The following is a 230,686-nucleotide window of genomic DNA, read 5'->3' as shown; positions in this document are numbered from 1 at the left end:
AAAAACGAGCTGGAAGTGTGCTTGCAAGAACTCATCGCGCCTATGCGCGAGCGGCGTGCAACCTACATTCAGGATAAAGGCATGCTGATGGCGATGCTCAAAAAAGGAAGCGAGCAGGCGCACGAGATTACGCAGCAGACATTAAAAGAAGTGAAGCAAGGACTGGGTTTGCCGGTGTTTTAATCTGGATTGATGTCTCTCCCGGTGGGAAATAAGCATCGGGAGGGATGACTCTTTATGGCGCTAATTCAACTCATATCACGTGACACCCGAGGTTGTGATTCATTGATACCCTGCTGAATGTAACTACCCTTTCCAGCCATTTACATGATTTACACATATCACAAATACATAATCAAAATTAACCAGTAATCTCTATCCTTCCTCGCCTTTTCCCACCCTTATAAAATCGATTATATAACCTTAGCGAGTTTTAAAATGATTAACCGTAAAGCCACTGCATTATCTCTGACTGCGATTAGCATTTTATTTTCATCCGCTGTCTTTGCAGATGATTCAGGCAGCGTTAGCGACCAAATGACGGTAAAACTGACCGTCGAAAAATCATGCAAGGTCAGCGTTGATGATATGGATTTTGGTTCACACGGTAGTAATGATGGGGCTGTTACAGCCTCTGCCAAAGCTTATGTAACCTGTACAAACGGCACAGGGTATATGCTCGGAACGGATAAAACTCACGATTTCGAAATGAGTTCTAACGACACCGCCGATGCAAAAAAAGTAGCCTATACCCTTTCTACCGATCATCCTGGCGGCACTTCTCTGGCTGATAACGGTATTTCAGCTATCGGTACCGGTGAACAGCAAGCATTGCCCATCTTCGGGAAAGTAACGGCAAATGCCCTGAAACAGGCCTCTGCTGGGGACTATACCGATACCGTTACATTAACAGTTACATATTGATTTAATTTAAAGGTGCAGCATATGAAACGATTTATTTTATGGGTTGGTGTTAGCGTCTTGAGCCTGGCCTGCACAATAAATTCATACGCTGCCACCTTGCAGGTGTACCCGGTCACCCTGGGATTCTGTGGTAAAGAATCAGCCCAGGCTATCTATGTACGTAACACGGGTAGCGCCACTATCGGGGCACAGATCCGTGTCTATGCGTGGAAACAGCAAAATAATAAAGACAACTTGACCGAGACCCAGGATGTAATGGTTAGCCCTCCTATGACCACAATCCCGGTCTCCCGCCAGCAATTGATCCGGGTTATCTTAGCAACGCCAGGTAGTGGTGATACCGAGCAGGCCTACCGTATTATCGTTGATGAACTCCCTGGTGAAAATAATATGGCTGATAAAGATGGGGTTCGTTTCTTGCTGCGTTACTCCATCCCGGTATTTGTTAATTGTAAAGATACCCAACCCGTCAGTAGTCAACTAGATGTATCAATCGATCGTTCAGTTCATCCATTAATGTTAAAAATAAAAAACAATGGTACCCAGCATGTTAAATTAAGCGATGTTTTTATTTTCTCTGGCAAGAAAAGTGTTGCCATGAGCAATGGATTACTCGGGTATGTATTACCGCATAGTGAAAAGGAATGGCCGTTACCGAATGGAATAACTACTGCGTCATCTTTATCACTTAATTTGAATGACAATGCTAAAACGCAGATCATTAACATTACACCTTAAATCCATTGTTGTTTTTTTATTGGTATGTCCTTCTGTCCAGTCAGCAGAAAATGAGACACTGTATCTGACTGCAACGATAAATGATCAACCAGTTAAGGGGTTTATCAAAGCCAAAAATAGCAATAATAAGATTTATATTGCTGCTCAAGATATGGATAAGCTTAACCTGAAAGTGTCATCCCTGCCGGAACAAAAGGGGTATTTTGATATCAGTTCACAAGATGGCCTCAGTGTTACCTTCGACAACCTGAATCAAAGCCTGATTATTACTGCCAGTAAAAACTGGCTCGACAGAGAAAGCCATCTTTCCAATAGCAATAGCTCGCGCCTTATCCGTATGTCCGAGTTATCACCTGAAGTGCGGGGTTTGGCACTTAACTACGATTTATTTGCCAGCAATGAAGACGGCGTACAAGAGACTTCAGCCTATAGCGAGTTTCGCACCTTTGGCGTTGGCCCCGGCTTTTTCTCGACCTCTTTTAACACACAGGAGTCGAGCAGCAACGAGGCACAAACAGGTACTCATCGCCTGATGAGCAGTTGGAACTACGAAAACGTGGATAAACTGCTCACACTCAGGATCGGCGATGGTTTTACATCCTCGCAATCATGGACAAATAGCGTTCGTTTTGGCGGCGTTAGCCTTGCGCATAACTACAGTACCCAACCCACCTTCAATACGTCATCGCAGGATATCCTGACCGATAGTGTTACGCTCCCATCCACGGTTGATCTGTACGTCAGAGGAATCAGAACCTCCTCGCAGAAAGTTCAGCCCGGACAATTTACGCTTAACACAGCGCCGATTTTTACCGGCAGCGAAGGTGCGCAGGTGGTCATCACCGATGTGAATGGTAAACAACGCGTGGTGGATTTGAATCTGTACGGCACCAACCAACTCCTTTCTGATGGCCTTACAACCTGGGGTATGAGCCTGGGTTGGGTACGTGAAGATTATACCTATCGTTCTTTTGCCTATGATCCACAACTGGTAGGTGTGGGCGACTGGCGTCACGGGCTGAACGACAGTACCACCATCGGCATGCATACCGAACAGAGTGGCAGCCTGCATAATCAAGGGATCGGTTGGGACTATTTGCTCTCTCCGTCACTGGGGACGCTACATGCCAACGCAGCCACCAGCCGTTATCAGGCCAATAGTGGCAACCAATGGGGTTCCGGCTGGCAGTGGAACAATCAGATTTTTAATTTCTCGCTCTCACACTCACAGGCCACTCGGGGATTTCGCGATATTTCATCTATAGCAGATAATGATATTGCCACCCGTGAAGATTCTGCATTTGCCAGCGTGTCGTTTGATATGACGGGCACTTTCGGTGCGAGTTGGGTCAGCCAGACATTCCCTGAGTATGCGGAACGCTATCTGGGATTATCCTGGTCAAAAAGTTTTGATAACCAGATCAACATTTCATCCAGCATCACACAAGCACTTGGCGACGATCACAACACTACCGTGTACGTCACGTTCAGTATTCCACTGTTCCGTCATCAGGATTACCTCTCAATCCAGGATAACCATGATAAAGACGGAAATTCCGTGCAAGCTAACCTAACGCGCTCACTGGAATCTAATAAACCGGGCTGGGGTTGGAATCTCTCTGCACAACAAGGTAAGAATAGAAGCATCCATGCAAGCCTCCAGCGCCGCAACACCTGGAGCGATCTGGCGTTAGGCTATAATCGTGATGAACAACAAAATAACTACTACGGTTCAATGACCGGTGCCGTAGGTTTGTTTATGGGGCACTTTTACGCCACCCGCGAATTGGGTAGCGCTTTCGCCCTCGTAGATACGGCTAAGGTACCGAATGTGCCGGTTTATCTCGAACATCGCCCTGTTGGCCATACGGATAGTAATGGCATGCTGTTTCTGAACAACCTTAATCCGTACCAGGCAAACCATATCGACATCGATCCTCTTAGTCTCGATGAAGATTATCGCGCCCCCTACACTAATGAAATCCTGATCCCGCAAACCGGGCGCGGTGCCGTCGCCAATTTTAACATTTATCGCACACATGCCGTTCTGTTAACCGTCACTATGCGTGATGGTAAAAATGTGCCCTTCTCCGCAAAAGTTAGCGTGCAGGATACTCATGGACAGACGCCCAGTCAGGGCACCCCACAAACCATTGTTGGTTATGAAGGTAAAATTTATCTGGAAGATCCCCCGACAGGCGGAACGCTGAACGTTCAGTGGGCATCTAACTCTTGTTCGCTAAAACTGCCATCACAATTTAACTCTTCTCATTCGGTGGAGAAAATAAACGCACTATGTCAGTAACTCGTTCCCTTTGGTTTATCGCCCTTTTTGTGGTGATGATGTTTAAATTCAGCCCAGTAGCCGAGGCCGCTAACTGCTGGAATGGTAGCCCTGCTGGACTGGATTTTGGTACTGTCACCCCCGGACAAACTGAGACAACCGCAACCCGACTTTCGTTTACCTGTAATAATTACGACGGTCAGGCCGAGTATGTCCGCGCCTGTCTAAAGGTTATGGCGAACAATCCGCTGGCGATGAGCCAGAACGAACCTTCAAGTACCCCGCTCTATTTTTCGGTCTACTCGATTTACAATCAACATTCACCGCTGAGTCAAAACAACAACGTGTATGCTCAAATCGATTTTGCTTTATCTACAGGCGGAAGCGCTGAACATGACATACCGCTTATCGGCAAGATAAACCCCGGTCAGACTAATGTCAGCGCCGGGATATACTATGATTACGCCACAGCAATCCAAATTACATACACCTCAGCCAGTTCATTACAAGCGCTCCCGGCCTGTGGCACCCTGAATGGTACAACAATTACTGACCAGATTAGCGCCTCTGCCACGGTGAAAAACGGCTGTGAAGTTGTCAACGTGGATGATATGGCATTCGGCAGCAAGAGCCCCGCTCAGAGCGATTTGCTACAGGCGACATCCACGGCGAATATTACTGTCCAGTGCCCAACCGGGACGGATTATTCCGTCAGCATCGGTCATGGTCTGCACCCCAAGGGGAACCAGCGTTCAATGTGTCATAACGGTGAGTGCGTAAACTATGCGCTGTATCAGGATGCAGCACACTCCATGGAATGGACGCAGGGCAATCCGGAAAAACAGTATTCCGCTGATGGGCAAGCGCAGAGCCTGGTGGTTTACGGCTCCGTCCCAGCGCAGAAATGGCCATCACCAGGGGGTTATACTGACACTGTAGTGATTACGTTAACTTATTAACTCACAGATTTTTCGGTCAGTGAGCCAATGCGCAGGGTGTTTTTTTGCAATGACGCCCTGTCACGCTATGTGCACGAAAACACGCTGCAATTACACAGGGAAAAATCAATCAGCCAAAAAGTTAAACACATATAAATCAGTAAGATAATAAACTTAAGGATCAGGGTATGGCAGCTATTAATGTGTGCCTGTTTATGCCCCAATTTGCCTCCAAAATCACGCCCTCAAGTAGGGTAAAACCGCTCCATAACCACACAGATCATTCATTCCTCTCATTAACATATTTCCGTAGCTCATTTCGAGCCATCGCACATTGTTCAGTCTTTGAGTTGTTGTATGCCTGCCTTTTGCACATCATATTCTCATCACCGATTTGATCATTCGTACTTATAACCTTCAACTAATCAAATCTTACGTGATAAACAGTGCCCTCTCTTACGACTGCTTAGTGCCAGGAGCGGACATTCACTACTGAGTTTTCCTTGAAAAACAGGCCGGAAAACATCAAAGGTACAAAACGCTAATCTAAATGTATCATTTAGGTCTAGCCCGTTCACATTGAAAATTATCACCCCAATCACGCATTGCAAGTAAAACGGGTTTTAACGTGACTCCGAGCGGTGTGAGTTCATACTCCACTCTCGGTGGCACTTCTGCGTATACGGTACGGCTGATGATTCCATCGGCCTCCAGTTCGCGTAACTGTAGTGTAATCATACGACGAGTGGCGGTATCAATAAGCTTACACAGTTAGTTAAAGCGCTGTTTCCCATCCAGCAAATGAAAAAGGATTATCGGTTTCCATAACCCTCCAATAACACCAAGTGTGACCTCAACAGAACATCCGGTGCGCCGAGTGTTGTGCTGGCGGGGTATTTTTTTATCCGAAAGCTCATCAGTATCATTCATGTAACTTAGTCTCAAAATTGTGCGTACTTGATAGGTTAATACCTGGCAGTATAATAGATTTACTACGTTATGGAACGGGTATTCATAAGGTAGTCCTGACTATAATTGTCAAATTCCAAAGCCAATGTTCTTCGAATAATAATTTAATACCTTTGATGCTAATTATTGTCATCAATCAGGAGGTTTTATGAAAGCAATAGCTATTACACACTCAGGTGATCAAGGCTATAATCTTGATTACCTCCTTGATATTGATATATCCGTTCCGGTTGCTACTGGCCGCGATCTTCTAATTGAAGTGAAGGCTGTTGCCGTCAATCCCGCCGACGTAAAAATTCGCGCCTGGCATAATACCAATATGTCTCGCATATTAGGCTGGGATGCAGTCGGCATTGTTAAATCTGTTGGTGAAAACGTGATGCTTTTTAAACCAGGTGATGAGGTCTGGTATGCTGGAGCATTAACACGTCCGGGCTGCAACAGCGAATATCAACTGGTTGACGAGCGCATTGTAGCGCATAAGCCAACGTCAGTAAGTCGTGCTGCGGCCGCCGCCATGCCATTAACGAGCATTACCGCGTGGGAGCTACTGTTCGATCGTCTAGGCATTGTGGAAGGCGGCAACGCTGGCGATACACTATTGATTGTTGGCGCGGCTGGTGGCGTGGGTTCCATGCTCACGCAACTGGCCCGTCAATTAACAAAAATGACTGTTATCGGCACCGCCTCCAGACCTGAAAGTAAGGAATGGGTAAGAAAGATCGGTGCGCATGAAGTGATTGATCATAGTAAACCACTTGATGAAGAGTTGGCCCGTATCGGTATTAATGACGTCACCCATGTAGCAAGTTTGACGAATACAGACGAGCACTATCCAGAATATCTCAAGATTATCGCACCGCAAGGAAAATTAGGTATTGTAGATGATCCTGAATATATCGATGCGGTTCCATTGAAAGGGAAGTGTATATCGCTGCATTGGGAAGCGATGTTTGTACGTTCAATATTTGAAACAGAAGACATGATCTGTCAACATTTATTACTTAGCAGAGTCGCAGACTTAGTGGATAGCGGCGTAATTCAGACTACACAAAGCGAACATTTCGGTAAAATTAATGCAGAGAACCTGCGTAAAGCCCATAAAAAAATAGAAACTGGCAGGATGATCGGAAAAATTGTTCTTGAGAACTTTTAATACGCTCCCTCTTTTGTAAATATCAAACTCTTTAAGGTCAAGATATGAAATGCTATAAATTAACCGGTCATTCCAGCCCTGCATTGAAACTTGAAACTGTCGCAACCAGCGCGCCGGGTCCCGGACAAGTCGCTATTGCCATTAAGGCCGTATCCTTAAACTACCGTGACCTGATCGTCACCGAGCATGCCAAAGACAGTGTTCCCGTGTCTGACGGAGCCGGTGTGATTGTTGAAGTGGGCGAAGGAGTGACGGACTATCAGGTGGACGACCGCGTTGTCATTGGCTTTATGCCAGACTGGGTAGACGGTAGCTATTCTGAGGCGAAGAAAGCCTCATCACTGGGTGGCCCTGGCGTTGATGGTGTCTTAACTGAGCGCTTTATTGCCTCCACCACCGGTATCTGCCGCATTCCTGATAGCCTCTCTTTTGAAGAGGCTGCAACCCTACCTTGTGCCGCGGTTACCGCATGGTCCGCGCTGTTTGAGCATGGTACGCTAACGCCAGGAAGTACTATTCTGCTCCAGGGTACAGGTGGCGTATCGATTTTTGCCCTGCAAATGGCCAAGCTGGCGGGCTACCGGGTTATCATCACCTCCAGTTCTGATGAAAAGCTGTCCAGAGCCCGTGAGCTTGGCGCCGATGAGACCATCAACTATAAAAAGACGCCAGAATGGGCAAATGAAGTGCTGAAACTGACTAATGGTAAGGGGGTTGACCTTTCTGTTGACGTGACCGGACCCGCTACGCTTAATTTAACCACGAAGGCCACGCGGTTTGGTGGTCGAATTTCACTGATTGGCGTGCTTTCCGGGTTCAATGGTTCCATCGATATTGGCATCCTGGAAAAGCGCATTACGCTACAGGGCATCTATGTTGGACCGGTATCGACGCTAGAAAAAATCGCTTGTTCTGGTATCAAGCCCTATGTAGACCGGATATTTACCTTTGAAGAGGCCGAATTAGCTTATCAGACGCTAAAGAGAGGACAGCATTTCGGTAAGGTAGTCCTCCGATTCTGATGGGGCCAGGAACGGTATGTTTGTAGACAACTGGATAGTAGATAACGTGTTGGTGTGTACTATCCGCTATGCGCGAAAAATTGGTTATGTTTTTTCCTACTGCGGACACGCTTCCAATTCTAGCAATTTTGTTAGTCGTGTCCGCTTTTCGCTCACAGCGGACCTTGCGGCGCTTCACTAGATGCCATGAAACGGGCATTTCAGTAGTAGTTTGGGCTGTGTTCAAACTCACCCCCCCCTTTGTGATACGATATTTGCTTTAGATTGTCACATGGGATCAGATTTTGAATTCATACATTTTCCTTGCCGGGGCCATCTTAGCTGAAGTCATAGGTACAACCCTGATGAAGTTCTCTGACGGATTCACACGCCTATGGCCATCTGTAGCAACTATTGTGTGCTACTGCACAGCCTTTTATCTTCTCTCCCAAACTCTGTCGACCATTCCAACGGGTATTGCATACGCAATTTGGTCAGGTGCTGGAATCGTATTAATCAGTCTTTTGGGCTGGTTGGTAAGTGGGCAAAAGCTAGATTTTCCGGCGATCGCAGGTATGCTTCTTATTTGTGCTGGGGTTCTGGTTATTAATATTTTTTCAAAATCCTCCCCACATTGATCCTCTTATCTTGCTCGAGTAGGAAAGTGCATATGAAAATACCAATACTCCATACGGAACGCTTGCTGTTAAAACCATTACAAGCCGAAGATGTCTCGCAGATTCAGGTGCTTTATCCCCGCTGGGAGATAGTTCGCTATATGGTCTCCTCAGTACCCTGGCCCTATCCTGACAACGGTGCGGAGAATTACGTCAATAACGTTGCCCTGCCTGATGTGGATAAAGGGATTGCGTGGATCTGGACTATCAGATTCCGTGAGGCCCCTGACGATCTCATAGGTTTAATATGCCTTTATGACGTTGAGGATAATAACCGTGGATTTTGGTTAGCTCCGGAATATCAGGGGCAGGGTTTTATGCGTGAAGCCAGTAATGTCGCTACGGATTACTGGTTTAATACGTTAAATAAGACTGTATTGCGTGCGCCGAAAGCCTCTCTTAATGTCCGTTCCAAACGTATTTCAGACAGTAGCGGCATGCGGCTTATCAAAACGGAAAAGAAAGAGTATGTCAGCGGTTTGCTGGATTCTGAACTTTGGGAAATCACGCGCGACGAATGGAACGCTCGTCAGGTTGGTTAAAATAAATTATGGAATGTCCATAACCGAACCGCAGAGAATTTCTATTTTTGCCCTGCACCAATGGCAAGTTTATTAATCCTGCAGTTGCGATCATAATAAATAGATACGCAGCGAAGCCCGTCACTCGCGGGCAACATGAGTAATACTATCTTATTTGAGGATTCTGGCATGGCCCCCTTTCATCAACTGACTGCCACCAGTTTGCATGGCCAGCCCATCTGTATGGCCGACTACGCTGGCAAACTGGTTCTGGTGGTTAATACCGCCAGCCATTGTGGTTTCACTCCACAATATGCAGGCCTCGAAGCGCTCTACAAGAAGTACGCCGCGCAGGGTCTGGTGGTGCTTGGTTTTCCCTGCAACCAGTTCGGTAACCAGGAGCCCGGTGGAGCCGACGAAATCGCGCAAACCTGTCACATCAACTACGGTGTGAGCTTCCCGATGTTTGAGAAAGTGGAAGTCAACGGTGCCGCTACGCATCCGGTATTTCGTTACCTGAAAGACGAATTACCCGGCGTGCTGGGTGGGCGGATCAAGTGGAATTTTACTAAGTTCCTGATCGGGCGTGACGGCAAGCCGCTTAAGCGATTTGCCCCCTTCACTACCCCAGAGAAAATAGAAACCACCATCCTTACATTGCTTAAAGTCTGAGCGCCTCTGTAATTCAAACCGTCCCTGGTATGCCCCAGTTCGCTGTCTGAATAAAAAACACGCTGCAAAATCAACAAAATATAATCAACTTGCTTAATTACTCTGCAATCGCGTGAGATCAGGAAGAAAAATGCTATTTCCCTCTTGCCTCATTCGGTCTGTGCCGCTAATATTCGTCCCCGTTGTCACCTACAACGTTGCGTTCATAGCTCAGTTGGTTAGAGCACCACCTTGACATGGTGGGGGTCGTTGGTTCGAGTCCAATTGAACGCACCATTTTGCGTCCGTAGCTCAGTTGGTTAGAGCACCACCTTGACATGGTGGGGGTCGGTGGTTCGAGTCCACTCGGACGCACCAAATCATATCCCTTTGATTTGGTGCTATTTCACTTCAAAACTATCTTTTTATCTTCAGTTTGTATCCGTCAGTTTTATCATTTCCCATGATGATTCAATAGCACTGCGCTAAATCATTCTAAATTCCATGCTCAACGCGTATCATTCATCTTCTTCGCATAATGTCATTCGCCAGAGATCGGATACCATGCCCTCTTCCATCTTCCTGTTAGCCGCAGGCAGTTTGCGCCCTGCATTTACGCCACTGATAAGCCAGTTCACGCGCATGAGTGGAATAGACGTTAAGGTTGAATATGGTCCGGCCGGTTTATTGCGTGAACGTATTGAAGCGGGAGAACCGTGTGCGCTCTTTGCCTCGGCCAACAGGGAACATCCGCAAAACCTGTTAGCACGTAATATAGCCGTCTCTACGCACACTTTTTGCTGGAACAAACTGAGCCTGGTCAGCAACCGAACCGGTGTCTGGCTGGATTTACTCCGCGACCCAACGCTGCGACCAGGTACATCAACGCCCGGCTGTGACCCTTCCGGAGACTATACCTGGGCATTTTTCGACAATATGGATGTACTGGAGCCAGGACTCGGGCAACAGCTTCGGACGCGCGCAATCCCGCTGGTGGGTGGTCGTGATACGGTAAAAATCCCGCAAGGAGAACTGGCGAGCGCCTGGATCCTGCGCCAGGGACTGGCCGATCTGTTTATCGGTTACGCGCATTACGCACACGCGCTGCGCGCAATGCCCGACGTACATTACGTGGCTATTCCCGATGAGCACAATATTCGCTGCGAATACCAACTGGCGGTGCTTGATGCATCCAATGAAGTCATGGCGCTGGTTGATTTCATACTCTCCCGCGGCGGGCAGGAATTTCTTAGCGCCGCAGGATTCTTAACGCTTAACGACGAATAGAAAACAACGGTGCGATAAATGGCGTCTGGTAGTTCTCCACGCTGAGTTTTCTCAGCGTTAAGCCATAGGCCAGGAATAAATTCTCCTCCGTCACAATGCTGTTCGTGGGCCCTGCCCGCCATTTTCCTTCAGGGAGTAGCAGCAAAGTATGGGAAGCAACCTGTAACGCATGAAGCGGATCGTGAGTCGAAAAGAGAATACTGCATCCCTGTTGATGGGCCAGATCGCTGATGAGCTGCAGCACCACCTGCTGATTGGCGAGATCCAGCGCGGAACACGGTTCATCCAGTAACAGCGTTTGACACTCCGTCACCAAAGCCCGGGCAATCATCACCAACTGTTGCTGCCCGCCAGAAAGTGAGCCAAATGAGCTGGAGGCGAGATGCGCGATATTCAACTGCTCTAACGCCTGCATTGCTCTTTTTTGATCCTGCGGACTGGGTTGCGCAAACAGCTTCACGTGCTGTGCTCGCCCCATCAACACCACGTCGCTGACCGTGTACGGAAACGGCAGATGGCTATGCTGTGCCACAATCCCTATCCCACCGTTATTTTCAATATTCCCGCCTAAAGCAGGCAGCGTGCCGGTTAACGTATCGAGCAGTGTACTTTTACCCAGGCCGTTGCGTCCCAGCACGGCCCAGATCTCACCTTTCTGGCAACAGAACGTTAGCGGCTCAAATAGCGGCGTACGATACCCATAAGTAAGCTGATTTACACGCAGTGCGGCAGGTATCATGATTTCTCCCGACGGCTGGTACGAATGAGTAAGAAAGCAAACAACGGCGCGCCGAACAATGCAGTAATAATCCCCAACGGGATCTCCGCGTGCATCAGGGTGCGAGCAATATCGTCCACCACAATCATAAATCCGCCCCCCAACCAGAAGGCGCACGGTAGTAAACGACGATGATCAACCCCCACCAGCAAACGCGCCAGATGCGGAATCACTAATCCAACCCAGGCAATACTGCCGCTGACCGCCACCTGAGCAGCGACCAAAAATGCGCAGCACACCAAAACGCTGCGTCGCAGAGGAACCACCGCTACACCCAGTGCTCTGGCATCTTTGTCATTGAGCGACAACAGGTTTATCCGCCAGCGTAGCTGGTACAAAACCGTCGCGGCGATACCGACCGGAACCGCCAACAGCAGCACTTTATGCCAGTTGGCCGTCGCAAAGCTGCCAAGCAACCAGAACACAATATTAGGTAACGTCTCTTCGGTATCAGCCTGATACTGGATCAGGCTCACCAGCGCGGCAAAAAAACCGCTCAAAATGATACCCGACAGGATCAATACCAGCGTATTCTCCAGCCCCTGTAACGCAGCAATGGCATACACCAGGATCAACGCTGTCAGACCAAAGAAAAACGTTGATCCCATCATCAGCAAGGGCGAAAGACCGAGCAGGATGGCCAGTGTTCCACCAAAGGCCGCCCCCGACGTCACGCCGATAATATGCGGGTCGACCAGAGGGTTATGAAATACCCCTTGCAGCGTCGCACCGCATAATCCAAGCGCGCCCCCCGCCAGCAGTGCCATCAGAATACGCGGTAGCCTGACCGTCCAGATAACCTGGCTGCCTATTCCTTCAGCGTCGCTATAGTGCGTCAGGTGGTAAAACACTTCGCTTAACGACAGCGGATACTGTCCGAGGCATAGCGAACTGACGCCCAGCAACAGGACCACAACGATTAAGAGCGGTTGCTGGGGCAAAATACGGTTACTTAGCTGCATCAGGCTGCCAGTTCACACGATAAAAACGTTGATAGTAGTCCTTGGCCTGCGCATCAACGTCCACGTTTTTATAGGCATCCGGATACAGTTTTTTGGCCATCCAAAGTTCACCGATCGCCAACGCTTCCGGCATCGGATAGCCCCAGGCTTTGGCATATTCAGGCATCAACCAGACGCGATGATTTTTCACCGCATCAATCCCCTGCCAGTTCGGATCGTTTTGGATCTGAGTTACCACCTGCGGATAGCGATCCTGGACAAAAATCACCTGCGGGTTCCACGCTAATATCTGCTCCAGCGCAACCTGACGGGCACCTTTCACACTGGCAGCCGCCACATTTAATCCCCCCGCGTGCTGCATCATCAATCCCGTGTACTTCCCGGAGCCGTAAGTCATCAGATCGGGGTTAGCCATATAAATACGGACTTTTTGTGCATCCGGGATTGTCGCAACCGGCGCATTGAATTTTGCCCGCGCGGTAAAAACGTAGTCGATTAACGTTTCGGCCTGCGGTTTGCGCCCAACCACGTCCGCAATCAGGCGAATACCCTGCTTCAACCCTTCGTTGTAGACCTGCTCTTCATCGGCCATGGTCGGGTTCATTTTATTCTGTTGCCCGGTGGCATCCTTGCGTAATGAGATAGCCACGACCGGAATACCGGCGTTCTGAATCTGCTGGATCATTTCCGCGGGCGCATAGTTGGCGACAAACACCACCTGCGGATGAATCGCCAACAGGCTTTCGATGTTCACGCTGGTGAGATCGCCCGGCGTCGGCAATGTAGTAATCGTCGGCATAAAGCGCGCAAATTCAGGCCCGAGCTGCTTTTTCCAGCTCGACATCACACCAACAATGTCCTGCTGGGCATTGAGCTGGACCAGAATATTCAACGTCTGGTGTTGCAGCACGACCACTTTGTCCACGTGGTCAGGAATCGTGACCTGTCGACCAAGCTGATCGGTGATCGTTCGGTCGGCCTGAGCAGAAAACGCAAACAACATGCTGGCGCAAACCAGCACAAAAGAGCGGAAATTTAACATGGGATACCATCTGAATAGAGGAGTAAAAACGATATGTATTAAATTATATAACGAGAGACCTGGCAACCCATTCGCGATAAATACCGCGCTACACACGAGGAAGATCAATTTATGCAACAATAATAAAGCCGACGGTGATGACGACCGTCGGCTTTGGGTAAATGACAACTAACGAATTACTTGGTTGCTGCTTTGATAATATCGAGCGCTTTGGCGAACTGATCCTGCGGAATTGTCAGCGGGTAAAGGAAACGAATAACGTTGCCATACTGACCGCAGGTCAGCAGCAGTAATCCTTGCTCAAGGGCTTTCTTCTGCACGCGTTGTGCGGCGGCAGCGTTGGGTTCTCCTGTCGCTGCATCACAGAATTCAGCAGCAATCATAGAGCCTAAACCTCGCACTTCGGCCAGTTCAGGACACCCTGCTTGCGCGTCTGTCAGAGCGGCGCGCAGCTGTTCGCCGAGAGCCGCCGCACGCTGGCATAGCTGCTCATCACGAATGATATCCAGCACCGCATGGGCCGCTGCAATCGACAGCGGGTTTCCGGCGTAGGTTCCCCCCAGACCACCCGGCGCAGGCGCGTCCATAATTTCGGCTTTGCCCACGACTCCTGACAACGGCATGCCGCCCGCAAGGCTTTTCGCCATGGTCATCAGGTCCGCTTTATCGGCGTAATGATCCATCGCAAACAGCTGACCCGTACGGGCAAACCCGCTTTGTACTTCATCAGCGATCATCACGATGCCATGCTCGTCGCAAATACGGCGGATGGCAGCCACAAATTCTGGCGGTGCCACCACGAAGCCCCCTTCGCCCTGGACGGGTTCGAAAATAATCGCCGCAACCTGGGTTGGATCGATATCGGCTTTAAACAGACGCTCAATCGCTTTTAGGGAATCCGCCGTGGAAATGCCCTGCAATTCAGAAGGATATGGCGCATGGTAAACAGAGCCTGGGAACGGACCGAAACCTTTTTTATAGGGTGCCACCTTGCCGGTTAACGCCATCGTCATGTAAGTACGCCCATGAAAACCACCGCCAAATGCGATAACGCCAGGACGGCCGGTATGCGCGCGCGCAATTTTCACCGCGTTTTCTACCGCTTCAGCCCCGGTAGTGAAGAATGTGGTTTTACGCTTGCCGTCGATTGGCGCAACGGCGTTGATTTTCTCAGCTAAAGACACATAGCTTTCGTACGGGACAATCTGAAAAGCCGTATGGGTAAAAGCCTGAAGTTGCGCTTCGACTGCCTGCACCAGGCGAGGATGGCGGTGTCCGGTGTTCAGCACGGCAATCCCGGCGGCAAAATCGATGTACTGATTGCCTTCGATATCGGTAATTGTGCTGTTTTCTGCCGACTGGGCATAAAAATCACACATCACACCCACTCCACGCGGGGTGGCATCCAGACGACGTTGTTGCAGGTTTTTATTGTTCATTCTCTACACCTTGTCCATTAATACATTTCGGTTGAATTACCCTTTAAATTTAGACGCCGTCTGGTACTTTAATCGAGAGCCAAATCGTTTTATTTTAAGGATCCAAATGCGTTCACTTGCCGGAGATGTGATCAAGCATGCATTTAATCAGCAGACTGACGAAAAACTACATCGCCGTCTGTATGCCGCCATTTGTAGTTGCATCCTCGAAGGTAGCCTGAAACCGGCTACCCGAATGCCTCCGTCGCGTGACCTGGCAGGAGAGCTGACGCTATCGCGCAATACCGTCCTGCGGGTGTACGAACAGTTGCAAGCTGAAGGGTATATTTCCGCGCGCACCAGCAGCGGCACATTTGTGACCGACAGCGTGCTGGACAATCTCGACCTGCGTCCTGACAAAGAGCCTGTTGCTGCCGCTCTGGAAGATCACACCCGCTTATCCGCCCGCTGCCTTGAGCTGCTGGGTCATGCCAGCGCCAGTCCCCGTCAGTGGGGGGCATTTATTCCAGGCGTACCTGATGTAGAGCATTTCCCGCACCGGGTGCTCAAGAAAATTCAGGACAGGCTGGCAAGACGACTGCGCCCGGAGTATCTCACTTACGATGCCACAGGCGGCGTGAATGAGCTAAAAGAAGCACTGGCAGACTATCTGCGCACCGCTCGCGGCGTACGGTGCTCACCGGAGCAAATTCTGATTACTGAAGGTATTCACCAGGCCCTGGATCTGGTGACCCGGACTTTATGCAACCCCGGCGATCACGCCTGGATTGAGGAACCGGGCTACTGGGGAATCAAAAATATTCTGCGCATCAATGCCGTTAATTTTTCGGCTATCCCGGTTGATGAACAAGGCATGGTCCCGCCGGATGCAGGTGAAACACCGCCAAAACTTATTTTTGTGACACCGTCACATCAATACCCGCTCGGTTCGGTAATGAGTCTGAGCCGCCGCCGGCAACTTCTCTTTCGCGCACGTGAAACGCGAAGTTGGATAGTGGAAGATGATTACGACAGTGAGTTCCGCTTTTCCGGCCAGCCGATTCCCTCTTTGCAGGGGCTGGAAGAAGAGACACCGGTCATTTACATCGGGACATTCAGTAAGACACTCTATCCCGCACTGCGACTCGGGTATGTCGTGCTACCTAAATCGTTAGCCGCTCCGCTGAAAAAGGTTCATAACGACCTCTATCGTGGTGGGCATCTGTTGATTCAGGCCGCACTGGCGGAGTTTATTCGCGAGGGTTATTACGCGGCACACATTCGGAAAATGCGTCAGCTATACAGTCGTCGTCGCCAGATGCTGGTAGAGCTTATCAGCCGCCAACTTGGTGAACATTTTCTTGGTTCTTTCAGCAGCAACGCCGGGCTGCATATGATCTTACAGTTACCCGACGGGAGCGATGATACGGCCATTGCCCAACAGGCGAATGCGCAAGGGTTGTTGGTGCGCCCGCTGTCACGCTACTACGTGAATGAAGAGAAACGCAGCGGCCTGTTGCTGGGATTTGCCAGTATCGAAGAAAATGAAATGACGGCGGCGTTTACCCGACTCGCGGATATTATCAGGGTAAACACCGTGTAAGCACTGCCGGATGACGGTGCAAGCACCTTCTCCGGCAAACTGTTTAATGTGACGCTTTTTTAACGCCAGCCAGGTCTTCCTGGCTTACTTCGTCATTCCCTTCACCCCAGCTTTTACGCACGTAGTTGATCACGTCGCGCATTTCGTTGTCGCTTAACAAGCCACCGTAGGCAGGCATCTTAAAGGAGACGCTGCCACGCGTTGTCGGTGTTTCTGCGCCGTGGGCAATCACTCTGAACAGCGGTGTCGGGTCATCAACCATCACCAGTGGATTGTTAACTAAAGAAGGCGCGTTATCATCCGTACCTTTCCCTTCCAGACCGTGACAAGTTGAACAGTAGCGGTTATAGGTCACTTTGCCCGCCTCAGGTGAATTCGACCAGGATGCTGTAGTCGCCGCAGCACGTACCGTTTCAGGCTTCGCACTTTTCAGGCTCAACAGATATTGGGCGATCGCCGTGGCATCTTCGTCGGTCAGATACTGTGTACTCTGCGTGACGACTTCAGCCATCGAACCTGAAACCGCGGCATGCTTGCTTTTACCGGTCAGCAACAGCGATTTTAACTCCTGCTCAGACATACCGGTGCCGCGCAGCGACGGTGCATACCAGCCGTCAATCATCGCGCCGCTCAGGTATTCGGCATCAGCATTAGTATACGCTTTTTCGTTCATCGCCATGCCTCTCGGGGTATGGCATGAACCGCAGTGTCCGGGGCCTTCCACCAGATAAGCACCCCGTTTTACCAGGGCAGCATTATCATCCGTTTTCGCGCCCTCTACAGCCGTCACTGGCGCGTCGGTAAACAGCCAGTTCCAGATATGCAGCGGCCAGCGGGCGGAGAGTAGCCACGGAATAGCATTCTCTTTATTGGGCTGTGCTGACGGCGTGACGTCATGCATAAAATAGCTATACAGCGCCTTAACATCCTCGTCAGAAAGTTTTGCATACGAGGGATAAGACATAGCCGGATAGAGCGGATGACCATCTTTGGCAATCCCCTGCCGTACGGCTTTTTCAAAATCCTCGTAAGAATAATTTCCAATACCCTGCGTTTTGTCTGGGGTAATGTTGGTCGAATAAATATCCCCCACCGGAGTAGGAAACTTTTTGCCCCCCGCCATCGCCGCGCCACCTTCAGCGGTGTGACAGGCGACGCAGTCTGAAATTCGCGCGATGTATTCACCGTTAGATTCAGCAGCGGAAACCGAAGCAGTAAATAAACAGGCGGCGAGAATGGTTACATTACGCATAGATCACCCCATATCCTTGAGTTCATTAACCGCACGCCATGCCTGATCGATTGCCGTGTGGGCATAAGCACTCCAGTCAGAATCGGAGTTAGCGATGGCAATGCGACCGACTGGCTTACGCGCCCGTTCGATAATTTCTGGCATCTTATCCATATCATCGAACAGCGAGTTGGCGTAGTACGCATAGCCATGCGCCCAGCGGTTAACCGTAATGGCGGAAATATCGCGTTGATTATCAAATCCAGTTGAGCCAAACATCTCCTGCAACTGGGAGCGAATCATCTCCTCATGCGCGGCAAAAGTGGTCCCCAGCAAATAGGCTCGTCCCAGACGGAACTGTTCTCTGGCCGACAAGTTACTGCCCGGATAGGTCGGCACATAGACCATATGAATGACCATCGGATCGTCCGGGGAGGCCGGATGTTGATACCCACCAATACTGACCGGGTAGTCGAGCTTGACCCTGCTATAAGGTGCCGCCGGAGAATAAAACTCATGTACGCCAAGCTGTTTGAACGCCTGCCAGTTTTTGACCACCACGTTGGTGTACACCAGCGGTGCCTTCACGTTCAGTTTAAGATCCGCCTGCTGCTGTTCCGGCATCTCAGGCACCAGATACGGGATCATCATGTTATAGCCTGCCATGATGGTGTTCTTACCGCGCACACGGTGCATTTTACCGTCACGCAGATAGGTCACCGCCACGCCATCCTGCACGTTGGCCGCATTAATCACCGTGCTGTTCAGGCGAAGGCGCGTGGTGTTTTCCGGCAGATCCAGCTTTTCGTAATGTAGTCTGGCGAGGACAGAGTCTTCCATCGTGTTGCCCGGTAGCGCATCCGGCAGCATATATCTGACTAACAGGCGGGCTAACCCGGCGTTACCGTCCGGGAAGTGGTAAACATACGGCTCTTCGAGGTCGGCCAGCGACTCTCCGTCCAACGGCGGTAACCCCATCCCTTCCATGCCGGGTAAGGCGCACGCACGGGCATCGCTACAGGAAATACCTTCAATACCAATAGCAAAGAAGTCGTTGGAACGCTGCTGGAAATAGAGCAGCGCCATTTTGCTCAAACCAACTTTTGTTGCCAAAAATTCACTGTAGCTGTGGGTATCCAGCCATTCCATTTTCTCATCGACCGTCATCCCCGGCAGGTAATCACCGGGCCGGACGTGCAGGTCGATCAGCGCTTTTCTGTCGTTCTCACTTAGCGGAAAATCATTGATAAAGTCTTCAATTTTACGCCCATTGAGCCTGTCCGGCGGAATATCATCAGATACCGCGCGGCCCGGATCGCCGCTGACGATTTTTGTTTCGCCAAAATTCTTCTTGTCGAAGAAAACGCCGCGACTGAGCTGCCAGTCGGGGTAGAAGTTTACGTCAAAACTCTCTTTTAACCGCGTGACGCTGACGCCCACGGTTTCCATCAATTTTTGTACTTCAGGGCTGAAATTATGCGCAGGTGACTGGAATGCTTCGCTGCCACCATAACCGAGTAATTTCTTACCCGAGCTGGTAAATTCATTACGTTTGGCGTGTCCACCAAAGTCGTCATGGTTATCGAGGATCAGGATCCGGCTATTTTGCCCGGCAACTTGACGCCAAAAACAACCGGCAGCTAACCCGCTAATACCGCCACCCACAATCACCAGATCGTACTCTTCCTCAACGGGCAGAGCGTTTAAATCAAAATGTTTATGCTCGCGACCTAGCGCATGCGCCATTTCAAACGATCCAGGATGATTACCCCGCAGCCCCGTCAGCGCAGGAGGATAATAATTTCCATCTATAAATGCGTTTCCCTTTCCTGCCGCCCTGACCCACTCCAGCGGGGTAAGTCCCGCCGCAATAGTCACCGCGACGCCGTTGAGAAAATCACGTCTGGTAATTGCCATTAACTTTTTTCCTTATTGCTACACACTGCCTTTAATACGACACAAATAAGAGAGATACCCCTTCTTATTTATAAAGGGGTACAACCGACTACTTCACTGGCTTTAACTCTTCATCCAGTTTTTTAGAATCATAATAATCACCCTGCCAGGTGATTTTTCCTGCTTTAACATGAATATAGCTGACGCCTTCAAATTTGATCGGATTATTTGTCGGCGGACTCCCTGCCCATTCACCACTATTTTTGCCTGAAAATTCCCAACGAAAGGCCACGGTATCTTCGTCGTAGACGGGTTTTCCAACCATTTTCCAGCTAAGATCTGGAACCGCCTTAATAAAAGCGCCGATAACCTCTTTTTCTGCTTTTTCCCTGCCGTTTATCGGTTCTCCTGCGGCGGCATCATAATAGACCGCATCATCAGCAAGAAATTGAGCGGCTCGCGAAGCATCATGCGCATTCCACGCCGCCATATACTCTTTTACGGTATTCAGCGATGTACTTTCTGCCAGGCTATAGCCCGAGAACATCACTAATGAAAGCACCGCGATTTTTAATGTTTTCATCGTAATCCTCTCTATTCAGAAATGTCGCACATGATATGTTTCACCCGAGTGTATTCCTCGAGTGAATAAGATGAGAGATCTTTGCCGTACCCCGATTTTTTGAACCCGCCGTGCGGCATCTCGGCACACAGAGGAATGTGATTGTTAATCCACACCGTGCCAAAATCGAGGTCAATGCTGAAGCGTTGGGCGCGACCATGGTTACTGGTCCAGACGCTGGCGGCAAGACCATACTCCACATCATTCGCTTTGTGTAGTACCTCTTCGTCAGTAGAAAACGACTGAATAGTCATTACCGGGCCAAATACTTCATGCTGAATAGCTTCATCATTTTGATGCAAACCGGAGACGATCGTCGGCTCAAAATAGAAGCCTGGACCAGATCCTGCGCGCCCACCGGTTTCAATTTTTGCATGTGCCGGTAAACGCTCAATAAAGCCTTTCACCTGCTCCAGCTGATTCCGGCTATTCAATGCGCCGTACAGTGCATTTTGATCTTCTGGCGGCCCATATTTGATACTTTTTGTTTTCTGGATCAGTTTTTCCAGAAACTCAGCGTAGATAGATTGGTCTACCAGGATCCGCGTTGCCGCTGTGCAATCCTGCCCGGCATTGAAAAAGCCAGCTGTGGTAATCGTCGCAATCGCCTTGTCCATATCCGCATCGGCGAACACGATTGCGGGCGCTTTCCCGCCCAATTCCAGGTGTGCTCGGGTCAGATTTGCCGCCGCCGAAGCCGCAACCTGCAAACCCGCACGGACCGAACCGGTAATCGAGACCAGTGAGGCTTTCGGGTTTGAAACCACCAGCGAACCAGTGCTGGCTTTGCCCAACACAACGTTAAACGCCCCTCTCGGGAACAACGGTGCGGCCAGTTCAGCCAACAGCAACGTACTAACTGGCGTGGTGTCGCTTGGTTTTAGCACCACCGTGTTGCCTGCCGCCAGCGCTGGTGCAATCTTCCACACCGCCATCATGAACGGGTAGTTCCACGGCGTCACTTGCCCAACAATACCCAGCGGTTCACGACGAATGGTTGAAGTAAATCCTGCGGAATATTCTCCGGCCGCCTTTCCTTCAAGACAGCGCGCCGCACCGGCAAAAAAGCGGATGGCATCGCAAGATGCTGCGATCTCCTCTTTCTCAATAAAATGGCGAAGCTGACCGGTTTCCTGGCTCTGCGCGGTTACCAGTCGCTCAACGTTGCGTTCAATCTCATCGGCCAGCCGCAATAACGCCTTTTGCCGCTGTGCCGGCGTCGATTTTCTCCAGATGCTAAACGCCGCCTCCGCTGCTGAGTAAGCCTGCTCTACCTCCGCCTCGTTAGCGTTGGGAGATATTGCGTACGTTTCACCGTCAACCGGACTCACCAGTTCGAAGCTATCTTCGCTACTGCCTGCTACATAGTGCCCATTAATAAAATGCTTCAGGGTTTTCATGTTTGTCTCCTGCCAATTAATACATAAAGAATCTTATGTAATATATATATTGTAAATTTTTTTCAAATGCGCAACATTGACACTATGATAAGCCTCGCATTTTTAACTTAATTTTCACATTTGCAGGATGAGGCTTTTTATTGCCAGCTGACGCGTTACGCCCAGCTCATCATAAGGTTATCGGGACACACATCCGCTTGTGCAGTGACGTTGCGCCCAGGCATGTAAAATAACTCGGCCATTCTTACCTTCCTTGCCCGACGGGCATGTGTTAAAAATGGTCGTTGTTTCAGGGAATTGAGTACAGAAAAGATTATGATTACTCACGCGGTCATATTTGCGCCTATCGGGCAGGTCAGTCGTTCAGACCAGATAGTCCAACGCCTTTCAAATGCCATTATCACGGGGTTGCTGGAGCCAAAAGAACAGCTCCCCAACGAAACTGATTTGGCAAAGATGATGGGTGTCTCACATATCACTATCAGAGAAGCGCTAAACACGCTTCGGGCTAATAATCTTATCCATACGGTTCGTGGTCGTAATGGTGGGAGTTTCGTTTGCGAAAATATTGATGGCAAAAATAGCGCCCTGCATCCGTTCAAGGCGATCAGTACGGATTATCTGTCTGATCTGGGTGAAATGCATTGCGCCATTATTAGCCATAGCGCGCGGCTGGCTTCCCGACGGATGACCGGTGCGGATATCGCCAAATTTCGCGAGTTTGTCGAGGTGCTCAGAAAGGCAAACTCACCTGAGCTGATGACTCAGGCCGATATGCGTTGTCTGCTGGCGATTGCCGCCAGTTCGCATTCAGCGCGACTGGCCAATCAGGAGCTGCAGGTTCAGGCTGAATGGGCATCGCTGGTGGCGATACTTTATCGCACAGACAGTATTCATGCAGAAATTATCGCGCTTTATTCGGCGCTGGCCGATGCGCTGGCTGCTCACAACGAGGCAGAGTCAGTACAGTTTGCCACGCAGATCATCGACACGTTTACCTACTACCTTATTGAAAAAAAGCTGAAATATAACTCGAACTGACAATCAGTGAAGGCAGGACAGACAATGAGCTCTTCGACATCCCTAAGCGCATTAATTCGTAAAATTGATGATATTACTGTTTCTACCGTAGATTCTACCGTTGCGCTGGCGAGGAGCATCCATGAGGCGATTTCAGGGGTACAAAAGGCCTCAGCCGAGATCGTTCTCGACCCCTCAGTCAGATCCACCGTTCAACAGCACATCAAGCGCACGCTCAATAACAACCATTACTGCTCAGGGGCGGGATTCGCCAGCCATATTGAGAGCACCGCAACCACAAAAGAGTACTGGTTGCTGGAGTGGTGGTATAAGAAAGATAATGGTTTAAGCCAGGCGCATCTGGATTTGGATCAGGCCACTCAACAACGACTGGATTTCAGAACCTTTGAGTGGTTTAAGCATTCTCCTCCGGCAGGCAAAGCCTATATCCACGGTCCCTACGTCGACTATATTTGCAATATCTCCTATACCTTAACGTCAGCCGTCCCGGTCTACTACAACGATCAGTTTCTCGGTGTTGCCGCGGTCGATCTGCTGGTCAGTCAGATAGAAGCCGAACTGCTTTCCTGTGCCCATCCTGACTATGTGATTCTGACTAATCTGGAAAACAGGATCATTTTCTCCAGTTGGCCACGTTTTCGCGTGGGTGAATTGCTGTCACCTGCAAACAGTACCGTGGTGTATCAGAGCGACTACTTTATCCTTTATCACTATCAAAACTAAGGGCCCGAAGGCCCTTAGTTTTTAGTTATCCTGCCCCATATTGAGCTTATTGGCGTACGCAATGGCGTCGTTTTCCGGCGCCGCTGAACGACCAAACGGACGGGTCAGGAACATATAAATAAGCCCCGAGCCAACAACAATCGCCAGGCCGAACAGGACCGTCCAACGGTCGATGAAGTCGCTGCTGTCTGCCGGTTGCGCCAGTAACCAGATCCCGCACAATCCGTAAGCTAACGCCAACACATTCACGATTACGCCCCAACCGCCAATGGTCCACTCCCCCGCCGGTTTCCAGCCTTTCAGACGCTGACGCAGCGCGGCCAGCACAACCATCTGGAACGAGATATAAATCCCGATAACAGCAAACGCGGTGATACGCGACAGGTTATCTGGCTGGAAATAAACCCAAACGCAGATGATCACTGGCAGCAGGCAACTGACGACCATGGCATTATCCGGAACACCATTTTTAGAGATTTTGGCCATCCATTCACTTCCAGGCAGCATTCTGTCGCGGGAGAAAGAAAAGATAAGACGGCTTAACGCAGCCTGCAGAGACAAAATGCACGACAACATGGCGATAATTGCAACCACGATAAAGACAGTCGCGCCAGTTTCGCCCAGAGCTTCATTAAGGATTGCCGGGATCGGATCGGACGTTTTGCCATTCACGATACTGACCAGATTCGGTGAAGCCAGCAAATAACCCATAACAGAAATAATGGCGGAAATCGCGCCGAATACGATGCTTAAAATCATCGCCACCGGGATCTTTTTACTCGGATTCTGCACCTCTTCCGCAACGTTACCGCAGGCCTCAAAGCCAAAGAACATAAACAGCCCCATCAGTGCAGCAGACATAAATGCGGTGGAGTAGCTGCCGTCATGAGCCAGCACGCCCATCGAGTCAAAAATCACAGAGAACGGCTGTGAACGGTGGAAAATCAGCAGATAAATCCCCAGCGCGATCACGCTGACAATTTCACACCAGAAGCCAATTTTTGCCACCCGGGCCAGATTTTTAGTCCCGGACATATTAACGGCCATCATCAACAGCAACAGCAGAACAGAAGTCACCAACATCGTGGCCGGCGTCTGACCATAGTGGAAGAGTGATTCAACAAACGTTGATGTATATTCCGCGATCGACGTAATGGTGACCACCAGCGCCCACAGGTAGATCCAGGCGGCGATCCACGCATACTTCTTGCCCCACAACCTTCTGGCCCAGGGGTAAAGCCCGCCGGTTATCGGATACTGGGAAGCGACCTCACCAAACACCAATGCCACCAAAAGTTGCCCACATGCGACGATTAAAATCCACCATACTGCGGGCGGCCCCGCCAGCGTTACGGCCAGTGCAAACAGCGAATAGACGGCGGTAAGCGGCGACAGGTAGGTAAAACCCAACGCAAAGTTTGAAATAAGACCGATCGAGCGATTGAACTGTTCTTTGCCATCTTTTTGAAAATTATCATTTTTCTTATCAGGTGTCTGTTCCATATTGCTTTCTCTTTTGTGGAATAGTCGCAGGGTTGAACAATTAATGTATAAAAGATATTAAGTTATATGTATAGTGATTTTGTCGCAGATTTGTTAAAAATGATCGCGCATCACGTTAATGAAAAAGTGGAGATAAAACGGTAGAGAGAGCGAGGATTTTGCGGTATTTACAACCAACGATTCTTTAGCAATTGCGAACCATAGGCTATTTTGGCGGATAAATACGCACAGCGGATTGCGTTCGATGCTAAGTAGCAAGAATCGCTGCTGTTAAGCAACATTTTTGCAATATAATAACGTGATGTTAAACGCTGAACCTGAGCAGGTGAATGATGGAAATTGATCTCGATAATCTGGTCTTTGATGGACTGGAAGAAGCGCAAGAGCGTAACGCTGAACGTCTGGAAGATGCAGACAAGAAAGCGCAGGAAATTATTGCTGATAATGACTGCGGCGACGCCTGCAAAATCTGATTTCCAAACCGGCGCAATGCCGGTTTTTTGTTGCCTGTTAACCCCACCCACTTCAGCCCGTATACCGTAAGGCCTCAATCAGTTGGGCAAAGGCGGCGGTATGCTGTTTTCGGCTGGGATAGTACAAATAATAGCCAGGAAAAGGTTCGCACCAGTCCTCCAACACTTTTTCCAATGCCCCCTCTGCAACAGCCTGCTCGACGGTGTCTTCCGGCACAAAAGCCAGCCCCATTCCCGCCATCGCTGCGCTAATTCGCGGGGGTAGATTGTTAAAAATAAGCTGCCCTTCCACCCGTACGCGCAAATCTTGCCCGTCTTTAGCAAACTCCCAGGCGTATAATCCGCCCAACGTCGGCATGCGCATGTTAATACAGCTGTGATTTTGCAGGTCGTGAGGGGTTTGCGGTTTGCCATGACGAGCAAAATACGCCGGTGACCCCACCACTACCATGCGCCAGTCCGGGCCAATTCTGACGGCTACCATGTCTTTTGCCACCTGCTCACCGAGCCGAATACCCGCGTCATAACGGCCAGTCACAATATCCGTCAGACTATTGTCGATGGTCATTTCCACATTAACATCAGGGTAAGCCTGCAAAAACGGCTCCAGCGCGGGCCAGACGGTAGATTGCAATGCATGTTCGCCCAGCGTCAGGCGAATGTTACCGGCCACGCGCTGACGAACATCGGTTAATGCCAGCAGCTCTGTTTCAATGTCATCAAAACGCGGGCTGATACTGTTGATAAGCCGTTCTCCGGCTTCGGTCGGCGCAACGCTGCGCGTGGTGCGGGTCAGAAGCCGTACATCCAGCCGCTCTTCGAGTCCACGTATCGCATGGCTTAACGCTGACTGCGAGACCCCGAGCTTTGCCGCTGCTCGGGTAAAACTACGCTCGCGGGCAACGATAATGAGATAATAGAGATCGTTAAAATTATCACGCAGCATGCTTATCCCCACTCCAGACCTGTTGTGATATATGGTACAGGTCCGGAGGGTATTCCAGTAGCATTTCTGGACATTAGCACAGCTCAATCTTATTCAAGCGTGCTCTCACACAAAAACAAAATGCGAATTATTACCAGGCTTATGCACGATTTTACCTTTCACTCCTGCATTATTTTCACCCGCTATTAACACATCCTTCACTAATAACATTTTGTATATAGATAAGAATTTTTTCTTATTTTGTCCCAACCGTAAGTTATGGGAGCGTAAAAAGCACAAACCAAAAAACTACAGGGATTTCATACAATGATGGCAACGAAAACTTACCGCGCTAAAAAAACACTGCTGGCATTGGGCGTGCTGCTGGCCTCAGGACTTACCGTCTCGCAGGTTCAGGCTGACCAACTGGCCGATATCAAAGCCGCAGGCGTCGTAAAAGTCGCGACATTTGACGCGAATCCTCCGTTTGGCTCCGTCGATGCCAAAACCCATAAGATTGTCGGCTACGACGTTGATTTTGCCGAAGCGCTGGCCAAATCCCTGGGTGTAAAACTGGAACTTGTAGCGACCAATCCGGCAAACCGCATTCCGTTATTACAATCCGGTAAAGCTGATTTAATCGTCGCAGATATCACGATTACACCTGAACGGGCGCAGGTAATAGATTTCTCCGTTCCTTATTTTGTTACCGGCCAGCAGTTCCTTGTGCCAGCAAAATCTCCGGATAAGCTCGATGAATACAGCAAAGCACGCATCGGCGCGGTAAAAGGCACTACTGGTGAACAGGCACTGCATCAGCGCTTCCCGCAGTCGCGCGTGTTGGCCTACGACGATATCCCGCTGGCGTTAACCGCGCTACGCAACGGCAATGTTCAGGCCATTACCCAGGACAGTACGATTCTGGCCGGGTTATTAGGCGCTGCGCCGGATAAAGCTGATTTCAAAATTCTGCCGGACCTGCTGAGCAAAGAAGAGATCGGCGTGGGGGTGAAAAAAGGTGAGCCAGCGTTGTTGAAAGCCGTCAACGATGAACTTTTGAAGCTGGAATCTACCGGGCAGGCAGCCAAAATTTATGATGTCTGGTTTGGTCCTGAAACCAAAAATCCGCAAGCCCGCGCCTTTAAAATAGAAGCCAAGTAATATGCTCTCAACCCTTTTTCATCGATCCGCAGCTTCGGCTGCGGATTTTACCCATTTGCGCCAGGCGAGCGTCGAACTACGCAATGTGATTAAACAGTATGACGCTCACACCGTCCTTAACGGCGTTAGCCTGGCGGTTGAACCCGGTGAAGTGGTGACTATTCTGGGGCCTTCCGGCTCAGGAAAGTCCACTCTTATTCGTCTTATCAACCAGCTTGAGTCGCTCAGCGGTGGCGAAATCTTCATTGATGGTAAACCGATTGGCCAGTTGCGCGGGGCGGCGTTACGCCAGCTACGTAGCCGTATCGGTTTCGTATTTCAGCAATTCAATCTCTATTCGCACCTGACTGCGCTGCAGAACATCGCACTGGCGTTGGAATATGTTCACGGCTGGAACAAGACGGAAGCGGATCGTCGGGCACTTGAGTTGCTGGAAAAAGTGGGACTGGCGGAAAAAGCCAACGCCTATGCCGCGCAGTTGTCCGGTGGGCAGCAGCAGCGCGTGGCCATCGCCCGCGCACTGGCCTCGTCGCCACAAATTATTCTGTTTGATGAGCCCACTTCCGCGCTGGATCCGGAAATGATCGGCGAGGTATTACAGGTAATGAAAAATTTGGCCCACAGCGGTATCACCATGATCGTCGTGACCCACGAAATGCATTTTGCCCGCGAGATTGCCGATCGGGTGGTTTTCATCGATGGTGGCGATATTCTGGAAGTGGCCGCGCCGGAGGATTTTTTCGTCCGACCACAGCACCCGAGAACCCAGCGTTTCCTGAAAAAAGTGCTCGACCCGTTACACCAGGAGTCATCGTCATAATGCATGCAATGGACTGGCAGGGGGTGCTGAGCGGGCAACCCATGCAATGGATAATTTCCGGTTTTCTCACCACGCTCTGGGTGACGCTGGCAGGTATCGTGCTCGCCACGCTCATTGCCATCTCACTGCTCGGCCTGCGCCTGACGGGCAATCGTCTCGCTAAAGCGATGGTCGGGGTGTGGGTCTCGGTGTTTCGCAACACGCCTTTACTGGTGCAACTGATGTTCTGGTATTTTGCCGCCTGGAACTGGCTGCCCCGTAACGTCATTAGCTTTATCAATGCCGATCATCCATGGTCAATTTTGCCGGGTGATGTCTGGTGGTTAACACCGGAGTTTATCTGTTCAGCATGGGGGCTTGGGGTATTTACCTCGGCATTTTTGGTTGAAGAGATCGCTTCGGGTTTACAGGCTGTTTCTGCCGGACAACGCGAGGCTGCCGTGGCGCAGGGGTTTTCATCCTGGGCGATATTTCGTTACATTCTGCTGCCTCAGGGGCTGGCAAACGCCTGGCAACCGATTGTTGGGCAATATCTCAACCTGATGAAGCTTTCCTCGCTTGCCAGCGGTATTGGATTTGCTGAGCTCACCTACCAGGTACGGCAAATTGAGAGCTACAACGCGCACGCGCTGGAAGCCTTTGCCGTTGGCACCGCACTCTATCTGTTTACCGGCATCGTTCTGGGTATGCTGCTTACGCGTCTTGGCCCGCAGTCTGCGTCGGGTAAATCGTCAAAGATAAGAATGCGCATCTTCAGCGTCAGGAGCATACTGCATGATCGCTAATGTTTCGGTCGTTACCGACAATCTTGACTATCTCCTGTGGGGACGTGTAGCTGAGGGGCAACCCGGTGGCGTCCTGCTCACTTTGCTGATGGCTATCGGTGCGGCATTGCTGGCGCTGCCTGGCGGGATCGTTCTTGCCTGTTGCGCCTGGCGATTTCCGGGCGCGGTTCGCAACGGATTGTTTTTCTGGGCGGAATTTATTCGCGGCATTCCGCTCATCTTTGTGATTTTCTGGATGTGGTATTTGCTACCCATGCTGACCGGAAGCGATCTGCCCGGTGCCGTTACCGTGACGCTGGCGCTGGCATGGTTCACCGCCGCCTCGGTGATGCACTCGGTGTATGCTGGAATTAGCGCACTGCCTGGCGGGCAGTATGAAGCGGCAGTTGTTCAGGGTTTTCGCCCGGATCAGGCCCTGTGGCTTATCTTGCTGCCGCAGGTGCTGCGTAACGTACTGCCGTCGCTGACAGGGATTTTTATTGGGCTACTGAAGGACACGTCACTGGCGTTTATCGTTAACGTGCCGGAACTCACGACGGTTGCCGGTCAGGTTAACAGCCGGGTGCAAATTTACCCCGCAGCCATTTTTATCTTTACCGGGCTGGTTTATTACCTGCTGTGCTTTAGCCTTGAAAAAATCACCCAGCGCCGATTCGCACTAAAATGATCTCTCGGCTCAACATTCCACGAACTGATGGTCTTCGTTGAGCCGATATTTCACGCCCGCCCGAATGTTATTTTCCCCTTCAACGGCAAGCGCAAAACGCATTCTTTCGCCATCGTGATAAGCCAGCGCCGCACATCCGCCGGGACCAAGAATTATCGAGTCGACAGCACCGGTACTGGCAACAACGGCGTTCTCTCCGCTGGCAATAATGTGGATATTGTCCGCGCAGTTAGCGATTTTCGCCTCTGCGCCAAAACAGGCCAGTTGGGTTAAATCACCGCTACTGGCAATCCGATTTCGGTCGCCGAGCGAACTGATACGTACGCGCATGCCGGTACTGGCGATACGCGTTCCGTCGCCCACACTGCTGATACGCGCCGAGTTTCCCGCAATCGCTATTCGCCCGCGATCGCCTGAACTGCCGATATGCGTGTTATAGCCTACACTGCCAATCCGTGCGCTGTAACCGGCACAGGCGATCTGCGCAGCATACCCGGCGCTGGCAATTTTTACGTTATCACCCGCACTGCTAAATCGGGCATAATCTTCCGCACTCGCCAACGGACGACTGGTTTCCCCCGCAGCTTGCTCACGGGAAATATTCCCCATCGCGTCAATATCCTGCTGAGCAAAACTCGCCTCTTCCCGCCATTTTGACCAGCCGTATTCCACCAGGCTATTTGCCCAATCGGTATACCCTTCCCGCTGGAGCGCGCGATGAACATCGGCATAGCTTCCTCCTGCGGGAAACGCGCGTAGAAACCAGCGATACATGACGGGCCCAACACGCCAGACCCGTAAGTCACTTCGCGTAATCATCATCGCTTAATGCCGGTGGTAGCCATCCACCATACACTTAAAGGTTTCGCCCGGCGTGCGACCCGTAGTGCAGAGATAAAGATGCCCAAAAATGAAAAACAGACTGACTATTGCCAGCGCAAAGTGCGCCTGAAGCAGCCAGTAACGTACACCGGGGAACAGATCGCCGACAGCTACCGGGTAAAGCGATAACAATCCAGTGATCAGTAGCAGTGGCAACAAACCATACATCACGCCAACATAGGCCGCCTGCTGTAACGGATTAAATTTAGAGCGAGGTGAGGCCGGAAATGGGTGTGACTCGCCCTGCATAATGCCAAACAGGTAAAAACGAGTTTGTCTTTGCGCACGAGCGATCCAGCCCTGACGTTGAATAATATAGTGATGTCCGTTGCCGCCAATCAGGTTGATCAGCACAAAACCAATCCAGCAGGCAAGTAGCAAAAAGCCGCAGACCTCATGAACGGTAAGCAGGCTTTTCATTACCGGCGCGCTGACGGCAGAAAAGTGATTGACCAGGCCACTGACCAGAAGTAACAGAAACAGCAGCGCATTCGACCAGTGCCACAGGCGGACAGCCTTCGAATATAAATAGACCTTCTCACCGTGCCCTGCCGACGCTTTATGCGCAGCCCGAAAGCGCAGCATGGCGTGAAGCGCCAGCACCAGCCACATTCCCACCAGCATTAACCCGGCAACGACTAACCACACAGGCCAGTAGTCCGGTGAAAACAGGGGAACATACTGTGCAAGCTGGGCGTGAAACTGTTCGGCATTCTGCGACGCGTTCATACATTTTCCTTTTTAATCAAATGTTGACCGAACCGACGATACAGATGGGGTTTCCCGGCGCCTGCAAGTTGATATTCGTAATACTTGTTTTCTCGCAACCAGGTCTGAATTTCCGGGCTATCTTCACGACCGAAAATCAGCGCATGTTCCGGGCAAGCGTTAACACAGATCGGAGGGAAACCTTTCGCCAGCCGAGATTCAGCGCAGAAGTCGCATTTATCCGCCACTTTGGTTTGCGGGTTGAGATAGCGCACCTGATAAGGACACGCGCCAATACAGTAACTGCAACCAATACAGCAAGACGTATCTACTCGCACAATACCGTTCTCATCTCGCCAGGAGGCACCGGTCGGACACACCTCAATACAAGGTGCATCATCACAATGCTGGCAGGACTGACGGAAGTAGTGATACAGCGTTTCGTTGTCGTTATCGGTTACAGGAATATGCGCTATCGACAAACGGCTGCCCTGGTCAGGTACATGGTTGGTTTTCCGGCATGCACGAGCGCAAATATTGCATCCGTTACACAGTGATTCGTCGTGAATCATGACGTAACGAACGGCTTTAGGGCTCCTGGTACTCGCTAACAGATTTTGACCTGGGCCGGTAAAAAAAATCACCGTCCCCATGCCAATGACAAATTTTCGTCGGGTGAAGGACATCGGGTTATCCTCTAATGCTGTGACAGTGGTCGTCCACACATTCCATGACATCAACCTGAAGAATTCAGGGGTTCTGATACTGCTCAACCTCAAGCCATTCACACAGGCCGTACGCTTTGCCATAACTCATAAAACGTTCGCTGAACAAATAAGGCTCCGCATTTGACGATTCCACAGTACGTATATCTGCGTAATCAGGGTGCGTTTCCATGGCCGTTAGCGCCGCTGTAATTTGTTGGGACTCGAAGCTGTACGGCGGCTGCGTCAACATGGCGACCTTATAGGGGCGAGGATACGTTCGACCGTCGAAGCGTACCGCCTCGGCAATCGCACGGCAGATGTCGTTTTCAACCACCTGCACGCACATGTTGGCGTAGTTTGCCGTCATGGTTTGCGTTGAGTAGAAATAGGCATCTTCCGCACCCTGCACACGGGTGATATCCGCGTTAATTGCGTCCTGACATAGCGTATCCAGCAGCGCGGAGAGATCGGCTTCAGGGACCGAATACGGTGGCTGCAGAAATACGCTGCGCGCCACCAGGTGCCCCGATGCCGAATGCTGGCGGATAAAATCTGCCACAATCGACTCCGGGCTGGCGGCTTCCTGAACCTGCGACGCAGTCACCCGCTCGACCGGCGGGTGAAACGCCTGTAGCCAGTGTCTCTTTTGGCTATCAACCTCGTCAGGAAGCGCCTCAACGGGTGCCTGAACGTTGCTCACGTTAGTCATCTCGCGTTCCTTACGCTGGCAACAGATCCTGCGCAGCCAAATCGGCCGCCACGTCTTCAAGTCCGAGTCGGTTCAGGGTTTCACGCGTTGGGCAACCCAACTCGGGATCCCAGCCCATTTCCTGGTAGAACATCGTCAGTGACTGACGCATATCCTCCCTGTCCATCTTGTCGGTGCCTTCGGTGAAGACCGGAATTTTCGGGTCTTTATCAAACACCCAGGAGCAGATGAGATCGTGTTCATTACGCATATCTTTGGTTTGCATCAGTTTGACCGTATAGGCTCGATGCAGGGTAAAGATGCGTTCAGCGGCCAGGTCCAGACTCGCCTGCGTGGTTTCATCACCGGTGACTGCCTGGAAGAATTTCGCTTCCAGATCCAAATCTCCGCGATAGTTGCGGCTCTTAAGTGGTGATACCGTCATCGGCCAAACCCAGTTACACAGCGTAACCGCGTTATGCAGGCAGACTTTCAGCAGCGTCCACTTGGCATATTTGATCTTGGCGGCATTGATCGGGGTGTAATTCTTGGTCTCGTCGTAGGCGTCCTGCGACCCAAATAACTCTCCCGCCACTTCGCGCTGTAATTTCAGCGGCAAACCGGAACCGATGAAGTTGATATGGGTGTGCGCCATACAGTCACGGTTAAACATACAGTTGGTGATCGCCCCCACCTGCGCCGAGGCTTCGTTTGCATGATGGACCGGAAAACCAAACGGCGACCACAGTTTATTTTTGGCATAACCCCAGTACTCTTCGCCCAAATCCCAGCGTTCAGCAATGGCATACGAGCCGTCCGCAAGATGACTGAGTTCCCCCACGCGATGCGCCAGTCGATAGTAAAAATCTTTGATAAAGTTAGGATCGCCCGCCTCCAGTTGATCCCAACGGATCTCCGCGTACTCTTCGGCTGGCAGCACGCGTTTAAAGACGCCTTTCGAATAGCAGTAGGTAAAGTCACGGTGCAGCTGGCCGTAGTTACACCAGATACCGTAATCGTCAAACAGGTTCAGTCCGATCAGGTTCCCTACGACTCGCCCATCGTCTTTATCGTCAAAATCTTTCGGGCCATTGGGGAAAATGGTGGTGTGAACAAAGTTCGCCACGCAGGTGTTGCCGCCGGTACTCGGCACGCCAAAATCCTTCACCCGCGGGACATTGAGCTGCGACATACAACGAATAGGGCATGAATGGCAGCCGCTCATTTTGACCGTGTATTTTTCTGCGGCTGGACCCAGATCGAACACCGATTTATAGGTACGGAAACCCACTGTATTTTGGTTGCCCGGCGGGATTTCACCGGTTTCGATTGGCCCCCCTTCTGCCGCGCCCCAGAAAAGTCCCTTACGGGCTGTCCAGCGCGAGTTTGGCGAAGAGTATTCTGCCCATGCCTGCGGGGTGCTTGGCACAACGTGGTTGTTGTTGGCGCCGATAAGCTCGGTCATCATGTAGTCATTGAGCCGCTTCATCTCTTTACGATCGGCAATGTTGACGCCTTTAGTCCCTTCTACCGCAATGGCCTTCAGGTTTTTCGAACCCATCACCGCACCCGTACCGGCGCCGCCACTGTGGTTGCGGCTGTTGATCATGCAGGACAGTGGCACCAGATTCTCACCCGCCTGCCCAATAGCGGCAACGCAGGTTTCCGGGCTGGTAATCCGACAAATCTCTTCGGTTGTGGCGCGAGTCCCCTTGCCCCACAAGAAATCGGCTTTTTCGATGCTGACTTTATCGTCTTTGATGTTGATCCAGACCGGTGATGCAGACTTGCCTTCAATAATAATGGCGTCGTAACCGGCGAATTTCATTTGTGCAGCAAAGAAACCGCCCATATGGGCATCTACGACTAAGTTACCTTTGGTAAACGTCGATAAGGAGGTGATATTGACGCGGGAGCTACAGGGAGCGCCAGACCCCGTCAATGGTCCGGTGGCAAAAACCAGTTTATTCCCTTCATCAAAAGGCATGGTGCCTGGCGGGACTTCGTCGTACATAATTTTATAACCAAAGCCCATCCCACCGACAAATTTTTTAAATTTACTGGAATCTTCAAGGGTGATATTACCCGTGGTGAGATTGACCCGTAAAATATTACCTGTCCAACCATTAGCCATCATGTTTTCCTTTGCAAGAAGGTTTAATAGATATACCCGCCATTCTTCAGGCAGTTTTTTATCCAAAACTGCAGTATTTTTGGCAATTAATGGCGCGAATCAGGTATGCCTGTTATCTATCAAACAGTAATATCTTTCCACTCGATAATTTTTAATGCTCCAGTCGGACAAGCATTGGCGCATTCCCCGCATAACACACATTTTGAGGACTTTTTCGTTTCGGTATTTACGGTCGCCATCATCCACGGGCAGGCTGTGGTACACGCGCTACAGCCAATACAGCGTTTGTGGTCCACCGCAATACAACCGTCTTCCTGTTTCCAGGTAATTGCACCAATTGGGCAGACCTTCATGCACTGCGGATCTTTGCATTGACGGCAGGTATCAGCGGTATAGTTTAAATCACCGTACAGCCCGCCACCGGACCCGACGCCATCATCGCCAAAGAAGAAATTGCGATGGATTTTTATCCGGGAAAAGAAGGTCCCTACGGCACCATCGTTATAATTGGTACAGGAAATTTCACAGCGGTGACAGCCCGTACAGCGGGCTCGCTGGGTCACCAGAACCCCTTTCGGCGTATTGATAAGCCCCACGGTCCCACTATCGACATCTTCCTGCTTACAACCAAATAGGGATAACAGCGCGGGGGCAATCGTTAATCCCGCCAGTCCTTTCCCTGATATCCGCAGGAATTCTAGTCGCGTTAAACCACAATCTAAAAATGGACGATCAACCTGGTTCATTTATTTCGCATCCTCTTCGCAAATGCTGTGGTAGCAACACATCCAGGCTAATTTAAACCAGCGCAGCTCAAGCCATATCGGGCGGTTAATGTTGCCAACAACACGTAAATTTTTGCCCTAACCTGATCGCGTAAATGACGGTGGTTAAACTGAATGAATCTAATCCTTTAGGGTTAGGCGCAGAAATAATGTGATTATTCAGCATACATAGTCTTGATCGTCATCAATTAAAAAACGGAAGGGATATAATTAATGCGGAGTGAGATTTATTATCATTAAGAAATGGAGTGAAATAGCAGCCCATTTAAATTACAAATATTTGTGAACCCTCTCCCAAATATAATATTGCACGGCTACCGATATATAAATAAATACATATCGCTTTATAGTTCTCTACAACCAATTATTAACGGAGATAAATTATATAGATTGATAGATTAACGTATCGAGAATAAGAGGACGGCAAAAAATTTCTGCGGTCCTCTTTTTATGAATTAACCAGCCAATGCCTTAATTACGGTCTCAATAGCCTGTTTTTCTAACTCACTGCGCTTCACGCGCTGGTTAGCAAGGGTGGTTCTCAGTACTCCCGCAATGACGATATGCTTAGGTTCTTGTCCCAGATCGCGCATTTCCAGCACTACTTTACCGACTACTCTGCACATTTCACGGTACAACTCGTCGTCTTTCGTCTGATTTCCCATTTTTGCCCGCTCGTCATTAACTCAAACCAACAGCATATATCACTCTGAGGATTTAGACAAAATTCAATGAAAATCAAATAAATGTCATCATTCTACTGAACTCTCTGAAGTCGATTAACGAGCTCAGCAAGACTTCCTGCCTGCATTTTTTCCATCACCCGCGCCCGGTGCACTTCAACCGTACGCACGGCAATATTCATGGCATCAGCAATTTCCCGATTCATTAACCCTTTTGCTACCAGATGCGCCAGTTCCCGTTCTTTTGGCGTAAGTTGTTGGTAGCATGAGATGATCTCTTGTCGCGAGAACGCCGCTGCCGAGACCTGCAAGGCATGTTCTAATGCCGCCTGAAGCGGCACGGCTGACACGGGTTTTTGCAAAAAATCGACCGCGCCACGTTTCATTTGCTCAACCGCCATCGGCACGTCGCCGTGCCCGGTGAGAAAGACCACCGCCAGCGTACTTGCTTTCTGACGCATGATTTCATGCACAGCGTGCCCATCCAGTACCGGCATACGCATATCCAGCAGTAGTACGCCCACCTGGTGCAAATTTGCCTCGGCGAGGAATTTCTCGCCTTGCTCCCAGCAAGACACTTCATATCCCAGACTTTCCAATAAAAACGCACAGGCCTGGGTAACGGCAATGTCGTCATCCAGCAGATGAATTATCGCCACTACGGCCTCCTTCCTGATTTGGCTTAAAATACAATGTCACTCTCGCCCCCGCTTTACCGTCCGGGGCCTGCTGATTTTTGATCTCAATATCTCCGTTTGCGTAGCGCACCAGTCGCTGACAAATGGCCAGTCCTAGTCCCATACCTTCTTTGCGGGTGGTCATAAACGGCTGAAACGCCTGATACAACTGAGCCTCGTCAATACCTCCGGCATTATCCTGCACCTGAATACGCACGCCGCCATCCTTATGCAGGGCGCTAAACCATACCGTCGTAGCACCTGCCTGGGCGGCATTGAGTACCAGATTAGCCAGCACCTGCTCAAGAAGAACGCTTGGCAGCATCAACGTTAACGCCTTACTAACCTGCGTGTGCAGCGTTATCGCCGGGAATTGCTGGGGCATACGCAGTAATTGCCAGACGTGATGGATAGCATCGTGAACGTTGATGGCTTGCCAGTCATCGGTGAGTACCGGATTGCCCTGTGCCTGGCTGACCCACTGCCGGAGATTGCGCAGCGTATCGGCTCCTCGTTGTGCCTGGGCGTCTATGTGCTCAAGCGCGGGCAGCAACGGATGCTGCTCATCCTGACCACGCAGGCGAATTAGACAGCCTTGGGCATAATGACGGATAGCAGACAACGGCTGATTGAGTTCATGGGCAAAACCGGAGGTCATCTCCCCCAGCACGCTCATTTGGCGGGCAGTCTCCAGCGCCTGTTCCTGTTTGTGCAACAACACGTTGTTCCGCTCCAGCTGCCTGCCACGTCGGCGAACCAACAGCATCACCCAGATGTAATTGAGCGTAAGCAACAGCAATACGATGACCACGCCCCCCATCGCCAGTCGGTGTTGAATAAACCAGCTTTTGACATCCAGCCACAGCTGACGCTGCTGCGGATGCTGTCGGACGTCGCGCAGCAACGCTTCTACTTCACGGGTCGAGGCGGGCGCACCCCAGCGAAACGTCGCGTTTTGCGGTGCATTGAACAGTACCCGCGTGACGCGATCGGCCAGCTCGTCACTCACTGCAGGTAGTGCGGCAAATGACCAGTCCGGATAGAGCGGCGTACTGGTTAAACAGGGAATTGAAGTCGGATGATTCAACACGGTCATAAAATCGGTTTTACGGATGAGGCCTTCTTCATCCATTTTTTCCAGCAGGCACACCGGCACGATCACCGCCTGCACGGCTTTTTCACGTAATAAATAGAGTAAGGCATCGGCGGGAAATCCGGTGAACGTCAGACGCAAATCGCGCTCCGGGCGCAGACCGGCATCACTGAGCGCTTTATATCCCAGCAAATAGCCGCCAAACGCCTGAGCATCAATGGCGCCAACCGTTTTGCCGATCAGATCGTGTGCGGAGGTTAACCCACTGTCGCGCCTGACGAGAATGGCGCTGCCAATCACGTTACTGGTGGCTTTCCCACCACGGGTGGAGCGTAACGACGCCAGCCAGCGTAGCGCTGAGCGGCTGTTAAGCTGTACAAACTGCGCCGGATTGGTGACCACAAAGTGTACCGTTCCACGATTCACCGCCTCCTGCATCTGCCGCAGGTCCAGCGGTTGAATATGAAACTGCTCACCGGGGATTTGCTGATTCAACAAGGTTTCCAGCGGCTGCCAGTGATTACGTGTAGAAACCTCCCCGCGCATCGCCAAAACGCCAATGTTCCATGTCTGCGCCCTGACCGCGCCGCTTAGCATCCACAGCGACGCCAGCACCGTCAGACATCTTACTACGTTGCGTCCCACTCAATTATCCCTGTCAATTATGTTGTTTTAGATCAACAACAAGCCGGGTATGTGGTTAACCACAATAGAGTATACCCCGTCACGATTTTTACACTGTAAATCATTGAGATTCTTTATTCATCACACGCAAATCAACGGCGTGACCAATGTTTCGTTGTTGCATCGTGACGGGAGAAAATATGGACAGCAGTAAACGGCAGTTTCTCCAGCAACTGGGCGTCCTGACCGCTGGCGCATCACTGGTTCCGCTGGCTCAGGCGCAATTTCCCTTTTCGCCTGAACCCCACGAAGGCTCACAACAGCATCGCTACGCCATGCTGGTTGACCTGCGACGCTGTATCGGCTGCCAGGCCTGTACCGTCAGTTGCGCCATTGAAAACCAGACGCCACAGGGCGAATTTCGTACCCTCGTCAACCAGTATCAAGTACAGATTGAAGGCCAGCAAAGCGTTACCAACGTCCTGCTGCCGCGACTGTGCAACCATTGTGATAATCCCCCTTGCGTGCCCGTTTGCCCGGTACAAGCCACTTTCCAACGAGAAGACGGCATTGTGGTGGTCGACAACACACGCTGCGTGGGCTGCGCCTATTGCGTGCAGGCCTGCCCTTATGATGCACGATTCATCAACCATGAAACGCAAACCGCCGATAAATGTACCTTTTGCGTTCACCGCCTAGAAGCGGGGCTGCTCCCGGCCTGTGTGGAATCCTGCGTCGGCGGCGCGCGCATCATTGGCGATATTAAAGATCCGCACAGCCGCATTTCACAAATGCTGCATGAACACCATGACGCCATCAAAGTCCTGAAGCCGGAAAGCGGTACGTCTCCTCACGTGTTCTATCTGGGACTGGATGAGGCGTTTGTCACCCCATTGATGGGACGAGCTCAACCCGCTCTCTGGCAGGAGGTTTAAATGAACCATTCACTGATTATCGACGAGGTTCTGGCCCATCCTCAAGACGTAAGCTGGTTACCCTGGGCCGTACAATATTTCTTTTTCATCGGCATTGCCGCCTGCGCCGCGCTATTCGCCTGCGTTCTTCACTGGCGCAAAAAAGAAACGGCAGACCTGGAGAATCTGACGCTGTTAATCGCCCTGACCTGCGCGATTACCGCGCCACTGGCGCTGACCGCTGATCTACACCAAACCGCCCGCGTCTGGCATTTCTATGCGTATCCGACGCCATGGTCCTGGATGCCGTGGGGCGCGCTGTTTTTACCGCTGTTTACCGGTTTTTTAGGTCTGTGGTTTCTGGCGCAGCATGTGAAACGGCTAACGCTAAAAAGTTACAGCGTCACAAAATGGTTAGCACTTGGTAGCGCGCTGTCCGCCATCGGATTGCTGGTTTACACCGGCCGTGAAGTGTCGGTGGTACAAGCGCGTCCCATTTGGTTCAGCTACGCCTATCCGGTTGCGATGTTCCTCAGCGCGCTGCAAACATTTCTTGCCCTGCTTATTGCCACGACAAATAGCAAGGACGCACTACCGCGTAAGCTAGCGTGGGGGCAAATGGTCACGTTGATTGCGCTTGCTATCGTGGTGGCGATCTGGGCGAGTGGTAATACGCTTTCCGGTTCGGCTATCCGTCAGTGGCTGGATGTTGCTTCTTCAGCACAACACTACGCTATCGGTTGGGTTGCGCTATGGCTTGTTTCGCTTGCTCTTTGCGGGTTGGTTGTACGTTACCCCTTGTCGCTACCGCTGCGCATATTACTCGCTTTTAGCGCTATGGCGCTGTGCTGGCTAATGCGCTGGACGTTACTCATCCAGGTGCAGACCGTACCGAAATTTAACGCGCAGTTTAATCCCTATACCCTGCCCGGCGGCACCGATGGCTGGCTGGCTATTGTGGGTACCTTCGGCCTGTGGATAGCACTGATTATTATTTTTCGTGAAGCCCTGAACGCGATCGCAAGGAGAATGCAACATGGCTAATTTAACCCGTCGTCAGTGGCTTAAAGTGGGCCTTGCCATAGGTGGCATGGTGACTTTTGGCCTGAGTTATCGGGATGTGGCAAAGCGCGCGATAGACGGTATGTTGGACGGAACCTCGGGCAAAATTACCCGTGACCGCATTTTTGCCAACGCGCTCATCCCAGAAGCCAACGCCCGGCCTCACTGGCAGCAAAACCCGCAGCAGGTGATCTCGATGACGCAGTGCTTTGGTTGCTGGACGCAGTGTGGTGTACGGGTTCGCGTTGACACTGAGCAAGGCAAAGTGCTGCGCATTGCTGGCAACCCTTATCATCCGTTGTCGCACGAGCACCATATAGACGCCTCTGTCCCCTTTGCCACGGCAATGGAACAGTTGACCGGGGAGTCAGGTCTTGACGCACGTTCTACCGCCTGCGCCCGTGGTGCAACCTTACTCGAAGGTCTGTACAGCCCGCTACGTATTCTGGAGCCTATGAAGCGCGTCGGTAAACGCGGTGAAGGAAAATGGCAGCGCATCAGCTTCGAACAGCTGATCAAAGAGGTGGTGGAAGGTGGCGATTTGTTTGGTGAAGGCCACGTTGATGGTCTGAGAGCCATCCACGATCCCACTACACCGCTTGATGCGAAACATCCCGGCTTTGGCCCAAAATCCAATCAACTGCTGGTCACCAATACCAGCGATGAAGGACGTGATACCTTTTTACGTCGCTTCGCACTGAACAGTTTCGGCAGTAAAAACTTCGGCGCTCATGGCGCTTACTGTGGTCTGGCCTATCGGGCCGGTTCCGGCGCGTTAATGGGCGATCTGGATAAAAATACCCACGTGAAACCCGACTGGGATAACGTCGAATTCGCGCTGTTTATGGGCACCTCTCCGGCGCAATCCGGCAACCCGTTTAAGCGCCAGGCCCGCCAGCTGGCCAGCGCCCGTTTACGTGACGACTTCCGCTATGTTGTGGTGGCGCCAGCCCTGCCATTAACCACGGTGCTGGCTGACGATCGCGGCCACTGGCAACCCGTACGACCGGGAAGCGACTCCGCGCTGGCTATGGGAATGATAAGCTGGATTATCGATAAACAACGCTATAACGCTGATTATCTCGCCATTCCCGGTGTACAGGCCATGCAGCAGGCTGGAGAAAAAAGCTGGACTAACGCTACGCATCTGGTGATTACCGATGAAATTCCAACGCTTGCCGGACAGCACCTGACCCTCGCCCATCTGAGTGCAAACGCAGCCCAGGAGCCGGTGGTCGTCAACGAGGCCGGTGAGATTGTCGCCGCCAGCAGTTGCCCGCGCGCTCAGCTGTTTGTTACCCGTGAAGTGACGCTGGCCGACGGGCAGACAGTAACAGTAAAAAGCAGCTTCCAGTGTCTGCGTGAGTCCGCAGAAAAACTATCGCTAACGCAGTACAGCCAGCAGTGTGGGGTGTCAGAAGCAGACATTGCCGCTCTGGCCGACGCATTCACCCGCCACGGGCGTAAAGCGGCAGTGATCACACACGGCGGTATGATGGCAGGTAATGGATTTTATAACGCCTGGTCGGTGATGATGCTCAATGCGCTGATTGGCAACCTTAGTCTTGAAGGCGGCGTGTTCGTCGGCGGCGGCAAATTTAATGGCGCCACCGACGGTCCGCGCTACAACATGGACAGCTTCGCCGGGAAGGTAAAACCGAAAGGGTTAAGCATCGCGCGCAGTAAAACCGCTTATGAGTCTTCGGAAGAGTACCGCAATAAGGTGGCTGCCGGGCAATCGCCCTTCCCGGCTAAAGCGCCGTGGTATCCGTTTGTCGCCGGTCAGCTTACCGAACTCCTCGTCTCGGCGCTTGAAGGTTACCCTTATCCGCTGAAAGCCTGGATCTCCAACATGACCAACCCGTTTTACGGCATTGCGGGGTTACGCGGAGTGGCGGAAGAAAAGCTCAAGGATCCTGCTCGTCTGCCGCTGTTTATTGCCATTGACGCCTTTATGAACGAAACCACGGCGCTGGCAGATTACATCGTGCCGGATACCCACAACTTCGAAAGCTGGGGATTCAGCGCTCCGTGGGCGGGCGTGGCCAGCAAAGCCACCACCGCGCGTTGGCCAGTTGTCAGATCGGCGACCAGCCTCACGGCTGACGGCCAACCGGCCTCGATGGAGTCTTTCTGTATTGCAGTGGCAAAGCGCATCGGGCTACCTGGATTCGGCGACAATGCAATTACCGATCCGCAAGGTAATCACTATCCGTTAAACCGTGCGGAAGATTACTACCTGCGTCTCGCGGCCAATATTGCGTTTATGGGCAAAGCTCCGGTTGCTGAGGCACAGCCGGAAGACATAGCGCTGACCGGGGTCCAGCGGATCATGCCTGTGATGACCCAAACGTTGAAAACCGATGAAATCAGCCGAGTGGCGTTTATCTACTCCCGCGGCGGGCGCTTTGCGCCGGACAACAGCGGGCGAGTTGATAACCGCGTCGGCAATGCCTGGGAAAAACCGCTCCAAATCTGGAATGCGAACGTCGCCGCGCACCGCCATGCGATTACCGGCGAGCGCTACAGCGGCTGCCCGGCCTGGTATCCTTCACGTCTGTCAGATGGACGTGCGGTCGAGGAGTTGTTCCCGGAACAAGAGTGGCCGTTGAAACTGATTTCCTTTAAATCCAATACCATGTCCAGCGCCACGGCGGTTATCCCACGCCTTCATCATCTGAAGCCGGTTAATCTGGTGGCGCTCAATCCACAGGATGGTCAGCGGTATGGTTTAGCACACGGCGATATCGTGCGTATCACCACCCCCGGTGGTCAGGCGCAAGCGCAGATAAGCCTGCTGCATGGCGTCATGCCGGGTGTTATCGCCATCGAGCATGGTTACGGGCATAAAGAAATGGGCGCGGCACGGCATACCCTCGACGGTGAGCCGATGGCGTTTGATGAGCAGATTAAGTCGGGGATTAATCTCAACGAGTTGGGTTTTGCGGACCCAACCCGACAGGTAACCAATACCTGGCTTGACTGGGTGTCGGGTGCGTCGGTGCGTCAGGGGTTGCCAGCGAGAATTGAGCGAGTGTAGCTCTGGTGCCGTATGGCATAGCGAACGCGTTTTACCCGGCCTACAGGACGTCGTAGGCCGGATAAAGCACTGCCGCCACCCGGCAAAAAGCAGATTAGTTGTTTACCGGGATCACCGCACCTTTATATTTAGTACGGATCCAGTCCTGGATCTCTTTTGAATGCAGGACATCAACCAGCGCTACGATATCCTTTTTCTTCTCGTCGCCACGATGCACGGTAATGATGTTGGCATACGGGTTGTTTTCACCACTTTCAACAGCAATAGGATCTTTCACTGGATCCAGCCCGGCGTCGATGGCGTAGTTGGCGTTAATCACCACCGCATCGCCTTCGTCGTTGTTATACATCTGCGGTAACAGCGCGGCTTCCACGTTTGGCAGGAACTTCAGCTTTTTCGGGTTTTCGACGATATCGCTAATGCGCGCAGTTACTTTATCCACGCCCGGCTTCAGCTTGATCACCCCCTCTTTTTCGAAAATCGACAGAATACGGCCTTCCTCAGATACCGCGTCACGCATGATGACTTTGCCGCCTTCCGGCAGATCTTTAAGTGATTTCACTTTTTTCGAATAGATACCAATCGGCTCAATGTGAATCGCTCCGGCGCTGACGAAGTCATACGTTTTATCGCCTGCATGGTCTTTAATCACGCTGTTCAGGTACGGAATATGCTGGAAGTAGTTGGCGTCAATCTCACGGCCAGCCAGCGCAGTGTTCGGCAGAATGTAATCCTGGAACGGTTTAATCTCCAGATCGATCCCCTGCTTCGCCAGAATCGGTTTGGCCTGTTCAAGGATCTCCGCATGCGGCACGTTAGACGCGCCAACGGTCAGAGTATCAGCCCAGGAGGCAAAGCTCAGGGCGCTTAAGGTTGCTGCGGCGAGTAACGTCAGTGATTTTTTCATGATTATGGTTTCCGTATTTTATTAGCGTTTATCTAACAGAGAGGTGATCACATCGCCGCAAAGCTGGATGATGAAGACAATGAGCAAAATCGTCACCGTCGCCACCAGCGTGACGTCGCTGTGGTTGCGCTGGAATCCTTCCAGATAGGCCAAATTCCCTAAACCACCGGCACCAATTACCCCTGCCATCGCGCTGTAGCTCACCAGCGCAATTAGCGTCACGGTGATCCCGGACACCAGAGCAGGAGATGATTCCGGCAGTAAAACTCGAAAAATAAGTGTGCTCAGTCGTGCGCCCATTGAACGCGTCGCTTCAATAACGCCTTTATCCACTTCACGCAGAGCGATTTCGACCAGACGCGCATAAAACGGCGCTGCCCCCACGATCAGCGCAGGCAACGCGGCATTGGCGCCGAGAATGGTGCCTACCATCGCTTTGGTAAACGGGATCAGCAGCACGATCAAAATGATGAATGGGATCGAACGAAAGATATTCACCACCAGCGAAATAGCGCTATATACCGCGCGATTAGGGAACAATCCGCCGCGCGCGGTCAGGAACAATGCCAGACCAAGCGCGATGCCCAGAATAAAGGTCGCCGCCCCCGAAAGAGCTGTCATATACAGCGTTTCCTGGGTTGCCGCTAACAATTGATCCCACTTCAGATGGGGAAACAGTTCTTCAGCCATGTTGAATCACCTCGCCTTCAATGTCGCTCTGGCGCAGGTCGGCCAAAATATTGTTCAATTGTTCCTCAGAGGCCACCACGTGCACCCAGAGTTGCCCAAACACGCCGTGTGCGGTTTGCGTCATCTTGCCGTGCAAGATGTTGAACGGCAGGCCATAGCGCAGGGTCAATTCCCCAACCACAGGCCGATGGGTACGTTGCCCGGTAAAGGTTAATTTGATAACCACCCCACCCAACTCTCTTGCCAGCTGCGGATTAAACTCGTCTTCTTCGGTGTACTGGCTTACCTGACGAACAAATTGTCGGGTAATAGGCTGCTGAGGATGGGTAAAGACGCTGAGCACATCACCTTCCTCAACGACCTTGCCGTTTTCCATTACCGCGACGCGGTCACAGATTTTGCGTACCACGTGCATTTCATGAGTGATCAGCACAATGGTCAATTTGAAACGACGGTTAATATCGAGGAGTAAATCGAGGATCTGATCGGTAGTTTGCGGATCCAGCGCCGAGGTGGCTTCGTCACACAGCAGGACATCTGGATTGTTCGCCAGCGCGCGAGCAATTCCTACACGCTGTTTTTGCCCACCGCTGAGCTGGGAAGGATACGCATTTTCACGACCGCTCAGCCCAACCAGCGTAATCAGTTCAGCAACCCGCGTTTTGATGGACGCTTTGGACGCACCGGCGATTTGCATAGAGAACGCAATGTTTTCGCTAACGGTCCGCGACCACAGCAAATTGAAGTGTTGAAACACCATGCTGATTTTCAGTCGCGCCTGGCGTAACGATTCCCCACTGGCGGCCGAGATATCGTGGCCGTTAATCGTCACGCTGCCGGAGGTCGGTTTTTCGAGACCATTGAGCAAACGAATTAAGGTGCTTTTACCTGCCCCGCTGTAACCAATAATGCCGTAAATCTGCCCCTGTTCAACCGTCAGGTTGACGTTATCGACAGCGGTGATGGCAAGCCTGCCTGGCGTAAACACTTTCGAAATATTTTTCAGGACAATCATGTCGTTTGGGTATCCGCTGCTGCTTATTGTTCTTCTGCTAGCGCTTTTAGCTGTTTAGCAGTATGGATGTCCAAACGAGTGTAATCAGTGGAATTGGCTTTTAAAATGAATTAAAACGCATTTGATATAACTTTTAGGAATATAGTACTACATCGACGTCAACGGCATAAAACGTAGTCATCGAGATGTTAAATGCAGTTTGTTGCGCAACAAATCGCAACGCCCGATAACCTCTTTATCCATACCGATGAACAAATTAATGAATAATTTTTGTAAAACTGCACAGAAGTGTTTTGAAACGCTGTTTCCATTTTCCTTTTTGATAATTTTCAGCGTATAATGCGCGCCAATTGTCTCTTGAATGGTTTCAGCACATTGACCTGTAAAACTCAACGACTACAGAACTCACCATCCCGTTGGGCTGAAACACAAGCACACATTCCTCTGCACGCTTTTTCGATGTCACCTATCCTTAGAGCGAGGCATCACAACTTTCGTAACTCAGGTTTAGCTTCCCATCCGTGCGCGATGGGAGCCAGATTTCCATATCCTTCTCAACTTAAAGACTAAGACTGTCATGAAAAAGACGAAAATTGTTTGCACCATCGGTCCGAAAACCGAATCCGAAGAGATGTTAACCAAAATGCTGGACGCGGGCATGAACGTCATGCGTCTGAACTTCTCCCACGGCGACTACGCAGAACACGGTCAGCGCATCAAGAACTTGCGCAACGTCATGAGCAAAACCGGCAAAAAAGCCGCAATCCTGCTCGACACCAAAGGTCCTGAAATCCGTACCATCAAACTGGAAGGCGGTAATGACGTTTCCCTGAAAGCGGGCCAGACCTTCACCTTCACCACCGACAAATCTGTCGTAGGCAACAACGAAATCGTTGCTGTAACTTACGAAGGCTTCACTAAAGATCTGTCCGTCGGCAACACCGTTCTGGTTGATGATGGTCTGATCGGCATGGAAGTTACCTCTATCGAAGGTAACAAAGTTATCTGTAAAGTGCTGAACAACGGCGACCTGGGCGAAAACAAAGGCGTTAACCTGCCGGGCGTTTCCATCGCGCTGCCAGCACTGGCTGAAAAAGACAAACAAGACCTGATCTTCGGTTGCGAGCAAGGCGTTGACTTCGTTGCAGCGTCCTTTATCCGTAAACGTTCTGACGTCGTTGAAATCCGTGAGCACCTGAAAGCGCACGGCGGCGAAAACATCCAGATCATCTCCAAAATCGAAAACCAGGAGGGCCTGAACAACTTCGACGAAATCCTCGAAGCGTCTGACGGCATCATGGTTGCGCGTGGCGATATGGGCGTTGAGATCCCGGTTGAAGAAGTTATCTTCGCGCAGAAGATGATCATCGAAAAATGTATCCGTGCACGTAAAGTCGTTATCACTGCGACCCAGATGCTGGACTCCATGATCAAAAACCCGCGTCCGACCCGCGCTGAAGCCGGTGACGTAGCGAACGCCATCCTCGACGGTACCGACGCAGTAATGCTGTCTGGCGAGTCTGCAAAAGGTAAATACCCGCTGGAAGCCGTTACCATCATGGCGACCATCTGTGAGCGTACTGACCGTGTGATGACCAGCCGTCTGGACTTCAACAACGACAGCCGCAAACTGCGCATCACCGAAGCCGTTTGCCGTGGCGCGGTTGAAACTGCTGAAAAACTGGACGCGCCGCTGATCGTCGTCGCAACCCAGGGTGGTAAATCCGCTCGCGCAGTACGTAAATACTTCCCGGATGCCACCATCCTGGCGCTGACCACCAACGAAACTACCGCGCGTCAGCTGGTGCTGAGCAAAGGCGTTGTTGCACAGGTGGTTAAAGAAATCAGCTCTACCGATGATTTCTATCGTCTGGGTAAAGAAGTCGCTCTGGAAAGCGGTCTGGCTCAAAAAGGTGACGTTGTGGTTATGGTTTCTGGTGCACTGGTTCCGAGCGGCACCACCAACACCGCATCCGTTCACGTGCTGTAATAATTCCATCGCGAATTAATTTGCTAAAAAAAGCGCCCTGGTGGCGCTTTTTTTATTTTATCGATAGCCACAATTAATAAAAAATCAAATCGGATTTCACTATCTAATCCGTGATTATCTAAGATGAATCCGATGGAAGCTTTCTGTTTTCACTCGGGTTTTTAGCCGTTTTTGCACAATTCGATGCTTCTTTGAGCGAACGATCAAAAATAAGTGCATTCCCATCAAAAAAATATTCTCAACATAAAAAAGTTTGTGTAATACTTGTAACGCTACATGGAGATTAACTCAATCTAGAGGGTATTAATAATGAATCGTACTAAACTGGTACTGGGCGCGGTAATCCTGGGTTCTACTCTGCTGGCAGGTTGCTCCAGCAACGCTAAAATCGATCAGCTGTCTTCTGACGTTCAGACTCTGAACGCTAAAGTTGACCAGCTGAGCAACGACGTGAACGCAATGCGTTCCGACGTTCAGGCTGCTAAAGATGACGCAGCTCGCGCTAACCAGCGTCTGGACAACGCAGCTACTAAATACCGCAAGTAATAGTATCTGTGTAATAAAAATGGCGCACATTGTGCGCCATTTTTTTGCTCTGAATTCCCCTTCCCTGTTATTGCGTAGCGCGCACCTCAGCATCTCCTCCCGGCACGCCATTTTGCGCAGACTTCACTTCTGGCCCATTGCTCGCGACCGATGCTTGCCCGGCAGTGACGGTGACTGGATAACCTGCGCGACGATACAACGCCCTTTCCACCAGACTGTTATCAACCGCTTTATTATCTTTAAACTGGGTGAAACCGGCTGGCAGCACATACGGCATGGTCTGGACGTTTTGTTCCTCTTCCGGCGACAGCGGTCGATGCACTTCGACATACCTCATGCCGTTCGGCTCAATCGAATATTTTATCGGCTCATTAATCACCTTGACCGGCGTGCCTGTGCGGACCTGAGCAAACAGTGCTTTAATGTCCGGCGCGTTCATGCGAATACAACCAGAACTCACACGCAGGCCCACGCTGTCCGGCGCGCTGGTGCCATGGATCAGATACTCACCGTTTCCATGCGCCAGACGCAGTGCAAAGCGTCCTAACGGGTTATTTGGCCCGGCAGGTACAACAGGCGGTAATGTGATGCCGCGCTCCAGAGAGCGTTTACGGATGCCTGGTGTAGGGGTCCAGGTAGGATTCGGGATTTTCTGCCCAACCCGGGTTTCCATTACCGGCGTTTCCAGCCCCTGCAAACCGATACCAATTGGGAATACCTGAACAATATTCTCTCCTGGCGGGAAGTAATACAGACGCAGTTCCGCCAGATTCACAATAATGCCTTCGCGTGGTGCATCCGGCAGCAGTAATTGTGAGGGAATAGTAATCAGGGTTCCGGGTTTAGGTACGGGGGCAATAGTATTGTTGGCTTCAAGGATCAGCATGGCAGCGGTATCAAACTTACGGGCTATCGCCTGTAGGTTTTTATCGCCTTCCTGCACGGTGTAGGTTTGGTTTTGCCCAACAAGGCGGCTGTTCGCCTGGGGCAAAGGATAATCGACCGCCCATGCGGCCTGAATAGCGCTGTAAGCGCCGATTAGCATTAACGTAATAACAGACGCGCGTTTCATACTCACTCACCCCCCTGGCGTTCTTGCCGGACGGCGGCGAGCGCCCAATCCGGCTTACGAGTCACTGCGTTGCCTTACACGAACGCTTTCAAGTCGGTCTGAAAGTTAACGTGTTTTATCAGTTTAGCTAAGAGTTGCGGCTTTGGCGCGAATAGCCCGAATCATCGCCTCCAGCCCTTGTGAACGAGACGGTGTGAGGTGCTGTGCGAGCGCCATTTTTTCAAACCACGGACGCACATCAAAATTCACAATATCCTGGGCCGTCATGCGATCATACAAAATGAATACCACGGCAATAAGTCCTTTCACAATTGCCGCATCACTGTCGCCCTGTAATTCAATAATCCCTTCGCCATTCTGGTTCATAACAATCCATACCTGACTTTGACATCCCTGGATGCTATTTTCCGGGCAGCGTAAGTCGTCGTTTAATTCCGGCAAACGCTGACCCAGTTCAATAATGTACAGGTATTTCTCTTCCCAATTAGCGCAACGCAGAAAATTACGCAACAACTTTTCTTTATCCGGTAGCGCAGCCATAACGCCTCCCTGTTAGCCCAGTAAATGATGAATACGCTTGAGGCCCGTTACCAGGCGATCCACTTCTTCATGGGTGTTGTACATTGCAATCGACGCCCGACACATAGCAGGAACGTTATAGTAGGCCATCAGCGGCATTGCGCAGTGATGCCCCGTCCGCACGGCTATTCCATAGTTATCAAGAAAACTGCCGACGTCAAAGGCGTGATGTTTACCAAGGTTAAATGCAATCACACCCAGGCGGTTATCCGGTCCGTAGAGTGTCAAATCCGGCACATCCGCCAGCTGCTCCAACGCATAGCGCATCATGAACTGTTCATATTCGCTGATTTCAGTAAGCCCCAGTGCTGAAACATACTCAATAGCCGCGCCGAGTCCGATAATACCTCCGGTGTTTGGCGTTCCGGCTTCAAAACGCCAGGGGGCTTTGGCCCACGTTGTTCCCTGACTCAAACTCACCGTCGCAATCATTGAACCACCGCCTTCCCAGGGTGGCATCTCCTGCAACAGCGACTCTCTGGCATACAGAACGCCAATACCGGTTGGTCCATAAAGTTTATGCCCGGAGAAAACATAAAAATCGCAATCCAGTGCCTGGACATCCACCTGATGATGCATCACCGCCTGCGCGCCATCCACCAACACTTTTGCGCCGTATTGATGCGCCAGCTCAATCATTTCCGATAACGGGTTCTCGGTACCCAACACGTTAGAAACGTGGGTAATCGCCAGCAGTTGCGTACGATCGTCAAACAGCGTCGGCAGCGTCTCCAGCTGCAACGTACCATCGGCATTGAGCGGAATAACGCGCAGCTCTGCCCCTACGCGGGCACACAGCATCTGCCAGGGCACAATATTGGCGTGGTGCTCCATTTCGCTGATGATAATGTTATCGCCCGCTCGCACATTGCTGCTGCCCCAGCTGTTCGCCACCAGATTGATGCCTTCCGTCGTACCACGAACAAACACCAGCTCTTCCGCTGAGCGGGCGTTAATAAACAACGAGGCAAGCTTGCGCACATTTTCCATTTTTTCCGTGGCCTGGGCGCTCAGCGTATGAATACCGCGGTGGACCGCCGCATAGCCGTGACGATAAAACTCGGCCTCGGCATCAATCACCTGATTGGGTTTTTGCGCGCTGGCAGCGCTGTCCAGATACGCCAACGGTAAACCGTTCACTTCACGCGTCAGGACCGGAAAGTCAGCCCGTACTTTTTCAATGGGAAATGTCATGCTGCGCCTCCCGGCAAGCGTTGGGCGATCCGCGCCAGTACCTGTTGTTTCAGCGTTTCATCGCCCAGGGCTTCCGTCAGCTCAGCGGCAAACGCATAGAGAATCATGTGTTGAGCATCCTGCTGGCCGATCCCTCGCGAACGCAGATAGAACATCTGCTCGTCGTCGATCCGTCCTACCGTCGCCCCGTGGCTGCATTTCACATCGTCGGCGTAAATTTCGAGCTGTGGCTTGGTATCCACCTCCGCCAGCTTTCCGAGCAACAAATTATTGTTGGTCATCTGACCGTCGGTTTTGATGGCGTGCTGGGCGACGTTGATCAGACCATTGAAGACCGCTCGTCCCTTATCGCTGACAATCGTTTTATGCAGCTGGCGACTGTTGCAATACCCTTTGTTGTGCTCAAGCCAGGTCCGTGTATCACAGACTTCATTTTTCACCGGCATCGCCAGACTGTTCAGCCGAAGCGTGGTGTTTTCACCGTTAAGCTGCGTACTGGTGTTATGGCGCAATACCGCATCACCAAGCAAGAAACTGTGGCTAACGGCAGTAGCATCCGCGCCCAATTGAATGTCATTATGCGCGAAGTGGTGACTAAACGGATTTTCGAACGCCAGTTTGATATGGCGCAAATGGGCGTTTGCCGCGACGTTCATCGTTAAGCGTGCGCCGGTGAAATGGCGACGCTCGCTGAGGCTGGCATAGTGTTCAATGACGGTGGCTTCTGCGCCTTCCGCTAGCTCCAGATGGTGGCGATAGTGCGCCGTATTCACCTCATCACCCGCCAGCCCCTGGGTTATGTGCAGCAGCAGCAGCGGTTTCGCGGGGCGCTGGTTACGCTTCACCTGAATGTGCGTTACGCTACGGGACAGGCTTTCGGTAAGGTGCAAAAACACTTCCGGTTGGATAGCCGCTGGCAGCGCCTGGCGCGCATCGTCAATGGTAATGTCAAAACCGCTACCGTCTGTACTGTCGCTGAGCGTCGGAGAGAATTGCCCGTCAACAAACACCAGTCGTACAGCATCAATTGTCGGCGACAACGCTGCACATTGGGCTGACGTTATCTCAGCGACATGACTGACAAACTGGCTGTTGGTTAATCCCTCCAGCGGCGTGTATTTCCAGTCCTCATGCTTCCGCGTTGGCAGCCCCAGACGCAGCATCTGTTGCAAGTGCTGCTGCGCATGGTGTGAGCGTGTCTCCCCTTGCGTCTCAAACAGATGATGCCACTGTTGCAGCACGTTACTGCTGTTCGCTAAGCCAGCCATAACCTTGCTCCTCCAGTTGTTTGACCAGCGTAAAATCGCCGGACTTCACAATTCGCCCCTGGTAGAGAACGTGAACAAAATCGGGTTTGATATAGTCCAGGATGCGCTGATAGTGAGTGACGATAATGAATGAGCGTTTCCCGTCACGCAGCGAGTTCACGCCATCCGCAACGATTTTCAGCGCATCAATATCCAGCCCGGAGTCTGACTCATCAAGAATGCACAACTGAGGCTCCAGCACGGCCATTTGCAGAATGTCATTACGTTTTTTCTCACCGCCGGAGAAACCGACGTTTACCGAGCGCGTGAGCAAATCCTCCGGCATCTTCAGCAGCGCTATTTTCTCTTCCATCAGATCCTGGAAGTCGAATCGATCCAGCGACTCTTCGCCACGGTAACTTCGCACCGCATTCAGCGCCGTTTGCAGGAAAAACTGGTTACTGACGCCAGGGATTTCCACCGGATACTGGAATGCCATAAAGATCCCTTCACCGGCCCGGTCTTCCGGCGACAGTTCCAGTAAATCTTTGCCGTTGAACTCTACCGTCCCGCCAGTGACGTCGTAGTCTTCCCGCCCAGCAAGAGTTGCAGAAAGCGTACTTTTCCCCGAACCGTTTGGTCCCATAATGGCGTGAACTTCTCCGGGGCGAACCTCAAGGCTCAACCCACGCAGGATCGCCTTATCTTCCACACTGACCTGTAAATCTTTGATGCTTAACATGTGCTTTCCTTAAAATTTAACCGACGCTGTGCTCAAGACTTATGGCGAGAAGTTTTTGCGCTTCCACGGCAAACTCCAGCGGCAGTTCAGAGAACACGTCTTTACAGAAACCATTCACGATCATCGAAATGGCATCCTCTTCACTGATGCCGCGCTGCAGGCAGTAAAACAACTGGTCTTCACCAATACGCGACGTGGTGGCTTCATGTTCAAGCTGGGCGCTATTGTTACGACACTCCACATACGGGAAGGTGTGTGCCCCACAATCCGCACCGATCAACATCGAGTCGCATTGGGTATAGTTGCGGGCATTAGTAGCGGTCGGCATGATTTTCACTAAGCCGCGATAACTGTTCTGACTGTGTCCGGCGGAGATCCCTTTCGAGATAATGGTCGATTTGGTGTTTTTGCCAATGTGGATCATTTTGGTGCCGGTATCGGCCTGCTGATGTCCACTGGTCAGCGCGACGGAGTAGAATTCGCCGATCGAGTTGTCGCCACGCAAAATGCAGCTTGGGTATTTCCAGGTAATGGCCGAGCCGGTTTCCGACTGCGTCCACGACATTTTGCTGTTTTCGCCTTCGCAGAGTGCGCGCTTGGTGACGAAATTCAAAATACCGCCCGTATTGCCATCGCCGGGAAACCAGTTTTGCACCGTGGAGTATTTCACTTCGGCATCTTTGTGGATAATGACTTCCACCACCGCCGCGTGTAGTTGGTAACTGTCGCGCACCGGGGCTGAACAGCCTTCGATATAGCTGACGTAGCTGCCCTCATCCGCAACCAGAATGGTGCGTTCAAACTGCCCGGTTTTTTCCGCATTGATACGGAAATAGGTCGACAGCTCCATTGGGCAACGTACGCCTTTCGGTACATAAATAAACGTGCCGTCAGATGCCACCGCCGCATTCAGCGCGGCAAAGAAATTGTCATTGCCGGGGACAACCGTGCCCAGGTACTGTTTTACCAGCTCAGGATGATCGTGAATGGCCTCACCGAACGAACAGAAAATAATGCCCTGTTCCGCCAGTTTGTCGCGATAGGTGGTCGCTACCGATACCGAGTCGAAAATGGCATCAACCGCAACTTCTTTGCCTTCACGTACCGGCACGCCAAGCTGTTCGAATGCGTCCTCAACCTCTTTGCTTAAAAATGCATTCGCGCCCGTTTGCTGTACCGCTCCCGGTTCAGACGCACAGGTTTCATCGCAGTTACCGCAGGAAGGTGCGGAGTAATAGCTGTACTCCTGATAATTCAGTTTGTCGTAATGCGCTTTAAGCCAGTGTGGTTCTTCCATGGTCAGCCACGCTTTAAAGGCATTCAGGCGAAATTCCAGCATCCAGTCGGGTTCATTTCGTTTTGCCGAAATCGCGCGCACGACATCTTCATTGATCCCTTTTGCCAGCTCATCGGTTTGCAGTTGGGTGAAGAAGCCCTCTTTGTAATTAAGGTGCCCGCCAGCCCAGGTGTTGACATCGTCAGTTGCTTCAGTATTACGAGACATAGTACCGCCTATACCCCAAAACTTTCGCCACAGCCGCATTCGTTCTGGGCTTTCGGGTTATGAAATTTAAATAACTGGTTTAATCCTTCGCGAACGAAATCGACTTCTGTGCCGTCAATGAACGGCATCGCCTGCAACGGCACATAAAGTCTGGCGCCCTCCGTTTCAAACAGCAGATCGTCTTTTTCGGGTTGGCGGACGGTATCCAGCACGTAACCGAATCCCGCGCACCCTGTTTGCTTCACACCTAAACGCACACCCAACATGTCAGGTTGCTTTGCCACCAGTTCACGGATATGCGCCGCAGCCGCTGGCGTTAACGTCAGTCCACGCCAGGCAAAATCTTCCGGGTTAAATGTTCCTGAATGCAATTCCATAGAGTTACCTCGAGTCACTAGCTTTTAAGCTATAACACCATGTTAGTGATAATGATTATCACTTCAACCCCTCAACAGCAGGGGCATTCGGGTTAATCGCCCTTTCTGACTACTTTTACTAAGCATAGACCCTGCAGCGAGGGTTTACAGGGATGGATTATTTTGTTCAATGCATTGATTAATAATGGATTATGAAAATCCAATCGTTCAGTCAGGTCAAATGACAAAAGATGTATAGAAAATGTCTATTTAAAGGATAGGTGGGGATGAAGGTAGGGAAAAACAATTCAAATAATAAACAAACAACGAAAAACCCTTAAGTCTGCTTGCTGGCAGGCTTAAGGGTTCCGGCCCCATCCGGCGCTTATCTCCGGCACTCATATTGGCTTAGCTCTTGAAGGGGCGATAAGAAGAATCTCATACACCGATTAGTTTTTTTTAACACTAATTGCGGTTTGACTATTTTATAAACGCGTTCAATCACATATTTAACGCTGCCTCACTGAGCGTGTCCAGCAGCAGGCGTAGCCCTGCGGGTTGATGTTCACGTGAAAGGTACAAACCATAAATCGGCAGGCATTTAGGTTGAAGTTCTGGCAGTAATCGAATTAGCTTTCCCTGTTCCAGCCCTTCCTGCGCCTCCAGCTCTGGCACCAACGCGATCCCCATTCCGGCCACCGCCGACTCGCAGAGCAGCGAAGAGATCCCTGCACTCAAATTCCCTTTGATTGCAACGGAGACAGGCTGCCCCTGTGGATCCAAAAAGTGCCAGGATTGTCCGGCAAAACCGCTGTAGTACAGGCAATTGTGCCGTGTGAGATCGTCGATTGTCTCAGGCGTGCCATGTTGATGCAGATAATCTGCAGACGCGCAAAGCACCGATTTACAGTCGCCCAACCGACGGGCAATAGTCCCTGGCTCTGGATTATCCGTTATGCGGATCGCCACATCGATGCGTTCCCCCACAAGGCTTACCGGTTGATTATTGATCTCCACCTCAATACGTAATTGCGGATATTGCGCCATAAACGTCGGCAGAACCGGAGCAAGAATATGCATCGCGGTAAAATGGGCGCAGGCTACACGTAGCGTGCCGGAGGGAATTTGCGCGGCACTGGCGGCACCAATATCCAGCGAAAGTTGCGCCAGAGAACGTGTTTTCACTAATGCATCTTCACCCGCTGGCGTGATCGTCAAGCGACGCGATGAGCGATGGATAAGCCTTGCGCCTGCCCATTTTTCCATCTCGTCGAGATAACGACTGACCATCGGACGGGAAAGCCCCAACGCACGCGCGGCTGCGCTCAGGCTACCCAAATCACAGATATGGTTGAATACCGTTGCCGCCATCACTCTGTCCATTGTTCCCATCCGATCGTTTTATGAAACTCAGCATGTCCTAATGAGGGAATTCTAACAGATCCGAATATCCTTAAAATACGGGAACTATCAAAAGACAATTTCCTGCACAAGGTTACCTGGTATGAAAGTTAAAACTCTGGCCCTGCTGTTACCTCTGTTTGCGTCTTCAGCTTTCGCCGCTCCGCTACAGCTGGACGTCTATAATCCACAGGATAAGGCTATTTTCCCGGTTTCTTCGACGCTGGTGTCTGGCCCAAAAGAGGCGATTTTGTTTGACGCCCAGTTCAGTACCAAAGATGGCGAACAACTGGTGCAAATGATTCGAGCCAGCGGTAAAACGCTGAAGGCTATTGTGATCACCTCCGGCGATCCGGATTTCTATTTTGGTTTGCAGCCCATCGTTGAGGCCTTCCCACAGGTAAAAGTCCTGGCAACGCCGCAGGTGGTAGACCATATCCGCGCCACCAAAGAGGCCAAGCTGCAGTTCTGGGGCCCGCAAATGAAGGACGGCGCACCAACATCGCTCACCGTTCCGCAGGCGACTACGCAAACGCAGTTCACGGTTGATGACGAAACGCTGGAACTGCGTCACGCCAACGATTATGCAGCGTATATCTGGATCCCGGCGAATCGAGCCATTATTGGCGGCACAGGCGTGGCTTCAGGTATTCACGTCTGGACGGCGGACACACAGTCTGAACAACAACGTAGTGCATGGCGTAGCGTACTGAGCGAAATGCAGGGCTTACAGCCCACTCAGGTGGTACCGGGTCATTACATTGGCGACCGCCCAACCGGTGATAAAGCTATTCGCTTCACCCAGGACTATTTGCAGTCGTTTGAGCAGGCGCTAGAGGCGAAAAAAGGATCGGGTTATGTGATTAAAACCATGACGGCAGCATGGCCAGGCCTTGCTGACGTAAGCTCGCTGGAACTAAGTGCAAAAGTTAACAGCGGCGAGATGAAGTGGTAATGAAGATTTAAGGCAAAAAATAACCCCGAACGCGTGTCGGGGTTTCGTTACGATAAGCATACCGGAATCAATGAACGCCCATGCGCCAGGCAAAATAGATCTCTTCTTTCAGTTCAGTGGAAGAGAGCGCCAACAGATCTGCAAACTCCAGCTCAAGCTGTTTCAGCCTTTTCAGGTACTGAGCCGGTGAAAGATCGGTTTTATCACGACGTAAAAATTCTATTGCCAGTTGGGCAGGGTCTAATTGGGTAGACATATCATCCTCGCTTGTGTTCAAAACCTGCACAGTATAACACCATTCCCTGTGCAGATAATGACCAAAAGCAATATGCATCACAAAATTGCGGTCGTCAGACGCGACGTGCAGCACAATCGACCCTGCTCATCGAAGATTTCTATTTGCCACACCTGGTGACGAGAACCTGTATGTAACGCGCGACATACGCCCCTGACGAGCCCTTCCCGTGCAGAACGGATATGGTTGGCGTTGATCTCCAGGCCCACCACTTTCTGCTCACCCTGAGTACACAAGTAGCCAGCTACCGAACCAATGCTTTCCGCCAGCACCACGGATGCGCCGCCGTGTAACAACCCAAAGGGTTGTTTGGTGCGATGGTCCACCGGCATCGTAGCTTCCAGCGTATCGTCGCCAATGTGCACAAAACGAATATCGAGCAACCCAACCATATTTCCTTCACCCATGGCATTAAGCGCCTCGAGTGTGACTTCACGTTTCCAGATCATCCTATAATCTCCAGCAGTGCCTGTAATGGGTGGCGAACGCCCGTACCTTCAACGCGTTTAACCTGGCTGCGACAGGAGTACCCTGTAGCCAGACAACGGTTACGTGGCAATCGTTGCATTGCCTGGTGCCATGATAACTCATAGATACCCAATGAGTTTTGGTGATTCTTCACTTCGTGACCGTAAGTGCCAGCCATACCACAGCACCCCACGCTGACGTTCTCCAGCTTTGCGCCAAAGCGAGCAAAAATAGCCGCCCATTGTGCAGGCGCGCCCGGTAAAGCCGTCACTTCGGTACAGTGGCCAAAGAAGTACCACGGTTCACCGCCAACAGCGACTGACTGCTGTGTTTCCACAGCTTTTGATAACCATTCGTTGGCCAGCAGTACATGGAAATCACCCCGCTGTTCTCCCAGCACCAGCTTGTATTCATCGCGATAACAAAGCACCAGCGCCGGATCAACACCCACCATCGGAATATTCAGCTTCGCTACCCGGTTAAGAAACTCGGATGTCTTTTTCGCCGTTTTGGCAAAACGGTTTAAAAAGCCTTTAATGTGCTGCGCCTTGCCATTTGGCGAAAACGGCAGCAGTACCGGCTGCATACCCAGTTTTTCTACCAGACGTATAAAATCAGCCACCACCTGCGCATCGTAATAGCTGGTGAACGGATCCTGTACCACCAGCACCGTGCGGGCTTTTTGCTCGAGGCTGAGTAATTCGAGCTGTTCAAGCGTCATGTTGGCAGAACGATGCCCCACCAGTTGGCGTTGCAGCGACGGCGCAGACAATAGCGGTAAATCAACCATTCCAATGTGCTTTTTAGCCAGATTTCGCACCAGCGGCTGATTGATGAAGAAGTTAAACGTTTTAGGCGCCCGCGCCATTAGCGGTGCATAGCTCTCAACGGTCGCCACCATATGATCGCGCAACGGGCGCAGATAACGCGTGTGGTACAGTTGCAGGAAGCGTGAGCGGAACTCCGGCACATCAATTTTAATCGGACACTGTGTGGAACAGGCTTTACACGCCAGGCAACCTGACATCGCCTCTTTTACTTCGTGCGAGAAATCGTATTCACCCTTGCGTGCATGCCAGCTGTTGCGGGTACGGGTAATCAGCGTGCGTAAACTGGCGCGTTTTTCCGGTAGTTCTTTTTCCAGTTGCACAGGATCGATCCCGTGATCGGCCAACAGACGCAGCCATTCACGTACCAGTGTAGCTCGCCCTTTCGGAGAATGGATACGGTTAAGGCTGATTTTCATCGACGGACACATGGGGCTTTTCGCATCGAAGTTAAAGCATAACCCGTTGCCATTACACTCCATTGCCCCACGCCACTCCTGGCGTACGGCCAGCGGGATTTGACGGTCATACGTTCCGCGTTTCACCGCATCCACTTTCATCATCGGCGCATCAACGTCCTCCGGTGGACAGATTTTGCCAGGGTTGAGCCGGTTTTGCGGATCAAACACCGATTTCACTTTGCGCAGTTCACGATACAGTTCATCACCGAAAAACGCCGGACTGTATTCCGCACGAAAACCTTTCCCGTGCTCACCCCACAACAAACCGCCATATTTTGCCGTCAGCGCGACGACATCATCAGAAATGCGTTTCATCAGCACTTCCTGCTGCGGGTCGCACATATCTAAAGCCGGCCTGACGTGCAGCACGCCAGCATCCACGTGGCCGAACATGCCGTAACTCAGACCATGGCTGTCGAGCAGCGCGCGAAACTCGGCAATATAGTCAGCCAGATGCTCCGGAGGAACGCAGGTATCCTCGGCGAACGGAATTGGCTTCGCAGAACCTTTTGCATTGCCCAGCAGACCGACAGCCTTTTTGCGCATGGCGTAAATTCGTTCGACGCCCGCCAGTTCAGTACATAGCTGCCAGCCAATAACGCCCGCTTCCTGACGAGCGATTAACCCATCCAGGCGTTCGCAGAGTGCGCTGACCTGCGAATTAATCAAGGTTTCATCGTCACCGGCAAACTCGACAATATTCAGGCCCAGCATCTCTTTATCCGCTACATCGGTAATCAGTTCGCTTACCGAGTGCCAGACGATGTCTTCACGCGCCAGATTGAGTACTTTGGAGTCGACGGTTTCTACCGACAATGCGCGCGCTTCCACCATCACCGGCGCGTTACGCAACGCCGAATCAAACGAATCGTACTTAACGTTAACCAACTGTCTGACTTTCGGCAGTGGCGTGATATCAAGGCGGGCTTCGGTGATAAACGCCAGCGTACCTTCAGAGCCGGTAAGAATGCGGGTTAAATCAAATTCGGTCATCTCATCGTTAAAGACGTGCCGCAGATCGTAACCCGTCAGGAAGCGATTAAGTTTCGGGAATTTATCCATGATCAGCTGTCGGTTATCGCGACAACGCTCATAAACGGTCTTATAGATACGGCCAATCGTGGTATTGCTGTTACCCAACGTTTGGGCAAGCTCGACCGGCATGGGCTGGGTATCCAGAATATCACCGCCCATCAGCACCGCACGGATGCCCAACACATGATCGGAAGTTTTACCGTAAACCAACGATCCTTGCCCGGACGCATCGGTGTTGATCATCCCGCCGAGCGTTGCCCGGTTACTGGTGGATAATTCCGGGGCAAAGAAATAGCCATATGGCTTCAGAAACTGGTTAAGCTGGTCTTTTATCACCCCGGCTTCTACCCGCACCCAACCTTCTTGCGGGTTGATTTCAATAATGCGGCTCATATAGCGGGACATATCAACAATAATGCCCTGGTTCAGCGCCTGACCGTTAGTCCCGGTGCCGCCGCCGCGCGGGGTAAAAATCAACGAAGAGAATAGCGGTTCTGCCGCCAGACGGGCGATTAGCGCCACATCTGCGGTTGAACGAGGGAAAACGACAGCATCAGGAAGCAGCTGATAAATACTGTTATCCGTCGACATTGTCAGACGATCGGCATAGCTCGTTGCCGTATCACCCGTGAATCCTTGCTGCTCCAGCGCCTGCAAAAAATTGAGCACCAGTTGAACGACACCTGGCGCCTGAGAAATTTGTGGAATCATTATAGTGACCCTTTCCTGCGGTCTGTGTTGTGAATTTAATCGTTTGCGTGTTGCTTTGTTTGTTGTATCACATTTTTTTCTAATACGCTCAGCAGATTTACAGGCAGAATCCGCCTGTTCAAAACCGCTGAAATTGCTCATCATTATAGAGTGTGATTAACGTGTTCACGTCGCGTCAACGTTCTGGCGCAAAGACAAAGGTGAAAAGTATTTATGGTAAATTTCCGTCAGCCCAGGGATATTGCACAAGTGCTGCTATCGGTGCTGTTTTTAGCCATCCTGATTGTGGCCTGTCTCTGGATTGTGCAACCCTTTATCCTCGGTTTTGCCTGGGCAGGCACGATTGTCATTGCGACCTGGCCTATCCTGCTACGCTTACAAAAATTGCTCTGGGGACGTCGTTCACTTGCCGTACTGGTGATGACACTGTTGTTAGTGCTGTTGTTCATCATCCCTATCGCGCTGCTGGTTAACAGTATCGTCGATGGCAGCGGGCCGCTGATCCATGCCGTAACCGCAGGTGATATGACGCTACCGGATCTGGCATGGTTGAACAGCATTCCACTGGTGGGTGCCAAGATGTATGGCGCATGGCACAGTTTACTGGATATGGGCGGCTCGGCCATTATGGCCAAAGTTCGTCCTTATATCGGTACCACCACCACCTGGTTTGTCGGTCAGGCCGCGCATATCGGCCGCTTTATGATGCACTGTGGTCTGATGCTGCTGTTCAGTGCCCTATTGTACTGGCGCGGTGAACAGGTCGCATTAGGTATTCGTCACTTCGCCTGCCGTCTTGCCTCTAAACGTGGCGATGCTGCCATTCTGCTGGCCGCGCAAGCCATTCGCGCCGTCGCATTGGGCGTTGTGGTCACCGCTCTGGTGCAGGCAGTGCTCGGGGGTATTGGTCTGGCGGTAACCGGCGTGCCTTACGCCACGCTGCTGGCGGTATTGATGATACTGTCTTGTCTGGTGCAACTGGGGCCGTTGCCAGTGCTGATTCCGGCCATTATCTGGCTATACTGGACGGGGGATTCCACCTGGGGCACAGTGCTGCTGGTGTGGAGCGGCGTGGTCGGAACACTGGATAACGTAATTCGACCAATGCTGATTCGTATGGGGGCTGATTTGCCACTGATCCTGATTCTCTCCGGGGTCATCGGCGGACTGATTGCCTTCGGCATGATTGGTCTGTTTATCGGTCCAGTAGTGCTGGCCGTTTCCTGGCGTCTGTTCTCCGCCTGGGTAAACGAAGCCCCTGCGCCAGGTACCAATCCGGATGAAATCCTCGAAGAAATTGCTGAAATCGAACGCAATAAGTAATCCAACATCAGGCGGCAGCGCCGCCTGATTGTTTAACAATACTAATCAATCCACCCTCTTGCGGGATTAGACCCAACCTCGTCCTTCTTTAAATAATCATTTGTGTCGCAAATTCTTTACAGTTTTTAAACTATTGAGATGAATCTGATCGACGTAAAAAATCACTATGCCTACTATTAGCTCATGGCTTTAGATCAACACATTGATTTATAAGCATGGAAATCCCCTGAGTGAAACAACGAATTGCTGTGTGTAGTCTTTGCCCAACTCCCACGTTGGGCTTTTTTTTGTCCTTCGCACGCCACTCCACCAACCTTAACGCACCAACACATTATCTTCCCCGTCAAGGAACAAATAATATTGCACAAAATACTGTGACTCTCTTCAAGCAGAAATATCCACAGCAATGTTATTACTATTCCACCGTCTTTTATGAAGAGACCAAATAATGAACGCATTAGAACTACAGGCGATCCGCCATATTTTTGCTATGACGGTGGAAGAAAGCGCCAGGTATATCGCGCGCGATAACAATGTTGCCGCCTGGCAGCAATGGGAAAAGGGTGAAAGAGAAATTCCAGAAGACATCATCCGCATTTGTTCAGAAATGAAAGCAAGGAGGAAGTTAAGAATTAATGCAATTATCGACAAAATAAATAATCGTATCGGTAATAACACCATGCGTTTTTTCCCCGATCTGAACGCTTTTCAGGCGGTTTATCACCACGATAGTTTTCTCGACTGGAAAATCTATCAGTCGGCTGCTGTTGAACTCTATGCTCATGATCTCGAGCGTATGTGTTAAGAGATTGCATCGCCAAACCTATTTAGCCTCTTCGCTGAGTAACACATTATGAAAAACACCTATTTCTCCACTGCGATAGGGCTGTACCTAAATTACCTGGTGCACGGCATGGGGGTCATTCTGATGAGCCTCAATATGTCTTCGCTGGAACAACAGTGGCAAACCAATGCTGCGGGCGTCTCGATTGTTATTTCCTCACTCGGTATCGGCCGCTTAAGCGTTTTATTAGTGGCAGGGATGCTTTCCGATCGCTACGGTCGCAGACCATTTATTATCCTTGGTATGACCTGCTACATGATTTTCTTTATTGGCATCATCAATACTCACAGTATTTTTCTTGCCTATGCTTTTGGTTTTTTAGCAGGAATGGCAAACAGTTTTCTCGATGCCGGAACCTATCCCAGCCTGATGGAGGCATTCCCCCGTTCCCCCAGCACAGCCAATATTTTGATAAAAGCCTTCGTCTCCAGCGGTCAGTTCCTGCTGCCGATGATCATCAGCCTGCTGGTGTGGAGCGAACTTTGGTTTGGCTGGTCCTTCCTGCTGGCGGCTGCCGTTATGATACTCAACGGCGTGTTTTTGTTTCGCTGTCGGTTTCCGCCACATCCCGGGCCTCATACCGTCATCCGGGCACAACCTGCTGAACGAGAAACCGCACAACCTGAACATCGTTGCTCCCTGCTCGACCTTGCCAGTTACACCCTATACGGCTACATCGCAATGGCAACATTTTACCTGGTAAGCCAGTGGCTGGCGCAATACGGACAGTTTGTCGCAGGAATGTCCTATACGTTATCTATCAAACTGTTAAGCATTTATACCTGCGGCTCTCTACTGTGCGTGCTGATCACCGCCCCGCTGGCGCGAAAAGCAGAACGCGCGACATCGATGCTGATGCTGTATACGTTTATCTCATTTGCCGTACTGTTGATGGTTTGTCTGCATCCGACACCCTACGTGGTCATTATCTTTGCGTTTGTCATCGGTTTTTCTTCCGCTGGGGGCGTAGTGCAAATCGGTTTAACGCTCATGGCCGCACGCTTTCCGCATGCGAAGGGCAAAGCGACCGGGATTTACTACAGCGCGGGCAGCATTGCGACCTTCACCATTCCATTGATAACAGCAAAACTCTCAGAAACCAGTATTGCTCACATCATGTGGTTTGATACTGGTATAGCCGCTGTTGGTTTCCTGTTGGCGTTGTTTATTGGTTATCGCAGCCACATCGCGTCAAAGCATCAGCTAAAAATGATACAAGCCGTAGAATAGCGTGGATGCAATATTGTTCCCCCCTTCTGCAAAATAATTGGCATATGTTTTAAAACATCAACAAAACACCGGCTGGCAGAGTTCAATTTCACAGTGTGTTATGCAATATACCTGGTAACTTAAACGCCATGCTATGTAGGCTCTGTGGCTGCTGCCCGGTATATTAATTACAAGGTCGCCGCAATTTAAACAATATCGACGAGCACAGAACAATTTTAAAATCCGCAAGGAGTTGTGAAAATGTCTCAAAGCAAGACCTTTAATACGCCATTTCTTTTGGCGATAACCTGTATTTATTTAAGTTATTTCCTACACGGCATTAGCGTCATTACACTGGCGCAAAATATGACCTCTCTTGCAGAAAAGTTTTCCACCGACAATGCAGGAGTTGCCTATTTAATTTCAGGCATTGGTCTGGGGCGACTAGTGAGCATCTTATTCTTTGGCGTGCTCTCAGATAAATTTGGTCGTCGGGCTATCATTCTGTTAGGGGCTATTCTTTATATACTGTTCTTCTTCGGTATTCCCGCCAGCCCTAATCTGATGATTGCCTTTATTCTGGCCGTTTGCGTTGGCGTGGCAAACTCGGCACTGGATACCGGTGGGTATCCGGCGTTAATGGAATGCTTCCCTAAAGCCTCTGGCTCAGCCGTTATCCTGGTGAAAGCTATGGTCTCGTTTGGGCAGATGATCTACCCCATCGTCGTCAGCACCATGCTGCTCAACCATATCTGGTACGGTTATGCGGTCATTATCCCAGGTGCGTTGTTTGTAGTCATTACCCTGATGCTGCTAAAAAGTCGTTTCCCCAGCCAGATGGTGGATGCCGGCATCGCGAAAGATCTGCCACAGATGAACAGTAAACCGTTGGTCTGGCTGGAAGGTGTGGCATCCGTCATGTTTGGTGTTGCTGCCTTTTCGACTTTTTACGTCATCGTGGTCTGGATGCCGAAATATGCGATGGCCTTTGCCGGTATGGCAGAATCCGACGCACTGAAAACAATCTCTTACTACAGTATGGGGTCGTTGGTCTGCGTATTTATCTTTGCCGCACTGTTGAAAAAATGGGTACGACCTATTTGGGCAAACGTATTTAACGCCGGACTGGCAACCATCACCGCAGCCGTGATCTATTTATACCCATCTCCGCTGGTATGTAACGCCGGTTCATTTCTCATTGGATTCTCTGCCGCTGGCGGTATTTTACAGCTCGGTGTATCGGTGATGTCAGAGTTCTTTCCCAAGAGCAAGGCCAAAGTCACCAGTATTTATATGATGATGGGTGGCGTAGCCAACTTTATTATCCCATTAATCACCGGATACCTCTCTAACATTGGTCTGCAATACATTATTTTGCTGGACCTTGCATTTGCTCTGTTGGCTTTTGTCACCGCCATCATCGTCTTTATTCGTTACTACCGCGTATTTGATATCCCCAAAAATGATGTGCGGTTGGGCGAGCGTTATTTTCAATAAATTGTTTAGAAGGAGTATCAAATGGACGTAACTGCTAAATATGAACTGATTGGTTTGATGGCTTACCCTATCAGACACAGTCTGTCGCCTGAAATGCAAAATAAGGCATTAGAAAAAGCGGGATTGCCATTCACTTACATGGCATTTGAAGTTGATAACTCAACGTTTGCTAATGCCATTGCCGGGCTGAAGGCCTTAAAGATGCGGGGTACCGGGGTCTCAATGCCCAACAAGCAGCTGGCATGTGAGTATGTTGATGAATTAACACCCGCAGCCAAGTTGGTCGGCGCAATTAACACTATCGTCAATGATGATGGTTACCTGCGCGGTTACAATACCGATGGCACGGGCCATATTCGTGCAATTAAGGAAAGTGGTTTCGATATCAAAGGTAAAACCATGGTACTGTTGGGCGCAGGCGGTGCGTCGACGGCTATTGGTGCACAGGCAGCGATTGAAGGCATCAAAGAAATTAAACTCTTTAACCGCCAGGATGAGTTTTTTGCCAAAGCGCAGGAGTTTGCCAAACGCGTCAATGAAAACACCGACTGCGTGGTCACCGTTATCGATCTCGCCGATCGCCAGGCTTTTGCTGACGCACTTGCCAGCGCAGATATTTTGACCAACGGCACTAAAGTCGGCATGAAGCCGCTGGAAAATGAATCTCTCGTGACCGACGCTTCCCTGCTGCGTCCGGAACTGCTGGTAACCGAATGCGTCTACAACCCGCATATGACCAAATTATTGCAGCAGGCACAAAGTGCTGGTTGCAAAACAATTGATGGTTACGGCATGTTGTTGTGGCAAGGGGCTGAACAGTTCAAGCTCTGGACCGGGAAAGATTTCCCACTGGAGTATGTGAAACAGGTTATGGGTTTTGCCGCCTGACGGGCAAGCATTTGTACAATAGTTAAAGGGTAATCAATGAAAACCGTAACCGTAAAAAAACTCGTTATTGGCGAGGGTGCACCGAAGATCATTGTCTCGCTGATGGGTAAAGACATCGCAACGGTAAAAAACGAAGCGCTGGCCTATCGCGAAGCGGATTTCGACATTCTGGAATGGCGCGTAGACCATTTCACCGATGTCTCTTCCATTGAGGCGGTGCTGGAAGCTGCGCGCACCATCCGCGATGTGATGGCTGACAAACCACTGCTTTTCACCTTCCGTAGCGCCAAAGAAGGCGGTGAACAGGCTCTGTCTGTCGAGCACTATATTGCACTTAACCGCGCGGCGGTAGACAGCGGTCTGGTGGATATGATCGATCTGGAACTGTTTACCGGAGACGAACGGGTCAAAGCGACCGTCGAGCATGCGCACGCGAAAAATGTCTTTGTGATTATGTCCAATCACGATTTTCATAAGACACCAGCCGCAGAAGAGATTGTCCAGCGCCTGCGTAAAATGCAGGCGCTGGGCGCAGATATTCCGAAGATTGCCTTGATGCCGCAAAATAAAACGGATGTTCTGACGCTGCTTAGTGCCACGCTGGAAATGCAAGAACGCTATGCCGATCGCCCGATAATCACCATGTCGATGGCTAAAACAGGGGTGATTTCACGTCTGTCTGGTGAGGTTTTTGGTTCAGCGGCAACCTTTGGGGCAGTAAAAAAAGCCTCCGCACCAGGACAAATTTCGGTCACCGACCTGCGTACTGTATTGACAATATTGCATCAGGCTTAATTACAGATATATCCATATAAATATCAGTAATGCCCTACCCCAGATATTCGTCTAACCACGGATATCTGGCCGGTAATTAAGCGTTATTAAATAACTCACAATATTATTGTCGAATATAGCGACAGGTAGTCGCACGCATATAATCTGGAGTTCACATGAAATTTTCAAGGCCAAATCGTATAGATGGTCGGGTACCCGTATTATCCGCTGCAGATGCAGTCAATTATATTCCTGATGAAGCAACGCTTTGTGTATTAGGTGCAGGCGGAGGTATTCTCGAAGCAACAACATTAATTAATGCACTGGCTGAAAAATATAAAAACTCTCAGTCACCACGAAATTTAGCGTTGATTAGTCCTACAGGTCTGGGTGACCGTGCCGACCGGGGAATTAGCCCACTGGCACAGGAAGGTTTAGTCAAATGGGCATTATGCGGACACTGGGGACAATCACCGCGAATCTCCGATCTGGCTGAACAAAATAAAATTGCCGCCTATAACTATCCTCAGGGCGTATTAACCCAAACCCTGCGTGCATCGGCGGCTCACCAGCCGGGGATCCTTAGTGATATCGGCATCGGTACATTTGTTGACCCTCGCCAACAGGGCGGTAAGTTGAATGAAGTGACCACCGAAGATCTGATAAAATTGGTGGAAATTGATAACAAAGAGTACCTGTATTACAAAGCCATTGCGCCAAACATCGCCTTTATTCGCGCCACCACTTGCGACAGTGAAGGCTACGCCACCTTTGAAGATGAAGTGATGTATCTTGATGCGCTGGTGATTGCCCAGGCCGTACACAATAACGGTGGCATCGTTATGATGCAGGTGCAAAAGATGGTGAAGAAAGCCACGTTGCATCCGAAATCGGTGCGTATTCCCGGCTATCTGGTCGATATTGTGGTCATCGACCCCGACCAAACGCAACTGTATGGTGGCGCGCCGGTTAACCGCTTTATCTCTGGCGATTTTGTTCTCGATGACAGCCAACAGACTGCCCTGCCGCTCAATCAGCGTAAACTGGTGGCCAGACGCGCCCTGTTTGAAATGCGCAAAGGTGCGGTCGGCAACGTTGGCGTAGGCATTGCCGATGGCATTGGCCTCGTCGCGCGCGAAGAAGGCTGTGCTGACGATTTTATTCTGACAGTCGAAACGGGTCCGATTGGCGGCATCACCTCTCAAGGTATTGCTTTCGGCGCCAACGTCAACACCCGCGCCATTCTGGATATGACCTCCCAGTTTGACTTCTATCACGGTGGTGGACTGGACGTGTGCTATTTAAGTTTTGCCGAAGTCGATCGCCACGGCAACGTCGGCGTACACAAATTCAATGGCAAAATCATGGGTACCGGCGGTTTTATCGATATTAGCGCCACCTCCAAAAAAATTATTTTCTGCGGCACGTTAACTGCCGGAAGTCTGAAAACGGAAGTTGCCGATGGCAAGTTAAATATTGTGCAGGAAGGTCGGGTGAAAAAATTCGTCAACGAATTACCTGAAGTGACTTTCAGCGGAAAAATTGCTCTCGAACGTGGACTTGATGTGCGTTACATCACTGAACGCGCTGTATTTACGTTAAAAGCAGATGGTCTTCATTTAATCGAAATTGCACCGGGAGTCTCTTTACAGGAAGACATCCTGGACAAGATGGATTTCACGCCAATTATTTCGCCAAATCTGAAGCTGATGGACGAAAGATTATTTATCGATGCCTCGATGGGTTTTGTATTACCCGACGCCGCCAATTAAAAGGAGTACCCTGATGGACTTTTCTTTAACTGAAGAACAAGAACTGCTGCTTGCCAGTATTCGAGAACTGATTACCAGCAATTTCCCGGAAGAATATTTCCGTACCTGCGATCAGACGGCGACCTACCCGAAAGAGTTTATGCGTGCCCTGGCGGACAACGGTATTTCGATGCTGGGCGTTCCGGAAGAGTTTGGTGGCATCCCGGCGGATTACGTCACACAGATGCTGGCGCTGATGGAAGTTTCAAAATGCGGCGCACCCGCTTTTTTGATCACTAACGGTCAGTGCATTCACAGTATGCGTCGTTTTGGATCCGCTGAACAGTTGCGTAAGACCGCAGAAAGCACCATGGAAACGGGCGATCCAGCGTATGCGCTGGCATTAACCGAACCGGGAGCTGGCTCCGACAACAACAGCGCGACCACCAGCTACACTCGCAAAAACGGTAAGGTCTATCTCAACGGGCAGAAAACCTTTATCACCGGCGCGAAAGAGTATCCATATATGCTGGTACTGGCCCGCGATCCGGAGCCAAAAGATCCGAAAAAAGCTTTTACGCTATGGTGGGTCGATTCGAAGAAACCCGGCATTAAGGTTAATCCGCTGCACAAAATCGGCTGGCATATGCTCAGCACCTGCGAAGTTTATCTTGATGACGTTGAAGTGGATGAAAGCGATATGGTCGGAGAGGAAGGCATGGGTTTCCTCAACGTCATGTACAACTTCGAAATGGAACGTTTGATCAACGCTGCACGCAGTACCGGTTTTGCTGAATGCGCCTTCGAAGATGCCGCCCGTTACGCCAACCAGCGCATCGCATTCGGTAAGCCAATTGGTCACAATCAGATGATCCAGGAAAAACTGGCGCTGATGGCGATTAAAATCGATAACATGCGCAATATGGTGTTAAAAGTCGCCTGGCAGGCCGATCAGGAACAGTCTCTGCGCACCAGTGCAGCGCTGGCAAAACTGTATTGTGCACGTACTGCAATGGAAGTGATTGATGACGCCATTCAGATTATGGGTGGACTGGGTTACACCGACGAAGCACGCGTTTCCCGCTTCTGGCGTGATGTCCGCTGTGAACGCATTGGCGGTGGTACAGATGAAATCATGATTTACGTCGCGGGTCGCCAAATCCTGAAAGATTATCAGAATAAGTAAACAGTAATGCTTGCCGGATAGCGCAAATGCGTTATCCGGCACATGCCAGGTTAATCATATTTCTGGCATCAAACATTCCTGTTCTACAAGGTTATTTTTAAACTGCTTACGATAATCGCTGGGGGTACAACCCACATGCCGCTGAAAGAGTTTGGCAAAGTGATCGACATTTTCATACCCTACCCGCCAGGAAATTTCTGCCAACGAGGACTCCGTATTCGTCAGGGCAAATTTTGCCTCTGTCATTCGCCGCTGAATCACATAATTAATCGGCGAAATACGATACTCCTTAGTAAACTCATGACAGATATAGCTCACGCTGGCACGAAATTTCTTAGACAACTGTTCCAGCGTAATTTTCTCTCGAAAGTTGTTATTTAAATAAACCAACACATCTTTAATTAAGATATCTTTTTTAATATATCCCTGCTCAGAACGATAAGCATTTTTAAAGTTTTCGTAATATAAAACAGTTAATGCATAAGCGAAGGCGTCATAAGCGGAAGACGTCAGGTTATTCTTGCTCTGCGGGATCATAACACTCAGTTCATTAAAGATACTTTTAATAACCTCTTTGCCCTGGCTGACGCTAATAACCGGACACGAGTGCATCTGCAAGAGTTGGTTCTCCTGCCAGTCGTTGAAACGAAAGCCGTAGAGCGCACAGGTGTAAGTGGTTGCAGGTGCACTGCTATCGGAAGCAACCGCATGTAACCGCCCTTGTTCTATCACCACGATGTCACCTGCATGTGCGACATACAGCGAAGAGTCGATAATTAGTCTTGCGACACCCTTTTTTACATAGATAAGCTCTGTTTCATTGTCATGAACATGATGACCCGACTCCCAGTTAGGATCATCACTGATGACAAATCGCGAAAATCTCGGGGTTTTTCCCTGTTCAAAAAGGGTCTCCATGGCATTATCAAAACAGCGTTGATACATGACAACCTCCACCGAAAGGCAGTAATTTTGCGGATAATTAATATCGAAAAGTAAAAACGATGAAGACGTTATACAACGTTATTCTGTCCAGGCGAAACAAAATTATTTGCGTCGTCTGCAAGATGACACCTCCAACTTCAGCACGCTGCTCGCACAAATTGTTTTTATTTTAAAATAACAGGAAAGTGTAAATGTTATTAAGTCAGCAATAATAATTTACACACCAGAAACAAAGTGCATGCAGAAACGGATAAAAATATGATCCATTTCTCAAAAAAACGTCTCGATTTTATTTCCATATTTATCACTTTAACACCCGACGTCGTCTTTACGTTCATAAACTCAGCATTCCTAAAGTCCTTTTTTTTGCAAGATTGTTGGGAATGAAAACAGATTGCCCCGTCGAAAACAGTCTCCCTCTGCCGCACACTATTTTCAGTCAATTTTCCCTACTGTTGATGATGGCACTCCCCGTCATCATCAACACGAGAATCACTGGAGATGCCATGAAACTAATAACCTGCTTTAAGTTGGTGCCTGAAGAACAGGACATTGTTGTTACCCCAGAACGTTCGCTTAACTTTGACCGGGCCGATGCCAAAATCAGTCAGTTTGATTTGAATGCAATAGAGGCCGCGACGCAACTTAGTGCGGAAGGTGATGAAATTGTCGCCTTAACGGTTGGCGGCTCGCTACTGCAAAACTCCAAAGTGCGTAAAGACGTACTGTCCCGCGGGCCGGACAGTTTGTTTATGGTGCAGGATCCCCAACTGGAGCATTCATTACCGCGAGACACGGCTCAGGCGCTGGCCTGCGCGGCCAAAAACATTGAATTCGACCTGATGCTGTTCGGCGAAGGGTCTGGAGACATCTACGCCCAGCAGGTTGGCTTACTGGTTGGCGAACTCTTACAACTTCCGGTAATTAACGCCGTCAGCAACATCCAACGTAACGGCGATCGCATTGTGGTTGAACGTACGCTGGAAGACGAAGTTGAAGTGATTGAACTGTCGCTCCCCGCCGTGCTGTGCGTAACCTCGGATATCAATACGCCGCGTATTCCCTCGATGAAAGCCATTCTGGGCGCAGGTAAAAAACCAGTCACACCGTGGCAAGCCAGCGATATTGGCTGGACACCTGCCTCACCGTTAGCAGAACTGGTGAGCCTCACCGTTCCGCCACAAACAGAACGTAAGCACATCATTCTGGAAAATGACTCAGCAGAAGCCATCGCCGAGCTGGCTGAGCATCTGAAAAAAGCCCTGAACTAAGCCCAACGGAGAGAAATTATCATGAGTAAATTAGCTAACGTATGGGTGTTCAGCGATAACGTAGAACGCTATGCAGAATTAATGGCCGGCGCACGCCTGTGGGGTGAAAAGGTACACCTTATTGTACAAGGCAACGAACAGGCCAATCAGGTTAAACCTCTGGGTGCCGATGAGATTGTCGTGCTTGAAACAACGTCTGGTTTACAGCGTGTTGAAAATTTTGCCGAGACCATCGCCGCCCTGATACAAGAACATACCGGGCTATTGCTGATGCCAGCTACAAAACGCGCTAAATCCCTTGGTGCGCGGTTAAGTATTCAGCTCAATGCAGCGATGGTAAATGACGCCACGTCGGTAACGCTTGATGATGGCTCACTGTTCGCAGAACACCGTATGTACGGTGGCCTGGCATTCGGCAAAGAAAAAATCAAAACAACTCAGGCAATTATCACCCTTGCCCCAGGCGTACTTGAACCGGTAGAGGCTAATGCTTCACATACCTGCCCTGTTGTCTCTGCACCTTACATCGCACCACACCATGAAATTATGTGCCAGGAACGTCGCGCCAAATCCGTGAGCAGCGTGGATCTCAGCAAAGCCAAACGTGTGGTGGGTGTGGGCCGCGGCCTGGTTGCGCAAAACGATCTGGAGATGGTGCACCAGTTGGCATCTGTACTGGGTGCAGAAGTGGGTTGTTCACGACCGATTGCCGAAGGCGAAAACTGGATGGAACGCGAACGCTACATCGGCGTTTCTGGCGTGTTACTGAAATCGGACCTTTACCTCACCCTCGGCATTTCAGGACAAATTCAGCATATGGTTGGCGGTAACGGCGCGAAAGTCATTGTTGCCATCAACAAAGATAAGAAAGCCCCTATTTTCAATTACGCCGATTACGGACTGGTCGGCGACATCTACAAAGTCGTTCCGGCTCTTATCGAGCATCTCAGCCGCTAACCCCCACATTTAACGCACATATCCCGCTGCCCTCGCAGCGGGAAGGGAGCATAAAGCATGTCAGATGAAAAATTTGATGCCATTGTGGTCGGTGCTGGCGTGGCGGGTACGGTTGCAGGCTACGTGATGGCTCAGGCCGGACTGGACGTACTGGTCATCGAGCGCGGTAACAGTGCTGGTAGTAAAAATATGACCGGCGGAAGACTCTATGCACATAGTCTTGAGCGCATCATGCCGGGGTTCGCGCAGGAAGCGCCGCTCGAGCGTAAAGTCACCCGCGAAAAAATCTCCTTTCTGACCGAAGAAAGCGCCGTCACTCTCGATTTCCATCGTGAAAAAGCTGACGCACCAACGCAGGATTCGTATACCGTTTTGCGCAACAGACTTGACCCATGGCTAATGGATAAGGCGGAACAAGCTGGCGTGCAGTTCATCCCCGGCGTGCGCGTCGATGCCCTGATCCGCGAAGGTAATAAGGTTACCGGAGTTCAGGCCGGTGACGATATCCTGGAAGCCAATATTGTCATCCTTGCCGATGGCGTCAACTCTATGCTGGGGCGTTCTCTGGGGATGGTTCCGCCCTCTTCTGCACATCACTATGCCGTTGGCGTAAAAGAGCTGATCGGCTTACCTCCAGCGGTCATTGCAGATCGCTTCAATCTTTCAGGTAATGAAGGCGCGGCCTGGCTGTTTGCAGGCTCACCGTCTGATGGGTTGATGGGAGGCGGATTTTTGTATACCAACCAGGACTCCATCTCTCTGGGTCTGGTGTGTGGTCTGGGGGATATTGCCCATGCCACAAAAAGCATTCCACAAATGCTGGAAGACTTTAAGCGACATCCAACTATTCGGCCATTGATTGCCGGTGGAGAACTACTGGAATATTCCGCGCATATGGTGCCGGAAGGCGGTCTGGCAATGGTTCCAAAGCTGGTCGATGACGGTGTGATGATCGTGGGCGATGCCGCCGGTTTCTGTTTGAACCTGGGTTTCACGGTGCGAGGTATGGATTTGGCCATCGCTTCGGCAGAAGCCGCTGCCCAAACAGCTATTGCAGCAAAAGAACGCCAGGATTTCTCTGCCAGCAGCCTGATGGACTACAAGCGCGCGCTCGAACAGGGCTGTGTGATGCGTGATTTACAGCATTTTCGCAAGATCCCGGCGTTAATGGAAAACCCACGGCTGTTCACCCAGTATCCGCGTATGGTGGCCGACATCATGAGCGATATGTTCACCGTGGACGGACGTCCAAATCAACCGGTTCGCAAGATGATTATGTCCCACGCAAAACAAATCGGGCTGATGAACTTACTGAAAGACGGTATCAAGGGGGCAACTGCACTATGAATCAGGACAATACCGTTAACGTTGACGTCAAACTGGGCGTCAATAAATTCAATGTCGATGAAGGCCACCCGCACATTATCCTGGCCGAACATCCAGACCTTAATGAATTTCGTAAGCTGCTGAAAGCCTGCCCCGCCGGGCTGTATAAGCAGGATGAGAGTGGAAACATTCATTTTGATTCTGCTGGTTGCCTGGAGTGCGGAACGTGTCGAGTACTGTGCGGCGACACGATCCTCGACCAATGGGAATATCCGGTCGGAACATTTGGCGTTGATTTTCGCTACGGCTAATGGATTTTGCCTGTAGTACACCGGATCGGCCACGCCGGCCATCCGGTCAGATGTATGCCGAAATCATCCAGGGAATAACTTCATGAGTATCACACTAACGTTTAACGCCGAACGCCGCGAAGTCTGGCGGCAACAGGGTTTATGGGGAGATGCTTCGCTTGGCGATTACTGGAACCAAACTGCCAGAGCCATGCCAGATAAAATCGCCGTGGTTGATAACCATGGCGCTTCATACACCTATGCTGCACTCGACAGCGCGGCCAGCAGTCTGGCAACCTGGTTTTTAGCTTGCGGTATTCAACCCGGCGATCGCATTGCCTTCCAGTTACCGGGCTGGTGCGAGTTTACGATTATCTACCTGGCCTGCCTGAAAACCGGGGCCGTTTCCGTACCGCTGCTGCCAGCGTGGCGTGAAGCAGAGCTGGTATGGGTGCTGAATAAGTGCAAAGCGAAGATTTTTTTCGCACCGACGCTGTTTAAACAGACCCGACCGGTTGATCTGATCCTCCCCTTACAAAACCAGTTGCCGCATCTGCAACAGATCGTTGCCGTGGATAAACTGGCTCCGGCAACTACCTCGCTGGCGCTCAGTCAACTGCTTTTAGCTCCGCCTTTAACCCAGACGATTAATGTTCACGCCGATGAACTGGCGGCGGTGTTGTTTACCTCCGGTACCGAGGGAATGCCAAAAGGCGTAATGCTGACCCACAACAACATCCTTGCCAGCGAGCGCGCCTATTGTGCCCGCCTCAATCTCACCTGGCAGGATGTGTTTTTGATGCCCGCACCACTGGGACACGCTACCGGTTTTCTGCATGGCGTTACTGCACCGTTTTTAATCGGCGCACGCAGCGTATTGTTAGATATTTTCACCCCAACCGCCTGTCTTGAACTGCTGGAGCAACAACGCTGTACCTGTGTGCTCGGCGCAACGCCCTTCGTCTACGACATGTTGTGTAGCATGGAAAAACGACCACGCGATCTCTCATCGCTACGCTTTTTCTTATGTGGGGGCACAACCATTCCACAGAAGATTGCCCGTGACTGCCAGCAGCTCGGCATAAAATTATTAAGCATTTATGGCTCGACAGAGAGTTCACCGCATGCGCTGGTCAATCTCGATGATTCGCTTTCTCGCATGATGAATACCGACGGATATGCTGCTGCAGGCGTCGAAATTAAAGTGGTCGACGAAGCACGCAATACGTTGCCCGCGGGGGTAGAAGGTGAAGAAGCTTCGCGTGGTCCCAATGTGTTTATGGGCTACCTCGATGAACCCGAACTCACCGCCCGCGCGCTGGATCAAGACGGCTGGTATTACAGCGGCGACTTATGCCGAATGGACGATGCGGGGTACATCAAAATCACCGGACGGAAAAAAGATATCATTGTCCGCGGAGGAGAAAACATCAGCAGCCGCGAAGTTGAGGATATTTTATTGCAGCATCCTCGCATTCACGATGCCTGTGTTGTCGCGATGCCGGACGAACGGTTAGGTGAAAGGTCGTGTGCTTACGTGGTTCTAAAACCTCCGCATCATTCGTTGTCGCTGGAATCAGTGGTGGCATTTTTTAACCGCAAGCGGGTGGCAAAGTACAAATGCCCTGAGCACATTGTGATCGTGGAGAAATTACCGCGCACGGCGTCAGGTAAAGTACAAAAATACCAGCTTCGTCAGGATATTATTCAGCGTTTGAGCGTGGAGAGTATTACAGGATAAAGCGCCGGATGGCGATGCTCACGCATCTTATCCGGCCTACGTTGAATAGGCCGGATAAGGCATGATATTACTTGTTCAGTTCAGCCAGACTCAGCCAGGTTTGTACGACGGTGTCCGGGTTCAGCGACAGACTGTCGATCCCCTCTTCCATCAGCCAGGCCGCGAAGTCTTCGTGGTCAGAAGGTCCCTGGCCGCAAATACCCACGTATTTGCCTTGTTTCTTGGCTGCACGAATCGCCATCGACAGCAGCGCTTTCACCGCGTCGTTACGCTCATCAAACAGTTCAGAAACCACACCAGAGTCACGATCCAGACCCAGCGCCAGCTGCGTCATGTCGTTTGAGCCGATGGAGAAGCCGTCGAAGTATTCGAGGAACTGCTCGGCCAGCAAGGCGTTAGACGGGATCTCACACATCATGATGATCTTCAGTCCGTTCTCGCCGCGTTTAAGCCCCTGGCGTGCCAGTTCTTCCACCACCGCTTTCGCCTGGGCAACGGTACGTACAAACGGTACCATCACTTCAACGTTAGTCAGGCCCATGTCGTTACGGACACGTTTTACTGCGTCGCATTCCAGCGCGAAGCAGTCGCGGAAGCTGTCGGCAACATAACGGCCCGCCCCACGGAAGCCCAGCATCGGGTTCTCTTCATGCGGTTCATAACGCTCACCGCCGACCAGGTTGGCATATTCGTTGGACTTAAAGTCAGACATACGCACGATGACGCGTTTTGGATAAAACGCCGCACCCAGCGTCGCGATCCCTTCCGTCAGACGACCGACATAGAATTCACGCGGAGAATCGAAACCTTTCATCATGGCGCGAATTTCATTTTGCAGCTCAGGCGTCTGGTCATCGAACTCCAGCAGCGCACGCGGGTGTACGCCAATCATGCGGTTGATGATAAATTCCAGACGCGCCAGGCCGACGCCTTCGTTTGGCAGACAGGCGAAGTCGAAAGCCCGGTCCGGGTTACCGACGTTCATCATCACCTTCAACGGCAGATCCGGCATGGTCTCTACGCTGGAACTCTTCACGCTAAAGTCGAGCATGTCAGCGTAAACATAACCGGTATCGCCTTCGGCACAGGAGACGGTTACCTTCTCACCATCTTTCATGCGCTCGGTCGCATCGCCACAGCCCACCACGGCCGGGATCCCCAGTTCACGGGCAATGATTGCCGCGTGACAGGTACGACCGCCACGGTTAGTGACAATTGCTGCCGCTTTCTTCATGATCGGTTCCCAGTCCGGGTCGGTCATGTCGGTAACCAGTACGTCGCCTGGTTCGATGCGGTTCATTTCGCTGATGTCATGAATGACTTTGACCGGACCCGCGCCAATGCGGTGGCCGATGGCGCGACCTTCAGCAATTATTTTACCCTGAGCATGCAGCGTATAACGCTCCATCACCTGACCGCGAGAGCGCACGGTTTCCGGACGCGCCTGAACAATGAACAGCTTGCCGGTATGGCCGTCTTTCGCCCATTCGATGTCCATTGGACGACCGTAGTGCTTCTCGATCTGCACTGCTTGCTTGGCCAGTTCCTGCACTTCTTCGTTAGTCAGGGAGAAAATGTCGCGTTGTTCCTGCGGGACATCTTCAATGGTCACCTGCTTACCGTGTTCCTGGGTCGGCGCGTAAATCATGCGGATTTTTTTCGATCCCATTGTGCGACGGACGATCGCCGGACGGTTAGCCGCCAGGGTCGGTTTGTGCACGTAGAATTCATCCGGGTTAACGGCGCCCTGCACGACCATTTCGCCCAAGCCCCAGGCGGACGTGATAAAGACAACCTGGTCGAAACCGGATTCGGTATCGATGGAGAACATTACGCCTGAGGACGCGAGGTCAGAACGCACCATCCGCTGAACGCCAGCAGAAAGTGCGACGCCACGGTGGTCATAGCCCTGGTGAACACGATAAGAGATCGCGCGGTCGTTAAACAGCGAGGCAAATACGTGTTTGATGGCAACCAGTACGGCATCAAATCCCTGGACGTTGAGGAAGGTTTCCTGCTGACCGGCAAATGACGCATCTGGCATATCTTCTGCGGTAGCGGAAGAACGCACGGCAAAAGAGGCATTGGCATCGTCCGCTGACAGCTGCGCGTAGGCATCGCGGACGGCATTTTCCAGTTCGGGCTGGAAAGGAGTGTCGATAATCCACTGGCGGATCTGTGCCCCGGCTTTCGCAAGCTCAGTGACATCGTCGATATCCGTTTTATCCAGCAGCTCATAAATGCGCTGGTTTACACCGCTCTGGTCCAGAAACTGGTTAAACGCATCGGCGGTCGTTGCAAAACCATTCGGTACGGAAACACCCATACCTGAAAGGTTAGTAATCATTTCACCCAGGGAGGCATTTTTGCCTCCAACTCTGTCTACATCATTCATGCCGAGTTGGTTATACCAAAGCACCAGCGGTGACGAGCCATTGTTGGACATCGAACAATCCTTATATATGAACGAGGTTAGGAAACTCAATTTTGCGTAATTATCTTGGCATATTTACTCCGGCGAAAAAAACGGTGAATCGTTCAAGCAACTTTATTTTTTATTTTTTCAGATTGTTTCCGCATTTGCGCAAACCCGCGAGCCACACGGGATCACCACAAAAATGACCGGTATAAACATTTGTTCCGAAAAATGAAATGTACTTTTCATTAAATATAAAAATACCGTTTCATTTTATAAAATAGATGCCGCAATATTCGCTTCTGGCGAATTTTAATTTATGCTTTCAGAGAATTATATCTGCCCCAGGATGAGCAAAATGGATAATGCTGTTGATCGTCACGTATTTTATATTTCTGATGGTACGGCCATCACCGCCGAGGTATTGGGTCACGCGGTGATGTCGCAATTTCCGGTCACGATCAGCAGTATTACGCTGCCGTTTGTGGAAAATGAGAGTCGTGCGCGCGCGGTTAAAGACCAGATTGACGCTATCTACCAACAAACTGGCGTGCGCCCTTTAGTGTTTTACTCCATCGTCCTGCCGGAAATTCGCTCGATCATTCTGCAAAGCGAAGGGTTTTGTCAGGATATCGTGCAGGCGTTGGTTGCCCCACTGCAGCACGAGATGAAACTCGACCCTACGCCTATCGCCCACCGCACGCACGGTCTGAATCCCGGTAACCTCAACAAGTACGACGCGCGCATCGCTGCCATTGACTACACCCTCGCCCACGACGACGGTATTTCGTTGCGCAACCTCGATCAGGCGCAGGTGATCCTGCTCGGCGTTTCCCGTTGCGGCAAAACCCCGACCAGTTTGTATCTGGCCATGCAGTTTGGTATCCGCGCGGCCAACTACCCCTTTATTGCCGATGATATGGATAATCTGGTGCTGCCCACGTCCCTGAAGCCGTTGCAGCATAAGCTGTTCGGTCTGACTATCGACCCTGAGCGCCTGGCGGCCATCCGCGAAGAACGCCGTGAGAACAGCCGTTACGCCTCGCTGCGTCAGTGCCGTATGGAAGTTGCTGAGGTGGAAGCGCTTTATCGGAAAAACCAGATCCCCTGGCTGAACAGTACCAATTATTCGGTAGAAGAGATTGCTACCAAGATCCTCGATATCATGGGACTGAATCGCCGCATGTACTAGAATGCTAGTGCATTGGTTCGATTTTTTGTTATTATGCTCGCCACCAGGCAGGATGAGTGTGATATTGTGATGTACATCACTTCCCGGTAGTCCTGCCGTTGAAGCAACAAATTTCTGAGACAAGTAATGAACAGAACCGATGAACTCCGTACTGCGCGTATTGACAACCTGGTCACTCCAGCAGAGCTTGCGCAACGGCATCCTGTTTCGTCCTCCGTCGCCCGTCATGTTACGGACTCCCGACGTCGGATAGAAAAAATTTTAAATGGTGAAGACCCCCGTTTACTGGTGATCGTAGGTCCCTGCTCGATTCACGATCTTGATGCCGCGATGGAATACGCGACACGGTTACAGGCGCTGCGCACTAAGCACCAGGCGCGTCTGGAAATCGTGATGCGTACCTATTTTGAAAAACCACGCACCGTCGTAGGCTGGAAAGGCCTGATTTCCGACCCGGATTTGAATGGCAGTTATCGTGTGAACCACGGTATTGAACTGGCGCGAAAACTGCTGTTGCAGGTCAACGAACTGGGCGTCCCCACGGCGACTGAATTCCTCGACATGGTGACCGGCCAGTTTATTGCTGATTTAATCAGTTGGGGAGCTATTGGCGCGCGCACCACCGAAAGTCAGATCCATCGTGAAATGGCCTCCGCGCTCTCCTGCCCGGTCGGCTTTAAGAACGGAACGGATGGCAACACGCGCATCGCCGTCGATGCGATTCGCGCCTCCCGCGCCAGTCACATGTTCCTCTCGCCGGATAAAACCGGTCAGATGACCATTTACCAGACCAGCGGTAACCCTTACGGGCATATCATCATGCGTGGCGGTAAAAAGCCGAATTATTATGCTGAAGATATTGCTGCCGCCTGCGATACCCTGCACGAATTTTCCCTGCCTGAGCATCTGGTGGTCGATTTTAGCCACGGCAATTGCCAGAAGCAGCATCGCCGTCAGTTGGACGTTTGTGATGATGTATGCCAGCAAATTCGCAATGGTTCGACGGCGATTGCCGGGATTATGGCGGAGAGTTTCTTGCGTGAAGGTACGCAAAAAATCGTTAGCGGCCAGCCGCTGGTTTACGGTCAGTCCATTACCGACCCGTGCCTGAACTGGGAAGATACTGAACTGTTGGTTGAAAAACTCGCCTCTGCTGTTGATAGCCGTTTTTAATGCTGTTCGCCGGGCAATATCACCTTGCCCGGCGCTAATCCCTTGTTTTTCCCTTGCTTATTGCGCAAAAAACGTTCTCGTCACAATTATTTCACAAAAACGCTTGCCGCAAATTTGTAGTTTGATGATAATGATTATCATTGTTACATTGATTGTTATTTTTAAACACTATGTCACGTATGGATAACACAACGGCAACGCCTGCAAAAGACAAAACACCGCCTTCCGTCGCGCCAAACGAGCGACGAATTGACAGTAAAACCCTGCTTGGTAACGAAGGACGCGTGATCATAGAACATGATGGTCAGCACTACCTGCTGCGCCAGACACAAGCCGGAAAACTCATTCTGACTAAATAAACAACACATTTCGCCAGCCACCCAGGTCATACCCAGGCAGCCAGCGCTTTTCGATTTCCTAATGGAGAGTTGCTATGCCTTACCTGCACACCGCTTCCCTGCGCCCATCGCTGTTGGCGCTGGCGATTATCAGTAACCTGCCCGCCGTCGCCTGGGCAGCGGTCGAGGATATGACCGTTACCGCCACCGGCAATGCCCGTAGCGCCTTTGAAGCGCCAATGATGGTTAGCGTCATTGACGCCACCGCCCCAGAAAACCAAACCGCCAGCTCCGCTGCCGACCTGTTACGTAAGGTTCCAGGCCTGACCCTTGACGGTACGGGCCGTACCAACGGCCAGGACGTGAATCTGCGCGGCTATGATCGACGCGGAGTTCTGGTACTGGTTGACGGCGTTCGTCAGGGAACCGACACCGGACACCTGAACAGTACCTTCCTCGACCCGGCGCTTATCAAACGCATCGAAGTCGTGCGTGGCCCTTCCGCACTACTGTACGGTAGCGGCGCGCTAGGCGGCGTGATCGCCTATGACACTGCAGATGCCAAAGATCTACTGGACGTCGGGAAAAACAGTGGTTATCGCGTGTTCGGTACCGCGGCGACCGGCGATCACAGTCTCGGCATGGGCGCCAGCACGTATGGCCGTACCGATACGCTGGACGGACTGCTTGCCTGGTCCAGCCGCGATCGCGGTGATTTACGCCAGAGTGACGGTACTACTGCGCCGAATGACGAAGCAATTAACAATATGCTGGCGAAAGGTAGCTGGAAAATTGACAGCGCCCAGACGCTGGCCGGTTCGCTGCGTTACTACAATAATGACGCCCGGGAACCTAAAAACCCGCAGACCAGCGCGGCGGATGCCAGCAATCCGATGACCAACCGTTCAACGATCCAGCGTGATGCGCAACTGACCTACTCGCTCGCTCCGGCGGACAATGACTGGCTGAACGCTGACGCCCGTATCTACTGGTCCGAAGCGCGCATTAATGCTCAGAATGCAGATAACACTGGCGAATTTCGCAAGCAAACCACCAAAGGCGGGAAGATCGACAACCGCAGCCGTCTGTTTACCGACTCTTTTGCATCTCACCTGTTGACCTACGGCGGTGAATACTATCGTCAGGAACAACAACCGGGAGGAGCAACAACTGGTTTCCCGGAGGCTAAGATCGATTTCAGCTCCGGCTGGCTCCAGGATGAAATCACCCTGCGCGACCTGCCGGTTACGCTGCTGGGCGGTACCCGTTATGACTCTTATCGCGGCAGCAGCGACGGTTATGAAGATGTCGATGCCGATAAATGGTCGTCCCGCGCCGGATTAACGGTTGCGCCAACTGACTGGCTGATGCTGTTCGGTTCATACGCTCAGGCTTTCCGTGCCCCGACTATGGGCGAGATGTATAACGATGCGAAACACTTCTCGATTGGTCGTTTTTACACCAACTACTGGGTACCGAACCCTAACCTGCGCCCGGAAACCAACGAAACACAGGAATACGGATTTGGCCTGCGCTTTGACGATCTTCTGATGGCGAGCGACGCGCTCGAATTTAAAGCCAGCTATTTCGACACCAAAGCGAAAGATTACATCTCCACCAGCGTCGATTTCGCCGCTGCGACAACCATGTCCTATAACGTACCCAACGCCAAAATCTGGGGCTGGGATGTGATGGCGAAATATTCCACCGATCTGTTCAGCCTCGACATGGCCTATAACCGCACACGCGGAAAAGATACTGACACCGGCGAATACATTTCAAGCATTAACCCGGACACCGTCACCAGCAAACTGAATGTGCCAGTTGCGCACAGCGGTTTCTCTGTCGGCTGGATAGGGACATTTGCTGACCGTTCAACGCATATCAGCAGCACCTACGCTAAACAGCCCGGCTATGCGGTAAACGATTTCTACGTCAGCTATCAGGGCCAACAAGCGCTGAAAGGCATGACCACCACGCTGGTACTGGGCAACGCCTTCGACAAAGAGTACTGGTCGCCGCAAGGCATTCCGCAGGATGGTCGTAATGGCAAAATTTTCGTGAGTTATCAGTGGTAATCACTTTTCCCCGGTTCGCCGGGGCCGCAATCTGGAAGGAAGAGACAATGAATCATTACACACGCTGGCTGGAACTGAAGAAAGAAAATCCTGGCAAATACGCACGTGATATTGCGGGGTTGATGAATATTAGCGAAGCCGAACTGACCTTTGCACGCGTCGGTCACGATGCCTGGCGCTTACGTGGCGAAGTGCGTGAAATTCTCAGCGCACTGGAAGCAGTTGGCGAAACCAAATGTATTTGCCGCAATGAATACGCAGTACATGAGCAGGTGGGTGCTTTTACCAATCAGCACCTCAACGGTCATGCCGGACTGGTTCTCAATCCGCGCGCCCTCGATCTGCGTCTTTTCCTGAATCAGTGGGCCAGCACCTTTCATATCAGCGAAACAACCGCCCATGGTGAGCGTCAGAGCATTCAGTTCTTCGACCATCAGGGAGATGCGCTGCTGAAGGTCTATACCACGCAAAATACCCTCGTTGAGGAATGGGCAGCGTTGCTGACCCGTTTCATCTTTGCAGAAAACCCGCCGCTGGCACTGCAACCCGCCAACAATTCCGCGCCTGCCGCCGTCACGGTCGATGCGCAGACCGTTGATCAAGAGTGGCGAGCGATGACCGATGTCCACCAGTTCTTCGGTCTGCTGAAACGCCATGAACTCACCCGCCAACAGGCGTTTAATCTGGTGGGCGACGATCTGGCCTGTAAGGTTTCTAATAGTGCACTGGCGCAGTTACTCGACACCGCGCGTCAGGATGGCAACGAAATTATGGTTTTTGTGGGTAATCGCGGCTGTGTACAGATTTTTACCGGCGTGATTGAAAAACTGGTACCGATGAAAGGCTGGCTAAACATCTTCAACCCAACCTTTACCCTACATCTGCTGGAAGAGAGCGTGGCCGAAACGTGGGTGACGCGCAAACCAACCGCCGATGGTCACGTCACCAGTCTGGAACTGTTTGCTGCCGACGGTACGCAAATCGCACAACTGTATGGTCAACGTACGGAAGGCGAACCGGAACAGACGCAATGGCGCACACAGATTGACGCGCTAACGTCGAAAGGACTGGCCGCATGAAAAAACTGCTGGCCCTGATCGCGCTGCTGCCCTTCGCCGCACTGGCTGCGCCCGAGGAGCGAGTTGTTGCCCTCGGTGGCGATGTCACCGAGATCGTATACGCACTGGGAGCACAACCCTCCCTTGTGGCGAGAGACAGCACCAGCCAATGGCCTGCTGCGGCAACCGCGTTACCTGATGTTGGTTATTTGCGCCAGCTCAACGCCGAAGGGATCCTTGCCACACGCCCTACGCTGGTCCTTGCCAGCGCGCAGGCGCAGCCTTCTCTGGTGTTAAAACAGCTCGAGCAGAGCAACGTCAGGGTTGTCACGATCCCAGCAAGCAACGATCTTAACGCGATTGATGAAAAAGTTCGGGTTATCGCCGAGGCTACCCATAGGAATGCCGACGGCGAAACGCTGCGCGCAACGTTACGTCAGGAACTGGCGACGCTCCCGTCATCTGAACTTAATAAACGTGTGCTGTTTATTCTCAATCATGGCGGGATGACCGCGATGGCGGCGGGCCAGCAAACCGGAGCCGATGCGGCGATTCGTGCCGCAGGTCTACGCAACGCGATGCAGGGCGTTAATCGCTATCAGCCGCTGTCACAAGAAGGCGTCATTGCCAGCCAGCCCGATCTGGTAGTGATTTCACAAGAAGGTGTTAAGGCGATGGGTGGCGAGGCAAACCTGTGGGCGCTACCTGGACTTGCGCAAACACCTGCCGGAAGGAATAAACAGGTATTGCAGGTTGACGATATGGCGCTGTTGGGCTTCAGCGTTCGCACGCCACAGGCTATTTTGCAGCTTCGTGCTAAAGCGGAGCAATTGCCCTGATGTCCCGGCGGATCACCTGTTCGTTGTGGATGTTGGCATTGATGCTGCTTGTAATGACGGTTCTGGCTACCGGTTTTGGCGCGTTGCGCCTGCCGGTAAGTCTGCTCTGGCGTGATGGCGATGAGGCACTGCGTCAAATCTGGCTCACGATTCGTCTGCCCCGCGTCCTGCTGGCGCTGGTGATTGGCGGCTCTCTGGCGCTCGCTGGCTGCGTGATGCAGGGGCTATTTCGCAATCCACTTGCAGACCCTGGATTACTGGGAATAAGCAGCGGCGCCGCCTGCGCTGTGGCCCTGTGGGTGGTGCTGCCTGTCTCCTTGCCCGCGCTGCTGATGTTGTATGCTCCAATGCTGGCCGCTTTTTTCGGCGCGCTGGCGGCAACGGTAGTGATTTTTATCCTCAGCCAACAGCGCGACGGTTCACTCTCACGCCTGCTGCTGGTCGGCATTGCCATTAACGCGCTCTGTGGGGCGGCGGTTGGCGTTTTGTCGTGGGTCAGTAATGATGCGCAACTGCGCCAGCTGTCGCTATGGGGAATGGGAAGTCTGGGGGCCGCGCAGTGGTCCACACTGTTGGCTGTCACGTCACTGACAATCCCGACAGTGCTGATCATCTGGCGACTTGCTCCGGCGCTGAATCTTCTGCAACTGGGTGAGGAAGAGGCGCATTATCTCGGCGTTGATGTGCGTACAATCCAGCGTATTTTGCTGCTTTGTAGCGCACTACTGGTTGCCTCAGCCGTGGCGGTAAGCGGCGTGATTGGCTTTATCGGGTTGGTCATCCCACATTTAATACGTATGTGGCTCGGTTCAGACCATCGGGCCGTTATTCCGGGTTCCGTGTTGGCGGGCGCGTTTTTATTGCTGATTGCAGACACACTGGCCCGTACGGCGGTTGCGCCTGCGGAGATGCCGGTCGGTCTGTTGACCAGTCTTCTCGGCGCACCGTGGTTTTTATGGCTTATTTTTCGTCAGCGAGGACCGCATGGCTGAACATTTCATCGCTGAAGGGCTTCACTATCACGTAGCTGGCAGAGCGGTGATCGACGACGTATCACTCGCCCTTACAAAAGGTGAACTGGTGGCGCTCATCGGCCCAAACGGTGCGGGGAAATCCACTCTGCTACGCTTGCTGACCGGTTTTCTGAAACCGGCTACCGGGCGCTGCGTGCTGGCGGGCAAACCGCTGGAGGAGTGGCCTACCCAAATGCTGTCGCGACACCGGGCGGTAATGCGTCAGCAAACGCGACTTGGATTTGACTGGCCGGTAGAGGCCGTCATCGCGATGGGTCGCGCGCCCTGGACCCAACGACCGGAACCTGGGCTTATTGCACAGGTAATGGAGATGACCGGATGTACGCCTCTGGCAGGCCGGCAATACGCCGCGCTTTCCGGCGGCGAGCAACAGCGAGTGCAGTTAGCCCGTGCGCTGGCGCAACTCTGGTACGACGGTGCGCCTCGCGGTTGGTTATTCCTTGATGAACCGACCTCCGCGCTGGATCTTTACCACCAGCAGCATCTGTTGCGCATGCTAAAAACGCTAACCGCTTCGGGTGAGCTGCATGTGTGCATTGTGCTTCACGATCTGAACCTCGCCGCACTGTGGGCAGACAGAATAGTGCTGCTGCACAACGGCAGGCTGGTGTCGCAGGGAACACCGGAAACTGTGTTACAGGCCGATGACCTGAAGCGCTGGTACGGTGCTCAGGTACACGTTGGCCAGCATCCGGCCAACGCCTCCCCGCAGGTATTTCTGGCCCCTTAGCTTGAACAACTCACTTCCAGCCGTTTGCCCCAGTCAGGTGGACGGCTGGCATAGTCATCATCGCGATCGGCAAACGGGGTGCGCAACGCCTGGTGCAACCGATGCAGTTCGGCGTAATCCCCCTGCTCTGCCTGACTAATCGCCCGTTGCGCCAGCCAGTTACGTAATACCATCGCCGGATTTGCCGCCTTCATCTGTGTTTGTCTGACTGCATCGGCAATATTGTCCTGCTGAAGGCGCGAGCGATACCGCGTGAACCAGTCGTCAAATGCTGCGCGGTCGATAAACTCATCGCGCAACGGAGATTGCGCACTGTGCTGCTCCGTTTCGCTGAGCATGCGAAACGTTCGCGTATAGTCGCTTCTTTCTCGCGCCATCAGGCTAAACAGTTCGCTAAGCAGTTCGTTATCGTCTTTCTGCTCGCTAAAGAAGCCGAGCTTTTGCCGCATCCGCTGACCATAGCGAGTTAACAGCGCCAGTTGGTAACCGTCCAGCGCATCATTTAGCGCCTCGACCTGGATAAACGGCGACAGGGTTTGCGCCAGACGTTGCAGGTTCCACAACGCGGCAGCCGGTTGGTTATCGAAACTGTATCGCCCCTGGTTGTCAGAGTGGTTGCAGATATAATCAGGCACGTAATCATCAAGAAAACCGAATGGACCGTAATCCATCGTCAGACCCAGAATCGACATGTTGTCCGTGTTCATAACACCATGTGCAAATCCTACCGCCTGCCAGTCAGCGATTAACGTCGCAGTACGCGTGACAACATCGTTAAACCACAGCTGATACTTATCGGCTTCTTCCTGCCATTGCGGCCAGTAATGGCGAATCGCAAAGTCAGCCAACTCGCGCACTTTTTCCGGCTCTCGGCGATAGTAAAAATGCTCAAAATGACCAAACCGCATATGGCTTTGCGCCACGCGAATGAGCATCGCCCCTGCTTCGACCGTTTCGCGATAAACCGGCGTGTCACTGGTGACAATCGACAATGCCCGCGTGGTCGGTATTCCCAGGTAGTACATCGCTTCACTGGCCAGGCTTTCACGAATGGTCGAGCGCAGCACGGCACGCCCATCACCCATGCGGGAATACGGTGTGAGTCCGGCGCCTTTCAGGTGCCAGTCAAACGTTGAACCATCCGCGAGCTGTTGTTCACCCAGCAGGATCCCTCGTCCGTCGCCAAGCTGACCAGCCCAGACGCCGAACTGATGCCCACTATAAACCTGGGCTAAAGGCGACATCCCGGGAAGCAACGATTCGCCGCCCCAAACGCCTGCACCAGTCGGAATATCAAATAGCGCCGCAGGAATTGCTAATTGCTCCGCCAGCGCATCGTTATGCCAGATAAGGCGCGCGTTTTTCAGAGGGGTGGGTGAAAGCGCGGTATAGGTTGCTGGTAGTTCATCACGCCAGCGAGTGGTAAAAGACAGGGTCATAGGGCCTCCTGCCTCTAGTGTAGACTGTTAATAGGCTGTTAAACACCAGCAAATAAAAGGGTTATATCTTAGCGAGCGAAATTATCTGCGCAGGAGGCACCGCAGGCCACAATCCTCCCTGCATGGCACTAAATCCCACAGGCAAGACGCGCTCCAGCATCTCTTGTGTATCAATTCCGCTAATGATTATTGACTCACAGCTGGGCGATAGTTGCGCCAGAATAGCCCGCATAAACGGTTCAAACGAAATATGTGCAATCCTTTGTTGAACAAAGTTTTTATCCAGCACGACGCGTTTGAACAGGCCGTCAAAAATTGCCCGGGTTGATATACCGCCAGAACCATAGTTTGTCAGGACTAATGGAAATCGCGCAGCAAGTGCGGCCAATATTGGATTATCTTTACCTTTGTTTAACTCCGGATAGCTTTCATTAATAGTCAGCTCCAGAAATGAAAATCGTTCAACTTGTGAAGCAAGTTCAGTATCTGATAATAAAGTATTAGCAACTGCTGGCGTTAAATTAATCCAGGCGGATACTTTTCGCTGAATAAAAAAATGTTGGCACGTTTCGATTAATTCTAGTTTTTCTACAAATAAACGACATTGTTCGTCGTCTGACATCCGAGGTAGGACCAGCTCGGTGGGTATACGCACATCCCCATGCGCACTGGCGAAACTGGTGATGATATCGACGAATTCAAGATCGCCTTTTTCGCTTCTCGCAGGAAGAAAAGAGAACTCAGAATGGTAAAGATTATCCAGTGAAACAATCATCGTGCCAGCCCCGCTGCATGGGTGTTATCCGGCATCCTGTAGCAAAGGATGGAGAAATACGTTACTGCTGATGCAAGTAGAGGCCCTTTCATTTTTCCCTTTTTAGCCGGTAAATCGAATCCTTTTTTTTAGCTTATCCTGATTATAAGCGAATATCCAGCTTTGCACTTTTTAATATCTCGGAATAAATCATATTTTTAGCAAGATACGCTCTTAATGTTCAGGGGTATTGTCTAACCAAAAGCAGAAATAAAAGTTAACTTTCAAATGGTGATGTTGAGGCTGCGCACTCGATGGCAGCCTCGGAGTTGCGGGGGATTAAATACGTCGTGCCTGCCAAAAGTTTTTACGCCAGTAAACGTTATCCAGAGACGAGCGCATCACGCCACGGCTGGTTGAAGCATGAATAAATTGATTATTGGTATCGTAAATACCAACATGCAGACCGCTTTCCCCAGACCCGGTTTTAAAGAAAACCAGATCGCCGGGCAGCAAATCGTCTTTATCAATTTCGGTACCAATCTTTGATTGCGTACGCGTATCGCGCGGAAGTTGCAGGTCGAATTTATCGCGCATCGTCATCAAAACAAATCCAGAACAATCCACCCCACTACGACTCATACCGCCATAACGATAGGGTGTGCCATGCCAGGTTTGTAGCTGATCATTAAGACCGGCGATAACGGCAATAGAATCCGACAAGCGGGCATTTGGCGCAGGCGCACGATGGCTGCTGCAGCCCGCCAAAAACAATGCTGTGATGAAAAGGAGCCAAAAGCGCATTCAGTACGAATCCTCTGAATTTTATTTTTATGCCAATTTAGCGTGGAAATTATATGATTTTCAAGAACCCATTTCACTTAAGTGGTTGATATGAGCATTCTGTGCCCTTCAATATCCAAACGTCGGAAGTTGACGCCATAGGCCGCAGACAGATTGGCCGGCGTCAGTACCGCATCTCGTGAACCACTGGCAAGCAGTTTCCCGCGTTTGAGTAGCCAGGCTTTATGCGCATGGCGTAAGGTGTGATTAAGGTCGTGGCTACTCATCACAATCGCTATGCCCTGCAAACACAGCTGACTCAACAAGCGGTCCAGTGCGTTTTGTTGCGCGACATCCAGACTGTTCATCGGCTCATCCAGCAGTAAAAGCTGACCTAATGGATTCGCTTGTGGGCAAATCTGCAGGATAACCGCAGCCAGGCGCACACGCTGCCACTCACCGCCGGAAAGTTGGTTCACGCCGCGCCCCAGTTTATCTCCCAGGCCGAGCGCATCGGCGATCTCCTGTAACAGATCGGTGCGTGCTTTGTCGGGTTGATGCAGCGTCAGAAAATGCCAGACCGGCATGGCAAACGGCGGATTTTGCTGTTGCGCAAGATAGGCGCGATATTGCGCCAGCCTGGCGGCGGGCCATTCCTCCAACGGCATATCACCAAAAGTGATACTGCCCTCTCCGTTTGTCAGACCCGCCATACGCGCCAACAGCGTACTTTTTCCGGCACCGTTTGGTCCCACTAAATGCAGGATCTCTCCTGCTTTTATCTCACCAGAAAGCGGGCCGAGACGGGTCGATTCCGCGACGTCCTGTAGCTGCATCAATCGAGACATTAGTTTGCCAGCGCCTGCTTGATGGTTTGCACCAGGATAGGATCCTCAGGCGTCATATCCGGTGAGAATCGTTGCAGCACTTTTCCATCGCGACCCACTAAAAACTTCTCGAAATTCCACAGGATATCGTCCGGGTAGAGCGGCGCACGACCTTTGCTCGCCATTCGCTCGTAGAACCCACTGTCCGCAGGCGCAACGGCCGTTGGTGCGGCATCAATCAGCTTCTGATACAGCGGATGGCGTCCCTCGCCGTTAACGTCGATTTTGCTGAACATCGGGAAAGTTACGCCCCATGTGGTACTGCAGTACGTTTTTATTTCCTCTTCGCTGCCCGGCTCCTGGCCCAGAAACTGATTGCAAGGGAAACCAAGAACGCTGAAGCCCTGTTGGTGCCAGGCTTTCTGCAGATTTTCCAGTTGCTCGTACTGCGGCGTCAGTCCACATTTTGAAGCAACGTTGACGATTAACAGCACATTCCCGGAATACGGCTGCAGTGAGGTAACCTCGCCGTCGATGGTCGTCACTTCTGTATCGAGGATAGTGTTTTGCATAGCATCTCCAGAACAACAGGTGGATTTTCAGTTTTTAATCATAGACCGAACCAACGCGTTCTAGCGCGCGGCTTTTAACAATAGCCAGATAAATACCGGTGCACCCATGGTGGCCGTTACCACGCCGATAGGTAACTCAGCCGAGGCCAGCACCAAACGCGCGACAACATCAGCAAACAATAATGCGATTGCGCCAGCCAACGCACAACCTGGCAGTAAAACACGGTGATCGGTGAGGCCGCACAGTCGCAAAATATGCGGGATCACAAGCCCAATAAAACCAATCGCCCCTGCCAGAGCCACGCTCACGCCAACCATCCAGCCTGTGGCAACCACCAGCAGGTTGCGCCAGAACCATAATGGCAGTCCCAGCTGACGCGCAGAAGTCTCTCCTAACGCCAGCATATTCATCGGCTGCGACTGACAGCAAATCCACACCAGCACCGGAATCAACGCCACCATGAGCCAGGCCTGATGCCAGTCTACGCCACCGAAGCCCCCCATCATCCAGTACATCAGCTGACGTAAATCAAACGAGGTAGAGAAGTAGATAGCCCATGTCATCAGCGCGCTACAGATAATCCCCAGCGCCACCCCCGCCAGCAGCAGGCGGCTGGTAGACAGATGTCGACGGGCGAAACGTAGCAGAATAAGCGTGATAATCAGCGCTCCGGCAATGGCGCAAAGGCCCAACGCCCAGCCAGGGAGTTGCCCCTGCCCCAGCAACACCGCCGCGATAAGCCCGACTCCCGCGCCGTTAGATACGCCCAGTAATCCAGGCTCTGCGAGCGGGTTTTCAAACAGAGCTTGCATTACTGCGCCAGATAAGGCCAATGCAGCGCCTACCAGCAAAACGGCAAGGGTACGGGGAAGTCGAATTTGCCAGACGAACAGATCGCCGCGGGCGCTGAACCAGTCGCCGGGAGCGATCCATTGTTCTCCTGCGCACAAGCTTAGAATCGTTGCCAGTAGCATAAGTACTGACAGTGACAGTATCCAGCGTACGTTTCGACGCTGTTGTTGATGGGCGAAAGTCAGCATGTTTTCCATTCTGCTGAAAAGAGATGGAGGTGATTCTACGGTGCTGATTCGGTAGTGAAAAGGAAAAAGGCCGCATAGCGGCCTTTTTAGTTATACGCGTCATACTCTGCGTATCGTTAAATCACTCTTCTTTGGGCGTTGCGTTTTCAACCCGGCTTTTTAACTTCTGTCCGGGTCTGAAGGTCACCACGCGCCGTGCTGTAATGGGAATATCTTCGCCCGTTTTCGGGTTACGGCCCGGACGTTGATTCTTATCACGCAGATCGAAGTTACCAAAACCAGAGAGTTTTACCTGCTCACCATTTTCCAGAGCACGACGGATCTCTTCGAAAAACAGCTCGACCAGTTCTTTGGCATCCCGCTTGCTAAGCCCAAGCTTATCAAACAGATATTCTGACATTTCAGCTTTTGTAAGCGCCATAGGTTCAATCCCTCAATGATGCCTGGAATCGCTCTTTTAATGCCTCTACACATTTGGCGACGGTAGCGGCAATCTCCTCTTCTTCAAGTGTACGGCTGGTATCCTGAAGGATCAGGCTGATAGCGAGGCTCTTATAGCCCTCCGCAACACCCTTACCGCGGTACACGTCAAATAAGTTTACGCCAACTACCTGATTTACGCCAACTTTCTTACACTCGGATAAAATATCCGCAGCGGGAACGTTTTCTGCGACAACGACTGCGATATCGCGACGGTTCGCTGGGAAGCGAGAAACTTCACGCGCCTGAGGCACCATGCGGTCTGCGAGCTTATTCCACTCCAGTTCAAACACCAGAGTGCGACCGTTCAGATCCAGTTTACGTTCCAGTTCAGGATGAACAACCCCAATGAAACCAATACGTTCACCTTTCAGATAAATCGCCGCAGACTGACCCGGATGCAGTGCTGGATTCGCTTCAGCTTTGAACTGAATGTCCCCCAGTTTGCCTGTCAGGTCGAGAACTGCTTCCAGATCGCCTTTCAGATCATAGAAATCAACGGTCTCTTTTGCCAGATTCCAGTGTTCATCATGACGATTACCGCAGATCACGCCAGCCAGCATCAGATCCTGACGGATCCCGAGGTTGGCCTGCGTATCTGGCACGAAACGTAAACCCGTTTCGAAAATACGTACGCGGTTCTGCTGACGATTCTGGTTATACACTACCGTAGACAGCAAGCCGGTCCACAGGGACAAACGCATTGCCGACATATCAATAGAGATTGGGCTTGGCAGCAGCAACGCTTCTTCACCCGGGTGCAGCAGTGACTGGACTTTCGGGTCGACGAAGCTATAGGTAATGACTTCCTGGTAGCCTTTGTCATTCAGCATGGTTTTTACACGTTTCAGCGACAAATCCGCTTCACGATGCGTACCCATGATAAGACCCGCCTGAATCGGCGTGTTCGGGATATTGTCATAACCGTATACGCGGGCGACTTCTTCGACCAGGTCTTCTTCGATTTCCATATCGAAACGCCAGCTCGGCGCGACCGCTTTCCACTCATCCTGCCCTTCCGTCACGTCACAGCCCAGACGACGCAGAATGTCGCTCACCTGCTCATCGGCAATATGGTGTCCGATCAGACGATCCAGTTTGCTACGACGAAGCGTAATGGTTGCGCGTTTTGGCAGCGTGGCTTCGTTCGTCACGTCAATGACTGGGCCCGCTTCACCGCCGCAGATATCAATCAGCAGGCGCGTTGCACGTTCCATGGCCTTATGTTGCAGCGCCGGATCGACACCACGTTCATAGCGGTGAGATGCATCGGTGTGCAGGCCGTGACGACGTGCGCGACCGGTAATAGACAGCGGGCTGAAGAATGCACATTCCAGCAGGACGTTTTGTGTTTCATCATTCACACCTGAATGTTCGCCACCAAAGATGCCGCCCATCGCCAGCGCTTTGTTGTGGTCCGCAATCACCAGCGTATCTGCATTCAGCTTCGCTTCGCTGCCGTCCAGCAATACCAGGGTCTCACCCTCTTTTGCCATACGGACAACAATTCCGCCTTCAATGCGGTCTTTGTCGAATGCGTGCATCGGCTGACCCAGTTCGAGCAGCACATAGTTAGTCACGTCAACCACGGCATCGATAGAACGAATACCGCAACGGCGCAGTTTTTCTTTCATCCACAGCGGGGTCGGCGCTTTAACATTGATGCCTTTCACCACGCGGCCCAGATAGCGTGGGCAGGCTTCCACGGCTTCGACCTGAATCGGCAGGACGTCGCTAATGGTCGCGGCTACTGGCGCGATTTCCGGTTCAACCAGCGGGGCTTTGTTCAGTACAGCAACATCACGCGCTACACCGATGATGCCTAAGCAGTCGGCGCGGTTCGGCGTGACGCTGATTTCGATGGTGTTGTCGTCAAGCTTCAGGTATTCACGGATATCGGTGCCAATTGGCGCATCGGCAGGCAGTTCGATAATCCCGTTATGATCGTCGGAAATACCCAGCTCGGAGAACGAGCACAGCATGCCTTCAGATGGTTCACCGCGCAGTTTCGCGGCTTTAATTTTGAAATCGCCCGGCAGAACGGCACCAACGGTTGCCACAGCCACTTTCAGCCCCTGACGGCAGTTTGGCGCACCGCAGACGATATCCAGCAGGCGGTCGCCGCCTACATTCACTTTGGTGACGCGCAGTTTGTCAGCGTTCGGGTGCTGGCCACATTCAACCACTTCACCTACCACAACGCCATTGAACGCGCCGGAAACAGGTTCCACACCGTCAACTTCAAGACCCGCCATCGTGATTTGGTTTGACAGCGCATCGCTATCAATCGCCGGATTTACCCATTCGCGTAACCACAGTTCACTGAATTTCATTGTTTTATCCTGCCTTTATTTAAACTGTTTGAGGAAACGCAGATCGTTTTCGAAGAAAGAACGCAGATCGGTAACGCCGTAACGCAGCATGGTCAGACGCTCCATACCCATACCGAATGCAAAGCCGGAATAGATTTCCGGATCGATGCCAACATTACGCAACACGTTCGGGTGAACCATCCCGCAGCCCAGCACTTCCAGCCATTTGCCGTTTTTGCCCATCACGTCAACTTCCGCAGATGGTTCAGTGAACGGGAAGTAGGAAGGACGAAAACGAACCTGCAGGTCTTCTTCAAAGAAGTTGCGCAGGAAATCGTGCAGCGTGCCTTTCAGGTTGGTGAAGTTGATGTTGGTATCAACAATTAGCCCTTCCATCTGGTGGAACATTGGTGTGTGTGTCTGATCGTAATCGTTACGATATACACGGCCCGGGGCGATAATACGGATCGGCGGCTGTTTTTCTTTCATGGTGCGGATCTGCACGCCGGAAGTCTGTGTGCGCAGCAGACGCGTCGCGTCAAACCAGAAAGTGTCGTGGTCAGCGCGCGCCGGGTGATGGCCAGGAATGTTGAGCGCATCGAAGTTATGATAGTCATCTTCGATTTCCGGACCAGTCGCCACGGTAAAGCCCAGCTCACCGAAGAAACTTTCAATCCTGTCGATTGTACGCGTCACCGGGTGCAGACCGCCGTTTTCGATACGACGCCCAGGGAGTGAGATATCGATCGTTTCTTCAGCCAGACGAGCATTCAGCGCAGCACTTTCTAATTCGGCCTTACGCGCGTTCAGCGCTTGCTGTACCTGCTCTTTGGCTTCGTTAATCACCGCACCTGCTGCCGGGCGCTCTTCTGGCGGCAGTTCGCGCAGGGTTGTCATCTGAAGGGTCAAGTGCCCTTTCTTGCCCAAATATTCGACGCGGACATTGTCTAACGCGGCAACATCTGAAGCCTGGTTAATGGCGGCCGTTGCACTGGCAACCAGCTCTGCGAGATGTGACATGGTTTTCCTCGTTATGTTGCGATATTCACTAGTCGCTCGTATATACGCAAAATCATTCAAGTTGTATCAACGCGGCCAAAGAGCGAATGCAGCCAATACAGAGACAACTTGAAGGATGACGCGTATAAAAAAAGCCTCCACCAGGGAGGCTTTTAGGCGCTGTTTTCCGTTTCTTCTTTCACGCGCAAGCCTCCTGAGTTCAGGTGCTAAAGTAAAAGAAGAAGCGGAAAATAGCAGCATTCATGCTTGCGTTACCTTGTGTGGTAAAAACCGGACAACCTTTATTGAAAAGGCTTACGGATAAATTGTCAACTAATTGATTGCACTACAAATAAAAGAGAGGGAGCCAGGCTCCCTCTTTTCACCGGCTTATGCCAGAGCTGCTTTCGCTTTTTCGACCAGAGCGGTGAACGCTACTTTGTCGAATACTGCGATGTCAGCCAGGATCTTACGGTCGATTTCAACAGAGGCTTTTTTCAGGCCGTTGATGAATTTGCTGTAAGAAATACCGTTCTGACGTGCTGCTGCGTTGATACGCGCAATCCACAGTTGACGGAACTGACGCTTTTTCTGACGACGGTCACGATAAGCGTACTGACCAGCTTTGATAACAGCCTGGAAGGCAACGCGGTATACGCGAGAACGCGCACCGTAGTAGCCTTTAGCTTGTTTCAAAATTTTCTTGTGACGTGCACGGGCAACTACACCACGTTTTACGCGAGCCATATGTGCTCTCCTGTATCTATATTCTTAGTAAAAAAATGAATTAAACGTTAACGGCTTATGCGTACGGCAGGCACGCGATAACCAGACCCAGATCGCCTTTAGACACGAGGCCTTTTGGACGCAGGTGACGTTTACGCTTAGTAGATTTTTTGGTCAGAATATGACGCAGGTTTGCGTGCTTACGCTTAAATCCACCACCACCGGTTTTTTTGAAACGCTTAGCAGCACCGCGTACGGTCTTAATTTTTGGCATTTTAATAACTTCCACTTCGCATTGTTAATAAACGAAACGTAGGCGAACAACGGCTGTGGAACCCGTAGGCTCCACAGACATTGCTACTTGAAGGCCTTACTGTTTCTTCTTAGGAGCGAGCACCATGATCATCTGGCGGCCTTCGATCTTCGTAGGGAAGGATTCGACTACTGCCAGTTCACTCAGATCGTCACGGACGCGGTTGAGCACTTCCATACCAATCTGTTGGTGGGCCATCTCACGACCGCGAAAACGCAGCGTGATCTTAGCCTTATCGCCATCTTCCAGAAAGCGTACCAGGCTGCGGAGTTTTACCTGGTAATCGCCATCGTCGGTGCCAGGACGGAATTTAATTTCCTTAACCTGGATAACTTTTTGCTTTTTCTTCTGTTCCTTAGAAGACTTACTCTTTTCATAAAGGAACTTGCCGTAGTCCATAATACGACAAACTGGCGGTTCGGCGTTAGGGCTGATTTCAACTAAATCTACTCCAGCTTCTTCAGCTTTTTCGATCGCTTCTCTCAGACTCACAATACCCAAAGCTTCGCCTTCCAGACCTGTTAAGCGAACTTCCAGGGCGCGAATCTCGCCATTGATACGATTCGGACGTGCCGTTTGAACTCGTTTTCCGCCTTTAATACCTTATTCCTCCAGTTGTTGAAGACTGCGGCTGCGAATCTCTTGTTGCAGCTTCTCAATCACTTCATTTACGTCCAGGCTGCCCAAGTCTTTGCCACGACGGGTGCGCACGGCAACTTTGCCTGCTTCTACCTCTTTGTCGCCACAGACCAACATGTAAGGGACACGACGTAAAGTGTGCTCGCGGATTTTAAAGCCAATCTTCTCATTTCTCAAGTCTGCTTTTACACGAATACCCGCATTTTGTAGTTTCTGCGTTAATTCGTTAACGTATTCAGACTGAGAATCGGTGATGTTCATGACCACAACCTGAACCGGCGCGAGCCAGGTCGGGAAGAAGCCAGCGAACTCTTCGGTCAGGATACCGATGAAACGTTCCATCGACCCAAGAATTGCACGGTGAATCATAACCGGAACCTGACGCTCGTTGTTTTCGCCAACGTAAGAGGCGCTTAAACGGGACGGCAGGGAGAAGTCCAGCTGTACAGTACCGCACTGCCATGCACGATCGAGGCAGTCATACAGGGTAAATTCAATTTTCGGACCGTAGAACGCGCCCTCACCCAGTTGGAACTCAAACGGGATGTTGTTTTCTTCCAGCGCAACGGCCAGGTCAGCTTCAGCACGGTCCCACATTTCATCGCTACCGATACGTTTTTCGGGGCGAGTGGATAGTTTGACGACGATTTTCTCGAAGCCAAAGGTGCTGTACATATCGTAGACCATACGAATGCACGCGTTAACTTCATCACGAATCTGCTCTTCAGTACAGAAGATATGTGCATCATCTTGAGTGAAACCACGAACACGCATCAGGCCATGCAGCGCACCTGACGGTTCATTACGGTGGCAGCTACCAAACTCAGCCATACGCAGCGGCAGATCGCGATAGGATTTCAGACCCTGATTAAAGATCTGCACGTGGCCTGGGCAGTTCATTGGCTTAATGCAGTATTCACGGTTCTCAGAAGAGGTGGTGAACATTGCATCTTTGTAGTTATCCCAGTGACCTGTTTTTTCCCACAGCACGCGGTCCATCATGAACGGACCTTTCACTTCCTGATACTGGTATTCTTTCAGTTTTGAACGAACGAATACTTCCAGTTCACGGAAGATAGTCCAGCCATCGTTGTGCCAGAACACCATACCCGGTGCTTCTTCCTGCATATGATACAGGTCAAGCTGTTTACCGATTTTACGGTGATCGCGTTTGGCCGCTTCTTCCAGACGTTGCAGGTAGGCATTCAGGGCTTTTTTATCTGCCCATGCAGTACCATAAATACGCTGCAGCATCTTGTTATTGCTGTCGCCACGCCAGTATGCCCCTGCGGTCTTCATCAGTTTGAAGTGATGGCAGAAACGCATGTTCGGCACGTGCGGGCCACGGCACATATCGACATATTCTTCATGATGGTACAAGCCAGGCTTGTCATCATGGGCAATGTTTTCATCAAGAATGGAGACTTTATAGGTCTCGCCACGCTTCACGAAGGTTTCACGCGCTTCGTACCAGCTGACTTTCTTCTTAATGACATCGTAGTTTTTCTCAGCGAGCTCGTGCATCCGCTTCTCGAGCGCGTCGACGTCTTCCTGGGTTAACGTACGGTCAAGATCGATATCGTAGTAAAAACCGTTATCAACAACCGGTCCGATCGCCATTTTGGTGTGCGGCCAGAGTTGTTTGATCGCGTGCCCTAACAGGTGCGCACAGGAGTGACGAATGATCTCCAGACCTTCTTCATCCTTCGCGGTGATGATGGAGAGCTTCGCATCATGCTCAATCAGATCGGAAGCATCTACCAGCTCACCGTCAACACGGCCAGCAATAGTGGCTTTCGCCAGACCTGGACCGATGTCCAGCGCAACATCCATGGGGCTTACAGCGTGGTCGTAATGGCGTTGGCTGCCATCAGGAAGAGTAATAACAGGCATGTTATATCCTTATTTGCAGTGGTGCCCCACACGTAAGAGCACATACAAAGATTCAATATTTAAAATTATCAAAAAGGTCTGGGCTGATTCCCGCTTCACTCTGCGAAATATGTCACTGGTCGCCTTAGAGACCACACTGGACCTACACCCGCTTTTTGATAACACCGTTTGACAGTGTACACGGCATTACGGGTCGATCAAAGCAACAATCAACGCGCGCTCTATGATGTAAATCAATTCACTGACACCCAACCGTCTTTGTTACACTTGCACAAAGTCATCTAACCTGAGCAGGAAAAAAACAATGCCCACAAATCGCTTTGCGAAGAAACACTGGAAGATGGTTGTGATTCTGCTCGTTATTTGTGCGGCCATGTTGATGCTGCGCTGGGCTGCGATGATCTGGGGCTAAATGACGCTCACCCACTGTTCCGCTTTCGTTTATTTATCGATTAATCGAATTTGTCTGAAAATAGCGCGTTATGGCCAGATAAAAAAATAAAACGCAAATTAAATATTAAATAAACTTAACTTTAACTTAGAAAAGCCAGGTCATTTATTTGACCCGGCTTGTCATTACATCCGATAGCCGAGGGAAACTGTCGTGCGACGATCGGTATGCTCCGGCGCTGTTGCCGGCGGTTCAGAGTTCCAGGTCACGTTGTAAGCCAGCTTTAACCCAAAGTGCTCGTTGATGGCAACGTTCAGGGCAGTTTCAGAGTTGAGCGTGGTATCGTCAGCGCCGAATACCGACACACCCTGAGTAAACTTGGTATTGTCCGTCATCTGCCATGCATAGGCCCCGGACGCATAGCCCAACGGCTGTGTTTCGGTGGTGCCATCCGTGTGCTCGTCATAGCGCACGCCAGGACCGAATTCGAAACGGAAGCTGTGCACAGGTCCGTTGAGGAACTGACGACCATAACCCGCTGTCAGCACGTCACGCTCGCGGTAGCCGTTGTAGCGGTCGGTCAACCAGCTTGCCTGCCCAAAGAGATAGTCATAGTCGGTCATGTTATAACGACTACGGCCACCTACGGCATATTTCTCCGATGAACGCTCATCATTTGAGGAGGTATTGCTGGCATTTCCCCACAGAGACCATGCGGTCGTTTGGCCGTACCAGGTCATGGTGGTATCTGCGGTTAAAGAAGAACTTTTTGTGTTGCCTGACTGGGCGAGATATCCCGCGTTCAGGTTACCTTCAAAGGGTTTTTTCGCGCTGGAAGGGTCATCCATGACAGTAAAAACGGAATCATCGGCTACAGCATGCATTGACGCAAGCAGGCCTCCCGTCAGCAGTAATGCTGCGGGCACTGTCTTCAAAAGCTTCATTTATTAAGAGTCCGTACAACAAAAAAAGAGACCATTACGGTCTCGGAAACTTTCATATGGATCAATGACAAAAGACCCTTGAAAGGTAACAAATTATAAAAAGACTCGAATAACATAGCAATAAATTCTTATTTCATTTTTTGAATAAGAGCGTTCCTAAACCTTTATTTTATTTATATATCTTTATGACGATAATTTTAAATAAAGATATGAAAAATCATGTTGTTAATTACTTCACTTTCGGGAGGTTAAGTGCCAGACTGAGTTCAGCCTAACAGGAGGTAAAGATGATACGTATCTATACGTTAACACTTGCGCCCTCTCTCGATAGCGCAACAATCACCCCGCAAATTTACCCGGAAGGTAAGCTTCGTTGTACCTCGCCGGTTTTTGAACCCGGCGGCGGCGGTATCAACGTCGCTCGCGCAATTGCCCATCTTGGCGGAACCGCAACAGCGATTTTCCCCGCGGGGGGAGCAACCGGAGAGCATCTTGTTGCATTGCTCGCCGACGAAAATGTTCCCGTATCTACCGTCGAAGCCAAAGACTGGACCCGACAAAATCTTCATGTCCACGTGGAGTCCAGCGGCGAACAATATCGTTTTGTCATGCCAGGCGCTGCGCTGACCGATGAAGAGTTCTACCAACTTCAGGATCAGGTGCTGGAAATTGAATCTGGCGCGCTGCTGGTCATCAGCGGCAGTTTGCCGCCCGGCGTACAGCTTGAGAAGTTGACCCGACTCATTACCACCGCACAAAAACAAGGGATCCGCTGTATTGTCGACAGTTCTGGCGAAGCACTGACGGCGGCGTTAGCCATCGGCAATATCGAACTGGTCAAACCCAACCTCAAAGAACTGAGTGCGCTGGTAAACCGCGAACTCACTCAACCCGATGATGTGCGCAAGGCCGCGCAGGAAATCGTGCAAAGCGGAAAAGCGCACCGCGTTGTGGTATCGCTTGGGCCGCAAGGGGCGCTGGGTGTAGATCGCGATACCTGCGTTCAGGTGGTTCCGCCACCGGTGAAAAGTCAAAGTACCGTAGGTGCAGGCGACAGTATGGTCGGGGCCATGACGCTTAAACTGGCAGAGAACGCGCCTTTTGAGGATATTGTCCGTTACGGTGTCGCCGCGGGCAGCGCAGCAACGCTGAATCAGGGTACTCGCCTGTGCTCTTTGGACGACACGCAAAAAATATATTCGTATCTCGCTCAGTAATGACACCGTCCCTCTTTTGAAGAAAAAGGGGGATTCTCGCGTAAAACTGTCAGCATGGGTGTTATGCGACTATGATAAAAAATCACGTGATTACAAAGAAGTGAATCATGTGCAGTCAGACGTCTCCACAACGGTACGGGGTGAAGAAGTACGACAAACATTAAGTGCCTTTCCAGCGATGACGCGTCCGTGGTGTGCGTCAGTTCGTGTTTTTTAACCGCATTCTTGCGCTAACCTTATGATCTGGCAGACAACATGGGGAGAGACATCATGTGGCAGGCTATCAGTCGTCTTTTAAGCGAGCAATTAGGTGAAGGCGAAATCGAACTGCGTAATGAACTGCCCGGCGGAGAGATCCACGCCGCATGGCATTTACGCTATGCGGGGCGAGATTTTTTCGTCAAATGCGATGAAAGAGAGCTGTTAACCGGCTTTACGGCAGAAGCCGATCAGCTGGAGCTACTTTCCCGCAGTCAAACTGTATCTGTACCGAAAGTCTGGGCAGTAGGCGCAGACAGAGATTACAGCTTTCTGGTGATGGATTTCCTCCCTCCCCGTCCGCTTGATGCGCATAACGCGTTTATCCTCGGCCAACAGCTTGCGCATTTGCACGAATGGAGCGACCAGCCTCAGTTTGGTCTCGACTTCGATAACGCGCTCTCTACCACGCCGCAGCCAAATACCTGGCAACGTCGCTGGTCAACCTTTTTCGCCGAGCAGCGTATAGGCTGGCAGCTGGAACTCGCCGCTGAAAAAGGCATAGCGTTTGGCAATATTGACGCCATCGTCGAACACGTTCAGCAACGTCTCTCTTCTCATCAGCCGCAGCCGTCTCTCCTGCACGGTGATTTGTGGTCCGGGAACTGCGCCCTCGGTCCTAACGGTCCGTACATCTTTGACCCTGCCTGCTACTGGGGGGACAGAGAGTGTGACCTGGCAATGCTGCCGTTACATACCGATCAGCCGCCGCAAATTTATGACGGTTACCAGTCTGTCTCGCCACTGCCGCTGGACTTTCTCGACAGGCAGCCAATCTACCAGCTCTATACGCTGCTGAATCGGGCAATTCTGTTCGGGGGACAGCATTTGGTTGTGGCGCAGAAAGCGCTGGATAGATTACTGGCGGCTTAACGACGTACCGTGTTGCTTATCAGGCCTGCCGTTTCGCAACGTGGCAGGCCCGATAGAGTGGCACTTACAAAAAGCCCAGCAATGAGAAGAAGAAGTAGCCGATCACGATAACGATCACCGGCAGAATATAAAGCGGGAAAATTTGTAAGAAGATCGTATGGTGCGGTACCACAATTCGCGACTCCAGTTGCTCGCGGGATAATCCTTCACTGCCCTTTGCCTGTTCCAGAATTAGCTGATCCTCTACGCCTTCGCGTAAGAAACGCGCCTGACGGCTCATTCTGGCGCCTGAGTCCTGCAACGCCAGGCCGATAAAAATCAGGATGAATATCAGCCAAAAAACGAGATTCAGTCCACTTTGAAAATCGGGCGTTGGCGAGTTATACCAGAACACGTTAAGAAAAGGTGTGTTCACCCGCATCATGTCGATCATCACATGGGCAAAATCGAGCATGACCGCGTTAATCCCTTCCTGCTTTTCGCTGTGCGCGTACATAAACTTCAGTACTGAAACCAGCGTTGAAATCAGCGCGGGAATGAAAACCACCCATCCCACCAGCCTTTTCAAGATGGCAATGCGTCCAGCTTGTTGATACGTCATGAGTTCCCCTTGATTAAGACGTGTCATTTTGGCCTAAGTTTACCCGTTGATTACCGTTTTCGCCTGATCTTTAAAGGCGGTATACTTCTGAATTAGCCATAATGAACGCTCAGAGTCCGTCCAGGCTGGCTCTAATCCCTTTTATCACCGTAAAGGAGAGGTTGTAATGTCAACCCCGCGTCAAATTCTTGCTGCAATTTTCGATATGGATGGGTTACTGGTCGATTCTGAACCGCTTTGGGATCAGGCTGAACTGGATGTGATAGCAAGTTTAGGCGTTGATATCTCCCGCCGCCATGAACTTCCCGATACCCTTGGCTTACGCATCGACATGGTGGTTGATTTGTGGTTTGCGCAGCAACCCTGGAACGGCCCCTCACGTCAGGAAGTCACCGAGCGCATCATCACCCGGGCCATTGCGTTGGTTGAAGAGACAAAACCGCTGCTGCCAGGCGTTCGTGAAGCTGTGGCACTGTGCAAATCTCAGGGAATCAAAGTAGGACTGGCATCCGCCTCGCCGCTACATATGCTGGAAAAAGTGCTGACCATGTTTGATCTGCGCGATGACTTCGACGCGCTGGCTTCTGCAGAAAAACTGCCTTACAGCAAACCGCACCCACAGGTTTACCTCGATTGTGCGGCAAAACTGGGCATTGACCCGTTAAACTGCGTAGCACTGGAAGACTCAGTGAACGGCATGATTGCCTCGAAAGCTGCCCGTATGCGTTCCATCGTCGTACCAGCGCATGAGAATCAGGACGATCCTCGCTTCGTGCTTGCCGACGTCAAACTAACCTCGCTCACCGAACTCGCAGCCGCTCATCTGCGCGGCTAATCCTGTAACGGGCAATGATCGTATTGCCCGTCTTTTCAGACTTTCTATTTTAAAACGCTGTTTCATTTTTAATTGTATTTCTGTTTAACCTCTCCTATCCTTGCCCTATAGCGCAAGCGTTAATGACATAAATAGTTGAGGTAAACATGATTCAGGAAGCTTTTCGTCTCAAGGGTAAAGTCGCCATCGTCACTGGATGTGACACCGGCCTCGGGCAGGGTATGGCAGTGGCGCTGGCTGAAGCAGGCTGCGATGTAGTCGGCGTGAATCGTAAAATACCGCATGAAACAGCAGAGAAAATTAACGCCTTCGGTCGACGCTTTATGGCCATTCAGGCCGACCTCAGTCAACAAGATGCTCTCACCAGCATCGTGACACAAACGGTATCGGCGTTTGGCCAGGTCGATATTCTGGTCAACAATGCAGGAACTATACGCCGTCAGGATGCACTGGACTTCAGTGAAAAAGATTGGGATGACGTGATGAATCTGAATCTCAAATCCGTTTTCTTTCTGTCGCAGGCCGTGGCGCGCCAGTTTGTGGCGCAGGGCAATGGTGGAAAAATCATTAACATTGCCTCGATGCTCTCTTTTCAGGGGGGTATCCGTGTACCTTCCTATACCGCATCAAAAAGCGGCGTTCTGGGCATCACTCGCCTGCTCGCCAATGAATGGGCGGCCAAAGGAATTAATGTCAATGCTATCGCGCCCGGCTATATGGCGACCAACAACACCCAGCAACTGCGCGCAGACAGCGAGCGCAATCAGGAGATTATCGATCGTATTCCCGCAGGGCGATGGGGCACGCCGGATGATCTAAAAGGTCCGGTCGTGTTCCTCGCAAGTCCCGCCTCTGACTATATTCATGGCTATACGCTGGCCGTGGACGGTGGTTGGCTGGCGCGGTAAAGGCGCACTTGTGACAAAGGGTTACAACGTCACCTCTTCCGCCTACTGTATAAAACCCCTATACTGTATGAATCGACAGTTTATTGGGTTTTATCATGACGGCGGAAGGCCACCTTCTTTTTTCTATTGCCTGTGCGGTATTTGCCAAAAATGCCGAGCTAACGCCCGTTCTTGCGCAGGGTGACTGGTGGCATATTGTTCCTTCAGCCATTTTAACGTGCCTGCTGCCGGATATCGATCATCCCAAATCTCTGCTGGGACAGCGTCTGAAGTGGATATCAAAACCCATTGCCCGCGCATTTGGCCATCGCGGGTTTACGCATAGCCTGCTGGCGGTTTTTGCCCTGCTGGCCACGTTCTACCTGAAAGTCCCGGATACCTGGATAATACCGGCCGATGCCTTACAAGGTATGGTACTCGGCTATCTTAGCCACATTCTGGCTGACATGCTGACTCCAGCAGGCGTTCCCCTGCTTTGGCCCTGCCGCTGGCGTTTTCGTCTGCCCATCCTCGTGCCGCAAAAAGGCAATCAACTGGAGCGGTTTCTGTGCATGGCACTGTTCGCGTGGGCAATCTGGATGCCGCAGACCGTACAAGAGAACAGCGCGGTACGCTGGTCTTCGCAGATGATTAATACGCTACAAATGCAGTTCAATCGTTTCATAACGCATCAGATTGACTAATAAATCAGCCAAAAAGTCATTTTCGGTATAAACAATTCCATTTGAATATAAGAGGCAAGTCACAGTTCTGCTAATCTTGCGCCAACAGAATCACCTTTCAATGGTGATACGCATAATAAGATCAGGAGAACGGGGATGAACTTTCCATTAATCGCGAACATTATCGTGTTCGTAGTGCTGCTGTTCGTGCTGGCGCAAGCCCGTCACAAACAGTGGAGTCTGGCAAAAAAAGTACTGGTCGGTCTGGTCATGGGTGTGGTGTTCGGCCTCGCGCTGCACACCATTTATGGCTCCGACAGCCAGGTTCTTAAAGATTCAGTACAGTGGTTCAACATTGTCGGCAACGGTTATGTCCAGTTGCTGCAAATGATTGTTATGCCGCTGGTCTTTGCCTCTATACTTAGTGCCGTTGCGCGTCTGCACAACGCCTCTCAGTTAGGTAAAATTAGCTTCCTGACCATCGGCACGCTGCTGTTTACCACGCTGATTGCCGCACTGGTAGGTGTTCTGGTGACCAACCTGTTCGGCCTGACCGCCGAAGGTCTGGTGCAAGGTGGTGCCGAAACCGCACGTCTGAACGCGATTGAAACCAACTATGTTGGCAAAGTAGCTGACCTCAGCGTTCCGCAACTGGTGCTGTCGTTTATTCCGAAAAACCCGTTTGCCGATCTGACTGGCGCGAACCCGACGTCGATTATCAGCGTGGTTATCTTCGCCGCATTCCTGGGTGTAGCCGCACTGAAACTGCTGAAAGATGATGCACCAAAAGGCGAGCGCGTTCTGGTCGCTATCGATACCCTGCAAAGCTGGGTGATGAAACTGGTTCGTCTGGTGATGCAGTTGACGCCGTACGGTGTTCTGGCACTGATGACCAAAGTGGTTGCAGGTTCCAACCTGCAGGACATCATCAAGCTGGGTAGCTTCGTCGTGGCCTCTTATCTCGGTCTGGGCATTATGTTCGTGGTACACGGGATCCTGCTGGGTGTGAACGGCGTTAGCCCGTTAAAATACTTCCGCAAGGTATGGCCAGTGCTGACGTTCGCCTTCACCAGCCGTTCCAGCGCAGCCTCAATTCCGCTGAACGTTGAAGCGCAGACCCGTCGTCTGGGCGTGCCTGAATCCATCGCCTCATTTGCCGCCTCGTTTGGTGCCACGATTGGTCAGAACGGTTGCGCGGGCCTGTACCCGGCAATGCTGGCAGTAATGGTTGCACCGACCGTCGGTATCAACCCACTGGACCCGATGTGGATTGCCACGCTGGTTGGTATCGTGACCGTGAGCTCCGCAGGGGTTGCGGGTGTAGGTGGCGGTGCAACATTTGCCGCGCTGATCGTCCTGCCCGCTATGGGTCTGCCGGTCACGCTGGTTGCGCTGCTGATCTCCGTTGAGCCGCTGATCGATATGGGTCGTACCGCGCTGAACGTAAGCGGTTCCATGACTGCCGGTACGCTGACCAGCCAATGGCTCAAGCAGACTGATAAAACGATTCTGGACAGCGACGATAACGCCGAACTGGCGCATCGCTAAGTCTGTCAGCTAAAAAACAAAAAACCGCCGGAGTATCATGCTCCGGCGGTTTTTTTATATCCATTAATCCCTTAGTTCATTTTCCTGGCGAACCTGATTAGCCCAGCGCTGTGCTGATTCCGGGACCGTAAATGCAGGCGAACGTTGAAACGCCTCCCCCATTAAGACAAAAGCGACATATTTTCCGCGTAGTATCCATACGTCACGAAACGCATCCATTTTAATCGCATGCTCTGGTGGCGCGGGCTCCACGCGAGGAACATAGCTGATAACCGGACGATTTTGTTGGCGAAGAGGTTTCATAATCAGTTGCTTCACTAAAGACAAATTCTAAAAATCAGAAAACCGCTATCTTAGCCGATTTTGCCGCCTTGCGTCCTGCCTTGCGTGCGCTGTTTGCCTGGTTCATCGCGCTTTACGTCATCGACCTGTACCTGCGCCACTGAGTGAGTGGTCTATAGTTAAAGCTTTTGACAGCAACAACGACCCTTTCAGCAATGAAACCAGGAGACGAGTTTAATGTCACAGAATGATAAGCATCCACTCCATCACCCAGCGCCGGTTCATGATGCCAGCGAATCCCAGCCAGGACTTGACTCACTGGCACCCACAGACGGTTCACATCGGTCAACACCTGAACCCACGCCGCCAGGTATGCAGCCCACTACGTCCGGCAGTTTAAAAGCGCCGGATATCAAAAGTGACAAACTCAATGCACTGGACAGTTTTCGTAAAGGAAGCGAAGATTTTGCTCTGACAACTAATCAGGGCGTGCGAATCGCAGACGATCAAAACTCTCTGCGCGCAGGTAATCGCGGGCCAACCCTGCTGGAAGACTTTATCCTGCGGGAAAAGATTACCCATTTTGATCATGAACGCATCCCGGAGCGGATTGTACATGCCCGAGGTTCTGCCGCTCATGGTTACTTTCAGTCCTATGTCAACCTGAGTGCGACGACGAAAGCGGACTTTCTAAGTGATGAAAATAAAATCACCCCGGTTTTTGTCCGATTCTCTACCGTTCAGGGCGGCGCAGGCTCTGCGGATACGGTCAGAGATATACGGGGATTTGCGACCAAGTTTTACACTGAAGAGGGCATTTTCGACTTGGTGGGAAACAATACTCCCATCTTCTTTATTCAGGATGCCCATAAATTCCCGGATTTCGTCCATGCGGTTAAACCGGAGCCGCATTGGGCTATCCCGCAGGGCCAAAGCGCCCATGACACCTTCTGGGATTATGTCTCATTACAGCCTGAAACGTTGCACAACGTCATATGGGCAATGTCCGATCGGGGTATTCCGCGCAGCTATCGCACGATGGAAGGCTTCGGTATTCACACATTTCGGTTGATTAATGCGCAAGGGAAAGCCACCTTTGTCCGTTTCCACTGGAAACCGCTGGCAGGCAAAGCCTCGCTGGTATGGGATGAAGCGCAAAAACTTACCGGTCGGGATCCCGACTTTCATCGCCGCGATCTGTGGGAAGCTATCGAAGCGGGCGATTATCCGGAATATGAACTGGGACTACAGCTGATTCCCGAAGAAGATGAATTTAAGTTCGATTTTGACCTGCTCGACCCGACCAAGCTGATCCCGGAAGAGCTGGTTCCGGTGCAACGCGTCGGTAAAATGGTGCTGAACCGCAATCCTGATAATTTCTTCGCCGAAAATGAACAAGTCGCTTTTCATCCCGGACATATCGTCCCTGGCATCGATTTTACTAACGATCCCCTGCTGCAGGGTCGCTTGTTCTCCTATACCGATACCCAAATTAGTCGCCTGGGCGGGCCCAATTTCCATGAAATCCCGATTAATCGCCCGACCTGTCCGTACCATAATTTCCAGCGTGACGGCATGCATCGTATGGACATCGATACCAATCCAGCCAACTATGAACCGAATTCCATCAATGATAACTGGCCGCGTGAAACGCCGCCGGGGCCAAAACGCGGTGGATTTGAGTCGTATCAGGAACGGATTGAAGGAAACAAAATCCGCGAACGTAGCCCCTCTTTTGGCGAATACTATGCGCACCCTCGCCTGTTCTGGCTAAGTCAGACGCCAATTGAACAGCAGCATATCATCGGCGGATTCAGTTTCGAACTCAGTAAGGTTACGCGCCCCTATATTCGGGAAAGAGTGGTCGAACAGTTAGCTCATATTGATACTGCCCTCGCCGAGGCGGTTGCCGAAAATCTCGGTTTTGAGCTAACCAAGGAACAGGCCAGCATTGCGCCACCGCCCAACGTCAACGGTTTGAAAAATGCACCGTCACTCAGTTTATATGCAGGTGCGCAAGGTGAGATTAAGGGCCGCGTGGTCGCCATCCTACTTAATGACCAGGTGAAATCGAGCGACCTGCTCGCCATCATGCAAGCCCTACAGGCCAAAGGCGTTCATGCCAAATTGCTCTATTCCCGAATGGGTAAGGTAGTTGCCGATGATGGAACTGCTCTGACGATCGCCGGTACTTTTGCGGGTTCACCATCCCTGACGGTCGATGCGGTTATCGTTCCATGCGGTAATCTCGCGGACATCATTAAGAACGGTGATGCCCGATATTATTTACTTGAAGCGTATAAGCACTTAAAACCTATCGCCCTGGCCGGCGATGCTCGTCAGTTTAAAGTAACGTTGAATATCAAAAATGAAGGAGAAGAAGGCGTGGCGGAAGCGGACAGTGCAGACGCACAGTTTATGGATACCCTGTTGACGCTGATGACCGCGCACCGCATCTGGTCACGTGCCGGAAAAATAGAAACGATTCCCGCCTAAAAAAATGCGGCGCACGATTGCGCCGCAAACTCAGGAATTACACGTTCAGAAAACTGCCAAGACGATAACCGCGCTCCGCAATTGCATATTTCAGTGACGAAGACGTCAGCACGTCGAGCTCAGTTAAGCGGGGGTAACAGTAGGCACTTTGACGAATAATGTCATCGATAAAGGCCGGATGACACATCACTTCCAGCGAGGACTCGCCTCGATCGGCTGACGCGTCCAGCGTCTGTAAAAACAGAGCCTCGGAAATCGCTTCGCCGTAAAACTCGCTGCTGAATCCCTGGGAGGTACGTAACGTTTCCGGAAAATCAGACGCCTGGAACACGGTCTGACGATCGATACGCAATGCAATCCCCTTCTGGGCAGCAAACCCGGCTACGATAGGGAAAATTTGCGGGAACATATGCACATGGTGATGGCTATCCAGATGCGTCGGCTCCCGCCCGAACAGGTCAATAAAACGCTGATACTGCGCGGCCAGCTCCTGAGAAATTTCATCCAGCGGCAAAGTGTCCTCCTCTGCCATCTGCCAGATCCATTTCCCCAGTAATCCGTCACGGGTAAGGTCCGGCATTGCCGTCAACGGCCTACCCAGCGTCAGAACAAAATGCATCCCGACGGCAAGTGCAGGTATGTCGCGACTCAGCTGTACCGCATGGTCAATCGCCGCACCGTTAACCAGCGCCGTTGTCGAGGTGACAACGCCATTACGACAGGCTTCAACAATGCCGTAGTTTTGTCCTTTACTCAGGCCAAAATCATCCGCATTAACAATCAGTACGCGTTCCATAGCCGACCTCAGTTAGTGTTGTTCGCTTTTGAGTTTCTCAATGCACCCGGCGAAGTTTGGCAACCATTTTTCATGTGCCAGAATTAACTCACGCGCCAGAATTTCGGCATCGCTGTCAGAATGCACCAGCGGACTCAGGTTTAACGCCAGCAGCACATCATTCAGCTCGCCGCTCAATGCCGCATTGCTCGCCGCAACCTCAAAGCCTTTGATGGTGTAGATAAGGCCGAGCACTTTCTCATCAAAATGGGTAATACGTGGGTGCGGCGTAGCACCGTTACGTCCGAGCGTGCAGGTCATCTCAACCGCCCAGTCCGCAGGAATGTTATCAACATGTCCATGATGTGGAATGTTGACGTAGTGCTCGGTCTGTTTGTCGTTGTAGATGGCGTTGATCACTTCACAGGCCGCATCGGAGTAATACGCGCCACCGCGCTGCTCCAGCTCTTTCGGCTTAACGTTTAGCTCAGGATTTTTGTAGAGATCAAACAGTTGTTTTTCTACTTTTTGTACTACCTGGGCACGTGCGCCCCCCTTATAGTACTCGCCCATTTCGATCGCCAGCATCTCTTTTGGCTTAAAGTAGTACAGCAAATACGAGCACGGCAGCAGCTTCAGCGAACGAATCAACCCTTCGCTGAACGGCAGGTCGAAAATGTTCTTCACGGTGGAAGCTTTCAGTTGTCCAGAAGCCACGCCGTCCAGCAGTTCATCAAAGCGTGATGTACCGTTCACCAGCACGTCTTTAATAAAGACCATGTGGTTCAGACCGAACAGATCGATGGATAAATCATCGCTCTCTTTCAGCGCCAGCACATCGCTAATGAACATTTTCATGCCGACAGGAATATTACACACACCGATGAATTTCTTGAAATTCGTGTGGCGATAGACCGCTTCAGTCACCATCCCTGCCGGGTTAGTAAAGTTAATCACCCAGGCATTCGGGCACAGTTCTTCCACATCTTTAATAATGTCAAAGATAACCGGAATGGTACGCAGACCTTTGAACAGCCCGCCCGCACCGTTGGTTTCCTGTCCCAGATAACCGTGGCTCAGCGGAATGCGTTCATCCTTTTCACGGGCTTTCAGTTGCCCTACGCGCAGTTGGGTGGTAACGAAATCAGCATCTTTCAGTGCTTCACGGCGGTCCAGCGTTTTAAACAACTTCATCGGTACGCCGGCTTTGTCGATCATGCGCTGGCAAAGGTCAAAAATAATGTCAAGCTTCTCTTTTCCACCGTCGACATCAACCAGCCACAACTCAGAAACCGGTAATTCATGATAGCGCTTAATAAAGCCTTCAAGTAATTCAGGGGTGTAGCTGCTCCCGCCACCGATAGTGACGACTTTTAATTTCTGGTTCATACTTTCTCCCTTCAGTGTCAAAACACTGACGTGTATTATGCTCAACCCGTTTGTCAGGTATAGCGTGGCTGTCCCGACGCTATTTTGGGCAAGCTATAAAAAATGGGTTATTGGCAAATAATATCTACTGATTAAATTCAGTTAATTTCTTACGGTAGCTATTCGGTGTAAACGACGTCAGCTTTTTAAACGTTTTAATAAACAGGCTTGGACTACTGTAGCCAGACTCGTAAGCAATATCCGTTACAGAATAGTTCGTCATTTCCAGCTGTTTTTTAGCAAAGTTAATGCGGATTTCATTAATAATCTGCATCGGCGTTTTGCTGTAATAACGCTGGGTAGCGCGGGTCAGATACTCCTGGGATTTCGCGGACAGGTGTACCATATTTTCCAGCGCATTCTCGCTAAACTGCCGTTTGTCGTGCATGGTCTCGACGGTGGTTTTAAGCCACTGCGGAATATCATCCAGCACTTGCTCTTCGCGATGATGGCGTAACCGATTTATAATATAGAAGGTGACCACTTCTACAAATTCATCCAGCCCGCTCTCACGAAAGTTAAGTGATGCAATAACCGTTTCAATGTAGGTAAGAAACGAGTTATTCGCCCGGTAGACCTGCGATGCAACGAAACAAAATGGCAGCAGCGGGTGATAGTGCTGTTCAAAAAAACGTTTACTGATGCCAACGTTAAGGATCCTTGTCGCACCAAAATCATAAAAACTCTGGTGGTGCGATCCCAACGGGATAAAGACAAAGTCTCCACGTTCTAGCAGTACGCGTTTACCGTTGATTTCCTGATAATAGCGCCCCGTTAAAACCAGGGTAAACTCATAGTAGTCATGCTGATGCAGCCCGCTGATGCTCTCAGTTTTGTTATAGATGAACACATGGAAATTTTTGCCATTAAACAGCTGCTGTTCATAAACGGTTTTGATTTCCGGTGCGTTAATCTGTAGCTGCATTATGCACTCCTCGCTATTTCAGCTTTTCGTGAAGCTCAATCAGTTCAGTCACCAGCTCACGTGCCAGCATTGATGTCATCAGGTGGTCCTGCGCGTGGACCAGCACCAGGCTGACTTTCATTTTACCTTCACCCTGATCGCCTTCAATCAGTTTCGTTTGCACGAGGTGCGCTTCGTTCAGCGCCAGACGAGACTGGTCCATCATGGTCTTAGCTGACTCGAAATCACCCTGCTTGGCCATTTTGAGTGCGCCGTACGCCAGGCTACGCGCCTGACCGGAGTTGATGATGAGGCCCATCACCACTTCTTCAAGTTCTTCTGCTTCTGACTGCGTATCGACGATGTTCTCGATATCCAACATACTTTTTTCCTCTGGTTCAGTCCGGCATGACCGTAAAGCCATGCCGGATTAAATTTAGAATTTTAATGCGTTAGCGATATCTTCTTCGCTTTCTTCTTGGTCAATAACGTTCTGCGCTTTGTTGGCTACCACCACGAACGGCAGGTAAACCAGCGTTGCGATACCGAGGTTGAACAGCGCGACCAGCAGAGCAGCGACGCTACCGTTGGTGTTAAAGAACGCGCCCAAACCGGTTGGCATAGTCCACGGTGCAATGTTGGTAATCGGTGGAATAATGCCTGAGTAGTAAGCTGCCAGCGTAATCGCCGCCAGAATCGGTTGCACCAGAATGAACGGGATAAACATCACCGGGTTCATGATGATCGGCAGACCGAACAGGATAGGTTCGTTAATCTGGAACAGACCTGACGGCAGTGCCAGTTTAGCAACCTGACGATAGTCAGGACGACGCGATGCCAGGAAGATAGCGATAATCAGACCCAGCGTTGCCCCGCTACCCCCAAGGAAAATATAGGAGTCGAGCATCGGTTTCGCCCAGACGTGGAACGTCTTACCGGCTTCCAGCGCGGCATCTACGGAACCAAACTGTTGGTAGATAGAGATGTTTTCCAGCGCCCATGGCGTCATGATACCGCTGTCCAGCGCAGTCAGCGCCAGTGAACCGTGAATACCGAAGAACCACAGCAGCGGAACAAAAATCACGTAGGCCCAGCCCACCACGCTGCCCAACGACGCCAGCGGAGTTGAAATGGAATCCATAATGATTTGGTGGAAGTTCGTACCCCAGGTGTTCAGTGCCCAGGCGATGATCCCCATAATGGAGAGGATAAGGAAGCCAGGAATCAGCGCAGAGAAAGAGCGCGATACGGATGTCGGTACGCTATCAGGTAATTTAATGACCCAATTGCGACGAACCACAAAGGTGAACATTTCCGCGACCGCAAGGCCGATAATAATACCGGAAATAATATTGGCACCGCCGAGCCAGTTCGCGCCAACGGCATAGGCTTCACCCACGCTATAAGGCGTTACGGTCATAAACGCGGCGACGGATAACAGCCCGGCAGCCAGTGAGTCGACTTTACGTTCTTCTGCCAGCGCCATGCCGATAAAGAACGGTGCCATCAATGACATGATACCCAGCGTACCGTTATAGACGTTTCCACCAATGCCTTTCAAGCTATTCAAAGTTTCAATAGTTGAAGCATCAAGTCGAATGCCCATTGAATAAAAAAACGACCCCTCCCCAAAGCTCAGGAAAACGTTATTGATTAATACAAACATAGCCCCTGCGAGGGTTAACGGCATTAAACGAATAAAACCGTTCTTGATTGCATTAACGTGTGGCTGCTTTCCAATTTTTACAGCAAAAGGAAGGAGTACCTTTTCAAGTGAAGCAATAGCGTTACTCATAGAAAAATACCCTTAAATACCGCAATTAATAATTGCGGTGAATGTTAATGAAATAACTCTTTGACGGGAAAAATTAAAATAAAATAATTAATTTGCTGCGGCTTTTTTAATTGCTGCAACAGCAGCCTTAAGCACGCCTAAACCATCGACTTTGCCATACAGCAGCGAGTCAATCACTTCCACAGGCTTGTTGGGTAACAAACGCTGAATTTCGGGCAACATATAAGCAATTTGTGGACCTAATAACACGACATCGGCGACAGGACCTTTTTCTCCGGCCAGCGTTTCAGGAAATGCTTCAATAATAACCGGCACTTCGTATTTTTCGGCCTGAGCACGCATCTTCGAAACCAACAATGAAGTCGACATGCCCGCAGAACAAAACAGATAAATGTGTTTCTTTTCCATTAAAACGATCCTCATGTGCGATTATCTGTCAACCAGACACTCCGCAAGCCATAACCTGCATCCATGCTCTGGGTAACTTGCGTCAGCTAAATTACTTTTTTAGGTGGCTGAAATGAGTATACGGGATTGCACCGGTGGATGGTATTTCCTTGACCAACTAAATTGTCTCTCCTTGACCTGTCGTTATGACCCCCCTCACATTTCGGGCAAATAATTCGCGGCAATAAATAAGATCGTTCGGCACAAAAAAACCGGCACGATGGCCGGTTCTTCTGAATGCTCAGGCAATAAGCAGTTGTTACTTCTTCGCCGCCTGCGGGTCAGTGTCGTACTCTGCGCAGGTCTGGTAACCGGAGTTAATCACATGTCCGGTGTCGTCTAAAGCAACAAAATAGGTTTCAGCTTTACCATCTCGTTGACCCAGGATGTAGGTCTGGCATGTCCCGCGCGCATGAATCATACTGACTTCAGAAGAAGGTTTACCGGCAATCTGCGCCACCTGCGCCCTGCTCATCCCTTTCTTCACATCTTTCACCACGGGCTGAACAAATTGGTCTTTGGTGCGATCGTAGGCCGTACACCCTGCCAGCATAGTCAAAACAGCCGCTGCGCTTAGAATTCCTGTTAGGTTCTTGTTCATATTCCGTCCTCTTGTATTTCAGCGTGTTATATAAGCCTGGAGCACAACAACACATTTTTCAAGCAATCAGATGATACTTAGGTCGTTTCGGAAAATTCTATTAAAACAAAATGATGTTAGATCAGGCCTGCATCCCTTGTCGTTTGGGTCCCAACGCGTTAGCTTTAACACATCATTTTTTTGATCATTTCATTTTTCGGAGGGGGTTAAATGACTCTGCAGCAAGAGATAATCCAGGCGCTTGGCGCAAAACCGCGAATTAATGCAGAAGAGGAAATTCGCCGCAGCGTGGATTTCTTGAAATCCTACCTGCAAACCCACCCTTTTCTGAAATCACTGGTATTAGGGATAAGCGGCGGACAGGACTCAACGCTCGCGGGAAAACTTTGCCAGATGGCTATTTCCGAGCTTCGCGAAGAAACGGGGAATGACGCGCTGCAGTTTATTGCCGTACGTCTGCCGTATGGCGTTCAGGCTGATGAACAGGACTGTCAGGATGCCATCGCCTTTATCCAACCTGACCGCGTGCTCACAGTAAATATTAAGGGTGCGGTACTGGCCAGTGAACAGGCCCTGCGTGAAGCGGGTATTGAACTGAGCGATTTTGTCCGTGGCAATGAAAAAGCCCGTGAACGTATGAAGGCCCAGTACAGTATCGCCGGAATGACCAGCGGTGTTGTCGTGGGTACCGATCATGCAGCAGAAGCCATCACCGGATTTTTCACCAAATACGGCGATGGCGGTACTGACATTAACCCTATTTTCCGCCTGAACAAGCGTCAGGGTAAGCAGCTGCTTGCCGCACTGGGTTGCCCGGAACATTTATATAAGAAAGCGCCAACCGCCGACCTCGAAGACGATCGCCCTTCTCTGCCGGATGAAGCCGCATTAGGCGTCACCTATGACAACATCGACGATTATCTGGAAGGAAAAAAGCTGGCTGCCGACATCGCGAAAAAAATTGAAGGCTGGTATCTGAAGACCGAGCACAAACGTCGCACACCGATCACGGTGTTTGATGACTTCTGGAAAAAAGCGTAATTTTTTTAATCACATATCGCCGGATAGCACTGGGATCACCGCTGTCCGGCCCCTCCCCCTGGTCTGATGCCGCTTTTTTAATCGGTTTCAAACTGCTACACTGGATGAATAACCAGCATCCGGAGTGAGAAGTGGTACGGCGTCAATCAGCCCCACGCCTGACATTTGAGGCAGCGGCAATCTATGAATATCCAGAGCACCTGCGTCCATTTTTGAGTGCGCTTCCCACCGCGCCAGGCGTCTATCTGTTTCACAGTGAAAGCGACACTATGCCGCTCTATATTGGTAAAAGCGTCAATATTCGCAGCCGCGTGCTGGCACACCTACGTACCGCAGACGAAGCGGCAATGCTGCGCCAGGCCAAACGCATTAGCTGGATTTGTACGGCGGGAGAAATTGGTGCCCTGCTGCTGGAAGCGCGGTTGATCAAAGAACAACAGCCGTTGTTTAATAAACGACTGCGGCGCAATCGTCAGCTTTGCGCCTTGCAGCTTACCGACCGAACTGTTCAGATTGTCTACGCACGAGATATTGATTTCTCCCATGCACCCAATCTGTTTGGCCTGTTTGCCAATCGTCGCACAGCGCTACAAGCGTTGCAAAGCCTCGCGGATGAACAACAGCTGTGCTACGGCCTGTTGGGGCTGGAACCCCTGAGTCGCGGGCGCGCCTGTTTTCGCTCCGCGCTTAAACGCTGCGCCGGAGCGTGCTGCGGAAAAGAAAGTCATGAAGCGCATCATTTGCGTCTGTTAGCGGCGCTGGAAAGAGTGAGAGTGATTTGCTGGCCATGGAGCAATGCTATTGCACTGCAGGAAACCGGCGCTGAAATGACACAGTACCATATCATCAACAACTGGCTGTGGCTGGGAGCCGTTTCAACGCTGGATGAAGCGACTACCCTTGCGCGTATGCCAGCAGGCTTTGACCATGATGGCTACAAAATTCTCTGCCGGCCTGTTCTGTCTGGTCAATATGACATTATTGAACTGTGTCCGGAGAATGCCCCGGCATCCAGTTAATCTCGCTGAACAGCAATTTTCCCTCGCGCTCCAGCAGTCGTAATGTGTGTTTGCCGTCATGCCAGCTCGCACCCTGGTCGGCCGTCAGCAGTTTATCGCCCAGTTGCCATGCACCACTGATAACAAACACCACGCCGCCGCGTGAACCAAAGGTCGTAAAGGTGCGATCGGCAACTCTGACTTTTGCCTGGCAAACATCTCGTCGGGTCATGATATTAAAATCCATAGACATCTGCCCTTCCGTCAGCTTTGCTTTTACCACCTTGTCACCGGCAAAGGTAAAAGGTTGGTGCTGTTTGAGGGTATGCGTAAAGATGTTCGCTTCTTCCAGAGTGACCTCCCCTCCCTCCAGCAGCGTAATCACGCGCTCTACACCCGGGAAAAGTGAAAACTCACCGTTTGCTGCAATGGAGGCGATACTCGCCCGCCAGTGAAAATCTCGTGTTGCTGGCGGAAAACAGCAAATCTCACGCGTTTCTCCCGCACCATTTCGCCAGAGGTTAACCGGCATTTTGCGGATATCAAAGTATTCCATCATCCCTCCAGAAAGGAGCAGCATGGCAGCCTGCCGTAAACAGACAGCCATAAATCATCATTATTATGTTCACCCTGCAGATTATTGTTATCGGCAGCAGAGTTGATTTGCCTTAGCGATGAACCCGGCATTTTGCAAAAAAGAATAACGCGCTGATCCAGGTAGAATTTTCGCAGGCTTCAGGAGAATAGCGTGTCGTGCGTCCGGTGCAATAGGCAGAAATGAAAAAACCGCCGATCCTGCCCACATCGTTATACGTGTTGTGGACAAGAGCGGCGGTCTTGAGTTTTGTTTCACACTGTGCGGCAATCAGCGCGACACAGTGTGAATGATTTAGTGTAGACGCTGATCGATTACTCGGCAGCTTCCGGCATTTTACCTTTCTGCGCTGCACGTTCTGTCAGACGCTTCTCAAAATTGGCATTAAACTGCTTTTTCTGTTCCGGGGTCAGAATGTTGTAAATTTTGTTCTGGGTTTCCATATGCGCCAGCATGTTGGCTTTGCGCTGTTCTTCCATCTTCGCAATCTGCGCTTCGGCTTTCGCTTTATCGAAGCTATCGCTGGCGATGATATCGTGCATTGCACGGCGTTCTTCCAGCGGCGGACGTTTCATCTGATCGCGCTGGCCTTTCATGATCTCGCGAATCTGCTGTTTCTGAGCGTCAGTCAGATTCAGGTCTTTAAACATCATGTCGTGATGCGGGGCAAATTTGCCGTTGTGGTGCATCATCGGTTTAGCATCCGCTGGTGCAGCTGTTGTAGTGTCAGCAGCATGAGCCAGGTTCGCAGCACCCAGCGCCAGAGTAGAGGCAACAAACAGAGCAGTCAGTTTACGCATAATTTCTATCCTTTCTTTCAGTTATTTTTACGACACTCATGCGACTCTTATGCAATGTGATGTCGTGTTGACGAGATTAACTTTACCGGCTTAAGCGTCAATTAATCAGAGCAACGGTAAAACAGTGAAAGTGTAAAAAACAAACTTTCATCAATTATGAAGAAAAAAAGAATAAATTGCGCAGAGTTGCAATAAAAATTTACAACCGTATGATTTTGAACGGATTATGAAGAACTATACCTGAACCCTGTTTATTAAGAAAGCAATTCACCAGGAATAATCCGTAATAAATAAAAACAGCACGCAAAAATAAGCCCTAAAGGATAATCCTGCAGGGCGAATATATTGATCACAACTTTTCGAGCATCAATCCGGCACGTAAACCACAGGCCACGTTAGGGTTGGGAAAGAGAACGTATTCAACATCATGGGTGACGATAAAACGTTCATCTCCGTCCTGCGCCAGCAAGGTGCCTTCTTTAAAGGGGGTAAAGTTTAGCGTCTGGTTATCCATGTGGAGAATAAAATCATTGCTACGACGCGTGATTTGCGACACCACGCGATAACGCAGCGGGGATATTTCTCTCGTCGCCCCTCGTTCACCCCGCAGCAGTTTCTCCAGTGCGTCTGCCGTTTGTGCAAACTGGGTGAGGTCGTTTTGTCCAAACGGCAGCGCTTTACCCAGTTCCAACGTACAGGCCAACGCACCAAAATGTTCCCCGCTAAAATGGGTGAACGTGCCGCCAGGCGTCTGATGGAAAACCAGCGCTTCCAGTCCCGCATCCCCCAGCCATTCAAGAAAATCCTCGTCCCAGGCAACGTTGCGTTGTGGCAATACGCCAAAGCGCAGATGCTGTGAACCGCGGATCGCGGTGTGCAGATCCAAATGCCAGCGCACAGGCTCCTTTGCGCGCGAATAAAAATCTTCAAGACACAGCTCAAGCTCGTGGGCTCGGTGCGTTTCTTTACTCGCGGTAAAAATCTGCCACCGGCCGCCAAACATACGATTCAGGTCGCTATGACAATATCGTTTTCCCGCAGCCAGCGCCTGCGGGTTTCCCAGAATCACCAGCAGCCGCCATGTCAGTGTCAGCTCGCCGCTAAACAGACTGGAAAGCAATGAATCGAGTATCTCTACCGGCGCGGTTTCATTGCCATGGATCCCCGCAGACAGCACCAGTGAATGTTCAACGGGTGCAAGCGGCGTCAGTTCCAGAATTCCGTGACCGATCCACTGCCAGTCAAAACCATGAGTGGTTCCTTGCGTTTTCTCTGGAGTGGCGCCTGCGAGCGTGATCGCCAGAAAGTTATCCATGGTGCATCCCCTCCTGCTGGAAAGGATACACTGAGCCGAGGTTGAGCAATTGCGTCAGCGTATCCAGCGCTTCACGCCCCTCGCGCAACAGCTGTGGGTCGGCAAGGTCGGCAGCGGTAAGACGATCGCGATAGTAACGGTCAACCCAGTTATTCAACGTGTTAAACAGCGTGTCGTTCATGATAACCGCCGGATTCACCGCCTGCTGTTCCTGCGGAGTGAGCACCACTCTCAGGCGCAAGCATGCCGGACCACCGCCGTTGGACATACTTTCACGCAGATCGAATACCCGCAGGTCATCGATCGGATTGTCTTCCTCGAGAAGCCGGTTCAAATACCGCCACACGCCAGCATGCTCCCGACACTCCTGCGGCAGGACCAGCATCATCGAACCGTCACTACGACTCAGCAACTGACTGTTAAACAGATAAGTGGTCACGGCATCCTGCACCGACACTTCCGCTGTCGGGACTTCCAGCGGGGTAAAACCTGCCACCTGACTGCGCAACTGCTCTAACAATGCCTGCTGTCTGACAAACGCCTGCTGATGACAAAACAGCACCTGGCGATTCGATACCGCAATCACATCGTTATGGAACACGCCAAGATCGATAACGTCCGGGTTTTGCTGAGCAAAAATGCGCTGATGTGGGTTGACCTGATTCAGTCGCGCGACCGCCTCGCTGGCCTCACGGGATTGCCTTGCCGGATAGCGCTTCGGTTGGGATGCATTGCCTTCTTCACGACCGTAAACAAACAGCTGTACGCCGGGGTCACCGTAATCGCCACCGAGGCGGTTATGGTTTGCCGCCCCTTCATCGCCAAAAAGCGCAACCTGGGGTAACGCACCGTGGACCGCAAAGCTATTCTCATCACGGAAAATCGCCCGTAACAATGCTTCGGTAGTAGGCGCTTCCAGTGAACGGTGGAACTTATTATTCAGATTCGCCACCGTTAGATGCACTTTCCCGTCCAGCGAGTCTGCCGAAGGGCAAACCGTCGCCGCATTCGCTACCCACATAGGCGATGCGGAGCTGGCACTGGAGAGCCAGTGAGGCGCCTGACGCGACACTTTCTCCAGCACCTGTTCGTCACTGCCGCTAAAACCCAACTGACGCAGAACCGGAATATAAGGCCGCTCGTGGGGCGGGATCACCGCCTGAGGAAATCCTGCATCCGCCAGTGCTTTCATCTTTAGCAGACCTTGCTTTGCCGCCAGACGCGGGTTCGACACCTGAAATCGATGTTTGGTTGAGGCCTCATTACCAAATGACAATCCAGCATAGTGGTGAGTTAGCCCCACCAAACCATCAAAATTTACCTCACGGGCTTTCATAGCTTATCCTCGCGAGAAAAATCCAGTCCCGGGCTAAGCGCCGTTGGCAGCGTTAAGGCCGGGGATTCCAGACTTGCCATCGGCCAGGCGCAATAATCTGCGGCATACCACGCGCTGGCGCGATGGTTCCCGGAAGCGCCTACACCGCCAAACGGTGCGGTACTGGCAGCGCCGGTTAACGGCTTATTCCAGTTGACGATCCCTGCCCGCGCCTCCAACAGTAGCTGTTCAAACTGGCCGCGATCGGGCGAAACTAACCCACACGACAGTCCAAAGCGGGTATTGTTCGCCATACGAATCGCATCATCAAAGCTGTCATAACGCCAGACGCCGAGCAGCGGACCGAAAACCTCTTCATCAGGTACGTTCCCCGCCCCGGTCAGTTCGATGATTCCAGGGGTCAACAGTGACGTTCCGGCATTTAACAGACGTGGCGCTAACAGCGTACGGCCACCCAACGACGCCAGACGCTGCCAGGCATCATAGACGTGTTGCGCTGCCTGTTCGGAAATTAGTCCACCCATAAATGGCTGCGGTTGTGCATCCCAGTTGCCGGGCATTAAACGCTGACTAACCTCCACCAGACGCTTCAGGAACGCATCACCCTGCGCGCCTTTTTTTACGAGCAGGCGGCGGGCACAGGTACAGCGCTGTCCGGCGGTGACAAATGCGGACTGAATGGTCAGATGCACTGCGGCATCAATATCTTCCGGATTCTCAATAATCAGCGGGTTGTTGCCCCCCATCTCCAGGGCAAGGATTTTTTCCGGCTGGCCGGATAACTGCTTATGCAGCTGATAACCGGTATTCGCACTGCCGGTAAACAGCAGGCCATCGAGGTCTTCCAGCGCACTCAGCGCCTGCCCCGTTTCACGTCCGCCCTGCACCAGATTCAGCACACCCGGCGGCAACCCCGCCTGCTCCCACAGTTTTGTTACTGCTTCACCGGTCCACGGCGTCAACTCGCTGGGTTTGAAAATCAACGTATTGCCTGCCAGCAATGCCGGAACAATATGACCATTGGGTAAATGACCGGGGAAGTTATACGGACCAAAAACCGCCAGCACGCCGTGTGGGCGATGGCGCAACGTTGCCGCACCATCCGGTAGTTCGCTGTGCTGCTCACCGGTACGGGCATGATAAGCTTTGACGGAGATGGCGATTTTATTGATCATCGCCGTCAGTTCAGTCGCGGCTTCCCAATGAGGTTTTCCGGTTTCCTTGGCGATAATCTGAGTTAGCTCGGCTTTATTGCTTTCCAGCAATAAAGCAAACTTTTCAACAATAGTCTGGCGTGCGCTGAAAGGCTGTTTAGCCCAACCGGCAAAGGCCGCGCGTGCGGCCAGGCACGCTTGCGTCACCTGCATTGCATCTGCATCATTACCGTGCCACAGCACATCACCGCTTACCGGGTTGCTTTTCACCCGACGCTCGCCCAGCCCCGTCACCCAGTCACCGTTTATCCATAGTGTCATGCTGTTTTCTCCTCTGCACAAAGACGTACAAAACGTACATGGTCGCCCGCGTGGCATTTCAGGGCATCCAGTTGCGCCGCCGTCAGTACCAGACGTTGGGTATCCGGGTCTGCGCGAACCAGCATGACGCGGAAGTTTTGATAGTTTTCATTGGCAACCAGACAGGCCGGATAATCACCGGTTGCTGGCTGACCTTCCGCCACTTCCACCAGCCTGCTTTTACGAATAGCCCGAACCCGGTCGATATCGCATTCCAGCGTTGGCCCACCGTCGAAAATATCGACATAGTTGCGGTAGCGAAATCCTTCTTTCTCCAGCACCGCCCGCGCTGGGGCAGTTTGCGGATGCACCTGACCAATCACGCCTTGCGCTTCATCAGACAGAAAATGGGTATAAATAGGATGCTTGGGCATCAGTTCAGCAATAAAGGCTTTCTGCCCTGTCCCGCAGAGAAAATCCGCCCGGCTGAACTCCATTGAGAAAAAGCGTTTACCAAGGCTTTGCCAGAACGGCGAGTAACCGTGCTCATCAATCACGCCGCGCATTTCGGCCACGACTTTCTCATTAAATCGGTCGCGAAAAGCCGCCATAAACATAAAGCGCGATTTTGACAGCAAATAGCCGTTGCCTTCTTTTCGCCAGTCCGGATCGAGAAACAGAGTGCAAAGCTCGCTGCTACCCGTGTGATCGTTACTCAGAAACAGCGTCGGCAGCGCGTTATAGACATTCAGTTCTTTCGAGGCGTGGACCAGGGTACCAACCCGGTAGTTGTACCAGGGATCGTTAAGCCCTACCGCCACCTCAATGGCGCAAATCCCGGCCACGGTTCCGCTGGTACTGTCTTCAAGCACAAACACATATCCCTGCTCACTTTTTGGCAACTCACCGCGCCAGGTTTGGAGTGAACGTTCGATACGCGCCATCAGCGTAGCTTCATTCGCCGGTAGCGAGGTCAACCCGCCGCCGGTCTTACTGGCAAGCTGCATCAACGCGGTGATATCCGCGCGTTCAATGGGACGAATCACCATCATGATGAACCTCCTGCTTTAATGCGTTCGCAGGCCAGCGCAAAGCGATCCAGTCCGGTGGCGACTTCTTCTTCGCTGACGTTGAGCGCTGGCGCAAAACGCACCACGTTAGCGCCAGCGATCAGTACCATCACCCCGGCAACAGCCGCTTCTTGCGAGATGAGTTTCGCTTTCCCGGCAAATTCCGCGTTCAGCACGCAGCCGATCAGCAGTCCGAGTCCACGAATTTCACTAAACAGTCCAAAACGTTCGTTAATGGCGTTTATACGCTCCACAAACCAGTCGTGGCGCTGTTTTACTCCGTTGAGCACTTCCGGTGTATTCACAATTTCCAGCAATTTACCTGCCACCGCCGTCGCCAGCGGGTTTCCGCCGTACGTTGTACCGTGTGTACCAACCGTCATCACACTGGCGCAACGCTCTGTCGCCAGCAGTGCGCCGATGGGGAAACCACCGCCCAGCGCTTTTGCTGTCGTCAGCAGATCCGGCGTCACGGCGTAGTGCATATAGGCATACAGCTCCCCGGTACGGCCAACACCGGTCTGAACTTCATCAAAAATCAGCAGCGCATTATGGCGATCGCATAACTCACGTAGCCCCTGTAAAAAGGCTTTTGTTGCCGGTACCACACCGCCTTCACCCTGCACAGGCTCCACGATAACCGCACAGGTGGTGTCATCAATCAGTTGGCTGGCAGAATCGAGATCGTTGTATACGGCATGACGGATATCCGGCGGCAGCGGCGCGAAATCCTGTGAATAGGCAGGCTGTCCTCCGGCGCTGACGGTAAACAGCGTGCGGCCATGGAAAGCATTTTTAAACGCTACAATCCCGCTCTTCTGGCTGCCAAAACGATCGTGGGCATATTTACGCGCCAGTTTTAGTGCCGCTTCGTTGGCTTCTGCACCGGAGTTACAGAAGAAAATGCGCTCGGCGAAGGTGGCGTCAATCAGCTTTTTCGCCAGACGCAGTACCGGCTCGTTGGTGTAGCCATTTCCCGTATGCCAAAATTTGCTCGCCTGGTCGTTTAATGCCTCGCGCAATGCCGGGTGGGCGTGACCCAGCGCGTTAACCGCAATGCCTCCCGCGAAATCGATATACTCTTTACCCTGCTGATCCCACAGACGTGAACCTTCACCCCGCACTGGAATAAAAGGGGCCGGAGCGTATACGGGCATCATCCATTCATCAAAATTTTCACGCGTAATTGACAGAGACATAGCGACCTCAACGGTAAATAAAAGGTTATTTATATGTTAATAAATATAGTGTTTGCGGTGTAAATGTAGATTGCAGGGTTCGTGCCAGCCAGCGAAAAAAGTGCATAAACGGAGGTCGATGACGGAATATCAACAGGTTACAACGTAGCGATATTCACTACATGTGCATATAAAGTGAATATGTTTGCGCATCAGGCGACTAAACAGAGGAAAAAACGCAGTTTTATTCAGTCGCCAAATATAATTCTGGAATTGTGATCGTATACGAAATTTTTCGGAAATTATTGCCCCATTCCGACGCGCTTCGCGCCAAAACGGTGCAGTTTTTGCTCCATCGTTAACACCATTAGCAATCATTGTTGGAATCAGGTGACAAGAAGCAGTCAGGCTGCAGAAATTCTGCTACCATCCTTGCACTATTCATCTTGCAAAGTGGCAGCGACTATGAAATTTGTCTCTTTTAATATCAACGGCCTGCGTGCCCGTCCCCATCAACTGGCAGCCATTGTCGAAAAACACCAACCGGATGTTATTGGCTTACAGGAGACAAAAGTCCACGACGATATGTTCCCTCTCGAAGAGGTAGCAAAGCTCGGTTACAACGTCTTTTATCACGGCCAGAAAGGTCATTACGGCGTGGCGCTGTTAACGAAAGAAACGCCAATTGCGGTACGTCGTGGCTTCCCGGGCGATGACGAAGAAGCGCAGCGTCGGATCATCATGGCAGAAATTCCGTCCCCTCTGGGCAGCATCACGGTGATCAACGGCTATTTCCCGCAGGGCGAAAGCCGTGACCATGAAACCAAATTCCCGGCCAAAGCCGCGTTTTATCAGAACCTGCAAAACTATCTGGAGACAGAGCTGAAACGCGACAATCCGGTATTGATCATGGGCGATATGAATATTAGCCCAACCGATCTCGATATCGGAATTGGCGAAGAAAACCGTAAACGCTGGCTGCGTACCGGTAAATGTTCCTTCCTGCCGGAGGAGCGTGAGTGGATGGAACGCCTGCTGGGCTGGGGTCTGGTGGATACTTACCGTCACGCAAATCCTGAAAAGAATGACCAGTTCTCGTGGTTCGACTATCGCTCAAAAGGCTTTGACGATAACCGCGGCCTGCGTATCGACCTGCTGCTGGCGAGCAACCCATTGGCGGAACGCTGCGAAGAAACCGGCATCGACTATGAAATTCGCAGCATGGAAAAACCGTCCGACCATGCGCCTGTATGGGCTAAATTCCGCGTCTGACCTTCTGCGTCTTTTTACTCTCCAGGCCCGGCCTGGAGAGTCTGTTTATTCTGTGCAAAATCAATAAAGTGACGGTAATACATTGTTACGGCCGGGAATTTATTATATCTTCGCGCGCGCTTTTCGCTGACGAAAATGCTCCATTGCACTCGGTTTTACAGGAGAACCCCCATGAAAAAGAAGTTCGCATAAAGCAGAATACCGGCTGCTGATTGTCGCGGTCCTGTTCTGCGTTCTGGCGGGAGTTTTCCATCATTATGGTCTGACCGACCTGATAACCAATTTCCATCATTTACAAGACGTCATCCGCCAAAGCGGTATGTTCGGCTATACGCTTTATATCCTGCTGTTTATTGTTGCTGCGCTGTGTCTGATCCCAGGCAGCATCCTGGTGATCGTCGGCGGTGTGCTGTTTGGCCCCGTGGCTGGGACGCTTATCTCGTTAGTGGCAGCAACCGTGGCCTCGGCGCTGTCGTTTTTGCTGGCTCGATGGCTTGGACGGGATCTACTACTGAAATACGTTGGGCACACGGCAACGTTTCAGGCTATCGAAAAAGGCATTGCCCATAGCGGAGTAGACTTTCTAATCCTGACCCGGCTCGTGCCGCTGTTCCCCTATAATATTCAAAATTACGCCTATGGGCTGACGGCCATTCCGTTCTGGTCATTTACCGTAATATCGGCACTTACCACCTTACCCGGCATCTTTATCTATACGCTGATGTCGCATGAACTCGCCAGCGAAGGCATTACCCTGGTATTCATCGGTAAGCTCAGCGTGGCAGGGCTGGCGTTATTCACCCTCGTTCAGGCAGCCAAAGCCTGGGCCCGATATAAGCATATCGATCCGTCAGCCAACCATGAGTGTACGGGTAAATGATAAAACGGAATAAAGCGCGGCTGACTCGCTATTACCGGGCGGGTTTGATTGCTCTGCTACTGCTCGGGCTAATGGCATGGGCATGGATACCTGGCGTGAGTGATTTTCTCCACGGCAGCCTGGCAGCATTTACCACACTCGATCAGCATGCTCTTGAGAACTTTATTCGTTCTTATGGAACCCAGGCGGCAGTGGTGTCGTTCTTCCTGATGATCTTACAGGCCATCGTTGCACCGCTTCCTGCGTTTGTGATCACGTTTGCCAATGCCTCGCTGTTTGGCGCATTTTGGGGCGGCGTACTATCCTGGAGCAGCGCAATGGCAGGTGCGGCGCTGTGCTTTTTTATTGCCCGCATTTTAGGTCGCGGTGCGGTGGAAAAGCTGACCGGAAAAACGGTGCTGAACAATATGGACGCTTTTTTCGAGCGCTATGGTAAGCACACTATTCTGGTCTGCCGCCTGTTACCTTTTGTGCCGTTCGACCCGGTAAGCTACGCGGCAGGCCTGACCTCAATTCGTTTTCGCCATTTTTTCATCGCCACCGGCATCGGACAGTTACCCGCCACTATCGTCTACTCATGGGCGGGAAGCCTGTTAACTGGCGGCACATTTTGGTTTGTGACGGGTCTGTTTGTCCTGTTTGCCCTAAGCGTGGTGATATCGGTGGCGAGAAGCCTTTATGTTGATCGCCAACGGAAAAAAGCTGAGACCTTCCCCCATTTTTAGCCATGGAGATATTATGCGTTACTGCTTATTGTGTCTGAGTTTGTTGCTCTGCCCGCTGGCGACGTTTGCCCAGGACGCCAGCTGGCAACAAATCAAAAATGACGCCCGTGGTCAAACGGTGTGGTTCAACGCCTGGGGTGGCGACAATGCAGTTAACCAGTATCTCGACTGGGTTAGCGGCGAGATGAAAACGCACTACGACATTAACCTGAAAATCGTGCGCCTGGCAGACGCCGCCGATGCCGTAAAACGCATCCAGACGGAAGCGGCATCCGGGCGAAAAACCGGCGGCTCTGTCGATTTACTGTGGGTTAACGGCGAAAACTTCCGTACGCTAAAAGAAGCCGGGCTGCTGCAAACCCAGTGGGCGCAAACGCTGCCTAACTGGCGCTATGTTGATACACAAAAACCGGTGACCGAAGATTTCTCCGTTCCAACAGAGGGGGCTGAATCACCGTGGGGCGGTGCCCAACTCACCTTTATTGCCCGGCGCGATCTCACCGCGCAGCCGCCGTTATCTCCGCAGGCACTTCTTGAATTTGCGCAGGCGCACCCTGGCACGGTGACCTATCCACGCCCGCCAGACTTTACCGGAACGGCTTTCCTTGAACAGTTGCTAATTTCGCTCACCACCAAACCACAGGCATTGAAAGTTGCGCCAGATGCGGCGACATTCGCCGAAGTTACCGCGCCATTGTGGCAGTATCTTGATACCTTGCATCCTGTACTTTGGCGTGAAGGCAAAGATTTTCCGCCCACGCCAGCACGAATGGATTCACTGCTCAATAGCGGTACCCTGCGTTTATCATTGACCTTTAACCCTGCCCACGCGCAGCAAAAAGTAGCCAGCGGCGAGTTGCCTAAAAGCAGCTACAGTTTTGGTTTCTCACAGGGCATGCTCGGCAACGTGCACTTTGTTGCCATTCCGGCGAATGCCCACGCCAGTGCCGGAGCAAAAGTCGTGGCAAACTTCCTGCTTTCTCCTGAAGCGCAACTGCGCAAAGCTGACCCGGCTGTCTGGGGAGATCCTTCGGTGCTTGATCCACAAAAATTGCCTGACGAACAGCGTGATGCGCTGCTGGCGCGGATCCCACAGGGGCTCCCTGCCGTGTTGCCAGAACCGCATGCAGCCTGGGTAAACGCTCTGGAACAAGAATGGCTACGCCGCTACGGTACGCATTAATTCTGCTACTCTGGGCCAGCATGGCGGCAGTTTATCTGCCGTTGGTGCCAGCGGCATGGTCTCTGGTAACACCAGCGCTTAGTACCGCGCACTGGCTGGCGCTCTTTGCCGATCCTCAACTCCCGCAGGCGTTACTGGCAACGCTGGTTTCCGTAGGCCTCGCGGCTGGCGGCGCGCTGATCATCGCGCTGCTGGCGATCCTCACTTTATGGCCCGGCGCAGGCTGGGCGCGGCTGTGCACCCGTCTTCCGTGGCTGCTGGCGATCCCGCACGTTGCCTTCGCCACCAGCGTGCTGTTGGTTTTTGCCGAAGGCGGTATGCTTTGGCAATGGCTCCCGTTCCTCAGTCCCCAGCCGGACCGCTACGGTATTGGACTTGGCGTAACGCTGGCGGTGAAAGAGAGCGCTTTTTTGTTATGGATACTCTCGGCTCTACTGAGTGAAAAACAACTTTCGCAGCAGGTTATCGTATTGGATTCGCTGGGTTACAGCCGACTGCAATGCCTGAACTGGCTGGTACTGCCCGCTATTGGCCCGGCATTAGGCAAAGCTATGCTGGCGATTGTCGCCTGGTCGCTCTCCGTTGTTGATGTGGCAATCGTTCTTGGCCCCGGCAATCCGCCAACGCTTGCCGTATTGAGCTGGCAGTGGCTCAGTCAGGGCGACGTCGAACAGCAGGCGAAAGGCGCACTTGCCAGTCTGTTGCTGGTGCTGTTGCTCCTTGTTATCGCGCTGGTGGGTTATCTGCTCTGGCGTGCCTGGCGACATACTATTCCGGCAGTAAACGGTGAACGCCAGCATTTTTCATCTATGACAGTCGCACGCCCGCTGGTACAGATTTTGCACGTCAGCGGTGTGGTATGCGCGCTGGTACTGGCGCTTATCGCCAGCTATTCCTCGCTAAACAGCGAGGCGCTCAGCAACAGCCTGCAACTGGGGCTCCTTTCCAGCGTGCTGGCGCTTCTGATACTTTTTGCCTGGCTGGAATGGGGTCCACAAACCGGACACCGCTGGGTCTGGCTACCGCTCATTTTGCCTGCGCTACCGCTGGTAACCGGACAATACCTGCTGGCGTTATATGCCGAACAAGATGGACTGATGACGACCATTATCTGGGGCCATCTGCTGTGGGTGATGCCCTGGATGCTATTTGTGCTTAAACCGGCGTGGCAGCGCATTGACCCACGATTAATTTTGATTGCACAAACCCTGGGCTGGACGCGGGGGCGGATATTCTGGCTGGTGAAATGCCCACAGCTGGCGCGCCCGGCATTGATTGCCTTCGCGGTTGGCTTCTCGGTCAGTATCGTCCAGTATATGCCAACGCTGTGGCTAGGTGCCGGACGCTATCCCACATTAACCACCGAAGCGGTGGCATTAAGCAGCGGCGGTAGCAGTGCGATTCTGGCAACACAAGCGTTGTGGCAGCTGCTTTTACCACTGCTCGTTTTCGCACTTGCAGCCTTTCTCGCCGCGTGGATCGGCCGCTTTCGACAAGGACTCCGCTAATGCTTACTGTACGAGGCGTTTCGTTGTACCAGGGCGCGAAAGCGCTGGTGAAAGACGTTAATTTTCAGGTTAACAAAAGTGACATCGTCACTATTATGGGACCTTCCGGCAGCGGGAAATCTTCGCTGTTTTCATGGATGATCGGGGCGTTGTCTCCCCAGTTTCAGGCCTCAGGCGAACTGTGGCTTAATGAACGACGCATCGATACGTTACCTACCGCGCAGCGCCAGATTGGCATTTTGTTCCAGGATGCGCTGCTGTTTGACCATTTCAGCGTTGGGCAGAATTTACTGCTGGCCTTACCCGCCAGCCTGCAAGGTCCCGCCAGACGCCATGAGATTGAATGCGCTCTCGCACGCGCTGACCTGGCAGGTTTTTATTCGCGCGATCCGGCGTCACTCTCCGGCGGACAACGCTCGCGTGTCGCCCTACTCCGCGCACTACTGGCTCAGCCCCAGGCGCTGTTACTTGATGAACCCTTTAGCAGGCTGGATGCGTCGCTACGCGATAACTTTCGCCAATGGGTCTTCACCGAGGTGCGTAAGCTGGGGATCCCGGTGGTACAAGTCACGCATGATGCGCAGGATGTCCCGCCTGCAGGCCGCGTATTTCAGATGGAAAACTGGGCGTGAATGTGGCGATATGCTGCGTTAACGCAAGGTTTTTACGTAACTGGCGGCACAGAATGTCGTCTTCTTTTTTTCAACGTCGGGCTATTCGATGAAACGTGTTTCTCAAATGACCGCGCTGGCACTGGCTTTAGGGCTCGCTTGCGCTTCTTCCTGGGCTGCTGAAACAGCACAGACGCTCACCCTCAACCAGTTACAGCAAAAGCAAGGCGCGGCGATCGATACCCGTCAGAGCGCTTTTTACAACGGCTGGCCACAATCGCTCAATGGTCCTTCAGGACACGAACCTTCCGCACTGAACCTGTCTGCCGCCTGGCTCGACAAGATGAATGATGAACAACTCAGCGCCTGGGTTAAGTCACATCAACTTAAGACCGACGCTCCGGTGGCGCTATATGGCAGTGATAACGACATGCAGGCCGTTAAATCCCGTCTGCAAAAAGTTGGCTTTAACCAGATTTCAACCCTCAGCGATGCGCTGACAGATCCTGCGCGTCTGCAACGTCTGCCGCACTTCGAACAGTTGGTTTACCCACAGTGGCTGCACAATCTTCAGCAGGGTAAAGACGTGACTGCCAAACCAGCGGGTGACTGGAAAGTGATTGAAGCCGCCTGGGGCGCGCCGAAGCTGTATCTGCTCAGCCACATCCCCGGCGCGGGTTACATTGATACCAATGAAGTTGAAAGCGAACCGCTGTGGAATAAAGTTTCCGACGAGCAGCTTAAAGCGATGCTGGCGAAACACGGTATCCGCCACGACACCACGGTAATTTTATACGGCCGCGATGTCTATGCCGCCGCACGCGTGGCACAAATTATGTTGTACGCAGGCGTGAAAGACGTTCGTCTGCTCGACGGCGGTTGGCAAACCTGGTCCGACTCAGGTTTACCGGTCGAACGCGGCACTCCGCCAACGGTGAAACCAGAGCCTGATTTCGGCGTGAAAATCCCTGCCCAGCCGCAGCTGATGCTCGATACGGAACAGGCTCGCGGTCTGCTGCATCGCCAGGATGCGTCTTTGGTGAGTATTCGTTCATGGCCAGAATTTGTCGGTACTACCAGCGGCTACAGCTACATTAAGCCAAAAGGTGAGATCGCAGGCGCGCGTTGGGGCCACGCGGGCAGCGACTCTACCCATATGGAAGATTTCCATAACCCTGATGGCACCATGCGCAGCGCGGATGACATCGCCGCCATGTGGAAGCAATGGAATATCCTGCCGAATCAACAGGTCTCTTTCTATTGCGGTACCGGCTGGCGCGCTTCAGAAACGTTTATGTATGCCCGCGCGATGGGCTGGAAAAACGTCTCTGTTTACGATGGTGGCTGGTACGAGTGGAGCAGCGATCCGAAAAACCCGGTCGCCAGCGGTGAACGGGGTCCGGACGCCAGCAAGTAAGACTGGCATTATTGCCGGATGCGGCGAGAACGCTTTACCCAGCCTGGATATATCATCGTTGTAGGCCGGATAAGCGAAGCGCATCCGGCAACGCATTACCTTACGCCTGACGCTGAACGGTTTTCAGCGTCAGATATCCGCTCCAGATCCGGGTGAACGTTGTCATCCAGCACAGCGCGCCAAAGACCCACGCCAGCACGGCAAAATAGTCCGGGAACAGACACCCCAACACAAACAGCAAAATTGTCTCAGTTCCTTCGGTCAGCCCGCCAAGATAATAAAACGATTTATGCGCGTAACCGGGGTTATCAATCTGATGTTTCGCTGCCAGTGCGGCGAAGGCCAGAAAGCTGCTACCGGTGCCAATGAACGCGAACAACAGCCAACTGCCTGCCAGCGCATTCTGCGCCGGAGCGGCAAGAATAAAACCAAACGGCACAAGGGCGTAAAACAAAAAATCGAGCGAAATATCGAGAAATCCGCCCGCGTCGGATAGTCCTCTGCGCCGCGCCAGCGCCCCATCCAGCCCGTCAAACAACCGATTGAGCACAATGGCCACCAGCGCCGCCAGATACCAGCCTAACGCCAGAAATGGCAACGCCAGCACGCCAATGGCAAATCCGACCAGCGTAAGTCCGTCCTGGGTAATCGCCGGTTTATCAATAATACCTACGCACCGATGCAACAGCGGTTTTAATCGTGGATGAAGATGGCGGTCAAGCATGCGGGCGTCCTTTAAAACTGTCGCACAGTCCCTGCGAGGGAATATCGAGAGCGGCATTAAAACGCGCCGAGAGATTTTGAAACGCAATCAGCGCGGTCATTTCCGTAATGGCATCATCGGTAAAATGCTGCTTCATCTGCACTTTCAGCGCATCGTCAACCTGTGGAGGCGTTGCGGTAACCGCATCGGCATAGGCCAGCGCTACGCATTCTTCAGCGCTAAACAGCGTCGAATCTTGCCAGTTGGCAACCTGCATGACTTTATCCAGCGCGCCACAGCGTTCTGCCAGCCGTAAACTATTCGCATCAATACAGAAAGCGCAGTGGCAGACCTGAGAAACGCGGGTCATCAACAGCGCGCGCATCACCGGCGTTAAGCGCGCCTTTTTACGCTCCAGAAACCCGACAAACAGCGCCACCAGCCAGAACAGAAACGGCATCCGCCCCCACCAGCGCGTTGGATGCAGCACATCGCCATAATGTTTTTTCTGCGTGGCAACGAGCGGTTTTAAACTGGAAGGGATACGCGTTAACGGCTTTACCCACGACTGAGGTTCGTTCAACGGTGGCTCCTGAATACTTTAGATAAAACAAAGATAACGATAGTATGTCATTTTCTGCTGTTAGATCTTGATGAATATGATGAAAACCCTCGACGTGGTCGCCGCTATCATTGAACGTGATGGCAAAATTTTACTGGCTCAGCGTCCGCTGCATGCGGATCAGTCAGGCATGTGGGAGTTTGCCGGCGGTAAGGTTGAGCCGGGCGAAAGTCAGCCCGAGGCGCTGATCCGCGAACTGCGTGAAGAGTTGGGTATTGAGGCAGTCGTGGGGCGCTACATTGCCAGTCATCAGCGCGAGGTTTCAGGCCGATTGATTCACCTGCATGCCTGGCATGTGCCTTCGTATCAAGGGGAACTTAGAGCGCATGAACATCAGGATATCGTCTGGTGCTCACCCGAAGAGGCGCTGCGTTATCCGCTGGCACCCGCCGATATCCCGTTGTTAGAGGCGTTTATCCTTTTACACGCCGCCAGACCAGCGGATTCGTGCTGATCGTTTTATCATCGCGCTGGCACTGCAACAGAACGCCATCGGCTTTAATCACCGCCCCTTCAGAGTAGTTTTGATCCTGATAAATACAGCACTGGCTACAGGGCTGAGCCCGCTGACCGCTGGAACTGAACACTTCCGGCGGTACATTCACCTGCACATCCGGGCGATAAAGCTGATTTGCCAGCGTCGCGCAGGACACCAGTACCAACGCTCCTGCCATGATTAAACGGCGCATTGTCTTTCCTTTTTAACTGACATTTATGCTCAGTATAACGGTATAAATCGGCAGAAACTTTAGTCCCTTCCATCATCGCTTTTGGTTATGACCCACGGCGCAATATTAATTTACTTAGCGGGGTTAATTTTTTCTTGCGTCACGTCACACTGCTGATGGTATAGTCAAAAACTGCACAACACATAACATAAATATCAAAAATATAACCATATCAATACATAAGAGGTTCTTATATCTATGGATCAGACATGTTCTCTGGAGTCATTTCTCAACCATGTGCAAAAGCGCGACCCGAATCAAACCGAGTTCGCGCAAGCCGTTCGTGAGGTAATGACGACGCTGTGGCCCTTTCTTGAGCAGAACCCGCGTTATCGTCAGATGTCGTTGCTGGAACGTCTGGTTGAACCGGAGCGCGTGATCCAGTTCCGCGTAGTTTGGCTGGACGATCGCAATCAGGTGCAGGTCAACCGCGCGTGGCGCGTACAGTTTAGCTCTGCCATTGGCCCGTACAAAGGCGGTATGCGTTTTCACCCTTCCGTGAACCTGTCTATCCTGAAATTCCTGGGTTTCGAGCAGACCTTTAAGAACGCCCTCACCACGCTGCCAATGGGCGGTGGTAAAGGCGGGAGCGATTTCGATCCGAAAGGTAAAAGCGAAGGCGAAATCATGCGTTTCTGCCAGGCACTGATGACCGAACTGTTCCGCCATTTAGGTCCTGATACCGACGTCCCGGCGGGCGATATCGGCGTGGGTGGTCGTGAAGTCGGCTTTATGGCCGGAATGATGAAAAAACTGTCCAACAACAGCGCCTGCGTCTTTACCGGTAAAGGTCTCTCTTTTGGCGGCAGCCTGATCCGCCCGGAAGCCACCGGCTACGGTCTGGTGTATTTCACCGAAGCAATGCTCAAACGCCATGGTCTGGGCTTTGAAGGCATGCGCGTGGCGGTTTCTGGCTCCGGCAACGTAGCGCAATTCGCCATAGAGAAAGCCATGGAGTTTGGCGCGCGAGTAGTTACCGCCTCCGATTCCAGTGGTACCGTAGTTGACGAAAGCGGATTTACCAAAGAAAAACTGGCGCGTCTGTGCGCGATCAAAGACAGCCGTGACGGTCGCGTGGCGGATTACGCCCGTGAGTTTGGCCTGACCTATCTGGAAGGCAAACAGCCGTGGTCGGTTCCGGTCGATATCGCCCTGCCGTGCGCCACTCAGAATGAACTGGATGTCGATGCAGCGCGCGTACTGATCGCCAACGGCGTGAAAGCTGTCGCCGAAGGGGCAAACATGCCGACTACTATCGAGGCCACCGATCTGTTCCTCGAAGCGGGCGTACTGTTCGCACCGGGTAAAGCCGCAAACGCCGGTGGCGTAGCGACATCCGGTCTGGAAATGGCGCAAAACGCCGCTCGTCTGGGCTGGAAAGCGGAGAAAGTGGATGCGCGCCTGCACCACATCATGCTGGATATTCACCATGCCTGCGTTGAATACGGCGGCGAAAGCAAGCAGACCAACTACGTACGTGGCGCCAACATCGCGGGCTTCGTGAAGGTTGCCGACGCGATGCTGGGTCAGGGCGTGATTTAACATTGTCTCTGCAGGCCAGTAGGCCGGATTAGGCAAGGGTGCCGCATCCGGCTAAGCCTGATGCGCTATGCTTATCAGGCCTACAAACTTACAGACCCGCCTCTTCAGATGGCGGGCTTTTTTTCGCCGGACGTTTACGCGGCGCGCTTTTTTTCTTATCGCTACCACTACCGCCAGGTGCAGCAATTCCACGAAAGCGTCGTACCGGTGTGCTGCGCGCCTGATCGATAAGCTGATACAGCGTCCCCACCAGCGGCTGCATGAAATCCTGATAGCGACACTGCTTTTCGCTGATTTGGGTCAGGATAGATTCCCAGTGCGCGGTCATGTCCGGGCGCGTCGCCATTTCTGGCAGCGAGTGGAACAGCGCTTTTCCCGCGTCAGTCGAATGGATATAACGTCCTTTTTTCACCAGGAACCCGCGCTTAAACAGCAGCTCGATAATTCCGGCGCGCGTCGCTTCCGTACCTAAACCATCCGTTGCGCGCAGGATCTTTTTCAGATCTTTATCCTGTACGAATCGCGCAATCCCGGTCATTGCTGACAGCAGAGTTGCATCAGTAAAGTGCCGCGGGGGCTGGGTCTGACGTTCGACTACTTCGCCTTTTTCGCACAGCAGTTCGTCATCTTTTGCCACCACCGGCAGCGGCGTCCCGTCATTATCTTCGTCGCGCTCTTTGTTGCCGAGCAGCGTGCGCCATCCGGCTTCCGCCAGAAAACGCGCTTTGGCGACAAACTTGCCTTTGGCGATGTCCAGCTCAATGACGCATTTCCTGAATACCGCATCTGCGCAAAATTGCATCAGATACTGACGGGCAATCAGGTTGTAAATTTTCGCTTCGTTGTCATTCAGATTGATGGACGAACTGCGCGCGGTAGGAATGATGGCGTGGTGCGCATCCACTTTTTTGTCGTCCCAACAGCGATTTCGCGTATCGGGATTGACCGCCGGCTGCGGGAGCAGATCCGGCGCATGGACGCTAATCGCGTTCAGTACCGCGTGACGTCCGGCAAAGTGTTCTTCCGGCAGATAACGGCTATCCGAACGCGGATAGGTAATCAACTTATGAGTTTCATACAGCTTCTGGCAGATATCCAGAACGTTTTGCGCACTTAAACCGAAGCGCTTCGCCGCTTCAATCTGCAACGCAGACAGCGAGAACGGCAACGGCGCGGATTCTGATTCCCGTTTATCGTTATAGCTGGTGACTATCGCCGGTTGGCCGTTAATGCGGTTCACCACGTGTTCAGCCAGCGTGCGATTCAGCAAGCGCCCTTCTTCATCCTGATACGGCTCACACGCTTCGCTCGGCTGCCAGATAGCGGTAAACCGCTCATCGGCGGGCGTTACGATATGCGCTTTCACTTCGAAGAAGTCTTTGGCGACGAAGTTCTCTATCTCTTCATCGCGACGCACAACCAGCCCGAGCACCGGCGTTTGTACGCGCCCGACCGAAAGTACGCCCTGATAGCCCGCGTTACGTCCAAGAATGGTGTAAGCGCGCGTCATATTGATACCGTACAACCAGTCCGCACGCGCTCGCGCCAGTGCCGACACGCACAGCGGGATAAACTCACTGTTGGCGCGCAGCCGCTCAATAGCCCGCTCAACGGCCTGCGGGTTGAGGTCGTTAATCAGGCAACGCTGCACCTTCTGGCGCTTTTCAGGTGCCAGTTGCAGGTAATCCAGCACTTCATCCACCAGCAGTTGCCCTTCACGATCGGGGTCACCGGCGTGAATAACTTCGCTGGCTTCATGCAAAAAGCGCTTAATGACGTTGAGCTGTTTGGTCACCGAGGGGCGCGGTTGCAGTTGCCACTTTTCCGGGACAATCGGCAGATCGACCAGACTCCAGCGAGCGTAACGACTGTCGTAGGCATCCGGCTGCGCCTGTTCAAGCAGGTGACCAATACACCAGGTCACCACTTGTCCATTTCCGCATTCAATAAAACCATCGCCTTTGCGATGCGGCTTCGGCAGCACATCGGCGATAGCACGTGCCAGACTTGGTTTTTCGGCAATAAACAACCGCATCGAGTTAACGAATCTCAACCATGGCGCGACCGCCACGAGCTTCCACTAACTCACCAATGGCGGTGAGATCGATACCGAACTGCGCCGCTGCCGCTTTCACTTCGGCTTCAGCTTCCGGCGTTACCGCCAGCAGTAGGCCACCTGAAGTTTGCGGATCGCACAGCAGATCGCGTACCGATTGCGGCATTTCACCCATCAGGTGTCCGTAGCTGGCAAAGTTACGTTGGGTACCACCCGGCACCGCGCCCTGCGCGATGTATTCTTCAACGCCAGGCAGCTTAGGAATATCCTGGTAGACGATCTGCGCCTGAACGCCTGCGCCCTGACACATCTCACTCAGATGCCCCAGCAGACCAAAACCGGTAACATCGGTCATGGCTTTCACGCCGTCAATATCGGCGAATGCCGCACCAGCAATGTTCATCCGGCACATCACTTCTGTCGCCAGTCCTTTATGTTCTTCCTTCAGCAGGGATTTTTTCTCTGCGGTTGTCAGAACACCAATGCCCAGCGGCTTGGTCAGGAACAACTTACACCCTGCTTCAGCGGTACTGTTTTTCTTCACGCGTTCGGTCGGCACAACGCCGGTTACCGCAAGGCCAAAGATAGGCTCTGGGGCATCGATAGAGTGGCCGCCCGCCAGCGCAATACCCGCCTGACGGCAGGCAAAGCGTCCGCCTTCGGTGACTTCGCGGGCGATTTCCGGTGCCAGTTTATCCAGCGGCCAGCCCAGAATAGCAATTGCCATAATCGGTTTGCCGCCCATGGCGAAAATATCGCTGATGGCGTTAGTCGCGGCGATGCGTCCAAAATCAAACGGATTATCGACAATCGGCATAAAGAAATCGGTGGTGCTGATAACGCTGGTGCCGTTTCCAAGATCGTATACGGCCGCGTCGTCGCGGGTTTCATTACCCACCAGTAAGTTCGGATCAACAAACTTCGCCTGCTCGCTGTGCAGGATGGTTTCCAGCACTTTTGGGGAAATTTTACAACCGCAACCGGCTCCGTGGCTGTATTGCGTTAAACGAATAGCTTGCTCGCTCATGGACATCTCCTGTCATTGCAATCCGGATATGGTAGCGCTCATTCCTTGATGTGGTAAGAGTGACTGTCTGAATTCGGGTGTCTTTGCTCAGAATCCAGACAGTTTTGCCGTTGATATCAGAAATAACGGACGAATGCGCTCGGATCGGCAAGGTTAATCGTCGTGGATGCTTTTAGCTGCGGTGTGCCCAGATAGAGGAAACCGACGATTTTATCTTGCGGGCGACAGTCGAATGCTTCGCGCACGACCGCACTTTCGGTTAATGCACCACTGCGCCAGATACCGCCAAAGCCCTGGGCAATTGCGGCCATCTGCATAGCCATCACCGCACAACCGGCAGACATTTCTTGTTCCCACAGAGGAACCTTGTCGTTTTCTTCACATTTCGCCACCACGGTAATAATCAACGGCGCGCGAAACGGTGCGCTGCGCGCTTTTTCCTGGGCTTTCTCGTCACTGCCTGCGGCAATCGCCCCTTTTTCAAGCACCGCGCTAAAACGCTCACGCCCTTCGCCCTCAATGACAAAGAATTGCCACGGTTGCAGCGTTTTGTGGTCTGGCGCGCGCATTCCCGCACGCAGAATGTTTTGTAGCTGCTCTCCTGTCGGGGCTGGCTCGACGAGACGAGAGGCGCTACGACGGGTAATCAGTAATTCGAGTGCATCCATTTGCTTAACTCCAACAATGAGATTTGTTCACAAAATTAACACGTGAGCGGATTTTGTTACAGCACAGGCGGTGATTCCTGCTGACAAGTGCCTGTCGGGTCATTACGATAGCCTCATCTTATCGCCTTTCTCCGGAATTTCGGGGTGGCGTGTTGTTAATCGGTAGGGAGAATACATGCGAACCCTGTGGCGATTTATTGCCGGATTTTTTAAATGGACATGGCGATTACTCAATTTCGTCCGTGAATTTGTGCTTAACCTGTTCTTCATCTTCTTGGTGCTGGTGGGCGTGGGCATCTGGATGCAGGTCAGCAGCAGCAATACCAGTGAACACGCTGAGCGAGGCGCACTGCTGCTGGATATCTCGGGGGTGATTGTCGATAAGCCTTCGAGCACCAGTCGCTTAAGCGTTATTGGTCGTCAGCTGTTTGGCGCCAGTTCCGATCGTCTGCAGGAAAACTCCCTGTTCGATATCGTGAATACTATTCGCCAGGCAAAAGATGATCGCAACATCACCGGCATTGTGATGGATCTGAAAAATTTTGCCGGGGCCGACCAGCCTTCCATGCAGTATATCGGTAAAGCGCTGCGGGAATTCCGCGACAGCGGCAAACCGGTCTTTGCCGTGGGCGATAACTTCAGCCAGGGGCAGTACTACCTCGCTAGTTTCGCCAATAAAATTTATCTCTCTCCGCAGGGTTCCGTTGATCTGCACGGCTTTGCCACCAACGGTTTGTACTACAAGTCCCTGCTCGACAAGCTGAAAGTTTCCACACACGTGTTCCGTGTCGGGACCTATAAGTCTGCCGTAGAACCGTTCATTCGTGATGATATGTCTCCTGCCGCGCGCGAGGCCGACAGCCGCTGGATCGGCGAGCTGTGGCAGAACTATCTCGACACGGTCGCTGCCAACCGCCAGATCCCTGCTCAGCAGGTGTTCCCGGGCGCACAGGCCATGCTGGACGGTTTGACAAAAGTCGATGGTGATACCGCGAAATATGCGCTCGACAACAAACTGGTGGATGCACTGGCCTCCAGCGCCGAAGTCGAAAAAATGCTGACCAAACAGTTTGGCTGGAGCAAAGCGGATAAAAATTATCGCGCCGTCAGCTATTACGATTACTCGCTGAAAACGCCAGCGGATACTGGGGACAGCATTGGCGTCGTCTTCGCGAATGGCGCAATTATGGACGGTGAAGAAACCCCTGGGAATGTGGGCGGTGACACGACTGCCGCGCAGATCCGCGAAGCGCGTCTTGATCCGAAAGTGAAAGCAATTGTGCTGCGCGTGAACAGCCCTGGCGGCAGCGTCAGCGCTTCCGAAGTCATTCGCGCTGAGCTGGCTGCGGCAAAAGCGGCAGGCAAGCCGGTTGTCGTGTCCATGGGGGGCATGGCGGCATCCGGCGGGTACTGGATCTCCACCCCAGCAAGCTACATTGTGGCGAACCCCAGCACGCTGACCGGTTCAATCGGGATCTTTGGCGTGATCAACACTGTGGAAAACAGTCTGGATTCCATTGGTGTACACACCGACGGCGTGGCGACATCCCCACTGGCGGATATCTCCATCACCAAAGCGTTACCACCTGAAGTGCAGCAAATGATGCAACTGAGCATCGAGAACGGCTATAAGCGCTTTATCACGCTGGTCGCAGATGCGCGTAAGACAACGCCTGAGCAGATTGACAAAATCGCGCAGGGCCACGTCTGGACCGGCCAGGATGCGAAAGCCAACGGTCTGGTAGACAGTCTGGGTGATTTTGATGACGCCGTGGCGAAAGCGGCTGAGCTGGCCAAACTGAAGCAATGGCACATTGAGTATTATCAGGACGAACCGACATTCGTTGATATGGTGATGGATAGCATGTCCGGTTCCGTTCGTGCCATGCTGCCTGAAGCTATCCAGGCGATGCTCCCGGCGCCGCTCGCTTCTGCGGCGAGTACGGTTAAAGCGGAGAGCGAGAAGCTGGCCGCGTTTAACGATCCGCAAAACCGCTATGCGTTTTGCCTGACCTGCGCCAACGTTCGCTAATCTGCCAATGCTGCCCCAAGTCGGGGCAGCATTTTTTATGCATTCTGATGTCGCGTACTGCGACAATCTCCAGGCGTACAGCCAAACTCCCGACTAAACAAACGAATAAAGTGCGCACAGTCGCTAAATCCCAGACGCAGCGCAATCTCCGTGACGCTCTCTCCAGAATTCATTAGCAGCCAGTGGGCATAACGCAAACGCGCACGTCGGATAAACTCTCCCGGCGATTGGGCGAACTCGGCGTTAAACAACCGGGTAAGCTGTCGCGGACTCAGGTTGACTTCAGCGGCCAGCCAGCGGGTCGAAATGGGCTTTACCAGTCCTTGCTCAATTAAAAAGACCGCTTTGCGTAACCGGCTGTCGCTCACGTGGGTAAAACCTATCGCTCTGGAGACCGCCACTGACGTGCTGTCTATGCGGTTGGGGACGGACATCTGGAAGATGGCTTTTGTCGCCCTGTCGGGACCACAGTGGCGGCGAATAAGCTCTGTTGCCAGCCCTATCGTCGAAATGCCCCCCGGACATGTCAGAATCCCTTTTTCCTCAACAAAATCGATCCCGCTACGGGCAGCCAGCTGAGGAAATTGCGTTTTAAAATCATTCAGATGCCAGGGATGGATCGCCGCCATCAGCCCATTGAGGAAACCTTCTTGCGCCAGAACAAAGCTGCCCGTGCAGATACCTACCAGCGGAATGTTGAGCTGATGCGCAAGATGCAGGTAACGTCGCGCGGCCCGATCGGCTTTCGCCATACTGCGCAGCAAGCCGCCAATCACCACCACATAATCAAATTGTTCCGGTGCAACGAATGCGCTATCCGGCATCATCGCCATTCCTGAACTGCTTAGAACAGGTCGGTCTGGTGTAGCGCTCATCAGACGCCAGGAGCAGCGAATTTTCTGGCTATCATCCCCCATATCCGCCGCATGACGTAACGCATCGGTTAACCCCGCCAGCGCCAGCAGAGGAAATTCCGGCCACAGAAGAATGCCGACATTCAACTGTGGTCTGCGCGGTGTCTCTGTCTGACTCGCATCGATAGCCGTAATGATGTCTCCATCCGCCCACTCGCCTGGCTGAAAAATTCTCAGGTCTTTCTTCACTTCAGGCTCCATGCGTATTGTCATTAGGACGAAACATGATAACGGCAATCGCTATATCCAAAAAGCAAGGCTGCTACTGTAGGGCCGAGGGAGCAAAACCACACTGAACAAACGGGACAAGGCACTGAACATAAATGACATATTGATCGGATGGCAGGTATGCGTCATTTGCACTGTATTTTTTCAGGGGGGACTTTATACTGCGCCTGTTTATGCACAACTTAACCTGTGACGCCCATGCAAAAGAAATCGATTTACGTTGCCTATACCGGCGGTACCATTGGTATGCAGCGCTCAGAACAGGGTTATATTCCTGTTTCCGGTCATCTCCAGCGTCAGCTGGCACTGATGCCTGAATTCCACCGCCCAGAGATGCCAGACTTCACCATCCACGAATACGTCCCGCTGATGGATTCCTCAGACATGACGCCAGAAGACTGGCAGCATATTGCTGAAGACATTAAAGCGCACTACGACGATTACGATGGTTTTGTCATTCTGCACGGCACTGACACCATGGCGTTTACGGCTTCGGCGCTCTCATTTATGCTGGAGAATCTGGGCAAGCCAGTCATTGTGACAGGGTCACAAATCCCATTAGCAGAGCTACGTTCTGACGGACAAATCAATTTGCTGAATGCGTTGTACGTTGCAGCAAATTATCCGATCAATGAAGTGACCCTGTTTTTCAACAACCGACTGTTTCGCGGTAACCGGACCACTAAAGCGCATGCTGATGGTTTTGACGCGTTTGCCTCACCCAACCTTGCACCACTGCTGGAAGCCGGGATCCACATTCGTCGGCTGGGAACACCGCCCGCACCTCACGGCACAGGTGAGTTGATTGTCCATCCTATCACTCCACAACCGATTGGCGTGGTCACTATTTATCCTGGGATCTCCGCTGATTTAGTACGCAACTTCCTGCGCCAGCCGGTAAAAGCATTAATTTTGCGCTCCTACGGCGTGGGCAATGCGCCGCAGAATAAAGAGTTCCTGAAAGAACTTGAAGATGCGAGCTCGCGTGGCATTGTGGTGGTGAACCTTACGCAGTGTATGTCCGGCAAGGTGAACATGGGGGGCTACGCGACAGGGAATGCGCTGGCACATGCTGGTGTGATTGGCGGCGCGGATATGACCGTCGAAGCCACACTCACCAAACTGCACTATTTGCTGAGTCAGGGACTGGATACGCAGACAATTCGTGAAGCAATGACGCAAAATCTGCGTGGTGAGCTCACGCCTGACGATTAAAGGAGTCTATGCCCATGGCCCGAGCCTTACTGTTGGTCGATTTACAAAATGACTTTTGTGCCGGTGGTGCCCTCGCGGTCCCACAAGGTGACAGCACAATCGATATCGCCAACCGCCTGATTGACTGGTGTGCCATACGCGGCGACACGGTCGTTGCCAGTCTGGACTGGCACCCGGCGAATCACGGTAGTTTTGCCAGCCAGCATCAGGTCGAGCCCTACAGCCAGGGACAACTCGATGGCCTGGCGCAGACGTTCTGGCCCGATCATTGCGTACAAAACAGCGAAGGTGCTGCCCTGCATCCGCTGCTGAACCAGCGTGCGATAACTCAAACGTTCACTAAAGGTGAGAACCCGCTGGTCGACAGCTACAGTGCTTTTTTTGATAACGGTCGTCGTCAGGCAACCGCGCTGAATGCATGGCTACTCGAACACCGCATTGCCGAGCTCATCATCATGGGTCTGGCTACCGACTATTGCGTCAAATTCACCGTACTGGATGCGCTCGATCTTGGCTACACCGTCAGCGTTATAACCGACGGCTGCCGTGGCGTTAATATTCACCCCCAGGACAGTGCAAACGCCTTTATGGAAATGGCGGCTGCGGGCGCAACGCTGTATACGTTGGACGACTGGCTGGAAACCCAGCCGTAAGCGATGCCGACCGGGTCACTCCTGTCGGCGCGTTATCTCAGGCCAGCGCTGAAATCTCTTCCAGCGATACTTTGCGTGTTTCGATGCCAAAACAAAAAAGAATCAAAGCGCATAGCACCAACATTGCTCCTAGCACGATAAAGACCGTAACCGAGCCATAGCGGGTCAACAAAATAGCGACGCCATAAGGCGTAAACACAGCGACAATCCTCCCCACCGCATTCACAAAACCCGATCCTCTCAATCTAAGATGCGTGGGCCATAGTTCCGGGACATAAACTGCAGAGGCAAAGCAGACATACATATACAGAAAAAAAATCATCACCAGTCCGTAGCTCAGAATTGCCCACTCTTCAGTTTGAAGCGAATAGAAATACCCAAGCAAGGCGATAATAATCAACAAGAATGAGCCAAACAATCGCCGAGGAAAGCGATCGATAATTAACGCGGCAATAAATATCCCGACCGGCGCGCCAATCATAATTATCGCGGTCATAAATATGGATTTCGTTACATCGATTCCCGAATTAACAAATATCGTCGGAATCCATACCGTAATGGTATAGAGCGAAATATTCATTGCAATAAGCACCGTGATCGCCACCAGTGTACAGCGCAACATTGGCCCCTTAAACAAGAGCCAAAATGAACCACTTATCGTGCTTAAATCCGCCGACGAGCATTCGTTCCGGCAGGATGGTAAAGTGATGTTTTTTTCTTTCTCAATTTGCGATTCCACCTGCATAAGATGTTTTTCAGCTTCGCTTCTCTGCCCTTTGCCAGCCAGCCAACGCGGGGATTCAATATAGTATTTTCCCGACAGATACCAGGCCAACAGCATTGCCATGCCGCCGAGCAGAAACATCACCCGCCAGCTTAAAAGTGCAATAATCACGACGCCAATTGCCGCAGATAGCATTGGTGCCCAGTTGCCGACAAATGACAGACGGGCAGACCATTTCCCACGAACCGCGGGTGGAATGAATTCTGTAAATGAGGCATAGCCCACCATAATTAGCGCCCCCATTCCTATCCCCATCAGACAGCGGAAGAAAATAAGCCAGTACATGTTGGGCACAAACGTTGCAGCGCAGGCTGAGACCCCGACGATTAACAAATTGACGCGGAACGCTTTGCGTCGACCGAGATAATCACCAATAAAACCACCGACTAGCGAACCGATAAAGTAACCGAACATCAGCGCTGAGGTAAACGCGGCATTGAGATAATTGTTTGACCAGCCTGTGCTGACTAGTTTTGCTAATACCACATTCCCGGAATAGCTGAGAAAACCAGTTATTAACAAACTAACACTAATAATTCCAAAAATACGAAAATGAAATCGAGATAAAGGTAAGCGATCTAATCTTGCGCCTATAGGGTCACATTGTTCCATCTGGATGCCTCAAATTCAGCTAAATAGAAAGTATGGCGATCGCGGCAGAAAAATTTTGCCGCGCCATCCATCATCATTAGATTCTTATGGCATTTACCAGGTGCAAACTTAAAATAATATCGACACAACCCTCATTATAGCTAATAAACGAGTTGAATATTATTCTCTTTGCAAAATGCAATCCACTCTGCACCCGGTGCCTTATTGGTTATTAGGTAATTAATATGGCTAAAGTCCACGAGCTGAACGAAAGCTTTACGGTCAAACTTTGAGTGATCAACTAACAGGGCCACCTCAGTCGCCTGGCGGATCATGGTTTTTTTGATTTCCGCTTCCGCTTCATTAGAATCAAGCGCCCCACTCTGCATATCCAAACCTTTGCAGCTCATCACCATGATATCAACATGATAACGGCTGATAATCTCCTTGGTGATTCTTCCCTGCAGCGACAGCGTATTCTTATTCAACTCACCGCCGGTAGAAACCACGTTAATTTCTGACTGCGCCAACTCATGAAATGCTTCAGCCGAATTGGTTAGCAACGTCAGATCGTTTCTTTCCTTCAACAGCTTTAATAATTCCATCGCGGTACTGCTGGAGTCGGCAGCCATTGTGGTCTTATTTTTAATAAACGGTAATGCATTACGGGCAATAATCTGCTTTTCTTCGAAGAAAGATTTTGCACGCTTATAAAAATGAATATTGTCGGACAACGCGGTGGTATTGAGCACTGCACCGCCATATGTTCGGGTCAAAAAACCTTCATCTTCCAGTTTTTCAAGATCGCGGCGAATCGTTTCCTCAGTCACCTGAAAGATTGAACTTAAATTAGATACCGCCACTTTCTTATCGTTAGCCACCATTTGCTTAATGGCTTGAATCCTGTCTTTTGCCGCCACGATGACACCTCTGTTTCCTGCAAAGTAATAATAAGACCCTAGTATCTCACAGGCTATGTTTATTTTCAAAAGAACATGTCTGAATCACAGATTTCAATACTTTTTTACGCAGAAACAGAGGTCAATTCTATCCGACTTAATTTATATCCAACGCTTCCGCCATTCGCCTCATCAATAATGAGTCATCATCTGTCAGGGGAATGGTTAACGCCTCGACGTTCTCGCGAACCTGTTCAGGCGCGGTTGCACCACTCAGTAAGGTGATCAAATCGCTTTGCTTTAAAATCCACGCCAGGGCTAATGCGGGGATTGTGCAGCGGTATTTTTCACACAGTGGCTGCCACTGCTCTAGCATATCAATCACCCGCAGCATATTTTCCCGCTGAAACCAAACCTTGTTAGCCCGTGCGCCGCCAGGAACATAATCTCGGGCGATAGTACCGGTCAACAACCCCTGCTCAAGCGGTGAATATACCTGCACGATGATGCCATTCTGCTGGCATAGCGGCAGCAGATCAGCTTCCAGCGCCCGGTCAAGAATGCTGTACTTGGCCTGGATGATATCCAGCTCACCGTGTTTGAGATACTCCCTTATATGCCCGGCATCGACGTTTGCCGCACCAATCGAACGGATTTTTCCCTCTTTTTTCAGTGTGTTCAGCGTGTCTACGGTTTCCGCAATCGGCGTAAAACAGGGTTCAACCGACTGCCAGTGGGTCATATAAATATCAATACTGTCGATACCCAATCTTTGCAGGCTGGCATCAACCTCCTCACGAATCGACTCAGGCGTGAGGTTTTTATACAGCTGGCGATCGCCCACTTTGTTAAACAGGCTGCCTGTTCGCTCCCAGACGATGCCGCATTTGGTTTCAACCACTACCTCGCTGCGCGGTAACTTTTTCAGCGCCTGACCGACTATCACTTCACTGTTGCCAAAGTTGTATCCTGGCGCGGTATCAATCAGATTAATACCGCAGCGATGCGCCTCAACAATGGTATCAATACAAATCTGCAAATCGAGATCGCCATTCCATGCCGGACCGCCGCCAATGGCCCATGTACCTAATCCCATGCGGGAAAGCGTAATATCCGTACTGCCTAAAGGAATCATTTTCATCTGCCGCTATTACCCTTCGTATTCGTCAAGAAGTTGTTCAACCAGCTTTCTGTTCTTCACACCCGTTGTCGCACCCACGCTCAGTACCGATATTGCCGCCGTTGCATTAGCAAACAGCGCGCAGTCGCGAAGCGGCTTACCTTCAAGCAGCGCGGAGATAAATCCTGAAGCAAAGTTATCCCCCGCGCCGATGGTGTCGATGGCGGTAATCCCCGACACGGCAGGGACTACCATTTTCATATCGACACGTTTGATAAAGCAGCCTCTTTTACCGGTCTTAATCACGACGGTTTTCACACCACAGTTCAGGAAACTGTCGGCAATCTCATCCAGCGTATCTTTCCCGGTGAGCAGTTTTGCCTCTTCAAAATTGGGAAACAGATAATCCACGTAGCTCAGCGCTTCACGGATGTCGTCCAGCGTTTCGTTAAGCCGTGGTTTAATCATGTCGGCGCAGATAATTAATCCATGCACTTTGGCCTGAGTGAAAATATCCGTTAACGCATGGCCATCAAGCAGCGGACTATTAAAAATACTCGCCAGCGACAGCAGCTTTGCCTGCGAGAATCGGTCAAAATCAACATCGTTTATATTCAGTTTCCATAAACTGCCGTTACGGTTAGTCACAAAGGTGCGTTCACCATCAGCGGTGACTAAACCTACGTTAATGGAAGTATCAATATCAGCATCCTGCTTCAGGCTTTTAATATCAATATTCTCCCGATGGCAGTGGTCGACAATAAAATAACCGGCTGCATCATTACCTATCCGACTCATTAACGCCGTGCGATGGCCAAGGCGAGAAATAATCGTCGCCTCATTAATAGCGTCACCTCCCGTGGTCATTGCTATTCGTTCTAATGGATAAGAGTCAACATCAAAGATATTTTTACTCACTGGTTGCAAGGGAATATCAACAATTGCCGCCCCTATACAAATAGCCTCGATATTATCCATATTGTCATTCCGCTTTACCGTCAGAGCCAAACAGTTTGATTTTCTCCAGCGCGCGCTCTTTTACCGCTTTGCGAACTTCACGCTCAACGTGCAGGAACGGCTGGTTCTGGTTCTCCTGCACCGCCGCCATTGCCGCCTGGCACAGTTCGGTATGAATATTGATTTTCGAAATACCTAATGAAATGGCTTTTTTGATATCCGCATCGCTAATGCCGGACGCGCCGTGCAGCACCAGCGGAACGGATACCGCCTCGCGCACGCGTTTGACCACATCGAAATTCAGTTTCGGCTCAGAGGTATAAACGCCGTGCTGGTTACCAATCGCCACCGCCAGAGAATCGCAGCCGGTACGTTCGACAAATTCCGCCGCCTGGCTCGGGTCAGTATAGTGATAGCCCGCCAGCGCTTCTTCATAAACCGTTTCATTCCCCACGTGGCCCAGCTCCGCCTCAACCGGAATACCCAACGGATGGAAGAAGTCCACCGCCTCTTTAGTCAGGCGAATATTCTCTTCGAAATCAAAAGCGGAGGCATCGCGCATCAGTGAATTCATGCCGTGAGTCCAGGCGTTATGGATAATTTCCATACTGCGCCCGTGGTCCCAATGGGTAATAACCGGCACTGAGGCTTTTTTCGCCATCGAAACCATCATATGCGAAAAATCTTCAAAAGATGTATTACCCACAAAGCCGGTGCCGAATGAAATAATTACCGGCGATTTAGACTCTTCCGCCGCATCCATCACCCCCATTAACATTTCCGCATTCCACACGTTAAAGTGGGCAATCGCATAATGTTTATTCTGGGCATCATTTTCCCAATATTTAATATCTGCCAGCATAGTTGTTTCTCCCTTTTCAATAAATTAATGGTTAACTTTAATAACGCCTTTGATAATTTCGCGTTTGTTGTTGACTGACTCATCAAACGCGCGCTGAACATCTTCATAATCATAAATATGCGTCACCATCGACTTGACATCGAAACGCCCGGAGGAAATGGCTTCAATAGTGACCGGATAGCGGTTGGCGTAGCGGAAAACAGTCTGAATGGAGACTTCGCGGTTAATTTTGAGGAAATTAATCGCCGAATCACCGGGAACTGTCCCAACGATCATGATTTTCCCGCCGCGCATCACCAGGTACGGAGCCTGCTTAACGGTGATCGCCGAGCCGGCAGTTTCAAAAACAATGTCAGCCCCCATATCGCCGGAGAACTGCTGACAGCGGGCAACGGTGTCCTCTTTCGCCCCGTTGATCACAGTCGTCGCACCAAGCTGCTCGGCCATGGCCAGACGCTTTTCCAGGACATCAACAACGGCGATGTCGGTAGCACCCAAACATTTACAGGCTTGCAGGGTCATTAAACCAATACAGCCCGCCCCCAAAATGACGATTTTCTTGCCCGGTTTAACGTCCGCCAGCATTGCGGCATGCATCCCTACCGCCGCAGGCTCTACCAGCGCGCCTTCCATGGTGTCCATATTATCGGGCAACTTGTAAGTGAAGCTCTCCGGATGGCACAGATAGTGGGTTAGCGCGCCGCGATAATTAGGCTGCGTGGCCATAAAGTCGACATCAGGACAGATGTTGTATTTGCCCTCCAGACAGTAGCGGCAGTGACCGCACGGCACGCCGGGTTCAATGTTCACCCGGTCGCCCGGTTTAAATTTACTGACGCGATTTCCTACCGCCACCACCGTACCGGCACATTCATGTCCGAGGCCAATTTCCTGGTTCGGGTCTTTTGGCGGAATAAAGGGACCTGATTCGAAACCGTGAACATCTGAACCGCAAATACCTACGTATTCAATTTTGATCAGTACTTCATGCTCTTTGGGTACCGGGATATCGGCGGCAATAATTTTCATCGTGCCCGGCGTTTTTAATATCGCTTTTGAATTTTTCATTTTATTTCCCATCAATATTATTTGCTGGTAACTGCATCAATACCGAGGCTTTCGACAGAGACGCCTTTGGTTTCAATTCCGATGGTAGCAATGGCGACAGCGACAATAATGGAGACCGCACCCAGCAGTACAAATACACCCGTCACTCCATAACCGTTAAGCAATACCGCGACTGCATAAGGCGCGGCGATACCGCTGATACGCCCTACCGCATTCGCCAGACCAGAACCGCGAAGTTTCGCTTCGGTCGGCCATATTTCCGGAACATAGACTGCCGAGGCGTAGCAAACGTACATATAGAAAAAAGTAATCAGGAAGAAACCAATTAGCGTAATCAGTAGCATGCTGGTTTGCAGTGAATAGATATATCCCAGCACGGCAATTAACACTAATAATCCCACACCCATTGTCTTTCTGGGAATTTTATCCATTACCAGCATAGCTATAAAAATTCCAAACGGCGCGCCGAACATACTCATGGTATTTAAGACAATGGAGTCTTTCAGATTAATGCCCTGAGTCATAAATATTGTCGGTAGCCAATTAATTAAGGTGTACTGGACGACGTTCATGGCAATCAGGACAAAGGAACCTAAAATAACGCGCTTCAGTAACACACCCGTTAATAAGGCCGAGTAAGGAACCGTGCGCGGGGCTTTGCCGTCATCTTCAAATACCACAGGCGGCAGTGGCTTGCCGGTCTGCTGAACAACTCCTTCTTCAATGGCCCGCATCACCTTTTCAGCTTCGGCGTAGCGTCCGCGGGATTCCAGCCAACGAGGCGACTCCGGGAAACTACGCCAGGCAATAACGGTCGCCACCAGCGACAGTACGGCCGGGATCATCAACTGCACGCGCCAGTTCCATTCGGCGCTGATCAACGGCGTCAATCCCATCGCGATCAGCGAACAGAGCGGATAAGACCAGTTACCGATAAACGAGACCCGGCTTGACCAGGTGCCGCGATTCCTGCCTGGCATATATTCGGTGAACCCGGCAAACAGAGTCACCAACAGCGCGCCTAATCCAACTCCCATTACAAAACGGCAGGCGATCAGGAAAGTCATATTTGGTGAAAACGCGCCAACGATCATAGAAATAATATGAATCGCTTCATATAAAATAAATGCGTTTTTACGTCCGGTTTTATCGCCGATAATTCCCCCACCGAGCGCGCCGAGAAACATTCCCGCTGTCGTAATGGCTGAAAACGTGGCGGTGGTGGAATTATCGGTCCAACCAAGCTCTTTTAACTGCGCGAGAATTAATCCGCCAACGGCATTACTCCAACAAACCAGTAATCCAAAAGCAACCATCGCAAACATCGATGTGTGCCAACGGCAGTCAGGTAGCCTGTCCAGCCTGGCGCCGCAGTGCGGTTTTGCTATTTGTTCCATGCGATAACGTCCTTTTAATAGACATGTTATTCATCAAAGTCGTAAGTCATGATGACTTTAATCGCGGTTTTATCGACCATGGCGTCAAACCCTTCGCGCCATTGCGACAGGCCGATACGGTGAGTAATCATCGGTTTAACGTTGATTGCGCCGCTGGCCAGCAGGCGTATGGCGTTGCGCCAGGATGTGGAATCGTAGGCCATATGGCCAATGATGCTTTTATTCCACGCGGTGATGTCGTTGATGGAGAAATCGAGAGGTTTAAAGCCCATACCGACGCGAACGACTTCACCATTCGGGCGCAGCATTTCGATTGATTGTTTAAGGGCGATATTCGCACCAGAGCATTCGATGACCAGCCCCAAATTGTCTTTACCGCAGATTTCCTGGCAGCGTGCAACCACATCTTCGGTCGAACCGTTAACGACAGCTGTCGCGCCCAGCTCTTTGGCGATCGGGAAGCGTACGGCAACATCCTCTTCCAGCCCGACCATCACAATATTAACGGCCCCCATAATGCGCGCCATTTGAACAGAAAAGAGTCCTAACGGACCGGTACCAAAGACCACCACATCCTGGCCTGGAAGAAATTTGGATTGCTGAGCGATAGATTTGTAGGCATTGCAGATAGGATCCAGTACAGCCGCCTCTTCATAATCTACCCCTGCCGGGATTTCCCACAGAGCATGGCGGTGAATTTTGAGGATTTCCCCAGGGACCAGACAATATTTAGAAAACCCACCGCCCCAGGTATTGTTGTCCAGACCTAAATTCACCTTTTCTGTACAACAAAGAAAATCGCCCTGTTCACAGGCCGGACAAACGCCGCAAACGTGCCCGCTGTTGTCAGACACAACTCGCTGTCCCACCTTCCAGTCCTTAACCTTGTCGCCAACCTGCACAATTTGACCCGCAAATTCATGACCACGAATCGAATTAAACTGCTCGGATCCACTGTCGACATTGTAGTGTTTCATGTCAGCGCCGCAGATAGCAGCAGCCTTAATTTCAATCACAACGTCATCCGGACCACATACCGGTTCCGGAACATCAATCATCTTGTAGCCGCCAAAGGCCTTGCCAAATCTCGCCAGTGCTTTCATGGAATTTTCCTTTGTGTTTAGTTTTGCATCAGTGACCATCATACTTATCCATATAATTTTTGAGGTCAACACTAAATCTTTAAAACACAGATTATGATCTGTATTTCACAACCAAGATCACAAATAAATGCAAAGATGAACTGAAACCCAAGTGAACGTGGCTGCCGCTTCGCTAAAATGGCGTGAACCCCTTCGCATTTTTCCTGTTATGAAACTGTTAACCTGCGGGTGCTGTTTTTTTCGCCACGCCATTTCCGTGGCGTGTTTGCTTGTTTAAATGTCAAAGAGGAACACCGATGAAACTATTGCCTTTGTTGGCAGCATTACCCCTGCTCTGCGCCAGCGTTGTTTCCGCCAGTTCACTGATGTCAGTTGGCTACTTTAATGGTGGCGGCGACGTCACTGCCGGTCCCGGTGGCGACATCAATAAACTGGATGTTCGCCAGATAACCCATCTCAACTATTCGTTTGGCCTTGTCTATAACAACGAAAAAGACGAGACCAATGACGCCTTAAAAGACGCCAGCAAACTGCATCAGATTTGGCTTTCACAGAAAGTGCAGGATGATTTGCTGAAAATTCCACAGCTGCGTAAACAAAATCCAAACCTAAAAGTTTTGCTTTCCGTCGGCGGTTGGGGAGCGCGTGGATTCTCTGGCGCGGCAGCAACGAAGGAAACACGCGCAGTGTTTATTCAGTCTGCGCAGGAGATAATTGCGAAATATGGTCTGGATGGCATCGATCTCGACTGGGAATATCCGGTTAACGGCGCCTGGGGACTGGTTGAAAGTCAACCGGCTGACCGCGCTAACTTCACCGCGCTGCTAACAGAACTGCGCGCCGCATTGGGGCATAAAAAACTGCTGACCATCGCCGTGGGCGCGAATGCGGAAAGTCCGAAAAGCTGGGTGGATGTAAAAGCCATTGCCCCATCGCTCGACTACATCAACCTGATGACCTATGACATGGCTTACGGCACCCAGTATTTCAACTCGAACCTGTATGATTCGACGCAATGGCCGACGGTCGCCGCGGCGGATAAGTACAGCGCCGATTTTGTGGTCAATAACTATCTCGCAGCCGGTCTGAAACCGAGTCAAATGAATCTGGGCATTGGCTTTTATGGACGCGTACCAAAACGCGCCGTTGAGCCAGGTATTGACTGGAGCAAACCTGACGCGCAGAAAAACCCGGCTACCCAACCCTATTTCGAGTCAGCTCAAATTGAGTTGTTCAAATCACTGGGCGTCGACCTGAGCAAAGACACCTACGTGAAGTACAACGATATTGTGGCGAAGTTGATCAACGATCCGCAAAAACGCTTTAGCCAACATTGGGATGATGAAGCGAAAGTGCCGTGGCTGTCGGTACAGTCTGCGGATGGAAAAAAACTCTTTGCCCTCTCCTATGAAAACCCGCGTTCAGTGGCGATCAAAGCCGACTACATCAAAAGCAAAGGGTTGGCAGGCGCTATGTTCTGGGAGTACGGCGCAGATGACAATAATCAGTTGGCGAAGCAGTTAGCCGATTCGTTAGGCATCAAACACTGATCCCAACGCCTGACACAATAGGTTATGATTAGCGCATTCTGCTGCGCCAGCTTTTGGCGCAGCTCTTCATTTCTACTGGAGGCATGAGCTTTATGGCTTTTATCCCTAAAAATTACGCCCGTCTGGAAGTCGGTTACCGGGAAAAGGCGCTTAAACTCTTTCCCTGGGTCTGCGGACGCTGTTCCCGTGAGTTCGTGTATTCAAATTTGCGCGAGTTGACGGTACACCATATCGATCACGATCACTCAAATAACCCGGAAGATGGTAGCAACTGGGAAATGTTGTGCCTGTACTGCCACGATCACGAGCATTCCAAATATACGGAAGCGGACCAGTATGGTTCAACGGTGGTTGCAGGAGAAGATGCGCAAAAGGCCGTGGGCGAAGCGAAATACAACCCGTTCGCCGATCTGAAGGCGATGATGAACAAGAAATAACATCAACTGACGGGCCCGACATCGATGTCTGCCGGGCCTGGGTAATCAGGATTTAAACGTCGCAATCGGTTCTGGCGTAATACCAAACTCAACCTTCAACTGCTGCTTGCTCTTCATCACCATCTCACCGTTGGTATCAATCGTCATATGCTGCGCGTCAATATTGTTTCGCGCCTGCCATAACATCACCAGCTGTAAGCTATTCTCTTTTTGTTCTGCCGTTAGCGCTACGCCATCCGGCCATTTTCCGAGTTCAACGGCAGTCGATAAGCGCTGATAAACTTCCGGCGTCATGCTGTTGATCATCTCATCAAGATTCATGTTAAAACCACTCTCCGTAGAATAATTTGCTGAATCGTTTCTTCAACCCTTGGTTTGCTCACCGTTTTCACCATCGGTGAAGTTCAAAGACGCTGAGTTAACGCAGTACCGTTCACCGGTAGGTTTCGGACCATCCGGGAAGACGTGTCCCAGGTGTGCATCACAGTTTCCGCAGCGGATTTCAATGCGCTGCATACCGTGTGACGTATCTTTTATGTAACGGATAGCCTCATCGCTGACAGGCTCGTAAAAGCTGGGCCAGCCGCAGCCAGAGTCATATTTTGTCTCGGAACGAAATAGCGGATTGTCGCAGATCAAACAGTGGTAGATGCCGTCACGTTTGTTATGTAGCAAACGTCCGGTAAATGGCGGTTCTGTCCCGTGATTCTGCGTTACGTAGAACTGCATTTCGGTTAAATTTTTTTTCAGTTCTTCTGGAGAAGGTTGATTAGCCATTTGCTCACATCTCGCTTTATCTAAACTCACATCGCGAGACAGATTCTAACAAAACATTAACACCGGAGTGCGAACTTTTGTTCTAAACTTGATCCTTGCGAAATGGCAGCCTGCAATTCGTGATCAGAATCACGTTTTTATCTTGATTGCCCTTTAAAATTCGGGCCGCCGACCCCATGTGGTTTCAAGCCCAAAGGAAGAGTGAGGCGAGTCAGTTGCGCAAAGCTTAGGCAGCAGATTGATTTGTCGCAATGATTGACACGATTCCGCTTGACGCTGCGTAAGGTTTTTGTAATTTTACAGGCAACCTTTTATTCACTAACAAATAGCTGGTGGAATATATGACTATCAAAGTAGGTATCAACGGTTTTGGCCGTATCGGTCGCATTGTTTTCCGTGCTGCTCAAGAACGCTCTGACATCGAGATCGTTGCAATCAACGACCTGTTAGACGCTGACTACATGGCTTACATGCTGAAATATGACTCCACTCACGGCCGTTTCAACGGTACCGTTGAAGTGAAAGACGGTCATCTGATCGTAAACGGTAAAAAAATCCGTGTTACCGCTGAACGTGATCCGGCTAACCTGAAATGGGACGAAGTTGGTGTTGACGTAGTAGCTGAAGCTACTGGCCTGTTCCTGACAGATGAAACCGCTCGTAAGCACATCACTGCTGGCGCGAAAAAAGTGGTTCTGACTGGTCCGTCCAAAGATAACACTCCGATGTTTGTTAAAGGCGCTAACTTTGACAAATACGAAGGTCAGGACATCGTTTCTAACGCTTCCTGCACCACTAACTGCCTGGCTCCGCTGGCTAAAGTTATCAACGACAACTTCGGCATCATCGAAGGTCTGATGACTACTGTTCACGCGACCACCGCTACTCAGAAAACCGTTGATGGCCCGTCTCACAAAGACTGGCGCGGCGGCCGCGGCGCATCCCAGAACATCATCCCGTCCTCTACCGGTGCAGCTAAAGCTGTAGGTAAAGTACTGCCAGAACTGAACGGCAAACTGACTGGTATGGCGTTCCGCGTTCCTACCCCGAACGTATCCGTTGTTGACCTGACCGTTCGTCTGGAAAAAGCTGCTTCTTACGAAGAAATTAAGAAAGCAATCAAAGCTGCTTCCGAAGGCCCGATGAAAGGCGTTCTGGGTTACACCGAAGACGACGTAGTATCTACCGATTTCAACGGTGAAGTTTGCACTTCCGTGTTCGATGCTAAAGCTGGTATCGCACTGAACGACAACTTCGTGAAACTGGTATCCTGGTACGACAACGAAACCGGCTACTCCAACAAAGTTCTGGACCTGATTGCTCACATCTCCAAATAAGTTGAGATGAAACAGTAATCTGTAAGAGCGACTCAGGTCGCTCTTTTTTTTGCCTGAAGAAAGGATTGCGTAATGATTAATAAAATTTTTGCACTTCCGGTAATCGAACAAATTACCCCTGTCCTCTCCCGCCGTCAGCTTGATGAGCTTGAGGTTCTTGTTGTCGATCACCCACAGGTTAAAGCTTCTTTCGCGCTGCAGGGCGCACATCTTCTTTCCTGGAAACCAAATGGTGAAGAGGAAGTCCTGTGGTTAAGTAATAATACCCCATTTAAAACCGGCGTAGCGCTGCGTGGCGGCGTACCAATTTGCTGGCCGTGGTTTGGTCCGGCTGCTAAGCAGGGCCTGCCTTCGCATGGTTTTGCCCGCAACCTGCCATGGACGCTGAAAGCGCACAACGAAGACGACAATGGCGTGGTGCTGACGTTTGAACTGCAAAGTAGCACTGAAACGCGTCAGCTTTGGCCACACGAGTTTTGCCTGCTGGCCCGCTTCAAAGTGGGAGCCACCTGTGAGATGGAGCTGGAAGCTCATGGTGAGTTTGAAACCACCTCGGCACTGCATACCTATTTCAACGTTGGTGACATTGCGGCAGTGAAAGTCAGTGGTCTTGGCGATCGTCTGATAGATAAAGTGAATGATGCTAAAGAAGATGTGCTGGCTGATGGTATCCAGACCTTCCCGGACCGCACCGATCGCGTTTATCTGAATCCGGAAGCGTGCAGCGTGATTCATGATGATGCGTTGAATCGCAATATAGATGTTGTCCACCACCACCATCTGAATGTCGTGGGCTGGAACCCTGGCCCGGCGCTGTCCGTCAGCATGGGCGACATGCCGGATGATGGCTACAAAACGTTTGTTTGTGTAGAAACGGCTTACGCGACCGCTCCGCAGAAAACCACCGAAGAAAAACCATCTCGCCTCGCGCAGACTATCCGTGTAGCTAAACGCTAACATAGCTCTGCGCACCATGCCGGATGCGGCTAACGCCTTATCCGGCCTACACACTACATGCAGCCGTAGGCCTGATAAGCACAGCGCCATCAGGCAGTTCCGCGCACCGTGCCGGATGCGGCCAACGCCTTATCCGGCCTACAAACTACACGCAGCCGCAGGTCTGATAAGCACAGCGCCCTCAGGCAGTTCCACGCACCATGCCGGATGCGGCTAACGCCTTATCCGGCCGACAAACTACATACAGCCGCAGGCCTGACAAGTGCAGCGCCATCAGACCGCTCTGCGCAACGTGCCGGATGCGGCTAACGCGTTATCCGGCCTACAAACTACACGCAGCCGCAGGTCTGATAAGCACAGCGCCCTCAGGCAGTTCCACGCACCATGCCGGATGCGGCTAACGCCTTATCCGGCCTACACACTACATGCAGCCGTAGGCCTGATAAGCACAGCGCATCAGGCAGTTACACGTCCCCATGCCGGATGCGGCTAACGCCTTATCCGGCCTACAAACTACATACAGCCGTAGGCCTGATAAGCACAGCGCATCAGGCAGTTACACGTCCCCATGCCGGATGCGGCTAACGCCTTATCCGGCCTACAAACTACACGCAGCCGTAGGCCTGATAAGCACAGCGCATCAGGCAGTTCCGCGCACCGTGCCGGATGCGGCTAATGCCTTATCCGGCCTACAAACTACATACAGCCTTAGGCCTCATAAGCTGTGGGAACATCGGCATTTGGCAAATCAGGCCATATCCAGCGCGGTTTTACCGTTTGGCGCCGGATACGCCTTATCTAACTGCTTCAACTCATCTACAGAGAGCATTATCCCCAGCGCGGCGGCATTTTGTTCGACATGCGCTACGCTTGCGGCTTTCGGGATGGCTATTACACCCGACTGACGAATCACCCATGCCAGCAAAATCTGCGCAGCGCTAACATTGTGCGCACGCGCGATGTCATTCACCACAGAGTTAGAAAGCAAATCTCCACGCAGTCGTCCCGCCTGAGCCAGCGGACTGTATGCCATGACCGGCATCTGCTGCTGCTGGCACCACGGCAGTAAATCATATTCAATACCGCGCGAGGCTAAATGATAAAGCACCTGATTAGTGGCACACTCTCGTCCACCGGGTACCTGCCATAACGCCTGCATATCATCATAATCGAGATTTGAGACGCCCCAACGGCGGATTTTCCCCTGCGCAATCAGTGTTTCCATGGCATCGATGGTCTCTGCAAATGAAAAATCGCCCATCCAGTGCAGCAAATAGAGATCCAGATAATCAGTTTTCAGTCGACGCAGACTCGCTTCGCAGGCGGCAATGGCTTTCTGTCCACCGGCATTCCATGGGTAAACTTTCGAGACTAAAAAAGCGCTATCACGCCGTCCCGTTAATGCTTCACCCACCACCTCTTCCGCTGCACCATCAGCGTACATTTCTGCGGTATCAATCAATCGCAGGCCGAGATCCAGTCCGGCCTGCAGCGCAGACACTTCATCCCGGCGTCGGCTTGGATCCTCGCCCATGTACCATGTTCCCTGCCCAATAGCAGGAAGCGATACCTGGTTTGTAAACGTCACCTGTTTCGCTGTCATCGCACCCTCCTGTGTTAATGCACCACAGTAAAGCAAAACAACGTGCATGTGTCCTGTTAGGGTGCACAAATTGCACCATCATGGATTGGAAACCGATTGTTAAGGCGAGCGCAATAAAAAGCCCGGGAACAGCAGATGTTCCCGGGCCGAAAAAATACAAAATCTTATCTACGAAGTGGTTATTTCAACCGACCTAAATATTTCCCCTCTTTCATAGCGTTGATTTTTCCGTTTTTATAGACGATAACGGAAATCAAACCTGCGCTATAAGACTGAGCTTCAGCACTATTCTCATCATTTGCCGCAGGTTTGCCATTAATATAAGCAATGCCATCAGCACCACGTTTAAAGTCCACTCCAAGTTTATTCACATGCACGGGCGTGATTTTACTGGCGTGTACCGGGGCATTCGTGTCACTGACCATGGTTTTATGTTCATGCTGTAACTGTTGACGATAAGCCTCACTGATGGCATACGCAGGCGCAGCAGAGGAAGCCACCAGAGCAGCGATAATAATTAATTTCTTCATTAGTTAAACCTTAATATTTATCGTGTTTGTCGTGGTGACTGGAATTTGTATCATTTGTGCCATACAAGTTTTGCGCATTTTCCATAGCCTGTTTTTCAGCGGCAGCATTGATTGTCGCCTGACGGTTTTGCTCCGCAACATAACAGGCATCACGGCTCACACCCTTGCTTTCGCAAGCATTCATGCGTGAAGCCTCGGAGGAACAACCAACCAGAATCCCGCCCATCACAGCTATCATGATTAACTTTTTCATTATATATACCAGGTTTATTCTCAAAAAATCCACATGGCGAATTATATTTAATGCCATGAATAGTTGCTGTCGATACTTTAAAGTTTAATTAATATCTGCAATGGGATATTTAATGTCAATTTTATTTTTTTCAGATAAATACCTAAAGATGTAAAATTAAAATCAATCGATTAATTTTTGTTTTTTTCACATGAAAGTTAACTTTCGCCATGAGATAAACATGCTAAAAGAGTTATCAATAATTTTCATTGTGCTTAACAATAAGAAAATAACGCTTACCTCGATCATAAACCCTAGTATTATCAACGCATTGTATAGCTACAAACCATTACCTCATGACAATGACTTGCTAAACCTTCACGACTATATTTCATTCAAAAATGAATAGATAACAGGCTAATAAAATAGCAGGTTTATTTTTAGTAACAGCGACAGGAATAATACGTTAAAAATTCGTTGTCGCCTGACAGAATGCCAAAACAGCACAAAAAATCAAATCTCATGTTTTAGATCAATATTCATCTCCGTCACGCACAAAAAAGCCCGCACTGATGCGGGCTAGTGCTTGACGCGCAGTAGCATCAGAACTTGTAAGTTACACCCACCGAGAAGATGCCAGACCAGGACTTATCGACCATCGGACTGTCCTTCACTTCATCACTCAAGCGCACATAACGGCCAGTTCCGTATACGTTCCAGTTTCCAATGAAGTTATAGCTCGCGGTCAACTCCAGGTACGGATCCCATCCATCGTCAGCGTTGTAGCTTTTCAGACCACTGCGGCGAGACTCGTGATTGGACACGCCATAATAATAGTCGTTGTAGTTTTCGCTGCTGTACTGCACACCGATACCCGGCGTCAGAGTCAGCCCACCATTAGTGTAACGGTAGAGCCAGGCCAGATCCCAGATAAAGCCGTTGCTGTTATCCAGAGTATCACCCGCCAGTGCAGTACGCAGGAAACCATACTGGGTGTTATGTACATACGAAAGGCCAGCCATCATGCTGCTTTTACGCTTGTCGAGTTGGCGCAAAGCATGGCTATCGCTATCACCTGGCTTGAAATGCGTCGGATCATAGTACGCCATGATGGAAAGCTTATCTGTCGTATCATTCCACAAATAGTAACCGCCACCCAAGCCGTGGAACCAGACATTATCGCCTTCATAGGTGACAACCGGAACAGGGTAAACATCGCGGTCATACTGTTTGTACGGGCTGTTAATCACGCCGACACCCGCGCCAACAGTCCACTGACTTTCCGCCTGTGCGGTGCTAACTGCGGTTGCGGCAAGGACGCCAAGTGCCAGAAGTTTGAGTTTGGTCACAATCCATAATTCCTTATTCAAATGTGTAGCGGTCAAAGTGTAACCGCCAATACGCTTCAGCCCAACTATTTTACGTATTCGCCCCAGAATGTAACCCCCTAATTTCTCAGCGAGTGATGACATTTTGCTTGCAGGACGGTGAACACCGCATGAATCCCGCTCCAATTCTTTACATAAGATGTGCTTTTTTTGCTGATGAGTTATTGATATGCCATTGAAATTCATTTGCGCACACAGGCAAGTTTTGCAAATGCCATCTACGCTTAATTTTAGAAGGTGTATCACCGAATACGTTGATCTCCTGACCACCAAAATGGCATGAGAGTTGCTTATTTCTTCAGCAGCGACGTCGTTCAGTTTACCTCTTCAGGGGCCTCTACTATTCATATGAACGGCTCTTAACATGTGCTAAAAAACGAAAGGACGGCATACCATGAATATATTCGATCACTATCGCCAGCGTTATGAAGCTGCCAAGGACGAAGAGTTCACGCTGCAGGAGTTTCTTACCACTTGTCGGCAAGATCGCAGTGCTTATGCCAACGCGGCAGAGCGGCTATTAATGGCTATTGGTGAGCCTGTCATGGTCGACACTGCCCACGAACCTCGACTTTCTCGACTCTTTTCGAATCGGGTAATTGCACGCTATCCCGCCTTTGAAGAGTTTTACGGCATGGAAGATGCCATTGAGCAGATTGTTTCTTATTTGAAACATGCGGCTCAGGGTCTGGAAGAGAAGAAGCAGATCCTGTATCTGCTGGGGCCTGTGGGAGGGGGGAAATCATCTCTTGCTGAGCGACTGAAGTCGCTGATGCAGAGAGTACCGATTTATGTCCTGAGTGCCAATGGCGAACGTAGCCCGGTCAACGATCATCCGTTATGCCTGTTTAATCCGCAGGAAGACGCGCAGATCCTGGAAAAAGAGTATGGGATCCCGCGTCGCTATCTCGGTACGATCATGTCGCCCTGGGCTGCGAAACGTCTGCACGATTTCGGCGGGGACATTACAAAATTCCGCGTCGTTAAAGTCTGGCCGTCTATTCTGGAGCAGATCGCAATCGCCAAAACGGAGCCTGGTGATGAAAACAACCAGGATATTTCTGCGCTGGTCGGGAAAGTGGATATTCGTAAACTCGAACACCACGCCCAGAACGATCCTGATGCCTACGGTTATTCGGGTGCACTGTGCCGCTCAAACCAGGGGATTATGGAGTTCGTTGAGATGTTTAAAGCACCGATTAAAGTGCTGCATCCTCTGCTGACCGCCACCCAGGAAGGAAACTACAACGGGACAGAAGGTATCTCTGCCCTGCCGTTTAACGGGATTATTCTTGCCCACTCGAACGAGTCCGAATGGGTAACGTTCCGTAATAACAAAAACAATGAGGCGTTCCTTGACCGTGTTTACATCGTCAAAGTGCCTTATTGCCTGCGTATCTCTGAAGAGATCAAAATTTACGAAAAACTGCTTAACCACAGTGAGCTGACCCATGCGCCTTGCGCACCGGGCACACTGGAAACGCTCTCTCGCTTTACCATTCTTTCTCGCCTGAAAGAACCTGAGAACTCGAGCATTTACTCGAAGATGCGCGTTTACGATGGCGAAAGCCTGAAAGATACCGATCCGAAAGCGAAATCCTATCAGGAGTATCGGGATTACGCCGGGGTTGATGAGGGAATGAACGGTCTGTCCACGCGTTTCGCGTTTAAGATCCTCTCTCGCGTCTTTAACTTTGACCATGCCGAAGTGGCAGCTAACCCGGTACATCTGTTTTACGTACTGGAGCAGCAAATCGAACGTGAACAGTTCCCGCAGGAGCAAGCTGAGCGTTATCTTGAGTTCCTGAAAGGCTATTTGATCCCGAAATATGCTGAATTCATCGGCAAAGAGATCCAGACGGCTTATCTCGAATCCTATTCCGAATACGGACAGAACATTTTCGACCGTTATGTCACTTATGCGGATTTCTGGATTCAGGATCAGGAGTATCGCGACCCGGATACCGGTCAGCTGTTTGACCGCGAGTCACTGAACTCAGAACTGGAGAAAATTGAGAAGCCGGCGGGTATCAGTAACCCGAAAGATTTTCGTAACGAGATCGTCAACTTTGTTCTGCGTGCCAGAGCGAATAACAGCGGTCGCAATCCAAACTGGACCAGTTACGAAAAACTGCGCACGGTTATTGAGAAGAAAATGTTCTCCAATACCGAGGAGCTGCTGCCGGTCATTTCGTTCAATGCTAAAACCTCGACTGACGAGCAGAAAAAACACGACGATTTTGTCGACCGTATGATGGAAAAAGGCTACACGCGTAAACAGGTGCGTTTACTGTGCGAATGGTATTTGCGCGTACGTAAATCGTCTTAACATAAGTGCCCGGTGGCGCATGCGCTTACCGGGCTTGCAAAACAATGTTCCGTAGGCCGGATAGCGCCAGCGCCATCCGGCACTTACAGGCATGGCGAACAGTTGGCAGTACGGGGGGCTTATGACCTGGTTTATTGACCGGCGTCTTAACGGCAAAAACAAGAGCACGGTAAACCGCCAGCGCTTCTTACGCCGTTATAAATCGCAAATTAAACAGTCGATCTCCGAGGCCATTAACAAGCGTTCGGTGACTGATGTGGATAGCGGCGAATCTGTCTCTATTCCGACTGATGATATTAGCGAACCAATGTTTCATCAGGGACGTGGTGGCCTGCGCCATCGCGTGCATCCGGGTAACGACCATTTTGTGCAGAATGACCGCATTGAACGCCCACAGGGCGGCGGTGGCGGTTCAGGAAGCGGACAAGGCCAGGCCAGCCAGGATGGTGAGGGTCAGGATGAGTTCGTCTTTCAGATCTCTAAAGATGAATATCTCGATCTGTTGTTCGAAGATTTAGCACTTCCTAACCTGAAGCAGAATCAGCAGCGTCAGCTAACGGAGTACAAAACGCACCGGGCAGGTTTTACCTCTAACGGTGTGCCTGCCAACATCAGCGTGGTGCGATCCCTGCAAAACTCACTGGCGCGCCGCACGGCGATGACAGCGGGTAAGCGTCGCGAACTGCATGCTCTCGAAGCGGATCTGGAAACCATCGCGAAAAGCGAACCAGCACAGTTGCTGGAAGAGGAACGGTTACGCAAAGAGATTGCCGAACTACGGGCAAAAATCGAACGCGTGCCATTTATCGACACCTTTGATTTACGCTACAAGAATTATGAAAAACGCCCCGACCCTTCCAGCCAGGCGGTAATGTTCTGCCTGATGGACGTCTCTGGTTCAATGGATCAGTCGACCAAAGATATGGCTAAACGTTTTTATATCCTGCTGTATCTGTTCTTAAGCCGGACCTATAAGAACGTGGAGGTGGTTTATATTCGCCACCATACCCAGGCGAAAGAAGTGGATGAGCACGAGTTCTTCTACTCTCAGGAAACCGGGGGAACCATTGTCTCCAGTGCGCTGAAGTTAATGGATGAAGTGGTGAAAGAACGCTACAACCCTGCCCAATGGAACATCTATGCTGCACAGGCATCGGACGGTGATAACTGGGCGGATGACTCACCACTGTGTCATGAGATTTTGGCGAAAAAACTGCTGCCAGTGGTCCGCTATTACAGCTATATCGAAATCACTCGCCGCGCTCACCAAACCTTGTGGCGTGAATACGAACATCTGCAATCAACTTTTGATAACTTTGCGATGCAACATATTCGCGACCAGGATGATATTTACCCGGTATTCCGCGAACTGTTTCATAAACAAAGTACGACCAGCAATAGTTAACCACCTAAACAAATCAGCCAGAGGTTATCTTCTCTGGCTGATTTTTTACGGGTGCTGTTTTTTCATCTTATCAATATTCATCCGTTTATCCTTTTTATTTTCCCTTTACAGAGCAGCAGGCAATGTAATTGAGTTGATGACGTTGCGAACGGAAGAAGCGAAACATTTTCAGGAAACGACGACGATTTTCGCTCGTGCGTAAGCCGTTAAACAAAATTTTTACCGCCCCCGTAAGCCCTTCATCACGAACTAATCCGCGCGGCGACATCAGCGACATGTTGCCATTCTGCTGCAGGACCTGTTCGAACCCGCAGTTAAGAAACAAATCACGCCAGCCTTGTCTGGTCATTGGGCTAACGTTTGATTTCACCACATCGACAAGCTGGCCCTGATCGCCCGCGCCCAGTTTTTGGGCGGTGAACATAATATCGTGGGTGAGCAGACGCCCACCGGGCTTCAACACGCGATAATATTCGGCAATTAACTTCGCCTTCGCTTTATCGGCATACATTGTCAGCATGGCTTCGTTAATCACAACATCGAAACTGTTATCCGCAAAAGGAAGAGTGTTGGCGTTAGCAGCCATCACATGAATATGATTTTCCAGACCATTTGCCGCTACGTTATTCCTTGCATTTGACAGTGCGGTTTTATCCATATCAATGGCGTATACGGTACAGCCATAGCGTTGAACTAACTCTATCGCCGTCGTGGCCATGTTGCACGCCACTTCAAGTACCTGGCTGCCGGGCGTCAGCTGTGACTGGCTAAACAACCATTCTGTTGCTTCAACGCCGCCCGGACGCAGACGGGTTTTGCCCAGGCTGGCTAAAAATGTATGACCCGCTTTTTCAGTCGCGCTCATTGGCCTGTCTCCTTTCTGTAAGTTGCATTATAAATACAACATTAAGAGTTAAAGGTGAAGTACGCGAATGATTTTTATTTCAAAATGTCCTTTCCCGTAGCGTTAGAGCGGATGTATGCCGTGTGATAGACTGAAGTATCAGACTTACAGGGCTGTAAATCATTATGAAATTGCATCATAAAGCGCTCAGGATCTTTATCTCCGTCAGCGTAATTGTTTTGACGTCTTCTTTTTTGGTTTATGAGCTCATTGCCAGCGATAAAGCAATGAATGCGTACATGCGCTATATCAATGAGAAAGCCGACTCCTCGTTTCTCTATGATAAGTACACAAATCAGAGCATCGCAGCCCATCTGATGCGCACATTTTCATCCCCTCAGGGACCTGCTTCTCTCGAACAGCAAAAAGTACTTTGCAACGCTTTCGACAGCGTTAACGGTACTCATGGGCTCAATCTCACTAAGCGCAACTATCTGCCATTACACGGTACGTTGCAGACAACCTCAACAAAATGTAGCGAACAGCTTGATGACATTTTTCTGCTGCCCTCTTTTGATCGGGCGGTCAATGTTAATCGCCAGCAGAAAGATTACGGTCAGGGATTAGGGACGCTGGAGTATAAATTTCGATATTACGTCGATCTCAAAAATAACTACGTTTATTTCTATGATGTGATCGACTCGCGGAAATTTGCGATACACAACTGGTCGTTTTTGCAAAAAGGTACGTTGGGAATCGACCAGAATGATATTGATGGTATTTTTACTGGCCGCACGGTGATCTCCAGTATTTATGAAGATAACCTGACCGAGAAAAAGGTGATGAGCTTTTTAACACCGGTCTACTATGCCAGTAAGCTAAAAGGCGTGGTGATGGTGGATATTAATAAAGAGAATTTACAGAATATTTTCTATACCAGCGACCGCCCTCTCGTCTGGCGTTATCTTAACGTAACGGTCTCTGACACCAGTTCAGGTAAAGAGATCCTCGTTCATAAAAGTGAAACCGATCTGTTCCGCTATGTTCACTATGAGAAGGACATACCTGGCGGTATACGTATCACCCTCTCACTTGATGTTATGTACTTTATTGTCTCGTCCTGGAAGATATTCGCCTTCTATCTACTGGCAACGATATTGCTGTTGAATATGGTCAGAACGCATTTTCGTTTGTATCACAACGTCACAAGGGAAAATGTCAGTGATGCGATGACAGGGCTCTACAACCGTAAAATTTTAACGCCAGCGCTTGAGCAGCGTTTGCAACAGTTGGTGAACACGGGAACGCTCGTGACCTTTATCGCCATTGATTGCGACAAACTAAAAGTTATTAATGATACGTTGGGGCATAAGGAAGGCGATCGCATTATCACCATTTTGGCCAAAGCTATTCAAACGTCCATTCGCAAAAGCGACTATGCCATCCGCCTCGGCGGCGATGAGTTTTGCATTATCCTCATCGATCACCCCAGTGAATTAACGCCCCGCCTGCTGGAGAGGATTCGTTATAACTTACAAATTATTGCGCAAGATAGATCAATCAGCTTCTCTGTCGGGATTTATAATATGCAGCCAAACGACACCATTGATGATGCCTACAAAGCATCTGATGCACAGCTCTACCTGAACAAACAGAAAAAACGCACCGATGCGTAATTATTTTTATGACAGGATTTTCATTGTTGTACCAGGAGTAAGTCATGACGGAAGTAAACAAAGGTAACGCAACGCACCAGCGTTTAATCTCCCTGTTGTCAGAACACGGTGCGACCTACCGCATAGTCAGCCATGAAGCCGTAGGCAAATGTGAAGCTGTCTCTGAAATTCGCGGTACCGCACTGGGTCAGGGTGCAAAAGCGCTGGTCTGCAAAGTAAAAGGCAACGGCGTCAATCAGCATGTTTTGGCGATCCTCTCTGCCGATCAGCAGGCCGACCTGAGCCTGTTAGCCAGCCATATTGGCGGGTTGAGAGCGTCACTTGCCAGCCCGGCGGAGGTAGATGAACTAACAGGCTGCGTATTTGGTGCTATCCCACCGTTCAGTTTTCATCCGAACCTCAAGCTGGTCGCCGACCCGCTGTTGTTTGAGCGTTTTAATGAAATTGCGTTCAATGCCGGAATGCTGGAAAAATCCGTGATCATGGATACCGCAGATTACCTGCGCATCGCGCAACCGGAATTAATCCCGTTCCGCAGAGAACAATAACTGCACAAGTTAGCAGTAAAAAACATCGCTTCGTGCGTTAGCCCAAAAAAAATTATAATCATTAAAAAAAGCCTGTTCGGTCACGCATTTACGCGTACAGTAAGCAGGCTTATTTTTTCTTTTGGCAAGGAAACTACGATGTTTGATGTCACTCTGCTGATCCTGCTCGGACTGGCAGCTCTGGGCTTTGTCAGCCACAACACCACTGTCGCTGTTTCAATTCTGGTGCTGATTATTGTCCGTGTTACCCCTCTGAATACCTTCTTTCCCTGGATTGAAAAACAGGGCCTGACCGTCGGGATTATAATTCTGACCATTGGCGTCATGGCGCCGATCGCCAGCGGAACGCTACCGCCCTCCACGCTCATCCACTCCTTTGTGAACTGGAAATCACTGGTTGCTATTGCCGTTGGGGTATTTGTCTCCTGGCTTGGCGGACGCGGCGTTACGCTAATGGGCAGCCAGCCTCAGCTTGTTGCTGGTTTACTGGTGGGCACGGTACTGGGCGTGGCGCTGTTTCGTGGTGTGCCAGTGGGGCCGCTTATTGCGGCAGGTCTGGTCTCATTGATTGTTGGGAAGCAGTAGCCAGCCCATTCAGATAACGGCCTGGTGTCTGTCCCAGGCCTTTTTTGAACATAGTGATAAATGCCGTGGTCGAATCGTACCCGAGCATTTGCGCGACCTGTTGTACATTGCGACCATCAATTAACGCCTGCAGCGCCAGAATCAGCTGGAGCTGGTGACGCCAGCGGCGAAAACTCAACCCCGTTTCTTTGACGACCAGGCGAGCAAGGTTACGTTCACTCATCGCAAATACGCTGGCCCATTGTCCCAACGTCTGCCATTGTGAAGGCTCTCTCGCCATCGTTGCGACCATTCTGCGAATTTTCGGGTGATCGGAAACCGGTAACTGCATTTGCTCCTGGGGTTGCTGCGGCAGTTCATCAAACAACACTTGCGTCAGCCGCTGGGTTGCCGGCTCCAGCCGTTGGGCATCCGTTTTGGATGCCAGCGCCAGAATAAGCTCCCGGCACAACGGAGCAATTTTCAGCGTGCAGCAACGATCGGGCATCACGACGGCCTGCGGCTCAATAAACAAAAAGCACAATTGCGCGCCAACGGTAACGTGGTTGCTGTGTGGAATTTCACCGGGGATCCACACCGCATATTGCGGGGGCACCATCCACATAGCATTCTCAACCTCACAGGTGATCGCGCCATGCAATGCCAGAATCAACTGGCCTTTACGGTGCTGATGCAGCGGACTGAAAAGTTCATCTTCCCGGGCCTGAATACAAAACGCCACCGCCGCATCGTGGTGAAGATCGGGTTCGTACCCATCCAGCCTCAGTCCTAACATAAAAATGTCCGATTTAAGCGATAAACTGTCATTTTAGCTTGATTCATCCATTGAGTAAAAACGCTAAGGTATCGCCTCGCCTGACGATATGAGAAAAAAATGACAAATACACCTTCCTCCCGTGGCAAGAACGCAGCGTTGCTGATCGCGGGGATCCTGATGATTGCCACCACATTGCGCGTCACCTTTACCGGTGCAGCCCCGTTGCTGGATGCAATTCGCGCCGACTACGGTCTGAGCACCGCCCAGACGGGGCTTCTGACCACCCTGCCACTGCTGGCTTTCGCACTGGTTTCACCTCTGGCTGCCGCCGTTGCGCGCCGTTGGGGTATCGAACGCAGCCTGTTTGTTGCTATGCTACTGATTTGCGTGGGTATTGCGATACGTTCTCTGCCCTCACCAGGGTTCCTGTTTAGCGGCACCGCTATCATTGGTTGCGGAATCGCATTGGGAAATGTGCTTTTACCCGGACTGATTAAGCGTGATTTTGCTCAGCATGTGGCGAAACTCACTGGCGCATACTCGCTGACCATGGGCGCAGCAGCGGCACTGGGTTCCGCCATTGTGGTACCGCTGGCGTTGAACGGGTTTGGCTGGCGCGGTGCGCTGATGGTACTGATGGCCTTTCCGCTACTGGCACTGATTATCTGGTTACCCCAATGCCGCCAGATGGCCAATGCCAGCTTGAGCAGCTCGCGCGCTCTGCATTCCCGCGCGATCTGGCGCTCCAGCCTCGCCTGGCAGGTGACGCTGTTTCTGGGGATCAATTCGCTTATCTACTACGTCATCATCGGCTGGCTGCCCGCTATTTTGATCAGCCATGGCTACAGCGAGGCGCAGGCCGGTTCGCTGCATGGTTTACTGCAGCTGGCGACCGCCGCGCCGGGATTATTGATTCCTCTCGTCCTGAACAGATTTAAGGATCAGCGCGCCATCGCCGCACTGGTTTCATTAATGTGCGCCGTCGGCGCGGCGGGATTCGCCATAATGCCCGACCAGGCATTGCTATGGACCATCCTGTTTGGCTTTGGCTCAGGCGCGACGATGATTCTCGGCTTGACCTTTATTGGCCTGCGCGCAAGCTCAGCGCATCAGGCTGCTGCCCTGTCCGGCATGGCACAGTCTGTCGGATATTTACTGGCGGCCTGCGGACCACCACTGATGGGGAAAATTCACGACCTCAACGATAGCTGGCTGATTCCTCTTGGCGGGGTCGCCGTGTTAGCGATGCTGATGGCGGTATTTGGTCTGTGCGCGGGGCGTAATCGGGAGATCGCGAGCGCATAATACACAGGGCAGGTTCGTGAACAACCTGCCCGTTTTTTTATCCGCGCGCGGCGCGCAGCATCGCCTGAACTAACGGTACGGGTTTTCCCGCCAGCGCTCCGCGTTCATGCTGAAAGAGCGTGCCAACATAAAATGGATGCGTCACCAGCTCAATGGCACGAATATCACCAGCCTCATCCCAACCGGTCACCCGAAGATCGCCGCTTTCAAGCTCGGCGGCAAAATCCTCCGATACGCCATAGTTGCAGTGATATCCCTCGGTGATAACATCCCGCCCGTAGGCTTTGGCAATCAGCGTATTGGCCCGCAGCTCAATATCATCCGTTTTTTCTACCAGCGAGCAGGTCAATGGTGCTATCACCATCCGACCCGTGGTGTCCGTCTCGGCGTGGGCGGCATCGCTCCAGCCCAACACGTTGCGGGCGTACTCCAGAATCGCATGTTGAAAGCCGCCGCAGGTCCCCAGGAACGGGATGCTGTTTTCACGCGCGTAGCGTATCGCTATCAGCGCCCCTTCAAGATGGCGATATGGACTGCCTGGAACGACCCAGATGGCATCATAACCAATCAAGTCCTCACTGCTGTTGATATCAGATGTAGTTAGCCAGTCATAATCAGCCACCAACTCTAGGACGGCGGCAGCATCATCGATAGCAAGGGGAATAGCCTGGTGCGCCACAATATCGGGGCTGTAATCGCCCACCAGCGCAATGCGAAGCGTATCTTTAATTGGGGAAATTTCCATTAAGCTTTCCTTGTGTCCTGACAATAAGGGACAGCATAAGGAGCCTCAGCCTACCGACTTTTTAGTGGTATCACAATCCCTTAAATTGGGAGTCAGGGCGGGCAAAATGCTATAATGGTCACGTTTTACGATCTTATTTAACCGTAATAAAGTTGATGATAAATACCTGAGCGGTAGCTGAAAGGAGCGGATGAAGAGATGAAGATTCAGTGTAAACGCGTGTATGACCCGGCAGAAAAAAGCGATGGTTATCGCGTGTTGGTCGACCGGTTGTGGCCACGCGGGATAAAAAAGACTGACCTTGCTTTCAACGAATGGAATAAAACGCTGACGCCATCCTCTGAATTGCGCAAAGCATTCCACGCAGAACTGATCGATTTTTCACACTTTTCCGAGCAATATCGCGCAGAGCTGGCCCAACAGCAGCAGGAAGGAAAGCGCCTCGCAGAGATTGCCCGACAGCAAACCTTAACGCTACTGTATGCGGCGAAGAATACCCAGCAAAACCACGCGCTGGTGCTCGCTGAATGGCTACGTCAATGCTGACCGCGTATTACTTGGCCGTTGCCGGATGATCTCTACGCCAGAGTGACCATTCATCAATTACTTCCCCGTTGGGTAGTTTGCAGTCAGACTTAACACCTTGCGGAGTCTGCACCGCAATCAGCGAGCCGCCCTTTTGTTCGCAATACACCGATGCTGGATTCGCCATGCCAACTTTCGGTGGCACAGGCGCTTCCGGTTCCGTGGTACACCCCGCCAGTACCAGCAAGCCGGGCAAAACAATAGATGCCAGTTTCATATTTACTCCTGTTAAAAACCTTATCCTGGCAGGTTACCCCGACTTTCCATCTATCTCCATGTTTTCCTGCCAGCTATCCATTTTATGTTTACATTCTGAGCTGGATGGCGTGTTTCATCTTTCACCTCGATGTTCTATCATGCGGGCAACGTCAGCCCAGTCATTACTCAGGAGCATTTACATCTCATGTCGGACATGATCCTTGCCAGAGTCTCACAGTCCTTAGCTACGGAGCAGTCAGTTGAGAGTCTGGTTCGCCAACTTCTGGAGATGCTGGAGATGGTGACTGAGATGGAATCAACCTACCTGACCAAGGTCGATCTGGATGCCCGTCTGCAGCATATTCTGTATGCACGTAATAGCCGCCAAATGCAGATCCCCGAAGGGCTATCCGTGCCGTGGGATGAAACGCTGTGCAAACGCGCTATTGAGGAAAACTGTCTGTACAGTGACAACGTGCCCGCACGCTGGCCGGAATGTACCGCCGCTCGCGCACTGGACATCACCACCTTTCTGAGCACTCCCGTTCATCTTCCTGACGGAACGTTTTACGGTACACTCTGCGCTACCAGCCGCCGCCAGCAGGCATTGAGCCAACGTGGAGAACAAGTATTACATCTGTTTGCCGGTCTGATCGCCCAGTCGATTCAAAAAGAGTCGCTGGTTGCTCAGTTACGTGAAGCGAACGCTGCGCTGATTGCTCACTCCTACACCGATGCCCTGACCGGTTTACCAAATCGGCGCGCAATATTTGAAAATGTGGAAACCCTTTTTTCGCTTGCCCGCCATCTCAGGCAGAAGATAGTTGTCGCCTATATCGATTTGGATGATTTCAAACTGATTAATGACCGCTTTGGCCACGAGGTTGGTGACCAGTTCCTGATCCAGATTGGGCAGCGCCTGCTCCGTGAATGTAATGATAATGACATTCTCGGTCGACTGGGCGGTGACGAATTTTTAGTCGTTCGCCTGTCAGCGGAAGATGAACTGGATCAACTTATGCGTCTGCAGCAGGTGAAAAATCAGCTACAACAGCAGATTTGCGGTGACTACCACCTGGGTGACATTCATCTGTATTATCCTGGTGCCAGTCTGGGTGTGGTGGAAATTGATCCGCTGGAGACTGATGTAAACTGTGCGCTTCATCTTGCAGACAGCGCAATGTATCAGGATAAAAAACGTCAGGATAAAACCCCTTTTGTCGTACATTAAGCCCTGCTATGCTGGCTCGTCTTTAAATAACTCTGGTAGATAATCGTATGCGACTCGGTATTATTTTCCCTGTCATTATTTTCATTTCCGCTGTCGTTTTCTTATCCTGGTTTTTCATTGGCGGCTACGCTGCGCCGGGAGCATAACGATGAAAAAAACAACGATTATTATGATTGGCGTGGCTATCATCGTGGTTCTGGGCACGGAACTGGGGTGGTGGTAACCAAAATAAAGGCCACTTATCAGTGGCCCCTATTGTCTGTATGTTTACTTAGCTTTTGATTTTTCTGTAGATAAACAACACCACAATCGCACCGATAACCGCTACGACGAAACTGCCGAAGTTGAAACCATCAACTTTACCAAAACCAAAGAAGGTACTGATCCAGCCACCCACTACCGCACCGACAACCCCTAAGATAATGGTCATAAAGAATCCGCCGCCATCTTTACCCGGCATAATCCATTTTGCCAAAATCCCAGCGATAAGACCGAAAACCACCCATGAAATAATGCCCATAATTTTCCTCACTTATGTTTTTAAATTAACGATTCACTCGTTGTATAAAAGCATAGCATAGCGCTGAAAAATTAAAATTTGTGATCGTTATCACTTCATATTTTCATCTTTTTCCGATGTTTCATAAGGTTATGACTGCTGACCGGCAGGCTAAATTTTTGCCGCTCCTCGTCATTAATGTCGAATCGTCAGTCATTATGCTTAACTCTTTTGCCGTCAGCCCCGTTATTGCTAGGTTTTCACTTCTGGCACACTTTATGCTTAAACAACCCGTCGCTACGACAAATCGTAGTCCGCGGTGCTTATCGCGCGGCTGCGTCTACAATTCGCGCTATTTCAGCATTTAACAGGTCTGTTATTGATGAAAAAAATCACCAGTGTTTGCCCATACTGTGGGGCCGGGTGCAAGCTCAAGCTTGTTGTCGAAAATAACAAAATCATCCGAGCCGAAGCCGCAGAGGGTGTAACGAACCAAAATCAGTTATGCCTGAAAGGCTATTATGGTTGGGACTTTCTTAACGACACACACCTCCTGACTCCCCGTCTGACTCGCCCGATGATCCGTTATGAAAAAGGTGGCAAATTCACGCCCGTTAGCTGGGATGAAGCCATTCGTTACACCGCAAAACGCTTATCTGAAATCAAAAATACCTATGGCCCTCGCGCCATCATGACTACCGGCTCTTCCCGTGGAACCGGAAATGAAACTAACTACGTGATGCAAAAATTCGCACGTGGCGTACTTCATACCAATAATGTCGATTGTTGTGCCCGCGTCTGTCATGGCCCTTCCGTTGCCGGATTACAGGAAACGTTAGGCAATGGCGCCATGAGCAATTCCATCAGCGACATTGAAAACTCAAAATGCCTGCTGATCTTTGGTTATAACTGCGCCGACTCGCACCCAATCGTGGCCCGACGAGTGATTAAAGCTCGCCAGAATGGCGCAAAAATCATTGTCTGCGACCCACGTCGTATTGAAACCGCCCGTATTGCTGACCAACATTTGCAGTTGAAAAACGGTTGCAACATGGCGCTGGTTAATGCCTTTGGTCATGTTCTTATCGAAGAGCAACTCTACGATCGCGAGTATGTGCAAAAGCATGCGGAAGGGTTGGAAACATACTGGGAAACCGTTAAGGGCTATGCGCCTGAAGCCGTTGAACATTTAACCGGCGTTCCCGCACAGCAGGTTCGTCAGGCAATGCGTACATTTGCCGCAGCACCATCGGCAACCGTAATGTGGGGGATGGGCGTCACCCAGTTTGGTCAGGCCGTTGATGTGGTTCGCGGTTTGTCGAGCCTGGCGTTGTTGACCGGGAATCTGGGTCGCCCTAACGTCGGCGTTGGTCCCGTTCGCGGGCAAAATAACGTGCAGGGGGCGTGCGATATGGGGGTACTACCTAACCAGTTCCCGGGGTATCAGGACGTGACCGATTCCGCCGTCAGGGAAAAATTCGCCAGCGCATGGGGCATTGACGTTAATCAGATGGATGACAAGGTTGGAACGCGCATCACCGAAGTTCCTCACCTTGCTATCGAAGGCAAAATAAAAGCCTACTACATCATGGGAGAAGATCCGCTGCAAACCGAGGCGGACCTGGGCCTGGTTCGCGAAGGGTTTAACGCGCTCGATTTTATCGTCGTGCAGGATATCTTCATGACTAAGACAGCGGAAATGGCCGACGTCCTCCTGCCGGCCACCTCATGGGGCGAACATGGCGGTGTCTTTACCTGCGCCGATCGTGGCTTCCAGCGTTTTGAGAAAGCGATTGAGCCCACCGCTGACGTAAAGCGTGACTGGGAGATTATCAGCCTGCTGGCCAGCGAAATGGGCTATCCGATGCAGTATCAAAATAACCAGCAAATCTGGGATGAGATGCGCGAGCTGTGCCCACTGTTCTACGGCGTGACCTATGAGAAAATGGGGGAAATGGGGCATGTTCAGTGGCCGTGCCCCGATCTCGATAGTCCTGGTACGCCGTACCTTTACGCGCACAGCCAGTTTGATACCGTCAACGGCAAAGGCAAACTGTTTGCCGCACCGTGGCGAGCGCCCGCAGAAGTTCCGGATGACAATTATCCGCTGGTGTTGTGTACCGTGCGTGAAGTTGGGCATTACTCCTGTCGCTCGATGACCGGTAACTGCGCAGCGTTACAAGCGTTGGCTGATGAACCAGGATATGTGCAAATCAATACCCATGATGCCGAAAAACTGGGTATCCGTCATCGTGATCTGGTGTGGGTCAGCTCGCGTCGGGGTAAGGTCATCAGCCGTGCGGATGTATCCGAGCGTATCAATTCCGGAACGGTGTATATGACCTATCAATGGTGGATTGGTGCATGCAACGAGTTGACCCAGGATAACCTCGATCCAATCTCGAAAACGCCGGAAACCAAATATTGTGCCGTAAATATCGAGCACATTAGCGATCAGAGATGGGCTGAAAAGTATGCCGCTCAATCGTATAGCGACATGAAATCACGCTTATGTGAGGCCATTGCGTAATTCCCCACCATCGCGACCTGAGTCTGGTTACCCAGACTCAGGTCTTATCTCATTACTTTACCAGGTGAGGTTCGCTGAAGCGGATGGAGGCAGTTTCCTCCTGCTTATCCCGCTGCATAAAGCCAAGGTTCATCAGGAACAATCCCGCCATAAACGGTAGTTCATACAGTTCTTCAATCAGATCGCCATAATGGGCATTGTGCAGGAAGATGGGAGCCAGCAGACGATGATGCTCTACCGTATCGGAAATCAAAAATGCGCAGGCGGTAATCGCCAGCATCCAGACAGGTAACGGTTCATTACGTAGGCGTCGGACAATATCCAGGCGTAAACGCTTCGACAACAGCACCGGCAGAATAATCATGGCAATTAATACGACGGAGATGGCTCTGAAAAGGAGTTTAGGATGCTCAGGGAAATAGTCACGGCCCCAACTGGTGCTTCTCCCCAGCAATACCAACCACCACACGGCTGCCCAAAGCCAAAATTGCTTCTCTCCTTCAGGGCGTGATAAAGGCCGGATATAGCCAAGGGTAAATACCGCACCAAACAGTAGCCATAGCGCCTGCCCATTTTCGATCCATCTGACGACAGTGCCGTTAAGCAGCGGAAGATTCCAGTTCGCGGTGAACGGAATCGCCACAATGACCAGTCCTAGAATAAGTGTGGGGAATGTAATTTGGGTATTCAGTTTCATAAGCGCGATGTTCTGTATTGTTACTTTTTTGCGATCATAACGCCTGTGAATGATCGACAATTAGCATTCAATGCGGATTTCTTAAGGTATTCTTAAGGAATCTTTTTCGGACATCACTACGTTCAACACAAATAAAAAAACCGCACGGCGCCGTCAAAACGCTGTGCGGTTAGTACATTAAAATTCTGTGTATTCAATCAGTAAGAGTATTTAACGCCTACCATCCGCAGACTTCATGCTCATTCTCGGTATCGTACGAACGAACGGTATTGACCAAGTCTTTGACCACTTCTGCTGCCACATCCGGCACCAGTAATGTCATCGGCGCTTCTGTTTCATAATCAACAGAAACGCCGTTACTGTTATTGGTCACGGTTACGGTATAGGTTGCTTTGCCCATGATTTACTCCTTGCCGGTGCGCACGACTTTTCGTTGATTTGCACTCTCCATCAGAACTTCCGGGGCAACGAAAAAATCGATATTAAAGTAAGTGTCGTCGGTCATCACTTCGATGTTATGCCATTTTTCCGGCGGAAAAACGCCAAACTGACCGGCTTCAATAACCATCACCTCTACTGGCTCCGGACTGTGTTCATCGGCGTATCCGAGATATTTGACCGCCCCCTGCATAACAGAAAGTCGTGGATAAACCCCGGCACGAGTTCCTTTATCAAGGTGGCGTTCGAAAATTCCGGCAGGCGCAGTTTCTTTGTTCCAGAATGGTGTAGAGCGTGTATGGATATGATTCTGTGGAATTTGAAGCATTTTTCTTCCCTTTTCCAGTCGACAACCAGCGAGTCTTATTGAATCGCTGCTGTACACAGGGTACGCCTCAAAATATACATTTAAAATACCATTTATTGGTTATAACCCTACAATTACAACTGAAAAGCAAAGCGTCATATTGAAGGCCCGCCGCAACCAGCGGGCCAATGGCATCACGACTGAAGCGTGGCCAGACGAGCGGCAAAACCAACGAAAATCAGGCCGATTAGGGAATTACCCACTTTAGCCAGTTTTTTCTTCGTGCGAATATACTGCGTCACGAACGCGCCGGAGAAAATAAGGAAGCTCAGATAGAAAAAGCTCACTACTTCAAGCGTAATGGCCAAAATAAAGAATGACAGCCCTGAGTGCGGTGCATTGACATCAATAAACTGCACAAAGAACGAAACATAAAACAAAATAGCTTTGGGATTCGTCAGGCTCAGAATTAATGCACGCTTAAAAATAGCGCCAAACGGGACTTCCTCAGGTGCGGCGTCGCTTGCTTTCGATTTCAGTGTCGCATACAGGATCTTCGCACCGAGGTACAGCAGATAAAACGCGCCAAGATAGCGAACGATGTTGAACAAAACGGGCGTTGTTTTGATCAATGCGGCAACACCAGCATAGGCCAAAAACATCAACACGGCATCACCGATAAACACACCGCTTGCGGCGAGATAACCACCCTTCACTCCCCGACCGACGCTGTTCTTCAACACAAATATCGTATTTGGCCCCGGTACCAACACGATAAAAATGGCTCCCACCAGATACGTCCAGTAATTCAGAACTCCATACTCTGCGAACACGTTAACCTCTTCCTGAAAAAACACATGCACTTGCTGCGATACAATATGCTAACGAATGCATCGGGTGATGGAAAGAGAAGGTTATGAATTAAAAAACCCGCCACTGGTGACGGGTGTGTACAGATAAGGTTAGTCCGGATTAATGGTGCAGCATCTCATCCACAACCTCTTCTCCCTTCAACTGATAAGGGTAGTAGGTAGGCCAGTTTTCCATCTCTTCAAGCAAGGCTGCCTGCGAGGTATTTCCCATAAAGATATGGAAGTGGCTCGATTTACGCGGCGCGATAATATGATCGCTAAATTGCACATATTTAGGCGCTTTGCTGTCAGCAGCTTTACACTCAAACAGATACCGTACACCTTTCTTGCCTGATTTATAATTCAGGATCTTATATCCGGCGTAGTCGTATTTACATGATGCAACCTGATTCCCGGTATGAAACTCCATCACGCCATTTTCAATACCGATAGTGTCTACGTTGGTTGCATAGCCTGTACGGTAATACGCTTTGATTTGTTCTGCCGTTTTGCTTTTATCTTTCTCCGCTTTCTTTTTGAATACTGGATCAAGTTCGCCGCTGACCAGATACGGATAAACAGATTGCCACATGCCATCCCAGTCGGTCAGCGCCCTGTTCTGCACCTGGTTGTCATCAAATACCCCTTCCGACGCCTTTTGTTCTGCTTCACTCATTGGCGCACCATGGGAATGATGACCATGCGCCAGAACCGAACTACTGACTAAAAGCATCCCCAGAGCGATTGTTAGTTTCTTAAAACGAATAGCCAAAATTTCACCCTCAAATCATTTGCGAGTGAATTGTTATAATATAACATCACATTCAAATCAACGACGTTGTGAAGCATTTAACCGCTCTGGTGCGCGATTTTCCAACGGCTGTCAAAATGGGCCTGATACTGCGCAACAACGGCAGGTTCGTCACGAATAACTAACACATTTTCAGAGTTGGCAAATTCTGCGGATTTGGCAAAGTTGAACGAACCGGTTTCCAGCGTGTCGCCATCAATAATCATTACCTTGTCATGCTGGATGTGGTAGTGACCATCCAGTTGCACATCAACCCCATTCGCGGCAGCAAAAGCGATGGCCTTCTGGCTAACCTTGCCCTGGTTTCGTTTCTTATCGATAACAGCCCGAACCACTACACCTCTCTTTTCAGCGTTTACCAGGGCCTGAACAATATCTGCAGACTGAAATGAATAAGCCATCATATCGATGCTGTGCTGCGCATGCTTAATTGAATCCAGCACTAAAGCCCGAGCCGACCCTTCCGGTGAAAAACCCACCTGAATGGAAGCATGAGCTGCAAAAGCACCCGCCCCGTACATTAGCGCAGCCACAGCGATAGTTTTTACGATCACGTTAGTTATTTGCCTGAAATGCGAAAGAGACCTAAGAGAGTAGCGCTCGCGTGCAGATCTGATCAAGCAGCGCCTGCTGATGACTGATAATGAGCATACCCAATGGTCGACGCTGAGATTCTTCAAGCAGCAGCGCCCAGATATCCCGTTGAATAGAAGGATCAAGCTGGGCTGTAATTTCATCGGCAATAAGAAAACGTGTCCGCGGGTCCAGCGCGCGAAGTAAAGCAATTCGCGCCAGTTCACCACCAGAAAGTTGTCCGGGACGGCGGGTTAACCACTCTGGATTGATGTGAAGACGGGTAAGCATTGCAGCATCCGGTCGCCATGCATCATGCACCGCATCACCGGTGCTGCGTCGGGGGTTAAAAGTTAATTCTGGATGCTGTGGCACCAGTTGCACCGGACAATACTGGTGCATCGGCAACGGTTGGTCATCAATCAGAATGTCACCGGAAGTTGGTTTCTGCCAGCCCGCCAGCACGCGTCCCAGCGTCGTTTTACCAGTTCCACTGGGCGCACAAATCCCAATACGTTCTCCAGGGCGTAGAGAAAAGGTCAGATTTTGCCACAGAACCTTTTCCCCCTGACGGATTGTTACATCACGACAGCACAGCATCGCGCTCTCCAAAAAGTTGATTTCTTTCAGGCAGCGCCCGCCATTGTCGTTGTAGGTGTTCGCTAATCTCTCCGCGTAACAGCTGTTCCCGGCTGACGTTATCCGACACCCTTCCCTGATGCAGTGCGACAATACGATCCGCATGGCGGGCCGCCAGCGTGAGGTCATGTGTTACCCATAAAACGCCAGCCCCTTGCTCACATTGCTCACGCAACTGTTCAAGCAGTTGATTAGCGAGAGGTGCATCAAGCCAGGCGGTAATTTCATCCGCCAGAATATAGCGAGCCTGACTCAGAGACGCATGACAAGCCAGAACACGTTTTGCCATACCGCCTGAAAGCTGACGCGGAAAAGCATCTAATACGCGACTTTCCAGTCGGCTACGCTGGAGCAATCGTTCAATTTTTCCGGCATTCCATTGCTGGTCAGAAAGCTGGCATGCCCTGCGCAGATGCTTTTCAATCGAGAGCAGCGGGTTAAGTGCCTGAATACCTTGCGGGACGTAGCTGAAGGTATTGCCACGACATTTGCGAATATCATCACTGCCCAGCGTTTTACCTTCCAGGGTAATAACGCCGTTGAAACGCAAATTGTCTGGTAAGAGATCGAGTAGGCATTGCAGCAACAGGCTTTTACCTTCTCCACTTCCTCCAACTAGCGCCACCATCTGACCAGGCGCTACGTCGAAAGAGATATCCTGCAACAGCGAAGACCAGTTTTTCGCGCCGTACCAGCGATAACGCGCCACGTCCAGCGAGACCTGCCTTAAACTCAACATGCGTCACCTCGTAACCACAAACGATGCACCGCCCTTGCGAGCTGATCGAATAACATCACCAGACTGAACAGCATCAGTCCTGGAAACAGCACTAACCACCAGTCACCATGACTGATAAACCGCAGCGCATCCGCCAGCAGCAGGCCCAGTGACGGTTCATGCGGCGCCAGTCCAAAACCGAGGAAGCTTAACGCCGCGCTGTGCAACACCGCGTGGGGAAACATCAGCAATGTTCCCGTTAGCCACTGGGGTAATAACGCCGGTAGATAGTGATGCCGCCAGCAGTAAAAATGGCCGTGTCCCAGACGCCAGGTCAACGTCAGATAGTCACTGTGGGCCACGCGCTGCGCTTCAGCACGCAGGATCAGCGCCAGACGCGGCCAGTGCGTTAGTGCAACCGCCATGATTACCCCGTTTTTCCCACCACCCAGCGTAAAACAGATCAAAATAAGCAACAGCAGATGCGGCATCGATAGCATGGCATCAGTAATTAGACGCATAAGCACATCCAGACGCGGATGTATGCGCGAAACCGCCGCCATCATTAACGCAATGAAACCGCTGCACAACGCCGCACCAATACCAATTTGCAGACTGGTTAGTGCCCCCTGAAAACAACGGATCCACAGATCGCGACCGAGGTTATCGGTGCCAAACCAGTACATCGCATCAGGTGGAAGATGACGGGCAAGCAGATTAACGCTCAACGGGTTATCCAGCATTGCGGCACCATACACTGCAATGAATAACAGGCAGCTAAAAGAGAACAAAAGACGAATTAGCGTCGGCGTCGGGTTATAGAGCATCAGGTCGCTCCAGAGCACGGTTCAACATTCGGACAAGCCAGGTAGACAGCGAGTTGCCAATGAACACCAGTACGGTACTGAACAACACAATCCCCATCAGTAACGGCAGATCGCCGCGTAACCCGGCATCAATGGTGGCCTGCCCCAGTCCTGGATAAGCAAAGACTTTTTCGGCCAATAGTGCACCTCCCAACAGTTCTCCCAGTGAGGCAAACTGCAAACACAGCGCAGGCGTAATTGCATGACGCAGAACCTGATGGCGTAACAGTGACCAGCCTTTATCTCCCTGGGAACGCGCAAAACGGACAAATTCGCTTTTCATTACGCTGGCGATGCTTTCCCGCGTGTGAAGCGTAATTTGCCCCAGTCCCAACAAACTGAGCGCGCAAACGGGAAGCACCAGATGACGCAGACGCTCGGTCAGCGTCACCATATCGCCGCTGTTGCCCGGCTCCCACGCGCAGCAGACCGGAAATACCGGCCAGCGCACGGCAAATAGCGCCAGCAGCAACATGCCAATCCAGAAGGTCGGCAGCGAAGAAAGCAGATAGCTGAGGCGACAGATTGCTTTGTCCGGCCAGCGATTCAGGTAGCGACCCGCGACAAACCCCATTGCCGTTCCCAATATGCCGGAGAGTAGCCACGCGCCGCCAAGCAGCGCAAACGAGGTGGAAAAGCGTTCCTTGATCACGCTGGCAACCGGCGCATTAAACAACATGGAATAGCCGAGATCGCCCTGCAATACACGAACAAACCAGTGACCAAAACGCTCCCATAGCGGCTGGTCCAATCCCCAGCGAGCAGCAATGCGTGCATATTGCTCCGGCGGCACATGCAGGAGATCGTTGCCGATATAAGCACGAATCGGATCGACCGGAGAAAAGCTGAGCAGCACAAAAGTGCCAGCCGCAACCAGCACTAATAACACTATCAGCCGTAGAAAATGGCCCACAACAGACTTCATCAACGGCAGGTCCAGGTCCATTCGTCCAGATTATTGAGCAGTGACCAGCTACCGTGAATCTCCGGTGCGCCTTTGCCTAAATCAATACACGGATTTGCCAGGTAGGTATGCTGAATATTCAGCAGCCATGCCCAGGCAGCATCGCCCTGCACGCCAGCCCCTTGCTTACCATCCCACTCCACCTGTTGCCAGAAAGGCAACGCCTTTTGCCAGTCTGGGGCGTCGATAGCCTGTTTAAGGTGCTGTTCAACAACAGGATTGCTGTAATAGCCTGGGTTGTAATATTCCACGCCCGCGGCCTGATTACTGTAATGATGGAAAAGCTCCATCGGATCCAAGCTTCCCCAACCAAATAACGTCGGGTTCGCATGCATGTGACGTTCAACGGTTTCCCAGCTTCCTGATTGCAGCGAGATCTGAATACCCACCGGCTCCAGCATTGCGCGAACAGCTTCGGCTAAATCCCGGCGCGTACTGTCACCGCTGGCGTACCATAAAGTCAGTCGAGCCTCTTTGCCGTCTTTCACTCGCACGCCATCTTTACCTACCTTCCAGCCGGCTTCTTCCAGAATCGTACGTGCTTTTTCGCTATCACCATCTTTGAACGCAACGGATTGCCCCTGCCATGGCAGCCCCTGCACTGCGCTATACGCAGGAATCGCATGACCCTCCATGACCTGATCGGCAAGCTGCTTACGGTCGATGGCATAGTTGATGGCGCGCCTGATGGCAACATCGGCAGTGATATCGTTCCCAATCGGATAGCCATTGGCATCTTTTTTACCTGCAGGAACCATCGGGAACACAATGCCCCGGTTTTCCACGCTATCGCGTACCCAAAGTTTCAAATTTGTCTGCTGAGGAGCGACCGCCATCGACGGCGCGATACGTACGAGTCCCAGTTGGCCACTGCGCGCTGCGGCATAAGCGTTATCTTCATCAAGGAAGACAAACACCAGCTTACTGAAATCATTTTTCTTACCGGCATACCAGGGATTAGCCTCCACGATCAACTGCTGTCCCGGCTGAAAACTCACCAGCCGATAAGGACCTGCGCCAATCGGATTTTTGGCAAATGTTTTTTCGTCATACCGTTTCGCCGGAACAATACCCAAAGAACCCAGCACATTCACAAAGGTGCTCTGTGGGCTATTCAGCGTAATTTCTACCGTACGGTTATCTTTCAGGCTGGCATGGGTGAAGTTTCCCATGTCGATTTTGCCGCCGCTTTTTGCTGCTTTGTTATAGGTGAACACCACATCTTCAGCGGTTAGCGGGGAACCATCAGAGAATTTAAGGTCAGGTTTTAACGTCAATATCCAGGTTTTGCCGTCTGCGCTGGTCTCTACTTTTTCCGTCAGCAGGTTTCCCCAGCTCATATCTGCATTTTGTTTTAATAATGGTGCATGCAAAAGCAAATAGCTGCCATGACTCCAGCCCAGCATCGGGTCAAACCCTTCCGTTGGTTCTGGGCCAATTGCCAGTTTTAACGTCTGCCCTTCGTTCGCATTTTGCGCGGCAAGAAGTGGTGAAGTTAATGCGAGAGTCAATGCGCACGTAAGCAGTGCCAGCTTGCCTTTGATCATTATGTTATCCAGATTTACGTTATTTTTATGCCGCATAACGATTTACCGTCGTTAAGCAGTCTCCTGGGGAAGGGATTATGGCGGACAGAAATGATGAAAAAAATGATGCGGCGCAGAAAAGTATGACGATTTTCTAAAATTATCATACTTTTTTCTGATACTCCGTTATGAGTACGATGTGAATCTCAGAAAATAGATTAATCCCTCGCCATTTATTCACAGGAATATTAATCCCGAACTAATAATTGCCTGTGCGGACTATTGGCCCTTCCTGCTAATTCCTTATCTAAAACTCATGACAATTTATGTATATTTATTCAAGAAAAACAACAGAAGTGACAAGTTATGCAAATTTGTAATGATAATTATTTGTATTATCATTTCCATCAATTATCTTACTGCCTTTGAATTTTTAACAAAGGAAGTTTGACTATGCGTTTAAAACCTGTTGCCTCTGTCGTTCTGTCCTGTTTAGGATTTTCCAGCCCGCTGGTATTTGCTGAAGATGTCATGGTGGTAACCGCTTCCGGTTATGAAAAGAAAATCACCAATGCCGCCGCCAGCGTCTCTGTTATTTCTCAGCAAGAGTTACAAACCAATAAATATAATGACTTAGGTGAAGCCCTGCGTTCTGTTGAAGGGGTAGATGTTGAAAGCAGCACCGGTAAAACCGGCGGTCTGGAGATCAGCATCCGTGGCATGCCTGCCAGCTATACCTTGATCCTGATTGACGGTATTCGTCAAAACGGCAGCAGCGACGTAACGCCAAACGGTTTCTCTGCCATGAATACCAGCTTTATGCCCCCGCTGGCGGCGATCGATCATATTGAGGTGATCCGCGGCCCGATGTCGACGCTTTATGGGTCCGACGCAATCGGTGGCGTGGTGAATATCATCACCAAAAAAAGCACCGATAAATGGAGCACTTCCATCAATACCGGCGTTAACCTGCAAGAGAGTAATAAATGGGGTAACAGTACGGTCGCCAACTTCTGGTCAAGCGGCCCGTTGATTGCGGGCGTATTGGATATGCAGGTTCGGGGGAGCACAACCCAGCGTCAGGGTTCCAGCGTCACCTCCCTCAGCGATACCTCCTCCACCCGCGTACCTTATCCTACCGAATCGGAAAACTATAATATTGGCACGCGCCTCGACTGGAAAACCAATGAGAACAATACACTGTGGTTAGATCTCGACTCCGCGAGACAGCGCTATGACAACGATGACGGGCAGTTGGGTAACCTGACAGGGGGGTATGATAAAACGCTACGCTATGAGCGTAACAAAGTGACCCTCGGCCACGATACAGCCTTAACGTTCGGCACCTGGAAATCCTCCCTCGGCTGGAATGAAACCGAAAACAAAGGCCGGCAATTGGTATCTTCCGCACTCACACCAGAGAACGCAGGCCGGGCCGGTGACGCGCGTGAACTGAAGAACACCAACGTCATTCTTGACTCAGTGCTGCTGACGCCATTAGGTGATTCACACCTCTTAACCCTTGGCGGAGAATACTGGGATGCACGGATGAAAGATGGTGTGGTACTGGCCAATACCGGCGAGACGTTCCATCAAAAAACGTGGGCAGCTTATGCGGAAGATGAATGGCATATTCTCGACTCGCTGGCCTTAACCGCAGGAACACGCTATGAGCATAACGATGTCTTTGGCGGTCATCTCAGCCCGCGTGCCTATATGGTCTGGGACGTTTCCGACGCCTGGACGCTCAAAGGCGGCGTAACGACAGGTTATAAAGCACCATCACTAAGCCAGTTGCATAACGGGATCAGCGGTGTAACCGCACAGGGAACGGTGAATACGGTCGGTAACCCGGACCTCAAACCTGAGGAAAGTATCAGCTACGAAACCGGGCTGTATTACGAGAACGACGCCGGGCTTAACGCCAACATTACCGGCTTCTATACCGAATACAAAAATAAAATTGTCTCATATTCTATCGATGATAATACCAACAGCTATACCAACAGCGGCAAGGCGAGGACCGATGGCGTTGAATTTGCCAGCACCTTCCCTCTATGGTCGGATGTGCTGACCCTATCTCTCAACTACACCTACACTCAGAGCAAGCAAAAAGATGGTGACAATAAAGGCGCGCCATTAAGTTACACCCCAAAACATATGGCTAACGCCCGTCTGAACTGGCAGGCAACGGAAGATATGAACGCCTGGCTCAGCGCACGTTATCGCGGCAAAGCCCCACGCTTTACCGAAAATTACGACAACCTTAGCGCGGTACAAAAGGCCGTCTATGACGATAAAGGCGCTGATTTAAAAGCCTGGACCGTTGTCGATATGGGGATGTCTTATAAGCTGACTAAAGATCTGACCCTTAATACGGCGGTTAATAACGTGCTGGATAAAGACTTTAGTGAGGTCAAATTGTACCAGGTGGGGCGTAATAGTACCTACGCAGGTGATTATTATCAGACTGCACAATCCACTACCGGATACGTAAACCCTGGTCGTAACTACTGGGTGTCTTTAAATTATCAGTTCTAATTTTATAAGATCCTGTTGGTCGGGGCACACTAATACCCCGACCAGCAGAATATTATTGAGAGAAGACACAAGATATAATCATCATCTTATTTTAACATATAAGAATATTTAAACAATTAATACAGAAATACCCCTTCCTGCACCATTAGATATAATGCCAAAACAATAATCCCGACGATACCGCCTAAAAACAGGACTGCGGCAATCGCAAGCTGATTGCGATTTGTGTTCTTCGCTTTGCTTCGCACATCCAACTTATTTTTCGCCGCTTTGTGATTTGAATCACGCTCCATCGCGAATGTTATATCTGCCATACCATTATCCAGTTGCTGTATATGAAAACACAAATAACCACCACATCGATAAGGGTATAGATTTTAAATAACAGAATCCGAGATTTGCCTCACGATAAAGATAATCGTCGGATTTTTGCTACCGAAGCAGATTTCATGCTCACTTTTCATCAATTAGGTTATCTTGTATTTATTCGACAAAAACCTTCACTTTAGGCTTTGACAGCAGAATCATGACGAACTCAGTGAAGGTTACTGGTTTATAGAAATAGTACCCTTGCAGGAAAACAATGTTGTTTTTGTTGAGATAATCAAGCTGAGCCTTCGTTTCAACCCCTTCAGCAACGATGCTTAAAGACAGCTTGCGCGCCAAATCGAGAACACAATCCAAAATTCGGGTTGAATCGGGAAGCTCATTTACCCTTCCCACAAAGCTCTGATCGATTTTAATGTAATCAATGTGCAGGTCATGCAAATAAGAAAGCCCAGAATAGCCCGTACCAAAATCATCCAGCGCAATCACAAAGCCATTCTCATGCAGGATATTGAGCCTCTGCACAAGATCTTCATCCACATCTAACGGCTCGCGCTCAGTAACTTCGATTACCAGATTGAGGTCATCGCGGTTAAAGCTATCCCTGTAATGCAGGCACTCCTGCACGAATGTAGGGGATGTGATATGGGATGCGCTGAAGTTAATGCCGACATGGAAGCCGGATGGCAGTTTGCTGGCAATGGCGTTCATATTCGCAGCGACCTGCCTCATCAGACTTTGAGTTAGTGGCACTATCAGGCCTGATTTTTCCGCTACAGGTATAAAGGATGCAGGAGAAATATACCCGGCTTTTGGATGTTTCCATCGGGCCAGCACTTCAACACCGCGTAACGTCCCCTCGCGAGCATTTACGATAGGTTGATAAAAAGGCACGATCTCTCCTTTTACTATCGCCCTGCGCAACGTTTCTTCAGGGGTATCGTTCTTGTTCAGATACTTATCAATGGCATAAGCGGCTGCAAAAGACATTAACAGGATAAAAACCAGAATCCCTGAACCCTGTGTAACCAGTCTTTTTGCACTAAACAGTGGCGGTTTATTATAAATAATACTGAACGGATACTTTGCGGAATTAACTTGACCAGACGCACGTGCGCTTGTTGTAACGGTTTTTACATCGCCCAATAAACCGAGTGCTGCGTCACCCACAAGCAACGAGTACGTTACTCCCGCTAACGGGACATTCATTGCCCCTCGGATATGCACGCCACTTATGGTGACGATGATACGGCCTATGTGAAAACGTGTTTGATACAGCAGAACAGGTATTTCATTCTCGGTATTGCTTGCGGGAGTCAGTTGTAAAATAGTATCAGCTATAACGGGAATATGCTTAAGTAATATCCGATTACCCGGCAAAGATGTACACCAAACCTTCCCCTGTCGAATAATGATCAGCGTTCGCAAATGGGGTCGGAGCGCAGCTTCGGTTCCAAGTTGGTATTGCCCCTCCAAATCGCATTTTTTTTCAGCGATGTTCATAGCGGTACGGGTTGCCTGGAAAGCTTCATCAAGTATGTTATCCATATTTTTCGCGGCATATCTGGCCCCCCCGAGGTTTTCCATCGAAGATGAATACCAAAGCTGCATGTTAAGAATAAAAACACCGATTAAAAAAAGACACACCGCAGCAGTTACCGGTAAAAGTGCTTTGCGCATTCTCATATCCTGTGGTGAAAGCCGATCGGTCGTTGCGATGAGCATTGACGTGTTCTAATTTATATCTACAGAGCATGGTAGACAGAAACAAAAGCCGCCATGCGCCCAGTCACATTTCCTCAATAACAACGTAACTTACTAATTTATTGATAAAATCATTACTGAAATTTGCAGTACAAAACCGGCGTTGCACCTCATCCAATTTTGCTATCATAGGAATGCACTAATAAGAGGTAATCAAATGAAAATCTTTATCACTGACAATGACGGGCACCTGATTCCTGTTGACGGAAAAAGCGTTGTCATCGAATTGAATAGTGGCGGAACCATCGAGATCGCCGAGGAGTACAGCCGGGACGATGTTCCTGAAGGCATTAATCTGTGGGGCGGACGAGAACCCTCCCCTTCACTCTCTTTCGAGGAAATCAAAGCCAGAACAGAAGGCCTGGGCGTTTATCCCATCGCAGCCAACGCTCTGCATGTATTTCCGTACAAACTTTCATCAAAAGAATGATCGCACACAGCAGACGAAGCGTTTTTCTCAAACCAAAGTAAGGCCATGGTTATCAAAAAAAACTCTGGCTTTGGGGGAAGTCAGTTCGCCGATATCTGCTACTTTCTAATTGCAGCCCATGCCGGCGCTGCATTATTTCATCACTATATACAGAAGGATAATACGCTTTTGAGAGTGATGCCTGAGCATAACCATTTGAATAATTAATAGATGATTAAAATATCAAGAACATAAGCACTCAAGACCGTATGTGCATGTTCTTAAATATTAATCGTCATCATAATGCTTATGTTTCTTGTGATCACTCATAGCCTCTTTGAAAGCATCCGCTTGTGTATTAGCCGCCTGCAGTCGACTCATATTAGCACTGTAATTATTCCAATATTCTTTTTCTTCGTGATAACAAACATCACGGCTAATTCCCTTCGCTTCGCACTTTGCTAAGCGTTGTTCTTCTGATACACAACCAGACATCAAGGAAACAGCAGAAAACGCAACCAATATTATCATTAATTTATTCATATAAATAACCTTAGAATGTCCAGCCGGCGCCGACTACAATACTATTAGCTTGTGCGCCAAAGACCTTAGAACCTTCATAGCCTGCATCAACAGTGAAACCTGCAATGGGGGTAAACTGAATACCAGCGCCATAGGCAAAACCTGTAGAAGTGTCAGTTTCACCATTAGCTTTGATCGCACCTCTCCCAATACCCGCCATTACATAAGGTTTTACCACATCATTTACTTTATAACTTGCGCCGACTAATGCAGAACCATAACCACGATCTATATCATTATCGTCATTTGCTGAAATGGTTAAGGATGTCATAACACCAAAATCACTCTCATCTGGGGTATAACCATATTTAGCGTTAAAACCATTAAGGTTCTGTCCATCTGTCCGGGTATGTACATAACCGCCGGTGACTACGCTTTCTCCTGCATAAACTGTCATAGCAAAACATAATGTAACAGCCACTAAACCTGTTTTTAAACTTAGCATTTTAATAACCATTTTCATCATCAACTAATAGTAAGTAACACACATAATAAGGAATCATGCTTTGAGTTTTATTTCTCAAGCATGTTGCCAACAGAAAAACAGAAAGGTAAAAAAACATCAATCGGAGAAAATGTTCTTTTTTGGACATTACTAATATTCAGAATAATCAACTATCATAACACACTGATAAAAATGGATTTAAAATTAGAGTAAAAAATCTTAAAACGCTTCTTCCTTTTACATATTTCCGATATTTTCCTTATTGTTAAAATGATTATTTCCCATCTGATAATCAATAAGATACAAACACCACTCAATTATAGTTAGTTCTCATACCCGAATAGAGTTAAATAAAGAAATATTGACAGCCATGGATATTTTTTATCAAAAAATAAAATTGTAATGGCAAAGATAAAAATTTGATCTTCAGTGTTATTTAAATGAGTTTAATAGTATGAGCGCCAGGAAAGCATTTTGCAGGTAAAAAAAACGGGAACCTCTCGGCTCCCGTTCTCATACAACCCAAGGTCTGGATTACATGTTTTCGATGATCGCGTCACCAAACTCTGAACATTTCAGTAGCTTAGCGCCGTCCATCAGACGTTCGAAGTCATAGGTTACGGTCTTGGCGTTAATCGCGCCTTCCATACCTTTAACAATCAGGTCAGCCGCTTCGACCCAACCCATGTGGCGTAACATCATTTCAGCAGACAGAATGATGGAACCTGGGTTCACTTTATCCTGACCTGCATACTTCGGTGCAGTACCGTGGGTTGCTTCGAACAGAGCGCATTCGTCACCAATGTTTGCACCCGGCGCGATACCAATACCACCCACCTGTGCGGCCAGCGCATCGGAGATGTAGTCACCGTTCAGGTTCATACAGGCAATCACGTCATACTCAGCCGGGCGCAGCAGGATCTGTTGCAGGAACGCATCGGCGATAACGTCCTTAACCACGATCTCTTTACCGGTTTTCGGGTTCTTGATTTTCACCCATGGACCGCCGTCGATCAGTTCACCACCGAATTCTTCACGCGCTAACTGGTAACCCCAGTCTTTGAACGCGCCTTCGGTGAACTTCATGATGTTGCCTTTGTGTACCAGGGTAACTGAATCACGATCGTTGGCGATGGCGTATTCAATCGCTGCACGCACCAGACGTTTAGTCCCTTCTTCAGAACACGGTTTGATACCAATGCCGCAATGTTCCGGGAAGCGGATTTTCTTCACGCCCATCTCTTCGCGCAGGAATTTAATCACTTTCTCAGCATCGGCAGAGTCAGCTTTCCACTCAATACCCGCGTAGATGTCTTCGGAGTTTTCGCGGAAGATGACCATGTCGGTCAGTTCAGGGTGTTTAACCGGGCTTGGTGTGCCCTGATAATAACGCACCGGACGCAGGCAGACATACAGGTCAAGTTCCTGACGCAGAGCTACGTTCAGAGAGCGAATACCGCCGCCAACAGGGGTGGTCAGAGGGCCTTTAATGGCAACACGATATTCACGAATCAGATCTAAGGTTTCAGCAGGCAGCCAGACGTCCTGGCCATAAACCTGAGTGGATTTCTCGCCGGTGTAGATTTCCATCCAGGAGATTTTACGCTCGCCTTTATAGGCTTTCTCGACAGCAGCATCGACAACTTTGATCATCGGTGGGGTTACATCAACGCCGATACCGTCGCCTTCAATGAACGGGATAATCGGATTTTCAGGAACGTTGAGTTTGCCGTTTTGCAGGGTGATCTTCTTACCTTCCGCCGGAACAACTACTTTGCTTTCCATTCACCTCTCCTTCGAGCGCTTCTGGTTCTGCTCGTCTGTCATCACGCTGCATGTGCGTTTGCGTCCTGCTACACGGATGCGTTAGAGCAACTTTTTGTTAATGATTTGTAATGAGCGTGTCAATACTACCCTATTGTTCGCCGCCATGAAAGACACTCGTTCTTAGGCTATAATGCGGCAATTGATATAATCTGAAAATACCATGCAAAAAACTTCTTTTAGAAATCACCGGGTTGAGCGATTCAGCTCACGACAAGTCACTAAGCAGCGTAAAGAAAACCAGCCAAAACGCGTGGTTTTGTTCAATAAACCCTACGATGTTTTGCCACAATTTACTGACGAGGCTGGCAGAAGCACGTTAAAAGATTTTATTCCCGTGCCGGGAATTTATGCGGCGGGCCGACTCGACCGGGACAGCGAAGGGCTTTTGGTGCTGACCAATGACGGCGCTCTGCAGGCACGGTTAACGCAACCCGGTAAGCGTACCGGGAAAATTTATTACGTCCAGGTTGAAGGTGAGCCGACAGCAGAAGCGCTGGACGACCTGCGTAACGGAGTAACGCTCAATGATGGCCCCACTCTACCCGCAGGCATTGAAGTAGTAGAGGAACCCGTATGGCTGTGGCCGAGAAATCCGCCGATTCGGGAACGGAAAAACATTCCCACCAGTTGGTTGAAAGTTACCTTATATGAAGGTCGCAACCGTCAGGTACGTCGTATGACAGCGCATGTTGGATTTCCTACGCTGCGCCTCATCCGCTATGCCATGGGGGATTACACGCTGGAAAATCTTGCTAACGGCGAGTGGCAGGAACTGAAATCGTAACCGTATGGTTTAACGTGAGTGTTAACAGGGAAGAATGAAAAAAAATGGATAAGCAGCTTTTTGCAGCATTCATCCTGCTCGGCGTGTCACCGTTTTGTTCAGCAAAACTGGACTGTGAGACAATTGCCGGAACAGCAGCAGGAGAGGCAAACTACCTTTATGAGTCTGCCAAAGTAAAAACCGACTCACGCCTGCATTTCTATTCTGCACCAGCAACAGAGTGTCAACTCCCCGCGTTCATAGTCAATGGCGACACCGTCGAGGTACTCAGGAGTTCACAGCGCTACAAAAGCACGGGCATGCTTTCCAAAGATGAGCCTTATCGTTACGTACGTTATCGGGACGCTAAAGGAACCTTCGCCACCGGCTGGGTCTCAGTTAATGGATTAACGCCGTTATCCAGTCCGCTTGCAGTAAGCGCGTCTTGCCAGACATGGGCAAATAAAGCGATGTCGCAGCGCGGGTTCTTACCCTCCTCCTCCACAAACCACTATCAGGTAACAGGAGACACCCGCGCATGGTTCTATGCGATGCCAACCGAACAGTGTCGCAGCCCGTCCGTATTTTTAGTGCCCGGCGACCTCGTCTCTGTACAAGAACAATCCAACGATGATTTTATGGAAGCGGTCTATTACACCACCGATCGCCAAATTATACGCAGTTGGTTAAAAAAGTCGCAGTTACAGGCTATAAACAGCGGTGACCACTATCGCGACGACATCAACCCGCTGTCGACAGAAAAAGCAACGAGAGTCGCCACCCTTGGGCTACGTCACGACCACCAATGTATCTTTTATGAAAGCTGGAATGCTAAAAAGGCCATTGAGATTATCGTGCGCGAGGATCATCAAACCGCATTGTGCCGTGGAGGGGCCGACCCACAAACGTCACCTCCCGTGGCTTATATCAGTATCGACAAGGCCAGCGGCGAAATTAGCTGGCCAGATGTTACCGAAGGATTTGCTGAGGAATAAGGGGAAAACATGTTCAAACCGCACGTCACGGTCGCCTGCATTGTGCATGCAGAAGATAAATTCTTAGTCGTTGAAGAAACGATCAATGGCAAAGCCTTGTGGAATCAACCAGCAGGACACCTGGAAGCCGATGAAACGCTGGTGCAAGCCGCAGCACGCGAACTGTGGGAAGAAACGGGCATTAAAGCGCAGCCGCAGCATTTCATTCGTATGCATCAATGGATTGCGCCGGACAGAACGCCCTTTTTGCGTTTTCTTTTCTCTATCGAGCTTGCCAATATGTGCGCTACAGAACCCCATGACAGCGATATAGATTGCTGTCGTTGGGTCAGCGCAGAAGAGATTTTCTCTGCGCCAAACCTGCGTTCGCCGTTGGTTGCAGAGAGTATTCGCTGTTATCAGAGCGGACAGCGCTACCCACTGGCCATGATCGGCGAATTTAACTGGCCGTTTACAGAGGGTGTCAAGTAAAGGGCTGCGTGCTAGAATATGCCGCCTTGAAGTTCAATGTCGTGAGTATTCCTATGTCTGAAAGCCCAAAAAAAGTGATCGTCGGCATGTCCGGCGGTGTCGATTCCTCCGTTTCTGCCTGGCTGTTACAACAACAGGGCTATCAGGTAGAAGGCCTGTTCATGAAGAACTGGGAAGAGGACGATGGCGAGGAATACTGCACAGCGGCCGCCGACCTTGCGGATGCGCAGGCTGTCTGTGACAAACTCGGCATTGAACTGCATACCGTCAACTTTGCCGCAGAATACTGGGACAACGTCTTTGAACTTTTCCTTGAAGAGTACAAAGCGGGCCGTACGCCAAACCCGGATATTCTGTGCAATAAAGAAATTAAGTTTAAAGCCTTCCTTGAGTTTGCCGCCGAAGATTTAGGTGCCGATTACATCGCCACCGGTCACTACGTGCGTCGCGCGGATGTCGACGGCAAAAGCCGCCTGCTGCGTGGGCTCGATAGCAATAAAGACCAGAGTTATTTCCTCTATACGCTCGGCCATGAGCAAATCGCACAAAGCCTGTTCCCGGTCGGCGAACTGGAAAAACCGCAGGTGCGTAAAATTGCCGAAGATCTTGGTCTGATTACGGCCAAGAAAAAAGACTCCACCGGCATCTGCTTCATCGGCGAACGTAAGTTCCGTGAATTTCTTGGTCGCTACCTGCCGGCTCAGCCAGGCAAAATCATCACCGTTGACGGCGAAGAGATTGGCCAGCACCAGGGACTGATGTACCACACTTTGGGCCAACGTAAAGGTCTGGGCATTGGGGGTACGAAAGAAGGGACGGAAGATCCATGGTATGTGGTGGATAAAGACGTTGAGAACAACATTCTGGTTGTCGCTCAGGGCCATGAACATCCACGTCTGATGTCCGTTGGCCTGGTGGCGCAACAGCTGCATTGGGTCGATCGCGAACCGTTCACCGGCACCATGCGCTGTACGGTGAAAACCCGCTATCGTCAGACCGACATTCCGTGCACCGTTAAGGCACTGGATGCTGAGCGTATTGAAGTCATTTTCGACGAGCCAGTCGCGGCGGTCACGCCGGGCCAGTCGGCTGTTTTTTACAATGGCGAAGTGTGCCTCGGCGGCGGCATTATCGAACAACGATTGCCTCTGCCGGTATAATTACTTACACATTTGATACAAGGAAGCAGTGAACGTGGCAAAGAATTATTATGACATCACCCTCGCCCTGGCAGGCATTTGTCAGTCGGCACGCCTGGTGCAGGAACTGGCGCACCAGGGGCATTGTGATGCCGATGCATTACACGTTTCACTGAACAGTGTCATCGACATGAATCCCAGCTCTACGCTGGGCGTGTTTGGCGGCAGCGAAGCCAACCTGCGTCTTGGCCTAGAAACGCTGCTTGGCGTGCTGAACGCCAGTAGTCGTCAGGGACTGAACGCGGAACTCACCCGCTATACGCTAAGCCTGATGGTGCTGGAGCGTAAGCTGTCAGCGGCCAAGGGCGCTATGGACACGCTGGGAGACCGTATTAGCGGCTTGCAGCGCCAGCTGGACCATTTTGATTTGCAGTCAGAAACGTTGATGAGTGCGATGGCTGGCATTTATGTTGACGTCATCAGCCCACTCGGCCCGCGTATTCAGGTCACGGGTTCCCCGGCCATCCTTCAGAGCCCACAAGTACAGGCTAAAGTACGCGCTTCGCTGCTGGCTGGCATCCGTGCTGCCGTGCTCTGGCATCAGGTTGGTGGAGGCCGTCTGCAACTCATGTTTTCTCGTAATCGCCTGACGACTCAGGCAAAACAAATTCTTGCTCATTTAACCCCGGAGTTGTGATCTATGGAATTATCCTCACTGACCGCCGTTTCCCCTGTCGATGGACGCTACGGCGATAAAGTCAGCGCGCTGCGCGGGATTTTCAGCGAATACGGTTTGCTGAAATTCCGTGTACAGGTTGAAGTACGCTGGCTGCAAAAACTGGCCGCGCACGCAGCGATCAAGGAAGTTCCTGCTTTTGCTGCCGACGCAATCGGTTTCCTTGATGCGATCGTCGCTAACTTCAATGAAGAAGATGCTGCGCGCATCAAAACCATTGAGCGTACGACCAACCATGATGTGAAGGCAGTTGAGTATTTCCTGAAAGAGAAAGTGGCGGATATCCCGGAACTGCATGCTGTTTCCGAATTTATCCACTTTGCGTGTACCTCAGAAGACATCAACAACCTGTCTCACGCGCTGATGCTGAAAACCGCACGCGACGAAGTGGTTCTGCCGTACTGGCGTAAGCTTATCGACGCGGTGAAAGATCTGTCTGTACAGTATCGCGATATTCCTCTGCTCTCCCGTACCCACGGTCAGCCAGCCACCCCGTCTACGCTAGGCAAAGAAATGGCTAACGTGGCTTACCGTATGGAGCGTCAGTATCGTCAGCTCAACCAGGTTGAAATTCTTGGTAAGATCAATGGTGCAGTCGGTAACTATAATGCCCACATCGCTGCTTACCCGGAAGTTGACTGGCATCAGTTCAGCGAAGAGTTTGTCACCTCGCTGGGCATCCAGTGGAATCCGTACACCACGCAGATTGAGCCGCACGACTACATTGCCGAGCTGTTTGACTGCATCGCCCGTTTCAACACCATCCTGATTGACTTTGACCGCGATGTCTGGGGTTACGTGGCGCTGAACCATTTTAAACAGAAAACCATCGCGGGTGAAATCGGCTCTTCCACCATGCCGCACAAAGTTAACCCCATTGATTTCGAAAATTCCGAGGGTAACCTGGGTCTGTCTAACGCGGTACTGCAGCATCTGGCAAGCAAACTGCCGGTCTCCCGCTGGCAGCGTGACCTGACTGACTCTACCGTTCTGCGTAACCTGGGCGTAGGTATTGGCTATGCGCTGATCGCGTATCAGTCCACGCTGAAGGGCGTGAGCAAACTGGAAGTGAACCGCGATCATCTGCTGGATGAACTGGATCATAACTGGGAAGTTCTGGCAGAGCCGATTCAGACCGTGATGCGTCGCTACGGTATTGAGAAGCCGTACGAGAAGCTGAAAGAACTGACCCGCGGTAAGCGCGTTGACGCCGAAGGTATGAAGCAGTTTATCGACAGTCTGGCGCTGCCGGAAGAAGAGAAAACTCGCCTGAAAGCAATGACGCCTGCCAATTATATTGGTCGCGCCATCACCATGGTTGATGAACTGAAGTAATCTGTTTGATGCCGGAGCGCGCTTGCACCTGTTCCGGTATTTCGTTCATATCGTAGTAAGCCGGAATGCATCAGCGTTTCCGGCTTTTTTATTGCCTGCGAGATTATCCCTTCCCCCCGGTTTATTAAATGTTTATCCCCACAGCCACATAATCAGCGTTAGACTATAAAATTGATTTTGTATATTCAGCAAATACAGTTAATTATCATAAAATCAATCAGTTAATAAAAAATCGCCTTGGACAATTACGGGCAATATAAGCCATTTCATCGCCCCAAATCATGCCCCAAACTGATTTTTGCCCCCAAATTTGCCCCCAAAAAAGTAAAAATGGGTAGGGGTCTATCGGCCATTTAGCAACCTCGGGAAGCTAAAACCCATAATGGAATATTGGTGGTGTGGAGCTTCAAATCCTATCGTTCTACTCAATATCCTATACTTTCAGTCTGACAGTTGGCTGGAGGTTTCTATGTGTGGACGCTTTTCACAGTCAATGACACGCGAGGACTATCTCGCCCTGCTCGCTGAAGAAGCTGAACGTGATATCCCATATGACCCGGAACCGATCGGACGATTCAACGTGGCGCCAGGCACCAAAGTTCTGCTGCTGAGCGAACGTGACGAGAAACTTCATCTTGATCCAGTTATCTGGGGATACGCCCCCGGGTGGTGGGATAAATCACCGCTAATTAATGCACGCTCTGAAACTGCGGCTACCAGCAGAATGTTTAAACCACTCTGGCAACATGGTCGCGCAATTTGCTTTGCTGATGGCTGGTACGAATGGAAAAAGGAAGGTGACAAAAAGCAGCCCTACTTCATTCATCGAGCCGATGGCCAGCCGATATTCATGGCGGCGATCGGCAGCACACCATTTGAACGTGGAAATGAAGCTGAAGGATTCCTGATAGTGACGACTGCTGCCGACAAAGGACTGGTAGATATTCACGACAGGCGGCCACTGGTACTGTCACCAGAAGCCGCTCGCAAATGGATGAGGCAGGAGATTGGAGGGAAAGAAGCTGCGGAAATTGCGACCGACGGTTCCATGCCGGCTGATAAATTTATATGGCACGCCGTGACACGTGCCGTTGGGAATGTGAAAAATCAGGGCTCACAGTTAATCCAGCCAATATGACGCAGCACTATATCGTCAAATCATAGCAACCCTTTGATATAATTAAAATTATCATGTTTTCTACTTTCAAAATATCTAGTAGCTATCTTTTACAACTCATTGATTATCTAAACTTTGATTTTAGTTTTGGGGAAGCGTTTTCGCCAAGAATCCAAGTTTTTCCGCCGGCACATTCAACACGCTACAACTACTGGCAAAACTCGATGATAAAGCTTTTACTGCCGCTGAGGTCCGCTATGAGCGAGGAGCTGAAGTTCACTTTAAGGGGAATCTAGTCCACACACATAGGAATTCTAAGAGGATTATGCGTTTTCGTATAGCCTGCATCAGCCCCATTATCTGCTTTAATACTTTTGATAGCCATCAAGTGGTAAGCCGTTATCTCCTGAAATTTTAAGAATATTGCAAACAATTTCAAAATATTGCGGTTGAATGCCTTTGATTTCTTTGAAATCACCATGATCGTTTAACGAACGAATAGTTTTGAAATTATCCCACAATTTATTTTGGGTTATAATTTCGTTAACTTCGTGGTGTTTCGTGCAACCATGCTCTCGATAAATTTTTATGTACTCGTTGATTTCCTTATTTTCATTCGAAGAAAAAGGTTTACCTCTAATAACTGACTCAGCAATCTGTTCCTGCATGGAATACTCTCGGTAGAGAAATACCATTTTACTAAACCTATCTGAACCACTGGATACTAGTAATTGCAAACTTTGCCACGGAAGTTGCGTTATATTTGTGATATGGATCGTGGTTTTCTTCCCTTTTCTATTAGACACTTGAACTACTTTATTTACACTAAAATTTGCAATTTCTTTGTAAAGATTAACGTCATAATCAATTTTCATAAAGGCCTCCAATTATACTCACCCTTGGAATTTAACACAAAGTTAAGGAGATTCGAAATTCTGTGTATGATTGCATCAATTAAGGTTGTCCCGAGAGCGTATTTAAATGTCCCAGAGGGAGTTATTCGAAATCATCATATCTGTCATCTGCGGGGCGATCGTGGTTTTCTCACCCCAAGAAGCCTGTCGGTACGTTGTTGAGTATAGGGCGCTGGAGGTTATCAAAGCACGTTAAGGGATTGAGCGTTGGCCCTCCTAGATGGAAAAAAGGCAGCGCTGAACCAACTTCCGCTCCTGGCACGAAGCGGACAAGTTATATGAGCTGAAGGTCCGCAGTGAGCAAGGAGCGGACATTGACTAACTGTAAATAGAAAATATTATGAACGATTAGTACTATATTTTCATATCATGTTCGTCAGTATCAGATATGAGATACTCAATTGGGAAGAGATTCTATTTCTTTTAGATAATCATCTATTTTTTCTAATTCTGCTTTTATTTTTCTGGCCATTAATAGCCTGTACTCTCGTTGTGCGTCGTCATGAAAATAGAGTTTACCCTCCATTGAGGTATAAGACCTGCCATTTCCTGGGGCATTCATGGCATTGGTCACGCCCTCCATTTCACCTCTATACAACGCGACAATTTCATAAGATGCTGAAATTTTCGTACTTAATAACTGTATGTAGGCGGTTTTTTGTGAAATTTGACGCTGCTCATCAGCAGCAATTTCACTTTGAATAAGTTCTTCTTTCTGAGATAAGTATGTTTTTATCAAGAAAAACAACGTAATCAAAGATATTAATGGATTGAGAATACCTCCAAAATAATCACCTAAGACTCCCCAGTCAGATGGATTATTAGATATTGAACTGCTCTTGAAATTAAGAATGTAACTTCCAATTATAATAACCAAACAAAATGCGAAAGCTAACATTAGGAGCGTTATAACGGACTTTTCTCTTTTCATTATATTACCATGCGATAACAATTAAAGAAGCAGAATACAATACTATTAAAGCAACAAGCAACAAGCAACAAGCAACAATCAACAATCAAAATTAGTATGCTTTATCGTAAATAATGATTTATCCAATTGGTTCATTAGACCTTAAAAAATGATGACGTCCGCTTTTGGCACAGAACGGACGTACTGGGTGAGTTTAAAGTCTGCTGTGAGCGAAAAGCGGAAGTTGCACGTGATCATCAATGGACATGGAACGGAGTAACCAGCTGAAAGGATAACAACCAAAGCAGAGGTAACTAACAACATTCACCTCATGAGCCGGATATGTATCGCCTTTCCTACCCTCTGAGCATATTAGTATCAACTATTTGCGAACCATGCCGATACTGACAGAATGACTATCATTTGATGATAATGAAAGAAGGATACTTGAATTGAACAGAATGACAGGAATTGCTGTTTTATGTCTTGCGCTGATGGGATGCAGTTCTATGCCCTCAGAAAACAGAACGCAGTACCTGAAAACGGAAATGCAATCACCAGTTTCAGGGCCAACTACAGTAACTGTAACCGCGGACAGCCTTCTGAAAAAAGACAATACCCGTAATTTGCTACTGTACACACTACGCCCGTTGCCTGGAAAAGTATTCACCTCTGATCTGGACAGAAAATTTGCAGCAGCGACGATCTATATCGATTTGTACGCAGATAAAGGAAACAGTACGGCCGAGATCAGTGGTGAGATAAATTACTATGATCACGAGCAATATGTGAATGCCCGCCTGGTAGGAGGCATTGTCAGGACAATACCACTTGCACCACAGTCCATCCCGCTGACTCTCAATAAGCCTTTATCAATCAGTCTGCCACATGGGATCCACTATTCCGTCATGCTGACGGACAGCCAGCCTTGAACATAGCTCCGCTTAAAAAGCGCATGAGGACGTAATGGCGAAAATATGGCACAAAATTAAATCGGTTTTCATAGCTGAACCGGAAGATGCATACTGGGATCAAAGAGCGACCAACCTAGACTATCTGGTGAAGCGGCATACGGGTGAAATCGTAGTTGATCCGAGCACCGCTCACTTGTCTCTGGATGACCGGGCCAAAATGGCAGTCGATGCGGTAGACTTCGAGACGATGCTTGCCGACCTGGAGATATCGACGGATTTTCGTGCACTCAATTCCAATGATATCGTTGTAGCAGCCTGCATTGGGATCATGGGGGTTGGCGCTGCGCATATGACAAATCACTATGCCGATGCACTGGAAGAAAAGTTCGTAAAGCTGCATGAGTATTTTAAGCCTGAGGGTACAGGTGCCAGTCCCTTAGACTACCGGGCTGGTGCTAACCATCGTTCTATCTTTGGGCACGACTTTAATCTCAATCAGAAACTGCCAGACGGTTATACGTATGGAGGGCAAGATGTCGGTGGGCAAACTGTATATTCGCTGGTGCTAAAATACCTCGAAATTAACTTTCCTGGGAGCAGTGGACTCGGCCTGCATCTTAAAGCAATCCTTCATATTCTGACCCACAATCTTTCCGATTTACCCACAACGAAAGGGTTACCTTTACCCTTTTCTTCTTTTTTTACAGAATGGAAAGAGGACCCCACCAAATCATCAGGCTATGCGGCTTCTAACCCTTTAATGGAGGCTCTGGGAGATGAGTACGGAACTATAAACGCAGCTGATGCATCCAGCTACGCTGTTATGAAGATGCTTTTACTCTCCTATGGCGCTTTTGCCCATAGGGGATTGGATACTCCGGAAGATGAAAAAGAGCTACATAGGACGCAACTTGCGGTGATCGCTTATGGCACTGCGCTTGTTATACAGATGTTTCTACTGGTAACAGGAACTCTTGGTCGAACCGGAAAGCTGAACTACCTTATTGCCGGTCCGTTCCTCTGGAACAGTGCCCGCTCGGTGTTGATAGTCCAGAAACAGCATCGTCAAGTCATGACTCATTACGAGAAATCTATTGCCGTACTTAATGACAGCGAATCAAATTTTGACGATTGGGTAAAAACTGTATGCGTTTAGTAAACCATGCCACTAATACAAAAAACTTTTATCATTTTGAAGACTCCGATGATTGTTGCGAGCCTGCTGTAGTAACAGCAGCCGCTGAGCGTTTGCGGCAAAGCAAAGATCTTAATGCTGCTGATGCCGCCCAACTCGAAACGATTGTCTCGCTTGAACTGCTGAGGTATGAGTACGCTTCTGGCGAAATGCCGGTGGATGATTTAAAGTCGCAGATACAAAAACTGCGTAATACTTTAATCGATGTCCATGGCCGGGAACCTTTCGATAACGGCATTATAGACAAAGGTTTCTACAGATTTCTGAACGAGGAATATGGTCTTGTCACAAAGTAAAAACATCCTAGCCGCAGTTGGGTTATTAGTGACTGCTATTTCATCAGCTTTTGCAGGGAAAAAAGCTTCGGACCATCTTGAAAAACGTCGTAAAAAATCGCTTGAAAAGGAAGAGGGTGGGATTGATAAAAAACTGAAAAAGGACGGCAAATGATTATTTTATTTATTGTTATTGCATTAATTGCTTTTGTTATTATATTTAGCGCTAATGAGGTGCCCAGACGAAGAAGGCATGAGGCGATGCAGGAAGCAAAAAAGAAAAGGTTTCGTGATAGTGACCAGAGATGAATGACGAAGTATTACGATCAAGCATATTTAGCATATTGATGATGTCCACTTCCCGTTATCTGATATGTATTAGCTCAGACCTGATCTGACAGTTACCGGTTATTTATACAGGTATCTGTCAGATTACATCTGCCTAAAATTTTAATCAGCCCAGATGCATTTTCCATCAAGTAATGTATCCATTGGCGTCCGGCCACAGCACATTTTTCCCTGATGGGTTCGCTCATTATTATAGTGAGTTTGACCTGCTCCCCGTAGATTAGTACATCATGATGTTAGCCGTGTCCGCTTTTGGTACAGACCTGCTCGTCAGATTAGGTTCAGGTCAGTACCATAGCTGTGTCAGATCAAATCTGAGCTAATACAATTTAGACATTTAGAAAGATGAACCAGCTCATTATTTACTTTCACGCCAGCCAACTGGATATTCAGCAATGGCATTAATATCTGTAAGTAACGCTACCTCCGATTTCATCTGCCTCTGCCGTTCGTGAATTCTGAAGCCATGCATCACCATTGACTGCATCATCGCCGCCTCAAGCTGTTGCAGGAACGCAAAATTCACCGGAACATCGTGGTTATCCGCATCCGTCCAGAAGAACCCTTCCGGTAACTGTCCTGAGCTGCCAGCCATAACCACGGGCGCAAGGCGCTCCTGCGACGCTTTGCCTCCATCCCACCGGCGATTGTCCAGTTCAAAAATAATGTTGGCGCTTTCCTGAACGTCACGCCAGTTGCTGATTTCAGTCAGTTTCTGATTTCGTAAATCCTCCACCATCCTGTCAGTCACAATAAAAGGGGCGACAGGTCCATACTTTCCTGATTCAAGCTCGCTGTAGATACGGCGTCCATGCTCCTCAAAATCATTCGGACATGCAGTGAACGGCAGAAACTCATCAAACTCTGCAAATTTAACCCTGCAGTTAATCGCTGTATGTTCTTTATTCGCCCACTCAGGAGCCTGAATGCCCTCAATGTTCATACAATCTCCTTTTATGAAATTCGCTGAAAAAGACCTACATAATGCGAAGTAGTACCGTTTGGCCACTGGTTTGAGATAATGCCGCAAGCTCGCCACGTCCCCGGAAGAGGGTAAGGCCCATATTGAACACCCGACCTGTAGGCATCAATAGTGTATGTACTATAACGATCCGGTGGAAAAATAATGCCGCAAGCCTTGAGACTCCCCCCTGCAACGGTTGCGCCTGGGGCAAGAGGTGCTCCAACACTCATATATGCCAGCGCAAACGAACCTACAGCATGAAGAGCACCCGCTGGTGCGCCTGCTGGTCCCTGCGGCCCTTGCGGTCCCGTAGCGCCTGTTGCTCCCTTTGCACCTACTGGTCCTTGTGGTCCAGTAGCTCCTGTTGCACCCTTAGCGCCTGCAGGTCCTTGTGGTCCCTGTGGTCCTGTTAACCCGGTATCCCCTTTATCTCCCTTATCCCCTTTTACACCTGCCGGTCCCTGCGGACCTGCAGGGCCAGTTGGTCCTGTTGCCCCCGTTAATCCGGTATCACCCTTTTCACCTTTTGCACCTGCTGGCCCCTGCGGACCTACAGGGCCTATTGGTCCTGTAGACCCCGTTAGCCCGGTGTCTCCCTTGTCACCCTTTTCGCCTTTTGCACCTGCCTGTCCTTGCGGACCAGCAGGGCCAATTGGTCCTGTTGCCCCCGTTAACCCGATGTCTCCCTTGTCACCCTTTTCACCTTTTGCACCTGCTGGCCCCTGCGGACCTGGCGGACCACTGAGGTCTTCACTTTCCTGTATCTCTTTAATGGTATCAGCGGCGGCTTTTGAGGCTGCACTTCTGGCCTGTTCAGCAAGGAGCTGTGCTTCATTCCTTGCCTGTCCACTTTCTTTCTCACTGGCAGCAGCAGTCTGTGCGCTGTTCCGGGCATTCAGGGCGTCTTCCTGAGCTTCATCGCGCAGCGTCAGGGCCTCATCTCTGGCCTGCTCTGCGCGAGTGGCACTCTCAGTGGCTGCATTTTGTTGATTCTCAGCAGTTTTCGCAGCCTGCAATGCTGATGCTTCACTTAAGGAAGCCGATTGTGCACTGCCTGCTGCCTCAGTCTCTGATTTAGCAGCCTTTTCACAGAACTCCCTGGCATGCTGTTCACTTAGCGCTGCAGCTGCAGCGCTGTTATCCCCTTGTTCTGCAGCCTGTATAGCCGTGAGGACGTTTTCAAGCACTGAGGTTTCAGATGCGGCTGCATTACCGGCATGCTCACCTGCTGTTTGTGCTGACGCAGATGCACTTCCGGCACTCCCTGCTGCAGACTGTGCCAAAGCGCCTGCCTCCTGCTGCGCTTTCTGTGCCGCATCAGCGGCGATCTTTGCCTTTCCTGCCTTTTCCGTCGCTGTCTGTGCCGACTTTGCCGCACTGTCAGCATCTGCACTGCTGGCCAGAACGTTCTGCGCGGTCTGTCGGGCATTATCTGCAGCAGACCGGGCAGAATCATCAGCAGCACCCGCAGAGAGTGCCGCCTGGCGCTGTGACTCTGCCGCAGCCGTTGCAGACAACGCTGCCGCGTCTTTACTCTGCTCCGCTGACTGTGCGGCCAGTTCGGCTCGTTCCCGATCCTTCTCTGTTGTACCGCTCAAATCCACTACGCGGTTTACCATTTCCTCAAAACGTTTCATCACCTCCGGACGAAGGTCCGCGTCCTTTGGCGCATCGAGAAACGCATTCAGGGTATCCGGCGTATCGGTCGGGGCCACGTAAATATCGCCAGCCACTGAGAGAGGAAAACCTTCCCGCTGCAATGACACACTGTAATAACCCGGTTCAGCCTCAATGCTGTAATGGCCGTTCGCGTCCGTAACAGAGGATGACATAACCTCCACAACAACGGTCGCGCTGGTTTTCTTCGCATTCAGTTGGATGATGCAGTCCTGTACCGGTTTCCCCGCTCCGTCTTTTAATACGCCAGAGATAAGTACTGCCATAATTCCTCCATAAAAAAAACGCCCGAATGAGCGCTCGTTTTGGGATTCAGTCATCAGTAAATGCTGATGCCTGTGCTGTTCTTCTTCACCACCATGACCAGCAGGTTACTGATAAAAGCCGGGCTATCGCCACCACCACCATTACCCTTAGATGAAACCGTAAAACTCAGGGTCACATTTCCAGCTCCGGCTGGCATATCAATGACTGTACTGAATGATTTCGTTGGAATTGCGGGATATGCGTTGTATATCTCTCTGCCGTTGTGCTTCACAACAAGCCCACAATCTGTCCACCGGTCATTACTTGTGGCTGATTGCCCACTTGCTCCTGCAAAAGTGATGGGGGGAATAATTATCTGCCGATCAAAATCGTGATCATCCTGTATCTGGACCGTGAGGGTTCCATTCGGGTAACGCGGGGTACCGGGGAAAGCCCCTCCAACTGCTTTAACGATATCGCCAACAATCTTCTCTGCCCGCATCGTCCCCTTGATGGTGCAGTTTTCCTCAATGGTCACATTGTTGAGAGCACCAGAGTTTGCACTGATATGGCCGCTGATATCCGCATTACGGGCGGTCAGCCTGCCGGCAGGCGTCAGCATAAAGGTCGGCGGGTTCCCGCCGCTGGTGATAGTGGGAGCCGTCAGATACTTGAGGAACACCTCGTTCATAAATATCTGATTCCCCTGAGCCACAAACATCGGGGTCTCATTACCGTTTGCCGGGTCGATAAACGCGATACGGTTTGCTGCCACCAGGAACTGGCTTACCTTCCCTTCTTCCGTGTCTTCCATGCTCAGGCCCAGACCAGCCACATAGTGCTTCCCGTCTTTGGTCTGCTCTATCTTCACGCCCCACATGGCATTCCATTTGCCGTTCGCGTCCTGCCATTCTTTCGAAAACTCATCCAGCCGGCTGGCGTTGTCTTCCGTCAGCTCCACCTTCTCCAGCAGCTCTTTCCCAAGATGGCTTTCGGTGATTTCCCCTTTGAAGAAATCCAGGTAACCCGCCGCATCGTTGCTGGCCTGCCCTTTAGCCTCCACGAACGCCGATTTCCCGACCTGGTTCACGGCCCGGATATAGAAGTAATAATCCTTGCCGGGTTTGATATTCGCGTTTGCTGCAATCCAGTACAGCGCGGTGCCGAGATAACGCGCATCGGTTTCCACCTGGCGGATATCGGCAATCTGCGTATCCGTAAACCAGAATTCATACTGCACTGTGGGGTCATATACCGCCTGGCGCGGGGTGGCGGTTATCTGGAAATAGCCGGGTGTCAGATCAACATAAGACGGTACTGCGGGTGCGGCGATGCTGAAATCCGTGCTGGCAGGATCGCCCTGCTGGCCCTGGCTGTTCACTGCCCGGACCGTCAGGGTGTAACGCCCCGGAGACAGGTTGCGGAAGGTGTGCTCCGTTTCGCTCAGAGTCAGGCTGCTGGCCAGACGGTCGCTGTTATCTTCCGCTTTCACCGTCAGGCGCAGGGAGAAATTAACCCCCTTCACCACACGCGGAGTTGACCATCGCGCCCGCGCCTGATACTGCCCGTCCTCCGCCAGAATCTCTGTGGTCAGGTGCTGCACGGCAGGCGGCGTATTCGTGATACCGGTGTCCGGTAACGGATCAAACGTCGCCCCGTTATCCACGATGGCTTCTTTCTCCGGAACATGCTGCACGGCGGTAATGGCATACGTGCCATCATCGTTTTCCCGTATAGCCACACAGCGAAACAGGCGCTGGCGCAGGTCCGGCAGTTTCAGTCCCCACACGCTGTACGCCGCCACGCCATCGGGTAACTGGCTGACGGTCACGCGGTCCGGAGCCGGATGTGCGGTAACTGCCACGGTAACAGGCTTGCCATCGCTGCCCACCAGGTTCAGCACCACATTGCCGCCTGGCGGTATCTCCACCTCACGGTCCAGCGTGAGCGTGCGCGTAAGGCTGTCGACCGACAGGACGCGTCCGCCCACGGTCACACCGGCATAATCACTGTCGCAGACCTCAATGATATCGCCGGGAACATGTCGCAGCCCCTCAGCCCCTACGGAAAAATCCACCGTCTGCGTTTCCAGCAATTCGGTGGTGATGGCCCACAGTCCGGCGCGGTGCGCCTGCCCACGACTGGTACAGGCGAACGCATCCATCTTCAGAACGTTGCGACCGTAGCGCCGGATGGCAGCGTCGTTTTCCACCAGTTCGGTTGACGTTTCCCAGCCGTTGTTCGGGTCGGTGTAACGGACCTCGGCGGCATTGTGGCGCTCTTTCAGTGCGCTGAAGCTGTAGATGAACGGCGCACCGTCAGCAGGCATCACCACATTACTCTGCGTATAAGTCCAGGCTTTATCTGCAGGCCGGTCCTGCACAAACGTCAGGGTGCTGCCGTTCCAGACCGGCATACAGCGCATCAGGGAACAGAAGTCCCCCAGCACGTCCCACGCTTTTCGCTGGTCCGTCAGATACGCATTGCAGGTAATACGCGGCTCCGTCCCGCCAAAACCGTCAGGAACAGGCTGATCGCAGTACTGTGCAATGGCATACAGCGCCCACTTGTCCACATCAGCAACACCAATGCGGCTTCCCATGCCATAGCGCGGGTGAGTCAGCATATCCAGCACACACCAGGCCGGATTATCTGTCCAGGCGGGTTTAAACGTTCCGTCCCATATTCCCGAATAGGTCCGTTTTAACGGATCGTAATTCGATGGTACCGGCACAATACGCCCGCGCAGGTGATAGTTTCGCGTAACCTGCTGGCTGCCAAACTGCTCCGCATCCACTTTTACCCCGATAACAGCGGTGTTCGGGTAGCGTTGCTTTACATCGATGATTTCGGTATAGCCCGACCACACCGTTTTGTTCTGCAGCAGGTCTGTCGTGCTGTCATCAGTGAGGCGCTGCATGCGGACTTCAAACGGCCGGGGCGGCAAATCATCAATCACCACAGATGCCAGAAACTGCGTGGTCGTTTTACCTGTTATGGTGATATTCCGTTCCACCTGCCACTTACCTTCCCGGCGAAACTGGATCTGCATCTGTACGCTGGTTGGGTTGCGGTCGCCTTTGGTACTGTTACTGACCAGCGACTGCACACCAAAGGTAAAGCGCAGACGGTCCAGCGTTTTGGTGGTAATAGTGCGGGTCACCGGCTCTGACTTCTTCACCTCCACACCCAGCAGGGTTTCAGCGCCGGAGTCTTCGAACCCCTCCATCGCAGTCTGCTCATCCTCCCCCACGCGGTAAACCACGGTGACACCGTGAACCATCGCGTTACCGTCGCTGTCGAGGACCGGCGTTTTGTTAATTCTGACACTCTTCAGCCCATCCACAGGACCTTCAATCGGCCCCTCGCAGATGGCATCAACTACCGTCAGCATCTGACTGGATTTCAGGTCGTCAGGAGCCTCATGCGGCGTTTTACTGCTGCCACCACCCTTACCCATAATCTGTTCCCTCTGAAACGACAAAACCGCCCGGAGGCGGTTTTAATTAGATAAAGCTGAACTTTTATATTTACAGCAAATTTTATTTCATTCGTTATTTACAAGGCTTTATTAATCAATAATTCCTGCTCTTTTTGAAATTCATCAAATATGCGTTTACCGTCAGAATTTTCATACATAACCAATAGCTCTCCAGTTCCTTTAGTCTTACCAAAGAGTTTAATAGCTATACCTTCATTGTTGCCTACTAAATAATTCGCATAAAAATTGCCGCAAGAATAAGACGATATGCAAGAATAAAAATCTTGATCTTTATTAATGTTCAGAATTGAATCATCTTCAACAGACGGTTTCCCATACTTAGCAGAAATCTTTTTTTTAATATTATAAAAAGAGTCTTTCCCTTCTACACCAAAATCATCATTAGTAATAGATTTAACCAGATACACTGCGAACAGTCCATATTCTTTATCCACCAATCCGTTAACCTTGTTAAACCCTGGCAAAGACAGTGGCGTTTTTTTATCTCAAATAACCTTACTCGTTCTGCATCACTGAATCTAAATTTCCCCGATGGTTCAAAAATCTCTTTAGCTGAAAAATCAGTGGTTATTTTTTTTGCATCAATACCCCATGCCAATCCTAGTGGGGCATTTAGCTTATTATCAGCATAAGTCGATAATGATATGAATGATAACGATAAAAATAATATTTTCGCAATTTTAATCATGATTAATATATCCATATACATAGTAATGATACAGATACTACATAAGTAGTTTAAAAATATCTATTTTCTCATTATCAGCGTCCGATGATCACCACCTGACCGCCTCCACCTTCATCCCGTGTGCTGATTTCCTGGGAGATCGTGCGGGAGCCGACCAGCATTTCACCGTACAACACCGGCAGGGCATTACCCTGAGCCACCATGTTGTCCAGTGACGAAAAATAGGTGTTCTGTTTGCCGTTATCGGTCTGCCGGGACGAGGGGATTTTTGCCTGGGGCGTCAGCATCTGCGCCACACCACCCAGCATCATGGCCATCCCCATAGAAAACAAGACTGAGGATGCTGAAATAGCACTGGCAGATAACGCAGCTCCCCACAGAGCGAGGCTTCCCCCTGCCGTAAAAAAGGACGCGGCTATTGCCACTGCTCCCAGCACCACCTGGAACAGACCACCGGATTTAGCCCCAGCCATGCGTGGGACAATATGAATAATGGCACCGTCCGGCAGCGGCTCGTGCAGACGGGCTGACAGGCTGGTTTCATTCACATCCTGACCGGCGATGCGTATCTGATACCAGCCATCATTCATTTTCTTCCGGAAGCCCGGTATCTGCATGGCCAGCGCGTAAATGGCCTCGGCCCCTGTTTTTATACTGAGGCTGAAGCGGCGGCCAAATCGTTGTAAATCCCCGTAAAGGCAGACTCGTGCCATGCCCGGTGTCGCCATATGGAGTGTGTGCGGCGTTGCCATTTGTCGGTATACCTCTCGCGTTTACTTAGCTGATCAGGAATATGGTGCAACAGTTCGCCGTCGCCGCAGTAAATCGCGGCATGGTTGGCAACCGATGAACCAAAACAACAAATCAGAATGTCTCCGGGCTGTGCCTCTGCGGCATTCACGCGGTAAAAACCGGTCGCCTCCAGATTATCCAGATAGAGATTATCTCCCTGCTTCCACCAGTCCTCCCCCCGCGCAAAATCCGGCATCTCAATACCCGCCAGATGGTACGCATCGCGGAACAGGGTGTAACAGTCCGTCACGCCATGCTCAAATGCCCGCCCGGTGAGAAAAGGCATGCAGCGAAATTTGTATATCCGGTCATCGCAGACCAGCCACCACGGAAGGCCACTTTGCACCTGCAGGCGGCGATCAACATCGCTGAGGAACGGCAGGCCATCAGGATGGCTGTGTACCAGGGCCACCACATCGCCCGCCGCCTGCGCCTGAATGTAATCTGCCGGATCCATACGGAAATACTGGGTCGGTTCAGCGGAAAGATTCTGGCAGGGAAAATACCGCTCCCCAGCAGTCGTGTTCACCACCCAGCCGCACGATTCAGCAGGCGCACACGCAGCAGCATGCGCCAGGATAGTTTTTTTCATGGTTATATCCATCAGGAAAGACGGTTAATGGAGAGGAAACAGCCGATGCGCGGCAGGTTATTACGCAGCTCGCAGCCAGTACGGCATTTACTGCAGGCATCTTTTGCCGGGTCTGCCGTGGGCTTGTCAAACTCATCCGCCACAGGCGGACCGGCATAGCCACACTCATCAGAACGGTAGGTCCAGTTGCAGACATCAGCCAGCATGATCCGCGCCGGAAACACGCTGCCGTCCGTTTCGGTCGGTGTGGCCAGCACAAAAGTCGCCGTGGTGGCTTTCAGTTCGGATAACTGTTCTACCTTCCAGCGACTGACCACTTCCTGTTCCGGATCGGCCTCCGGGTTGCCGCCTGTAAAGTTCACCGCATCGAGAAAACGGGCGTATACAACATGCCTTACCACCGTGGCACCGACGAGGCTCTGCATATCTGCCGCAAGTCCCGTAACCATGCCAAACAGGTTCGACACTGCCAGCGTCGGGCGGGCGGAAGTTCCTTTCCCCACCAGGTCAAATCCGGTTCCCTGTATCGGGTAAACGTCATACTTCCGCCCCTGCCAGGTGACCGGCTCGCCCTTCTCGTTCGCTTCATTTGAAAAATAGTAACGCTGGCCACCAAAGGCCGTCAGGTCGATTTCCCACAAATCAATGCGGGCCGACTGCTCGGTTTTCGTGGTTTCGTTGAGGGTGTTCTGAGGTATATCCTGCATAAGGATCCTTAAGCAATGACCTGCTCAAATTTACAGCTGAAATCAGAATACGTGACGTTGTCCGTAACAGACCATTCCCGGCAGACAACTTTAATCGTGCGGTTGTATTTTGGCGGTCGCCACAAAAAGGCTTTATATCCTCCATGCTCGACCAGAAACGCTTCAAGTGCGGTGCGGGAATTGTCCGACGTGATGCGGAAAACAGGCTGGAAGTTAATTAACTGATGGTTGAGTCCGGTCGGGCGACGTTGCTCATAACCATCCCCAAATTTAATGGTTGTCACCGAAGGGGAAACAGAAGACGGCATCCCCTCCCTGGGTACCCAATGAAAGGTTTTCACTTATCCTCCCGCCAGCATGCCGCCATCACGTCCCTGAGTTCTCAGGATACTCATGACACGCGTGTCGACCATTTTGACCAGCATCTGCGATGCCTGCGGCCCTATCTGCCCGTTTTGCCCGTCATTCTGAATGGTAATGTGATACACAGGTGAATAAGCAATCCCCCCATTCACACCACCACCAGAGGAACCCGGGTCACCCAGCGCCCTGACACCCAGCGTACCGTCAGTCGTTTTTGCCAGAGGCATAATGGCTTCCGGGCCAGCTTCACCAAACACGCCTGCCCCCTTTGCAAAAGCAAACAGGGTCGGGCTGTCATAGATGCCGTTACTGTAGGCACTTAAGGAAGGTGAGTCATAGACACCGCCTTTCGCATTAAAGCTAAAACTGCTCCCAAAACTGCTGATGGCCGTGCCGGTACTCGCGGTGGCTGCGCCGCCAAAAAGACTGCCGCCGATGCCCATAATGGATTTCAGGATGGTGTTGGTAATCAGCGCCTGCGCTGCCATATCGACAAGGTTTTTAATCACCGACTGTGTCAGGGAGGAAAATAACCCAATCATCCCGTCCCGGAGTGTCTGTGTACCATTCAGCATGCCGGTCAGCATGTTGGAGGTTCGCTCCTGGGTGGTTTCCATCAGGCCAATGGCGAGGCTGTTCAGGTTTCCCTGCGACTTATAAAGCTCCACCGCCGTCTGGTACTGCGCATCCGCAGAATCCTTGTCAGCCTTTTGCTTCAGCAGCTCGTACTGCTCTTTATTGATCGCATCGTTCTGGTAAAAAGCCTGCAGCAGTGACTGACGCTCGGTCAGTTGATTGCGCAGTTCTGCCAGCGGATCAACCGTCCCGGCAATATCAATCAGAGGGGCAGACATTGCCGCTGCCTGTGCCTGTAAAAGTTCGCGGGCTGTACTTTGTGCCAGCGTGATTCTGGCCGTCTGGTATTCCTTTTCATCCAGAAGACGGGCATTCAGGAGCGACTTTAGCTCCTGGCCCGCTTCACGCTCTTTCGTAAGAGTTGCTCTGGCTGGCGCATACTGTTCTGCCAGTTCGAGGCGCTGTTTCTGATAGTTTTCAGCATTCAGCAGCAAAGTCTTCTGAATATCAGCCTCGCTGGCTCCGTCAGCGCGGGCGGCTTCAAGAAGTTTTCTGGCGCTTTCTTGCTCCTGCAGGTTGATACGTCCGAGACTGGAGGCATGCGCTGCTTCGATTTCACGCCGCAGTTGCTCATACTGGTTAACCTTCGACTTTTGCCCCTTACCAGTATCACCGCCTTCCCCGGTCCAGGGGGTATCAGGTTTATCGCTCCCTGTTTCATTCCCTGGTTTATCCGGCTTCGGTGTGGGATCGAGTTTCCCTGATTTAGCTTGTTCTATGGCCTCTTTGACAATTTTTTGCCGTTCTTTGAGGAGTTTTAACCCCTGTTCAACGGCATCCAGATCCCCTTTGTAGCGGGTTTTATCGTTCTGTACGCCTTTAAGTTGTCCGAACGGATCGAAGCCACTCAATCCATCAATACGGCTTTCCGCATCCTGAATTTCTTTAATCAGTTTATTTCGCTGAATAACCTGATTCTCAAACTGTTCATCAATGTCCAACTGCTTCACGTTGAGCTGGTTAAGCGACAGTTTTTTGAGTTCTTCATTCGTTTCAACAACAGCATTTTTCAGGTCAATCGCCGACTGGCGGGCGTTCTTCGCCTGATTATGGAAATAGAGCAGCGCCGAACCGGCCAGCATCGCTGCGCCCACAGGACCGCCCACCAGTGCCAGCGCCCCTCTGGCCATACCTACCGCTGCAGAGGCTGCGCGGGCTGAAACGGACAGCTGTTTATTGGCTGCATTCAGCTGGCTCTTTGCCTGGGTGGAGAGCAGTGTCTGCTCGGTTTCCTGGCGAATTAAGCGGTTAAACTCGCTCTGGTAACTCACGTTAAGGCCAAATTGCCTGGCGCTTTTCTCCATTTCCCGATAACGCCCGAATTCTGCGTTATTCTGCGCCAGCGTGGCAGCGGTACTTTCCAGCGTTTTTCGCGCCATATCGGCCTGCGCCATCGCGCTGGCCCTGACTGCCTGCTGCTGCTCAACCCAGGCACCGATGTTCCCCCTGATACCTGCCGTCAGTTTTGTCGCCAGAACAGGAATCAGCGTATACAGCGCAACGTTAGCTACTGTATTGAAATTATCCGTCAGGCCATTAATGGCATCGGTAACGGTCTGGACACCACTGCGCAGCGGGCCGTTTCCGCTCTGTCCTACCTTAATAATCAGACCTTCAAAAGCCGAAGTCAGGCTGAGAAGATCGCCGTTCAGGTTATTTACCCTGATTTCGGCCTGCTCATGCGCGGTCTGCGTACCGGTCAGGGCGGCGGTCAGCGACTCCACCTTCTCGCGGTTCTGCACCAGGATGGATGCTGCGCTGAGGTTTTCCACCCCGAACAGCTTTACGGCCTGTTTTGTTGACAGGTTTTTTCCCGCCAGATTCTCCAGCGCCTGGCTCAGCCCGACAACAGAAGGCTTCAGGGTCTTATCCGTTCCTTTCTCCAGATTCAGGATCACGTTGCGCAGTGCGGTCCCGGCTTCGCCGCCTTTCACTTCGCGCTCCGCCAGTACCTGTATGGCGGCATTGAGGGTTTCAAAACCCACGCCAGCCTGTGCCGCTGCCACCCCGCCATTTTTAATCGCGGCAGCAGTATCGGCTATCTCCGACGAGCCAAATTTCGCGCCAGCAGCCAGCACGTTGATATACCGGTCGGCTTCACTGGCTCCCGCCCCAAACTGGTTTAATGACAGGGCCAGCGTTCGGGTGGCATCCGGAAGCGTGGTCCCAGCGGCCTGGGCCAGCGTTAACGCGCTTTTGGTCGCCGCCGTCAGCCCCGCAGAGGTGCTCAGCAGTTCAGGCTTTGCCGAAGCCATCAGCTTAATCGCCTCAGCGGCCTGTGATGCGCTGTATTCCGTTGTGCGGCCCATTTCCTGCGCCGCCTGATCGTACAGTTTCATCTGCGCACTGGTGGCACCGGTGATAGCCTGCAAATCCGACAACGACTGGCTGTACTGCCGCGTGGTGCTGATAAAGGTACCCAGCGATAAACCCGCCCCGGCAAAACCTGCCAGCCTGCCTGCCAGCCCCGATACCGAAGCAGAAACACGCTTATAGGCATCCTCCGTCTTTTTCGCATCGGCCTGGGCATTGCGGTTAAACTGGCGTGACTGACTCTCAGCGCTGCCGTAGGCGCTCATCAGCTGCGATTTAAAGTTCGCTGCATTCAGATGCAGCCCAACGGCAAGAGAGGCAACGTCACCCATTACATTAATACCTTCATGACTGCCGCACACTGCGCATCCAGACTCTGGTTCGCTGCTGCGGGTGATTTAACAGGGGGCGGGTTATTGTCAGAACCTTCTGGCGAAGGCTTTTTGAAAATGCCCTGTTTGAGGAAGAAAGCACGCCAGTGAAAAAGCGTGTCAGCCGGAAGCGCCGCAATTTTTGACGGGTCAGGCTCGCCCCAGCGGTCGGCCAGCCAGAAAATCAGCTCCAGCCAGGGCGAGTCACTCAGTTTTTTTCGGCGGTTTCCAGCTTACCGATGCCGTGCTTTTTCACTTTGTCGATGGCATCCAGAAGCGCAACGTTATCGTGTGCCGCCAGCAGCTCCTTCGCCGTGGGTTTGTCTTTGGCTTTAATCGGGGAGCCGTCAGGCTGAACCAGACTGTCGATAACAATCTGTACGCTCAGCTCTGACGCCATGCGGGCGTTGCCAGAGGTCTGTGCCTCGATGAGCGCATCTTCATGATCAATAAGCTCAGCCGCCGTCAGCCGGCGAAGGTAAACCTTTGTACCGAAGATTTCGGTTTTAATTGGAGAGGGTTTTGCGCTGAGCAGGGCCTTTTTCAGTTCGGAGAGGCTAAATTCAGACATGATGTATCCTGTTTTTCAGACGAAAAAAAACCGCCCGGAGGCGGTGTGTAACGGGAAACGGATTACGCGCCGGCATCTGGCGCCGGGGCGGCAATTCCCCATTTAATGTTGTTTTGCTTACCCTGCACCGTAATCTGGATAACTTCACTGGCAGGCGCTGTGATTTCGTTCATCTGCCAGCCTGAAAGCGCAAGGATCATTGAAGCCGTTCGTTTGTTCGGCAGCTCAATATAAAACTGAACGGTCTTACGCTGTTCTGCAGCATTGAGGAACGCGGTGAAATCTTCGTTTTCCGGGTCGTCAATGAATCCCAGAGATTTCTCCGGCCCTTCCGGCAGGTCTGACACCGACTGCTTACTCTTGTCCAGCAGGGTGGTACAGTCGACAAATCCTCCCGTCTGACCTGTCGCGCCCAGCGCCTTGCAGTTAATCAGCGGTTTCAATGCCGCTACAGCGGCTCCTACCTCCCCAAACTTCACCACCGTCCCGGCAGGAAGCATTGCGTACTCAGGGGATGATTTTGGCGTGTTATTTTCATCAGCCATAATGATTCTCTCTTAAATAGTGGGCAGCGGTTGCTACCTGTTCTGAATGCCATTGCGGATTTCTACGGTCAGAATGCGCAGAACCTTCTGGACGTTGTAATCCAGTGCCGGACGGATGAACGGATCGGCAACTTGTTTAACCGTCCCGAACTCCTGGGCCAGCGCTTTCATGTAATGCTTTTTGCTGGGGCCAACCCGAAGGGTGACCACCGTATTTCCGCGACCTTTCCGGGTGGAAGAGCGAATTTTGATGGAATCACGCATATGCTCTGCAGAGGACGCATCGTCGAAGCCGGCATGTTGTTTCATGTCTTCTTCCACCACTTTCAGCGCCTCACGCCCTGCATCACGTAACACCTTCGTGCCGACCTTTTCACCGAGCGCAGTAAGCTGCCGCTCCAGCTCGTCCAGCCCTTTTACGTCCATAGTGATCATGGTGAGGCGTCCCGGTAGTGAAAGGTAAAATCCCGCACGAGCCGGTACTGAATATTGCCGCTGGTCAGTACCGTTTTACTCTGCTGTATTCCACCCCGGACCACATTCTGCACGGGAAAACCCTCCAGCTGGCCATGCACGATAGCGGTCCATTCCGCGCTGATTTTCTTATCCAGCTGTAACAGGCGGGTGTAGTCATTAAGCAGATGAATCGCTATCTGGAAGCGGCCCGCAATCAGGCCTGTGCGCAACAGTCCGGCGTACAGCTCCGGATCGGAAATACACTGGTAAGTAATCCCCTCCTGCAGCTCATCAGGCAGGAGCAGAGGATAAACATCCAGCCCGGTCAGGCGTTCAAGTGCTGTCTTTAATGCCAGCTCGATCATGACGTGCGTCTGCCTCCCCTGTGATGATGATGCGGTCCGCAAGACGTTCGACGTTACGAACGGTATAAACCCGGTCAGACGTCGTTATTTTCCAGTCGATATCAATATTCAGGTTCGGATGAGTGGTAAAAAGACACGTTTCAACAACCTGCTGTTGATCCAGTGTGCGGACCTTTCTGCCCGATACCAGCTCGCGCTTCGCCCAGGCTTTCCCGGTCGCGACCAGTTGTTCCGGCAGATGTTCACCCAGCGGCCCCCGGCCGGATTGCATATACCCAATCGAAAGACGGCAGGTCATTTCTTCCGGCTTCAGGCTCATACCGTGTTCTCCTGCAACGGGAAAAGAAGGTGCCGGACCGCAGCCGTCTCCAGCCACTGACCAGTGAAACCATTCAGATACGCATCCCCGACCAGATACTGCATGGCCAGCTGGATATCTTCATCCGCCACAAAACCGCGTACCCCTTCCGGCAGCGCCTGCAGTTCGTCATCGCTTCCCACCAGTTTGCAGTAGTAGTCACGCTCAATACTCTTCTGCGCTGCCGCCACCATTTTAGTGAGCATGTCGTCATGCTCCGTGAAATCCGGCTCCAGACGGAGCTGGGTTTTCACATCATCCAATGTCAGTATCATGGTCATCGGCTCCCTTGCGGGGACTCAGCGCCTTTTCCGCATCTTCTGGCCATACCGCAATATGGCGTTCAACCAGTTTCTCTGCGTACTCAGCATCAAAACAGGCCGTATCACCGCGTGAATAACGATGATAGGGTCCCAGGAAAAAAACCGCTTTCCGCGCCACTTCTGCTCCCGTCAGGCCCGTGGCCCCGTTGGTTTCACTTCCGGTCAGATCAACACCTGTATCACCTGAACCCGCTGCAGTATTCTGACCGCCATCCCCGTCCACTGTATTTTCCGGCGTCAGTTCATCCGGCTTTTTCACATCACCGGCTGCAGCCGCCGCTGCCGCTGCTTTTGCTGCTTTCGTTGTCATCGTTTTGCTCCTGAAAAGAAAAAACCCGCTGCTGCGGGCCTGGGGGATTACGTGCTTTTACTCTGTGCGATCGTGGTCGCACAGAGTGCAGGACCGGTTAAAACAGCACTTTTGTCCCGAGTACAAGACCTTCCGGATGACGGAAGCCGATGTCGTGCTCCGTCACCACGCGGATCAACGACTGGTTACGGGAGAACGCGGAAACCAGATTGCCATCCCCGTCCTGGTAGGAGGCTTCCTGCGAGAACGACACCTTCATGTTGCCGTCTTCACCGATAACCACATCATTAAAGTCCGCGAAGTAAATTTCCGACTCTTTGCCTGCGTCACCGAGGTTTGCCGGGATAGCGCTGGTACGCTGAATCTGAAATCCCTTCAACATCCCCTGGGCCATTTCCGGGTAGACCTTGTTACCGTTACCGTCGCGCAGACCGAACAGTTTCATGTAAGTCCGGTTCGACATGCCCCAGCCGCAGCTGATCATGTTGCTGTTCCCGTCCATAGCCATCAGGATAATGTTGTCGAGATAGGTATCAATCGTCTGCAGATTAACCTCTGCAGCAGCTTCCCACGGCAGCAGGCGGTTCCACTCAGTTGCCCGCGCTTTCATACCGACAGGCGTATCACCGGTACCGTCATCGCGCATAAAGGCTTTATCTTCACGAACAGAAATCGCGGTCAGAATATCCTGCAGGACCAGCTGCTCCACGTTGTAGCCAGCACGACCAATCAGCTGGTTGGAGATAGGTACCATTGCAATCATGGTTTTCGCAGTGAGTTTCACATCATCGAAGCGCGCTTCTGATGTTTTCGCATCCTTGCCTTCCCCGGTGTAGCTCGCCGTCGCACCACCGGCCAGACGCGGCAGCGCCATATTGCCGTTCGGCAGCGGAATGGAGCGCGCGCCCAGCTTACGGACGATGGTGCGATCGCGCAGCAGTTCGATCACCTCGCTGTGCAGGTTTTGCGGAATAAGAACGCCACCTGACGCGGCGGCAGTGTTGATGGCCATCGAGACAGACGGGTCATTCAGTTCTTCAGCTGCAAATTTAGCAGCATCCTGGACGTTACCCTGTGCTGCCGCAATCGACATCACCAGACGGGTCATTCCTGCGCCGGTATATTGCTTTGGCTCTGCTTTAACGCTGATACCCGGAGCCTGTTGTGTACCTTTAACCGGTTTGGCAACAAGCGCTGCAGCACGTTCAGCTGCTTCCAGACGATCCATTTTGGCACTGATATCTGTAAACTGCTGCTGCAGGCTGGCAAATTCGGTTAACTGCTCCGCTGTCAGCGTTCCACCAGTAGTTTCAATCGTGGCCAGGGCCTGTACCTGTTCATTAATACCCGCACGCTGACGACGTAATTCTTCAATCTGTGGCATAGTTTTCTCTCTTTTTGGCATAAAAAAAGCAGCCAACAGGCTGCTTTCTGGTAATGACGCGTTAGCGCCGGGTCACATTCTGGTTTGCAGGTCCATCGCGGCGGCCTGCAACTTTATGGAAGTGGTTTGTTGAGGTTGTTTGTACTTTGCTGCAATGGCATTAATCGCAGACTGAGGATCCGAAACTTCATCGGCAAGACCAGCAGAAATGGAATCAGCGCCGAAATAGATTCCGGCCTGCGTGTTAATCACCGCCTGAGGGGCAAGATTCCGGTATTCCGCTACAGAGGTAATAAATGTCTCGTACATATCGTCAATCATCCTCTGGAACATTCCCCGAGCGTGTTCACTCAGTGGCTCATGTTGTGTACCGTTATTTTTGTTATCTCCCCGAAAAATCGTGGTGAATGTTAACCCCATTTGCTCTTCCATCCTGGAAGTATCCAGGTGTTCTATAATCACTCCAATCGAGCCGACTCCACTGGTCTGGCTGACTACAATTTTGCTGCAGGCCGAAGCGATAAAGTAAGCCGCAGAATAGGCGCTGTAGTTCACAATTGCAGTAATAGGCTTAGTTTGACGTGACTGGAAAATATAATCGGCCAGTTCCTTGCATCCAACCGCCGCACCACCACCAGAATTTATATCCAGCACAATTTCACTGATGGAAGGGTCATTTAATGCAGCATGCACCTGGCTACGTATGCGCTCATAGCTGGTAAGTTCAGAACACATTGCAGTAATTTGCCCACGACGCGGAACCAGAATGCCGTGAACAGGAATAACTGCCATTCCACCAGCTGGTTGAACCAAATCTGGCGCCTGATTGTTATCAGGATCCTGCGTCATGTGAATTCCAGCCTCTTCTGATAATCCCTGAATACGGGGAACCAGCACAGCTTTTACAGAATCCATTGTCTGTCGTGTCACGTAATGTGGAACACCAAAGACCATAGCCGCCAGGTGCGGCAGATTAATTAAATTTTTTGTCATGATGTTTACCAGGTCAGCCCGCACTGCGGGTGATATTCAGTTTCTGGACAGAATAGAGTTGATTTCTGCCAGTTGTTTTGCTGTTGGCGTGTTATCGCCAGGTAAGATTTGTTTACTGTCGACCATATTCAGAGGAGTCAGGTATTTGTCCCCTCCGGCGATGGGTGGAAGGTTCTCCATGCGGCGAATGTCGTTAACCGATAACCAGCCCCACTGTCGGCCTAGTGCATAAGATTCATAGCGTGACTTCTGATCCCCGCGCAGCAGGCCAGAAACATTGAATTCAATGTACAGATCACCGCGCTCGCTGGGTAAAAGCAGATCGCGCATTAATGCGCCTTCATGACGCTTCAGCCAGGCCAACAGCGTGTACATCACAAACTGCAGCCCCTGGTGCTCAATGTTGTTATTCGTGGCTTTCGCCAGCATCTGCACCATATGAGGCGGGATTTTATAGAGTCGGCACACTTCCTCCACGCCCCACTGACGGGACTGCAACAGCTGCGCTTTCTCATTGTCCTGAGATAACTGCTTGTAGCTCATCCCTTCCTGAAGCAATGCAACAGAGAAGGCGTTTCTGACGCCGGAATATCTGTCGGTCCACTTTGCCAGCAGGCGGTCGATAGCATCCTGGCTTTTGATCGTCGGAGCGTCTTTTGGACGCTCAATAACGCCGCTCATCGTTGTACCACGGCGAAAGACCTGAGAAGCATGCTCTTCCACGGCGAGGTTTAGCCCAAGAACATCCGCGTTCGTCTTGATTGGGGAACTGCCGATATAGCCATCCAGTGAAAAGACCTTCACATGATGCATCATGCGCATTGGCAACGTTTCGCCAATTTCGGGTAGTTCATAATATGGCATCCCATCCGGGCCTTTCAGGACAATGACCTTTTGGGGATTAACCGGGATTAATTCGCGGGGATAACCTTTCCCGTCCCTGTCGATGATCGAGTAGCAATTCCCCTCCAGACCAAGCAGGCCCTGCTGCTGTTCAAAGTATTCAAATGAAGTGTCTTTTTTGTTGGGCTGGGAATGAATCAGATCATAAACAGGGTGGTCAGTCGCCCGTTCACGGCCTCCGTTAGCGCCTCGCCTGTAAAGTTCACACGGCAGCTGCGCCACCGATTCTGCCAGAAGCGTTACACATGCCCGGACCGCCGATAACGCCATTGCGGTTTCAGAAGTGATAATGATCCCCGCCTTGCTCTGGCTGGAACTCACACCACCCAGCATCGCCTGCCAGAAACTACCACCAGACTGAGATTTACCCCGAAACATCTGGGGAATGAACATTATTCACCCCCTGATTTAATTACGCTGGCAGACATTGATTTCGCGATTAAAAATGACCACAGCAGGCAGATTGAACCGCCGGTAATAAGCCCGGCTGCAGGTGAAATAAGCCAGGCACCGGCAGACAGTAACGCGGCTCCGGCGAGGCCGATAAAAAAACTTAAAAACGTCATTAGCATGCTACATCTTCCTCGTCGTAAACGGATGAATTACTCGCCCGGCTATTCAACATTGCCCGTCCGATTGCCATAATCAGCGAAACCGCGCCATCGATTTTGTTTTCGTTCTGCTCTTTGATGGGTTTAACCACATCGTCATTACCGGGCAAATACTTCCCGACGACGTTGCTGATACACCAGCTCATAATCGGGTTCCCGTCGTGATGAAAGCGGCCTGACTCAATGGCGGCTTCCAGCTCCTTCGTCGGATCAGACATATTGGTGTAGTTCTGAACGATAGTGATCGGATTAAGGCTTTCATCCGCCAGATCATGTGAAAGCCCCGTCGCGCCGAACGGGTCAATCGGTGACTCACTGACTGGGTTGAGCTTGTTTGCCGCCTTGGCCTCTTCAAGGATGTAGCGGTAATCAACTTCAGCGCCATCAGTAACTGTAAGCAGTCCCATTTCAACCCATTTCTGAAATCGCTCCGCAGTACGACGATCTTCGTTCTTTTCAACGCTGAATACTGCGTCGTAGGGAACCCAGAAGCGGGGAGCAACGCTGTAGTAATGTGTCTTGCCGTCAATTTCCCTGGTGAACAACCGCGCCATACTGTTCATATCCAGCTTGCGCGCCAGGTCGAAAGACAGAACACATGGCTGTCCTTCGAATTGCTCAAGCGTAAGTGTCTTATCCTCACAGTTCTGCCAGGAAACCAGGTTGTAGAAAGCGGCACGGGCTGCAACCCAGATGTTGAGGTGTTTAGTTTTAAATACACCAGCCTGACGGGCGTTATTAATAGCTCTCTGTTGCTGGCTGAGGAGAAAGTCACGATAGACCGACACGCCCATATTCGGGTTAGCTTTTTCCAGCACTTTAGGATCGGTCCAGTCATCCCCCTCGTCGACGGTGTATATCACGCCGAACAATTCCTCATTCGGTACTGTGCCGTTCAGCATCTCAATCACTTCACGCCGTTTGTCGTAGCATGGACCCTCAATGTTGTAACCCGCCGTCGTGATCGCCCACATTAGTGGTTGTCGCCGCGCTCCCATACCCGTCAGCATAGTGGTGTAGAGCGAATCTGTGGGATGTTCGTGATACTCGTCAACAATCGCACAGTGCGGTGAAGCGCCGTCCCCAGGGTTACCAATCAGCGGCTCAAAACGCGCGCCATCTTCTGGCCGGTTCAGGTTGGACGCATTTACTTCAATCCCGAACGCTTCCACCAGCAGCGGGGTGCGCTTACACATCAGACGAGCTGGTCTGAATACTTCCCACGCCTGTTTTTCAGTTGTGGCCCCGGAATATACTTCAGCGCCAAACTCGTTATCACAGGTAAAACAGTACAGCGCCACACCTGCCGAAATAGCTGATTTCCCATTTTTACGCGGTATCTCCGTGTAAACCTCGCGAAATCGTCGAAGCTTCGACCCTTTCTGGACCCAGCCAAAGGCGCAGCACACAATAAACAGTTGCCATGCCTCCAGAGTGATCGGCATCCGCTTGAATGCCCACTCTCCTTTTGTATGTGGCAACAACTGGATAAATTTCGCGGCCTTTTCTGCCATGTCTTTATCGAAGCGGTAACGAAATTTCTTACTCTTTTCAGCCGCCATGTCATCGATATGACGCTGGCAGGCCTGAATGACAAACTGGCACGCCGGAATTTTCCCCCGCACAACGTTGCGGGCGTATTGATTCGCGGCGTTTACGTTGGGGTACGATTTCCGGCTCATGAGTTGATCATCTTCAGGAAGGGGTTAGAGGTTTTCTTCTGTCCGGCAAGGCCGATCAGTCGTTGACGACTGCTGGGGTCAAGGCCAAGCATGGATCCGGTAGAACTCATCTCCGATTCCTGCTCTTTCTTTGCGGTTAACTCAGGGTTTTTTATCTTCCCCCCCATAGCACCAGTGATAGACAGCCCCTCTCTGGCGATATTTTTAACCGCTCTGCGCCAGAACTCATAGGCAACACACCAGCGCTCAAGTACGGCAAGATCGGTAACACAGAGTAGTCCCTGTCCACATAATTCTTTCGTGGTCAGTTCCCACATGATGGCTGCCATTGGCAAACCTTCATCCTCAGAAAACCAGTCAGGTGGTGCCACACCTTTAATCGGTGTGAATACAGGTTCCTCTTTATTCAGGGCTCGTTTGCCGGGGTTTCCTGCCAGCTCCTTGCGCGCCGTTGGCTTGGGACGACGCCCGGAACGCCCCGCCGTTCCAGCCATAAGCGACACTCCTGGTTAAATTTCATTTTTCGCGGGTATAAAAATACGAGGA

General features: G+C 51.0%; 229 protein-coding genes, 2 tRNA genes, 1 other RNA gene, 2 pseudogenes and 1 other annotated feature (1 of these 235 cut by a window edge). Of the genes and pseudogenes, 101 read left to right on the top strand and 133 right to left on the bottom strand.

The genetic code is table 11. From position 1 onward, the window contains the following. The 5 genes from trpS to OGY10_RS11015 form a co-directional block, all read left to right on the top strand. Positions 1-183, top strand: partial view of a tryptophan--tRNA ligase gene (trpS, locus tag OGY10_RS11035; RefSeq protein ID WP_191226065.1) — the 3' portion only. Its footprint begins 822 nt before the window's first position; 183 of the gene's 1,005 nt are visible here — the last part of the coding sequence; the start codon falls outside the window, past its left edge; it ends in the stop codon at positions 181-183. Positions 184-438: 255 nt separating this feature from the next. Further along, a complete protein-coding gene (locus OGY10_RS11030) occupies positions 439-924 on the top strand; it encodes a Csu type fimbrial protein (protein ID WP_003832728.1) in 486 nt (161 codons plus the stop codon). A gap of 21 nt (positions 925-945) precedes the next feature. Further along, entirely contained in the window at positions 946-1,662 is a 717-nt protein-coding gene (locus OGY10_RS11025; protein WP_060682266.1) for a fimbrial biogenesis chaperone, read from the top strand. Positions 1,663-1,813: 151 nt separating this feature from the next. Next, positions 1,814-3,967 (top strand): fimbria/pilus outer membrane usher protein, encoded by a 2,154-nt coding sequence (locus OGY10_RS11020; RefSeq protein ID WP_249418627.1) that lies wholly within the window; start codon positions 1,814-1,816, stop codon positions 3,965-3,967. Then, the gene (locus OGY10_RS11015) at positions 3,958-4,905 is read left to right on the top strand and encodes a Csu type fimbrial protein (protein ID WP_191226067.1); all 948 of its coding nucleotides are present in this window, start codon (positions 3,958-3,960) and stop codon (positions 4,903-4,905) included. Before OGY10_RS11020 ends, OGY10_RS11015 begins: the two co-directional genes overlap by 10 nt. A gap of 534 nt (positions 4,906-5,439) precedes the next feature. Here OGY10_RS11015 and OGY10_RS23780 read toward each other — a convergent pair. After that, on the bottom strand, positions 5,440-5,643 hold the full coding sequence (locus OGY10_RS23780; protein ID WP_502873679.1) for a winged helix-turn-helix transcriptional regulator: 204 nt from the start codon (positions 5,641-5,643) through the stop codon (positions 5,440-5,442). A 358-nt stretch (positions 5,644-6,001) separates the two neighbouring features. Between OGY10_RS23780 and OGY10_RS11005 the strand changes: the two genes are divergently transcribed. The 8 genes from OGY10_RS11005 (at position 6,002) to OGY10_RS10970 (ending at position 11,146) form a co-directional block, all read left to right on the top strand. Continuing rightward, positions 6,002-7,009 (top strand): zinc-binding alcohol dehydrogenase family protein, encoded by a 1,008-nt coding sequence (locus OGY10_RS11005; protein ID WP_284878852.1) that lies wholly within the window; start codon positions 6,002-6,004, stop codon positions 7,007-7,009. Between the two features lie 44 nt (positions 7,010-7,053). Beyond that, positions 7,054-8,031 carry a zinc-dependent alcohol dehydrogenase family protein gene (locus OGY10_RS11000; protein WP_191226070.1) on the top strand — a complete coding sequence of 326 codons (978 nt, stop codon included), beginning with the start codon at positions 7,054-7,056 and terminating at the stop codon, positions 8,029-8,031. A 284-nt stretch (positions 8,032-8,315) separates the two neighbouring features. Then, positions 8,316-8,648 carry an EmrE family multidrug efflux SMR transporter gene (locus OGY10_RS10995; protein ID WP_071992543.1) on the top strand — a complete coding sequence of 111 codons (333 nt, stop codon included), beginning with the start codon at positions 8,316-8,318 and terminating at the stop codon, positions 8,646-8,648. A gap of 32 nt (positions 8,649-8,680) precedes the next feature. Beyond that, positions 8,681-9,229 (top strand): GNAT family N-acetyltransferase, encoded by a 549-nt coding sequence (locus tag OGY10_RS10990; protein ID WP_191226071.1) that lies wholly within the window; start codon positions 8,681-8,683, stop codon positions 9,227-9,229. Positions 9,230-9,397: 168 nt separating this feature from the next. Continuing rightward, positions 9,398-9,880, top strand: a complete 483-nt coding sequence (locus OGY10_RS10985; RefSeq protein WP_071446924.1) for a glutathione peroxidase — start codon at positions 9,398-9,400, stop codon at positions 9,878-9,880. 199 nt (positions 9,881-10,079) lie between these two features. After that, positions 10,080-10,156 (top strand) — tRNA-Val (locus tag OGY10_RS10980). A gap of 4 nt (positions 10,157-10,160) precedes the next feature. Beyond that, positions 10,161-10,237, top strand: a tRNA-Val gene (locus OGY10_RS10975). A 186-nt stretch (positions 10,238-10,423) separates the two neighbouring features. After that, entirely contained in the window at positions 10,424-11,146 is a 723-nt protein-coding gene (locus tag OGY10_RS10970; RefSeq protein WP_191226072.1) for a substrate-binding domain-containing protein, read from the top strand. Here OGY10_RS10970 and OGY10_RS10965 read toward each other — a convergent pair. The 4 genes from OGY10_RS10965 to puuE form a co-directional block, all read right to left on the bottom strand. Beyond that, positions 11,133-11,885: an ABC transporter ATP-binding protein gene (locus OGY10_RS10965; protein WP_071446922.1), complete on the bottom strand. Its 753-nt coding sequence runs from the start codon at positions 11,883-11,885 to the stop codon at positions 11,133-11,135. The genes OGY10_RS10970 and OGY10_RS10965 overlap by 14 nt on opposite strands. After that, positions 11,882-12,886, bottom strand: a complete 1,005-nt coding sequence (locus OGY10_RS10960; protein WP_128611917.1) for a FecCD family ABC transporter permease — start codon at positions 12,884-12,886, stop codon at positions 11,882-11,884. Before OGY10_RS10960 ends, OGY10_RS10965 begins: the two co-directional genes overlap by 4 nt. Further along, positions 12,873-13,928, bottom strand: coding sequence for an ABC transporter substrate-binding protein (locus OGY10_RS10955; protein ID WP_284878855.1), 1,056 nt, complete (start codon positions 13,926-13,928; stop codon positions 12,873-12,875). The genes OGY10_RS10960 and OGY10_RS10955 overlap by 14 nt, the downstream gene beginning before the upstream one ends. Before the next feature lie 176 nt (positions 13,929-14,104). Further along, positions 14,105-15,367 carry a 4-aminobutyrate transaminase gene (gene puuE, locus OGY10_RS10950; RefSeq protein WP_191226074.1) on the bottom strand — a complete coding sequence of 421 codons (1,263 nt, stop codon included), beginning with the start codon at positions 15,365-15,367 and terminating at the stop codon, positions 14,105-14,107. A 106-nt stretch (positions 15,368-15,473) separates the two neighbouring features. Here puuE and pdxR point away from each other — a divergent pair, with 106 nt between their 5' ends. Continuing rightward, positions 15,474-16,949 (top strand): MocR-like pyridoxine biosynthesis transcription factor PdxR, encoded by a 1,476-nt coding sequence (gene pdxR, locus OGY10_RS10945; protein ID WP_191226075.1) that lies wholly within the window; start codon positions 15,474-15,476, stop codon positions 16,947-16,949. 43 nt (positions 16,950-16,992) lie between these two features. On the opposite strand, the gene OGY10_RS10940 is transcribed toward pdxR, so the two are convergent. From OGY10_RS10940 to OGY10_RS10925, 4 genes are all read right to left on the bottom strand, one after another. Next, positions 16,993-18,201 (bottom strand): cytochrome c, encoded by a 1,209-nt coding sequence (locus OGY10_RS10940; RefSeq protein WP_286576745.1) that lies wholly within the window; start codon positions 18,199-18,201, stop codon positions 16,993-16,995. Between the two features lie 3 nt (positions 18,202-18,204). Next, positions 18,205-20,097 carry an NAD(P)-binding protein gene (locus OGY10_RS10935; protein ID WP_008784633.1) on the bottom strand — a complete coding sequence of 631 codons (1,893 nt, stop codon included), beginning with the start codon at positions 20,095-20,097 and terminating at the stop codon, positions 18,205-18,207. Positions 20,098-20,185: 88 nt separating this feature from the next. Next, a complete protein-coding gene (locus OGY10_RS10930; protein ID WP_032943249.1) occupies positions 20,186-20,659 on the bottom strand; it encodes an ester cyclase in 474 nt (157 codons plus the stop codon). Positions 20,660-20,670: 11 nt separating this feature from the next. Further along, positions 20,671-22,098, bottom strand: coding sequence for a gamma-aminobutyraldehyde dehydrogenase (locus OGY10_RS10925; RefSeq protein ID WP_103014627.1), 1,428 nt, complete (start codon positions 22,096-22,098; stop codon positions 20,671-20,673). Between the two features lie 315 nt (positions 22,099-22,413). Between OGY10_RS10925 and OGY10_RS10920 the strand changes: the two genes are divergently transcribed. Continuing rightward, positions 22,414-23,139, top strand: a complete 726-nt coding sequence (locus tag OGY10_RS10920; RefSeq protein WP_008784630.1) for a FadR/GntR family transcriptional regulator — start codon at positions 22,414-22,416, stop codon at positions 23,137-23,139. Positions 23,140-23,163: 24 nt separating this feature from the next. Then, positions 23,164-23,862, top strand: a complete 699-nt coding sequence (locus OGY10_RS10915; protein ID WP_020996432.1) for a cache domain-containing protein — start codon at positions 23,164-23,166, stop codon at positions 23,860-23,862. 21 nt (positions 23,863-23,883) lie between these two features. Here OGY10_RS10915 and OGY10_RS10910 read toward each other — a convergent pair whose 3' ends face one another. After that, positions 23,884-25,365, bottom strand: a complete 1,482-nt coding sequence (locus OGY10_RS10910) for an APC family permease (RefSeq protein WP_003832697.1) — start codon at positions 25,363-25,365, stop codon at positions 23,884-23,886. Between the two features lie 332 nt (positions 25,366-25,697). Between OGY10_RS10910 and OGY10_RS10905 the strand changes: the two genes are divergently transcribed. Next, positions 25,698-25,838 carry a hypothetical protein gene (locus OGY10_RS10905; protein WP_003832695.1) on the top strand — a complete coding sequence of 47 codons (141 nt, stop codon included), beginning with the start codon at positions 25,698-25,700 and terminating at the stop codon, positions 25,836-25,838. A gap of 52 nt (positions 25,839-25,890) precedes the next feature. Here the strand turns inward: OGY10_RS10905 and OGY10_RS10900 are convergent, their stop codons facing one another. Next, entirely contained in the window at positions 25,891-26,784 is an 894-nt protein-coding gene (locus tag OGY10_RS10900; protein ID WP_032943239.1) for a LysR family transcriptional regulator, read from the bottom strand. 306 nt (positions 26,785-27,090) lie between these two features. Between OGY10_RS10900 and OGY10_RS10895 the strand changes: the two genes are divergently transcribed. Genes OGY10_RS10895 through OGY10_RS10880 form a run of 4 tightly spaced genes read left to right on the top strand, consistent with a single transcriptional unit; the run spans position 27,091 to position 30,196 of the window. Continuing rightward, positions 27,091-27,924: an ABC transporter substrate-binding protein gene (locus OGY10_RS10895; protein WP_048235466.1), complete on the top strand. Its 834-nt coding sequence runs from the start codon at positions 27,091-27,093 to the stop codon at positions 27,922-27,924. Between the two features lies 1 nt (position 27,925). After that, on the top strand, positions 27,926-28,744 hold the full coding sequence (locus OGY10_RS10890) for an amino acid ABC transporter ATP-binding protein (protein ID WP_191226077.1): 819 nt from the start codon (positions 27,926-27,928) through the stop codon (positions 28,742-28,744). Beyond that, positions 28,744-29,529, top strand: coding sequence for an amino acid ABC transporter permease (locus tag OGY10_RS10885; RefSeq protein ID WP_191226078.1), 786 nt, complete (start codon positions 28,744-28,746; stop codon positions 29,527-29,529). The genes OGY10_RS10890 and OGY10_RS10885 overlap by 1 nt, the downstream gene beginning before the upstream one ends. After that, entirely contained in the window at positions 29,519-30,196 is a 678-nt protein-coding gene (locus OGY10_RS10880; protein WP_191226079.1) for an amino acid ABC transporter permease, read from the top strand. The genes OGY10_RS10885 and OGY10_RS10880 overlap by 11 nt, the downstream gene beginning before the upstream one ends. Before the next feature lie 9 nt (positions 30,197-30,205). Here the strand turns inward: OGY10_RS10880 and ydhT are convergent, their stop codons facing one another. From ydhT to ttrS, 9 genes are all read right to left on the bottom strand, one after another. Further along, positions 30,206-30,970, bottom strand: a complete 765-nt coding sequence (gene ydhT / locus OGY10_RS10875) for a protein YdhT (RefSeq protein ID WP_020996434.1) — start codon at positions 30,968-30,970, stop codon at positions 30,206-30,208. A gap of 51 nt (positions 30,971-31,021) precedes the next feature. After that, positions 31,022-31,807, bottom strand: a complete 786-nt coding sequence (gene phsC, locus OGY10_RS10870) for a thiosulfate reductase cytochrome B subunit (RefSeq protein ID WP_048235471.1) — start codon at positions 31,805-31,807, stop codon at positions 31,022-31,024. Then, on the bottom strand, positions 31,804-32,472 hold the full coding sequence (locus OGY10_RS10865; protein ID WP_020996435.1) for a 4Fe-4S dicluster domain-containing protein: 669 nt from the start codon (positions 32,470-32,472) through the stop codon (positions 31,804-31,806). Before OGY10_RS10865 ends, phsC begins: the two co-directional genes overlap by 4 nt. A gap of 64 nt (positions 32,473-32,536) precedes the next feature. Next, positions 32,537-33,202, bottom strand: coding sequence for a YdhW family putative oxidoreductase system protein (locus OGY10_RS10860; RefSeq protein WP_286576744.1), 666 nt, complete (start codon positions 33,200-33,202; stop codon positions 32,537-32,539). 10 nt (positions 33,203-33,212) lie between these two features. After that, positions 33,213-35,315: an aldehyde ferredoxin oxidoreductase gene (locus OGY10_RS10855; RefSeq protein ID WP_003832676.1), complete on the bottom strand. Its 2,103-nt coding sequence runs from the start codon at positions 35,313-35,315 to the stop codon at positions 33,213-33,215. A gap of 119 nt (positions 35,316-35,434) precedes the next feature. Further along, the gene (locus OGY10_RS10850; RefSeq protein ID WP_003029338.1) at positions 35,435-36,061 is read right to left on the bottom strand and encodes a ferredoxin-like protein; all 627 of its coding nucleotides are present in this window, start codon (positions 36,059-36,061) and stop codon (positions 35,435-35,437) included. 494 nt (positions 36,062-36,555) lie between these two features. Beyond that, positions 36,556-36,765, bottom strand: a complete 210-nt coding sequence (gene fumD, locus OGY10_RS10845) for a fumarate hydratase FumD (RefSeq protein ID WP_003029345.1) — start codon at positions 36,763-36,765, stop codon at positions 36,556-36,558. 92 nt (positions 36,766-36,857) lie between these two features. Beyond that, the gene (gene ttrR, locus OGY10_RS10840; RefSeq protein ID WP_008784617.1) at positions 36,858-37,442 is read right to left on the bottom strand and encodes a tetrathionate respiration response regulator TtrR; all 585 of its coding nucleotides are present in this window, start codon (positions 37,440-37,442) and stop codon (positions 36,858-36,860) included. Further along, positions 37,417-39,150 (bottom strand): tetrathionate respiration histidine kinase TtrS, encoded by a 1,734-nt coding sequence (gene ttrS, locus OGY10_RS10835; RefSeq protein ID WP_080950116.1) that lies wholly within the window; start codon positions 39,148-39,150, stop codon positions 37,417-37,419. Before ttrS ends, ttrR begins: the two co-directional genes overlap by 26 nt. A gap of 227 nt (positions 39,151-39,377) precedes the next feature. On the opposite strand from ttrS, the gene ttrB reads away from it, so the two are divergent. The 3 genes from ttrB to ttrA are packed head-to-tail and all read left to right on the top strand — an operon-like array spanning position 39,378 to position 44,193. Next, entirely contained in the window at positions 39,378-40,112 is a 735-nt protein-coding gene (gene ttrB / locus OGY10_RS10830) for a tetrathionate reductase subunit TtrB (RefSeq protein ID WP_048235478.1), read from the top strand. After that, positions 40,113-41,135 carry a tetrathionate reductase subunit TtrC gene (gene ttrC, locus OGY10_RS10825; protein ID WP_191226081.1) on the top strand — a complete coding sequence of 341 codons (1,023 nt, stop codon included), beginning with the start codon at positions 40,113-40,115 and terminating at the stop codon, positions 41,133-41,135. It abuts the gene before it with no gap. Then, entirely contained in the window at positions 41,128-44,193 is a 3,066-nt protein-coding gene (ttrA, locus tag OGY10_RS10820; RefSeq protein WP_191226082.1) for a tetrathionate reductase subunit TtrA, read from the top strand. The genes ttrC and ttrA overlap by 8 nt, the downstream gene beginning before the upstream one ends. A 94-nt stretch (positions 44,194-44,287) precedes the next feature. Here ttrA and OGY10_RS10815 read toward each other — a convergent pair whose 3' ends face one another. Genes OGY10_RS10815 through OGY10_RS10805 form a run of 3 tightly spaced genes read right to left on the bottom strand, consistent with a single transcriptional unit; the run spans position 44,288 to position 46,805 of the window. Further along, positions 44,288-45,100, bottom strand: a complete 813-nt coding sequence (locus OGY10_RS10815; RefSeq protein WP_003029358.1) for a MetQ/NlpA family ABC transporter substrate-binding protein — start codon at positions 45,098-45,100, stop codon at positions 44,288-44,290. 21 nt (positions 45,101-45,121) lie between these two features. Further along, complete coding sequence (locus OGY10_RS10810) at positions 45,122-45,790, bottom strand: methionine ABC transporter permease (protein ID WP_048214308.1); 669 nt, start codon at positions 45,788-45,790, stop codon at positions 45,122-45,124. After that, complete coding sequence (locus tag OGY10_RS10805; protein WP_060682285.1) at positions 45,783-46,805, bottom strand: methionine ABC transporter ATP-binding protein; 1,023 nt, start codon at positions 46,803-46,805, stop codon at positions 45,783-45,785. The genes OGY10_RS10810 and OGY10_RS10805 overlap by 8 nt, the downstream gene beginning before the upstream one ends. Positions 46,806-47,180: 375 nt before the next feature. Between OGY10_RS10805 and ynhH the strand changes: the two genes are divergently transcribed. The 3 genes from ynhH (at position 47,181) to lpp (ending at position 49,341) form a co-directional block, all read left to right on the top strand. Next, positions 47,181-47,375, top strand: coding sequence for a protein YnhH (gene ynhH / locus OGY10_RS10800; protein WP_244293978.1), 195 nt, complete (start codon positions 47,181-47,183; stop codon positions 47,373-47,375). A gap of 7 nt (positions 47,376-47,382) precedes the next feature. After that, a complete protein-coding gene (pykF, locus tag OGY10_RS10795; protein ID WP_008784611.1) occupies positions 47,383-48,795 on the top strand; it encodes a pyruvate kinase PykF in 1,413 nt (470 codons plus the stop codon). Between the two features lie 309 nt (positions 48,796-49,104). Continuing rightward, positions 49,105-49,341, top strand: coding sequence for a murein lipoprotein Lpp (gene lpp, locus OGY10_RS10790; RefSeq protein WP_003029373.1), 237 nt, complete (start codon positions 49,105-49,107; stop codon positions 49,339-49,341). Between the two features lie 67 nt (positions 49,342-49,408). On the opposite strand, the gene ldtE is transcribed toward lpp, so the two are convergent. The 8 genes from ldtE to OGY10_RS10750 form a co-directional block, all read right to left on the bottom strand. Continuing rightward, positions 49,409-50,413 (bottom strand): L,D-transpeptidase LdtE, encoded by a 1,005-nt coding sequence (gene ldtE, locus OGY10_RS10785; RefSeq protein WP_008784610.1) that lies wholly within the window; start codon positions 50,411-50,413, stop codon positions 49,409-49,411. 123 nt (positions 50,414-50,536) lie between these two features. Continuing rightward, positions 50,537-50,953, bottom strand: coding sequence for a cysteine desulfuration protein SufE (gene sufE, locus OGY10_RS10780; RefSeq protein WP_003832654.1), 417 nt, complete (start codon positions 50,951-50,953; stop codon positions 50,537-50,539). Positions 50,954-50,965: 12 nt separating this feature from the next. Beyond that, entirely contained in the window at positions 50,966-52,186 is a 1,221-nt protein-coding gene (sufS, locus tag OGY10_RS10775) for a cysteine desulfurase SufS (RefSeq protein WP_008784609.1), read from the bottom strand. Then, complete coding sequence (gene sufD / locus OGY10_RS10770; RefSeq protein WP_032943209.1) at positions 52,183-53,454, bottom strand: Fe-S cluster assembly protein SufD; 1,272 nt, start codon at positions 53,452-53,454, stop codon at positions 52,183-52,185. Before sufD ends, sufS begins: the two co-directional genes overlap by 4 nt. Next, positions 53,429-54,175: a Fe-S cluster assembly ATPase SufC gene (sufC, locus tag OGY10_RS10765; protein ID WP_003832649.1), complete on the bottom strand. Its 747-nt coding sequence runs from the start codon at positions 54,173-54,175 to the stop codon at positions 53,429-53,431. The genes sufD and sufC overlap by 26 nt, the downstream gene beginning before the upstream one ends. Before the next feature lie 16 nt (positions 54,176-54,191). Further along, on the bottom strand, positions 54,192-55,679 hold the full coding sequence (gene sufB, locus OGY10_RS10760; RefSeq protein WP_020996440.1) for a Fe-S cluster assembly protein SufB: 1,488 nt from the start codon (positions 55,677-55,679) through the stop codon (positions 54,192-54,194). A gap of 8 nt (positions 55,680-55,687) precedes the next feature. Continuing rightward, on the bottom strand, positions 55,688-56,056 hold the full coding sequence (gene sufA, locus OGY10_RS10755; RefSeq protein WP_032943201.1) for a Fe-S cluster assembly scaffold SufA: 369 nt from the start codon (positions 56,054-56,056) through the stop codon (positions 55,688-55,690). Positions 56,057-56,536: 480 nt separating this feature from the next. Next, positions 56,537-57,418, bottom strand: coding sequence for a LysR family transcriptional regulator (locus tag OGY10_RS10750; RefSeq protein WP_191226083.1), 882 nt, complete (start codon positions 57,416-57,418; stop codon positions 56,537-56,539). A gap of 121 nt (positions 57,419-57,539) precedes the next feature. Here OGY10_RS10750 and OGY10_RS10745 point away from each other — a divergent pair, with 121 nt between their 5' ends. Further along, positions 57,540-58,391 carry a Vmh family MBL fold metallo-hydrolase gene (locus tag OGY10_RS10745; RefSeq protein WP_191226084.1) on the top strand — a complete coding sequence of 284 codons (852 nt, stop codon included), beginning with the start codon at positions 57,540-57,542 and terminating at the stop codon, positions 58,389-58,391. A 67-nt stretch (positions 58,392-58,458) separates the two neighbouring features. On the opposite strand, the gene OGY10_RS10740 is transcribed toward OGY10_RS10745, so the two are convergent. The 3 genes from OGY10_RS10740 to ydiJ all read right to left on the bottom strand — a co-directional run bounded on the left by OGY10_RS10740 (position 58,459) and on the right by ydiJ (position 62,188). Next, positions 58,459-58,647: a YdiH family protein gene (locus OGY10_RS10740; RefSeq protein ID WP_003030540.1), complete on the bottom strand. Its 189-nt coding sequence runs from the start codon at positions 58,645-58,647 to the stop codon at positions 58,459-58,461. A 77-nt stretch (positions 58,648-58,724) separates the two neighbouring features. Next, a complete protein-coding gene (menI, locus tag OGY10_RS10735) occupies positions 58,725-59,135 on the bottom strand; it encodes a 1,4-dihydroxy-2-naphthoyl-CoA hydrolase (protein ID WP_008784603.1) in 411 nt (136 codons plus the stop codon). Then, positions 59,132-62,188, bottom strand: a complete 3,057-nt coding sequence (gene ydiJ, locus OGY10_RS10730) for a D-2-hydroxyglutarate dehydrogenase YdiJ (RefSeq protein ID WP_286576743.1) — start codon at positions 62,186-62,188, stop codon at positions 59,132-59,134. The genes menI and ydiJ overlap by 4 nt, the downstream gene beginning before the upstream one ends. Before the next feature lie 213 nt (positions 62,189-62,401). Here ydiJ and ydiK point away from each other — a divergent pair, with 213 nt between their 5' ends. The 9 genes from ydiK (at position 62,402) to OGY10_RS10685 (ending at position 71,660) form a co-directional block, all read left to right on the top strand. After that, positions 62,402-63,511: an AI-2E family transporter YdiK gene (ydiK, locus tag OGY10_RS10725; RefSeq protein WP_003832632.1), complete on the top strand. Its 1,110-nt coding sequence runs from the start codon at positions 62,402-62,404 to the stop codon at positions 63,509-63,511. Between the two features lie 183 nt (positions 63,512-63,694). Further along, positions 63,695-63,802, top strand: an RNA gene (gene rprA, locus OGY10_RS10720) — antisense sRNA RprA. Positions 63,803-63,959: 157 nt separating this feature from the next. Next, positions 63,960-64,316 carry a YdiL family protein gene (locus tag OGY10_RS10715; protein ID WP_128316675.1) on the top strand — a complete coding sequence of 119 codons (357 nt, stop codon included), beginning with the start codon at positions 63,960-63,962 and terminating at the stop codon, positions 64,314-64,316. A gap of 48 nt (positions 64,317-64,364) precedes the next feature. Then, complete coding sequence (locus tag OGY10_RS10710) at positions 64,365-65,585, top strand: MFS transporter (RefSeq protein WP_191226085.1); 1,221 nt, start codon at positions 64,365-64,367, stop codon at positions 65,583-65,585. A gap of 240 nt (positions 65,586-65,825) precedes the next feature. Beyond that, on the top strand, positions 65,826-67,061 hold the full coding sequence (locus OGY10_RS10705; RefSeq protein ID WP_191226086.1) for an MFS transporter: 1,236 nt from the start codon (positions 65,826-65,828) through the stop codon (positions 67,059-67,061). 21 nt (positions 67,062-67,082) lie between these two features. Then, positions 67,083-67,949, top strand: a complete 867-nt coding sequence (ydiB, locus tag OGY10_RS10700) for a quinate/shikimate dehydrogenase (RefSeq protein ID WP_003836604.1) — start codon at positions 67,083-67,085, stop codon at positions 67,947-67,949. A 36-nt stretch (positions 67,950-67,985) separates the two neighbouring features. Continuing rightward, entirely contained in the window at positions 67,986-68,744 is a 759-nt protein-coding gene (aroD, locus tag OGY10_RS10695; RefSeq protein WP_191226087.1) for a type I 3-dehydroquinate dehydratase, read from the top strand. A gap of 155 nt (positions 68,745-68,899) precedes the next feature. Beyond that, entirely contained in the window at positions 68,900-70,495 is a 1,596-nt protein-coding gene (locus OGY10_RS10690; protein WP_008784596.1) for an acyl CoA:acetate/3-ketoacid CoA transferase, read from the top strand. Between the two features lie 13 nt (positions 70,496-70,508). Then, complete coding sequence (locus tag OGY10_RS10685) at positions 70,509-71,660, top strand: acyl-CoA dehydrogenase (RefSeq protein ID WP_003832619.1); 1,152 nt, start codon at positions 70,509-70,511, stop codon at positions 71,658-71,660. A 54-nt stretch (positions 71,661-71,714) separates the two neighbouring features. On the opposite strand, the gene OGY10_RS10680 is transcribed toward OGY10_RS10685, so the two are convergent. Further along, on the bottom strand, positions 71,715-72,605 hold the full coding sequence (locus tag OGY10_RS10680) for an AraC family transcriptional regulator (protein WP_032943176.1): 891 nt from the start codon (positions 72,603-72,605) through the stop codon (positions 71,715-71,717). 506 nt (positions 72,606-73,111) lie between these two features. Between OGY10_RS10680 and OGY10_RS10675 the strand changes: the two genes are divergently transcribed. The 5 genes from OGY10_RS10675 to fadK all read left to right on the top strand — a co-directional run bounded on the left by OGY10_RS10675 (position 73,112) and on the right by fadK (position 78,190). Then, positions 73,112-73,876 (top strand): electron transfer flavoprotein, encoded by a 765-nt coding sequence (locus OGY10_RS10675; protein ID WP_020996442.1) that lies wholly within the window; start codon positions 73,112-73,114, stop codon positions 73,874-73,876. Between the two features lie 21 nt (positions 73,877-73,897). Next, positions 73,898-74,833: an electron transfer flavoprotein subunit alpha gene (locus OGY10_RS10670; protein ID WP_174770338.1), complete on the top strand. Its 936-nt coding sequence runs from the start codon at positions 73,898-73,900 to the stop codon at positions 74,831-74,833. A 57-nt stretch (positions 74,834-74,890) separates the two neighbouring features. Continuing rightward, the gene (locus OGY10_RS10665; protein ID WP_286576742.1) at positions 74,891-76,180 is read left to right on the top strand and encodes an FAD-dependent oxidoreductase; all 1,290 of its coding nucleotides are present in this window, start codon (positions 74,891-74,893) and stop codon (positions 76,178-76,180) included. Further along, positions 76,177-76,470 carry a ferredoxin family protein gene (locus OGY10_RS10660; protein WP_003832609.1) on the top strand — a complete coding sequence of 98 codons (294 nt, stop codon included), beginning with the start codon at positions 76,177-76,179 and terminating at the stop codon, positions 76,468-76,470. Before OGY10_RS10665 ends, OGY10_RS10660 begins: the two co-directional genes overlap by 4 nt. Before the next feature lie 82 nt (positions 76,471-76,552). Beyond that, complete coding sequence (fadK, locus tag OGY10_RS10655; RefSeq protein WP_286576741.1) at positions 76,553-78,190, top strand: medium-chain fatty-acid--CoA ligase; 1,638 nt, start codon at positions 76,553-76,555, stop codon at positions 78,188-78,190. A 67-nt stretch (positions 78,191-78,257) separates the two neighbouring features. Here the strand turns inward: fadK and ppsA are convergent, their stop codons facing one another. Then, entirely contained in the window at positions 78,258-80,636 is a 2,379-nt protein-coding gene (gene ppsA / locus OGY10_RS10650; RefSeq protein ID WP_003832604.1) for a phosphoenolpyruvate synthase, read from the bottom strand. Positions 80,637-80,964: 328 nt separating this feature from the next. On the opposite strand from ppsA, the gene ppsR reads away from it, so the two are divergent. The 8 genes from ppsR to OGY10_RS10610 all read left to right on the top strand — a co-directional run bounded on the left by ppsR (position 80,965) and on the right by OGY10_RS10610 (position 89,048). Further along, positions 80,965-81,798 (top strand): posphoenolpyruvate synthetase regulatory kinase/phosphorylase PpsR, encoded by an 834-nt coding sequence (gene ppsR, locus OGY10_RS10645; protein ID WP_003832602.1) that lies wholly within the window; start codon positions 80,965-80,967, stop codon positions 81,796-81,798. Between the two features lie 126 nt (positions 81,799-81,924). After that, positions 81,925-82,971, top strand: coding sequence for a 3-deoxy-7-phosphoheptulonate synthase AroH (aroH, locus tag OGY10_RS10640; protein WP_003030555.1), 1,047 nt, complete (start codon positions 81,925-81,927; stop codon positions 82,969-82,971). A gap of 170 nt (positions 82,972-83,141) precedes the next feature. Further along, entirely contained in the window at positions 83,142-83,330 is a 189-nt protein-coding gene (gene hemP / locus OGY10_RS10635; RefSeq protein WP_032943171.1) for a hemin uptake protein HemP, read from the top strand. A gap of 74 nt (positions 83,331-83,404) precedes the next feature. Further along, positions 83,405-85,387 (top strand): TonB-dependent hemoglobin/transferrin/lactoferrin family receptor, encoded by a 1,983-nt coding sequence (locus OGY10_RS10630; RefSeq protein ID WP_008784586.1) that lies wholly within the window; start codon positions 83,405-83,407, stop codon positions 85,385-85,387. 47 nt (positions 85,388-85,434) lie between these two features. Further along, entirely contained in the window at positions 85,435-86,466 is a 1,032-nt protein-coding gene (gene chuS, locus OGY10_RS10625; protein ID WP_111465734.1) for a hematinate-forming heme oxygenase ChuS, read from the top strand. Then, positions 86,463-87,284, top strand: coding sequence for a heme/hemin ABC transporter substrate-binding protein (locus tag OGY10_RS10620; RefSeq protein ID WP_008784584.1), 822 nt, complete (start codon positions 86,463-86,465; stop codon positions 87,282-87,284). The genes chuS and OGY10_RS10620 overlap by 4 nt, the downstream gene beginning before the upstream one ends. After that, the gene (locus OGY10_RS10615; protein ID WP_057066981.1) at positions 87,284-88,276 is read left to right on the top strand and encodes a FecCD family ABC transporter permease; all 993 of its coding nucleotides are present in this window, start codon (positions 87,284-87,286) and stop codon (positions 88,274-88,276) included. The genes OGY10_RS10620 and OGY10_RS10615 overlap by 1 nt, the downstream gene beginning before the upstream one ends. Further along, entirely contained in the window at positions 88,269-89,048 is a 780-nt protein-coding gene (locus OGY10_RS10610; RefSeq protein ID WP_191226091.1) for a heme ABC transporter ATP-binding protein, read from the top strand. Before OGY10_RS10615 ends, OGY10_RS10610 begins: the two co-directional genes overlap by 8 nt. Here the strand turns inward: OGY10_RS10610 and selO are convergent. From selO to thrS, 14 genes are all read right to left on the bottom strand, one after another. Next, the gene (gene selO / locus OGY10_RS10605; protein ID WP_191226092.1) at positions 89,045-90,487 is read right to left on the bottom strand and encodes a protein adenylyltransferase SelO; all 1,443 of its coding nucleotides are present in this window, start codon (positions 90,485-90,487) and stop codon (positions 89,045-89,047) included. The genes OGY10_RS10610 and selO overlap by 4 nt on opposite strands. Before the next feature lie 61 nt (positions 90,488-90,548). Next, the gene (locus OGY10_RS10600; RefSeq protein ID WP_063941497.1) at positions 90,549-91,262 is read right to left on the bottom strand and encodes an EAL domain-containing protein; all 714 of its coding nucleotides are present in this window, start codon (positions 91,260-91,262) and stop codon (positions 90,549-90,551) included. Positions 91,263-91,580: 318 nt separating this feature from the next. Next, positions 91,581-92,045 carry an NlpC/P60 family protein gene (locus OGY10_RS10595; protein ID WP_003832591.1) on the bottom strand — a complete coding sequence of 155 codons (465 nt, stop codon included), beginning with the start codon at positions 92,043-92,045 and terminating at the stop codon, positions 91,581-91,583. Positions 92,046-92,122: 77 nt separating this feature from the next. Beyond that, positions 92,123-92,872, bottom strand: a complete 750-nt coding sequence (gene btuD / locus OGY10_RS10590) for a vitamin B12 ABC transporter ATP-binding protein BtuD (protein ID WP_008784579.1) — start codon at positions 92,870-92,872, stop codon at positions 92,123-92,125. Continuing rightward, a complete protein-coding gene (locus OGY10_RS10585) occupies positions 92,872-93,423 on the bottom strand; it encodes a glutathione peroxidase (RefSeq protein ID WP_003832585.1) in 552 nt (183 codons plus the stop codon). The genes btuD and OGY10_RS10585 overlap by 1 nt, the downstream gene beginning before the upstream one ends. Positions 93,424-93,483: 60 nt before the next feature. Further along, positions 93,484-94,464 (bottom strand): vitamin B12 ABC transporter permease BtuC, encoded by a 981-nt coding sequence (btuC, locus tag OGY10_RS10580; protein ID WP_003832584.1) that lies wholly within the window; start codon positions 94,462-94,464, stop codon positions 93,484-93,486. A 121-nt stretch (positions 94,465-94,585) separates the two neighbouring features. After that, on the bottom strand, positions 94,586-94,885 hold the full coding sequence (ihfA, locus tag OGY10_RS10575) for an integration host factor subunit alpha (RefSeq protein ID WP_003030571.1): 300 nt from the start codon (positions 94,883-94,885) through the stop codon (positions 94,586-94,588). Between the two features lie 4 nt (positions 94,886-94,889). Then, a complete protein-coding gene (gene pheT / locus OGY10_RS10570; RefSeq protein WP_191226093.1) occupies positions 94,890-97,277 on the bottom strand; it encodes a phenylalanine--tRNA ligase subunit beta in 2,388 nt (795 codons plus the stop codon). 15 nt (positions 97,278-97,292) lie between these two features. Continuing rightward, positions 97,293-98,276, bottom strand: a complete 984-nt coding sequence (gene pheS / locus OGY10_RS10565; protein ID WP_003832580.1) for a phenylalanine--tRNA ligase subunit alpha — start codon at positions 98,274-98,276, stop codon at positions 97,293-97,295. Positions 98,277-98,400: 124 nt separating this feature from the next. Next, positions 98,401-98,525: a sequence feature (Phe leader region), on the bottom strand. Next, positions 98,476-98,520: a pheST operon leader peptide PheM gene (gene pheM, locus OGY10_RS10560; protein ID WP_001386830.1), complete on the bottom strand. Its 45-nt coding sequence runs from the start codon at positions 98,518-98,520 to the stop codon at positions 98,476-98,478. It overlaps the preceding feature by 45 nt. A gap of 120 nt (positions 98,526-98,645) precedes the next feature. Beyond that, a complete protein-coding gene (gene rplT / locus OGY10_RS10555) occupies positions 98,646-99,002 on the bottom strand; it encodes a 50S ribosomal protein L20 (RefSeq protein WP_003030578.1) in 357 nt (118 codons plus the stop codon). A gap of 55 nt (positions 99,003-99,057) precedes the next feature. Next, positions 99,058-99,255, bottom strand: coding sequence for a 50S ribosomal protein L35 (rpmI, locus tag OGY10_RS10550; protein WP_003030583.1), 198 nt, complete (start codon positions 99,253-99,255; stop codon positions 99,058-99,060). Between the two features lie 96 nt (positions 99,256-99,351). Continuing rightward, positions 99,352-99,894: a translation initiation factor IF-3 gene (gene infC, locus OGY10_RS10545; protein WP_048997935.1), complete on the bottom strand. Its 543-nt coding sequence runs from the start codon at positions 99,892-99,894 to the stop codon at positions 99,352-99,354. A gap of 3 nt (positions 99,895-99,897) precedes the next feature. After that, the gene (thrS, locus tag OGY10_RS10540) at positions 99,898-101,826 is read right to left on the bottom strand and encodes a threonine--tRNA ligase (RefSeq protein WP_003832572.1); all 1,929 of its coding nucleotides are present in this window, start codon (positions 101,824-101,826) and stop codon (positions 99,898-99,900) included. Between the two features lie 304 nt (positions 101,827-102,130). Between thrS and yniD the strand changes: the two genes are divergently transcribed. Then, positions 102,131-102,238, top strand: coding sequence for a small membrane protein YniD (yniD, locus tag OGY10_RS10535; RefSeq protein WP_003030590.1), 108 nt, complete (start codon positions 102,131-102,133; stop codon positions 102,236-102,238). 164 nt (positions 102,239-102,402) lie between these two features. Here yniD and OGY10_RS10530 read toward each other — a convergent pair whose 3' ends face one another. Beyond that, positions 102,403-103,161 carry a DUF481 domain-containing protein gene (locus OGY10_RS10530; RefSeq protein ID WP_060682304.1) on the bottom strand — a complete coding sequence of 253 codons (759 nt, stop codon included), beginning with the start codon at positions 103,159-103,161 and terminating at the stop codon, positions 102,403-102,405. A gap of 287 nt (positions 103,162-103,448) precedes the next feature. Here OGY10_RS10530 and pfkB point away from each other — a divergent pair, with 287 nt between their 5' ends. Together pfkB and OGY10_RS10520 are read left to right on the top strand one after the other, a co-directional pair. Beyond that, on the top strand, positions 103,449-104,378 hold the full coding sequence (gene pfkB / locus OGY10_RS10525) for a 6-phosphofructokinase II (protein WP_191226094.1): 930 nt from the start codon (positions 103,449-103,451) through the stop codon (positions 104,376-104,378). A gap of 270 nt (positions 104,379-104,648) precedes the next feature. Further along, positions 104,649-105,509, top strand: coding sequence for a fructosamine kinase family protein (locus OGY10_RS10520; protein ID WP_003030598.1), 861 nt, complete (start codon positions 104,649-104,651; stop codon positions 105,507-105,509). Between the two features lie 64 nt (positions 105,510-105,573). Here the strand turns inward: OGY10_RS10520 and OGY10_RS10515 are convergent, their stop codons facing one another. Continuing rightward, positions 105,574-106,110: a YniB family protein gene (locus tag OGY10_RS10515; protein ID WP_008784573.1), complete on the bottom strand. Its 537-nt coding sequence runs from the start codon at positions 106,108-106,110 to the stop codon at positions 105,574-105,576. Between the two features lie 166 nt (positions 106,111-106,276). On the opposite strand from OGY10_RS10515, the gene hxpB reads away from it, so the two are divergent. The 4 genes from hxpB to tcyP all read left to right on the top strand — a co-directional run bounded on the left by hxpB (position 106,277) and on the right by tcyP (position 110,063). Continuing rightward, complete coding sequence (gene hxpB, locus OGY10_RS10510; RefSeq protein WP_100272568.1) at positions 106,277-106,945, top strand: hexitol phosphatase HxpB; 669 nt, start codon at positions 106,277-106,279, stop codon at positions 106,943-106,945. 146 nt (positions 106,946-107,091) lie between these two features. Beyond that, complete coding sequence (gene kduD, locus OGY10_RS10505; protein ID WP_191226095.1) at positions 107,092-107,853, top strand: 2-dehydro-3-deoxy-D-gluconate 5-dehydrogenase KduD; 762 nt, start codon at positions 107,092-107,094, stop codon at positions 107,851-107,853. 83 nt (positions 107,854-107,936) lie between these two features. Further along, positions 107,937-108,536 (top strand): metal-dependent hydrolase, encoded by a 600-nt coding sequence (locus tag OGY10_RS10500; RefSeq protein WP_008784570.1) that lies wholly within the window; start codon positions 107,937-107,939, stop codon positions 108,534-108,536. Positions 108,537-108,671: 135 nt separating this feature from the next. Next, the gene (gene tcyP, locus OGY10_RS10495) at positions 108,672-110,063 is read left to right on the top strand and encodes a cystine/sulfocysteine:cation symporter (protein WP_006684833.1); all 1,392 of its coding nucleotides are present in this window, start codon (positions 108,672-108,674) and stop codon (positions 110,061-110,063) included. A 63-nt stretch (positions 110,064-110,126) separates the two neighbouring features. On the opposite strand, the gene cedA is transcribed toward tcyP, so the two are convergent. Beyond that, positions 110,127-110,390 carry a cell division activator CedA gene (gene cedA, locus OGY10_RS10490; protein WP_008784569.1) on the bottom strand — a complete coding sequence of 88 codons (264 nt, stop codon included), beginning with the start codon at positions 110,388-110,390 and terminating at the stop codon, positions 110,127-110,129. Between the two features lie 192 nt (positions 110,391-110,582). Between cedA and katE the strand changes: the two genes are divergently transcribed. After that, positions 110,583-112,841: a catalase HPII gene (katE, locus tag OGY10_RS10485; RefSeq protein ID WP_191226096.1), complete on the top strand. Its 2,259-nt coding sequence runs from the start codon at positions 110,583-110,585 to the stop codon at positions 112,839-112,841. Between the two features lie 37 nt (positions 112,842-112,878). On the opposite strand, the gene chbG is transcribed toward katE, so the two are convergent. From chbG to osmE, 7 genes are all read right to left on the bottom strand, one after another. Continuing rightward, positions 112,879-113,637: a chitin disaccharide deacetylase gene (gene chbG / locus OGY10_RS10480; RefSeq protein ID WP_191226097.1), complete on the bottom strand. Its 759-nt coding sequence runs from the start codon at positions 113,635-113,637 to the stop codon at positions 112,879-112,881. Between the two features lie 12 nt (positions 113,638-113,649). Beyond that, complete coding sequence (locus tag OGY10_RS10475) at positions 113,650-115,005, bottom strand: 6-phospho-beta-glucosidase (RefSeq protein WP_191226098.1); 1,356 nt, start codon at positions 115,003-115,005, stop codon at positions 113,650-113,652. Between the two features lie 124 nt (positions 115,006-115,129). Then, the gene (gene chbR, locus OGY10_RS10470; protein WP_085951046.1) at positions 115,130-115,972 is read right to left on the bottom strand and encodes a transcriptional regulator ChbR; all 843 of its coding nucleotides are present in this window, start codon (positions 115,970-115,972) and stop codon (positions 115,130-115,132) included. Positions 115,973-115,982: 10 nt separating this feature from the next. Then, positions 115,983-116,330 (bottom strand): PTS N,N'-diacetylchitobiose transporter subunit IIA, encoded by a 348-nt coding sequence (gene chbA, locus OGY10_RS10465; protein ID WP_003832549.1) that lies wholly within the window; start codon positions 116,328-116,330, stop codon positions 115,983-115,985. A gap of 54 nt (positions 116,331-116,384) precedes the next feature. After that, the gene (gene chbC, locus OGY10_RS10460) at positions 116,385-117,743 is read right to left on the bottom strand and encodes a PTS N,N'-diacetylchitobiose transporter subunit IIC (RefSeq protein ID WP_003030619.1); all 1,359 of its coding nucleotides are present in this window, start codon (positions 117,741-117,743) and stop codon (positions 116,385-116,387) included. An 87-nt stretch (positions 117,744-117,830) separates the two neighbouring features. Further along, entirely contained in the window at positions 117,831-118,151 is a 321-nt protein-coding gene (chbB, locus tag OGY10_RS10455) for a PTS N,N'-diacetylchitobiose transporter subunit IIB (RefSeq protein WP_003832547.1), read from the bottom strand. Between the two features lie 298 nt (positions 118,152-118,449). Then, entirely contained in the window at positions 118,450-118,791 is a 342-nt protein-coding gene (gene osmE, locus OGY10_RS10450) for an osmotically-inducible lipoprotein OsmE (protein WP_003030621.1), read from the bottom strand. Between the two features lie 210 nt (positions 118,792-119,001). Here osmE and nadE point away from each other — a divergent pair, with 210 nt between their 5' ends. Together nadE and cho are read left to right on the top strand one after the other, a co-directional pair. Further along, a complete protein-coding gene (gene nadE / locus OGY10_RS10445; protein WP_191226099.1) occupies positions 119,002-119,832 on the top strand; it encodes an NAD(+) synthase in 831 nt (276 codons plus the stop codon). 131 nt (positions 119,833-119,963) lie between these two features. Then, positions 119,964-120,851, top strand: coding sequence for an excinuclease Cho (gene cho, locus OGY10_RS10440; protein ID WP_125362992.1), 888 nt, complete (start codon positions 119,964-119,966; stop codon positions 120,849-120,851). Here the strand turns inward: cho and ves are convergent. The 7 genes from ves to astC form a co-directional block, all read right to left on the bottom strand. Further along, positions 120,811-121,386: an environmental stress-induced protein Ves gene (ves, locus tag OGY10_RS10435; protein ID WP_103285095.1), complete on the bottom strand. Its 576-nt coding sequence runs from the start codon at positions 121,384-121,386 to the stop codon at positions 120,811-120,813. The two genes, cho and ves, sit on opposite strands and share 41 nt — an antisense overlap. Positions 121,387-121,739: 353 nt before the next feature. Then, positions 121,740-122,225: an ATP-independent periplasmic protein-refolding chaperone Spy gene (gene spy, locus OGY10_RS10430; protein ID WP_003832537.1), complete on the bottom strand. Its 486-nt coding sequence runs from the start codon at positions 122,223-122,225 to the stop codon at positions 121,740-121,742. A gap of 349 nt (positions 122,226-122,574) precedes the next feature. Beyond that, positions 122,575-123,540, bottom strand: coding sequence for a succinylglutamate desuccinylase (astE, locus tag OGY10_RS10425; RefSeq protein WP_191226100.1), 966 nt, complete (start codon positions 123,538-123,540; stop codon positions 122,575-122,577). After that, positions 123,533-124,876 carry an N-succinylarginine dihydrolase gene (gene astB / locus OGY10_RS10420; RefSeq protein WP_008784556.1) on the bottom strand — a complete coding sequence of 448 codons (1,344 nt, stop codon included), beginning with the start codon at positions 124,874-124,876 and terminating at the stop codon, positions 123,533-123,535. Before astB ends, astE begins: the two co-directional genes overlap by 8 nt. Continuing rightward, entirely contained in the window at positions 124,873-126,351 is a 1,479-nt protein-coding gene (astD, locus tag OGY10_RS10415) for a succinylglutamate-semialdehyde dehydrogenase (RefSeq protein WP_191226101.1), read from the bottom strand. The genes astB and astD overlap by 4 nt, the downstream gene beginning before the upstream one ends. Then, positions 126,348-127,382, bottom strand: coding sequence for an arginine N-succinyltransferase (astA, locus tag OGY10_RS10410; protein WP_060682309.1), 1,035 nt, complete (start codon positions 127,380-127,382; stop codon positions 126,348-126,350). The genes astD and astA overlap by 4 nt, the downstream gene beginning before the upstream one ends. Continuing rightward, on the bottom strand, positions 127,379-128,599 hold the full coding sequence (gene astC / locus OGY10_RS10405) for a succinylornithine/acetylornithine transaminase (RefSeq protein WP_048235516.1): 1,221 nt from the start codon (positions 128,597-128,599) through the stop codon (positions 127,379-127,381). Before astC ends, astA begins: the two co-directional genes overlap by 4 nt. Before the next feature lie 444 nt (positions 128,600-129,043). Between astC and xthA the strand changes: the two genes are divergently transcribed. From xthA to OGY10_RS10370, 7 genes are all read left to right on the top strand, one after another. Then, entirely contained in the window at positions 129,044-129,850 is an 807-nt protein-coding gene (gene xthA / locus OGY10_RS10400; RefSeq protein ID WP_003030642.1) for an exodeoxyribonuclease III, read from the top strand. Between the two features lie 223 nt (positions 129,851-130,073). Continuing rightward, positions 130,074-130,730, top strand: a complete 657-nt coding sequence (locus OGY10_RS10395) for a TVP38/TMEM64 family protein (RefSeq protein ID WP_168978432.1) — start codon at positions 130,074-130,076, stop codon at positions 130,728-130,730. Next, the gene (locus tag OGY10_RS10390; protein ID WP_191226102.1) at positions 130,727-131,455 is read left to right on the top strand and encodes a TVP38/TMEM64 family protein; all 729 of its coding nucleotides are present in this window, start codon (positions 130,727-130,729) and stop codon (positions 131,453-131,455) included. Before OGY10_RS10395 ends, OGY10_RS10390 begins: the two co-directional genes overlap by 4 nt. Before the next feature lie 13 nt (positions 131,456-131,468). Next, positions 131,469-132,638, top strand: coding sequence for an ABC transporter substrate-binding protein (locus OGY10_RS10385; protein ID WP_191226103.1), 1,170 nt, complete (start codon positions 131,469-131,471; stop codon positions 132,636-132,638). Further along, on the top strand, positions 132,611-134,146 hold the full coding sequence (locus OGY10_RS10380) for an ABC transporter permease family protein (RefSeq protein WP_191226104.1): 1,536 nt from the start codon (positions 132,611-132,613) through the stop codon (positions 134,144-134,146). Before OGY10_RS10385 ends, OGY10_RS10380 begins: the two co-directional genes overlap by 28 nt. Beyond that, entirely contained in the window at positions 134,146-134,778 is a 633-nt protein-coding gene (locus OGY10_RS10375; RefSeq protein ID WP_191226105.1) for an ATP-binding cassette domain-containing protein, read from the top strand. The genes OGY10_RS10380 and OGY10_RS10375 overlap by 1 nt, the downstream gene beginning before the upstream one ends. Before the next feature lie 88 nt (positions 134,779-134,866). Next, complete coding sequence (locus OGY10_RS10370; RefSeq protein ID WP_191226106.1) at positions 134,867-136,174, top strand: sulfurtransferase; 1,308 nt, start codon at positions 134,867-134,869, stop codon at positions 136,172-136,174. Positions 136,175-136,274: 100 nt separating this feature from the next. Here OGY10_RS10370 and OGY10_RS10365 read toward each other — a convergent pair whose 3' ends face one another. After that, complete coding sequence (locus OGY10_RS10365; RefSeq protein WP_286576731.1) at positions 136,275-136,898, bottom strand: CDP-alcohol phosphatidyltransferase family protein; 624 nt, start codon at positions 136,896-136,898, stop codon at positions 136,275-136,277. After that, positions 136,891-137,460 carry a carboxymuconolactone decarboxylase family protein gene (locus tag OGY10_RS10360; protein WP_191226107.1) on the bottom strand — a complete coding sequence of 190 codons (570 nt, stop codon included), beginning with the start codon at positions 137,458-137,460 and terminating at the stop codon, positions 136,891-136,893. Before OGY10_RS10360 ends, OGY10_RS10365 begins: the two co-directional genes overlap by 8 nt. A 79-nt stretch (positions 137,461-137,539) precedes the next feature. Here OGY10_RS10360 and OGY10_RS10355 point away from each other — a divergent pair, with 79 nt between their 5' ends. After that, the gene (locus OGY10_RS10355; protein ID WP_008784542.1) at positions 137,540-137,953 is read left to right on the top strand and encodes a pyrimidine (deoxy)nucleoside triphosphate diphosphatase; all 414 of its coding nucleotides are present in this window, start codon (positions 137,540-137,542) and stop codon (positions 137,951-137,953) included. Here the strand turns inward: OGY10_RS10355 and OGY10_RS10350 are convergent. Continuing rightward, positions 137,913-138,173, bottom strand: coding sequence for a YnjH family protein (locus OGY10_RS10350; RefSeq protein WP_171846094.1), 261 nt, complete (start codon positions 138,171-138,173; stop codon positions 137,913-137,915). The genes OGY10_RS10355 and OGY10_RS10350 overlap by 41 nt on opposite strands. 252 nt (positions 138,174-138,425) lie before the next feature. Between OGY10_RS10350 and gdhA the strand changes: the two genes are divergently transcribed. Continuing rightward, positions 138,426-139,769 (top strand): NADP-specific glutamate dehydrogenase, encoded by a 1,344-nt coding sequence (gene gdhA / locus OGY10_RS10345; RefSeq protein WP_003832501.1) that lies wholly within the window; start codon positions 138,426-138,428, stop codon positions 139,767-139,769. Between the two features lie 88 nt (positions 139,770-139,857). On the opposite strand, the gene topB is transcribed toward gdhA, so the two are convergent. The 3 genes from topB to OGY10_RS10330 all read right to left on the bottom strand — a co-directional run bounded on the left by topB (position 139,858) and on the right by OGY10_RS10330 (position 143,520). Then, positions 139,858-141,804, bottom strand: a complete 1,947-nt coding sequence (gene topB / locus OGY10_RS10340; RefSeq protein WP_032934436.1) for a DNA topoisomerase III — start codon at positions 141,802-141,804, stop codon at positions 139,858-139,860. A gap of 4 nt (positions 141,805-141,808) precedes the next feature. After that, positions 141,809-142,852 carry a selenide, water dikinase SelD gene (selD, locus tag OGY10_RS10335; protein WP_003832497.1) on the bottom strand — a complete coding sequence of 348 codons (1,044 nt, stop codon included), beginning with the start codon at positions 142,850-142,852 and terminating at the stop codon, positions 141,809-141,811. Positions 142,853-142,968: 116 nt separating this feature from the next. Continuing rightward, on the bottom strand, positions 142,969-143,520 hold the full coding sequence (locus OGY10_RS10330; protein WP_008784540.1) for an NAD(P)H nitroreductase: 552 nt from the start codon (positions 143,518-143,520) through the stop codon (positions 142,969-142,971). Between the two features lie 175 nt (positions 143,521-143,695). On the opposite strand from OGY10_RS10330, the gene sppA reads away from it, so the two are divergent. Continuing rightward, positions 143,696-145,552, top strand: a complete 1,857-nt coding sequence (gene sppA / locus OGY10_RS10325) for a signal peptide peptidase SppA (protein WP_200920492.1) — start codon at positions 143,696-143,698, stop codon at positions 145,550-145,552. Between the two features lie 35 nt (positions 145,553-145,587). On the opposite strand, the gene OGY10_RS10320 is transcribed toward sppA, so the two are convergent. Then, positions 145,588-146,655 (bottom strand): GlxA family transcriptional regulator, encoded by a 1,068-nt coding sequence (locus OGY10_RS10320; RefSeq protein WP_071446934.1) that lies wholly within the window; start codon positions 146,653-146,655, stop codon positions 145,588-145,590. 237 nt (positions 146,656-146,892) lie between these two features. Here OGY10_RS10320 and ansA point away from each other — a divergent pair, with 237 nt between their 5' ends. Both ansA and pncA read left to right on the top strand, forming a co-directional pair. Next, the gene (ansA, locus tag OGY10_RS10315) at positions 146,893-147,909 is read left to right on the top strand and encodes an asparaginase (RefSeq protein ID WP_071446872.1); all 1,017 of its coding nucleotides are present in this window, start codon (positions 146,893-146,895) and stop codon (positions 147,907-147,909) included. Positions 147,910-147,923: 14 nt separating this feature from the next. Further along, a complete protein-coding gene (pncA, locus tag OGY10_RS10310) occupies positions 147,924-148,562 on the top strand; it encodes a bifunctional nicotinamidase/pyrazinamidase (protein ID WP_020996452.1) in 639 nt (212 codons plus the stop codon). A 37-nt stretch (positions 148,563-148,599) separates the two neighbouring features. Here pncA and OGY10_RS10305 read toward each other — a convergent pair whose 3' ends face one another. The 8 genes from OGY10_RS10305 to OGY10_RS10270 all read right to left on the bottom strand — a co-directional run bounded on the left by OGY10_RS10305 (position 148,600) and on the right by OGY10_RS10270 (position 157,343). Next, positions 148,600-149,958 (bottom strand): MFS transporter, encoded by a 1,359-nt coding sequence (locus OGY10_RS10305; RefSeq protein WP_057068371.1) that lies wholly within the window; start codon positions 149,956-149,958, stop codon positions 148,600-148,602. A gap of 140 nt (positions 149,959-150,098) precedes the next feature. Beyond that, positions 150,099-150,857: a DeoR/GlpR family DNA-binding transcription regulator gene (locus OGY10_RS10300; RefSeq protein ID WP_032943120.1), complete on the bottom strand. Its 759-nt coding sequence runs from the start codon at positions 150,855-150,857 to the stop codon at positions 150,099-150,101. Between the two features lie 136 nt (positions 150,858-150,993). Continuing rightward, on the bottom strand, positions 150,994-151,977 hold the full coding sequence (gene ydjG / locus OGY10_RS10295; RefSeq protein WP_032943118.1) for an NADH-dependent methylglyoxal reductase: 984 nt from the start codon (positions 151,975-151,977) through the stop codon (positions 150,994-150,996). 9 nt (positions 151,978-151,986) lie between these two features. Further along, on the bottom strand, positions 151,987-152,934 hold the full coding sequence (locus OGY10_RS10290; protein WP_032943117.1) for a carbohydrate kinase family protein: 948 nt from the start codon (positions 152,932-152,934) through the stop codon (positions 151,987-151,989). A 4-nt stretch (positions 152,935-152,938) separates the two neighbouring features. Then, a complete protein-coding gene (locus OGY10_RS10285) occupies positions 152,939-153,775 on the bottom strand; it encodes a ketose-bisphosphate aldolase (RefSeq protein ID WP_003832486.1) in 837 nt (278 codons plus the stop codon). A 24-nt stretch (positions 153,776-153,799) separates the two neighbouring features. After that, complete coding sequence (locus OGY10_RS10280; protein WP_003832485.1) at positions 153,800-154,843, bottom strand: NAD(P)-dependent alcohol dehydrogenase; 1,044 nt, start codon at positions 154,841-154,843, stop codon at positions 153,800-153,802. A gap of 17 nt (positions 154,844-154,860) precedes the next feature. Further along, positions 154,861-156,240, bottom strand: coding sequence for an MFS transporter (locus OGY10_RS10275; RefSeq protein WP_286576726.1), 1,380 nt, complete (start codon positions 156,238-156,240; stop codon positions 154,861-154,863). Between the two features lie 26 nt (positions 156,241-156,266). Next, positions 156,267-157,343 (bottom strand): zinc-binding dehydrogenase, encoded by a 1,077-nt coding sequence (locus tag OGY10_RS10270; RefSeq protein WP_003832481.1) that lies wholly within the window; start codon positions 157,341-157,343, stop codon positions 156,267-156,269. A gap of 296 nt (positions 157,344-157,639) precedes the next feature. Here OGY10_RS10270 and chiD point away from each other — a divergent pair, with 296 nt between their 5' ends. Both chiD and yajD read left to right on the top strand, forming a co-directional pair. Then, positions 157,640-158,893, top strand: coding sequence for a chitinase ChiD (gene chiD / locus OGY10_RS10265; protein WP_020996455.1), 1,254 nt, complete (start codon positions 157,640-157,642; stop codon positions 158,891-158,893). Between the two features lie 92 nt (positions 158,894-158,985). Then, a complete protein-coding gene (gene yajD / locus OGY10_RS10260; RefSeq protein ID WP_003832478.1) occupies positions 158,986-159,330 on the top strand; it encodes an HNH nuclease YajD in 345 nt (114 codons plus the stop codon). 45 nt (positions 159,331-159,375) lie between these two features. Here the strand turns inward: yajD and OGY10_RS10255 are convergent, their stop codons facing one another. Both OGY10_RS10255 and msrB read right to left on the bottom strand, forming a co-directional pair. Beyond that, a complete protein-coding gene (locus OGY10_RS10255) occupies positions 159,376-159,651 on the bottom strand; it encodes a YeaC family protein (protein WP_003030693.1) in 276 nt (91 codons plus the stop codon). 42 nt (positions 159,652-159,693) lie between these two features. Beyond that, positions 159,694-160,107: a peptide-methionine (R)-S-oxide reductase MsrB gene (gene msrB / locus OGY10_RS10250; protein WP_003832475.1), complete on the bottom strand. Its 414-nt coding sequence runs from the start codon at positions 160,105-160,107 to the stop codon at positions 159,694-159,696. A gap of 341 nt (positions 160,108-160,448) precedes the next feature. On the opposite strand from msrB, the gene gapA reads away from it, so the two are divergent. Next, positions 160,449-161,444 carry a glyceraldehyde-3-phosphate dehydrogenase gene (gapA, locus tag OGY10_RS10245; protein WP_003030697.1) on the top strand — a complete coding sequence of 332 codons (996 nt, stop codon included), beginning with the start codon at positions 160,449-160,451 and terminating at the stop codon, positions 161,442-161,444. A 72-nt stretch (positions 161,445-161,516) separates the two neighbouring features. Further along, the gene (locus tag OGY10_RS10240) at positions 161,517-162,401 is read left to right on the top strand and encodes a D-hexose-6-phosphate mutarotase (RefSeq protein ID WP_060682325.1); all 885 of its coding nucleotides are present in this window, start codon (positions 161,517-161,519) and stop codon (positions 162,399-162,401) included. Positions 162,402-163,149: 748 nt separating this feature from the next. Here the strand turns inward: OGY10_RS10240 and OGY10_RS10235 are convergent. From OGY10_RS10235 to OGY10_RS10220, 4 genes are all read right to left on the bottom strand, one after another. Beyond that, positions 163,150-164,004: an aldo/keto reductase gene (locus OGY10_RS10235; protein WP_060682326.1), complete on the bottom strand. Its 855-nt coding sequence runs from the start codon at positions 164,002-164,004 to the stop codon at positions 163,150-163,152. A 179-nt stretch (positions 164,005-164,183) separates the two neighbouring features. Beyond that, a complete protein-coding gene (locus tag OGY10_RS10230) occupies positions 164,184-164,534 on the bottom strand; it encodes a hypothetical protein (RefSeq protein ID WP_032943110.1) in 351 nt (116 codons plus the stop codon). Between the two features lie 10 nt (positions 164,535-164,544). After that, positions 164,545-164,787: a hypothetical protein gene (locus tag OGY10_RS10225; RefSeq protein ID WP_286576720.1), complete on the bottom strand. Its 243-nt coding sequence runs from the start codon at positions 164,785-164,787 to the stop codon at positions 164,545-164,547. Positions 164,788-165,368: 581 nt separating this feature from the next. Then, the gene (locus OGY10_RS10220; protein WP_032943108.1) at positions 165,369-166,115 is read right to left on the bottom strand and encodes a MipA/OmpV family protein; all 747 of its coding nucleotides are present in this window, start codon (positions 166,113-166,115) and stop codon (positions 165,369-165,371) included. 433 nt (positions 166,116-166,548) lie between these two features. Between OGY10_RS10220 and yeaG the strand changes: the two genes are divergently transcribed. Together yeaG and OGY10_RS10210 are read left to right on the top strand one after the other, a co-directional pair. Next, complete coding sequence (yeaG, locus tag OGY10_RS10215; protein ID WP_003030707.1) at positions 166,549-168,483, top strand: protein kinase YeaG; 1,935 nt, start codon at positions 166,549-166,551, stop codon at positions 168,481-168,483. 121 nt (positions 168,484-168,604) lie between these two features. Then, positions 168,605-169,888 carry a YeaH/YhbH family protein gene (locus OGY10_RS10210; protein WP_008784519.1) on the top strand — a complete coding sequence of 428 codons (1,284 nt, stop codon included), beginning with the start codon at positions 168,605-168,607 and terminating at the stop codon, positions 169,886-169,888. A 94-nt stretch (positions 169,889-169,982) separates the two neighbouring features. On the opposite strand, the gene OGY10_RS10205 is transcribed toward OGY10_RS10210, so the two are convergent. Further along, on the bottom strand, positions 169,983-170,753 hold the full coding sequence (locus OGY10_RS10205) for a class I SAM-dependent methyltransferase (protein ID WP_191226110.1): 771 nt from the start codon (positions 170,751-170,753) through the stop codon (positions 169,983-169,985). A gap of 164 nt (positions 170,754-170,917) precedes the next feature. Here OGY10_RS10205 and dgcJ point away from each other — a divergent pair, with 164 nt between their 5' ends. The 3 genes from dgcJ to OGY10_RS10190 all read left to right on the top strand — a co-directional run bounded on the left by dgcJ (position 170,918) and on the right by OGY10_RS10190 (position 173,541). Continuing rightward, positions 170,918-172,408 (top strand): diguanylate cyclase DgcJ, encoded by a 1,491-nt coding sequence (gene dgcJ / locus OGY10_RS10200; RefSeq protein ID WP_032943106.1) that lies wholly within the window; start codon positions 170,918-170,920, stop codon positions 172,406-172,408. Positions 172,409-172,452: 44 nt separating this feature from the next. Then, positions 172,453-172,956, top strand: coding sequence for a YbaK/prolyl-tRNA synthetase associated domain-containing protein (locus tag OGY10_RS10195; RefSeq protein ID WP_057068583.1), 504 nt, complete (start codon positions 172,453-172,455; stop codon positions 172,954-172,956). 138 nt (positions 172,957-173,094) lie between these two features. Then, the gene (locus OGY10_RS10190; protein WP_003832453.1) at positions 173,095-173,541 is read left to right on the top strand and encodes a DUF441 domain-containing protein; all 447 of its coding nucleotides are present in this window, start codon (positions 173,095-173,097) and stop codon (positions 173,539-173,541) included. Here OGY10_RS10190 and OGY10_RS10185 read toward each other — a convergent pair. After that, positions 173,518-174,316, bottom strand: a pseudogene (locus tag OGY10_RS10185) (AraC family transcriptional regulator). The gene OGY10_RS10190 and the pseudogene OGY10_RS10185 overlap by 24 nt on opposite strands. Before the next feature lie 99 nt (positions 174,317-174,415). Between OGY10_RS10185 and OGY10_RS10180 the strand changes: the two are divergent. Beyond that, on the top strand, positions 174,416-175,603 hold the full coding sequence (locus OGY10_RS10180) for a CynX/NimT family MFS transporter (RefSeq protein WP_008784514.1): 1,188 nt from the start codon (positions 174,416-174,418) through the stop codon (positions 175,601-175,603). Between the two features lie 37 nt (positions 175,604-175,640). Here the strand turns inward: OGY10_RS10180 and OGY10_RS10175 are convergent, their stop codons facing one another. Next, positions 175,641-176,348: a CTP synthase C-terminal region-related (seleno)protein gene (locus tag OGY10_RS10175; RefSeq protein WP_020996459.1), complete on the bottom strand. Its 708-nt coding sequence runs from the start codon at positions 176,346-176,348 to the stop codon at positions 175,641-175,643. Between the two features lie 198 nt (positions 176,349-176,546). Between OGY10_RS10175 and OGY10_RS10170 the strand changes: the two genes are divergently transcribed. Next, on the top strand, positions 176,547-176,894 hold the full coding sequence (locus OGY10_RS10170; RefSeq protein ID WP_003832445.1) for a DUF488 domain-containing protein: 348 nt from the start codon (positions 176,547-176,549) through the stop codon (positions 176,892-176,894). 7 nt (positions 176,895-176,901) lie between these two features. On the opposite strand, the gene OGY10_RS10165 is transcribed toward OGY10_RS10170, so the two are convergent. Beyond that, complete coding sequence (locus tag OGY10_RS10165; RefSeq protein ID WP_048214378.1) at positions 176,902-177,150, bottom strand: putative hemolysin; 249 nt, start codon at positions 177,148-177,150, stop codon at positions 176,902-176,904. 186 nt (positions 177,151-177,336) lie between these two features. Between OGY10_RS10165 and OGY10_RS10160 the strand changes: the two genes are divergently transcribed. The 3 genes from OGY10_RS10160 to yoaJ are packed head-to-tail and all read left to right on the top strand — an operon-like array spanning position 177,337 to position 178,585. Then, positions 177,337-178,362, top strand: coding sequence for a sensor domain-containing diguanylate cyclase (locus tag OGY10_RS10160; protein ID WP_191226113.1), 1,026 nt, complete (start codon positions 177,337-177,339; stop codon positions 178,360-178,362). 47 nt (positions 178,363-178,409) lie between these two features. Beyond that, complete coding sequence (locus OGY10_RS10155) at positions 178,410-178,508, top strand: YoaK family small membrane protein (RefSeq protein WP_032941789.1); 99 nt, start codon at positions 178,410-178,412, stop codon at positions 178,506-178,508. Positions 178,509-178,510: 2 nt separating this feature from the next. Then, complete coding sequence (yoaJ, locus tag OGY10_RS10150; protein ID WP_095533175.1) at positions 178,511-178,585, top strand: protein YoaJ; 75 nt, start codon at positions 178,511-178,513, stop codon at positions 178,583-178,585. Between the two features lie 48 nt (positions 178,586-178,633). Here the strand turns inward: yoaJ and OGY10_RS10145 are convergent, their stop codons facing one another. Further along, a complete protein-coding gene (locus OGY10_RS10145; protein ID WP_003832440.1) occupies positions 178,634-178,882 on the bottom strand; it encodes a GlsB/YeaQ/YmgE family stress response membrane protein in 249 nt (82 codons plus the stop codon). 361 nt (positions 178,883-179,243) lie between these two features. On the opposite strand from OGY10_RS10145, the gene fdhF reads away from it, so the two are divergent. After that, positions 179,244-181,391 (top strand): formate dehydrogenase subunit alpha, encoded by a 2,148-nt coding sequence (fdhF, locus tag OGY10_RS10140; protein WP_286576716.1) that lies wholly within the window; start codon positions 179,244-179,246, stop codon positions 181,389-181,391. A 52-nt stretch (positions 181,392-181,443) separates the two neighbouring features. Here the strand turns inward: fdhF and OGY10_RS10135 are convergent, their stop codons facing one another. From OGY10_RS10135 to OGY10_RS10085, 11 genes are all read right to left on the bottom strand, one after another. Further along, the gene (locus OGY10_RS10135) at positions 181,444-182,088 is read right to left on the bottom strand and encodes a hypothetical protein (RefSeq protein ID WP_008784508.1); all 645 of its coding nucleotides are present in this window, start codon (positions 182,086-182,088) and stop codon (positions 181,444-181,446) included. A gap of 217 nt (positions 182,089-182,305) precedes the next feature. Beyond that, the gene (locus OGY10_RS10130; protein ID WP_003832433.1) at positions 182,306-182,488 is read right to left on the bottom strand and encodes a DUF1869 domain-containing protein; all 183 of its coding nucleotides are present in this window, start codon (positions 182,486-182,488) and stop codon (positions 182,306-182,308) included. Positions 182,489-182,491: 3 nt separating this feature from the next. Beyond that, entirely contained in the window at positions 182,492-182,854 is a 363-nt protein-coding gene (gene yeaR, locus OGY10_RS10125) for a DUF1971 domain-containing protein YeaR (RefSeq protein ID WP_003030735.1), read from the bottom strand. A gap of 173 nt (positions 182,855-183,027) precedes the next feature. Beyond that, complete coding sequence (gene leuE, locus OGY10_RS10120) at positions 183,028-183,666, bottom strand: leucine efflux protein LeuE (protein WP_003832429.1); 639 nt, start codon at positions 183,664-183,666, stop codon at positions 183,028-183,030. Between the two features lie 139 nt (positions 183,667-183,805). Further along, positions 183,806-184,456, bottom strand: coding sequence for a metal-binding protein ZinT (gene zinT / locus OGY10_RS10115; protein ID WP_003832427.1), 651 nt, complete (start codon positions 184,454-184,456; stop codon positions 183,806-183,808). 77 nt (positions 184,457-184,533) lie between these two features. Next, positions 184,534-185,049, bottom strand: a complete 516-nt coding sequence (locus OGY10_RS10110; protein WP_057068589.1) for a phospholipase D family nuclease — start codon at positions 185,047-185,049, stop codon at positions 184,534-184,536. A gap of 31 nt (positions 185,050-185,080) precedes the next feature. After that, on the bottom strand, positions 185,081-185,668 hold the full coding sequence (locus OGY10_RS10105) for an ATP-binding cassette domain-containing protein (RefSeq protein ID WP_008784505.1): 588 nt from the start codon (positions 185,666-185,668) through the stop codon (positions 185,081-185,083). Beyond that, positions 185,652-186,446, bottom strand: a complete 795-nt coding sequence (locus OGY10_RS10100; protein WP_100272597.1) for an ATP-binding cassette domain-containing protein — start codon at positions 186,444-186,446, stop codon at positions 185,652-185,654. The genes OGY10_RS10105 and OGY10_RS10100 overlap by 17 nt, the downstream gene beginning before the upstream one ends. Beyond that, a complete protein-coding gene (locus tag OGY10_RS10095) occupies positions 186,440-187,252 on the bottom strand; it encodes an ABC transporter permease (protein ID WP_008784503.1) in 813 nt (270 codons plus the stop codon). Before OGY10_RS10095 ends, OGY10_RS10100 begins: the two co-directional genes overlap by 7 nt. Next, positions 187,242-188,216, bottom strand: a complete 975-nt coding sequence (locus OGY10_RS10090) for an ABC transporter permease (RefSeq protein ID WP_071444754.1) — start codon at positions 188,214-188,216, stop codon at positions 187,242-187,244. Before OGY10_RS10090 ends, OGY10_RS10095 begins: the two co-directional genes overlap by 11 nt. Beyond that, positions 188,216-189,838: an ABC transporter substrate-binding protein gene (locus OGY10_RS10085; RefSeq protein ID WP_191226116.1), complete on the bottom strand. Its 1,623-nt coding sequence runs from the start codon at positions 189,836-189,838 to the stop codon at positions 188,216-188,218. The genes OGY10_RS10090 and OGY10_RS10085 overlap by 1 nt, the downstream gene beginning before the upstream one ends. Before the next feature lie 396 nt (positions 189,839-190,234). Here OGY10_RS10085 and OGY10_RS10080 point away from each other — a divergent pair, with 396 nt between their 5' ends. After that, positions 190,235-192,322: a TonB-dependent receptor gene (locus OGY10_RS10080; RefSeq protein ID WP_003832414.1), complete on the top strand. Its 2,088-nt coding sequence runs from the start codon at positions 190,235-190,237 to the stop codon at positions 192,320-192,322. 116 nt (positions 192,323-192,438) lie between these two features. Here the strand turns inward: OGY10_RS10080 and OGY10_RS10075 are convergent, their stop codons facing one another. Continuing rightward, positions 192,439-192,636, bottom strand: coding sequence for a hypothetical protein (locus OGY10_RS10075; protein WP_008784499.1), 198 nt, complete (start codon positions 192,634-192,636; stop codon positions 192,439-192,441). A gap of 169 nt (positions 192,637-192,805) precedes the next feature. Beyond that, positions 192,806-194,329 (bottom strand): cyclic di-3',5'-guanosine monophosphate phosphodiesterase PdeG, encoded by a 1,524-nt coding sequence (pdeG, locus tag OGY10_RS10070; RefSeq protein ID WP_191226117.1) that lies wholly within the window; start codon positions 194,327-194,329, stop codon positions 192,806-192,808. 241 nt (positions 194,330-194,570) lie between these two features. On the opposite strand from pdeG, the gene OGY10_RS10065 reads away from it, so the two are divergent. Both OGY10_RS10065 and OGY10_RS10060 read left to right on the top strand, forming a co-directional pair. After that, on the top strand, positions 194,571-194,843 hold the full coding sequence (locus tag OGY10_RS10065) for a hypothetical protein (RefSeq protein WP_003832409.1): 273 nt from the start codon (positions 194,571-194,573) through the stop codon (positions 194,841-194,843). 84 nt (positions 194,844-194,927) lie between these two features. After that, positions 194,928-195,050: pseudogene (locus OGY10_RS10060) on the top strand (cytochrome b); the annotation flags it as partial. A 60-nt stretch (positions 195,051-195,110) separates the two neighbouring features. Here the strand turns inward: OGY10_RS10060 and OGY10_RS10055 are convergent. The 3 genes from OGY10_RS10055 to icd form a co-directional block, all read right to left on the bottom strand. Further along, a complete protein-coding gene (locus OGY10_RS10055) occupies positions 195,111-195,365 on the bottom strand; it encodes a hypothetical protein (protein ID WP_060682337.1) in 255 nt (84 codons plus the stop codon). Positions 195,366-195,375: 10 nt separating this feature from the next. Further along, positions 195,376-195,861: an outer membrane beta-barrel protein gene (locus OGY10_RS10050; RefSeq protein WP_060683735.1), complete on the bottom strand. Its 486-nt coding sequence runs from the start codon at positions 195,859-195,861 to the stop codon at positions 195,376-195,378. Positions 195,862-196,383: 522 nt separating this feature from the next. Beyond that, entirely contained in the window at positions 196,384-197,634 is a 1,251-nt protein-coding gene (gene icd / locus OGY10_RS10045) for an NADP-dependent isocitrate dehydrogenase (protein ID WP_003030769.1), read from the bottom strand. Positions 197,635-197,836: 202 nt separating this feature from the next. On the opposite strand from icd, the gene rluE reads away from it, so the two are divergent. The 7 genes from rluE (at position 197,837) to OGY10_RS10010 (ending at position 204,253) form a co-directional block, all read left to right on the top strand. Next, positions 197,837-198,460, top strand: coding sequence for a 23S rRNA pseudouridine(2457) synthase RluE (gene rluE, locus OGY10_RS10040; protein ID WP_191226118.1), 624 nt, complete (start codon positions 197,837-197,839; stop codon positions 198,458-198,460). Positions 198,461-198,504: 44 nt separating this feature from the next. Further along, positions 198,505-199,434, top strand: coding sequence for a hypothetical protein (locus OGY10_RS10035; RefSeq protein WP_191226119.1), 930 nt, complete (start codon positions 198,505-198,507; stop codon positions 199,432-199,434). Positions 199,435-199,443: 9 nt separating this feature from the next. Beyond that, positions 199,444-199,905 (top strand): NUDIX hydrolase, encoded by a 462-nt coding sequence (locus tag OGY10_RS10030; protein WP_008784446.1) that lies wholly within the window; start codon positions 199,444-199,446, stop codon positions 199,903-199,905. Positions 199,906-199,958: 53 nt separating this feature from the next. Further along, positions 199,959-201,065 carry a tRNA 2-thiouridine(34) synthase MnmA gene (gene mnmA / locus OGY10_RS10025; protein ID WP_191226120.1) on the top strand — a complete coding sequence of 369 codons (1,107 nt, stop codon included), beginning with the start codon at positions 199,959-199,961 and terminating at the stop codon, positions 201,063-201,065. 34 nt (positions 201,066-201,099) lie between these two features. Beyond that, positions 201,100-201,741: a high frequency lysogenization protein HflD gene (hflD, locus tag OGY10_RS10020; RefSeq protein WP_003832401.1), complete on the top strand. Its 642-nt coding sequence runs from the start codon at positions 201,100-201,102 to the stop codon at positions 201,739-201,741. Positions 201,742-201,744: 3 nt separating this feature from the next. Next, positions 201,745-203,115 carry an adenylosuccinate lyase gene (gene purB / locus OGY10_RS10015; protein WP_032943086.1) on the top strand — a complete coding sequence of 457 codons (1,371 nt, stop codon included), beginning with the start codon at positions 201,745-201,747 and terminating at the stop codon, positions 203,113-203,115. 469 nt (positions 203,116-203,584) lie between these two features. Continuing rightward, positions 203,585-204,253 carry an SOS response-associated peptidase gene (locus tag OGY10_RS10010; protein WP_286576711.1) on the top strand — a complete coding sequence of 223 codons (669 nt, stop codon included), beginning with the start codon at positions 203,585-203,587 and terminating at the stop codon, positions 204,251-204,253. Positions 204,254-204,597: 344 nt separating this feature from the next. Here the strand turns inward: OGY10_RS10010 and OGY10_RS10005 are convergent, their stop codons facing one another. Further along, complete coding sequence (locus tag OGY10_RS10005; RefSeq protein WP_286576709.1) at positions 204,598-205,107, bottom strand: hypothetical protein; 510 nt, start codon at positions 205,105-205,107, stop codon at positions 204,598-204,600. A 436-nt stretch (positions 205,108-205,543) separates the two neighbouring features. After that, complete coding sequence (locus OGY10_RS10000; RefSeq protein WP_286576708.1) at positions 205,544-206,077, bottom strand: hypothetical protein; 534 nt, start codon at positions 206,075-206,077, stop codon at positions 205,544-205,546. 431 nt (positions 206,078-206,508) lie between these two features. On the opposite strand from OGY10_RS10000, the gene OGY10_RS09995 reads away from it, so the two are divergent. From OGY10_RS09995 to OGY10_RS09980, 4 genes are read left to right on the top strand one after another with little or no spacing between them, the layout of a single operon-like run. After that, the gene (locus OGY10_RS09995) at positions 206,509-206,988 is read left to right on the top strand and encodes a hypothetical protein (RefSeq protein WP_191226125.1); all 480 of its coding nucleotides are present in this window, start codon (positions 206,509-206,511) and stop codon (positions 206,986-206,988) included. 34 nt (positions 206,989-207,022) lie between these two features. Continuing rightward, positions 207,023-208,126, top strand: coding sequence for a hypothetical protein (locus tag OGY10_RS09990; RefSeq protein ID WP_286576707.1), 1,104 nt, complete (start codon positions 207,023-207,025; stop codon positions 208,124-208,126). Continuing rightward, positions 208,117-208,461 carry a hypothetical protein gene (locus tag OGY10_RS09985; RefSeq protein WP_191226127.1) on the top strand — a complete coding sequence of 115 codons (345 nt, stop codon included), beginning with the start codon at positions 208,117-208,119 and terminating at the stop codon, positions 208,459-208,461. The genes OGY10_RS09990 and OGY10_RS09985 overlap by 10 nt, the downstream gene beginning before the upstream one ends. Continuing rightward, positions 208,448-208,615 carry a hypothetical protein gene (locus tag OGY10_RS09980; protein WP_155553786.1) on the top strand — a complete coding sequence of 56 codons (168 nt, stop codon included), beginning with the start codon at positions 208,448-208,450 and terminating at the stop codon, positions 208,613-208,615. Before OGY10_RS09985 ends, OGY10_RS09980 begins: the two co-directional genes overlap by 14 nt. A gap of 531 nt (positions 208,616-209,146) precedes the next feature. On the opposite strand, the gene OGY10_RS09975 is transcribed toward OGY10_RS09980, so the two are convergent. From OGY10_RS09975 to OGY10_RS09870, 22 genes are all read right to left on the bottom strand, one after another. Continuing rightward, positions 209,147-209,731, bottom strand: coding sequence for a DUF4376 domain-containing protein (locus tag OGY10_RS09975; RefSeq protein WP_286576705.1), 585 nt, complete (start codon positions 209,729-209,731; stop codon positions 209,147-209,149). Between the two features lie 11 nt (positions 209,732-209,742). Next, a complete protein-coding gene (locus tag OGY10_RS09970) occupies positions 209,743-211,695 on the bottom strand; it encodes a prophage tail fiber N-terminal domain-containing protein (RefSeq protein ID WP_286576704.1) in 1,953 nt (650 codons plus the stop codon). 53 nt (positions 211,696-211,748) lie between these two features. Next, positions 211,749-215,135 carry a phage attachment tail tip protein J gene (gpJ, locus tag OGY10_RS09965; RefSeq protein WP_286576703.1) on the bottom strand — a complete coding sequence of 1,129 codons (3,387 nt, stop codon included), beginning with the start codon at positions 215,133-215,135 and terminating at the stop codon, positions 211,749-211,751. 98 nt (positions 215,136-215,233) lie between these two features. Continuing rightward, a complete protein-coding gene (locus OGY10_RS09960; protein WP_286576701.1) occupies positions 215,234-215,611 on the bottom strand; it encodes a hypothetical protein in 378 nt (125 codons plus the stop codon). Positions 215,612-215,939: 328 nt separating this feature from the next. Next, positions 215,940-216,617, bottom strand: coding sequence for a tail assembly protein (locus OGY10_RS09955; protein ID WP_286576699.1), 678 nt, complete (start codon positions 216,615-216,617; stop codon positions 215,940-215,942). After that, the gene (locus OGY10_RS09950) at positions 216,515-217,249 is read right to left on the bottom strand and encodes a C40 family peptidase (protein ID WP_286576698.1); all 735 of its coding nucleotides are present in this window, start codon (positions 217,247-217,249) and stop codon (positions 216,515-216,517) included. The genes OGY10_RS09955 and OGY10_RS09950 overlap by 103 nt, the downstream gene beginning before the upstream one ends. Positions 217,250-217,260: 11 nt before the next feature. Next, positions 217,261-217,956, bottom strand: coding sequence for a phage minor tail protein L (locus tag OGY10_RS09945; protein ID WP_192469007.1), 696 nt, complete (start codon positions 217,954-217,956; stop codon positions 217,261-217,263). Between the two features lie 8 nt (positions 217,957-217,964). Continuing rightward, positions 217,965-218,297 (bottom strand): phage tail protein, encoded by a 333-nt coding sequence (locus OGY10_RS09940; RefSeq protein ID WP_086538890.1) that lies wholly within the window; start codon positions 218,295-218,297, stop codon positions 217,965-217,967. After that, positions 218,298-221,600 (bottom strand): phage tail tape measure protein, encoded by a 3,303-nt coding sequence (locus OGY10_RS09935; protein WP_286576695.1) that lies wholly within the window; start codon positions 221,598-221,600, stop codon positions 218,298-218,300. Between the two features lie 247 nt (positions 221,601-221,847). Further along, positions 221,848-222,210, bottom strand: coding sequence for a phage tail protein (locus tag OGY10_RS09930; RefSeq protein ID WP_044700554.1), 363 nt, complete (start codon positions 222,208-222,210; stop codon positions 221,848-221,850). Positions 222,211-222,272: 62 nt separating this feature from the next. After that, positions 222,273-222,755, bottom strand: coding sequence for a hypothetical protein (locus tag OGY10_RS09925; RefSeq protein WP_003832379.1), 483 nt, complete (start codon positions 222,753-222,755; stop codon positions 222,273-222,275). 33 nt (positions 222,756-222,788) lie between these two features. Then, positions 222,789-223,190, bottom strand: coding sequence for an HK97-gp10 family putative phage morphogenesis protein (locus tag OGY10_RS09920; protein WP_032943069.1), 402 nt, complete (start codon positions 223,188-223,190; stop codon positions 222,789-222,791). Further along, the gene (locus tag OGY10_RS09915; RefSeq protein WP_042309009.1) at positions 223,187-223,576 is read right to left on the bottom strand and encodes a hypothetical protein; all 390 of its coding nucleotides are present in this window, start codon (positions 223,574-223,576) and stop codon (positions 223,187-223,189) included. Before OGY10_RS09915 ends, OGY10_RS09920 begins: the two co-directional genes overlap by 4 nt. Then, positions 223,545-223,895 (bottom strand): phage head closure protein, encoded by a 351-nt coding sequence (locus OGY10_RS09910; RefSeq protein ID WP_003832373.1) that lies wholly within the window; start codon positions 223,893-223,895, stop codon positions 223,545-223,547. Before OGY10_RS09910 ends, OGY10_RS09915 begins: the two co-directional genes overlap by 32 nt. Next, the gene (locus OGY10_RS09905) at positions 223,892-224,209 is read right to left on the bottom strand and encodes a head-tail connector protein (RefSeq protein WP_003832371.1); all 318 of its coding nucleotides are present in this window, start codon (positions 224,207-224,209) and stop codon (positions 223,892-223,894) included. The genes OGY10_RS09910 and OGY10_RS09905 overlap by 4 nt, the downstream gene beginning before the upstream one ends. Next, a complete protein-coding gene (locus OGY10_RS09900; protein WP_044700565.1) occupies positions 224,190-224,567 on the bottom strand; it encodes a hypothetical protein in 378 nt (125 codons plus the stop codon). Before OGY10_RS09900 ends, OGY10_RS09905 begins: the two co-directional genes overlap by 20 nt. Positions 224,568-224,664: 97 nt before the next feature. Next, the gene (locus tag OGY10_RS09895; protein ID WP_286576692.1) at positions 224,665-225,951 is read right to left on the bottom strand and encodes a phage major capsid protein; all 1,287 of its coding nucleotides are present in this window, start codon (positions 225,949-225,951) and stop codon (positions 224,665-224,667) included. Positions 225,952-226,023: 72 nt separating this feature from the next. Then, a complete protein-coding gene (locus tag OGY10_RS09890; RefSeq protein WP_286576690.1) occupies positions 226,024-226,944 on the bottom strand; it encodes a S49 family peptidase in 921 nt (306 codons plus the stop codon). Between the two features lie 36 nt (positions 226,945-226,980). Then, the gene (locus OGY10_RS09885) at positions 226,981-228,240 is read right to left on the bottom strand and encodes a phage portal protein (RefSeq protein WP_286576689.1); all 1,260 of its coding nucleotides are present in this window, start codon (positions 228,238-228,240) and stop codon (positions 226,981-226,983) included. Continuing rightward, complete coding sequence (locus OGY10_RS09880) at positions 228,240-228,419, bottom strand: hypothetical protein (protein ID WP_003832363.1); 180 nt, start codon at positions 228,417-228,419, stop codon at positions 228,240-228,242. Before OGY10_RS09880 ends, OGY10_RS09885 begins: the two co-directional genes overlap by 1 nt. Next, positions 228,413-230,140: a terminase large subunit gene (locus OGY10_RS09875; protein WP_016150031.1), complete on the bottom strand. Its 1,728-nt coding sequence runs from the start codon at positions 230,138-230,140 to the stop codon at positions 228,413-228,415. Before OGY10_RS09875 ends, OGY10_RS09880 begins: the two co-directional genes overlap by 7 nt. After that, positions 230,137-230,634, bottom strand: coding sequence for a phage terminase small subunit P27 family (locus OGY10_RS09870; protein ID WP_279275601.1), 498 nt, complete (start codon positions 230,632-230,634; stop codon positions 230,137-230,139). The genes OGY10_RS09875 and OGY10_RS09870 overlap by 4 nt, the downstream gene beginning before the upstream one ends. Between the last annotated feature and the right edge of the window lie 52 nt (positions 230,635-230,686).

The sequence above is a fragment of the Citrobacter sp. Cpo148 genome (assembly GCF_030332375.1).
Taxonomy (GTDB): Bacteria; Pseudomonadota; Gammaproteobacteria; order Enterobacterales; family Enterobacteriaceae; genus Citrobacter; species Citrobacter portucalensis.
Note: the sequence above shows the minus strand (reverse complement) of the source record. Positions and strands in the feature narration are given on the sequence as shown.

Bases quoted from the DNA above. Each gene is read 5' to 3' on its own strand.
- pdxR (WP_191226075.1), top strand. From the start codon at position 15,474: ATGCGTTCACTTGCCGGAGATGTGATCAAGCATGCATTTAATCAGCAG.
- OGY10_RS10000 (WP_286576708.1), bottom strand. From the start codon at position 206,077: ATGAAAAGAGAAAAGTCCGTTATAACGCTCCTAATGTTAGCTTTCGCA.
- OGY10_RS10280 (WP_003832485.1), bottom strand. From the start codon at position 154,843: ATGAAAAATTCAAAAGCGATATTAAAAACGCCGGGCACGATGAAAATT.
- chbC (WP_003030619.1), bottom strand. From the start codon at position 117,743: ATGAGTAACGCTATTGCTTCACTTGAAAAGGTACTCCTTCCTTTTGCT.
- OGY10_RS10855 (WP_003832676.1), bottom strand. From the start codon at position 35,315: ATGGCTAATGGTTGGACAGGTAATATTTTACGGGTCAATCTCACCACG.
- OGY10_RS09970 (WP_286576704.1), bottom strand. From the start codon at position 211,695: ATGGCAGTACTTATCTCTGGCGTATTAAAAGACGGAGCGGGGAAACCG.
- OGY10_RS10005 (WP_286576709.1), bottom strand. From the start codon at position 205,107: ATGAAAATTGATTATGACGTTAATCTTTACAAAGAAATTGCAAATTTT.
- ydiJ (WP_286576743.1), bottom strand. From the start codon at position 62,188: ATGATTCCACAAATTTCTCAGGCGCCAGGTGTCGTTCAACTGGTGCTC.
- chbG (WP_191226097.1), bottom strand. From the start codon at position 113,637: ATGGAACGCGTACTGATTGTTAATGCGGATGATTTTGGCCTGAGTAAA.
- osmE (WP_003030621.1), bottom strand. From the start codon at position 118,791: ATGAACAAGAACCTAACAGGAATTCTAAGCGCAGCGGCTGTTTTGACT.
- OGY10_RS10240 (WP_060682325.1), top strand. From the start codon at position 161,517: ATGATTAATAAAATTTTTGCACTTCCGGTAATCGAACAAATTACCCCT.
- OGY10_RS11000 (WP_191226070.1), top strand. From the start codon at position 7,054: ATGAAATGCTATAAATTAACCGGTCATTCCAGCCCTGCATTGAAACTT.
- aroD (WP_191226087.1), top strand. From the start codon at position 67,986: ATGAAAACCGTAACCGTAAAAAAACTCGTTATTGGCGAGGGTGCACCG.
- OGY10_RS10885 (WP_191226078.1), top strand. From the start codon at position 28,744: ATGCATGCAATGGACTGGCAGGGGGTGCTGAGCGGGCAACCCATGCAA.
- sppA (WP_200920492.1), top strand. From the start codon at position 143,696: ATGCGAACCCTGTGGCGATTTATTGCCGGATTTTTTAAATGGACATGG.
- OGY10_RS10685 (WP_003832619.1), top strand. From the start codon at position 70,509: ATGGACTTTTCTTTAACTGAAGAACAAGAACTGCTGCTTGCCAGTATT.
- OGY10_RS10160 (WP_191226113.1), top strand. From the start codon at position 177,337: ATGTCGGACATGATCCTTGCCAGAGTCTCACAGTCCTTAGCTACGGAG.
- OGY10_RS10390 (WP_191226102.1), top strand. From the start codon at position 130,727: ATGATAAAACGGAATAAAGCGCGGCTGACTCGCTATTACCGGGCGGGT.
- ppsR (WP_003832602.1), top strand. From the start codon at position 80,965: ATGGATAATGCTGTTGATCGTCACGTATTTTATATTTCTGATGGTACG.
- OGY10_RS11015 (WP_191226067.1), top strand. From the start codon at position 3,958: ATGTCAGTAACTCGTTCCCTTTGGTTTATCGCCCTTTTTGTGGTGATG.
- OGY10_RS09990 (WP_286576707.1), top strand. From the start codon at position 207,023: ATGGCGAAAATATGGCACAAAATTAAATCGGTTTTCATAGCTGAACCG.
- OGY10_RS10515 (WP_008784573.1), bottom strand. From the start codon at position 106,110: ATGACGTATCAACAAGCTGGACGCATTGCCATCTTGAAAAGGCTGGTG.
- OGY10_RS10270 (WP_003832481.1), bottom strand. From the start codon at position 157,343: ATGAAAGCACTGGCGAGATTTGGCAAGGCCTTTGGCGGCTACAAGATG.
- OGY10_RS10030 (WP_008784446.1), top strand. From the start codon at position 199,444: ATGTTCAAACCGCACGTCACGGTCGCCTGCATTGTGCATGCAGAAGAT.
- OGY10_RS10520 (WP_003030598.1), top strand. From the start codon at position 104,649: ATGTGGCAGGCTATCAGTCGTCTTTTAAGCGAGCAATTAGGTGAAGGC.
- OGY10_RS10910 (WP_003832697.1), bottom strand. From the start codon at position 25,365: ATGGAACAGACACCTGATAAGAAAAATGATAATTTTCAAAAAGATGGC.
- katE (WP_191226096.1), top strand. From the start codon at position 110,583: ATGTCACAGAATGATAAGCATCCACTCCATCACCCAGCGCCGGTTCAT.
- hemP (WP_032943171.1), top strand. From the start codon at position 83,142: ATGTCACGTATGGATAACACAACGGCAACGCCTGCAAAAGACAAAACA.
- aroH (WP_003030555.1), top strand. From the start codon at position 81,925: ATGAACAGAACCGATGAACTCCGTACTGCGCGTATTGACAACCTGGTC.
- chuS (WP_111465734.1), top strand. From the start codon at position 85,435: ATGAATCATTACACACGCTGGCTGGAACTGAAGAAAGAAAATCCTGGC.
- OGY10_RS10255 (WP_003030693.1), bottom strand. From the start codon at position 159,651: ATGAATCTTGATGAGATGATCAACAGCATGACGCCGGAAGTTTATCAG.
- pncA (WP_020996452.1), top strand. From the start codon at position 147,924: ATGGCCCGAGCCTTACTGTTGGTCGATTTACAAAATGACTTTTGTGCC.
- chbB (WP_003832547.1), bottom strand. From the start codon at position 118,151: ATGGAAAAGAAACACATTTATCTGTTTTGTTCTGCGGGCATGTCGACT.
- OGY10_RS10715 (WP_128316675.1), top strand. From the start codon at position 63,960: ATGAACGCATTAGAACTACAGGCGATCCGCCATATTTTTGCTATGACG.
- puuE (WP_191226074.1), bottom strand. From the start codon at position 15,367: ATGAACAATAAAAACCTGCAACAACGTCGTCTGGATGCCACCCCGCGT.
- ttrS (WP_080950116.1), bottom strand. From the start codon at position 39,150: ATGCTAAGCGGCGCGGTCAGGGCGCAGACATGGAACATTGGCGTTTTG.
- pheT (WP_191226093.1), bottom strand. From the start codon at position 97,277: ATGAAATTCAGTGAACTGTGGTTACGCGAATGGGTAAATCCGGCGATT.
- OGY10_RS10905 (WP_003832695.1), top strand. From the start codon at position 25,698: ATGGAAATTGATCTCGATAATCTGGTCTTTGATGGACTGGAAGAAGCG.
- astA (WP_060682309.1), bottom strand. From the start codon at position 127,382: ATGATGGTGATTCGTCCCATTGAACGCGCGGATATCACCGCGTTGATG.
- sufA (WP_032943201.1), bottom strand. From the start codon at position 56,056: ATGGAATTGCATTCAGGAACATTTAACCCGGAAGATTTTGCCTGGCGT.
- OGY10_RS10180 (WP_008784514.1), top strand. From the start codon at position 174,416: ATGACAAATACACCTTCCTCCCGTGGCAAGAACGCAGCGTTGCTGATC.
- OGY10_RS10955 (WP_284878855.1), bottom strand. From the start codon at position 13,928: ATGTTAAATTTCCGCTCTTTTGTGCTGGTTTGCGCCAGCATGTTGTTT.
- OGY10_RS10080 (WP_003832414.1), top strand. From the start codon at position 190,235: ATGCGTTTAAAACCTGTTGCCTCTGTCGTTCTGTCCTGTTTAGGATTT.
- OGY10_RS10230 (WP_032943110.1), bottom strand. From the start codon at position 164,534: ATGAAGAAATTAATTATTATCGCTGCTCTGGTGGCTTCCTCTGCTGCG.
- OGY10_RS10010 (WP_286576711.1), top strand. From the start codon at position 203,585: ATGTGTGGACGCTTTTCACAGTCAATGACACGCGAGGACTATCTCGCC.
- OGY10_RS10665 (WP_286576742.1), top strand. From the start codon at position 74,891: ATGTCAGATGAAAAATTTGATGCCATTGTGGTCGGTGCTGGCGTGGCG.
- ttrA (WP_191226082.1), top strand. From the start codon at position 41,128: ATGGCTAATTTAACCCGTCGTCAGTGGCTTAAAGTGGGCCTTGCCATA.
- OGY10_RS10895 (WP_048235466.1), top strand. From the start codon at position 27,091: ATGATGGCAACGAAAACTTACCGCGCTAAAAAAACACTGCTGGCATTG.
- OGY10_RS10085 (WP_191226116.1), bottom strand. From the start codon at position 189,838: ATGCGGCATAAAAATAACGTAAATCTGGATAACATAATGATCAAAGGC.
- OGY10_RS10740 (WP_003030540.1), bottom strand. From the start codon at position 58,647: ATGTCTACCCAATTAGACCCTGCCCAACTGGCAATAGAATTTTTACGT.
- OGY10_RS10985 (WP_071446924.1), top strand. From the start codon at position 9,398: ATGGCCCCCTTTCATCAACTGACTGCCACCAGTTTGCATGGCCAGCCC.
- btuD (WP_008784579.1), bottom strand. From the start codon at position 92,872: ATGTCTCGATTGATGCAGCTACAGGACGTCGCGGAATCGACCCGTCTC.
- OGY10_RS10970 (WP_191226072.1), top strand. From the start codon at position 10,424: ATGCCCTCTTCCATCTTCCTGTTAGCCGCAGGCAGTTTGCGCCCTGCA.
- yeaG (WP_003030707.1), top strand. From the start codon at position 166,549: ATGAATATATTCGATCACTATCGCCAGCGTTATGAAGCTGCCAAGGAC.
- lpp (WP_003029373.1), top strand. From the start codon at position 49,105: ATGAATCGTACTAAACTGGTACTGGGCGCGGTAATCCTGGGTTCTACT.
- OGY10_RS10920 (WP_008784630.1), top strand. From the start codon at position 22,414: ATGATTACTCACGCGGTCATATTTGCGCCTATCGGGCAGGTCAGTCGT.
- astB (WP_008784556.1), bottom strand. From the start codon at position 124,876: ATGAAAGCCCGTGAGGTAAATTTTGATGGTTTGGTGGGGCTAACTCAC.
- ppsA (WP_003832604.1), bottom strand. From the start codon at position 80,636: ATGTCCAACAATGGCTCGTCACCGCTGGTGCTTTGGTATAACCAACTC.
- OGY10_RS10275 (WP_286576726.1), bottom strand. From the start codon at position 156,240: ATGGAACAAATAGCAAAACCGCACTGCGGCGCCAGGCTGGACAGGCTA.
- OGY10_RS11025 (WP_060682266.1), top strand. From the start codon at position 946: ATGAAACGATTTATTTTATGGGTTGGTGTTAGCGTCTTGAGCCTGGCC.
- OGY10_RS10095 (WP_008784503.1), bottom strand. From the start codon at position 187,252: ATGCTCTATAACCCGACGCCGACGCTAATTCGTCTTTTGTTCTCTTTT.
- OGY10_RS09870 (WP_279275601.1), bottom strand. From the start codon at position 230,634: ATGGCTGGAACGGCGGGGCGTTCCGGGCGTCGTCCCAAGCCAACGGCG.
- mnmA (WP_191226120.1), top strand. From the start codon at position 199,959: ATGTCTGAAAGCCCAAAAAAAGTGATCGTCGGCATGTCCGGCGGTGTC.
- OGY10_RS11005 (WP_284878852.1), top strand. From the start codon at position 6,002: ATGAAAGCAATAGCTATTACACACTCAGGTGATCAAGGCTATAATCTT.
- OGY10_RS10675 (WP_020996442.1), top strand. From the start codon at position 73,112: ATGAAACTAATAACCTGCTTTAAGTTGGTGCCTGAAGAACAGGACATT.
- ydiB (WP_003836604.1), top strand. From the start codon at position 67,083: ATGGACGTAACTGCTAAATATGAACTGATTGGTTTGATGGCTTACCCT.
- OGY10_RS10890 (WP_191226077.1), top strand. From the start codon at position 27,926: ATGCTCTCAACCCTTTTTCATCGATCCGCAGCTTCGGCTGCGGATTTT.
- sufE (WP_003832654.1), bottom strand. From the start codon at position 50,953: ATGGCTGCGCTACCGGATAAAGAAAAGTTGTTGCGTAATTTTCTGCGT.
- astE (WP_191226100.1), bottom strand. From the start codon at position 123,540: ATGGATAACTTTCTGGCGATCACGCTCGCAGGCGCCACTCCAGAGAAA.
- OGY10_RS09920 (WP_032943069.1), bottom strand. From the start codon at position 223,190: ATGATCACTATGGACGTAAAAGGGCTGGACGAGCTGGAGCGGCAGCTT.
- hxpB (WP_100272568.1), top strand. From the start codon at position 106,277: ATGTCAACCCCGCGTCAAATTCTTGCTGCAATTTTCGATATGGATGGG.
- fdhF (WP_286576716.1), top strand. From the start codon at position 179,244: ATGAAAAAAATCACCAGTGTTTGCCCATACTGTGGGGCCGGGTGCAAG.
- selO (WP_191226092.1), bottom strand. From the start codon at position 90,487: ATGACCCTGTCTTTTACCACTCGCTGGCGTGATGAACTACCAGCAACC.
- kduD (WP_191226095.1), top strand. From the start codon at position 107,092: ATGATTCAGGAAGCTTTTCGTCTCAAGGGTAAAGTCGCCATCGTCACT.
- OGY10_RS10050 (WP_060683735.1), bottom strand. From the start codon at position 195,861: ATGGTTATTAAAATGCTAAGTTTAAAAACAGGTTTAGTGGCTGTTACA.
- OGY10_RS10585 (WP_003832585.1), bottom strand. From the start codon at position 93,423: ATGCAAAACACTATCCTCGATACAGAAGTGACGACCATCGACGGCGAG.
- ves (WP_103285095.1), bottom strand. From the start codon at position 121,386: ATGGAATACTTTGATATCCGCAAAATGCCGGTTAACCTCTGGCGAAAT.
- OGY10_RS10380 (WP_191226104.1), top strand. From the start codon at position 132,611: ATGGCTACGCCGCTACGGTACGCATTAATTCTGCTACTCTGGGCCAGC.
- OGY10_RS10100 (WP_100272597.1), bottom strand. From the start codon at position 186,446: ATGTTGAGTTTAAGGCAGGTCTCGCTGGACGTGGCGCGTTATCGCTGG.
- rpmI (WP_003030583.1), bottom strand. From the start codon at position 99,255: ATGCCAAAAATTAAGACCGTACGCGGTGCTGCTAAGCGTTTCAAAAAA.
- ansA (WP_071446872.1), top strand. From the start codon at position 146,893: ATGCAAAAGAAATCGATTTACGTTGCCTATACCGGCGGTACCATTGGT.
- OGY10_RS10880 (WP_191226079.1), top strand. From the start codon at position 29,519: ATGATCGCTAATGTTTCGGTCGTTACCGACAATCTTGACTATCTCCTG.
- ydiK (WP_003832632.1), top strand. From the start codon at position 62,402: ATGGTAAATTTCCGTCAGCCCAGGGATATTGCACAAGTGCTGCTATCG.
- msrB (WP_003832475.1), bottom strand. From the start codon at position 160,107: ATGGCTAATCAACCTTCTCCAGAAGAACTGAAAAAAAATTTAACCGAA.
- OGY10_RS10935 (WP_008784633.1), bottom strand. From the start codon at position 20,097: ATGGCAATTACCAGACGTGATTTTCTCAACGGCGTCGCGGTGACTATT.
- topB (WP_032934436.1), bottom strand. From the start codon at position 141,804: ATGCGGTTGTTTATTGCCGAAAAACCAAGTCTGGCACGTGCTATCGCC.
- OGY10_RS10900 (WP_032943239.1), bottom strand. From the start codon at position 26,784: ATGCTGCGTGATAATTTTAACGATCTCTATTATCTCATTATCGTTGCC.
- OGY10_RS09955 (WP_286576699.1), bottom strand. From the start codon at position 216,617: ATGGCAACGCCGCACACACTCCATATGGCGACACCGGGCATGGCACGA.
- OGY10_RS10925 (WP_103014627.1), bottom strand. From the start codon at position 22,098: ATGAAAACCCTGAAGCATTTTATTAATGGGCACTATGTAGCAGGCAGT.
- OGY10_RS10810 (WP_048214308.1), bottom strand. From the start codon at position 45,790: ATGGCTGAAGAACTGTTTCCCCATCTGAAGTGGGATCAATTGTTAGCG.
- OGY10_RS10385 (WP_191226103.1), top strand. From the start codon at position 131,469: ATGCGTTACTGCTTATTGTGTCTGAGTTTGTTGCTCTGCCCGCTGGCG.
- ydjG (WP_032943118.1), bottom strand. From the start codon at position 151,977: ATGAAAATGATTCCTTTAGGCAGTACGGATATTACGCTTTCCCGCATG.
- yniD (WP_003030590.1), top strand. From the start codon at position 102,131: ATGCCCACAAATCGCTTTGCGAAGAAACACTGGAAGATGGTTGTGATT.
- OGY10_RS10165 (WP_048214378.1), bottom strand. From the start codon at position 177,150: ATGAAACTGGCATCTATTGTTTTGCCCGGCTTGCTGGTACTGGCGGGG.
- OGY10_RS09885 (WP_286576689.1), bottom strand. From the start codon at position 228,240: ATGTTCATTCCCCAGATGTTTCGGGGTAAATCTCAGTCTGGTGGTAGT.
- OGY10_RS09935 (WP_286576695.1), bottom strand. From the start codon at position 221,600: ATGGGTGACGTTGCCTCTCTTGCCGTTGGGCTGCATCTGAATGCAGCG.
- gdhA (WP_003832501.1), top strand. From the start codon at position 138,426: ATGGATCAGACATGTTCTCTGGAGTCATTTCTCAACCATGTGCAAAAG.
- yajD (WP_003832478.1), top strand. From the start codon at position 158,986: ATGGCTTTTATCCCTAAAAATTACGCCCGTCTGGAAGTCGGTTACCGG.
- OGY10_RS10680 (WP_032943176.1), bottom strand. From the start codon at position 72,605: ATGTATCAACGCTGTTTTGATAATGCCATGGAGACCCTTTTTGAACAG.
- OGY10_RS10305 (WP_057068371.1), bottom strand. From the start codon at position 149,958: ATGGAACAATGTGACCCTATAGGCGCAAGATTAGATCGCTTACCTTTA.
- OGY10_RS10930 (WP_032943249.1), bottom strand. From the start codon at position 20,659: ATGAAAACATTAAAAATCGCGGTGCTTTCATTAGTGATGTTCTCGGGC.
- OGY10_RS10615 (WP_057066981.1), top strand. From the start codon at position 87,284: ATGTCCCGGCGGATCACCTGTTCGTTGTGGATGTTGGCATTGATGCTG.
- OGY10_RS09900 (WP_044700565.1), bottom strand. From the start codon at position 224,567: ATGACAACGAAAGCAGCAAAAGCAGCGGCAGCGGCGGCTGCAGCCGGT.
- OGY10_RS09895 (WP_286576692.1), bottom strand. From the start codon at position 225,951: ATGCCACAGATTGAAGAATTACGTCGTCAGCGTGCGGGTATTAATGAA.
- OGY10_RS10850 (WP_003029338.1), bottom strand. From the start codon at position 36,061: ATGAACCAGGTTGATCGTCCATTTTTAGATTGTGGTTTAACGCGACTA.
- phsC (WP_048235471.1), bottom strand. From the start codon at position 31,807: ATGAACGCGTCGCAGAATGCCGAACAGTTTCACGCCCAGCTTGCACAG.
- OGY10_RS10105 (WP_008784505.1), bottom strand. From the start codon at position 185,668: ATGCTGTGCTGTCGTGATGTAACAATCCGTCAGGGGGAAAAGGTTCTG.
- OGY10_RS10670 (WP_174770338.1), top strand. From the start codon at position 73,898: ATGAGTAAATTAGCTAACGTATGGGTGTTCAGCGATAACGTAGAACGC.
- OGY10_RS10815 (WP_003029358.1), bottom strand. From the start codon at position 45,100: ATGAAAAAATCACTGACGTTACTCGCCGCAGCAACCTTAAGCGCCCTG.
- OGY10_RS10195 (WP_057068583.1), top strand. From the start codon at position 172,453: ATGACGGAAGTAAACAAAGGTAACGCAACGCACCAGCGTTTAATCTCC.
- OGY10_RS10710 (WP_191226085.1), top strand. From the start codon at position 64,365: ATGAAAAACACCTATTTCTCCACTGCGATAGGGCTGTACCTAAATTAC.
- OGY10_RS11030 (WP_003832728.1), top strand. From the start codon at position 439: ATGATTAACCGTAAAGCCACTGCATTATCTCTGACTGCGATTAGCATT.
- spy (WP_003832537.1), bottom strand. From the start codon at position 122,225: ATGCGTAAACTGACTGCTCTGTTTGTTGCCTCTACTCTGGCGCTGGGT.
- OGY10_RS10365 (WP_286576731.1), bottom strand. From the start codon at position 136,898: ATGCTTGACCGCCATCTTCATCCACGATTAAAACCGCTGTTGCATCGG.
- purB (WP_032943086.1), top strand. From the start codon at position 201,745: ATGGAATTATCCTCACTGACCGCCGTTTCCCCTGTCGATGGACGCTAC.
- OGY10_RS10705 (WP_191226086.1), top strand. From the start codon at position 65,826: ATGTCTCAAAGCAAGACCTTTAATACGCCATTTCTTTTGGCGATAACC.
- ttrC (WP_191226081.1), top strand. From the start codon at position 40,113: ATGAACCATTCACTGATTATCGACGAGGTTCTGGCCCATCCTCAAGAC.
- OGY10_RS10235 (WP_060682326.1), bottom strand. From the start codon at position 164,004: ATGACAGCGAAACAGGTGACGTTTACAAACCAGGTATCGCTTCCTGCT.
- ydhT (WP_020996434.1), bottom strand. From the start codon at position 30,970: ATGTATCGCTGGTTTCTACGCGCGTTTCCCGCAGGAGGAAGCTATGCC.
- astD (WP_191226101.1), bottom strand. From the start codon at position 126,351: ATGACACTATGGATAAACGGTGACTGGGTGACGGGGCTGGGCGAGCGT.
- astC (WP_048235516.1), bottom strand. From the start codon at position 128,599: ATGTCTCTGTCAATTACGCGTGAAAATTTTGATGAATGGATGATGCCC.
- OGY10_RS10175 (WP_020996459.1), bottom strand. From the start codon at position 176,348: ATGGAAATTTCCCCAATTAAAGATACGCTTCGCATTGCGCTGGTGGGC.
- OGY10_RS10035 (WP_191226119.1), top strand. From the start codon at position 198,505: ATGGATAAGCAGCTTTTTGCAGCATTCATCCTGCTCGGCGTGTCACCG.
- OGY10_RS10660 (WP_003832609.1), top strand. From the start codon at position 76,177: ATGAATCAGGACAATACCGTTAACGTTGACGTCAAACTGGGCGTCAAT.
- OGY10_RS10355 (WP_008784542.1), top strand. From the start codon at position 137,540: ATGAAAACCCTCGACGTGGTCGCCGCTATCATTGAACGTGATGGCAAA.
- OGY10_RS10965 (WP_071446922.1), bottom strand. From the start codon at position 11,885: ATGATACCTGCCGCACTGCGTGTAAATCAGCTTACTTATGGGTATCGT.
- OGY10_RS10350 (WP_171846094.1), bottom strand. From the start codon at position 138,173: ATGGCAGGAGCGTTGGTACTGGTGTCCTGCGCGACGCTGGCAAATCAG.
- OGY10_RS09890 (WP_286576690.1), bottom strand. From the start codon at position 226,944: ATGACAAAAAATTTAATTAATCTGCCGCACCTGGCGGCTATGGTCTTT.
- sufB (WP_020996440.1), bottom strand. From the start codon at position 55,679: ATGTCTCGTAATACTGAAGCAACTGACGATGTCAACACCTGGGCTGGC.
- OGY10_RS10865 (WP_020996435.1), bottom strand. From the start codon at position 32,472: ATGTCCTTCACCCGACGAAAATTTGTCATTGGCATGGGGACGGTGATT.
- pykF (WP_008784611.1), top strand. From the start codon at position 47,383: ATGAAAAAGACGAAAATTGTTTGCACCATCGGTCCGAAAACCGAATCC.
- OGY10_RS10135 (WP_008784508.1), bottom strand. From the start codon at position 182,088: ATGAAACTGAATACCCAAATTACATTCCCCACACTTATTCTAGGACTG.
- dgcJ (WP_032943106.1), top strand. From the start codon at position 170,918: ATGAAATTGCATCATAAAGCGCTCAGGATCTTTATCTCCGTCAGCGTA.
- OGY10_RS10145 (WP_003832440.1), bottom strand. From the start codon at position 178,882: ATGGGCATTATTTCATGGGTGGTTTTCGGTCTTATCGCTGGGATTTTG.
- xthA (WP_003030642.1), top strand. From the start codon at position 129,044: ATGAAATTTGTCTCTTTTAATATCAACGGCCTGCGTGCCCGTCCCCAT.
- OGY10_RS10610 (WP_191226091.1), top strand. From the start codon at position 88,269: ATGGCTGAACATTTCATCGCTGAAGGGCTTCACTATCACGTAGCTGGC.
- pfkB (WP_191226094.1), top strand. From the start codon at position 103,449: ATGATACGTATCTATACGTTAACACTTGCGCCCTCTCTCGATAGCGCA.
- OGY10_RS11020 (WP_249418627.1), top strand. From the start codon at position 1,814: ATGGATAAGCTTAACCTGAAAGTGTCATCCCTGCCGGAACAAAAGGGG.
- sufD (WP_032943209.1), bottom strand. From the start codon at position 53,454: ATGGCTGGCTTAGCGAACAGCAGTAACGTGCTGCAACAGTGGCATCAT.
- nadE (WP_191226099.1), top strand. From the start codon at position 119,002: ATGACTCTGCAGCAAGAGATAATCCAGGCGCTTGGCGCAAAACCGCGA.
- OGY10_RS09910 (WP_003832373.1), bottom strand. From the start codon at position 223,895: ATGAGCCTGAAGCCGGAAGAAATGACCTGCCGTCTTTCGATTGGGTAT.
- OGY10_RS10745 (WP_191226084.1), top strand. From the start codon at position 57,540: ATGAAAGTTAAAACTCTGGCCCTGCTGTTACCTCTGTTTGCGTCTTCA.
- OGY10_RS10375 (WP_191226105.1), top strand. From the start codon at position 134,146: ATGCTTACTGTACGAGGCGTTTCGTTGTACCAGGGCGCGAAAGCGCTG.
- chbA (WP_003832549.1), bottom strand. From the start codon at position 116,330: ATGTTGGATATCGAGAACATCGTCGATACGCAGTCAGAAGCAGAAGAA.
- OGY10_RS09880 (WP_003832363.1), bottom strand. From the start codon at position 228,419: ATGCTAATGACGTTTTTAAGTTTTTTTATCGGCCTCGCCGGAGCCGCG.
- fadK (WP_286576741.1), top strand. From the start codon at position 76,553: ATGAGTATCACACTAACGTTTAACGCCGAACGCCGCGAAGTCTGGCGG.
- OGY10_RS10055 (WP_060682337.1), bottom strand. From the start codon at position 195,365: ATGAATAAATTAATGATAATATTGGTTGCGTTTTCTGCTGTTTCCTTG.
- OGY10_RS10600 (WP_063941497.1), bottom strand. From the start codon at position 91,262: ATGATTGTTTCACTGGATAATCTTTACCATTCTGAGTTCTCTTTTCTT.
- OGY10_RS10690 (WP_008784596.1), top strand. From the start codon at position 68,900: ATGAAATTTTCAAGGCCAAATCGTATAGATGGTCGGGTACCCGTATTA.
- OGY10_RS09875 (WP_016150031.1), bottom strand. From the start codon at position 230,140: ATGAGCCGGAAATCGTACCCCAACGTAAACGCCGCGAATCAATACGCC.
- OGY10_RS09950 (WP_286576698.1), bottom strand. From the start codon at position 217,249: ATGAAAAAAACTATCCTGGCGCATGCTGCTGCGTGTGCGCCTGCTGAA.
- OGY10_RS10990 (WP_191226071.1), top strand. From the start codon at position 8,681: ATGAAAATACCAATACTCCATACGGAACGCTTGCTGTTAAAACCATTA.
- OGY10_RS10090 (WP_071444754.1), bottom strand. From the start codon at position 188,216: ATGAAGTCTGTTGTGGGCCATTTTCTACGGCTGATAGTGTTATTAGTG.
- OGY10_RS10205 (WP_191226110.1), bottom strand. From the start codon at position 170,753: ATGAGCGCGACTGAAAAAGCGGGTCATACATTTTTAGCCAGCCTGGGC.
- chiD (WP_020996455.1), top strand. From the start codon at position 157,640: ATGAAACTATTGCCTTTGTTGGCAGCATTACCCCTGCTCTGCGCCAGC.
- OGY10_RS10960 (WP_128611917.1), bottom strand. From the start codon at position 12,886: ATGCAGCTAAGTAACCGTATTTTGCCCCAGCAACCGCTCTTAATCGTT.
- OGY10_RS10065 (WP_003832409.1), top strand. From the start codon at position 194,571: ATGAAAATCTTTATCACTGACAATGACGGGCACCTGATTCCTGTTGAC.
- OGY10_RS10630 (WP_008784586.1), top strand. From the start codon at position 83,405: ATGCCTTACCTGCACACCGCTTCCCTGCGCCCATCGCTGTTGGCGCTG.
- rplT (WP_003030578.1), bottom strand. From the start codon at position 99,002: ATGGCTCGCGTAAAACGTGGTGTAGTTGCCCGTGCACGTCACAAGAAA.
- OGY10_RS10190 (WP_003832453.1), top strand. From the start codon at position 173,095: ATGTTTGATGTCACTCTGCTGATCCTGCTCGGACTGGCAGCTCTGGGC.
- OGY10_RS10750 (WP_191226083.1), bottom strand. From the start codon at position 57,418: ATGGACAGAGTGATGGCGGCAACGGTATTCAACCATATCTGTGATTTG.
- btuC (WP_003832584.1), bottom strand. From the start codon at position 94,464: ATGCTGACTTTCGCCCATCAACAACAGCGTCGAAACGTACGCTGGATA.
- OGY10_RS10075 (WP_008784499.1), bottom strand. From the start codon at position 192,636: ATGGCAGATATAACATTCGCGATGGAGCGTGATTCAAATCACAAAGCG.
- gapA (WP_003030697.1), top strand. From the start codon at position 160,449: ATGACTATCAAAGTAGGTATCAACGGTTTTGGCCGTATCGGTCGCATT.
- OGY10_RS09975 (WP_286576705.1), bottom strand. From the start codon at position 209,731: ATGAACATTGAGGGCATTCAGGCTCCTGAGTGGGCGAATAAAGAACAT.
- OGY10_RS10940 (WP_286576745.1), bottom strand. From the start codon at position 18,201: ATGCGTAATGTAACCATTCTCGCCGCCTGTTTATTTACTGCTTCGGTT.
- OGY10_RS10155 (WP_032941789.1), top strand. From the start codon at position 178,410: ATGCGACTCGGTATTATTTTCCCTGTCATTATTTTCATTTCCGCTGTC.
- OGY10_RS10285 (WP_003832486.1), bottom strand. From the start codon at position 153,775: ATGCTGGCAGATATTAAATATTGGGAAAATGATGCCCAGAATAAACAT.
- OGY10_RS09945 (WP_192469007.1), bottom strand. From the start codon at position 217,956: ATGCAGGATATACCTCAGAACACCCTCAACGAAACCACGAAAACCGAG.
- OGY10_RS10370 (WP_191226106.1), top strand. From the start codon at position 134,867: ATGAAACGTGTTTCTCAAATGACCGCGCTGGCACTGGCTTTAGGGCTC.
- OGY10_RS10475 (WP_191226098.1), bottom strand. From the start codon at position 115,005: ATGAACCAGAAATTAAAAGTCGTCACTATCGGTGGCGGGAGCAGCTAC.
- OGY10_RS09915 (WP_042309009.1), bottom strand. From the start codon at position 223,576: ATGATCGAGCTGGCATTAAAGACAGCACTTGAACGCCTGACCGGGCTG.
- sufS (WP_008784609.1), bottom strand. From the start codon at position 52,186: ATGACATTTCCCATTGAAAAAGTACGGGCTGACTTTCCGGTCCTGACG.
- OGY10_RS10530 (WP_060682304.1), bottom strand. From the start codon at position 103,161: ATGAAGCTTTTGAAGACAGTGCCCGCAGCATTACTGCTGACGGGAGGC.
- OGY10_RS10595 (WP_003832591.1), bottom strand. From the start codon at position 92,045: ATGCGCTTTTGGCTCCTTTTCATCACAGCATTGTTTTTGGCGGGCTGC.
- OGY10_RS10330 (WP_008784540.1), bottom strand. From the start codon at position 143,520: ATGGATGCACTCGAATTACTGATTACCCGTCGTAGCGCCTCTCGTCTC.
- tcyP (WP_006684833.1), top strand. From the start codon at position 108,672: ATGAACTTTCCATTAATCGCGAACATTATCGTGTTCGTAGTGCTGCTG.
- sufC (WP_003832649.1), bottom strand. From the start codon at position 54,175: ATGTTAAGCATCAAAGATTTACAGGTCAGTGTGGAAGATAAGGCGATC.
- rluE (WP_191226118.1), top strand. From the start codon at position 197,837: ATGCAAAAAACTTCTTTTAGAAATCACCGGGTTGAGCGATTCAGCTCA.
- ldtE (WP_008784610.1), bottom strand. From the start codon at position 50,413: ATGAAACGCGCGTCTGTTATTACGTTAATGCTAATCGGCGCTTACAGC.
- OGY10_RS10225 (WP_286576720.1), bottom strand. From the start codon at position 164,787: ATGAAAAAGTTAATCATGATAGCTGTGATGGGCGGGATTCTGGTTGGT.
- OGY10_RS10620 (WP_008784584.1), top strand. From the start codon at position 86,463: ATGAAAAAACTGCTGGCCCTGATCGCGCTGCTGCCCTTCGCCGCACTG.
- icd (WP_003030769.1), bottom strand. From the start codon at position 197,634: ATGGAAAGCAAAGTAGTTGTTCCGGCGGAAGGTAAGAAGATCACCCTG.
- OGY10_RS09930 (WP_044700554.1), bottom strand. From the start codon at position 222,210: ATGTCTGAATTTAGCCTCTCCGAACTGAAAAAGGCCCTGCTCAGCGCA.
- OGY10_RS09925 (WP_003832379.1), bottom strand. From the start codon at position 222,755: ATGGCTGATGAAAATAACACGCCAAAATCATCCCCTGAGTACGCAATG.
- OGY10_RS09985 (WP_191226127.1), top strand. From the start codon at position 208,117: ATGCGTTTAGTAAACCATGCCACTAATACAAAAAACTTTTATCATTTT.
- OGY10_RS10210 (WP_008784519.1), top strand. From the start codon at position 168,605: ATGACCTGGTTTATTGACCGGCGTCTTAACGGCAAAAACAAGAGCACG.
- thrS (WP_003832572.1), bottom strand. From the start codon at position 101,826: ATGCCTGTTATTACTCTTCCTGATGGCAGCCAACGCCATTACGACCAC.
- ihfA (WP_003030571.1), bottom strand. From the start codon at position 94,885: ATGGCGCTTACAAAAGCTGAAATGTCAGAATATCTGTTTGATAAGCTT.
- selD (WP_003832497.1), bottom strand. From the start codon at position 142,852: ATGAGCGAGCAAGCTATTCGTTTAACGCAATACAGCCACGGAGCCGGT.
- gpJ (WP_286576703.1), bottom strand. From the start codon at position 215,135: ATGGGTAAGGGTGGTGGCAGCAGTAAAACGCCGCATGAGGCTCCTGAC.
- OGY10_RS10290 (WP_032943117.1), bottom strand. From the start codon at position 152,934: ATGGATAATATCGAGGCTATTTGTATAGGGGCGGCAATTGTTGATATT.
- ttrB (WP_048235478.1), top strand. From the start codon at position 39,378: ATGGACAGCAGTAAACGGCAGTTTCTCCAGCAACTGGGCGTCCTGACC.
- pdeG (WP_191226117.1), bottom strand. From the start codon at position 194,329: ATGCGCAAAGCACTTTTACCGGTAACTGCTGCGGTGTGTCTTTTTTTA.
- OGY10_RS10170 (WP_003832445.1), top strand. From the start codon at position 176,547: ATGAAGATTCAGTGTAAACGCGTGTATGACCCGGCAGAAAAAAGCGAT.
- OGY10_RS10805 (WP_060682285.1), bottom strand. From the start codon at position 46,805: ATGATTGTCCTGAAAAATATTTCGAAAGTGTTTACGCCAGGCAGGCTT.
- fumD (WP_003029345.1), bottom strand. From the start codon at position 36,765: ATGGGAAATCAGACGAAAGACGACGAGTTGTACCGTGAAATGTGCAGA.
- OGY10_RS09905 (WP_003832371.1), bottom strand. From the start codon at position 224,209: ATGATACTGACATTGGATGATGTGAAAACCCAGCTCCGTCTGGAGCCG.
- OGY10_RS10915 (WP_020996432.1), top strand. From the start codon at position 23,164: ATGAGCTCTTCGACATCCCTAAGCGCATTAATTCGTAAAATTGATGAT.
- pheS (WP_003832580.1), bottom strand. From the start codon at position 98,276: ATGTCACATCTCGCAGAGCTGGTTGCCAGTGCAACGGCCGCCATTAAC.
- yeaR (WP_003030735.1), bottom strand. From the start codon at position 182,854: ATGCTTCAAATTCCACAGAATCATATCCATACACGCTCTACACCATTC.
- OGY10_RS10860 (WP_286576744.1), bottom strand. From the start codon at position 33,202: ATGACTAACGTGAGCAACGTTCAGGCACCCGTTGAGGCGCTTCCTGAC.
- OGY10_RS10130 (WP_003832433.1), bottom strand. From the start codon at position 182,488: ATGGGCAAAGCAACCTATACCGTAACCGTGACCAATAACAGTAACGGC.
- menI (WP_008784603.1), bottom strand. From the start codon at position 59,135: ATGATCTGGAAACGTGAAGTCACACTCGAGGCGCTTAATGCCATGGGT.